The organism is Mycobacterium cookii, from assembly GCF_010727945.1.
Classification (GTDB): Bacteria; Actinomycetota; Actinomycetes; order Mycobacteriales; family Mycobacteriaceae; genus Mycobacterium; species Mycobacterium cookii.
Genome location: NZ_AP022569.1, coordinates 2,972,366 through 3,203,051, shown reverse-complemented (window position 1 = coordinate 3,203,051; position 230,686 = coordinate 2,972,366). Strand labels below are relative to the sequence as shown.

General features: G+C 66.0%; 189 protein-coding genes, 3 tRNA genes, 1 other RNA gene and 5 pseudogenes (2 of these 198 cut by a window edge). 109 read left to right on the top strand and 89 right to left on the bottom strand.

Features of this window, described 5'->3' with window-relative positions; genetic code table 11:
• From G6N27_RS15070 to G6N27_RS15035, 8 genes are all read right to left on the bottom strand, one after another.
• A protein-coding gene (locus G6N27_RS15070) for an alpha/beta hydrolase family protein (protein ID WP_163777110.1) crosses the window boundary here: on the bottom strand, positions 1 to 655 show its 5' portion. It extends 1,010 nt beyond the left edge of the window; the window shows 655 of its 1,665 coding nt (coding positions 1-655); the start codon lies at positions 653 to 655; its stop codon lies off the left edge, out of view.
• 142 nt (positions 656 to 797) lie between these two features.
• Positions 798 to 2,084 (bottom strand): O-acetylhomoserine aminocarboxypropyltransferase/cysteine synthase family protein, encoded by a 1,287-nt coding sequence (locus G6N27_RS15065; RefSeq protein WP_163777108.1) that lies wholly within the window; start codon positions 2,082 to 2,084, stop codon positions 798 to 800.
• A 4-nt stretch (positions 2,085 to 2,088) separates the two neighbouring features.
• The gene (locus tag G6N27_RS15060; protein ID WP_163777106.1) at positions 2,089 to 3,021 is read right to left on the bottom strand and encodes a homoserine O-acetyltransferase/O-succinyltransferase family protein; all 933 of its coding nucleotides are present in this window, start codon (positions 3,019 to 3,021) and stop codon (positions 2,089 to 2,091) included.
• A gap of 1 nt (position 3,022) precedes the next feature.
• Complete coding sequence (locus G6N27_RS15055) at positions 3,023 to 4,306, bottom strand: ATP-grasp domain-containing protein (protein ID WP_163777104.1); 1,284 nt, start codon at positions 4,304 to 4,306, stop codon at positions 3,023 to 3,025.
• Positions 4,307 to 4,310: 4 nt separating this feature from the next.
• On the bottom strand, positions 4,311 to 6,128 hold the full coding sequence (locus G6N27_RS15050; RefSeq protein ID WP_163777102.1) for an FAD/NAD(P)-binding protein: 1,818 nt from the start codon (positions 6,126 to 6,128) through the stop codon (positions 4,311 to 4,313).
• A gap of 311 nt (positions 6,129 to 6,439) precedes the next feature.
• Positions 6,440 to 6,802, bottom strand: a complete 363-nt coding sequence (locus G6N27_RS15045) for a hypothetical protein (protein WP_197746506.1) — start codon at positions 6,800 to 6,802, stop codon at positions 6,440 to 6,442.
• A 23-nt stretch (positions 6,803 to 6,825) separates the two neighbouring features.
• Positions 6,826 to 7,857, bottom strand: coding sequence for a hypothetical protein (locus G6N27_RS15040; protein ID WP_163777100.1), 1,032 nt, complete (start codon positions 7,855 to 7,857; stop codon positions 6,826 to 6,828).
• Between the two features lie 260 nt (positions 7,858 to 8,117).
• A complete protein-coding gene (locus G6N27_RS15035; protein WP_163777098.1) occupies positions 8,118 to 17,831 on the bottom strand; it encodes a type I polyketide synthase in 9,714 nt (3,237 codons plus the stop codon).
• A 330-nt stretch (positions 17,832 to 18,161) separates the two neighbouring features.
• On the opposite strand from G6N27_RS15035, the gene G6N27_RS15030 reads away from it, so the two are divergent.
• A complete protein-coding gene (locus G6N27_RS15030; protein WP_163777097.1) occupies positions 18,162 to 18,836 on the top strand; it encodes a methyltransferase family protein in 675 nt (224 codons plus the stop codon).
• Between the two features lie 171 nt (positions 18,837 to 19,007).
• Here G6N27_RS15030 and G6N27_RS25085 read toward each other — a convergent pair.
• The 8 genes and pseudogenes from G6N27_RS25085 to G6N27_RS14985 all read right to left on the bottom strand — a co-directional run.
• A pseudogene (locus G6N27_RS25085) lies at positions 19,008 to 22,108 on the bottom strand (non-ribosomal peptide synthetase); the annotation flags it as partial.
• Between the two features lie 41 nt (positions 22,109 to 22,149).
• The gene (locus G6N27_RS25140; RefSeq protein ID WP_232065101.1) at positions 22,150 to 32,862 is read right to left on the bottom strand and encodes a non-ribosomal peptide synthetase; all 10,713 of its coding nucleotides are present in this window, start codon (positions 32,860 to 32,862) and stop codon (positions 22,150 to 22,152) included.
• Positions 32,863 to 33,012: 150 nt separating this feature from the next.
• Entirely contained in the window at positions 33,013 to 34,647 is a 1,635-nt protein-coding gene (locus G6N27_RS15010; RefSeq protein ID WP_163777093.1) for a condensation domain-containing protein, read from the bottom strand.
• Entirely contained in the window at positions 34,634 to 39,184 is a 4,551-nt protein-coding gene (locus tag G6N27_RS15005; RefSeq protein WP_163777092.1) for a non-ribosomal peptide synthetase, read from the bottom strand. The genes G6N27_RS15010 and G6N27_RS15005 overlap by 14 nt, the downstream gene beginning before the upstream one ends.
• Positions 39,174 to 39,422 carry an MbtH family protein gene (locus G6N27_RS15000; protein WP_163777090.1) on the bottom strand — a complete coding sequence of 83 codons (249 nt, stop codon included), beginning with the start codon at positions 39,420 to 39,422 and terminating at the stop codon, positions 39,174 to 39,176. The genes G6N27_RS15005 and G6N27_RS15000 overlap by 11 nt, the downstream gene beginning before the upstream one ends.
• 134 nt (positions 39,423 to 39,556) lie before the next feature.
• Positions 39,557 to 40,408 (bottom strand): class I SAM-dependent methyltransferase, encoded by an 852-nt coding sequence (locus tag G6N27_RS14995; protein WP_163777088.1) that lies wholly within the window; start codon positions 40,406 to 40,408, stop codon positions 39,557 to 39,559.
• Between the two features lie 65 nt (positions 40,409 to 40,473).
• Positions 40,474 to 51,423 carry a type I polyketide synthase gene (locus G6N27_RS14990; protein ID WP_163781845.1) on the bottom strand — a complete coding sequence of 3,650 codons (10,950 nt, stop codon included), beginning with the start codon at positions 51,421 to 51,423 and terminating at the stop codon, positions 40,474 to 40,476.
• A gap of 412 nt (positions 51,424 to 51,835) precedes the next feature.
• Complete coding sequence (locus G6N27_RS14985) at positions 51,836 to 53,122, bottom strand: glycosyltransferase (RefSeq protein WP_163777085.1); 1,287 nt, start codon at positions 53,120 to 53,122, stop codon at positions 51,836 to 51,838.
• A gap of 201 nt (positions 53,123 to 53,323) precedes the next feature.
• Between G6N27_RS14985 and G6N27_RS14980 the strand changes: the two genes are divergently transcribed.
• The 4 genes from G6N27_RS14980 to G6N27_RS14965 all read left to right on the top strand — a co-directional run bounded on the left by G6N27_RS14980 (position 53,324) and on the right by G6N27_RS14965 (position 60,124).
• The gene (locus tag G6N27_RS14980; protein ID WP_372513021.1) at positions 53,324 to 55,516 is read left to right on the top strand and encodes an acyltransferase family protein; all 2,193 of its coding nucleotides are present in this window, start codon (positions 53,324 to 53,326) and stop codon (positions 55,514 to 55,516) included.
• Positions 55,517 to 55,590: 74 nt separating this feature from the next.
• A complete protein-coding gene (locus tag G6N27_RS14975; protein WP_372513020.1) occupies positions 55,591 to 57,786 on the top strand; it encodes an acyltransferase family protein in 2,196 nt (731 codons plus the stop codon).
• Between the two features lie 38 nt (positions 57,787 to 57,824).
• Positions 57,825 to 58,916 carry an NAD-dependent epimerase/dehydratase family protein gene (locus G6N27_RS14970; RefSeq protein ID WP_163777083.1) on the top strand — a complete coding sequence of 364 codons (1,092 nt, stop codon included), beginning with the start codon at positions 57,825 to 57,827 and terminating at the stop codon, positions 58,914 to 58,916.
• 20 nt (positions 58,917 to 58,936) lie between these two features.
• Complete coding sequence (locus tag G6N27_RS14965; RefSeq protein WP_163777081.1) at positions 58,937 to 60,124, top strand: acyltransferase family protein; 1,188 nt, start codon at positions 58,937 to 58,939, stop codon at positions 60,122 to 60,124.
• 34 nt (positions 60,125 to 60,158) lie between these two features.
• Here the strand turns inward: G6N27_RS14965 and G6N27_RS14960 are convergent, their stop codons facing one another.
• From G6N27_RS14960 to G6N27_RS14945, 4 genes are all read right to left on the bottom strand, one after another.
• The gene (locus G6N27_RS14960) at positions 60,159 to 61,424 is read right to left on the bottom strand and encodes a glycosyltransferase (protein WP_163777078.1); all 1,266 of its coding nucleotides are present in this window, start codon (positions 61,422 to 61,424) and stop codon (positions 60,159 to 60,161) included.
• A gap of 7 nt (positions 61,425 to 61,431) precedes the next feature.
• Positions 61,432 to 62,523 (bottom strand): NAD-dependent epimerase/dehydratase family protein, encoded by a 1,092-nt coding sequence (locus G6N27_RS14955; RefSeq protein ID WP_232064593.1) that lies wholly within the window; start codon positions 62,521 to 62,523, stop codon positions 61,432 to 61,434.
• Positions 62,468 to 63,850, bottom strand: a complete 1,383-nt coding sequence (locus tag G6N27_RS14950; RefSeq protein WP_163777076.1) for a nucleotide sugar dehydrogenase — start codon at positions 63,848 to 63,850, stop codon at positions 62,468 to 62,470. The genes G6N27_RS14955 and G6N27_RS14950 overlap by 56 nt, the downstream gene beginning before the upstream one ends.
• Before the next feature lie 219 nt (positions 63,851 to 64,069).
• The gene (locus G6N27_RS14945) at positions 64,070 to 64,891 is read right to left on the bottom strand and encodes a TylF/MycF/NovP-related O-methyltransferase (RefSeq protein WP_232064592.1); all 822 of its coding nucleotides are present in this window, start codon (positions 64,889 to 64,891) and stop codon (positions 64,070 to 64,072) included.
• A gap of 123 nt (positions 64,892 to 65,014) precedes the next feature.
• Between G6N27_RS14945 and G6N27_RS14940 the strand changes: the two genes are divergently transcribed.
• Positions 65,015 to 66,655: a GMC oxidoreductase gene (locus G6N27_RS14940; protein ID WP_163777074.1), complete on the top strand. Its 1,641-nt coding sequence runs from the start codon at positions 65,015 to 65,017 to the stop codon at positions 66,653 to 66,655.
• A 224-nt stretch (positions 66,656 to 66,879) separates the two neighbouring features.
• On the top strand, positions 66,880 to 67,674 hold the full coding sequence (locus tag G6N27_RS14935; RefSeq protein WP_163777072.1) for an alpha/beta fold hydrolase: 795 nt from the start codon (positions 66,880 to 66,882) through the stop codon (positions 67,672 to 67,674).
• Between the two features lie 28 nt (positions 67,675 to 67,702).
• Here G6N27_RS14935 and G6N27_RS25315 read toward each other — a convergent pair whose 3' ends face one another.
• The 5 genes from G6N27_RS25315 to G6N27_RS14915 form a co-directional block, all read right to left on the bottom strand.
• Positions 67,703 to 68,494, bottom strand: coding sequence for an ABC transporter permease (locus tag G6N27_RS25315; RefSeq protein ID WP_232064591.1), 792 nt, complete (start codon positions 68,492 to 68,494; stop codon positions 67,703 to 67,705).
• Positions 68,491 to 69,255 carry an ABC transporter permease gene (locus tag G6N27_RS25310; RefSeq protein ID WP_232064589.1) on the bottom strand — a complete coding sequence of 255 codons (765 nt, stop codon included), beginning with the start codon at positions 69,253 to 69,255 and terminating at the stop codon, positions 68,491 to 68,493. The genes G6N27_RS25315 and G6N27_RS25310 overlap by 4 nt, the downstream gene beginning before the upstream one ends.
• Positions 69,252 to 70,187, bottom strand: coding sequence for an ATP-binding cassette domain-containing protein (locus tag G6N27_RS14925; RefSeq protein ID WP_163777070.1), 936 nt, complete (start codon positions 70,185 to 70,187; stop codon positions 69,252 to 69,254). The genes G6N27_RS25310 and G6N27_RS14925 overlap by 4 nt, the downstream gene beginning before the upstream one ends.
• Before the next feature lie 67 nt (positions 70,188 to 70,254).
• Complete coding sequence (locus tag G6N27_RS14920) at positions 70,255 to 71,523, bottom strand: glycosyltransferase (protein ID WP_163777068.1); 1,269 nt, start codon at positions 71,521 to 71,523, stop codon at positions 70,255 to 70,257.
• A 16-nt stretch (positions 71,524 to 71,539) separates the two neighbouring features.
• The gene (locus G6N27_RS14915) at positions 71,540 to 72,520 is read right to left on the bottom strand and encodes a sulfotransferase family protein (protein ID WP_163777066.1); all 981 of its coding nucleotides are present in this window, start codon (positions 72,518 to 72,520) and stop codon (positions 71,540 to 71,542) included.
• A gap of 94 nt (positions 72,521 to 72,614) precedes the next feature.
• Here G6N27_RS14915 and G6N27_RS14910 point away from each other — a divergent pair, with 94 nt between their 5' ends.
• On the top strand, positions 72,615 to 74,018 hold the full coding sequence (locus tag G6N27_RS14910; RefSeq protein WP_408632608.1) for a hypothetical protein: 1,404 nt from the start codon (positions 72,615 to 72,617) through the stop codon (positions 74,016 to 74,018).
• Here G6N27_RS14910 and G6N27_RS14905 read toward each other — a convergent pair.
• Positions 73,983 to 75,566 carry an MFS transporter gene (locus tag G6N27_RS14905; RefSeq protein ID WP_163777061.1) on the bottom strand — a complete coding sequence of 528 codons (1,584 nt, stop codon included), beginning with the start codon at positions 75,564 to 75,566 and terminating at the stop codon, positions 73,983 to 73,985. The genes G6N27_RS14910 and G6N27_RS14905 overlap by 36 nt on opposite strands.
• A gap of 460 nt (positions 75,567 to 76,026) precedes the next feature.
• Between G6N27_RS14905 and G6N27_RS14900 the strand changes: the two genes are divergently transcribed.
• From G6N27_RS14900 to G6N27_RS14880, 5 genes and pseudogenes are all read left to right on the top strand, one after another.
• Positions 76,027 to 76,446, top strand: coding sequence for an MmpS family protein (locus G6N27_RS14900; RefSeq protein WP_163781834.1), 420 nt, complete (start codon positions 76,027 to 76,029; stop codon positions 76,444 to 76,446).
• The gene (locus tag G6N27_RS14895) at positions 76,439 to 79,321 is read left to right on the top strand and encodes an MMPL/RND family transporter (RefSeq protein WP_163777059.1); all 2,883 of its coding nucleotides are present in this window, start codon (positions 76,439 to 76,441) and stop codon (positions 79,319 to 79,321) included. The genes G6N27_RS14900 and G6N27_RS14895 overlap by 8 nt, the downstream gene beginning before the upstream one ends.
• Positions 79,322 to 79,333: 12 nt before the next feature.
• Positions 79,334 to 82,186, top strand: a pseudogene (locus G6N27_RS14890) (MMPL/RND family transporter); the annotation flags it as partial.
• Positions 82,187 to 83,056: 870 nt separating this feature from the next.
• Positions 83,057 to 83,608 (top strand): annotated as a pseudogene (locus G6N27_RS25770) (PGRS repeat-containing protein); the annotation flags it as partial.
• Between the two features lie 29 nt (positions 83,609 to 83,637).
• Positions 83,638 to 83,976 (top strand): hemophore-related protein, encoded by a 339-nt coding sequence (locus G6N27_RS14880; RefSeq protein ID WP_163777053.1) that lies wholly within the window; start codon positions 83,638 to 83,640, stop codon positions 83,974 to 83,976.
• Positions 83,977 to 83,994: 18 nt separating this feature from the next.
• Here G6N27_RS14880 and G6N27_RS14875 read toward each other — a convergent pair whose 3' ends face one another.
• On the bottom strand, positions 83,995 to 84,168 hold the full coding sequence (locus G6N27_RS14875) for a hypothetical protein (RefSeq protein ID WP_163777051.1): 174 nt from the start codon (positions 84,166 to 84,168) through the stop codon (positions 83,995 to 83,997).
• A gap of 114 nt (positions 84,169 to 84,282) precedes the next feature.
• On the opposite strand from G6N27_RS14875, the gene G6N27_RS14870 reads away from it, so the two are divergent.
• Positions 84,283 to 85,725, top strand: a complete 1,443-nt coding sequence (locus G6N27_RS14870; protein WP_163777048.1) for a DUF4185 domain-containing protein — start codon at positions 84,283 to 84,285, stop codon at positions 85,723 to 85,725.
• Here G6N27_RS14870 and G6N27_RS14865 read toward each other — a convergent pair whose 3' ends face one another.
• On the bottom strand, positions 85,726 to 87,951 hold the full coding sequence (locus G6N27_RS14865) for a SpoIIE family protein phosphatase (protein WP_372513019.1): 2,226 nt from the start codon (positions 87,949 to 87,951) through the stop codon (positions 85,726 to 85,728). It abuts the gene before it with no gap.
• A gap of 275 nt (positions 87,952 to 88,226) precedes the next feature.
• Between G6N27_RS14865 and G6N27_RS14860 the strand changes: the two genes are divergently transcribed.
• Positions 88,227 to 88,535 carry an STAS domain-containing protein gene (locus G6N27_RS14860; RefSeq protein WP_332103077.1) on the top strand — a complete coding sequence of 103 codons (309 nt, stop codon included), beginning with the start codon at positions 88,227 to 88,229 and terminating at the stop codon, positions 88,533 to 88,535.
• Here the strand turns inward: G6N27_RS14860 and G6N27_RS14855 are convergent.
• Together G6N27_RS14855 and G6N27_RS14850 are read right to left on the bottom strand one after the other, a co-directional pair.
• Positions 88,532 to 89,707, bottom strand: coding sequence for an acyl-CoA dehydrogenase family protein (locus tag G6N27_RS14855; RefSeq protein WP_163777044.1), 1,176 nt, complete (start codon positions 89,705 to 89,707; stop codon positions 88,532 to 88,534). The genes G6N27_RS14860 and G6N27_RS14855 overlap by 4 nt on opposite strands.
• Positions 89,704 to 90,690, bottom strand: a complete 987-nt coding sequence (locus G6N27_RS14850) for a phosphotransferase family protein (protein ID WP_163781829.1) — start codon at positions 90,688 to 90,690, stop codon at positions 89,704 to 89,706. Before G6N27_RS14850 ends, G6N27_RS14855 begins: the two co-directional genes overlap by 4 nt.
• An 82-nt stretch (positions 90,691 to 90,772) precedes the next feature.
• Here G6N27_RS14850 and G6N27_RS14845 point away from each other — a divergent pair, with 82 nt between their 5' ends.
• From G6N27_RS14845 to G6N27_RS14820, 8 genes are all read left to right on the top strand, one after another.
• Positions 90,773 to 91,156: a nuclear transport factor 2 family protein gene (locus G6N27_RS14845; protein ID WP_163777041.1), complete on the top strand. Its 384-nt coding sequence runs from the start codon at positions 90,773 to 90,775 to the stop codon at positions 91,154 to 91,156.
• 4 nt (positions 91,157 to 91,160) lie between these two features.
• Entirely contained in the window at positions 91,161 to 91,583 is a 423-nt protein-coding gene (locus G6N27_RS14840; protein WP_163777039.1) for an MmcQ/YjbR family DNA-binding protein, read from the top strand.
• Between the two features lie 66 nt (positions 91,584 to 91,649).
• On the top strand, positions 91,650 to 92,582 hold the full coding sequence (locus G6N27_RS14835; RefSeq protein ID WP_163777037.1) for a class I SAM-dependent methyltransferase: 933 nt from the start codon (positions 91,650 to 91,652) through the stop codon (positions 92,580 to 92,582).
• A 219-nt stretch (positions 92,583 to 92,801) separates the two neighbouring features.
• Positions 92,802 to 93,068 carry a hypothetical protein gene (locus G6N27_RS25305; protein WP_163777035.1) on the top strand — a complete coding sequence of 89 codons (267 nt, stop codon included), beginning with the start codon at positions 92,802 to 92,804 and terminating at the stop codon, positions 93,066 to 93,068.
• Positions 93,065 to 93,220, top strand: a complete 156-nt coding sequence (locus tag G6N27_RS25080) for a DUF6131 family protein (protein WP_170308172.1) — start codon at positions 93,065 to 93,067, stop codon at positions 93,218 to 93,220. Before G6N27_RS25305 ends, G6N27_RS25080 begins: the two co-directional genes overlap by 4 nt.
• A gap of 48 nt (positions 93,221 to 93,268) precedes the next feature.
• Positions 93,269 to 93,424 carry a DUF6131 family protein gene (locus tag G6N27_RS25075; RefSeq protein ID WP_170308171.1) on the top strand — a complete coding sequence of 52 codons (156 nt, stop codon included), beginning with the start codon at positions 93,269 to 93,271 and terminating at the stop codon, positions 93,422 to 93,424.
• Between the two features lie 121 nt (positions 93,425 to 93,545).
• Positions 93,546 to 94,250: a response regulator transcription factor gene (locus tag G6N27_RS14825; protein ID WP_163781827.1), complete on the top strand. Its 705-nt coding sequence runs from the start codon at positions 93,546 to 93,548 to the stop codon at positions 94,248 to 94,250.
• Between the two features lies 1 nt (position 94,251).
• Entirely contained in the window at positions 94,252 to 95,724 is a 1,473-nt protein-coding gene (locus tag G6N27_RS14820) for a sensor histidine kinase (protein ID WP_163777033.1), read from the top strand.
• Positions 95,725 to 95,794: 70 nt separating this feature from the next.
• Here G6N27_RS14820 and G6N27_RS14815 read toward each other — a convergent pair whose 3' ends face one another.
• Positions 95,795 to 96,259 (bottom strand): lipoprotein LpqH, encoded by a 465-nt coding sequence (locus G6N27_RS14815; RefSeq protein ID WP_163777031.1) that lies wholly within the window; start codon positions 96,257 to 96,259, stop codon positions 95,795 to 95,797.
• A 203-nt stretch (positions 96,260 to 96,462) separates the two neighbouring features.
• On the opposite strand from G6N27_RS14815, the gene G6N27_RS14810 reads away from it, so the two are divergent.
• Positions 96,463 to 98,283, top strand: coding sequence for an alkyl/aryl-sulfatase (locus G6N27_RS14810; protein WP_163777029.1), 1,821 nt, complete (start codon positions 96,463 to 96,465; stop codon positions 98,281 to 98,283).
• Between the two features lie 47 nt (positions 98,284 to 98,330).
• Here the strand turns inward: G6N27_RS14810 and G6N27_RS14805 are convergent, their stop codons facing one another.
• From G6N27_RS14805 to G6N27_RS14785, 5 genes are read right to left on the bottom strand one after another with little or no spacing between them, the layout of a single operon-like run.
• Positions 98,331 to 99,308, bottom strand: a complete 978-nt coding sequence (locus G6N27_RS14805) for an NADPH:quinone oxidoreductase family protein (protein ID WP_163777027.1) — start codon at positions 99,306 to 99,308, stop codon at positions 98,331 to 98,333.
• Positions 99,308 to 99,931, bottom strand: coding sequence for a TetR/AcrR family transcriptional regulator (locus G6N27_RS14800; RefSeq protein ID WP_163777025.1), 624 nt, complete (start codon positions 99,929 to 99,931; stop codon positions 99,308 to 99,310). Before G6N27_RS14800 ends, G6N27_RS14805 begins: the two co-directional genes overlap by 1 nt.
• Positions 99,912 to 101,195, bottom strand: coding sequence for an acyl-CoA dehydrogenase family protein (locus G6N27_RS14795; RefSeq protein ID WP_163777023.1), 1,284 nt, complete (start codon positions 101,193 to 101,195; stop codon positions 99,912 to 99,914). Before G6N27_RS14795 ends, G6N27_RS14800 begins: the two co-directional genes overlap by 20 nt.
• A 20-nt stretch (positions 101,196 to 101,215) precedes the next feature.
• Positions 101,216 to 101,980 (bottom strand): SDR family NAD(P)-dependent oxidoreductase, encoded by a 765-nt coding sequence (locus tag G6N27_RS14790; RefSeq protein WP_163777022.1) that lies wholly within the window; start codon positions 101,978 to 101,980, stop codon positions 101,216 to 101,218.
• Positions 101,977 to 103,002 carry a phosphotransferase family protein gene (locus G6N27_RS14785; RefSeq protein WP_163777019.1) on the bottom strand — a complete coding sequence of 342 codons (1,026 nt, stop codon included), beginning with the start codon at positions 103,000 to 103,002 and terminating at the stop codon, positions 101,977 to 101,979. The genes G6N27_RS14790 and G6N27_RS14785 overlap by 4 nt, the downstream gene beginning before the upstream one ends.
• A gap of 82 nt (positions 103,003 to 103,084) precedes the next feature.
• Between G6N27_RS14785 and G6N27_RS14780 the strand changes: the two genes are divergently transcribed.
• Both G6N27_RS14780 and G6N27_RS14775 read left to right on the top strand, forming a co-directional pair.
• On the top strand, positions 103,085 to 103,714 hold the full coding sequence (locus G6N27_RS14780) for a histidine phosphatase family protein (protein WP_163777017.1): 630 nt from the start codon (positions 103,085 to 103,087) through the stop codon (positions 103,712 to 103,714).
• Positions 103,711 to 104,754, top strand: coding sequence for a phosphotransferase family protein (locus G6N27_RS14775; protein ID WP_163777015.1), 1,044 nt, complete (start codon positions 103,711 to 103,713; stop codon positions 104,752 to 104,754). Before G6N27_RS14780 ends, G6N27_RS14775 begins: the two co-directional genes overlap by 4 nt.
• Before the next feature lies 1 nt (position 104,755).
• Here G6N27_RS14775 and G6N27_RS14770 read toward each other — a convergent pair whose 3' ends face one another.
• On the bottom strand, positions 104,756 to 105,097 hold the full coding sequence (locus G6N27_RS14770) for a LapA family protein (RefSeq protein ID WP_163777013.1): 342 nt from the start codon (positions 105,095 to 105,097) through the stop codon (positions 104,756 to 104,758).
• A gap of 77 nt (positions 105,098 to 105,174) precedes the next feature.
• Here G6N27_RS14770 and G6N27_RS14765 point away from each other — a divergent pair, with 77 nt between their 5' ends.
• The 5 genes from G6N27_RS14765 to G6N27_RS14745 are packed head-to-tail and all read left to right on the top strand — an operon-like array spanning position 105,175 to position 109,213.
• Positions 105,175 to 106,107, top strand: coding sequence for an ABC transporter substrate-binding protein (locus G6N27_RS14765; RefSeq protein WP_163777011.1), 933 nt, complete (start codon positions 105,175 to 105,177; stop codon positions 106,105 to 106,107).
• Positions 106,108 to 106,111: 4 nt separating this feature from the next.
• Complete coding sequence (locus tag G6N27_RS14760) at positions 106,112 to 107,206, top strand: ABC transporter ATP-binding protein (protein ID WP_163777009.1); 1,095 nt, start codon at positions 106,112 to 106,114, stop codon at positions 107,204 to 107,206.
• Positions 107,207 to 107,208: 2 nt separating this feature from the next.
• On the top strand, positions 107,209 to 107,892 hold the full coding sequence (locus tag G6N27_RS14755; protein WP_163777007.1) for an ABC transporter permease: 684 nt from the start codon (positions 107,209 to 107,211) through the stop codon (positions 107,890 to 107,892).
• Positions 107,889 to 108,611, top strand: a complete 723-nt coding sequence (locus G6N27_RS14750) for an ABC transporter permease (protein WP_163777005.1) — start codon at positions 107,889 to 107,891, stop codon at positions 108,609 to 108,611. The genes G6N27_RS14755 and G6N27_RS14750 overlap by 4 nt, the downstream gene beginning before the upstream one ends.
• 41 nt (positions 108,612 to 108,652) lie before the next feature.
• Entirely contained in the window at positions 108,653 to 109,213 is a 561-nt protein-coding gene (locus G6N27_RS14745) for a putative glycolipid-binding domain-containing protein (RefSeq protein WP_163781825.1), read from the top strand.
• Here the strand turns inward: G6N27_RS14745 and G6N27_RS14740 are convergent.
• Complete coding sequence (locus G6N27_RS14740) at positions 109,176 to 110,120, bottom strand: prephenate dehydrogenase (RefSeq protein WP_179963399.1); 945 nt, start codon at positions 110,118 to 110,120, stop codon at positions 109,176 to 109,178. The genes G6N27_RS14745 and G6N27_RS14740 overlap by 38 nt on opposite strands.
• Positions 110,121 to 110,261: 141 nt before the next feature.
• Here G6N27_RS14740 and G6N27_RS14735 point away from each other — a divergent pair, with 141 nt between their 5' ends.
• From G6N27_RS14735 to G6N27_RS14720, 4 genes are all read left to right on the top strand, one after another.
• Positions 110,262 to 110,774, top strand: coding sequence for a tRNA adenosine deaminase-associated protein (locus G6N27_RS14735; RefSeq protein WP_163777000.1), 513 nt, complete (start codon positions 110,262 to 110,264; stop codon positions 110,772 to 110,774).
• Between the two features lie 13 nt (positions 110,775 to 110,787).
• On the top strand, positions 110,788 to 111,246 hold the full coding sequence (locus tag G6N27_RS14730) for a nucleoside deaminase (protein ID WP_163776998.1): 459 nt from the start codon (positions 110,788 to 110,790) through the stop codon (positions 111,244 to 111,246).
• A gap of 29 nt (positions 111,247 to 111,275) precedes the next feature.
• Positions 111,276 to 111,366, top strand: a tRNA-Ser gene (locus G6N27_RS14725).
• 73 nt (positions 111,367 to 111,439) lie between these two features.
• Positions 111,440 to 111,673: a hypothetical protein gene (locus G6N27_RS14720; protein ID WP_232064587.1), complete on the top strand. Its 234-nt coding sequence runs from the start codon at positions 111,440 to 111,442 to the stop codon at positions 111,671 to 111,673.
• Positions 111,674 to 111,679: 6 nt separating this feature from the next.
• Here the strand turns inward: G6N27_RS14720 and G6N27_RS14715 are convergent, their stop codons facing one another.
• Complete coding sequence (locus G6N27_RS14715; RefSeq protein ID WP_163776993.1) at positions 111,680 to 112,447, bottom strand: DUF732 domain-containing protein; 768 nt, start codon at positions 112,445 to 112,447, stop codon at positions 111,680 to 111,682.
• Positions 112,448 to 112,563: 116 nt separating this feature from the next.
• Complete coding sequence (locus G6N27_RS14710) at positions 112,564 to 112,707, bottom strand: hypothetical protein (RefSeq protein WP_163776991.1); 144 nt, start codon at positions 112,705 to 112,707, stop codon at positions 112,564 to 112,566.
• 248 nt (positions 112,708 to 112,955) lie between these two features.
• Here G6N27_RS14710 and G6N27_RS14705 point away from each other — a divergent pair, with 248 nt between their 5' ends.
• Genes G6N27_RS14705 through G6N27_RS14690 form a run of 4 tightly spaced genes read left to right on the top strand, consistent with a single transcriptional unit; the run spans position 112,956 to position 116,010 of the window.
• Positions 112,956 to 113,141, top strand: coding sequence for a hypothetical protein (locus tag G6N27_RS14705; RefSeq protein ID WP_163776989.1), 186 nt, complete (start codon positions 112,956 to 112,958; stop codon positions 113,139 to 113,141).
• Positions 113,142 to 113,194: 53 nt separating this feature from the next.
• Positions 113,195 to 114,553 carry a WS/DGAT/MGAT family O-acyltransferase gene (locus G6N27_RS14700; RefSeq protein WP_163776988.1) on the top strand — a complete coding sequence of 453 codons (1,359 nt, stop codon included), beginning with the start codon at positions 113,195 to 113,197 and terminating at the stop codon, positions 114,551 to 114,553.
• Between the two features lie 5 nt (positions 114,554 to 114,558).
• A complete protein-coding gene (locus tag G6N27_RS14695; protein WP_163776987.1) occupies positions 114,559 to 115,080 on the top strand; it encodes an NUDIX domain-containing protein in 522 nt (173 codons plus the stop codon).
• Positions 115,081 to 115,104: 24 nt separating this feature from the next.
• Positions 115,105 to 116,010: a haloalkane dehalogenase gene (locus tag G6N27_RS14690; protein ID WP_163776986.1), complete on the top strand. Its 906-nt coding sequence runs from the start codon at positions 115,105 to 115,107 to the stop codon at positions 116,008 to 116,010.
• A 5-nt stretch (positions 116,011 to 116,015) separates the two neighbouring features.
• Here the strand turns inward: G6N27_RS14690 and G6N27_RS14685 are convergent, their stop codons facing one another.
• Positions 116,016 to 116,447: a lipoprotein LpqH gene (locus G6N27_RS14685; protein ID WP_163776985.1), complete on the bottom strand. Its 432-nt coding sequence runs from the start codon at positions 116,445 to 116,447 to the stop codon at positions 116,016 to 116,018.
• Between the two features lie 95 nt (positions 116,448 to 116,542).
• Here G6N27_RS14685 and G6N27_RS14680 point away from each other — a divergent pair, with 95 nt between their 5' ends.
• Entirely contained in the window at positions 116,543 to 117,775 is a 1,233-nt protein-coding gene (locus G6N27_RS14680) for a cytochrome P450 (protein ID WP_163776984.1), read from the top strand.
• A gap of 3 nt (positions 117,776 to 117,778) precedes the next feature.
• On the opposite strand, the gene G6N27_RS14675 is transcribed toward G6N27_RS14680, so the two are convergent.
• Together G6N27_RS14675 and G6N27_RS14670 are read right to left on the bottom strand one after the other, a co-directional pair.
• Entirely contained in the window at positions 117,779 to 118,207 is a 429-nt protein-coding gene (locus tag G6N27_RS14675) for a nitroreductase family deazaflavin-dependent oxidoreductase (protein WP_163776983.1), read from the bottom strand.
• On the bottom strand, positions 118,200 to 119,291 hold the full coding sequence (locus tag G6N27_RS14670; protein ID WP_163776982.1) for an ATP-dependent DNA ligase: 1,092 nt from the start codon (positions 119,289 to 119,291) through the stop codon (positions 118,200 to 118,202). The genes G6N27_RS14675 and G6N27_RS14670 overlap by 8 nt, the downstream gene beginning before the upstream one ends.
• A gap of 25 nt (positions 119,292 to 119,316) precedes the next feature.
• Between G6N27_RS14670 and ligD the strand changes: the two genes are divergently transcribed.
• Positions 119,317 to 120,351, top strand: coding sequence for a non-homologous end-joining DNA ligase (gene ligD, locus G6N27_RS14665; RefSeq protein ID WP_163776981.1), 1,035 nt, complete (start codon positions 119,317 to 119,319; stop codon positions 120,349 to 120,351).
• On the opposite strand, the gene G6N27_RS14660 is transcribed toward ligD, so the two are convergent.
• Both G6N27_RS14660 and G6N27_RS14655 read right to left on the bottom strand, forming a co-directional pair.
• Positions 120,348 to 120,983 carry a cutinase family protein gene (locus G6N27_RS14660; RefSeq protein ID WP_163776980.1) on the bottom strand — a complete coding sequence of 212 codons (636 nt, stop codon included), beginning with the start codon at positions 120,981 to 120,983 and terminating at the stop codon, positions 120,348 to 120,350. The two genes, ligD and G6N27_RS14660, sit on opposite strands and share 4 nt — an antisense overlap.
• 2 nt (positions 120,984 to 120,985) lie before the next feature.
• Positions 120,986 to 121,846, bottom strand: coding sequence for a phytanoyl-CoA dioxygenase family protein (locus tag G6N27_RS14655; RefSeq protein WP_163776979.1), 861 nt, complete (start codon positions 121,844 to 121,846; stop codon positions 120,986 to 120,988).
• Between the two features lie 106 nt (positions 121,847 to 121,952).
• On the opposite strand from G6N27_RS14655, the gene G6N27_RS14650 reads away from it, so the two are divergent.
• Positions 121,953 to 122,339, top strand: a complete 387-nt coding sequence (locus tag G6N27_RS14650; RefSeq protein WP_163776978.1) for a PPOX class F420-dependent oxidoreductase — start codon at positions 121,953 to 121,955, stop codon at positions 122,337 to 122,339.
• A 53-nt stretch (positions 122,340 to 122,392) separates the two neighbouring features.
• A complete protein-coding gene (locus tag G6N27_RS14645; protein ID WP_163776977.1) occupies positions 122,393 to 122,896 on the top strand; it encodes a DUF5078 domain-containing protein in 504 nt (167 codons plus the stop codon).
• Here the strand turns inward: G6N27_RS14645 and G6N27_RS14640 are convergent.
• Complete coding sequence (locus G6N27_RS14640) at positions 122,893 to 123,582, bottom strand: TetR family transcriptional regulator (protein WP_163781822.1); 690 nt, start codon at positions 123,580 to 123,582, stop codon at positions 122,893 to 122,895. The two genes, G6N27_RS14645 and G6N27_RS14640, sit on opposite strands and share 4 nt — an antisense overlap.
• A gap of 306 nt (positions 123,583 to 123,888) precedes the next feature.
• Here G6N27_RS14640 and G6N27_RS14635 point away from each other — a divergent pair, with 306 nt between their 5' ends.
• Complete coding sequence (locus G6N27_RS14635) at positions 123,889 to 124,311, top strand: MmpS family protein (protein WP_163781820.1); 423 nt, start codon at positions 123,889 to 123,891, stop codon at positions 124,309 to 124,311.
• Entirely contained in the window at positions 124,308 to 127,250 is a 2,943-nt protein-coding gene (locus G6N27_RS14630; protein ID WP_163776976.1) for an MMPL/RND family transporter, read from the top strand. Before G6N27_RS14635 ends, G6N27_RS14630 begins: the two co-directional genes overlap by 4 nt.
• On the opposite strand, the gene G6N27_RS14625 is transcribed toward G6N27_RS14630, so the two are convergent.
• The 3 genes from G6N27_RS14625 to G6N27_RS14615 are packed head-to-tail and all read right to left on the bottom strand — an operon-like array spanning position 127,247 to position 131,564.
• Positions 127,247 to 128,050 carry a mycofactocin-coupled SDR family oxidoreductase gene (locus tag G6N27_RS14625; protein ID WP_163776975.1) on the bottom strand — a complete coding sequence of 268 codons (804 nt, stop codon included), beginning with the start codon at positions 128,048 to 128,050 and terminating at the stop codon, positions 127,247 to 127,249. The genes G6N27_RS14630 and G6N27_RS14625 overlap by 4 nt on opposite strands.
• A 35-nt stretch (positions 128,051 to 128,085) precedes the next feature.
• The gene (locus G6N27_RS14620; RefSeq protein ID WP_163776974.1) at positions 128,086 to 131,019 is read right to left on the bottom strand and encodes an MMPL/RND family transporter; all 2,934 of its coding nucleotides are present in this window, start codon (positions 131,017 to 131,019) and stop codon (positions 128,086 to 128,088) included.
• Complete coding sequence (locus G6N27_RS14615) at positions 131,016 to 131,564, bottom strand: MmpS family transport accessory protein (RefSeq protein WP_163776973.1); 549 nt, start codon at positions 131,562 to 131,564, stop codon at positions 131,016 to 131,018. The genes G6N27_RS14620 and G6N27_RS14615 overlap by 4 nt, the downstream gene beginning before the upstream one ends.
• Positions 131,565 to 131,736: 172 nt before the next feature.
• Between G6N27_RS14615 and G6N27_RS14610 the strand changes: the two genes are divergently transcribed.
• The gene (locus tag G6N27_RS14610) at positions 131,737 to 132,123 is read left to right on the top strand and encodes a DUF732 domain-containing protein (protein WP_372513018.1); all 387 of its coding nucleotides are present in this window, start codon (positions 131,737 to 131,739) and stop codon (positions 132,121 to 132,123) included.
• Between the two features lie 54 nt (positions 132,124 to 132,177).
• Here G6N27_RS14610 and G6N27_RS14605 read toward each other — a convergent pair whose 3' ends face one another.
• Both G6N27_RS14605 and G6N27_RS14600 read right to left on the bottom strand, forming a co-directional pair.
• On the bottom strand, positions 132,178 to 133,233 hold the full coding sequence (locus G6N27_RS14605) for an NAD(P)H-dependent amine dehydrogenase family protein (protein WP_163776972.1): 1,056 nt from the start codon (positions 133,231 to 133,233) through the stop codon (positions 132,178 to 132,180).
• Between the two features lie 64 nt (positions 133,234 to 133,297).
• The gene (locus tag G6N27_RS14600; protein WP_163776971.1) at positions 133,298 to 133,882 is read right to left on the bottom strand and encodes a TetR/AcrR family transcriptional regulator; all 585 of its coding nucleotides are present in this window, start codon (positions 133,880 to 133,882) and stop codon (positions 133,298 to 133,300) included.
• A gap of 85 nt (positions 133,883 to 133,967) precedes the next feature.
• On the opposite strand from G6N27_RS14600, the gene G6N27_RS14595 reads away from it, so the two are divergent.
• Positions 133,968 to 135,182 (top strand): alpha/beta fold hydrolase, encoded by a 1,215-nt coding sequence (locus G6N27_RS14595; protein ID WP_163776970.1) that lies wholly within the window; start codon positions 133,968 to 133,970, stop codon positions 135,180 to 135,182.
• Here the strand turns inward: G6N27_RS14595 and G6N27_RS14590 are convergent.
• Together G6N27_RS14590 and G6N27_RS14585 are read right to left on the bottom strand one after the other, a co-directional pair.
• Positions 135,129 to 135,953, bottom strand: coding sequence for a hypothetical protein (locus G6N27_RS14590; protein ID WP_163776969.1), 825 nt, complete (start codon positions 135,951 to 135,953; stop codon positions 135,129 to 135,131). The genes G6N27_RS14595 and G6N27_RS14590 overlap by 54 nt on opposite strands.
• Positions 135,954 to 136,028: 75 nt before the next feature.
• A tRNA-Ser gene (locus G6N27_RS14585) sits at positions 136,029 to 136,114 on the bottom strand.
• A gap of 71 nt (positions 136,115 to 136,185) precedes the next feature.
• Between G6N27_RS14585 and ffs the strand changes: the two genes are divergently transcribed.
• From ffs to G6N27_RS14560, 5 genes are all read left to right on the top strand, one after another.
• Positions 136,186 to 136,280: signal recognition particle sRNA small type (gene ffs, locus G6N27_RS14580), an RNA gene on the top strand.
• A 25-nt stretch (positions 136,281 to 136,305) separates the two neighbouring features.
• Entirely contained in the window at positions 136,306 to 137,595 is a 1,290-nt protein-coding gene (locus G6N27_RS14575; RefSeq protein WP_163776968.1) for an aminotransferase class I/II-fold pyridoxal phosphate-dependent enzyme, read from the top strand.
• A 90-nt stretch (positions 137,596 to 137,685) separates the two neighbouring features.
• A complete protein-coding gene (locus G6N27_RS14570) occupies positions 137,686 to 139,521 on the top strand; it encodes a DNA polymerase III subunits gamma/tau (RefSeq protein ID WP_163776967.1) in 1,836 nt (611 codons plus the stop codon).
• Positions 139,522 to 139,662: 141 nt separating this feature from the next.
• Complete coding sequence (locus tag G6N27_RS14565; RefSeq protein WP_232064585.1) at positions 139,663 to 141,156, top strand: cytochrome P450; 1,494 nt, start codon at positions 139,663 to 139,665, stop codon at positions 141,154 to 141,156.
• A 52-nt stretch (positions 141,157 to 141,208) separates the two neighbouring features.
• Entirely contained in the window at positions 141,209 to 141,649 is a 441-nt protein-coding gene (locus G6N27_RS14560; protein ID WP_163776966.1) for an SRPBCC family protein, read from the top strand.
• Here G6N27_RS14560 and G6N27_RS14555 read toward each other — a convergent pair.
• Complete coding sequence (locus G6N27_RS14555; protein WP_163781813.1) at positions 141,646 to 142,377, bottom strand: Rv3717 family N-acetylmuramoyl-L-alanine amidase; 732 nt, start codon at positions 142,375 to 142,377, stop codon at positions 141,646 to 141,648. The genes G6N27_RS14560 and G6N27_RS14555 overlap by 4 nt on opposite strands.
• 140 nt (positions 142,378 to 142,517) lie before the next feature.
• Here G6N27_RS14555 and G6N27_RS14550 point away from each other — a divergent pair, with 140 nt between their 5' ends.
• Together G6N27_RS14550 and recR are read left to right on the top strand one after the other, a co-directional pair.
• On the top strand, positions 142,518 to 142,841 hold the full coding sequence (locus G6N27_RS14550; protein WP_163776965.1) for a YbaB/EbfC family nucleoid-associated protein: 324 nt from the start codon (positions 142,518 to 142,520) through the stop codon (positions 142,839 to 142,841).
• Positions 142,842 to 142,851: 10 nt separating this feature from the next.
• On the top strand, positions 142,852 to 143,463 hold the full coding sequence (gene recR, locus G6N27_RS14545) for a recombination mediator RecR (RefSeq protein ID WP_163776964.1): 612 nt from the start codon (positions 142,852 to 142,854) through the stop codon (positions 143,461 to 143,463).
• Between the two features lie 161 nt (positions 143,464 to 143,624).
• On the opposite strand, the gene G6N27_RS14540 is transcribed toward recR, so the two are convergent.
• Positions 143,625 to 144,329 (bottom strand): type 1 glutamine amidotransferase, encoded by a 705-nt coding sequence (locus G6N27_RS14540; protein WP_163776963.1) that lies wholly within the window; start codon positions 144,327 to 144,329, stop codon positions 143,625 to 143,627.
• Positions 144,322 to 145,551, bottom strand: coding sequence for a Mur ligase family protein (locus G6N27_RS14535; RefSeq protein WP_163776962.1), 1,230 nt, complete (start codon positions 145,549 to 145,551; stop codon positions 144,322 to 144,324). Before G6N27_RS14535 ends, G6N27_RS14540 begins: the two co-directional genes overlap by 8 nt.
• 72 nt (positions 145,552 to 145,623) lie before the next feature.
• Here G6N27_RS14535 and G6N27_RS14530 point away from each other — a divergent pair, with 72 nt between their 5' ends.
• The 3 genes from G6N27_RS14530 to G6N27_RS14520 all read left to right on the top strand — a co-directional run bounded on the left by G6N27_RS14530 (position 145,624) and on the right by G6N27_RS14520 (position 148,244).
• Entirely contained in the window at positions 145,624 to 146,604 is a 981-nt protein-coding gene (locus tag G6N27_RS14530) for a DEDDh family exonuclease (protein ID WP_163776961.1), read from the top strand.
• A gap of 219 nt (positions 146,605 to 146,823) precedes the next feature.
• On the top strand, positions 146,824 to 147,696 hold the full coding sequence (locus tag G6N27_RS14525) for an alpha/beta fold hydrolase (protein ID WP_163776960.1): 873 nt from the start codon (positions 146,824 to 146,826) through the stop codon (positions 147,694 to 147,696).
• A 14-nt stretch (positions 147,697 to 147,710) separates the two neighbouring features.
• Entirely contained in the window at positions 147,711 to 148,244 is a 534-nt protein-coding gene (locus G6N27_RS14520) for a hypothetical protein (protein WP_163776959.1), read from the top strand.
• Positions 148,245 to 148,248: 4 nt separating this feature from the next.
• Here G6N27_RS14520 and leuA read toward each other — a convergent pair whose 3' ends face one another.
• From leuA to G6N27_RS14495, 5 genes are all read right to left on the bottom strand, one after another.
• A complete protein-coding gene (leuA, locus tag G6N27_RS14515) occupies positions 148,249 to 150,084 on the bottom strand; it encodes a 2-isopropylmalate synthase (RefSeq protein ID WP_163776958.1) in 1,836 nt (611 codons plus the stop codon).
• Between the two features lie 170 nt (positions 150,085 to 150,254).
• Positions 150,255 to 150,644 carry a ParB N-terminal domain-containing protein gene (locus tag G6N27_RS14510; RefSeq protein ID WP_163776957.1) on the bottom strand — a complete coding sequence of 130 codons (390 nt, stop codon included), beginning with the start codon at positions 150,642 to 150,644 and terminating at the stop codon, positions 150,255 to 150,257.
• Positions 150,645 to 150,690: 46 nt separating this feature from the next.
• Positions 150,691 to 151,881 (bottom strand): DUF4185 domain-containing protein, encoded by a 1,191-nt coding sequence (locus G6N27_RS14505; protein WP_163776956.1) that lies wholly within the window; start codon positions 151,879 to 151,881, stop codon positions 150,691 to 150,693.
• Positions 151,882 to 151,910: 29 nt separating this feature from the next.
• A complete protein-coding gene (locus G6N27_RS14500) occupies positions 151,911 to 152,984 on the bottom strand; it encodes a hypothetical protein (RefSeq protein WP_163776955.1) in 1,074 nt (357 codons plus the stop codon).
• 231 nt (positions 152,985 to 153,215) lie between these two features.
• Positions 153,216 to 154,139 carry a G1 family glutamic endopeptidase gene (locus G6N27_RS14495; protein ID WP_163776954.1) on the bottom strand — a complete coding sequence of 308 codons (924 nt, stop codon included), beginning with the start codon at positions 154,137 to 154,139 and terminating at the stop codon, positions 153,216 to 153,218.
• A gap of 334 nt (positions 154,140 to 154,473) precedes the next feature.
• Here G6N27_RS14495 and G6N27_RS14490 point away from each other — a divergent pair, with 334 nt between their 5' ends.
• The 5 genes from G6N27_RS14490 to G6N27_RS14470 all read left to right on the top strand — a co-directional run bounded on the left by G6N27_RS14490 (position 154,474) and on the right by G6N27_RS14470 (position 161,535).
• On the top strand, positions 154,474 to 155,313 hold the full coding sequence (locus G6N27_RS14490; protein ID WP_163776953.1) for a C1 family peptidase: 840 nt from the start codon (positions 154,474 to 154,476) through the stop codon (positions 155,311 to 155,313).
• 82 nt (positions 155,314 to 155,395) lie between these two features.
• The gene (locus G6N27_RS14485) at positions 155,396 to 158,002 is read left to right on the top strand and encodes a helix-turn-helix transcriptional regulator (RefSeq protein WP_372513017.1); all 2,607 of its coding nucleotides are present in this window, start codon (positions 155,396 to 155,398) and stop codon (positions 158,000 to 158,002) included.
• Positions 158,003 to 158,088: 86 nt separating this feature from the next.
• Complete coding sequence (locus G6N27_RS14480) at positions 158,089 to 159,354, top strand: aspartate kinase (RefSeq protein ID WP_163776952.1); 1,266 nt, start codon at positions 158,089 to 158,091, stop codon at positions 159,352 to 159,354.
• A gap of 2 nt (positions 159,355 to 159,356) precedes the next feature.
• Positions 159,357 to 160,391, top strand: coding sequence for an aspartate-semialdehyde dehydrogenase (locus G6N27_RS14475; RefSeq protein ID WP_163776951.1), 1,035 nt, complete (start codon positions 159,357 to 159,359; stop codon positions 160,389 to 160,391).
• Between the two features lie 91 nt (positions 160,392 to 160,482).
• A complete protein-coding gene (locus G6N27_RS14470) occupies positions 160,483 to 161,535 on the top strand; it encodes a DUF4185 domain-containing protein (RefSeq protein WP_179963398.1) in 1,053 nt (350 codons plus the stop codon).
• A gap of 3 nt (positions 161,536 to 161,538) precedes the next feature.
• On the opposite strand, the gene G6N27_RS14465 is transcribed toward G6N27_RS14470, so the two are convergent.
• Positions 161,539 to 161,781 (bottom strand): hypothetical protein, encoded by a 243-nt coding sequence (locus G6N27_RS14465; RefSeq protein WP_163776950.1) that lies wholly within the window; start codon positions 161,779 to 161,781, stop codon positions 161,539 to 161,541.
• Positions 161,782 to 162,071: 290 nt separating this feature from the next.
• Here G6N27_RS14465 and G6N27_RS14460 point away from each other — a divergent pair, with 290 nt between their 5' ends.
• Positions 162,072 to 163,478 (top strand): serine hydrolase domain-containing protein, encoded by a 1,407-nt coding sequence (locus G6N27_RS14460; RefSeq protein ID WP_232065090.1) that lies wholly within the window; start codon positions 162,072 to 162,074, stop codon positions 163,476 to 163,478.
• 54 nt (positions 163,479 to 163,532) lie between these two features.
• On the opposite strand, the gene G6N27_RS14455 is transcribed toward G6N27_RS14460, so the two are convergent.
• Positions 163,533 to 164,387 (bottom strand): mycofactocin-coupled SDR family oxidoreductase, encoded by an 855-nt coding sequence (locus tag G6N27_RS14455; protein WP_163776949.1) that lies wholly within the window; start codon positions 164,385 to 164,387, stop codon positions 163,533 to 163,535.
• Positions 164,388 to 164,465: 78 nt separating this feature from the next.
• Positions 164,466 to 164,588: a hypothetical protein gene (locus tag G6N27_RS25520; RefSeq protein ID WP_264072855.1), complete on the bottom strand. Its 123-nt coding sequence runs from the start codon at positions 164,586 to 164,588 to the stop codon at positions 164,466 to 164,468.
• Positions 164,589 to 164,829: 241 nt separating this feature from the next.
• Here G6N27_RS25520 and G6N27_RS14450 point away from each other — a divergent pair, with 241 nt between their 5' ends.
• The 9 genes from G6N27_RS14450 to egtE all read left to right on the top strand — a co-directional run bounded on the left by G6N27_RS14450 (position 164,830) and on the right by egtE (position 172,141).
• Positions 164,830 to 165,201 carry a hypothetical protein gene (locus G6N27_RS14450; protein ID WP_163776948.1) on the top strand — a complete coding sequence of 124 codons (372 nt, stop codon included), beginning with the start codon at positions 164,830 to 164,832 and terminating at the stop codon, positions 165,199 to 165,201.
• Between the two features lie 168 nt (positions 165,202 to 165,369).
• A complete protein-coding gene (locus G6N27_RS14445) occupies positions 165,370 to 165,546 on the top strand; it encodes a hypothetical protein (protein WP_163776947.1) in 177 nt (58 codons plus the stop codon).
• Positions 165,547 to 165,609: 63 nt separating this feature from the next.
• Positions 165,610 to 166,002, top strand: coding sequence for a hypothetical protein (locus tag G6N27_RS14440; protein WP_163776946.1), 393 nt, complete (start codon positions 165,610 to 165,612; stop codon positions 166,000 to 166,002).
• Between the two features lie 4 nt (positions 166,003 to 166,006).
• Complete coding sequence (locus G6N27_RS14435) at positions 166,007 to 166,651, top strand: sensor domain-containing protein (protein WP_163776945.1); 645 nt, start codon at positions 166,007 to 166,009, stop codon at positions 166,649 to 166,651.
• A 124-nt stretch (positions 166,652 to 166,775) separates the two neighbouring features.
• Positions 166,776 to 168,053, top strand: coding sequence for an ergothioneine biosynthesis glutamate--cysteine ligase EgtA (gene egtA / locus G6N27_RS14430; RefSeq protein WP_163776944.1), 1,278 nt, complete (start codon positions 166,776 to 166,778; stop codon positions 168,051 to 168,053).
• Positions 168,050 to 169,345, top strand: coding sequence for an ergothioneine biosynthesis protein EgtB (egtB, locus tag G6N27_RS14425; RefSeq protein ID WP_163776943.1), 1,296 nt, complete (start codon positions 168,050 to 168,052; stop codon positions 169,343 to 169,345). The genes egtA and egtB overlap by 4 nt, the downstream gene beginning before the upstream one ends.
• Positions 169,345 to 170,043: an ergothioneine biosynthesis protein EgtC gene (gene egtC, locus G6N27_RS14420; RefSeq protein ID WP_163776942.1), complete on the top strand. Its 699-nt coding sequence runs from the start codon at positions 169,345 to 169,347 to the stop codon at positions 170,041 to 170,043. Before egtB ends, egtC begins: the two co-directional genes overlap by 1 nt.
• The gene (gene egtD / locus G6N27_RS14415; protein WP_163776941.1) at positions 170,043 to 171,008 is read left to right on the top strand and encodes an L-histidine N(alpha)-methyltransferase; all 966 of its coding nucleotides are present in this window, start codon (positions 170,043 to 170,045) and stop codon (positions 171,006 to 171,008) included. Before egtC ends, egtD begins: the two co-directional genes overlap by 1 nt.
• Entirely contained in the window at positions 171,005 to 172,141 is a 1,137-nt protein-coding gene (egtE, locus tag G6N27_RS14410; RefSeq protein ID WP_163776940.1) for an ergothioneine biosynthesis PLP-dependent enzyme EgtE, read from the top strand. The genes egtD and egtE overlap by 4 nt, the downstream gene beginning before the upstream one ends.
• Here egtE and G6N27_RS14405 read toward each other — a convergent pair.
• Positions 172,138 to 172,818, bottom strand: a complete 681-nt coding sequence (locus tag G6N27_RS14405; RefSeq protein WP_163776939.1) for an SAM-dependent methyltransferase — start codon at positions 172,816 to 172,818, stop codon at positions 172,138 to 172,140. The genes egtE and G6N27_RS14405 overlap by 4 nt on opposite strands.
• 10 nt (positions 172,819 to 172,828) lie before the next feature.
• Complete coding sequence (locus tag G6N27_RS14400; protein ID WP_163776938.1) at positions 172,829 to 174,307, bottom strand: glutamate--cysteine ligase family protein; 1,479 nt, start codon at positions 174,305 to 174,307, stop codon at positions 172,829 to 172,831.
• Between the two features lie 168 nt (positions 174,308 to 174,475).
• Between G6N27_RS14400 and G6N27_RS14395 the strand changes: the two genes are divergently transcribed.
• A complete protein-coding gene (locus tag G6N27_RS14395) occupies positions 174,476 to 175,168 on the top strand; it encodes a hypothetical protein (protein WP_163776937.1) in 693 nt (230 codons plus the stop codon).
• Between the two features lie 104 nt (positions 175,169 to 175,272).
• Positions 175,273 to 176,739, top strand: coding sequence for a glycerol kinase GlpK (gene glpK / locus G6N27_RS14390; RefSeq protein WP_232065088.1), 1,467 nt, complete (start codon positions 175,273 to 175,275; stop codon positions 176,737 to 176,739).
• A gap of 48 nt (positions 176,740 to 176,787) precedes the next feature.
• On the opposite strand, the gene G6N27_RS14385 is transcribed toward glpK, so the two are convergent.
• A complete protein-coding gene (locus G6N27_RS14385; RefSeq protein ID WP_163776935.1) occupies positions 176,788 to 177,531 on the bottom strand; it encodes a PadR family transcriptional regulator in 744 nt (247 codons plus the stop codon).
• A 137-nt stretch (positions 177,532 to 177,668) separates the two neighbouring features.
• Between G6N27_RS14385 and G6N27_RS14380 the strand changes: the two genes are divergently transcribed.
• Positions 177,669 to 178,064, top strand: coding sequence for a hypothetical protein (locus G6N27_RS14380; RefSeq protein ID WP_232064583.1), 396 nt, complete (start codon positions 177,669 to 177,671; stop codon positions 178,062 to 178,064).
• A gap of 27 nt (positions 178,065 to 178,091) precedes the next feature.
• On the opposite strand, the pseudogene G6N27_RS14375 reads toward G6N27_RS14380, so the two are convergent.
• Positions 178,092 to 178,829, bottom strand: a pseudogene (locus tag G6N27_RS14375) (RDD family protein); the annotation flags it as partial.
• 32 nt (positions 178,830 to 178,861) lie between these two features.
• On the opposite strand from G6N27_RS14375, the gene G6N27_RS14370 reads away from it, so the two are divergent.
• The gene (locus tag G6N27_RS14370; protein ID WP_163776933.1) at positions 178,862 to 179,854 is read left to right on the top strand and encodes a stage II sporulation protein M; all 993 of its coding nucleotides are present in this window, start codon (positions 178,862 to 178,864) and stop codon (positions 179,852 to 179,854) included.
• 1 nt (position 179,855) lies between these two features.
• Here G6N27_RS14370 and G6N27_RS14365 read toward each other — a convergent pair whose 3' ends face one another.
• From G6N27_RS14365 to G6N27_RS14345, 5 genes are read right to left on the bottom strand one after another with little or no spacing between them, the layout of a single operon-like run.
• The gene (locus G6N27_RS14365; RefSeq protein ID WP_163776932.1) at positions 179,856 to 181,178 is read right to left on the bottom strand and encodes a DUF58 domain-containing protein; all 1,323 of its coding nucleotides are present in this window, start codon (positions 181,176 to 181,178) and stop codon (positions 179,856 to 179,858) included.
• Positions 181,178 to 182,137 (bottom strand): AAA family ATPase, encoded by a 960-nt coding sequence (locus G6N27_RS14360; RefSeq protein WP_163776931.1) that lies wholly within the window; start codon positions 182,135 to 182,137, stop codon positions 181,178 to 181,180. The genes G6N27_RS14365 and G6N27_RS14360 overlap by 1 nt, the downstream gene beginning before the upstream one ends.
• A complete protein-coding gene (locus G6N27_RS14355; RefSeq protein WP_163776930.1) occupies positions 182,134 to 183,264 on the bottom strand; it encodes a DUF4350 domain-containing protein in 1,131 nt (376 codons plus the stop codon). Before G6N27_RS14355 ends, G6N27_RS14360 begins: the two co-directional genes overlap by 4 nt.
• The gene (locus tag G6N27_RS14350) at positions 183,261 to 183,914 is read right to left on the bottom strand and encodes a DUF4129 domain-containing protein (protein WP_163776929.1); all 654 of its coding nucleotides are present in this window, start codon (positions 183,912 to 183,914) and stop codon (positions 183,261 to 183,263) included. The genes G6N27_RS14355 and G6N27_RS14350 overlap by 4 nt, the downstream gene beginning before the upstream one ends.
• A 12-nt stretch (positions 183,915 to 183,926) precedes the next feature.
• On the bottom strand, positions 183,927 to 185,078 hold the full coding sequence (locus tag G6N27_RS14345) for a hypothetical protein (protein WP_232064582.1): 1,152 nt from the start codon (positions 185,076 to 185,078) through the stop codon (positions 183,927 to 183,929).
• 129 nt (positions 185,079 to 185,207) lie between these two features.
• On the opposite strand from G6N27_RS14345, the gene G6N27_RS14340 reads away from it, so the two are divergent.
• The 5 genes from G6N27_RS14340 (at position 185,208) to G6N27_RS14320 (ending at position 188,321) form a co-directional block, all read left to right on the top strand.
• Positions 185,208 to 185,672, top strand: coding sequence for a GatB/YqeY domain-containing protein (locus tag G6N27_RS14340; RefSeq protein WP_163776928.1), 465 nt, complete (start codon positions 185,208 to 185,210; stop codon positions 185,670 to 185,672).
• Between the two features lie 40 nt (positions 185,673 to 185,712).
• The gene (locus G6N27_RS14335; protein WP_163776927.1) at positions 185,713 to 186,714 is read left to right on the top strand and encodes an LLM class F420-dependent oxidoreductase; all 1,002 of its coding nucleotides are present in this window, start codon (positions 185,713 to 185,715) and stop codon (positions 186,712 to 186,714) included.
• A gap of 12 nt (positions 186,715 to 186,726) precedes the next feature.
• Positions 186,727 to 187,284: a type 1 glutamine amidotransferase domain-containing protein gene (locus G6N27_RS14330; RefSeq protein ID WP_163776926.1), complete on the top strand. Its 558-nt coding sequence runs from the start codon at positions 186,727 to 186,729 to the stop codon at positions 187,282 to 187,284.
• A 99-nt stretch (positions 187,285 to 187,383) separates the two neighbouring features.
• A complete protein-coding gene (locus G6N27_RS14325; protein WP_372513015.1) occupies positions 187,384 to 188,079 on the top strand; it encodes a HemK2/MTQ2 family protein methyltransferase in 696 nt (231 codons plus the stop codon).
• Positions 188,076 to 188,321: a CDGSH iron-sulfur domain-containing protein gene (locus G6N27_RS14320; protein ID WP_372513014.1), complete on the top strand. Its 246-nt coding sequence runs from the start codon at positions 188,076 to 188,078 to the stop codon at positions 188,319 to 188,321. Before G6N27_RS14325 ends, G6N27_RS14320 begins: the two co-directional genes overlap by 4 nt.
• On the opposite strand, the gene G6N27_RS14315 is transcribed toward G6N27_RS14320, so the two are convergent.
• The gene (locus G6N27_RS14315) at positions 188,301 to 189,260 is read right to left on the bottom strand and encodes an iron-containing redox enzyme family protein (protein WP_163781798.1); all 960 of its coding nucleotides are present in this window, start codon (positions 189,258 to 189,260) and stop codon (positions 188,301 to 188,303) included. The genes G6N27_RS14320 and G6N27_RS14315 overlap by 21 nt on opposite strands.
• Positions 189,261 to 189,349: 89 nt before the next feature.
• Complete coding sequence (locus tag G6N27_RS14310) at positions 189,350 to 190,159, bottom strand: SDR family NAD(P)-dependent oxidoreductase (RefSeq protein ID WP_163776925.1); 810 nt, start codon at positions 190,157 to 190,159, stop codon at positions 189,350 to 189,352.
• Between the two features lie 345 nt (positions 190,160 to 190,504).
• Here G6N27_RS14310 and G6N27_RS14305 point away from each other — a divergent pair, with 345 nt between their 5' ends.
• Together G6N27_RS14305 and G6N27_RS14300 are read left to right on the top strand one after the other, a co-directional pair.
• Entirely contained in the window at positions 190,505 to 191,284 is a 780-nt protein-coding gene (locus tag G6N27_RS14305; RefSeq protein WP_163776924.1) for a hypothetical protein, read from the top strand.
• A gap of 83 nt (positions 191,285 to 191,367) precedes the next feature.
• Positions 191,368 to 192,060, top strand: coding sequence for an SDR family oxidoreductase (locus G6N27_RS14300; RefSeq protein ID WP_163776923.1), 693 nt, complete (start codon positions 191,368 to 191,370; stop codon positions 192,058 to 192,060).
• A 49-nt stretch (positions 192,061 to 192,109) separates the two neighbouring features.
• Here G6N27_RS14300 and G6N27_RS14295 read toward each other — a convergent pair.
• Positions 192,110 to 192,183 (bottom strand) — tRNA-Pro (locus tag G6N27_RS14295).
• Positions 192,184 to 192,360: 177 nt separating this feature from the next.
• On the opposite strand from G6N27_RS14295, the gene G6N27_RS14290 reads away from it, so the two are divergent.
• Positions 192,361 to 192,531, top strand: a complete 171-nt coding sequence (locus tag G6N27_RS14290; RefSeq protein ID WP_163776922.1) for a hypothetical protein — start codon at positions 192,361 to 192,363, stop codon at positions 192,529 to 192,531.
• Between the two features lie 7 nt (positions 192,532 to 192,538).
• On the opposite strand, the gene G6N27_RS14285 is transcribed toward G6N27_RS14290, so the two are convergent.
• Both G6N27_RS14285 and ponA2 read right to left on the bottom strand, forming a co-directional pair.
• A complete protein-coding gene (locus G6N27_RS14285) occupies positions 192,539 to 193,612 on the bottom strand; it encodes a metallophosphoesterase (RefSeq protein WP_163776921.1) in 1,074 nt (357 codons plus the stop codon).
• A gap of 57 nt (positions 193,613 to 193,669) precedes the next feature.
• The gene (gene ponA2 / locus G6N27_RS14280) at positions 193,670 to 196,084 is read right to left on the bottom strand and encodes a transglycosylase/D,D-transpeptidase PonA2 (protein WP_163776920.1); all 2,415 of its coding nucleotides are present in this window, start codon (positions 196,082 to 196,084) and stop codon (positions 193,670 to 193,672) included.
• Positions 196,085 to 196,412: 328 nt separating this feature from the next.
• Between ponA2 and G6N27_RS14275 the strand changes: the two genes are divergently transcribed.
• Positions 196,413 to 196,751, top strand: coding sequence for a WhiB family transcriptional regulator (locus tag G6N27_RS14275; protein ID WP_372513022.1), 339 nt, complete (start codon positions 196,413 to 196,415; stop codon positions 196,749 to 196,751).
• 134 nt (positions 196,752 to 196,885) lie between these two features.
• On the opposite strand, the pseudogene G6N27_RS14270 reads toward G6N27_RS14275, so the two are convergent.
• Positions 196,886 to 198,047: pseudogene (locus tag G6N27_RS14270) on the bottom strand (ArsA family ATPase).
• Entirely contained in the window at positions 198,044 to 199,066 is a 1,023-nt protein-coding gene (locus G6N27_RS14265; RefSeq protein ID WP_163776917.1) for an ArsA family ATPase, read from the bottom strand. Before G6N27_RS14265 ends, G6N27_RS14270 begins: the two are co-directional and overlap by 4 nt.
• 50 nt (positions 199,067 to 199,116) lie before the next feature.
• On the opposite strand from G6N27_RS14265, the gene G6N27_RS14260 reads away from it, so the two are divergent.
• Genes G6N27_RS14260 through G6N27_RS14250 form a run of 3 tightly spaced genes read left to right on the top strand, consistent with a single transcriptional unit; the run spans position 199,117 to position 200,521 of the window.
• Entirely contained in the window at positions 199,117 to 199,278 is a 162-nt protein-coding gene (locus G6N27_RS14260; RefSeq protein WP_156751501.1) for a DUF4177 domain-containing protein, read from the top strand.
• Positions 199,275 to 199,730 (top strand): RidA family protein, encoded by a 456-nt coding sequence (locus G6N27_RS14255; RefSeq protein WP_163776916.1) that lies wholly within the window; start codon positions 199,275 to 199,277, stop codon positions 199,728 to 199,730. The genes G6N27_RS14260 and G6N27_RS14255 overlap by 4 nt, the downstream gene beginning before the upstream one ends.
• Positions 199,731 to 199,735: 5 nt before the next feature.
• Positions 199,736 to 200,521 carry an MBL fold metallo-hydrolase gene (locus G6N27_RS14250; RefSeq protein WP_163776915.1) on the top strand — a complete coding sequence of 262 codons (786 nt, stop codon included), beginning with the start codon at positions 199,736 to 199,738 and terminating at the stop codon, positions 200,519 to 200,521.
• A 75-nt stretch (positions 200,522 to 200,596) separates the two neighbouring features.
• Here G6N27_RS14250 and crp read toward each other — a convergent pair whose 3' ends face one another.
• Positions 200,597 to 201,271 (bottom strand): cAMP-activated global transcriptional regulator CRP, encoded by a 675-nt coding sequence (gene crp / locus G6N27_RS14245; protein ID WP_023368605.1) that lies wholly within the window; start codon positions 201,269 to 201,271, stop codon positions 200,597 to 200,599.
• Positions 201,272 to 201,435: 164 nt separating this feature from the next.
• Positions 201,436 to 201,768: a hypothetical protein gene (locus G6N27_RS14240; protein WP_232064581.1), complete on the bottom strand. Its 333-nt coding sequence runs from the start codon at positions 201,766 to 201,768 to the stop codon at positions 201,436 to 201,438.
• 215 nt (positions 201,769 to 201,983) lie between these two features.
• On the opposite strand from G6N27_RS14240, the gene nth reads away from it, so the two are divergent.
• The 4 genes from nth (at position 201,984) to marP (ending at position 205,344) form a co-directional block, all read left to right on the top strand.
• Entirely contained in the window at positions 201,984 to 202,664 is a 681-nt protein-coding gene (nth, locus tag G6N27_RS14235) for an endonuclease III (RefSeq protein WP_163781796.1), read from the top strand.
• A gap of 1 nt (position 202,665) precedes the next feature.
• Complete coding sequence (locus G6N27_RS14230) at positions 202,666 to 203,316, top strand: TlpA family protein disulfide reductase (protein ID WP_163776913.1); 651 nt, start codon at positions 202,666 to 202,668, stop codon at positions 203,314 to 203,316.
• Between the two features lie 64 nt (positions 203,317 to 203,380).
• Complete coding sequence (locus G6N27_RS14225) at positions 203,381 to 204,154, top strand: NUDIX hydrolase (RefSeq protein ID WP_372513013.1); 774 nt, start codon at positions 203,381 to 203,383, stop codon at positions 204,152 to 204,154.
• Positions 204,154 to 205,344 (top strand): acid resistance serine protease MarP, encoded by a 1,191-nt coding sequence (gene marP, locus G6N27_RS14220; protein ID WP_163776912.1) that lies wholly within the window; start codon positions 204,154 to 204,156, stop codon positions 205,342 to 205,344. The genes G6N27_RS14225 and marP overlap by 1 nt, the downstream gene beginning before the upstream one ends.
• Here marP and G6N27_RS14215 read toward each other — a convergent pair.
• Complete coding sequence (locus G6N27_RS14215; protein WP_163776911.1) at positions 205,337 to 206,293, bottom strand: alpha/beta fold hydrolase; 957 nt, start codon at positions 206,291 to 206,293, stop codon at positions 205,337 to 205,339. The two genes, marP and G6N27_RS14215, sit on opposite strands and share 8 nt — an antisense overlap.
• Positions 206,294 to 206,824 (bottom strand): phage holin family protein, encoded by a 531-nt coding sequence (locus G6N27_RS14210; RefSeq protein ID WP_232064580.1) that lies wholly within the window; start codon positions 206,822 to 206,824, stop codon positions 206,294 to 206,296.
• Positions 206,825 to 207,043: 219 nt separating this feature from the next.
• Here G6N27_RS14210 and G6N27_RS14205 point away from each other — a divergent pair, with 219 nt between their 5' ends.
• Entirely contained in the window at positions 207,044 to 207,703 is a 660-nt protein-coding gene (locus tag G6N27_RS14205) for a S1 family peptidase (RefSeq protein WP_163781793.1), read from the top strand.
• A gap of 174 nt (positions 207,704 to 207,877) precedes the next feature.
• On the opposite strand, the gene acs is transcribed toward G6N27_RS14205, so the two are convergent.
• The gene (acs, locus tag G6N27_RS14200; RefSeq protein ID WP_163776909.1) at positions 207,878 to 209,836 is read right to left on the bottom strand and encodes an acetate--CoA ligase; all 1,959 of its coding nucleotides are present in this window, start codon (positions 209,834 to 209,836) and stop codon (positions 207,878 to 207,880) included.
• 95 nt (positions 209,837 to 209,931) lie between these two features.
• Between acs and G6N27_RS14195 the strand changes: the two genes are divergently transcribed.
• Genes G6N27_RS14195 through G6N27_RS14175 form a run of 5 tightly spaced genes read left to right on the top strand, consistent with a single transcriptional unit; the run spans position 209,932 to position 215,715 of the window.
• The gene (locus G6N27_RS14195; RefSeq protein WP_179963289.1) at positions 209,932 to 211,542 is read left to right on the top strand and encodes a peptide ABC transporter substrate-binding protein; all 1,611 of its coding nucleotides are present in this window, start codon (positions 209,932 to 209,934) and stop codon (positions 211,540 to 211,542) included.
• Position 211,543: 1 nt separating this feature from the next.
• Positions 211,544 to 212,470 (top strand): ABC transporter permease, encoded by a 927-nt coding sequence (locus G6N27_RS14190; RefSeq protein WP_163776908.1) that lies wholly within the window; start codon positions 211,544 to 211,546, stop codon positions 212,468 to 212,470.
• The gene (locus G6N27_RS14185) at positions 212,463 to 213,317 is read left to right on the top strand and encodes an ABC transporter permease (protein ID WP_163776907.1); all 855 of its coding nucleotides are present in this window, start codon (positions 212,463 to 212,465) and stop codon (positions 213,315 to 213,317) included. The genes G6N27_RS14190 and G6N27_RS14185 overlap by 8 nt, the downstream gene beginning before the upstream one ends.
• Positions 213,314 to 214,966 carry a dipeptide ABC transporter ATP-binding protein gene (locus G6N27_RS14180; protein WP_163776906.1) on the top strand — a complete coding sequence of 551 codons (1,653 nt, stop codon included), beginning with the start codon at positions 213,314 to 213,316 and terminating at the stop codon, positions 214,964 to 214,966. The genes G6N27_RS14185 and G6N27_RS14180 overlap by 4 nt, the downstream gene beginning before the upstream one ends.
• The gene (locus G6N27_RS14175) at positions 214,963 to 215,715 is read left to right on the top strand and encodes an oxidoreductase (protein ID WP_163776905.1); all 753 of its coding nucleotides are present in this window, start codon (positions 214,963 to 214,965) and stop codon (positions 215,713 to 215,715) included. The genes G6N27_RS14180 and G6N27_RS14175 overlap by 4 nt, the downstream gene beginning before the upstream one ends.
• A gap of 447 nt (positions 215,716 to 216,162) precedes the next feature.
• Here the strand turns inward: G6N27_RS14175 and G6N27_RS14170 are convergent, their stop codons facing one another.
• Positions 216,163 to 217,011, bottom strand: a complete 849-nt coding sequence (locus G6N27_RS14170; RefSeq protein WP_163776904.1) for an HAD-IB family hydrolase — start codon at positions 217,009 to 217,011, stop codon at positions 216,163 to 216,165.
• 381 nt (positions 217,012 to 217,392) lie between these two features.
• Here G6N27_RS14170 and ssd point away from each other — a divergent pair, with 381 nt between their 5' ends.
• The 7 genes from ssd to G6N27_RS25295 all read left to right on the top strand — a co-directional run bounded on the left by ssd (position 217,393) and on the right by G6N27_RS25295 (position 222,016).
• On the top strand, positions 217,393 to 218,481 hold the full coding sequence (gene ssd, locus G6N27_RS14165) for a septum site-determining protein Ssd (RefSeq protein ID WP_163776903.1): 1,089 nt from the start codon (positions 217,393 to 217,395) through the stop codon (positions 218,479 to 218,481).
• On the top strand, positions 218,478 to 219,641 hold the full coding sequence (locus G6N27_RS14160) for a TadA family conjugal transfer-associated ATPase (protein WP_163776902.1): 1,164 nt from the start codon (positions 218,478 to 218,480) through the stop codon (positions 219,639 to 219,641). Before ssd ends, G6N27_RS14160 begins: the two co-directional genes overlap by 4 nt.
• Complete coding sequence (locus tag G6N27_RS14155; RefSeq protein ID WP_163776901.1) at positions 219,638 to 220,432, top strand: type II secretion system F family protein; 795 nt, start codon at positions 219,638 to 219,640, stop codon at positions 220,430 to 220,432. Before G6N27_RS14160 ends, G6N27_RS14155 begins: the two co-directional genes overlap by 4 nt.
• A gap of 180 nt (positions 220,433 to 220,612) precedes the next feature.
• Positions 220,613 to 221,146 (top strand): type II secretion system F family protein, encoded by a 534-nt coding sequence (locus G6N27_RS14150; RefSeq protein WP_163781789.1) that lies wholly within the window; start codon positions 220,613 to 220,615, stop codon positions 221,144 to 221,146.
• Positions 221,147 to 221,158: 12 nt separating this feature from the next.
• Positions 221,159 to 221,365 (top strand): DUF4244 domain-containing protein, encoded by a 207-nt coding sequence (locus tag G6N27_RS14145; RefSeq protein WP_163776900.1) that lies wholly within the window; start codon positions 221,159 to 221,161, stop codon positions 221,363 to 221,365.
• Between the two features lie 23 nt (positions 221,366 to 221,388).
• Positions 221,389 to 221,691 (top strand): TadE family type IV pilus minor pilin, encoded by a 303-nt coding sequence (locus G6N27_RS25300; protein ID WP_232064578.1) that lies wholly within the window; start codon positions 221,389 to 221,391, stop codon positions 221,689 to 221,691.
• A gap of 16 nt (positions 221,692 to 221,707) precedes the next feature.
• A complete protein-coding gene (locus tag G6N27_RS25295; RefSeq protein WP_232064577.1) occupies positions 221,708 to 222,016 on the top strand; it encodes an Rv3654c family TadE-like protein in 309 nt (102 codons plus the stop codon).
• Here the strand turns inward: G6N27_RS25295 and G6N27_RS14135 are convergent.
• Positions 222,013 to 223,032 carry a PAS domain-containing protein gene (locus G6N27_RS14135; RefSeq protein WP_163776898.1) on the bottom strand — a complete coding sequence of 340 codons (1,020 nt, stop codon included), beginning with the start codon at positions 223,030 to 223,032 and terminating at the stop codon, positions 222,013 to 222,015. The genes G6N27_RS25295 and G6N27_RS14135 overlap by 4 nt on opposite strands.
• Before the next feature lie 122 nt (positions 223,033 to 223,154).
• Positions 223,155 to 225,491, bottom strand: coding sequence for a DEAD/DEAH box helicase (locus G6N27_RS14130; RefSeq protein ID WP_163776897.1), 2,337 nt, complete (start codon positions 225,489 to 225,491; stop codon positions 223,155 to 223,157).
• 336 nt (positions 225,492 to 225,827) lie between these two features.
• On the opposite strand from G6N27_RS14130, the gene G6N27_RS14125 reads away from it, so the two are divergent.
• From G6N27_RS14125 to G6N27_RS14110, 4 genes are all read left to right on the top strand, one after another.
• A complete protein-coding gene (locus tag G6N27_RS14125; RefSeq protein WP_003925183.1) occupies positions 225,828 to 226,031 on the top strand; it encodes a cold-shock protein in 204 nt (67 codons plus the stop codon).
• 205 nt (positions 226,032 to 226,236) lie between these two features.
• A complete protein-coding gene (locus G6N27_RS14120; RefSeq protein WP_163776896.1) occupies positions 226,237 to 226,815 on the top strand; it encodes a hypothetical protein in 579 nt (192 codons plus the stop codon).
• Positions 226,816 to 226,970: 155 nt separating this feature from the next.
• Positions 226,971 to 229,778, top strand: coding sequence for a type I DNA topoisomerase (gene topA / locus G6N27_RS14115; protein WP_163776895.1), 2,808 nt, complete (start codon positions 226,971 to 226,973; stop codon positions 229,776 to 229,778).
• A gap of 153 nt (positions 229,779 to 229,931) precedes the next feature.
• Complete coding sequence (locus tag G6N27_RS14110; RefSeq protein ID WP_163776894.1) at positions 229,932 to 230,345, top strand: hypothetical protein; 414 nt, start codon at positions 229,932 to 229,934, stop codon at positions 230,343 to 230,345.
• Between the two features lie 18 nt (positions 230,346 to 230,363).
• Here the strand turns inward: G6N27_RS14110 and G6N27_RS14105 are convergent, their stop codons facing one another.
• A protein-coding gene (locus G6N27_RS14105; protein WP_163781788.1) for an adenylate/guanylate cyclase domain-containing protein crosses the window boundary here: on the bottom strand, positions 230,364 to 230,686 show its end. The gene runs 1,324 nt beyond the window's last position; the window shows 323 of its 1,647 coding nt (coding positions 1,325-1,647); its start codon lies beyond the right edge, outside the window — the gene reads right to left on this strand; the stop codon is at positions 230,364 to 230,366.

Sequence of the window (230,686 nt, the reverse complement as noted above, 5' to 3'; positions counted from 1 at the left end):
TGCCGTTGGAAACGTGTCGGTCGATCCACTCGACGATCGAATCGACTGCGGCGTAAGGGATCGGCAGCAACATATCCCGCGGCCGGGCGCAGTCCGGCAGACCTTCGCTGACGATCGAATCGACTCCCTCGGACGATGCCAAGGCGGTGACGCGCCTGTCGGTCTCGGCGGGTCGTCCCACCAGAAGCACGTTGTCGACACCATGGGTACTGACCGGATTGGCACTCAGTTGCAGCGCAGCGAATTCTCCGGCCGCGTGGTCGGTCAACCGGCCGCCCATGATCGACACTTCGCCGGCCGTCACGGCGTCCTCGCCCACCGACAGCCGGAACAGCGCGGTGTGTTCACGCAGGTAACGCCTGCCTGTTCCGGGAGGGTCGAGTAAGACCACACGGTTGACCGTGTGCGAGCGATTTAGGTACTCGTCGACGATCAGGCAACCGGCACGGATGCCGATCGCGGTCGTTGATTGCGCGCCGACCAGCGTGAGGTAATCGAGCGCGTGGCCCACGCTTGCCACCCAATTGGCGACCGCGTCATCACGGTCCTGAGCGTATGCGGAATCGCCCAAACCCAAATAGTCGAAATGCAGCACGGCGAAACCCCGGCGCGCGAGCCCGTCGGCGAGGATCCGGTGCAGCCGGGCACTATCCATCCCCTCTTTCCCGAGCGAACCACAGATCAGCACCCCGCCCCTGATCTGGTTGTCAACCGGAAGGTGAAGCACGCCGAACAGTGGCGAGTCAGACGGACCGAAAAATGTCGGCACCTCTGTTGTCGTCAACGGCATATCGCGCTCAGTCGATGTGGCCGACCGTGGCTTTGGCCAGGGCCTGGTCGATGTCGTCGATGATGTCGTCGATGTGCTCGATCCCGATGGACAACCGGATGGTCTCCGGCTTGATACCGGCCTTCACCAACTCGTCGTCGGACAGCTGACGATGCGTGGTGGAGGCGGGATGGATGGCCAGGGTCTTGGCGTCGCCCAGATTCAGCAGCCGCTTGACCAGCAAGAGTGCATCGAAGAAGGCCAATCCGGCGTCGTAGCCGCCGGTGACTCCGAAGGTGATGATGGACGGCACGCGTCCGTGCAGGTAGCGCTCGACCAGGTGGTGGTACGGGTGGTCGGGGAAGCCGGCGAAGCTGACCCAGGCCACCCGGGGGTCGGCGGCCAGGTATTCGGCGACGGCCCGGGCGTTGGCCTCGTGGCGCTCGAGCCGCAGCGCCATCGTCTCGAGGCCCTGCAGCAGCATGAAGGCGTTGAACGGCGACAGGGTGGCGCCGCTGTTGCGCAGCTGGGTGGAGCGGGCCCGCACGGTGAACGGCCGCTCGGGGAAGTCGCGGGCGAAGACGACGCCGTGGAAGGCGGGCTCGGGCTGGTTGAACATCGGGAAGCGGTCGGGGTGGTCGGCCCACGGGAATCGGCCGCCGTCCACGATGGCGCCACCCAGCGTGGTGCCGTGGCCGCCGACGAACTTGGTCAGCGAGTGGACCACCACGTCGGCGCCATGCTCGAAGGGCTTCAGCATCAGCGGGGTGGCCACCGTGTTGTCGACGATCAGTGGCACGCCGGACGCGTGGGCCACGGCGGCCACCGCCTCCAGGTCGACGACGTTGCCGGCCGGGTTGCCGATGGTCTCGCAGAACACGGCGCGGGTGTTGTCGTCGATGAGCGGGGCGATGGACTCGGCCCGGTCGTCGACGGCGAAGCGCGCCTCGATGCCCAAGGTCGGCAGCACATGGGCGAAGTAGGTGAAGGTGGCGCCGTAAAGCTGAGGGGCCACAACGATATTCGAGCCGGCGCTGGCCACCGTCAGGATGGCGTAGCTGACCGCGGCCATGCCCGATGCCACCACCAGGGCCGCCGTCCCGCCTTCGAGGGCGCAGATGCGCTGCTCGAGGACATCCAGGGTCGGGTTGTTCAGCCGGTTGTAGTGGAAGCCGGGCGTCTCCAGGTCGAGCACCGCACCGGCGTGGGCGGCGTCGATGAAATCGTGGGCCACCGTCTGGTAGATGGGCACGGCCACGGCCCGCGTCCCGTCGGGCGTGTAGCCACCGTGGATGGCGATGGTCTCGTCGTGCATGGCCTCAGACGCTCCTCATCGGGATGGTCGCCAACAGGTTGGCGTACAGACGCAGGGCGGTACCACGCCACTGCCAGGGGGCGTGGGCAGCTACCTGGTCGAAGGGGAAGGCGTCCAGCAGATCCGGGTTCCGGTCGCCGACCACTTTCTTGTGCAGCAGGCGAAGCCGGTGCCAGTCCGCACCGACCAGGCAGTCCCGGGGCAGGCAGGGCGGTTCGTCGCGTTCGTGGCTGACGTAGCGCCGCGCGTCGCGGAGGTACTCGCGCACCAGGCTGGTCGGGTCGTACTCGGGGTGGGCCTGCACCAGCACGACGTCGGATTGGCCGACGGTTCTGGTGACCACGCTCCACCCGGCCGCCTCCGACTGCAGGGCCACCGCGTAGCCGGCGGCGACCACCGTGTCGACGGGCACGGCGTTGTGCCGCGAATGGGGCAGCAGGACGGGACCGCCGAACCCGGCGGCCAGCGGGTGGGACTGGTCGGCCTGCTGGGCGAAGACGCCCGTGCACTTCTCCGGCAGCACGGTCCGCTCGACGCCGTCGAAGACGGCCAGGGCGGCGTGGGCCGACAGGCAGGACAGCACCATGGTCCGCACGTGTTCGCTCGCCCACTTCAACAATCCGTGCAGATCGGACCAGTAGGCCTCGTCCTCGATGCGGGACTCGAGAGGGTTGGCGCCGGTGACCACCAGCAGGTCGGGCGGGTCGGAGAAGATGTCCTCGAACGGCCGGTACTCGGCGGCGATATGGGTCCGGATCCGCTCGCCGCGGGGCACCCCGGCCATGGCGTACCGCGTCACCCCGACGGTCCGACACCCGGATCCGCCGTCGAGAAGGCTGATGAATTGTCGCTCGGTGGCGCAGAACGCGGCGTCGGGCATGTTGTTGACCAGGGCGCATGTCCACTGCGCCGGTCCGTCGGCCAGTTGAATGCCCACCTCAGTACCTCACGTCCGCGTAGGTGACCGTGACCTCTTGGTGCAGCAACCGGTACGCCGCCTGTAACTGCTCCTCGTCGTCGGTCGAGCCGACGACGGCCACGATGTGGTTGCCGGAACCGTCCCGCCAGTCGAGGGCGGCGCCCGGGCCTTGATGGACGCTGACCGTGTCCACCTCGGCGCGGTCGGTGAAGTCGTTGATGCCCTCGATGGCCGTCACCGTGGCCGAGACGGTCGGCGGCTGCAGAAAGAAGCGGTAGCCGATGCGTTCGGTGGCCACCGGTCCGTCGACCGAGACCGGCTCACCCAGGGCCACCCGCAGGGTGAGGTCGAGCAGCTTGACCCCGGCGGCCCGCTCGAGCATCTCGGGCACACCGCCGCCCACCCGTCCGTTGACCTCGATGATGCGGGGTCCGTCGGGGGTGAACTTGACCTCGGTGTGCAGGCATCCGGTGCGCACTCTGAGTGCCTCGATGGCCCGAGTGGCCAGCTTCAGGACGGCCCAGCGGCTGTCTGCGTCGAGGGCGGCGGGGATGAAAAACCCTGTCTCACGAAAGTTTTCGGCGGGCGGGAAGCGGCCGGTGAGGGCCAGGTGGCTGATGACGCCGTCGGCGACCACGCTCTCCACCGACACGTAGCCGGCGTAGGGTTCGCCGGCCCGGGCCGGATCGTCGAGCAGGTAACCCTCGAGGACCATGTCGCGACGATTCGGGCCGAGGGCGACGAGCAGGTTCGCCAGCTCGGCGCGATCGCGCGCCAGGAAGGTGCAGCGGCTGCCTTGCGCCGAGCGGGGCTTGAGGACGGCGGGCCACCCGACCTCGGCCTCGATGGCCGACAGCTCGCGCTCGGACTGGTAGGGGCGGACCAGGTGGCACGCGGGCATGTCGAGGCCGGCGTCGGCCAGGGCCTGGCGCTGGCGCGCCTTGTCGGTGAGGGCGGCAGCGGTTGCCGGGCTGTGGAAGGGCAGGCCCAAATCCTCAGCCACATAGGCAAGTTCGACCATGCCGGCGTCGAGGTAGGTAGTCATACCGTCGGGCGCCCAGTCGGCCAGGGTCTTGAACGTCTGCTCGACGGTCATGCCCTTGAGGTCGACGACGGGGCCGAACCGGTTGAGCAGATCGGTCATCTCGCTCATCCCCGGCACGGCCGTGTCGATCATCCACAGCAGGTCGCAGATGCCGGCGGCCGCTTCGGCCAGCTGCATCACTGGAACGCAGCGCGGCCCGTAGCCCACTGCCACTAATGGTTGGGCGCGTCCGGTCATCAACGACTCCGTGTCCGTCATGTGCTCAGCCGATCACGGCTTCGACGCACGCCTGGGCGTCGTAGACGGCCCGCAGGCGGCTGCGCGGCGAGGGCAGGTAGTGGGTGAAGTAGCGGACCCCCTCGGTCAGCACGCCCAGCACGGAGAGTTTGGGCTGGAGGCGGCCCTCGGTGTCGTAGGGGTGGAACTCCTCGTTGATGGCCACGCTGCCCACGGGCGTGTCGCCGTAGCTGAGCTGGGTCAGCCTTCCCTTGGCGTAGAGGCGGTTCAGCAGGGGTGAGCCCGACCGGGCCAGCGAGGGCATGTCGAGGTAGCCGCGCACCACCCCGTCGGCCGTCATGGCGGTGGGCTCGTCGAGAGCCGTGGAACTCAAGCGGACGCCGTCGGGGCAGGCGGCCGCCTTCGGGCCCGGTCCGAGCGGGATGCGTACCACCCCGGCGTCGAGCAGCCCCAGCAGCTGTTGGGAGCGCATGGGTGGGACGCCCGCCTCCAGCCGGTTGATGCGTCCCCGGACGTTGGCCTGGAACTCGACGTAGGAGTCGAGGGACAGCCCACCGAACTCGATGACGGACCGCAGCTGGTCACGCAGGATGCGCAGCACCTCCTGCGCCGCCTTGACCGGGCTCCCCCCCGGCCGCAAGGCCTCGGTGAGGTCGTCGTCGATCATGTCGTAGACCTGGGCCTGGTAGTCGGCGGCCGACGTGTAGTGCCGGTCGGACCCGGCGAACAGGTGGGCGGCCGGGTCGAAGCGCCCGTAGCGCGGCTCGAGGACGTCGACGGCCTTCTCGTAGTACCCGTCGACCCAGCCTTGCCGCAGAACGGTGCGCACCTCGCTCGCTGCCCCGTCACCCCCGGCCAGGATGGCGCACTGGATGTAGTAGCGCGCCTGCATCTCGGCGAAGACAAGCGGGAGAAGCTCGGCCCGGAAGTCCACGTGCCGCCGTAACGGCGACCCGCCCGGATGGGTGAGGGCGGTGAACTCCTCGGGGGTGCACACCACGGGTTGGTACTGGCCGTAGGGGTCGACGCCGGTGGCCGACTTGGCGCAGTACGGCGCGCCGGAGCGCGAATAGAGGGTGATGGTCGGCTCGTGGCCGGAGGGCACGTACCGCAACCTGTCGGACCGGTCGGACCGGCCCTCGAAGGTCCCGCCGCGCCCGATGGTCAGCGCGGCGAGTACGTCGAAGCCCACCAGGCCCATGCCGGCCACGGCCAACGAGGATCCGGCCGGAGCGCATTGATCCAGATAGTCGATGGGGTAGGGCCGCAGGTAGCGCACGCCGCCGTCGGCACCGGCCTCGTCGTTCCAGGTGTGGCCCGAGGTCAGCACGACGTGGTCGACGGTCAGGGTGGCGCCGTTGTCGAGCAGCACCGCCTCGTGCCCGTGCAAGGCCGGCGAGATGTCGACGGCCGCCGCGTAGTGCCGGACGATCTCGAGGTTGGGCGGTGCGTAGGACACCAGCGTGTCGTAGAACCAGGCCAGGTATTCGCCCATCAACCGTCGCGGCAGGTAGTCGGTGGGCAGGATGGGGTCACCGCCGGCGCCGATGCGGCACTCGTAACCCACCCACCGGTAGCCGCGGACCACCGCCCATGGGTGCAGGCCCACGGCGTAAGGGGGAAGAGCGTCCCCGTCGGGGGCGGCATAAAGGGAGAGTTGACCGCAGGCGTTGTTGAGCACCAGGAAGTCGGGCTGCTCGGCGGAGTAGACACCGCCGCCAAGCTGAGCGGGCTCGATCAGGTGCAGCCGCACGGGCTTTCCCACCTGCCGGGCCCGGCTGACGGTCCGCTCCATGACGCACAAACCCCACGAGCCGAGGCCCACGATGGCCATCTCGATCATCGGCGGTGTCCCGTACCCGGGCGCCGTGTGGGCGGTATTACCTGTGTGGTCACCAACGACATGCGCTCCTCCTGCTGGAAGCAGCCCCGGGGTTGTTTCGTCACGCCTCAGTGCGCACTTGGGATACCGAAGATGCACTGAAAGTGAAGATTACATACCGATAGAAGGTAATACAAGCTGACAGCCGATGTCCAGTATTCTGGATACAACGTCGGAATGTGAGCGCGGCCGCACCTGACTCAGTCGGTCCTACGCGAAACACCCCGCCTGAACTCCGTAGGCGCTACGCGCCCACGGAATTTCGGGTGCCGCTAGTGCGCAACCAGGTGCGCGGCATGCTCGCGTTCGTCGGCCCGAATCTCGCCCGGGGACGCCGACCGCAGCTGCCAGGTCGCGACTTCGCCGTCCGGACCGGTCAACCGCCCGGTCTCCAGCGCCCCGCCGATCAGTGCCCGCACACGCGCTTCGTTCTCCGCCTCGGTGGCGAAAAGCACACGTAGCGTGACGGTTTCACCCGTACGAACGTTGCTGACGTAATGGGGGGCTAGCGGGCACGGCGGTGGATGGTCCCAGCCGCCGCACAGCGCGACCGTGATGGCGGCGCCAGGGGCGTTGGGACTGCCGCCGGTCTGCATCGCGATGACGGCGTCGTGGGCAAAAGCCGTCCGAGCCACAGCACCGATTGAACCAGGCGGCCTTACAGCGACGGCAGGATGTCGAGCAGGAAATTGGCGCCGGTCGCGCTCGCATGCAGCATGTCGCCGAAGACGGCGGCGAGGTCCCAGTTGCCAACCCCGGCCGTGGCGCTGCTGCCAGTGCCGAAGACCTCGGCGAGAAGGTTGTCGCCCAACGTCGCGGTGGCCTGGTCGAGAGCGCTGCCGTTGTTGAAGATCAAGGCGATGTCGCCGACGCCGCTGGCTTGAGCGTCGCCATTGCCGCCGATGGCGATGGCGGAGTCGGAGATACCGGTGGCCGAAACGGTGGTGTTGGCGCCGTTGGCGACTGCGGTTGACAGAAAGCCGCCCGCGGTCGCGGTGCCGCCGCCGGTGGCGGAGGCGAGGTCACCGTTGCCCAGAACGGTGATGGCGTTGCTATGCGCGCCGAAGGCCTCGGCGAGGTTGCCGTTGCCCGCGCCGGCAACGGCACTGTTACCGGTGCCGTCGGAGAGTGCGGTGCTCATCCTGCTGCCGACTCCGACAAGTGCGGAATTACCCGTGCCGATGGCTAGCGCCCTGTCAAGGTTGGCGCCCAACCCGATATTGGCGGAGCTGCCTGGGCCGTCGGCGAAAGCAAAATCAAAGCGCGCGCCCAACCCGATGTTGGCGGAGCTAGCGGTGCCGGTGGCAACTGCGACATCAAAGTTCGCTCCCAACGGGGTCTCAGCGAAGGTATTGGTGCCGTCGGCGAGCGCGAAGTTGAGAATGCCGCCGTTGGCGTTGGCAACGGCGCCGTTGCCGATCGCGACCGCGATGTCTCCGGGCCCCGAGGTGGCGGTGGCGGTGTTGTCCACTGTTGAGAACAAATCCATCCCGCTGATCGAGATCTGGATATCCAGCGGCGACGTCGTGGCTGCGGGGACCGACAGACCACTCAGTAGTTGATCGATCCACGAAGACTGATCGGTGTAGGGGTCGGCCGAGGCGACCTGCGGGGTGGAAGCCAGCGCTGCCCCCATGCTCATCCCGACTGCCAGCAAGCCCAGTTGACTGATTCGAGCGGCTTGTCCCATCATCGGTATCCCTTTCCCGCGGGCGCACCCGAGGGTGCGCACTCGTTTCGGATCTGACGCGGCCCCACCGATGACGCGGACGCTACTACTCGTCCGACCCCCGCACAGCTGTTTGACACAAGTTGAACTGACTTGGTGCGCTGCTTACGCATGGTGCCGAAGTGAAGATGGAGGACCGTGCCACGAAGAGCGTGGCCGGAGATGATGCTCTCCTGGCCGACATCCAACGAGTTGATTTCAAAACACGCGAAAAGCCAAGGCTAGCAGTCGATCTCAGCATCCAGATCGAACTCGGCGAAGGTGCGTGACACGCTCTCCCGCAGATCATCCTTGGTGTTTGGCCGCCCAAGAATATATGCGGAGATCCTGATACCCATCTTCCCGCGCGCCCGCCCCGAACCCACAAACAGTTGTCCACCCATGTGCTCGAGGGTGCTTTTCTTGATATCGGGCGAGAGGTTTCTCATGTACGCAAAGTCGGCATCGGTGCCGTCTGGCCGGTTCGCCGCCGGAGACAGGTCACCGAGATTGGAGCAAGTGACCGGCAGGCCGGCGCCACCTGCCGCCATCGCTGCTAGTCCCCTGTTCACCCACCTCGGTACCAGCGTCGCCAGTGGAAGTGTCGCCAAAACCGCGTCGTCGGAGTTCTCGATCGCGGCGAGCATTGCGTGCGTGATCTTGGCGTGCATATCCCCGAGATCCGTTGCCGCGTGGCTTGGGTCGACTGGAACGTCGACGATCGTGAGCGCATTGCCGCGGGTGTCGTCTTCGGTCCGAAGCGTCAGCGGAAATCTCAGGATGACTGTTCCGTCGTCATGAACACGGCCCACCCTCACAGCGAGTCTGGACGCGACTCCTGCCACAAGCGATGTACTGCTCGCGCCAAGACTTTTCGCGCGAGCATCCCATTCCGCCAGGTCGATGTATGCGGTCAAGGCAGGCACCTCTACTGCCTGATCGTCGCTAGCGGTCCTCGGGGCAGGTGGTGCCACTTTGATCGATGCTGTGAACCCTTTGCGGTCGCTCCGGGCCCTTCGAACCACGGCAGCCAACGCCTGCGCTAAGTCTGGTAGTTCTTTGACGGTTTGCTGAAGATCCTCACGCAACGCCCGCCTACGGGTGCGCGATTTAGGCCGGGGGTAGCCCAGATCGCGCGTCCTGCCCGCGGCAGCATCTTCTATCGCCTGGCCAAGCCCGACCGCGTCGACGATTGTGTGTGACGCCACCAGGCTTACCGCGGTCCCGCCGCCCTCGAGTGGAAGTACCCCGAGATGCCAGCCAGGTCCCCACTCCGGATCGATAGGCCGGCGTGCCTGCTCGTCGGCCCATGCGTCCACATCGGCGCGCCGCCGCGGCGTTGCGGCCATATCGATGTCCTCCGACGCCGCAGCCTTGACCCAGCGGTCACGCGCGAACGGTAACGGAGAGCGTTCGATCGTGCGTCCCAGCAATCCGCATCCAAGATTGCGTTGAAAACGCCGTAACCCATCGACATTGACGGCACCGTCATATATCCAAATGACCTGAATCAGCGCGGCGTGAGTCGCTCGCATCGCGAGAAATGACGCTTGATCCACAGGCGCGAGCGCGTTGTCCGCCGGCTTGTCGCTACGTGTGCTGACCTGAGCCGCCGGGACGGCAGGCTCAACGGCGTCGGTCAACAGCTCGGCGAGGTGGCTGGCGAGCGTGGTGGGTGTGGGGTAGTCGAGGGCCAGGGTTGCCGGCAAGACGAGGCCGGTGCGTTGGTTGAGGGTGTTGCGTAGTTCCAGGGCGGTCAACGAGTCGATGCCGAGGTCTTTGAAGTGACGGTCGGGATCGAGGGCGTCCGGGTCGGGGTGCGCCAACACCGCAGCAGTCGTGGCGGTGACCATCGCGGTCAGCGTCTCAAGCCGTTGCTGGGGTCTTTGGGTAGCCAACCGGGCGGCCAGCGTGCGGGGGCTGGCGGTGGCGGCTTGGGGGCGGACACGGGTCAGCGCGGACAGGACTGGATCCAAGGTGTGATGGCGTGCGTGCCGGGTCAACGTGCCGATGTTGATCGGGCTGGCCACCACATTTGGCCGCTGACGGGTGAGCGCGGCGTCGAAGAGGGCCGCGCCGTGCTCGCTGGTGATGGGAATCAGGCCGCTGCTGCTCAGCCGGCTCAAGTCGGTTGCGTTGAGGTGGCCGGTCATCCCGCTGGGGGTTTGCCAGTAGCCCCAGGCCACGCTGGTGGCCTGGCGCTGGGTGTGGTTGCGCTGGCGGGCCAGCGCATCCAGGACCGCATTGGCGGCCGCATAGTTGGCCTGCCCGGGGCTGCCCAGTATCCCCGCGGCTGAGGAGAACAAGACGAACGCGGCCAGGTCTCGGTCGGCGGTGAGTCGATGCAGATGCCAGGCGGCGTCGGCTTTGGCGGCCAAGACCGCATCGAGTTGGCCGGGGGTCAGTTCGGTCACCATGGCGTCATCCAGGACGCCCGCGGTGTGGATGACCGCGGTCAACGGGTGGCCGGCGTCGATGGAGTCGAGCAGCGCTGCCAACTCAGCTGGGTCGCTGGCGTCGCAGGCGGTGATGGCGACGTGGGCGCCCAGCCGGGCCAGACGCTCTTTCAGTTCGCCGGCCCCGGGAGCGTCGGGCCCGCTCCGAGACACCAGCAGCAGATGCCTGATGCCGTAGCGGGTGACCAGATGTTCGGCGAACAGCGCGCCCAGCATCCCAGTACCACCGGTGATCAGCACCGTGCCCTCGGGGTTCAACACCGCGGGGGGGATCAGGACGATCTTTCCGGTATGGCGGGCTTGGCTCATGTCGCGGAAGGCTTGGGGGGCGTTCAGCAGGCCGTAGCTGGTGGTGGGCAGCGGCTTGAGGACACCGGCGGCAAACATCTCGGTCAGCGCCGTCCATGCGGGTTGCAGGGATTCCGCCGATGCGCTGGACAGGTCGTAGACGTGATAGTCGACTCCGGGATGGGCGGCGGCGACATCGCCCGCCACGCGGATGTCGGTCTTGCCGATTTCGATGAATCTGCCCCCGCGGGGCAGCAGCCGCAGCGACGCATCGACGAAATCTCCGCTGAGGCTGTTGAGCACAACGTCCATGCCCTGCCCACCGGTGGTGCCATTGAACGCGTCGACGAAATCCAGCGTGCGCGACGAGGCGATGTGCCCGGGGTCGACCCCCAGATCGCTGAGCACGTGATGTTTGTTCGGGTGGGCGGTGGCGAAAACCTCAGCACCAAGGTGGCGGGCAATCTGGATGGCGGCCTGACCGACACCTCCCGCGCCGCCGTGGATGAGCACCCGCTGCCCGGCCGATAGCCCGGCGATCTCGACCAAAGCGATGTAGGCGGTCAAAAACACGATCGGCGCGGATGCGGCCTGGGTGAGCGACCATCCGGCCGGGATGGGTACCACCATGTGCTCATCGGTGACCGCGGTGGGCGCGAATGCGTTGTGCGGGAAAAGGCCCATCACCGCATCACCGCGACGCAACGATGTCCCGGGGGCAGCGTCGAGGACGACCCCGGCGGCTTCGCTACCCATGCCGTCATCGTCGATGGCGCCCAACGCGACGACCACATCACGGAAGTTCAGCCCGGCGGCCCCGACCTGAACGCGGATCTGCCCTGGGGCCAACGTTGTGGTGGGGTCGGTGGGGAGCAAGGTCAGCTTCGTCAAGTCACCTTTACTGGTGGTGCCCAACTGCCAGTCGGGGGCATCCGGTGGGGTCAGGTTCCTGGTGCGAGTCAGTCGGGGGATGTGGATGACACCGTCGCGCAGGGCCAGTTGCGGCTCGCCGGCCGGTCGCGCCGCGGCAACGGTCAGCAGGTTGTCCTCGGTGGCGACGGTGTCGTCGGTGTCGAGCAAGATGATGCGGTCGGGGTGCTCGTTTTGGGCGGTGTGTATCAGCGCCCAGACTGCTGCGTGCGCCAGATCGGGGACACCGTCGTAAGCGCTGACGCCGACTGCGTGACGCGTGACAATCACCAGGCGGGTGTCGGCGGTTTCCGGCCGGGCCAGCCAGCTCTGAAGTTGCGCCACAACATTGCGAGTCAGCGAATGCACCCGTCCCAGCGGTTCAGCTTCCCCGCCCACCTTCTCCTTGGGTAGTTGCCAGATCACCAGGTCCGGGCCTGGGGTCACGGTGGTCAGGTCGGTGTGGATGGTGCCGCCGGACAGGTTGGCCGGCAGCTGCTCGGGCGAATCGGTGCATACCGCCCACGCCGGCGGCCGGGCCGCTGACGGATCGGGCAGCTCGGGCACCGGCGGCCAGGACAACTCAAACAGGCTGTCGGATAGCCCGGCCATTGAGGTGGGCCGGCCGATCTGGTCGGACACAGCACGAAAAGTCAACGCACGGATGGTGATTACCGGTGTGCCGGTGGGGTCGGTCGCGCGCAGCTCAAACGTGTCGTCGGCGGTGCGGGTCAGGTGGACATGCAGCTGGGTGGCCGCGGTGGCATACAGGGTGATCCCGCTAAACGCATACGGAAGCCGCAGCGACGCCGAGTCGGCCTCGCCGGCGCGGTCCAACAACGAGGCCAACGGGTGCAGGGCGGCGTCCAAGAGGGCGGGGTGGATGCCGTACCCGGTGACATCGGTGCCGGCGGGCAATGCCACCTCGGCATAGGCGACCTCGGGTTGAGCCGGGTCGGTGCCGATACCCCTTAGCGACCGGAACAGACCGCCGTAACGGTAACCCCGGTGGGCCAGTCGTTCGTAGAAGTCGTCCTGGTCAAGGGCTTCCACACCCGGCGCCGGCGGGAGCGAGACCTCGGCCGTGGGCTGATCAGCGCCTAACGTCCCGCTGGCGTGCAACGTCCACACGCCGGACTGGCCACCGGTGCGCGAGTGCACGCTGAACCGTCGCTGCCCTTGCTCGTCGAGCGGCCGCACCACGATCTGCAGATCGGTCGGCATCCGCTCGGACAAAATCAGGGCACTATGCAAGACCAGCTCATCGATCACCGGGCTGCCGGCCAATTCACCGGCCCGCAGGATCACCTCGATGAACCCTGTCGCCGGGAACACCACGGTGTCGTTGACTTGATGGCCAACCAGCCAGTTCTGGGTGTTGGGTGACAGCCGCCCACTGATCATGACCTGGTCTTCGTCGGCCAGCGTGGCGACCGCGCCCAACAAGGGATGTTCTGCACGGTCCAGGCCTAGCCCAGACGCGTCGTCGGTCGACGTGGGTGACAGCCAGTAGCGACGGTGCTCGAAGGGGTAGGTGGGCAGCCCGACGGTGCGAGCCTGCGGATAAAGGGCCGACCACGACGGGCTGTGGCCGTGATTGTGCAACTGGGCCAGCGCGGTGGCCAGGTTGTCTTGGTCGGGCCGGTCCCGGTGCAATGTGATGACCATCGCTGATTGGGTCCGGCCCGCCGCGGACTGGGCCAGGGTGTCGGTGATCGCTGGGGCCAGTACCGGATGCGGGGACAACTCCACGAACGTGTGCTCACCTGCGGCCAAGCGCTCAACCACACTGTCGTAGAACCGGACCGGCTCGCGCAAGTTGCGGTACCAGTAGTCGCCGTCCATCTTCGTGGTGTCGAGCGGATCGGCTGAAAGGGCGCTGGCCACTGTGGAATACAGCGGGATGCGGGAGTGCGCTGGGGTCAGGTCGGCAAGCTCGGCCAGAAGTCGCTCACGCACTGGTTCGACCTGAGCAGAGTGGGCGGCGTAATCGACGGCGATCGGTCGGACGTGGATGCCGTCACGTTCACACGCTGCGGTGAATTCCTCCAACCCGGCCGGATCGCCGCTGATGATGGTGTGTGAGGGACCGTTGATCGCGGAGATGCTCAACGCCTCCCCCCAGGGTTGCAGGCGTGGGGCTAGCTGGTCGGCGCCCAGTAGGACCGACGCCATACCGCCGGCACCGCACAGGGCGCTCAGTGCTTGACTGCGCCGCGCCACCACCTCGGCGGCCTCGGGCAAGGAAAGCACCCCGGCGATATACGCCGCGGCGATCTCGCCTTGGGAGTGGCCGATCACCGCGTCGGGAACAATGCCGTAGTGGCTTAACACCTCGGCCAGTGAAACCATCATCGTGAACAGCGCCGGCTGAACCACATCCACCCGGTCCAGCGACGGGGCCGCCTCGTCCCCACACAGCACCTCGCGCACCGACCAACCCGTGAACGGGCGCAACGCCTTATCGCAGTCATCGACCATGTCAGCGAAGACGCGGTGGTGTTCGTAGAGCTCTCGACCCATCCCGGGGTACTGGCCGCCTTGGCCGGGTAGGACGAACACGGTTTTACCGCGAAGGTGGGCCACGTAATGGTGTTGGGTCAGCTGTGGGTGGGGTTGGTCGGTGCGCAGGGCATGTAGGGCGTCCAGCAGGTCTTCGCGCGGATCGGCAGCTGCCACCGGTGCGGTGATCATTGCCCGATAAGAGTGATGTGTGCGGGTTGAGCCCAGGCTGTAGGCCACGTCGGCGAGATCCAGGTCGGGATGGCAGACCAGGTGTTGGTGCAGCCGGTCGGCCTGCGCGCGCAACGCCGCGGGGGTGCGCGCCGAAACGGGCCACATCGCCAGCTCGAATTCAGCACCGTGATGGGCTTGCTCAGTGGCAGGTTCCGCGTCAGCCGACCCGGCCGGTGAGGTAGGGGCTTGTTGCAGGATCATGTGCGCGTTGGTGCCGCTGATCCCGAACGAGGACACTGCCGCGGTGCGGGGATGATCGGCGACCGGCCAGGGCGTCGGCTCGGTGAGTAACCGGACAGTGCCGGCTGACCAGTCGATGTGCGGGCTGGGGCCATCGACATTGAGGGTTGGGGGCAAACTCTGGTGGTTGAGGGCCTCGATCATCTTGATGAGCCCTGCGGCACCGGCGGCGGCTTGGGTGTGGCCGATGTTCGATTTGATCGATCCCAGCCACAGCGGGTGCTCGGGGTCACGGCTGAGGCCGTAGGTGGCGATCAGGGCGCCGGCCTCGATCGGGTCCCCCAGAGTGGTGCCGGTGCCGTGGGCCTCGACAGCATCGACCTGATCAAGCCCGATGCCGGCGTTGGCAACGGCCTGGGCGATGACGCGTTGCTGAGCGGGCCCGTTGGGTGCGGTCAGACCATTCGAGGCGCCATCTTGGTTGATCGCCGACCCCGCGACAACCGCCAGCACCGGGTGATTGTTGCGCCGGGCGTCGCTGAGCCGTTCCAGCACCAACACCGCGGCCCCTTCGCCCCAGCCGGTGCCATCTGCGTTGGCGGAGAAGGCTTTACAGCGCCCATCGGCAGCCAGCCCGCGTTGCCGGGCGAACTCGGTGAACACCGCCGGTGTGGTCATCACCGTGACGCCACCGGCAAGGGCGAGAGTCGACTCGCCGTTTCGCAAGGACTGGCACGCCAAATGCGTGGCTACCAACGATGACGAGCAGGCCGTGTCGACGGTGATTGCCGGGCCCTGCAAACCCAGCGCGTAAGCAACACGGCCGGAGGCCACACTGGTGGACAGACCGGTCAGGCCGTAGCCCTCCACACCATCAGAACCGCCCGCGCCGTAGGACTGTGACCATGCTCCGACGAACACCCCGGTCTCAGAACCCGCTAGAGCCGCCGGATCAATTCGGGCGGTTTCCAGCGCTTCCCAGCACACCTCCAACAGCAGCCGCTGCTGAGGGTCCATGGTTTGGGCCTCGCGCGCCGAGATCCCGAAAAAGTCGGCGTCGAATCCGGCGGCATCCGCCACAAACCCGCCGGCGCGTGTGTAGGTCTTGCCCACCGCATCGGGGTCGGGATCGAACAAGTCCGCCAGGTTCCAGCCGCGGTCGGCGGGAAACTCCCCGACCGCGTCGGTGCCGTTGGCCACCAGATCCCACAGCGCTGCCGGCGAATCCACCCCACCAGGAAACCGGCACGCCATTCCCACCACCGCTACCGGCTCGTCTGTCTGCACCCGCGAAGCCACCGTCGGAGCCGCCGAAACCGACCCGCTCAGGAGTTGACCCAGGTGGGTGGCCAACTCATCCGGGGTCGGGCAGTCGAAGGCCAAGGTAGGTGGCAACGCCAACTCGGTGACGGTGTTGAGCCGGTCAAGCAACTCGGTAGCTTTCACCGAGTCAAACCCCAAGTCTCCAAACGCGCACTCAGGGTCGATGTCGTTGGGGCTGGGATGACCCAACACCAGTGCCGCCTGCGAGCACACCAACCCCACCAGCAGGTCATGTTGCTGCTTGCGGAGCGTGTGCAGGCGCTGAGTCCACCCCGAGTCGACGCCGGGGCCCGCGCCAGCGTCGTCGACCATGTGCTGCCCCGGCCGGCGGATCAGGCCGTCTAAGCGGTTGAACTCATCGTGCAGATACAGCTGTACACAGTCGCGTCGCCTGACCTTGCCACTTGTCGTGATGGGAATCGAACCCTGCGGCACCAGAACGAGATCCGCCACGCTCAGACCGTGCACCTTCGATATCGCTGTGGCGACTTCACGCCTGACGACGCCCATGCGCTGCATCGCAGCCTCTTCGGATTCGTCCCGGTGCTTGAGTTCGACGATGGCGACGAGCTTCTCAACGCCGCCATCATCCGGAACCGCTATCGCCACGGAGCGGCCTTTGGTGATCTCCTGGATCGTCCCCTCGACGTCATCGGGAGAGTGGTTGCGCCCATAGACGATCAGGAGATCCTTGATACGGCCGATGACGAACAGCTCACCCTCGGAGAAGAAGCCCAAATCTCCGGTTCTCAGCCAGCGGCCTTCGGATGCGCCGGCCGTGCCGACAAGGGTCGCACCGAACATGCCTTCTGTGCCTGGTGGTTTCCCCCAATAACCTTTCGCGACATTGTCGCCTTGCGTCCAAATCTCACCGACCGTTCCCGCCGGACACTCGGTACTGGTCTCGGGATCGACGATGCACACCATCGGCGACTTTGGTACGCCATAACTGACCAGCGGTGTCCCGTCGTCGCTTGAGCACCGCTGCGCCTGGCCGGCGGTCAGCTTCTCGGATTCGAAATGAACGATTTCTGGTGGCTGGCCCACTTCGCGGGTCGCGATGTAAACCGTTGCCTCCGCCATTCCATATGCAGGCCGCAACATCCTGGGATGAAAGTTGAAGCCGGCGAACCGCTCGGCGAAGCGTTGCAGCGTCGCGGGTTGTACTCGCTCGCTGCCATTGAGAATGCTCGACACGCCGCCGAGATCGAGCCCGGCCATGTCGTCATCTGATGTCTTTCGTGCCGCCAATTCGAAAGCGAAGTTTGGTGCGCCCGAAAATGCGTGACTACTGCTCGCCAACGCTTGCATCCATCGAGCCGGTCGTTGCAGGAACGCCACCGGGCTGGTGATCAGGGCGGGATGTCCCGTCAGCACCGGAAAGAGGATTCCTAGATACAGACCCATGTCGTGGTAGAACGGCAGCCAGGACACGACTGTCGTGTCCGTCGGGGCAGCCCCACCGAAGAAGCCCACGTTGATCTGCTCAAAGTTCGCCAGGATGTTTTCGTGCGAGACGACGGCTCCGGCCGGCGTGCGAGTTGACCCGGAGGTGTACTGCAAATACGCGATGTCCGGCCGACTATCGGCCTCGACAGCCGGTCCAACCTGGCGGTCCAGGTCCAGCAAATCAACTTCGATCACTGACGGCGCGGATTCACCGGGCTTCGACTGGATGTACTCGGCGCTGTTGCGTGCGACCGACGATGTCGTGAGAATCGCAGCAGGCGACGCGTCGCGCAGAACCGAACTGACGCGCTCGTCGCTGGCGCCCCCCAGCGGAACCGACAGCGGAACCGCGATCAGACCGGCCTCTAATGCGCCCAAAAACGAAGTGACGTAGCCAAGCCCCTGCGGCGCCAATATCACCGCGCGGTCACCAGTTGACCCGCAGGCTCTGAGCTCCTGCGCGACGTTCTGCGTTCGCCGATACAGCTGCGACCACGTCAGGCTTTCCGCAACGCCCGCCCAGTCCTGCTCGTAGTCAACATAGGTGAAGGCTGTCTCACCGGGCTGCAGGTTGGCACGCTCCCGCAGCTCAGCGAGAATGGAAGACTCGACCACAGCTTCGCATCTCCTAGAGCGATCAATATTGTGCGTACGTTCAATAATCAAGCCGTTGCAGTCTAGCCATGTCCGAGACCAGTTCGGGACCAAACCCCGACCAGTCGGCGGGACCCTTAGAGCGACGAGAGCGACGGCGGTATGTCGACGAGGAAGTTCTGGGCGGTTAGCGATCGCGTTGAGCGGGGGCCGACTCCGATTCCCAGCCCGCGAGCAGGCCTAGTCGACCGACACCGCTCCCATGCCGTGCGACCCTCGCAGAGTGTTTGACACAAGTTGAACTATCTTGGTGCACTGTTCGCGCGGTACCGAAGCGATGAAGGAGGATCGGTGAAAACCATCCCTAAGTTGTTGGTTTTCGGTCTTGCCGAGTTCGCTGTGTTCGGCGTGATGCTGTTCGTGCCGGCAGGCACGTTCGACTACTGGCAAGCGTGGGTTTTCCTTGTGGTGGTTGCCCTTTCGGTGTGGATTCCCCCGATTTATCTGCTGCGCGCCAATCCCGCTGCCCTCCAGCGCCGGATGCGTGGGGGGCCGACAGCGGAGGGCCGCGTGGCGCAGAAGGTTGTTATTGCCGGCCTGTACTCGTCACTGGCGGCAATGGTCGTGGTCAGCGTCCTTGACCATCGCTTCCGCTGGTCGCCGGTACCGACGGCACTGTGCTTGGTCGGTGATGTCTTGGTTGCCCTTGGATTGGGTGTGGTAGCGCTGGTCATCGTTCAGAACAGCTATGCGGCCTCAACGGTCCGGGTGGAGGCGGGGCAGACGGTCATCTCCACCGGCCTATACGGGATGGTGCGGCATCCCATGTACACCGGCAATGTGATCATGCTGATCGGCATTCCCCTTGCGCTCGGTTCCTACTGGGGACTTGTCTTCGTAATACCCGGCCTGATCGTGCTCGCCTTGCGGCTCCGCGACGAGGAGAAGCTGCTCGAGGAGGAGTTGAAGGGATACCACGAGTACACGCAGACCGTTCGCTACCGCCTGGTGCCGCTTGTGTGGTGACAGCCGCGGAGCCGAGTCGGCGGGTGACGTATCGGTAGAACTAATTCTGCAGCTTCCGGCTGACTCTCCAGAACGTCACGTGGCATGTCTGGTTATTTGCTGACGAAAGCCGTTCAACGACGGCGCCGCCGGTTTCACGGCATCCGGCCGCACTATCCATCGGGCCAGCCCGGCCACGGTGGGTTCATCGAAAACTGCTTGGATCGGGATCTCTACACCCAGTTCAGCGCCGACCCGCGCCACCAGCCGCATGGCCAACAGCGAATGCCCACCCAAGTCGAAGAACGAGTCATCCATTCCGACCCGCTGCACACCCAGAAGCTGAACGTAGATGTCGGCCAAGATCTGCTCCACCGCGTCGCCCGGGGCGCGGTAGCGATCGACGGCCCGATACTCCGGTGCCGGCAGGGCACGTCTGTCGAGTTTGCCGTTAACCGTCAACGGTAGCGCGTCCAAGGTAACTACCGCGGCCGGAACCATGTACGCCGGGAGCCGCTCGGCGAGCGCGGCGCGCGTCGCCGCTGGGTCGGCGGTGCCGGTGATGTAGCCGATTAGGCGCTTGTCACCCGGGTGGTCTTCGCGGGCGATCACCACCGCCTGCGTTACCCCGTCGAGGGCGCTGAGTGCGGCCTGGACCTCGCCGAGTTCGATGCGATAGCCGCGGATCTTGACCTGTTCATCGGCGCGCCCCACATACCGCAGCTGTCCGTCGGCACCCCACTTGACCAGATCCCCGGTGCGGTACATGCGCATCCCCGGGGCTCCGAATGGGCAGGCGACAAAACGCGAGCCGGTCAACCCGGCCCGGCCCAGATATCCCAGGCCGACACCGCGACCGGCGATATACAACTCGCCGACCACACCCGCCGGCACCGGTCGCAACCACCCATCCAGCACAAAAAAGGCCAGATGGGCCAACGGCACCCCGATCGGGCTGACAAAGTTGTCGACGTCGTCGTCGACGATTTCCCGGAACGAGGCATGCACCGTCGTCTCGGTGGTGCCATACAGGTTGAGCAGGCGCGGTGATCCCGGGTGATTGTGCCGCCATGTTCCAAGACGCTTGGGCTCCAACGCTTCACCGGCGAACACCACCGCCTCGAGCTTGAGCTGATGTCCCAGCTCGGGCTGAAGCGCATCGGCGATTTGTAACTCATAAAACGCGGACGGGGTGTGGCTGAGGACGGTGACGTGTTCTGTGACGAGGAGGGTGTGGAGGTCTTGGGGTGAGCGGGTGATGGGTTCGGGGATTACGACGAGGCATCCGCCGGCTAGCAACCCTCCCCAGATTTCGTACACCGACACGTCGAACGCCAGGGAGTGCCATTGTGACCAGACTGCTGCAGGGGGTAGGGGGGCGTGCAGTGAGTCCATGAGTTGGGTGACGTTGTGGTGGGTGATGGCGACGCCTTTGGGGGTGCCGGTGGTGCCTGAGGTGTAGATCAGGTAGGCGATGTTGTGGGGGTCGGGTGGGGGTGGCGCGGTGTCGGGGTGGTGGGTGAGGGTGGGGTCGTGGATGTCGATGACGGTGCCGGTGCGTCCGTGCAGGCGCCGGTGCAGGTCGGTGGTGGTGATGACGGTGATGGGGGTGGCGTCATCGAGCAGGAAACCGATCCGGGGGTCGGGTAGTGCGGGGTCGATGGGCAGGTAGGCGGCCCCGGTTTTGAGGATCGCCAGGATGGCCACGATCGCGTGGGTGGTGCGCGGTAGGAGCAGCGCGACGCGTTGTCCGGGGCCGGCGTGGTGGGCGATGAGCAGATGTGCGAGCCGGTTGGCGGCTTGGTCGAGTTCGCGGTAGGTCATCGACAGTTGGCCGTCGCTGACCGCGACCGCGTGCGGGACACGGGCTACCTGGGTGGCGAACAGTTCCGGGATGGAGGCCGCAGGGGGTGCCGGCGCGGTGAGCACCGCCTGGTTGCCCCAGTGGTGCAGGCGGGCGTGTTCGGCGGGTCGAGCACATCGATGCAGGACAGCGCGGTGTGGGGGTTGGTGGTCATGGCGCCCAGCAGCGCGGTGAAGCGTGCGAGCAGGGTGTCGATGGTGGCGGGGTCGAACACCTCGGTGTCGTATTCGGCGCGCAGTGTCAGTGCGGGGCCGGGCAGGGCTTGGATGGCCAGCGGGTAGTGGTTGTATTCGCGGGTGCTGTACCCGGTGACGGCCAGGCCGTCGATGCCCAGCGCGGCGGTGGTGTCCAGCGGATAGTTCTCGTAGACGAACAAGGTGTCAAACAGCTGCTCGTGGCCGGTGAGGCGGTGGATGTCGCTCAGCGCCAGGTGCTGGTGGTCCAGGGTGTGGTGGTGGGCGTGGTGCAGCTGGTCGAGCAGGCCGGCGGTGGTGGTCGTCGCGGTGGCGGTCGCGCGCACCGCGATGGTGTTGATCAACAGGCCCACCATCGACTCCGCGCCGGCCAGCTCGACCGGGCGGCCCGAGACCGTGGTGCCGAAGACGACATCATGCTGGCCGGTCCAGCCCATCAGCAGCTGCGCATAGGCCGCGTGCAACACGATGTTGACGGTGGTGTGGCACGAGCGGGCCAGCTCGGTGACCGCCTCGGTGAGCTGGCCGGGCAGCTGACACGACGCCACCGCGCGCCGGCCCAGCCCGGAGCGGCCCGGCGGGCCCACCACGGTGGGGGTGTCCACACCGGCCAGCACCTGAGCCCAGGCCGCCCGGGCGGTGGCCGCATCACGGCCGGCCAGCCAGGTGACAAACCGGCGATACGGTCCGGCCGGTGCCAGCGGCTGGCCGGCGTAACTGGCGAACAATTCGCCCACCAGGATCGGCAACGACCAGCCATCCATCACGATGTGGTGATTGGTCAACACAAAACGGTGCTCATCGTCGCCGGTCCGGATCAGCACCGCCCGAAACACCGGCCGATCACCCAACTCGCACACCGCGGCGCGCTCAGCAGCACACACCCGCTCGATCTGGTCCTCGACAGCACCGCCCTCGGCGCCGACATCGACATAACGCCACGGCACCCACGGATCAGCCGGAACGATCTGCACCGGCTCGTCGAAACGCTCCGAGAACCGCGCCGCCAAATGCGGATGCCGCATCACCACCGCATACAACGCATCCCGCAACCGATGCGCATCCAGCCCACCACGCAACCCGATAACCAGCTGCACCGCATACACATCATCGCCAGAACCACGCGCCGTACTGGCATGAAACAACAACCCCTGCTGCAACGGAGTCAACGGCAAAACATCAGCGATCCGCATACAACCGCTCAAGCTCGGTAACGGTGTTGGGGTCGACCGCACTCTTGTTGAGCTCTGCGGCCTGGATCAGCGGCATCGATGGTCTACAGGTCGCCGGCCGGGTTGGCGGTGGGAACTTGTCGCGCAACGTCGGCGTGGCCCAGTTGCCGGCTCAAGCGTCTGATGGTCGGCGCCTCGAAGAGTGTGGTCACCGCGAGATCGATATCGAGGGTTGTGTTGATCGCGGCGATTACTCGCATCGCGGAGAGCGAATCTCCGCCCAGGTCGAAAAATGACTCGTCGAGACCGACGTGGTCTACGGCCAGGACTTGACCGTAAACGCCGGCCAGGATCTGTTCGACCAGCGAAGCCGCGGGTCGATCACCCACCCCATCGTCGTGGTTTTCGGGTGCCGACTCCGGCGTGGTCGTCGCCGGCTGCAGCGCCCAACGCTTACCGTCACCGAGCAGGTCGACCGATGACAGCGGCTGCGCCGGGTCGGCGGTCATGGCCACCAGCAGCTGCTGCAACCGCTCCATCATTGCCTGGATGTCGGCCGTATCGAATACGTCGGTGCGGAATTGGACCCGAAGGTCTAGTTCGCGTCCTGGCACCGCTTGGATCGTCAGCGGGTAGTGGTAGTAGTCGCGGTTGGTGAGCTCGGTGACAACCAATCCATCTGCGCCGGACATCGTGGCAGCGTCAGTCGGGTAGTTCTCGTAGACGAAAACGGTGTCGAACAGTCTCGCCTGTCCGGTGAGGTGGTGGATGTCGCTGAGCGCCAGGTGCTGATGTTCCAGGGTGTGGTTGTGGGCGCGGTGCAGTTGGTCGAGCAGATCGGTGGTGCTGGTCGCGTCGGTGATGGTCGCCCGTACCGGCACGGTGTTGATCAACAGGCCGATCATCGCGTCCGCGCCGGCCACCTCGGCGGGCCGGCCGGAGACCACGGCGCCGAATGCGACATCGTGGTGGCCGGTCAACCACACCAGGAGCTGCGCCCAGGCGCATTGCAGCACGGTGTTGACCGTCGTGTGGGATGACCGCGCCAACTCGCCGATCGCTCGGGTGGTCTGCTCGGGCACGAGCGAGGACGTGACGGCTCGACGCCCCAGCCCCAACCGATCTGGCGGGCCGACCAAGGTGGGAGTCTCGAAACCTTCGAGCACCTCACGCCACGCTGTGCGGGCAGCCTCGCGGTCTCGGCCGGCCAGCCAGGCGATGAAACGGCGGTAGGGGACCGCTGCGGGTAGCCGCTGGCCGTAGTAGCTGGCGAATAGCTCGCTCTGCAAGATCGGCAGCGACCAGCCGTCCAACACGATGTGGTGATTGGTGAGCACAAACCGGTGCTGAGCCTCGCCGGTGCGGATCAACGCCGCCCGAAAGGCGGGCTGGTCGGTGAGGTTGAAGACCGCGTCACGTTCCGCGGCGCACACCTGCTGGATCTGTTCTTCGACATCGACGCCGTCGGGGTCCAGCTCGACATACCGCCAGGGCGCGACGGGATTGGCCGGGACGACCTGCACCGGCTCGTCAAACTGCGGGCAGAAGCGGGCCACCAGGTGCGGGTGCCGGGTCACTACGGTGTTCAGGGCCTCGCGCAGGCGGTGCGGGTCGAGCCGGCCATTCAACGTGATGTCCAGTTGGACCGCGTACACATCATCGCCGGAACCCGGGGCGATGCTGGCGTGAAACAGCAACCCGTGCTGTAGCGGAGTCAGCGCCAAGATATCAGCGACCTGGTGATGGCGGCACAGCTCGTCGATCTGCTGCTGGCTGAGGTGTGCCGGCGCGATGTCCGACGGCGTCAGCCCGCCCCCACCGCGCCGCACGTGCGCGCAGATGCCGGTCAGCGCGTCGAACCACAGCCGACTGAGCCGGTCGATCTGCGCATGGGAAAGGGCCGAGGGCGCCCACGTCCAGCCGGCGCGCAGCCGCGGGCCGGTGTCGGTGTCGACAGTGCCCGCGTTGAGCTCCACGGTGTGCATCAACGGCATGGGAATCGCCAGGGCAACGCCGGTGACCAGATAGCCGTCCTCGCGGATCTCCCAGATATCACCGGATGCCTCGACCCCCGTCGCACCAAGCCGCCCCAAATAGTTGAACCCGATTGCTGGATCTGACCCCTCCAGATCGACATCGGGGTTCAGGTAGCGCAGCAGCCCGTAAGTCAGCGGATCCGGCAGGGCGCGCAGCTGCTCTTTGGCGTCCTTGATCAGCGCTCCCAACCCTGCCTCGCCGGCGACCACCTGCGCCCAGGACAGCCCGCCCGCCGTCAATGACACCGGGTATTTGGTGGTGAACCAGCCCACGGTGCGCGACAACTCGACGTCGGCGGCCAGCTCATCGTGGCGCCCGTGACCCTCGGCGTCGATAACGATCGGCGCACTACCGGTGCCCAAAAACTCCGCGCACGCCAAGGCGAACGCGATCAACAGAATGTCGTTGATCCCAGCGTGAAATGCCGCCGGCACCTCACCCAACAGCATCCGGGTTGTGTCGGTGTCCAACTCCACCGACAAGTTGCCCGCACAGGCATAGGTATCAACCGCCGGCTGCACCGCAGGCAGGGCCGCCGCCGGTACCGCCGCGATCTGCCGCCAGGCATCCGCCCGAGCAACGACCTCTGGGCGGCGCGCGTGATCGGCCAGCAGCGACGCCCACCGGGCAAACGACATTCCTCCAGTGGGCAACACCACCGGCTGCCCGGTGCGGTGCTGGGCCCACGCGAGATTGAGGTCTTCCAGCAGGATGCGCCACGACACCCCGTCGACCGCCAAGTGGTGAATGATCACCACCAACTGCGCCGTGGGCACCACCCACAGCGCGCTGAGCATCACCCCGGCGGTCGGGTCCAACCGTGACCGCGCCGCGACAACCGCCTCGTCGGACAACGCGTCGACGGTCTGTAAGCAGGCTCGCGCATCCACCGACCCGGCCTCGGGCACGGTCAGCGACCAGCCCCCGGCGCCGTCATCGTCGACGCGCAGCCGCAGCATGGCATGGCGATCCAGTAACGCCTGCAACACGGTGGTCACATCGGCTTCGGTGACGCCGACGGGAGCCTGCACCAGCACCGCCTGGTTGAACTGGTCCGTCGGGCCGTCAACACCGGCAAGCCAGCAGATTATCGGGGTAGCGGGCAGCGGGCCCACACCCTCATCGATCACCTCGCCGGCGTCGCTGGCCACCCCGGCCACCCGCGCCAGCCGGGCCACGGTCTGCTCCACAAAGACATCACGCGGCCGACACACCACACCGGCGGCACGCGCCCGGGCCACCACTTGCATGGACAAGATGCTGTCGCCGCCCAGCTCGAAGAACGATTCGTCGACCCCGACCCGTTCCAGCCCCAAGACCTGCGCGTAGATGCCGGCGAGGATCTCCTCAACCGCGTCGGCCGGGGCGCGATATTGCTCGCCCTCTTGGTATTCCGGTGCCGGCAGGGCACGAGTGTCGAGTTTGCCGTTGACCGTCAGTGGCAGTGCATCCAGTACCACCACCGCGGCCGGAACCATATAGGCGGGCAGCCGCTCGGCCAGTACAGCACGTGCGGTCGCCGGGTCGGCGGTTCCGGTGACGTAGCCCACCAACCGTTTGTCGCCGGGGCGGTCCTCGCGGGCGATCACCACCGCCTGATCAACACCTTGGAGCTCACTCAAAGCGGCTTGGACCTCACCGAGTTCGATGCGGTAGCCGCGGATCTTGACCTGCTCATCGGCGCGCCCCACGTAGCGCAGCTGCCCATCGGCTCCCCACCAGACCAGATCCCCGGTGCGATACATGCGCGAGCCGGCATTGCCGAACGGGCACGCCACGAAGCGCGTCGCGGTCAATCCCGCCCGGCCGACATATCCATACGCGGTGCCGGCTCCGGCCACATACAACTCCCCGACCACACCCGCCGGCACCGGCTGCAACGACGTATCGAGCACAACGAAGCCGAGATGGGCCAGCGGCACGCCGATCGGGCTCACCGTGCTGTCGACATCGCCGCCGAGGATCTCGCGGAACGAGGCATGCACCGTCGTCTCGGTGATGCCGTACATGTTGATCAGCCGCGGTGAACCCGGATGACTGTCCAGCCACGCGCCAAGACGTTGGGGCTCCAGCGCCTCACCGCCGAACACCACCGCGTCGAGCTTGAGCTGACGGCCCAGCTCGGGCGACAACCGGTCGGCGGTTTGCAAGGCATAGAACGCTGACGGGGTCTGGCTCAGGACATTGACCTGTTCGGCAACCAGCAGGGCGTGGAAGTCTTCCGGTGAGCGCACCACCGAGTCAGGCACCATCAGCAGCCGCCCACCGTGCAACAGCGCGCCGAAGATCTCCCACACCGAGAAGTCGAAGGCCAGGGAATGACACTGCGTCCACACCTGCCCCGCCGACATCCCCAACTCGGCGTCCAAGACCTCCAGTAACCGAGTCACGTTGCGGTGCGGAATGGCCACCCCCTTCGGGGTTCCCGTGGTGCCCGAGGTGTAGATCAGGTAAGCGATGTCGTCAGGAGCCGGCGCCGGCAATGCGGTCGACGGTTGGCCGGCGACGGCGGGATCATCCACGTCGACGACCAGTAGACCGTGCCCATCCAGCCGATCGGCCAACCCTGCCGTGGTGATCGCCGCGATCGGCTCGGCGTCATCGAGGACGAACGCAATCCGGGCCTCCGGAACCGCCGGATCGATCGGCACGTAAGCCGCGCCGGTCTTGAGCACCGCGAAAATCGCGACGATCGCGTCAGCTGACCGCGGCAACACCAGCGCCACCCGGCGCCCCGGGCCCACACCTCGGCCGATTAACCAGTGCGCCAACCGATTCGATGCCTGATCCAGCTCAAGGTAGCTCATCGAGCCGCCGTCCCAGCGGACCGCCACCTGCTGCGGAGCCCGCCTCACCTGCGCGGCAAATACCGTCGGGATCGAGGTCGGCGCGCTAACCGGCGCGGTCAACGCCGCCCGGTTGCCCCACTCTTCAAGCCGGGCATGCTCAGCTCGATCGAGGACATCGACGGCCGACAAACGCTGGGTCGGGTCGGCGGTCATTGCCGCGAGCACCCGCCGCAACCGCTCGACCAGCGTCTGGATGCTGGCCGCGTCGAACACGTCGGTGCGGAACTCCACCGCCCCGCCGATCCCGGCGGGTTCACCGGCCATGTCCCAGCGTTCGGCCAACGAAAACGACAGATCCACCCGGGCGGCGCGGGTGTCCACCGGAATCGGGGTGACCTGCAAGTCACCGAGTGGCACTGCGGCGGTCGGGTGGCCGGAATCGCCAGGTAGGTTCTGCCAGGCCAACATCACCTGCACGAGCGGATGATGGGTCAGACTTCGGGTGGGGTTGAGGCGATCGACCAGCACCTCGAAGGGCACATCTTGGTGTTCGTAGGCGGCCAGGCTGCGTTGACGCGCCTGCGCAAGCAAATCGGCAACGGTCGGATCACCGGCCAGATCAAGTCGCAGCACCAGGGTATTGACGAAGAAACCCACCAGCCCATCCAGCGCGGGGTCGCGCCGCCCGGCGATCGGGAAGCCCACTGCCACATCGGAACTCGCGCTGAGCTTGGCCAGCAGCACCGCCAGCGCGGTCTGCAGCACCATGAAACTGGTCGCGTTGTGTTCGCGCGCCATCCGAACAACCTGCTGCTGCAACTCGACAGGCCAGTCCACCGCGACGGTGGCGCCGCATTGATCGGCGACCGGCGGATAGGGTCGATCGGTCGGGAGCGCAAGCCGCTCGGGCATGCCGGCCAGGGCCTGCTGCCAGTAACCAAGCTGCCCGCCGATGCGGCTGTGGCTGTCGTCGAGATCACCGAACTGCGCGCGCTGCCAGAGCGTGTAATCGATGTACTGCACCGGCAATTCGGCCCAGTCCGGGGCTCGGCCCGCACACCGGCAGGCATAAGCCGTCCCCAGATCATTCACCAGCGGAGCGACCGACCAGCCGTCCGCGGCGATGTGGTGCGCAACAGCCACTAGCACATGCTCGTCGTCGGCGACTTGAAAAAGCTGTGCGCGCAAAGGGATTTCGGTAGCGAGATCAAAGGTGTGCCGCGCCGCCTCGCCGAGGGCCTCTTCCAACCGGCTGGCCGGCCAGCCGGTGGCATCGACAACCTGCCAACCGAAGTCGGCCTGCTCGCGCTCTATCACGCTTTGCTGGGGAACTCCGTCGGGTGCGGCAAACAGCGTGCGCAGGCTTTCATGGCGGCCCACCACGTCGGAAAGCGCGGTAGCCAATACATCGGGATCGAGCCGTCCACGCAGTCGCAATGCCACCGCCAGGTTGTAAACCGGCGACGGCCCCTGCAATTGGTCGATAAACCACAACCGGCTCTGCGCGAACGACAACGGAACCACCGCAGGGCGCTCGACGGCGACCAACGGCTCGAGCAGATCCTCATCCGCCCCAATACGGAGCGCCAACTGGGCCACCGCGGGCGCCTCGAAGACGGCGCGCACCTTGAGCCCGCTACCCATGTCGTTGTTGATCGCAGCGACCAGGCGCATCGCCGAGAGCGAATCCCCGCCCAAATCGAAAAATGAGTCATCCACCCCGACCCGCTCGAGCCCGAGCACATGGGCGTAAATGCCGGCCAGGATTTCCTCGGCCGGGGTGCTCGGAGCGCGGTAACGATCGGCGTCGTCGTACTCAGGTACCGGCAAGGCCCGTTTGTCGAGTTTGCCGTTGACCGTCAACGGCAGCGCCGTCAACGCCACCAACGTCGCCGGAACCATGTAGCCCGGGAGCCGTTCGGCCAATGCGGCGCGAACCGTTGCCGCCTCGGCGGTCCCGGTCACGTACCCCACCAAGCGCGTTACGCCGGGGTGGTCTTCGCGGGCGATCACCACCGCCTGCTCGACGCCGTCGAGGGCGGCCATGGCGGCCTCGATTTCACCCGGCTCGATGCGGTAACCGCGGATCTTCAGCTGCTCGTCGGCGCGCCCGAGGTATTGCAGTTGGCCGTCAGCGCGCCATCGCACCAGATCCCCGGTGCGGTACATCCGAGTGCCCGGCGCGCCGAACGGGCACGCCACAAACCGCGAACCCGTCAACCCCGCCCGACCCAGATACCCAAGCCCTACGCCACGACCGGCCACATACAACTCCCCGACCACTCCGGGCGGTACCGGCCGCAATGACTCGTCGAGTACGAACAGCGCCGAAGTCGAAACCGGCGCACCGATCGGCACCACATCGGTTCCGGCCGACAGCGGTGCGCTCAGCGAGGCATATACCGTGGCTTCGGTTGGGCCGTAGGCGTTGATCACCACCCGGCCGGGCGCCCACCGCTCCACCACCTCGGCCGAACATGCCTCGCCACCGAGCAGCAACGCCACCGACTCCAGCCCCGCCGGCCTGAGCGCGGCCACTGCCGACGGGGTTTGGGTAAGCACATTGACCCGTTCCCCGACCAGCAGCGCGTGGAAGTCGTCCGGTGAGCGAACCACTGAATCGGGGACCACCACCAGCCGCCCGCCACCTAACAGCGCGGCCCAGATCTCCCACACCGAGAAGTCGAAAGCATACGAGTGACATTGCGTCCACACCTGTGCCGCCGGCAGGCCGTGCGGCGACGACGCCGCCAAATGGTTCACGTTGTGGTGGGTGACGGCCACCCCCTTGGGCACACCGGTGGTGCCCGAGGTGTAGATCAGGTAGGCGATGTCGTCGGGGCCCGGCACCACCGGCAACGCCGTGCCGGGTTGGGTGTGGATCGCGGGGTCATCAATATCGATCACCACAAGGTCGCGCTCGTGCAGCCGGCCGCGCAACTCTGGGGTGGTGATCGCGGCGATCGGCGCGGCGTCGTCGAGCATGAATTCGATCCGCGCGTCGGGCAGTGCGGGGTCGATCGCCAGGTATGCCGCTCCGGTCTTCAGCACCGCCAGCATGGCGACAACGGCCTGAGCCGAACGCTCCAAGAGCAATGCGACGCATGCACCCTGGTGGACACCTCGGTCGGACAGCAAGTGCGCCAACCGGTTAGCGGCCTCATCGAGTTTCCGATAGGTAAGCGACAGGTTCCCAGAGGTTAGCGCCTCCGCCGCCGGTATACGGGCCACCTGTGCGGCGAACAGCACCGGAACTGACACCCGCGCGGGTGTCAGTTGCGTCAACGCCGCCCGGTTGCCCCACCGATCCAACTGGGCGTGCTCAGCCTCATCGAGCACGTCTACCGACGACAGCCGCCGAGCCGGATCGGCGGTCATCGTCGCCACCACCCGCTGCAACCGCTCGATCAGCGTATGGATGCTGGCGGCGTCGAATACATCGGTGCGGAACTCCACCGCGCCGCCGATGCCCGCGGGTTCGCCGGCCTTGTTCCAGCGTTCGGCCAACGAAAACGAGAGGTCCACCCGGGCGGTGCGGGTGTCTACGGGCATCGGGGTGACCGACAGGTCACCGAGCGTCAATCCGCCGGCGGTGTCGGCGGTATCGCCGGACAGGTGTTGCCAGTCCAACATCACCTGCACCAGCGGATGGTGAGTCAAGGATCGAGTCGGGTTGAGCCGTTCGACGATGACTTCGAATGGGACATCTTGGTGCTCATAGGCGGCCAGGCTGCGCGTCCGGACCTGGTCCAGCAGTTCGGCGATGGTGGGATCGCCGGTCAGGTCGACTCGCAGCACCAAGGTATTGACGAAGAAACCCACCAACTCATCGAGGGCCGGGTCGCGTCGTCCGGCGATCGGGAACCCCACTGCCACATCGGAACTCGCGCTGAGCTTGGCCAGTAGCACCGCCAGCGCAGTCTGCAGCACCATGAAGTTCGTCACGTTGTGCTCGCGAGCCACCCGAATAACGTTCTGCTGCAACTCAACCGGCCAGTCGACCGCAACGGTGGCGCCGCGTTGATCGGCAACCAGGGGATAAGGCCGATCCGTCGGGAGCGCAAGCCGCTCGGGCATGCCGGCCAGGGCCTGCTGCCAGTAACCCAGCTGCGCGGCGATGGGACTGCCGTCGTCGTCGATGTCGCCAAGTTGGGCGCGCTGCCACAGCGTGTAATCCACGTATTGCACCGCCAACGGCGCCCAGTCCGGCGCCTGCCCGGCAGACCGGCGGGCATAGGCCGTTGCGAGATCCCGCACCAGTGGGGTGACCGACAAGCCATCGGCGGCGATGTGGTGTACCACGCCCACCAACACGTGCTCTTCCTCGCCAACGCGGAAAAGCCTTGCCTGCAACGGGATTTCAGCGGCCAGGTCAAAACTGTGCCGCGCCGCTTCTTCGATGGCCTGACCCAGGCGGCTTTCCGGCCAGCTGGTGGCGTCGATGATCTGCCAGCCGAAGTCGGCCTTTTCGCGCTCCATCACGCACTGCCGGGGTATGCCGTCGGTGGCAATGAACAGTGTGCGCAGGCTTTCATGGCGGCTCACCACGTCGGAAAGCGCAGCGGCTAACGCGTTGGCATCCAGCCGGCCGACCAGCCGCAACGCCACTGCCATGTTGTAAACAGATGACGGTCCCTGCAACTGATCGATAAACCACAACCGGTTCTGCGCAAACGACAGCGGAACCACATCCGGCCGTTGCTGCGCGGTGAGCGGTGTGGCGGTGGGTTGTGCGGTGTGGGGTCGTATCTGTTGGGCGAGTGCGGCGACGGTGGGGTGGTCGAAGATGGTTTGGACGCGCAGGTCGGTGTCGAGTTCGGCTCTGATACGTGCGGCCAGGCGCATCGCAAGTAGTGAGTGGCCGCCGAGGTCGAAGAATGAGTCGTCGATGCCGACTTTGTCGACGCCGAGGGTGTGGGTGTAGAGGTCGGCGAGGGTTTGTTCGAGGTCGTCGGTGGGGGCTCGGAAGTGTTCGTGGTGCTGGTATTCGGGTGCCGGCAGGGCCCGTTTGTCGAGTTTGCCGTTGACGGTCAGTGGCATGTCGTCGAGGACCACCAGGGCGGCGGGCACCATGTACGCCGGGAGCTGATCGGCGAGCGCGGCGCGCGTCGCCGCTGGGTCGGCGGTGCCGGTGATGTAGCCGATTAGGCGCTTGTCACCCGGGTGGTCTTCGCGGGCGATCACCACCGCCTGCGTTACCCCGTCGAGGGCGCTGAGTGCGGCCTGGACCTCGCCGAGTTCGATGCGATAGCCGCGGATCTTGACCTGTTCATCGGCGCGCCCCACATACCGCAGCTGTCCGTCGGCACCCCACTTGACCAGATCCCCGGTGCGGTACATGCGCATCCCCGGGGCTCCGAATGGGCAGGCGACAAACCGCGAGCCGGTCAACCCGGCCCGGCCCACATATCCCAGGCCGACACCGCGACCGGCGATATACAACTCGCCGACCACACCCGCCGGCACCGGCCGCAACCACCCATCCAGCACAAAAAAGGCGGCCCCCGACACCGGCGGACCGATCGGGACCTCGCCCGAATTCGCCTTCAACGGCGCACTGATCGCCACGTCCACCGTGGTCTCGGTAGGGCCGTAGACATTGACCATCACGCGCCCGGGCGCCCACCGATCCACCACCTCGGCTGGACAGGGCTCAGCGCCTACCACCAACGCCACCGAATCCAGCCCCTCTGACGCCAGTGCCCCTGCAGCAGAAGCGGTTTGGCTGAGGACGGTGACGTGTTCTGTGACGAGGAGGGTGTGGAGGTCTTGGGGTGAGCGGGTGATGGGTTCGGGGATTACGACGAGGCGTCCGCCATCCAACAACGCGCCGAAGATCTCCTGAACCGAAGCGTCGAAGCCTAGGGAGTGCCATTGTGACCAGACTGCTGCAGGGGGTAGGGGGGCGTGCAGTGAGTCCATGAGTTGGGTGACGTTGTGGTGGGTGATGGCGACGCCTTTGGGGGTGCCGGTGGTGCCTGAGGTGTAGATCAGGTAGGCGATGTTGTGGGGGTCGGGTGGGGGTGGCGCGGTGTCGGGGTGGTGGGTGAGGGTGGGGTCGTGGATGTCGATGACGGTGCCGGTGCGTCCGTGCAGGCGCCGGTGCAGGTCGGTGGTGGTGATGACGGTGATGGGGTGGCGTCATCGAGCAGGAAACCGATCCGGGGTCGGGTAGTGCGGGTCGATGGGCAGGTAGGCGGCCCCGGTTTTGAGGATCGCCAGGATGGCCACGATCGCGTGGGTGGTGCGCGGTAGGAGCAGCGCGACGCGTTGTCCGGGGCCGGCGTGGTGGGCGATGAGCAGATGTGCGAGCCGGTTGGCGGCTTGGTCGAGTTCGCGGTAGGTCATCGACAGTTGGCCGTCGCTGACCGCGACCGCGTGCGGGACACGGGCTACCTGGGTGGCGAACAGTTCCGGGATGGAGGCCGCAGGGGGTGCCGGCGCGGTGAGCACCGCCTGGTTGCCCCAGTGGTGCAGGCGGGCGTGTTCGGCGGGGTCGAGCACATCGATGCAGGACAGCGCGGTGTGGGGGTTGGTGGTCATGGCGCCCAGCAGCGCGGTGAAGCGTGCGAGCAGGGTGTCGATGGTGGCGGGGTCGAACACCTCGGTGTCGTATTCGGCGCGCAGTGTCAGTGCGGGGCCGGGCAGGGCTTGGATGGCCAGCGGGTAGTGGTTGTATTCGCGGGTGCTGTACCCGGTGACGGCCAGGCCGTCGATGCCCAGCGCGGCGGTGGTGTCCAGCGGATAGTTCTCGTAGACGAACAAGGTGTCAAACAGCTGCTCGTGGCCGGTGAGGCGGTGGATGTCGCTCAGCGCCAGGTGCTGGTGGTCCAGGGTGTGGTGGTGGGCGTGGTGCAGCTGGTCGAGCAGGCCGGCGGTGGTGGTCGTCGCGGTGGCGGTCGCGCGCACCGCGATGGTGTTGATCAACAGGCCCACCATCGACTCCGCGCCGGCCAGCTCGACCGGGCGGCCCGAGACCGTGGTGCCGAAGACGACATCATGCTGGCCGGTCCAGCCCATCAGCAGCTGCGCATAGGCCGCGTGCAACACGATGTTGACGGTGGTGTGGCACGAGCGGGCCAGCTCGGTGACCGCCTCGGTGAGCTGGCCGGGCAGCTGACACGACGCCACCGCGCGCCGGCCCAGCCCGCAGCGGCCCGGCGGGCCCACCACGGTGGGGGTGTCCACACCGGCCAGCACCTGAGCCCAGGCCGCCCGGGCGGTGGCCGCATCACGGCCGGCCAGCCAGGTGACAAACCGGCGATACGGTCCGGCCGGTGCCAGCGGCTGGCCGGCGTAACTGGCGAACAATTCGCCCACCAGGATCGGCAACGACCAGCCATCCATCACGATGTGGTGATTGGTCAACACAAAACGGTGCTCATCGTCGCCGGTGCGGATCAGCACCGCCCGAAACACCGGCCGATCACCCAACTCGCACACCGCGGCGCGCTCAGCAGCACACACCTGCTCGATCTGGTCCTCGACAGCACCGCCCTCGGCGCCGACATCGACATAACGCCACGGCACCCACGGATCAGCCGGAACGATCTGCACCGGCTCGTCGAAACGCTCCGAGAACCGCGCCGCCAAATGCGGATGCCGCATCACCACCGCATACAACGCATCCCGCAACCGATGCGCATCCAGCCCACCACGCAACCCGATAACCAGCTGCACCGCATACACATCATCGCCAGAACCACGCGCCGTACTGGCATGAAACAACAACCCCTGCTGCAACGGAGTCAACGGCAAAACATCAGCGATCCGCATACAACCGCTCAAGCTCGTCGATCTGCTGCTGACTCAATCCACCAACCGCAAGATCCGACGGCGTCAACCCGCCCCCACCGCGGCGCACATTTGCGCAGATCCCGGTCAGGGCGTCAAACCACAACTGGCCCAGCCGGCTGACCTGTGCGTGGTCCAGCGCCGAAGGCGCCCACCACCAGGCGGCGCGCAGGAACGGACCGAAATCGGTATCGATGATGCCGGCGTTGAGCTCGACGGTGTGCGCCAACGGCATTGGCAACCTCAAGCCGGCGTCGATGTTGGACAAGCCGTCCCAACTGATCTGCCATCCATCACCGGACTCGCCCGCCCCGGCGCCCAACCGCCCCAAATAGTTGAACCCGATCGGCGGATCGGACTCGTTGAGGTCCACCTCGGGATTCAGATACCGCAGCAGCCCGTAAGTCAGCGGATCCGGCAGGGCGCGCAGCTGCTCTTTCGCGTCCTTGATCAGCGCTCCCAACCCCGCATCACCGTCCACCACCTGCGTCCAGGACAGCCCGCCCACCGCCAACGCCACCGGGTATTTGGTGGTAAACCAACCGACGGTGCGCGACAGGTCAATATCGGGCGCCAGCTCATTGTGGCGCCCGTGGCCCTCCACATCGATGCCGACCGGTGCGGCACCGGTGCCCAAGAACTCCGCACACGCCAAGGCGAACGCGATCAACAAAATCTCGTGTATGCCGGTGTGAAACGCCGTGGGCACCTCGCCCAAAAGGACGCGGGTCACTTCCGCGTCCAACGCCATCGAGAGCTGCCCGACGTTGGCGTAGGTATCCACCTCGGGGCGTACCGCCGGCAACGCCGCCGGCGTCGCCGCCACCTGCCGCCACGCCGGTGCCTGCTGCACGACTTCTGGGCGGCTCGCGTGCTCGGCCAGCAGCTCCGACCACCGGGCAAACGAGGTCCCCGGCGCCGGCAACTCCACCTGCTGCCCGTGGTGGTGCTGGGCCCAGGCGATGTTGAGGTCTTCCAACAGGATCCGCCACGACACGCCGTCGACGGCGAGGTGGTGCACTATCGACACCAAACGGGCGGTAGAGGTCACCCATATCGCGCTGAGCATTATCCCGGCGGCCGGGTTCAACCGCGACCCCGCCGTCAGCATCGCCGCATCGGACAGCGCCTCTACTGTCAGGAGGCAGTCGCGGGCATCCACCGACCCGGCTTCGGGCACGTGGAACGACCAACCGCCGGCGCCGTCGTCCTCGGCCCGCAGCCGCAACATGGCATGCCGATCGAGCAACGCCTGCAACAGCACCACCACGTCGGCCTCGGTCGCGCCCGCGGGGGCCTGCACCACCGTGGTCTGGTTGAAGTGCTGGACGGGACCATCGACGCTTGCCAGCCAACGCATGATCGGGGTCGCAACCACCGGCCCGATGCCTTCATCGACCGATGTCACCGCACCTTCGACCACTCTGGCCAGCCGGGCCACGGTCTGCTCGACGAATACGTCGCGCGGCCGGCACACCAGACCGGCGGCGCGTGCTCGGGACACCACTTGCATCGACAGGATGCTGTCGCCGCCGAGTTCGAAGAACGATTCGTCGACTCCGACCCGTTCCAGCCCCAGTACTTGGGCGTAGATGCCGGCGAGGATCTCCTCAACCGCGTGAGCCGGGGCTCGATAATGATCGGCATCCTGATATTCGGGCGCGGGCAGGGCTCGGGTGTCCAGCTTGCCGTTGACCGTCAGCGGCAGTGCGTCGAGCGCGACCACGACGGCGGGCACCATGTAGGCGGGTAGGCGCTCGGCCAGCTCGGTACGCGCGACGGCCGGGTCGGTGGTGCCGGTGACATACCCGACCAGGCGCTTGTCGCCGGGTCGGTCCTCACGGGCGATCACCACCGCCTGCTCTACCCCGTCCAGCGCACTCAGCGCGGCCTGGACCTCGCCGAGTTCGATGCGATGACCGCGGATCTTGACCTGTTGGTCGGCGCGGCCCACGTAACGCAGGTGCCCGTCAGCGCCCCACCAGACCAGGTCTCCGGTGCGATACATCCGTGCACCGGGCCCGCCGAACGGGCAGGCCACGAACCGTGTCCCGGTGAGACCGGTTCGGCCCACGTATCCGTACGCCGCGCCGGCGCCGGCCACGTACAGTTCCCCGACCACACCCGCCGGCACCGGCTGCAACCACGCGTCGAGAACGAAGAAGCCGAGATGGGCCAGCGGTACCCCGATCGGGCTCACCACGTTGTCCACATCGCTGCCGAGGATCTCCCGGAACGAGGCGTGCACCGTCGTCTCGGTGATGCCGTACATGTTGATCAGCCGCGGGAAACCCGGGTGGGCCTGTAGCCAGCTGGTGAGGCGTTGGGGTTCCAGCGCCTCACCACCGAATACCACTGCCTGAAGCTTCAGCTGGCGTCCCAGCTCGGGCTGGAGTGCATCGGCGGTCTGCAGGGCATAGAACGCAGACGGAGTCTGACTCAGAACACTGACCTGCTCGGCGACTAGCAACGCGTGCAGTTCCTCGGGTGAGCGCACCACCGCGTCGGGCACCACTACCACGCGGCCGCCGTAGAGCAACGCCCCCCAGATCTCCCACACCGAGAAGTCGAACGCCAACGAATGACACTGCGACCACACCTGGCCCGCCAGCTCCAGATCGGAGTCCAGTGTCTGGAGCAACCGCGTCACGTTGCGGTGCGGGATCGCCACTCCCTTGGGGGTTCCGGTGGTTCCGGATGTGTATATGAGGTAGGCGATGTCATCGGGGGCCGGTCCAGGCAGCGCGGTGTCGGGTTGAGCGCTGACGGCGGAGTCGTTGACGTCGACGACCCGCAGATCGTGCCCGTCCAGTCGCGGGCGCAACTCGGCGGTGGTGATCGCGGCGATCGGCGCGGCATCCGTGAGCACGAATTCCATCCGCGCCACCGGCACCGACGGGTCGATGGGGACATACGCGGCCCCGGTTTTCGAGACCGCCAACATCGCCACAACCGCCTCGGCGGAGCGCTCCAACAGCAGCGCGACTCGTTGCCCGGGGCCCACCCCCTCGCAGACCAACAGATGTGCCAACCGGTTGGCCGCCTGCTCGACTTCACGGTAGGTCCACGAACGCTCGCCGTCGGTGATCGCCACCGCTTCCGGGACGCGGGCCACCTGGGCGGCGAACGCCGTCTGGATCGACACCGGCGCCGGTGTCGGCTGGTCTAACGCAGCCCGGTTGCCCCACCCGTCCAGCCCGGCGTGCTCGCTGTCGTCGAGCAGATCCATCGACGAGAGCCGCCGGCTCGGGTCGGCGGTCATCGCCACCAGCAACCGGCTCAGCCGTCGTGCCAGATCGGCGACGTCGAAATTCGAGAACGGCCCTTCGGCGCCCGCCGTGCTCAGGAACAGCTGGTCACCGGCGCCGGAGAAAATCAACCCGAAGTCGCCCACCTGGCCGGGATTGGTGAACGATGCCGATGCCTCCACGCCGGCGAAGTCCATCGTCATCTTGGACGGCATGAAATTGATGCTGACCCTGTTGACGCGATGGTCCGAGCGGCCGGGGTGGGCCTTGCGTTCCAGGGCGTGCACCGGATACCGCTGGTGCTGCAGTGCTTCCCGTACTCGGGTGTCGACATGTGCACAGAATTCGGCCACCGTGGCTCCGGGCGAAACACTCAACACCAGCGGCACCGCCCCGGAAATCATCCCGGGAAGCGTCTTCGACTCCCGACGCACTCGCCTGCTGACCGGGAAGTCGAGCACGACCTCCGAACTCTCGGCGCACCAACCACGCACCAGCAGTGCACACGCCGCGGTGATGACCGACGAGCGAGGCATGTTCCACGTCTCGGATAACTCTTGAACGTGGCGAAGGACTGCCGGGTCCAGGCGAACCGGCGCAGACGGCGAATGCGGATCCACCTTGCCCGCGGCGTTCGGCAACCGATAGTTGGGGTCGCTTTCCGGTGCAAGATTCTGCGCCCAGTAGGCCTCGTCATCCAGGTATTCGGCGGACCCCTCGTATTCGGATTCGTAACGAACCAGGTCCTGCAGCGAACCGAAGAAGGCAGGAGGAATGGGTGCGCCAGAAACTATCGCGGCGTAGACCGTTGCGATGCGATGGGCGAGAAGTGTGATCCCGGATCCGTCGACGACAATGTGGTGGAAGCACCCGAACAAATAGAACTCGTCGACCCACGTCCGGAACAAGGCGAATGAGAACAGCGGGCCGGACGGCGGCATGGGCGTCTGCTGGATCGATGCGGCGATGGCGCGGGCTTCCTGGACCGGATGGCGCGTGTCGCTCAGATCGTGAAAGGCCACCTCGACGTCGGCGTCGTCGACTGCCCGCTGGAAGACCTGCCCGTCGTCCTCGAAGATCGTGGCCCTGACTGGTTCGGCCTCTGCGACCACGTGCCGAATCGCCTGCGTGAGCAGGTCGGGCTGGATCTCGCCGTCGAATCGCACCAGCACGCCCAGCTGCCAATCGATGCTGGAGTGGCCGGTTTCCTGCGCAAGCCAGATGTCGAGCTGTCCACGCGTCAGCGGGAGTGCACTCTTGTTAAGAGCCATTCGGTGTACCTATCGAAACCCCCTGTCTCGATGCCAACCCCTCGCGCAGGCTTTTCGGCCGGATATCGGTCCAGTTCTGTTCGATGTAGTCCAGACACGCTGCGCGATCCCCCTCGCCGTACACCACCCGCCAGCCAGCCGGAACCTCCGCGAACGCCGGCCACAGGCTGTGCTGTTCCTCGTCGTTGACCAAGACGAAAAAGCTGCCGTCGCCGTCGTCGAACGGATTGATGCTCACCGTGTCTCCAGACCGTCTAATCGACATGGGTACAACAAGTTCTTGACCATACTGGAGCCTCTTACGGTTGTCTAAATGTTTGGAGTAGAAGTCTGTGCCGCTGGATATTTGGGGCGCCGGGTATGAGATCCCGGCTAACCGGTCGAAGCGGATGTCGTCGGGGCGCGAAGCTGAGACCGTAGGATGCGGTACTCCAGCAAGCCCGCCCGCATTTGCTCGTAGATTGCCGACCCCGGTAGGGCGAGGAAGTTCGCCACTCGGGGATTTCCGTCGCCGTAGACCTGCTCCCAGTTATTGCTCGCTTGATCACGCGAGGCCAACACGTTGGCGGTGATGTCGCGGTCGTCTTCGACGGCGAAGCCCAGCGCCTTCAGGCGCATCCGTACGTAGTCCCAGTCCTCGGGGCTCAGGAAGTCGGTGTGCAGGAACCATGCCTCGGTGCGGCATATCCGGCGAACTTCACCCAGGAATTTCGGCAGGTTTCCATATGAATGTGAGGACTCGATGTTCAAGACGGCGTCGCATACCGCATCGCCGAGCGGAATGTTCAGCGCGTCGCCTACCTTGAAGTCGATCGAACTGCCGACATGCGTTTTTTCGCAGAATGCGATCGCTTCCGAGGACATGTCGATGCCGATGACGTGAGCGCTGAATTTCTCCGCGACGGTCCTGGAGTTACCCCCACGGCCACAGCCTATTTCGACGACCGTGCGATTGTTCAGGTCAAGCGAACCGATGACCTCGAACACCAGCCGCACCGAGTTGGCGTTGAAGGTGCCGTCGCGAATGACGAACGCGGACTCGTTGTCGGAATCCGTCGGAACGTAGCCGTAGTTCAAGAAAAACGACGAGTCGGCCACCCCGACCGCTTCCAGGCGGCGGCTCAGCAAGTTATAGAAGTTGCGCCATCCTCCGGCGGTCGTGGACAACAGGTCGTCGGCCAGGTGTGCCGACATTGCAACCGCGGGTTCGCTGCCGTTAGCCATTTTCTTGTCGCCTCAATCTAATCTGTGAGCATGGAAAGCGTTGCAGTACAGTCCTTTTCCGTCGATCACTGAGTGGATTCGGAGGCGTCGACGGTTTCCGCGCCGGCCGACTCCGGCACCTGACCGGCCAGGTACTCGGCGAGCGACCCGATCGTCGGGTAGTCGAACACCGCCGTGGCGCTGATCGTGAACGCGCCACCGAACTGGGGGAGTAACCGGTTGCTGAATTCGACCGCCATCAGCGAATCGGTACCCAACTCCAGGAATCTGCTGGTTGCGGCCGGCGGCTGCGCGAGCCGCAGGAAGTTCTGTACTTCGTGCCGCAGGTACTCGGTGAGGAAGCTGCCGCGCTCCATCTCGGGCACCTCGTGCAGTTGGCGGAGCAACTCGCTGTCGCCGTGCGTCGCCGCGCCGGCACTGGGAAGCACGTGGTCCAGAATCGACGGGCGAGAGCCACCCAGTCCCTTCGCGGCGCGCTGCCAGTTGGCTTTGATGACGGTCGCCTGCGTGATCCCGTGCGCGAGCACCTCGTCGAGCGCGTTGAGTGCGGCCGAGGGTTCCAGCGGAATCAGGCCTTGCGCACTGAGATTGGCGCGGGCGGCGTGCGAAGTGGCCATACCGCCCTTGGCCCAGGGACCCCAGTTGATGCCGGCCGCTGGCAGGCCCTGCGCCTCGCGGTCGGCGACCAGACCGTCGAGCAGCGCGTTGGCCGTTGCGTAGTTGGCTTGGCCGGGTGACCCGAGGACGCTGGAGGCCGACGAGTACACGACGAAGAATTCGAGGTCGTCGTTCTTCGTCAAGCGATGTAGGTGCCAGGCGCCCAACGCTTTTGGACCCAAGGTCGTCTGGAATCGATCCAGGCTCTGCTGCGACAACAGCGCGTCGTCGAGGACGCCCGCCAGGTGCGCCACCCCTGCCAGCGGCGGCAACTCCGCCCGGATTCGCTCCAGCAACCCGGCGACTTGCTGCTCGTCGCCGACATCGGCCACAAAGGTGTGGATCCGGCACCGGTAGCGCTCGGTGATGTCGTCGATCTCGCGTTGCGCGTCGGCGTCGGGCAGGTGCCGACCCGTCAACACGATGTCACCGGCCCCGAGCTGAGCCAGATGGGCGGCCGTGAACAGGCCCAGTGCACCGAGGCCACCGGTGATCAGGTAACTCCGATCACCCTTCGGCTGCAACGGCTTCGGCATCTGCAGGACGATCTTGCCGATATGCCGCGCCTGTTGCATGCGGCGGAACGCGGTCTTCGCCTCGGTCAGTGGATAGACCTCGGCCGCCAGCGGCAGCAGCTCGCCGCGGCCCATGCTGTCGGCCAGTTCGGCCAGCAACTTCCCGACCCGTTCGGGCTCCTCCTCGATGGTCGCGTCCAGCGCGACGATCTCGTAGGCGATGTCGGGACGGACCGCCGCCATCTGATCCGGCGTCCAGATGTCCCGCTTGGCGATTTCGGCGAACCGGCCGCCCTGCGCGGTCGCCCGCACCGTCGCGGCGATGAAGCCCTCGTTGGTCAGGCTGTTGAGCACCACGTCGACGCCGGCGCCCCCGGTGTCGGCCAGGATCTGGTCGGCGAAATCCGTACTGCGCGAGTCGTAGACGTGTTCCACACCCATCTTGCGCAACGTTGCGCGCTTGTAGGTGCTGGCGGTGGCGAAGACGGTCGCACCGCGCTGCTGGGCTATCTGGATCGCGGCCAGACCAACGCCACCGCTGGCGGCGTGGATGAGCACCCGATCACCAGGTCCCACCTGAGCCCAGTCGAACGCGAGCCGGGTGGTGAGCGCCCCGGCAGGTATCGTCGCCGCTCCGACCGCGCTGACACCGTTCGGCAACGGCGACAGGAACTGGGCGGGCACGTTGACCCGGGTGGTGAAGCAGCCCTGCATGAAGCCGAAGACGCGCTGGCCGACCTCGAAGCCGGTCACACCCTCGCCCACCTCGGTGACGATGCCGGAAAGGTCACCGCCGATCAGACCGGGATCGCCCGGATACAAGCCGAGCACGTTGAGCACATCCCGAAAGTTCAGCCCGGCGGCCTCCACCCGGATCTGCACCTGGCCCGCGCTCGGCGGGGCAACCGCCGTCTCGACCAGATGAAGGTTGTCGATCGCGCCGCGTTCGGTCGGCTCCAGAATGTAATCCGTTGCCCGCGGTATCGGGAGGTGACCGCTGCGCGCCCATGGCAGTAGCCGCGGCACCAAGTACTTGCCTTGTCGCAGTGCGAGTTCGGGCTCCTCCGCGGGCGTGCCGAGCAGGCCGGCCAGCAGTTGCCCGGCATCCTCGAAGCTGTCGCAGTCGACCAGCCTGCAACGCAGCGCCGGCTGCTCGGTGATGACGGTGCGCCCGAATCCCCACAGCGCCGACTGCACGGGATCGACCGGCTCGCCGGGTTCGGTCGCGACGGCTCGTTCGGTGACGATCCACAGTCCGCCGGTGAGTTTGACGTCGTGCTGCGACTGCAACGTGTGTACGACGGTGAGCAGCTGGTCGATCTCGCTCTCCAGCCGCGCGGTGAAGTCAGTGCTCGACTCTTCCACGCCGGGTCGCGCAGCGCTGCGCCACACGACGCCGGAGACCGGGGCACCGCCCTCCTCGGCCTGGGTGAACAGCCGCTTCCATAGCTCCGGATCGGTGGCATGGTCCACCGCGACGAAACCTGAATGCTTGGCGACCAGCTCGTCGAATCCGGCAATCAGCCAGGTGCCGTCGGCGATACCGGCAGTGCTGCCCGACGCCGGCGGCGCCACCTCCTGCCAGCCGAAGGTGTACAGGTTGCGGGTGGCGTCGCCGCCGAGTCCGCGCAACAACGCCTCCCGCGGCGCGCGTTTGACGGTGAACTCCCGAATCTCGCCGAGCTGGCGACCGTCCCGATCCACGAAATCGAGGTCGAAGACCTGCGTTTCGCTCTCGGTGCCGCCGCTCTGCCACCGTGCGCGGCAGTAGAACCGCTTCGGCAACTTCTCCCGCAGCACCACCCGCCCATATCGCAGCGGCAAGAACAGATCGGGCACCCCGGTTTCGGCTGCCGTGAGCACCGCGGGGAAGGCCGGGAACGCGATTCCGGTGCACAGGTCCAGCAGTACCGGGTGGATCGGCTCGGTGCCGAGCTGTTCGGCGAGTTCGTCGCCGATGGCGATATCGCCGACAGCCTCACCGTCACCGGCCCACAGCGATTTCAGCGACGTGGACCAGGTGGGACCCCACATCAGCTCCATGTCGGCGAAGGTGTCGAACAACTGCTGTGGACGGGTGCGCCCCAGCCGTTCGCATGCGGCGTCGATGGACTCGGTCGGCTCCGGCGCCGGCTCGTCGTCGAGGCCGGAGACGACCCGGCCGTCGGCGTTCAACGACCACTCGGCGTCGCGCTCGCCGTAGGGCCGGCTGTGCACCTGGAAGGTCCAGCCGCCCTCTTCGGCGACTGGGTGCACGGTCAGCTGCACCTCACGGGAAGTCTTGTCGCCCAAGATGATCGGCTCGTAGAAGAAGACGTTGCGCACCTGCGCCGGCGTTCCGACCGCGGCAAGCGCCATCGTGGCGTACGTCGCACCGGGAACGACGACGGTGCCGTAGATGACGTGATGCGACAGCCACGGTTGCGATTTGATCGACCACCGGCTGGTGTACACGGCGTCGCCGGAGGCGAGATCCTTGACGCTGCCGAGAATTCCGGACACCGCAGGACCGTCGACGCGGAAATCCGACGTCTTCGGCCAGAACCGACGGCGCTGGAAAGGATAGGTGGGCAGCTCAAGTGCATGCTGCCGATGATGCTGCAGCGCAGCGAAGTTCGGGCGATGCCCGGCGACGTAGACCGCGGCCAGGGCCTCGGCCATCTGACGCTGAGCGTCAGTGCCCTTGCGCAAGGAGACGACGGCACGCGGCGCGGCCGATGAATCCGGCCAGGCTTGCAGCGCCGCGCCGGTCAGCACCGGTTGCGGACCGATCTCCATCAACACTGAGCAGCCCAGTTTCGCCACGGCGTGCACGCTTTCGGCGAACTGCACCGGCTGCCGGGAATGCCGCCGCCAGTATTGGGCGTCCAGCGGGGTCTCGGCCGTGAGAACTGCGCCGGTGCGGTTGCACACCAAGGGCAGCGTCGGCACCGCGAATTCGAAACCCTTTGCGTAGGATTCGAATTCGTCGAGCGCGGGCTCCAGCAACTCGGAATGGAAGGCGTGGCTGGTGTCCAGCCAGGTGCACCGGATCTCGTCGGCGCTCAAGGTGGCGACGATCTTTTCCAGATCCGTGGCCGGGCCGGACAGCACCGTGTTGGGGCCGTTGTATGCGGCGACCGAAATCTGCGGGAAGTCCTCGGCGGCACGCTCCACCTGCCGCGGGTCGGCGAACACCGCCACCATCCGGCCACCCTCGGGCAGGTCGCCGAATAGGCGGCCGCGTTCGGCCATCAGGCGTGCCCCGTCCTCGAGGCTGAACACGCCGGCCACGCATGCCGCCGCGTACTGACCCACGCTGTGCCCGAGCACCACGTCGGGCTCGATGCCCCACGACTGCCACAGCCGCGCCAGGCCCATCTCGACGGCGAACAGCGCGGGCTGGGCAAACGAGGTGTGCCCCAGTCCCTTTCCGGGCTCGCCGGTATCGCCGTCGAGGTCGAAAAGGACGTCCAGCAACGGACGCGGCAACATCCCGTCCACAGCATCGGCGCATTGCTTCACCGTGTCGGCGAATACCGGCTCGGAGTCGAACAATTCGCGCGCCATGTCCGGGTATTGACTGCCCTGCCCGGTGAACAACCACGCTGTCTTCGGCGGGTCACCGCATACGCCACGTACCGCACCCGGGCCCAGCCGGTTCTCGGCCAACCCGGACAGAAGTTCGCGGGCGCCCTGAACAGAATCCACCACCAGCGCGGCCCGGTGTTCGAAATGCGAACGCCCGACCCCGGCGGTGAAGCACATATCGGTGATGTCGACGTCGGGGTGCGCCTCCAGCCAGGTCGCGTAGCGCTGCGCCAGCGACACCAGCGCCTCCGGCGAGCGGGCCGACAGCGGCAGCACGCCCACCGGTTCAGCTGTGGTGTCCGGCTCCCGCGCGGCGGCGGCGTCGTCGGAGTGCGGCGCCTCCTCGATCAGCACGTGTGCGTTGGTGCCGGAGAACCCGAAGGAGCTGGTGCCGGCGCGGCGCGGCCTGCCGTTGGCGTGCCATGGAATCTGCTTGTCCACCACCCGCACCGGCAGGGAGTCCCACGGAATGTTCGGCGACGGGTTCTCGAAGTGCAGGTTCTGCGGCAGCATCTCGTGCTGCAACGACAGCACGACCTTGATCAGGCCGGCGATCCCGGCTGCCGACTCGAGGTGCCCGATGTTGGTCTTCGCCGATCCGATCAGCAGCGGCCGGTCCGAGTCACGACCGGCGCCGTAGACCGCCGCGGCGGCCTGAACTTCGATCGGGTCGCCCAGCGAGGTGCCGGTACCGTGCGCTTCGAGATAATCGACATCCCGACCTTCGACACCGGCGCGGGCCAGGGTTGCGGCGATAAGCCGTTGCTGCGCACCGCCGTTCGGCACCGTCAATCCGCTGGACGCACCGTCCTGGTTGACCGCGCTGCCCCGGATGATCGCGCAGATCTGATCGCCCTCCCGCTCGGCGTCGCTGAGCCTCTTGAGCACCAGGATCCCGCAGCCTTCACTGCGCGCGTAGCCGTTGGCGGCGGCGTCGAAGGTCTTGCACCGGCCGTCGGCGGCCAGCATGCGGGCGCGTGATGTCGCCACGATGGACGCCGGGCTCACCAAGACGTTGACCCCACCGGCCAGCGCCATGTCGCAGTCGCCGGAATGCAACGCCTGGCAGGCCTGATGGACGGCCACCAGCGACGCACTGCAGGCGGTGTCCACCGCCATCGCGGGGCCCTCCAAACCGAGCGCGAACGCGACCCGGCCGGCAATGACGTTCAGTGCATTGCCGGTGATGAAATGTGCCTCGATGGTCTCGACCGAGTTGGCGTTCAGCAGTTGCGAGTACTCGTTGGCGGCCACACCCACGAAAACGCCGGTTCGACTGCCCCGCAGGGACGCAGGTGAATACCCCGCTCTTTCCAAGCCCTCCCAGGCGATTTCGAGCATCAGCCGCTGCTGCGGGTCCATCCACACGGCCTCACGCGGGGAGATGCCGAAGAACTCCGGATCGAATCCGTCGATGCTGTCGAGGTATCCGCCATAGCGCGTGTAGATCTTGCCCGGCGCCTCGGGATCGGGGTCGTAGTACTCGTCGACGTCGAAGCGGTCGTCCGGGATCTCCCGGATGGCATCGACACCGCCGGCCAGCAGGTCCCAGTACGCCTCTGGGTCAGGTGCTCCCGGGAAGCGGCAGGCCAACGCGACGATCGCGATCGGCTCGTCGCTGCGTGTCGTCATCACCGGATTGGGCTGGGCCGGCGCAGTGGCAGCGGCCGGTGCGCTGATGCTGAGGACGTCGTCGAGCAGGTAGTCGGCCACGTCGACCAGGCGTGGATAGTCCATCGCCAGCGTCGCCGGCAACTCCTTGCCGACGGCTCGCTCGACCCGCGTCCGCAGTTCGACGGCCATCAGCGAATCCATGCCGACGGCAAAGAAGCCGGCCTCGTCGCGGATCTCCGCCGCATCGATCCGGGTCACCTCCGCGACGACGTCGCGAAGATAGTCCACGACCAGCTTCTTGCGCTGCTGCACCGGAGCATTGGTGAGCCGCTCGACCAGCCGGGTGGCCCCCGCCGACGTCGGCGCCGACGCCGACTGGGGCACCTCACGCTGCAACTGCTCCAGGAACGACCGCTTGCCCGTCAATTGGTAGAGCGGCAGGAAGCTGGGCCAGTCGATCTTTGCGACGATCCCGTTTGTGGCGCCCCGTCCCGACGACGCCTGCATGAGCTCGGCCATCCCCGCCAGCGCGTCGGCGGGTGACAGCGTCCGGACCCCGCGCTTGTCCAGATGCGCACGGGCGTCCTCGTCGGCCATCCCCGCGGCCGCCCACGGCCCGAAGTTGACGCTGATTCCGGGAACACCGTGCTCACGCTGCCGCCACGCCAGCCCGTCGAGGAAGGCGTTGGCCGCGCCGTAGGCGGTCTGGCCGAAGCTGCCCCACACCGAGGCGATCGACGAGGTGCTCAGGAAGAAATCGAGTGGCAGGTCTGCGGTGGCTTCACTCAAACGCCAAGCGCCCCAGACCTTTCCGGAGAACACCCGGTCGATCTCGGCGTCGTCCAAGTCCTGCAACGGGGTGGTGCCGATCTCGCCGGCGGCGTGCACGATGCCGGCGAGTGGCGGTAGCTCGGCCTGCACGGTGGCCAGCAGGCGCGCGACGTCGCGCGGGCTGGCGACGTCGGCGGTGACGACCCGGACTGCGCAGCCGGACTGCTCCTGCAGCGCGTCGATGCGCTGCTGCGCAGCCTCGCTGGGTGCGCGCCGGCTGGTCAACACCAGGTGCCGGGCGCCGTGAGTGGCCAGGTATCCGGCAATCTCCATTCCGACCGCACCCAGCCCACCGGTCACCAGATATGTTGCGTCGTAGCGCAATTGCAGCGGTGTGGCGATGGGCTGCCCGGTGCGCCGAGTCAGCCGCGCAACGTAGACGGCTTGGTCCCGCAGCGCGATTTGATCTTCCCCACGCGGTGCCGACACCAGCTGGTCTATCAAGCGGGACCATTCATCGATACCACCGCCGGACAGATCGGCCAGTCCGCCCCACAGTCGCGGGTGTTCCAGCGAGGCGGCGCGACCGAATCCCCACAGGCAACTCTGCACCGGCGACACGGAGTCTGCACCTGTAACCCGTTGTGCTCCATGGGTTATCAGCCAGATCGGTGCGCGTAGTTCGGCGGCGGCCGCGGCGCGGAAGAGTCGGCGGGTGCCGCTCAGCACGTGGAATTGCATACGCTCCAGCGATTCCGTCGACGGTGCCGCGCCGGAGTCGAGGGCCGCGAGATTCAGGATGCGTAGATCGTCGGATGCCGACTCGCGCAACTCGGCTTCGAGGCGTTGCTCGTCGGCGTCGGATGCCGGCAGCCGGAGAATCCGATGGCGCTGGCCGCGTGCGGTCAGCGCGTCGACCAGCGGCTGGACTGCCTCGGCGTCGTCGCTGATGAGCAGCCAGGCGGGCTCGTCGCCCTGCGCGGCGGGGGCCTTGGCGGGCGTGGCAGCGGATTTCTCCCAGCGAATCTCGTAGCGGGAGTCGGTGATGGACTGCGCGTTACGCTGCTGGTTATGTTGAGCGGCAAGCTGTTTCAACAGGTCGAGGGCCTGCTCATTGGCGCTTGCGCCGTCGAGGAGCGCAGCGAGTTCGTCGATCCGGCCGTCCTCGAGAAGCCGGACGGTATCGGTGCGCATCGCGTGGGTCTCGTCGGGGGCCTGAACGTGCTTGACCCGCTGCTCGCGGAACCAGTACTGGCGATGCTGGAACGGGTAGGTGGGCAGGTCGAGCTTGCGCGCCGGTGCCTGCTGCAGGGCGCCGAAGTCCGGCACGTGGCCGACGATGTAGGCGTTGGCGAGGGCTTCGGTGATCTGACGTAGGTCGGCGGTGTTTTTGCGCAACGACGGGATCGCGCGTGGCGCCGTGGCCGGGTCGGGCCAGGCCCGCAGGGCCGCGGCGGTGAGCACCGGTTGCGGACCGATCTCCAGCAGCATTGTGCAGTGCAGATCGGCCAACGTGCGCACACTCTTGGCGAACTCGACCGGCTGCCGGGCGTGGCGGCGCCAGTAAGCGCCGTCCAGCTTCGCGTTTCTGCCGAGCGCGGCGCCGGTTCGGTTGCACACCAAAGTCCTTTGCGGCGGGCCGAATTCGAACCGGTTCGCGTACGACTCGAACTCGTCGAGGATGGGATCGAGCAGCGCCGAATGGAAGGCGTGGCTGGTGTCCAGCCAGTCGCACCGGACACCGTCGGCTTCCAGCCTGGCCACCGCCTGTTCCAGATCCTGCGAAGGTCCGGACAGTACCGTGTTGGCACCGTTGTAGGCGGCCACCGACAGACTCGGGAATTCGTCGGTCAGGCTCTCCACGCGCTCGGCGGCGGCGAAGATCGCGACCATCCGTCCGCCTGCGGGCAAGCTGCCGAACAGGCGGCCACGCTCGGCCATCAACAGCGCACCGTCTTCGAGGCTGAACACGCCCGCGACGCAGGCCGCCGAATACTGGCCGACGCTGTGGCCCAGCACCACGTCGGGCTCGAAGCCCCAGGACTGCCAAAGGCGGGCCAGGCCCATCTCCACCGCGAACAACGCGGGCTGGGCGTAGGAGGTCTGCCGCAACGTGTCTTGGTTGTCGGGGCCGTCGGTCTCGAAAATGACGTCCAGCAGCGGCCTTTCGAGAACGTCGGCCACCACCGCCGCACACCGGGCCATGGTTTCGGCGAACACCGGTTCGGTCTCGAACAACTCCCGCGCCATGCCCGGGTACTGGCTGCCCTGACCGGTGAACAACCACGCGGTCCTCGGTTTGTCGGCGCACTCTCCCCGCACCAGTCCCGGCGCCGGGCGATCGTCGGCCAGCGCGGCGAGTGCCTCGCGCGCGGATTCCGTCGAATTCACCACCAACGCGGCCCGATGCTCGAGGTGCGATCGCCCGACCCCGGCGGTAAAGCACACGTCGGCCAGCGAGGCTTCGGGGCGGTCGGACAGCCAATCGCGATAGCTCTGCGCGAGCTCCGCCAAAGCTTCCGGGCTGCGCGCGGAGAGCGGCAACACGCTGAACCGCCGGTCATCGGAGGGCGCCGCAGCAAGCTGGCCTGCCGCCTCGGGTGCTTCCTGGACGATGATGTGCGAGTTGGTCCCGGAGAACCCGAACGAACTCACCCCGGCAATGCGAGGTCGTCCGTTGCGGGTCCAGGGGAGGGTCTGGTCCACAACGCGCACCGGAAGCCGATCCCACGGGATGTGCGGCGACGGCTTCTGGAAGTGCAGGTGCTTGGGCAACTCCTCGTGCTCGAGCGACAGGATGACCTTGATCAGGCCCGCGATCCCGGCGGCTGCCTCCAGGTGCCCGATATTGGTCTTGACCGACCCGATCAGCAGCGGCTGGTCGGCGTCGCGGCCGTTGCCGAGTGCGGCGCCGGCGGCTTGGACTTCGATCGGATCGCCCAGCGATGTTCCGGTGCCGTGCGCCTCCAGATAGTTGACATCGCCGGCCGCGACACCGGCGCACTGCAGCGCCTCGTTGATGACACGTTGCTGGGCGACGCCGTTCGGGACCGTCAAGCCACCCGATGCGCCGTCCTGGTTGACCGCGCTGCCCCGGATCACCGCCCGAATCCGGTCGCCGTCGCGGATCGCGTCCTCGAGGCGTTTCACGACGATGACACCGCAGCCCTCGCCGCGCACGTAGCCGTCGGCGGCGGCGTCGAAGGTCTTGCACTTGCCGTCCGGGGCCAGCATGTGCGCGTGCGAGAACGTCATCGCGGTCTTCGCGCTGAGCAACACGTTGACGCCGCCGGCCAGCGCGAGGTCACATTCGCCGAACCGCAGCGCCTGGCATGCCTGGTGCACTGCCACCAACGACGAGCTGCACGCCGTGTCGACGGTGACCGCCGGACCCTGCAACCCCAGCCCGTAACTGATCCGGCCCGCTCCCGCGGCGGCCGACGTCCCGATCGCCACGTACGCCTCGATCTCGGCGTAGCTCAGCTGTTCGGAGATCAATCCCAGGTAGTCATGGGTGCCCAGACCCATGAACACACCGGTCTGGGTGTTCGCCAGAGCCGACGGCGCGGTGCCCGAATGCTCCACTGCCCGCCAGGCCGTCTCCAGCAACAGCCGGTGCTGCGGGTCGATCAGCATCGTCTCCCGCTTCGACAACCCGAAGAACGGCGCGTCGAACCCCGCTACGTCATCGATGAAGCCGGCCCGGCGGCTGACGATCTTCCCGGGTGCGTCGGGGTCCGGGTCGAAGAATTCCTCGACGTCCCACCGGTCGGCGGGCACCTCGGACACCGCATCGCGACCTTGCTGCAGCACCTCCCAGAACTCGTCTGCATCGGCGGCGCCCGGAACGCGCAGCGCATAGCCGACTACGGCAAAACCCCCACCCATCCCCTGTGATTCATGTGCCCGCGCGGGTGTCTCGATTGTCAAGTGGGCGTCCTCTCTGAGCTGGGGTTATTCAATCGGCCTGGTAGGCGTGGTGGCCGGGGCTGCTGCATGCTGCGCAGCACTGGGTGACCGGACCCGTCGAATTTGCGGTGCGGCTTACGCGCCGGCTGCTTTACGGAAAAGCACCCGCCAGTCGGTTGCTACGTCGGCGAAGGCCGGTCACGAGCGGTGTTGCTCCTCGTCGTTGAGAAGAAGGCAGATCATTGCCGCTGTCGGCATCGGACGGGCTGTCCCCACCGCGCCATCACACCGACTATCTGACATGAGTAGAACAAGTTCCAAACCATACTTGAGGCCCTGAAACCGATCCAGAGTTTCGGCAAAAGAATCCGAAAGCTGGATGTGACCCGGCTCACACGCTCCGTTCCGTACGACCGGTACGGGCGAGACGGGCGAAATCCTCCAGCCGGTCAGCGGCGGCGGCAGCGCTTTTGGCGGGCTCGGTGATCCGGGTGGCGAGCTCGCGAGCCCGGGACACGTAGTCCGGCCCGAGGATCAGGCGCAAGTCGTGGACCAACGCCTCCTCGGTCGCGGTCGAAAAGCGCCGGGCGCTACCCACCTTCAACCGTTTGACAGCAGCTCCGTAAACCGCGTGAACCATGTCCCAGAACAGGATCAGCTGGGGGACGCCGGCGCGCATCGCGATGGGCGTCGTGCTCGAGCCGCCGTGGTGGACGACCGCACGACAGGCGGGGAAGACGGTGGCGTAATTCATCGTGCCGACCACTTTTACGTGCTCGAAGTGGGGGACGTTACCGAAGTCGGTGCCGGCTGCACCGATCAGCGCCCGCTCACCCAACCGCGCACAGGCCGCGGCGATCATCGCAATGGTGTCGCTCGGAGATTCGACCGGAATGCTGCCGAACCCGAAGTAGATCGGCGGCGTGCCCGCGGCGATCCACGACGCGACTTCGTCGTCGGCAGCCGTCGCCAACTCGAGCGTCAGCGTGCCCACGAACGGTCGTTGACAGTCCCACTTCGCCCACTCGGCCGCCAGCCCGGGAAAGCACGCCTCGTCGTAGGCCTGGATTTCCAGCGACCCGCGTTCGGTGATCCGCCGCGGCGCGGAGCCGGTTGCTTTCGGCAGGCCGAGTTCACGGCGCTGGGCGTCCTCCGCCTTCTTCATTCCGCGCCAGGTCACCCACCAGAACGCTGCCACTGCCGCGCGGGCCAACGGCGCCGGCAGAAATCGCAGGGTCTGGCCGTTGGGCCGCAACGGGAAATAGTGCAACGTCGCCAGCGGAATGTCGTAGTGCTCGGCAACATTGGCGGCGGCGTCCTCGAAATTGATGCCGGTGAAAAGCAGGTCGGCCCCGTCTGCCAGCGACATCAGCGTGGTGCTCATCTCCTGCCATCCCCGAAGCAGCGGTGCCGCGATGTCGAGTCGCGACCTGACCAGCTTCCGAACCCTCCAGGGGTGGCTGAAGAAACACGTCCAGAACTCCCGATGCGAGTCCAGAATCGACCGCGCTTCCGGTCCGAAGCCGACTGCCGGGACCCCCGCTGCCTCCGTGAAATCGACCAGGTCGGGCGGGACGGCCATGCACACGTCGTGACCGCGCCGAACCAACTCGCGGCCGACGGCGAGGTTGGGCTCGACGTCGCCGCGGCTGCCCCAACTGGCCAGCACGAATTTCATCGCCTCGCCCGCCCCTGCGTTGGCAGCACAGCCACGGGCGACGTCCAAGTTCCCGGCCTCGAAAAGGACAACCTTCGGACCGCCTTTCGTCCGCTCGTTGACAGACCAAGGGCTACAAGCTCCCGAGCCGAGAACATACCAACCTGTTGTACAGCTGTGTGATAATCCCTCGATCCGAAACCGCGTCCTCTTCCTGAGTAGGTGACCGTGCGCCAGGCCGACAGCATCAGCCCTGCTCAAGATTTGCGGGGCCGGCGCTCGGAACAGAAGCGGTTTCGCCCGGACATCGAGGGTCTGCGCGCGGTCGCGGTGTTGGCCGTTGTCCTGTTCCACGCCGAGGTTCCGGGTGTGGGTGGGGGATACGTCGGCGTGGACGTGTTCTTCGTCATCTCGGGCTTTTTGATCACCGGGTTGCTGTGGCGCGAAGCGAACACCACCGGCACCGTCCGGTTGCGTAGTTTCTACGGGGCCCGGGCCCGTCGACTGCTGCCGGCATCGGCCACCGTCGGCGTCGTCACCATGGGCGCCTCGGTCGTCTTGTTGCCGGCGCTGCAGGTCAAAAGTGTCATTTGGGATGGCATCACCAGTGCGCTGTACGTCGGCAATTACTGGTTCATCATGCGAGGCGTCGACTACTTCGCCAGCCACAAGGCGCTGTCGCCTTTTCAGCATTATTGGTCGCTGGGCGTTGAGGAGCAGTTCTACCTGGTATGGCCCGCGTTGATCATCGGGACGGCGTGGTTGATCCGGCGGGTGCGTCGGCGCACCCGTGCCGAGGCGACTTCGTCACAGCGCCCGTATCTGGTGGTGCTTGCCCTGACTGCGGTTGTCTCGTTCGCGCTGTCCTTGGCGGCCACGCCACTGGCACCCCCGGTGGCGTTTTTTTCGCTGCCCACCCGAGCCTGGCAGCTGGCTATTGGCGGGCTGGTGGCCCTCACGGTGGGCCGATGGCAGCGACTCTCGCCCCGAGCGGGCGCGATCACCGGATGGGCGGGGCTGGCGCTGATCCTGCTGGCTTGCGGCGGGTTGAGCAGCGCCACGTTGTACCCGGGTATCGCTGCGCTCTTGCCCACTGTCGGCGCGGCGCTGGTGATCGCCGCGGGCTGTGCCTCGCCGGAGGGGGGCTGTGGGCGCGTGCTCGGGTTGTCGCCGATGCGCGCGATCGGCCGGATTTCTTACTCGTGGTATCTCTGGCACTGGCCTGTTCTGCTGCTCGTACCGGCGCTGCTGGGCCACCCGCTGGGGCTGGCCGCCAGGGTCGCGGCCGCCTTGCTCGCCGGTGGGCTGGCGCTGCTCACCCTGCGTTTCATCGAGAACCCCTTGCGGTTCGCCGCACCGATTCGTCGTTCTCCCGGCCGTAGTCTTGCGTTGGGCGGTGCCGCCACCGCGGTCGCGGTGTGTGTGGGCTTGGCGCTGCTGCACGTGGTGCCTACGCCGATCGGGCGCGGGACGCCGGCGGCGGCGCTGAAGGTCACCACAGCCCCGGTGCCTGCCGGCGCTGGACTGGCCGCTTACGACGCCGCGGCACAGCGCGCGGTTGCTCAGGTGCAGGCGGCGGTTGCGGCGTCGGTCGACATCAAAGCCGTGCCGTCGAATCTGGACCCGTCGTTTGCCGACGTGGAAGCCGAACAGAAGGCCTACATGGGCAGCGGCTGCCTTCGCACGCCCACGCAAGGCGGCCAGCCGGAGTGCGCGACGGGTGATACCGAGTCGACGACGACGGTGGCCGTGGTCGGCGATTCACATGCCGCGATCTGGAATCCGGCGTTCAAGCAAGCCGCGGCAGACCGGCATTGGCGGCTGGAGACTCTGGCCAAGGCGGCCTGCCCGCTGATGGACCTGCGCGTCACCAACTCCTTCCGCCCCTTGGTTGAGCTCCTCGAGCACTGTGAGCAGTGGCGCGCTGAGATCATGACCCGGCTGCGCGCCGAGCACCCGAGGCTGGTCGTCGTGAGCGCGTTTCGGGGCTACGGCGCCGACGAATCGATGACGGGTTTCAACGCATACGACCCGACGTGGATCGATGGCCTGACCCGAATCGTGCAGCAGCTGCGCAGCATCGGCGCCAAGGTGCTGGTGCTCGGTCCGGTGCCGGATCCGCACTTTGATGTGCCGACGTGCCTGTCCGCGCACCTCGATGACGTGACGGCCTGCTTGCCGCGCAGGTCGAAGGCGGTGAACGAGTCCGGCATTGCGGCGGAGTCCGCCGCGGCCAAAGCCGGCGGTGGGCAGTATGCGGACGTCACCGACCTGTTCTGCACCGCCGACCGCTGCCCGGTGATCGTCGGCAACACCTTGATCTATGTCGACTCGAGTCACCTGACGTTCGAATACTCCCGACTGCTGGCACCGGTCATGGGGGCACTGGCGGACCGCGCGCTCGCCCACGGATGACGAGTTGCGAGACACCTATTGAACAGGCGTGTGATAATGCGTCGACTCGCGCCACGCATCCCATCAGTTAGTGAGTGACCTTGCACCAGACCGGAAGCTTCAGCCCGACCGAGCGGGCGCAAAGTCGGCGCTTAGCGCAATCCGGGTTTCGGCCGGACATTGAGGGCTTGCGCGCTGTCGCGGTGTTGGCCGTTGTCCTCTTCCACGCCGCGGTGCCGGGCCTGGGTGGGGGATACGTCGGCGTGGACGTGTTCTTCGTCATCTCGGGATTCCTGATCACCGGACTGCTGTGGCGCGAAGCGAACACCACGGGAACCGTCGGCCTGCGCCGCTTCTATGGCGCGCGGGCCCGCCGACTGCTGCCGGCATCGGCCGCGGTCGGAGTCATCACCTTGATCGCCTCGGCTCTCCTGTTACCACCGCTGCGGGCCCGCACCGCCTTCGGAGACGGCATCACCAGCGCGTTGTATGTCAGCAACTACCGGTTCCTGCTACAGGGCGTCGACTATTCAGCCCCCTCTATGCCGCTGTCCCCGTTCCAGCACTACTGGTCGTTGGGCGTCGAGGAGCAGTTCTACTTCGTGTGGCCGGCGTTGATCCTCGGGACGGCGTGGTTGATCCGGCGGGTGCGTCGACGCACGCGGGCCGAGGCGACCTCCTCACAGCGCCCATATGTGGTGGTCCTTGCGCTGGTCGCGGCTATGTCCTTGACGCTGTCGCTGGTGGCGTCTTACTGGGGGCCATTTATTGCGTTCTTTTCGCTGCCCACCCGGGCTTGGCAGTTGGCCATCGGCGGCCTGGTGGTCCTGACGGCCGACCAGTGGCGACGACTCCCGCCACGGACGGGCGCGATCGCGGGATGGACCGGGCTGGCTTTGATCCTGCTGGCCTGCAACCGCTTCAGCACGGACACACTGTATCCGGGTTTCGCTGCGCTGTTGCCGACCGTTGGCGCGGCGCTGGTGATCGGCGCCGGCTGCGCCGCACCTGTCCACGGATGCGGCCGCCTCCTGGGGGTGTCGCCGATGCGCGCGATCGGCCGGATCTCCTACTCGTGGTACCTGTGGCACTGGCCGGTGCTGGTGCTCGCCCCACTATTGATCGGCCACCCGTTGGGGCTGGCCGCCAGGCTGGCCGCGGCCATGATCTCTGGCGGGCTGGCAGTACTCACCCTGCGTTACATCGAGAACCCGTTGCGTTTCGCCGATCCGATTCGCCGCTCTCCCGGGCGCAGTCTGGCGTTGGGCGGTGTCGCCACCGCGGCCGCGGTCGGCGTCGGGCTGGCGCTGCTGGTCGTGGTGCCTAACCCCGTCGGCCGCGGCGCGCCCACGGCAGCCCCGACCGTGGCCGAGGCGCCGACCCCTGCCGGGTCCACGATGGGCGCCTACGACGCGGCGCTGCAGCACGTGACCGCTCAGGTGCAGGCCGCGGTCGCGGCGTCCGCCGACCTGAAAGTCGTTCCGTCGAACCTGAATCCGCCGCTTGCCGACGCGGCGGCCGAACTTAACACCATGTTCGTCGGCGGCTGTATGCGTAATGCGTGGCAAGTCACAGCGTCTGATTGCGCGACGGGCGATATTGCTTCGACGACGACGACGACGGTGGCGGTGGTCGGCGACTCCCATGCCGCGATGTGGAATCCGGCGTTCCACAAGCTCGCCGAGAAGCGACACTGGCGGCTCGAGATGCTGACCAAAGCGGGCTGTCCGTTGATGGACTTGCCGATTGACAGCGACACACTTCACCGGGAGTACACCGAGTGCGAGCAGTGGCGTGGTCACGTCATGGCCCGGTTGCGCGCCGAGCACCCGCGGCTGGTCGCGATCACCATGGCGCGGGCGTACGGTACCGAGAATGGCTTTCCGGAGCCTTTCACCTCCTACGACTCGGCGTGGATCGAGAGTCTGACCCGCCTCGTGCACCAGGTTCGCAGTGCCGGCGCCGAGGTTCTGGTGCTCGGGCCGACCCCGGATCCACACTCAGTGGTGCCGATCTGTCTGTCCGGGCACCTCGATGACGTGACGGCCTGCTCGCCGCCAAGGTCGACCGCGGTAAACGAGCGCGGCATCGCGGCCGAGTCCGCGGCTACCAAAGCCGGCGGCGGACAATACGCCGACCTCACCGGGCTGTTCTGCACCACCAACCGCTGCCCGGTCATCGTCGGAAACACTCTCGTCTACCAAGACAACGGGCACCTGACGACCGAGTACGCCCGGCTGCTGGCACCGGTCATCGGGGCGCTGGCCGACCGCGCGCTGGCCCGCGGTTGACCCAGAGGAACCGGAGGCATTCAGGCATGTCAACATCCGTGCTCATCACTGGCGGGGCAGGGTTCATCGGGTCGGCCCTTGCGCGCCGTCTCGTCAATGTAGGTTACGACGTCGCCGTGATGGATTTGCTGCACCCGCAAGTGCACGGCGATCATCCGGCGATCGAGCTGCCGCCATCGGTGCGGTTGTTCACCGGTGACGTCACGCATGGGCCTGATTTGGACGCTGTGCTTCGGTTGTTTCAACCTTTACAGATCGTCCATTTGGCAGCCGAAACCGGAACGGCGCAGTCGCTTTCGGAGGCGACGCGGCATGGTTCGGTGAACGTGGTGGGAACGACTCAACTCCTTGATGCGCTGAGCCGCGCAGGACACGTGCCCGACCAACTCGTCTTGGCATCGTCGAGAGCTGTGTACGGCGAAGGTGCTTGGCAGTGCGGCTCTCAGATCTTCTATCCGCAGCCCCGCAGCCATGCGCAGCTTGTGGCTGGGATCTGGGATCCGCAAGGGCTCACGGAGGATTCGGCAGTTCCGCTCGCGAGCTGTGCCGGTCGAACGGAGCCTCGGCCGACCAATATCTACGCAGCGACCAAACTCGCCCAAGAGCACATCTTGGCCGCCTGGACGGCCGCGCACGACACCAACCTCAGTGTGTTGCGGCTGCAGAATGTCTACGGGCCTGGCCAGTCGCTGACGAATTCGTACACCGGAATAGTCGCTCTTTTCGCGCGGTTGGCAGGCGAGCAGCACGCGTTGGAAGTCTATGAAGACGGACGGATCGTGCGCGATTTCGTCTATATCGACGACGTCGTCGAGGCGCTGTTCGCTGCGATAGAAAGGCCTGCAGCGCAGCCACGCTGCGTCGACATCGGGTCCGGTATCCCGACGACCATCCACGAGCTGGCTCAACAGATCGCCGCCATTTGTGGTGCGCCGGAACCCATCGTCGTGGGGAAATTCCGCGACGGTGACGTGCGTGCCGCACGATGCGACATCGGTCCGGCAACAAAGGAACTCGGCTGGCACCCGAAGTGGACGCTCGAAGATGGCCTGCGTGCTCTCTTAGATTGGATCGGCGGACGGTCCGAAATTGTGTCGAGCATTAGCGAGAAAATGCAGTTCTCCCGGTGAAGGTCTAGAGGTCCCCTGCAATGACCACGGACCCAAAAATCGCTCGCGTCGAAAATGCTAACGATCACCGGCCGAAGCCTGCGGCGAGAGGTACGAGCCTCGGCGAGGAATTCGATCCCCGAAGCAACGCGCTCAACGCCTGGCGGTTAACGCTGGCGATGGGTGTCATCCTCTGGCACTCTTGGCCGGTCGCGGGCCGCCAGGTGTCGTTCGCGCCGGCTCACCAGCTACTTAGAGACGCATGGGTAGATGGCTTCTTCGCAGTCTCAGGATTTCTCATCACGTGGAGTTGGTTCAGACACCCCCGGGTCCGCGACTACTTCCTCGCCCGAGGTCTACGAATTCTCCCTGGGTTGTGGATCTGCCTGATCATCACCGCGGTCGTCATGGCTCCGATCAGCGTTGCGATACAGGGCGGCTCAGCCGTGAAGCTGCTGTTTTCCCGTGCCACAGTCGAGTATGTCTTCGAAAACAGCGCAATCTTGCTGTTAAAACAAGACATCGGCGGAACACCGAGCGGGGTCCCGGTGCCGGGGATTTGGGATGGCCCTGTCTGGACCCTCTCATGGGAGGTGTTGTGCTACATCGCTATTGCGGGCCTTGGTCTAGCCGGGCTGCTGCGTCGCCGGTGGTTCATCCCTACGGCATTGGCAATGGCGGTGTTGTGGTCGCTGCTGCTGCCGCCGTGGGGGGTCTTCGCTGACGTGATCGAGGCGCAACGCCGCATCGAAGACCCTGCGACCGCGGCGTTGCTCGTGCAGGCGATCGCCGCGCGTTTCCTTGTCATGTTTCTGGCTGGAGCATTGCTTTATAAGTTTCGGAACGCGATTCCCGCTCGATGGTCACTCGTCGCGCTGAGCGTGGTTATCGTTCTGGCGGCCAGCTTTCTACCGAATTACCGCATGGTCGCGGCCGTTCCGTTGGCCTACGCCATCATCGTTTCAGGTGCCCTCATTCACAACAAGCGCTTGAGGCTACGGACGGATCTGTCCTACGGCGTGTACATCTATGCGTGGCCGGTGCAGCAGTTCCTGGTCATCTGTGGGCTTCGCATTTTGAATCCTTTTGTATTCGCGCTCGTTTCAGCTGCCGGCACCTTGCCGCTAGCAGCGCTGAGCTGGTTTCTGGTTGAGAAGCCGGCGATCGCTCTCAAATCTCGTCTTATGCGCCGAAGCATCGGTTCAGCGGGGAACCGTCAGCCTGGATAACCGGTTCCCGATCCTGACGGCGCGAAGCTGCTGATTAGCCAACACACCGCAGGCGGGCGTGGCTTTCCACGAGATCGGCGGTGGCCGAGATACTTTCGGCTGGTTTGGTCATCTGGGTGGCTGCCTCGCGGGCTCGTGCGACGTATTCCGGGGCCAGGATCTGTCGCAGGTCCGCGACCAGGGATTCTTGAGTGGTGCTCGAAAAGCGCCTCATGGTACCCACTTTCATTCGTTTGATGAAAGCTCCCCGCATTTGGCGATCAGGCGTAGCCCAGAGGACCAACGAGGGGACACCGGCACGCAGCCCCGCAGCAGTGGTGCCCGCGCCACCATGGTGCACGACCGCGCGGCAGGCAGGAAAGATCGCCGCGTAATTTATCAGGCCAACCACCTTGACGTGATCGCCGTAGGGGATATTGCTGAAGTCGCTCAAGCCGGCGCAGATCAACGCCCGCTCACCCAGCTGCGCGCAAGCCGCACTGATCATGGCGATCGTGTCGGACGCAGCGTCGATCTCCATGCTGCCAAATCCGAAGCAAATCGGCGGCGTCCCCCCGGCAATCCACGATGCGACCTCCTCGTCAGCCTCCGTCGGTAACTCCATCGTCAGCGTGCCGACAAAAGGCCGCTGGGCGCCCCACTTCGCCCATTCCGCTGCCAGTCCCGGAAAGCACACCTCGTCGTACGCCTGGATCTCGAGCGCTCCGCGTTCGGTGACTCTCAACGCCGCAGGGCCCGCGGCCTTTGGCAGGCCCAACTCACGTCGCTGCGCCTTCTCGAATCTGCCTAGCAAGCCCAGGGCGAGCCACCAGTAGGCGATCATCAGCGAGCGGCCCACCGGCGCCGGCAGATACGGCAGGAGCTGGCCGTTGGGCCGCATCGGGAAGTAGTGCAGCGTGGCCATTGGAATGCCGTAATACTCCGCGATGTTGGCTGCGCCGTCCTCGAAAACCAGGCCGGTGAATAGCAGATCCGCCCCATCCGCCTCCGACATCAGCGTCTTGCTCATCTGTGACCAGCACTGGGTCGAAAGCTCCCAGTTTTCGCGCCACAACCTGGGCAGATCCTTGACGTGTCGCGGGAAATCCTTGAAAAGGTTCGTTCCGAGCTCCTTGTCCAGGATCGCCTGCGAATCCGGTCCGTAGGCGACGGCCGCAAGCCCAGCCGCCTCGGCGAAGCCGATGTGATCGGGTGGGACGGCAATGCGCACGTCATGCCCTCGGCGCACCAGCTCCTGGCCGACAACGACGGAAGGCTCGACATCGCCACGAGTTCCGTAGGCGGCCAGCACGAATTTCATCGTGTCGTCACTCCTTCGGCCCTTTGAGGTACCACGGGTTGGCGCGCGCCCACTCGATGGTGCGGCGAATCCCTTCCTCGACATCCACCCGAAGCTGCCACCCCAGCTCGCGTTGCGCCTTGGTCGAGTCGGGGATACGGCGCGGGATGTCCTCGTAACGCCCCCCGTAAAGTGCTGCGGTGTCAACGGTTTCGGCCTCATGCACCGAATCGACACCAGCGATCTTGATTGCCAGCTCGACGGCATCACGCATAGTCGTCTCGGTCATGCTGCCGATGTTGAAGGCTTCACCGATCGCTATGCTGCTTTCGGACGCGAGCAAGGTGCCGGCGACGGCGTCGTCGACGTAGGTGAAGCACCGCGACTGGTCGCCCGAGTCGTAGAGCAACGGCCGGTGGCCGTTGAGAATCCGGTGAATACTTTGCGAGATCACGAATATCGGATTCTGCCGCGGCCCATACACATTGAAATAACGAACGACCGTCACCGGCAATCCATACGCGTCGTGCATCGCAAAGACGAGGTGTTCGGCCATTGCCTTGCTGGTGCTGTAGCTCCAGCGCGCTGTCCTGGTTGAACCGACTACGCGATCGTCGTCCTCGGCGAAAGGCGGGTTGGGATTCTTGCCGAAAACTTCAGAGGTGCTGGCAAATACCACCCGCGTCCCGTGCCTACGGCTCAGCTCGAGCACGTTGCGAGTCCCTGTCACGTTGACGTCGAGCACCCGGAGCGGATCGTTGAGATAGTTCTTGACGCCGACGACCGCGGCTAGATGGAAAACCGTGTCGACGCCGGGAATCAATGCTTCTTCGAGTGCGGTCACATCAGTGACGTCGCCTTGCACGAACCGGAAGTTCGGGTGACGGTCAAAGTCAATGCTGGTGTCGCGGGCGTTCTTTGCGAAATCGAACACCGTAACGGAATCTCCGCGGTTCAGCAATGCGGAGACCAAGTGTGATCCGATGAAGCCGTAACCGCCCGTCACGACGACATTTGTCATGAAAGCTCTTCCATTTCTTGGGTTTACGTCGCCAGTCGACCGGTTACCGGCCGATTCCCTTGTATACAAAACCGGCGGCGCGCACTGCCGCTGGGTCAAAGCTGTTGCGTCCGTCGAGGAATACGCACCCGGCTGACACCAGCTCCGCGAGCCGCGAGAGCGGGGTTTGGTGGAATTGCCGATGGCCCGCAAGGACCACCAAGGCGTCGGCACCCTCGGCGGCTGTTTCGATGTCGGCGGTCAGGGGGACATTCGTCACCGTGACGGCGTCTTCGACGCCCACCCACGGATCGTGGATCGAGAGTTCGCAGCCAGACTCCTCGAGCAGCGCGACGACATATTTTGTCGGCGTGAGTCGGCAGTCACCGGTGTTGTTTTTGAATGCGATGCCCAGCACCGCAATTCGGCTGGTCTCGATTGCCTTGCCCTGATCGGCGAGAAGCTGCTTGAGCAGGCCGTAGGTGTAGGCCGGCATCGTGTCGTTGACATTCCGCGAGGTTCGCGGAATTGCCAGATCCAACCCGAGGGATTCTCCGAGGTGATTGACGAACCAGGGATCCTTCGTCAAGCAGTAGCCGCCGACGCCCATACTCGGTCGCAAGATGTTCACCGGGTGGCCGCCCTTCGGCATCGTGTTCGCGGCCTCGATGACCTGAAGGGCATCCATCCCGAGCCGGTCGCACACTTTGGCCAGCTCGTTGGCCAGCGCGACGTTGAGGTCCACCCAGAGGTTGTCCGCCAGCTTGACCATCTCGGCGGTCCGCGGATTCTCGACGATCACCGATTCCACCCCGAGGGCGTGCCGCCACAGCGTCGCGCAGGCGCGAGCGCTGCGCTCATCGACGGCACCCACCACGACGGGGATGGACAACAGCTCCTGAATGGCTTGGCCTTCGGCGAGTCGCTCGGGGCAAAAAGCCAACCCGAAGTCCACCCCGGCCCGTAGCCCTGAAGTCTCTTCCAGAATCGGCAGAACAAGGTTTTCGGTGGTGTCCGGCGGCACCGTGCTCTTGAGGATGACTATGTGGCCGGGCTGCAGGTGTTCACCCAGTGCCCGCGCGGCAGCCTTGATGTCGTCGACGATCGGCTCGTAGTCCGGGCCGAGTGGCGTACCGACGTTGACGATGACGAAGTCGTTGTCCGCGATGGCACTGAAATCTGTCGTGGCGCGAAGCCGGCCGACGCGCACGTTATTGGCCACCAGCTCGCTGAGCCCGGGCTCAGCCACGGTGCTCTTGCCGAGGTTGATTTCGTCGACGACGCTCTGGCGTACATCGATCCCCGTCACAGGCCAGCCACGGTCTGCCAGCACCGCACCGATCACCGTGCCGATGTAGCCGAAGCCGACCACTGCGATCCCCGATCGCATGCCGCGCACCAAGAGGTCGATCTCAGCGTCGCTGCGCCCGAACGCGCCTATACGCATCGCGGAACCTAACCCTCCAGTCCCCCGAGCGTGTTTGGACGTGCAACCGGGCCCCGCCACCCGGCTAACTTGGCGGAAGTTTAATCCAACATCCGTCTAATATGATCTGGAATCGGGAAGTTTGGCTGCGAGACCGGACATCGTCGTCAACGGAGGTTGGGCCGGCAACGGCGAGCAGCAGTGATGCGGGCGAGGCTTCAACAAGATCCGATGGTTGCATTACTTGCGCCAGAGGGCACCAAGCCCGTCTATGTCAACGATCTCCGCGGATACATCGTGTTTTGCGCGGTAGTCCGTGACAGCTTGCCGACACCCCGGAAGCGCGTAGTCATCAATGATGCAGAAGCCCCTGGGGGACAGTCGCGGGTAGAGCGCGTCGAGCGATTCCATCGTGGAGTCGTAGAGGTCGCCATCAAGCCTCAACACGGCAATGCGATCAATCGGGGCATTGGGCAGCGTGTCTTTGAACCAGCCGGGAAGAAAGCGGACCTGGTCGTCTAGCAGCCCATAACGCTCGAAGTTTGCCCTGACTTCCGTTTCCGGGACCGCCAGTATGCCCGCATAGATCTCCGGCACCAGCAGTTTATTGATTTTGGCGAGCAGGCCAGGGCTTTCGTTTGCGGGGTCCGGGAGTGGCACGCCCTCGAACGAATCAGCTAGCCACACGCATCGCGTCTTATCCTCGTAGGCTGACAGGACCGCGCGCATCAGGATTGCAGCCCCTCCGCGCCACACTCCACATTCGACCAGGTCACCCGGGATGTCGTCGGCCAGTACCGTTTCCACGCAATGCTGCAGACTGGTGAGTCGCTGCATGCCAATCATCGTCTCGGCTTCCGCAGGCCAGTCCAGGCCCAGGTCGCGTTTGCGCTCACCGAACGGGTTGATACGCATGACGATAGGCGCAACGGTGCCATAGGTTTTCACGAGGAGGCGTCGCCGCAGTGACCACTCAGCGGGCATGCGCTCACGCATCCCATACCTGGTGAGTTCGCGTCGGATCCGGTCGAGGTACAGCGATGGGGCGTCGCGATCGGTCACGGCCAAAACTGCTCCTATCTCTAATGCAACACCCGTACAATAGACCCGCGCTGCCGATGGTACGTTCGTGATTCGCCCGAACCGGGCAAAGCTTTGGGCCATCATCCGCCGAGGAGCTCGATTTTGGCTGGCAGCGAACTGACCGCGCGCGAGGCGGAACACGTTGTGTGGGACGTGATCGTGGTGGGCACCGGCATGGGCGGCGGGATGCTGGGCTATTCGCTGGCTCGGTCGGGCCGCAGGGTGCTGTTCGTCGAGAAGGGACGCTCGACGCTGCCCGGTGCCCCAGGGACGATTCGCGCTGCGATGCCCGAACTGGCCGAGCCCCTGTCGGCCCGTTCCGCGGAGGCCTACTACGACGCGTTGGCCCGGGCCGGGCGTTCAACCGACGAGATCGAAGACATCAGCGGGCGCTTCCCGAAACGATTTGTGCCGTTCATCGGCAGCGGCACCGGCGGGTCGTCGGCCCTCTACGGCATGGTCTGCGAGCGATTCTTCGCAGCCGATTTCACTCCTCGGCAGAACTTTCGCGACCCCGGCGAGTCCACCGTGCCGGAGGCCTGGCCGATCAGCTATGACGAGATGCGGCCTTGGTACGCGGAGGCCGAGAAGCTGTTGAGAGTCCGAGGTCAGCCCGATCCGCTGCGGCCGGAAGCCGCCGACGTGAATCTGCCCGCGGCACCGCCATTTTCGAAGGACAACCAGCCGCTGGTCGACTATCTGACGGGTCGTGGATTGCACCCATATCACCTGCCGATGGCCTGTGATTACGCCGACGGGTGTACCACCTGTCAGACCTATCTCTGCCCCCAATCGTGCAAGAACGACGCCGCCCGCAACGGCGTGCTGCCGGCCATTGCCGAGCACGGCGCCGACCTGTTGGCGGATTGTCAGGTCGTGCGCCTGGACGCAGGCCGCACCCAAGTCCGCGAGGTCATCTGCGAGCAGCACTCCGTCATCGTGACCCTGAAGGCCAAGGTGGTGGTGCTGGCCGCCGGCGCGCTGGCCACCCCGGTGCTTCTGCTCAATTCCCGCTCGGGCGATTGGCCGCGCGGACTGGCCAATCGCTCGGACTGGGTTGGGCGCAACTTCATGCGGCACCTGCTCGACACGATCGAGATCTGGCCGCAACCGGACTCCAGAATCACGGCCGCGAATAAGGAGATCGGGCTGAACGACTTCTATTTCAGGGACGGTCAGAAATACGGCACCGTGCAGTCGTTCGGTGCGATACCGCCTATGGAGTGGCTGACCAACCGCCCCGGCGGGCGGGGGAAGGCGCTGCGCCTCATGAGTCCAGCGGTGCGCCGGATATATGAGCGGTTCTTCACCGGCGGGCTGGTACTGGCCGCGATGACCGAAGACCTCCCCTATCTGGACAACCGCGTCCTGCCGAGCGCCAGTCCGAGCTTGGACGGCCGCCAGCGGCTGCGAATTCAATATCGCTTGCATGCCAGTGAGATCGAGCGGCGTGCGGCGTTTTTACGGCAGCTGAAAGAAGTGTTGGATCCGTTTCGCAAAATCACCCTTGGCAGCGGTAAAGGCAATGCGAACCTTGGCCACGTCTGCGGCACCTGCCGCTTCGGTACGGATCCCAAAACCAGTGTGCTGGATCCCCAAAATCGGGCCCACGAAGTGGACAACCTCTACGTGGTGGACACCTCGTTCTTTCCGTCCAGCGCCGGCTTGAACCCGAGTTTGACGGTGGCGGCTAACGCCTTGCGGGTGGCCGCGCATGTCAACCAGGCGCATTTCGCCACCTGATCCGACCGATCATCTGCTGCTGCGTGTCGGATTGGCGCGAATGTAGTTGGTGTTCTTGGCAATTCCGACATCTCGAAGCCAAATCCATTACCGCCCAGTGAGACTGACCGGCGGCTTGTTCACACCAACCGCACCTGGTCAGTTCGCGTCCCCGCCGCCTTCGCTGACGCGGCGCGCCTGGTTCTTTTCGGGAGTGTTCGTCGTGAGCAGATAGGATCGCTCGCATGGATCTGTTCGTGCGCGAATACGGTCCGGTCGGGGCGCCCGCTATCGTCTTCATTCACGGCGGGAAGATGAGCGGCTGGTCCTGGGAGCCCGTGGTCGAACGAATGCAGCGATACCACTGTCTGGTTCCCGATCTTCCCCAGTACGGCAAGAGCTTTCAGCACGGTCCATTCGAGATGAGCCGGTCTGCCGATGCGGTGGCCGAGCTCATCCGCTCGCGGGCGGCCCGCGGTCGGGCGCACGTGGTGGGCTTCTCCCTCGGGGCCCAGGTGGGGGTGCAGTTGCTGGCGACCGAGCCAAAACTCGTTGATCGGGCGGTTCTGTGCGGGACCGTAATCAATACGACGCGGTGTGTACGGTTGACGCAGCTCGTGCTGGGGACGATTTCTCGCACCACAATTTATCGTTGGGTGATCCGCCGCTATCGGAAAGCTCGCCATGTGCCGATAGCGGCGGCCAAGGTCGACGAATATCGCGAGGATCTGCGTCTCATCAAGGACGCGCAGTTCGCCAGCATCGTCGTGGCATCCTCGGGCTTCACTGTTCCCGAGAGTCTCGACAAATCGGATTCGCCCACATTGTTTCTCACCGGCGCCAAGGAGGCGCGTTTGGTCCGCCGCTGGGCCGCAGCGCTAGCGCAGAAAATGCCCAACGGAGTCGATCGGATCGCACTCGGTATGCGCCACGACTGGCCCCTGCGTTATCCAGACCTGTTCTCGCGCATCGTCGAAAACTGGCTTAACGGCGATGCTCTGCCTTCCGGGATCGCATTGCCGGAGTCGGGTTGTCGTTGATCGCCGGCCAACTTTCGTTGGCCCGGTTTCAGCCCCCGGATTCGGCTGCGGCGCGATAACCGCGCACGGCCAGTGGCCCGACCACAGCGCCCAAGCCTAGAGCCCACACAAGACTCATCAGCAGCGGCCACGCCGCTGGAGCACCTTGAGCCAGTGCCCGCATGGACTCAATTGCCGGCGCCATCGGCTGCAGCGGTATCAGTGGCCGGATCCACGATGGCAACATTTGAACGGGAGTGACACCAGAGCTGGCGAACACCAAGGTGATTGACGGCATCGTTAGCCAGGCGAGTAGGGCGCTGCTCTTCGAACGCACCGCGATCGCTATTACTGCCGTGGAGAAGATGAGAACTACCAGAACCGGAACCAGTACGAACGGGATCATGGCGAGCCAGCCGCCTTCGAATCGAAGTCCGAGCGCAACGCCTACCACTGTGATCAGCACGGTTCCCGCCAACGTACGCGCAGCCTCGGCGACCAGCCTGCCGATCAAGGCGCTGGCCCGGTTGACGGGCAACATCCACAGCTGACTGAGCAGACCGCTATCGCGTTCGGCGATGATCGTCAGGCCGGCTCCAAGCGCCCCGAACATCGCACCGGCCACCGCGCACATCGGAACCAAGCCGTAGAGACTGTCCGTGCCGGTGATTCTCACTATCGATTTGCCGACCACCAGTTTGTAGGTAATCAGGAAAAAGGTCGGGAACAGCAGAGCCTGGATCGGCACCGTCGGCGCGCGCCGCCAACCGGTGAATAGCCGGCCGGCGAATAGCAGACTTTCGCCGGCCAGTGAGTTCCGCACCGGTGTGTTCGCGATCATTGCGTCCGCCGCTGCATCCGCACTGCGAATGCGCCGAACACCACCAGCAGCCCAAGGCACCATGCCAAGCTGGTCGCCAGATTGCTGACATGGCCGCTGGCGAGCCCACGCATGGTTTCCGTTACCTGTGAGACAGGCTGGTAGCGCACGAATGGGAGCAGCCAGTCGGGGAACGCGTCGGCCGGCGCCATCCCGGTGGACAGCATGACCAACAGCAGTTGGGGAACTACCAGCAATTGACTGGCTGCCCCGCTGCTCCCGATCTCGGCCCCCGCGATCCCAGCCCCGGCGATCCGAGCCCCGGCTGCATCGGCACCGAGCGAAAGGGCCAACGTCAACGTCAGGACGAGAACGGCGAAAGCCACCGCGTAGATGAATCCGCCGATGATTCGGAAGCCGAATAGGTAGCCGATTGCGATCGCAGCGAGCAGGGCGACGGCACCACGGAACAGGCAGTACAACATCCGAGCCGTCAGCGGTACCACCGCGGATATGGGGAGTGTGCGGAGCCGAACCCCGAAGTCGGACACCTGATCTCGGGCGGCCCGGTCCATTGTCGTCAGCGCGCCGAGCAGTACCGTCTGAACGATGATGACTGGTAGAACGTACTGGGAATAGCTCATCTGGCCGGTGTCGATCACATTGCGCAGCGCGAAGTTGAAGACGACGAAGTAACCGGCGGGCGCCAGTATCGCGAGCGGTAGATCGTCGTGTAGCGCGCCGAGCACCATGCGCTCAGTCAGGGCAGTAACCGCCGTCACGCGGTGACACTCCCCGTCAGGTGCAGAAATGCCTCGTCCAGAGACGGCTTGCGCAGCGAGATGTCGGCTAGCTCAACGCCGAGCTGGTCGACTCGGCGAAACACCTCACCGAGCGTCGCAACGCCGTTTCCGGCGGACGCCAGCACCGAGACTGTGTTCGCATCGCGATCGACTTGGGCACCCTCGAGATCGGCGACCACATCGAAGATCCTGCCCAGATCGGCGGGGTTGGCAGGACTCACCGCGCAGTAGCTGAATCTCACGCGTCCCTTGAGGTCTTCGGCGGTCCCGCTGGCGATAACGCGACCTTCGTTGATGACGACGATCGAATCGCTGAGCACGTCGGCTTCCTCGAGATACTGCGTCGTGAGCAGGACCGTGACGCCCTGGGCTGACAACGACGACACCAGATCCCACAAGTCGCGGCGGCTACGCGGGTCCAACCCGGTTGTGGGCTCGTCGAGAAAGAGGACTTTCGGTGGAACCACCAGGCTCGCAGCGATATCGATGCGGCGCCGCATGCCGACTGAATAGGTGCCCACCCGCCGATCAGCGGCGTGCGACATGTCGAACTGATCGATCAGCGCGTCGGCGCGGAGTCGCGCATCTTTGCGCCTCAACCCCCGCAATCGGCCAAAGAGCACCAGGTTCTCCCGCCCGGTGAGCTGCCAATCGAGCGCAGCGAGCTGTCCGGTGGTGCCGATGCTCGCGCGCACCTCGGCGGGGTGTCGGACGACGTCGTACCCAGCCACAATTGCCTGGCCGGAGGTGGGGCACAGCAACGTGGACAAGATCTTGATCGTGGTCGTCTTACCGGCGCCGTTATGCCCGAGCAGAGCGCAGATCGAACCCGTGGGAACGGAAAACGTCACGTCCTGCAGTGCGTGTACATTCCCGTCGAACGTCTTGGCCACGCCATCCAGCTCGATCACGAGTCAGATACTACGGTCAGTTAGACGGGTGTTGAACAGGAACCCGACAGTCATCCGCCGTCCTCACTCAGCCAACTCGGCGCAATCGGGCGAAATCTTCCACACGATCAGCGGCGGCCGTAACGCTTTCGGTGGGTTTGGCCATCCGGGCGGCGACCTCGCGGGCTCGAGTGGCGTATTGCGAGCCCAGGATGGTGCGAAGGTCCGAGACGAGCGATTTCTCGGTGGCGGACGAAAAGCGCCGGCTGGTGCCTACTTTCAGCCGTTTGACCGCAGCTCCCCATACGACCTGAACGTCCGCCATCCAGAGGATCAACGTGGGTACGCCAGCGCGCAGGCCCGCTGCCGTGGTGCCCGCGCCACCGTGGTGCACGACCGCACGGCAGGCCGGAAAGACCGTCGCGTAATTCATCGTCGCTACGACCTTGACGTGGTCGAAATGGGGGACGTCGCTCAAGTCGGTTGCGCCGGCGCACACCAACGCGCGCTCGCCCAACGTCTCGCAGGCCCCGGCGATCATGGCGATCATGGCGGCCGGAGATGCGACCGGAATGCTGCCGAACCCAAAACAGATCGGCGGTGTTCCCGCGGCAATCCACGACGCAACGTCGTCATCGGCGTCCGTCGGCGACTCCATCGTCAGCGTGCCGACGAATGGCCGCTGGCCATCCCACTCGGCCCATTCGGCTGCCAGCCCGGGAAAGCACACCTCGTCGTACGCCTGAACTTCCAACGATCTGCGTTCGGCGATTCGCCGCGGCGCGGGCCCGGTGGCCTTGGGTAGGCCCAGTTCACGACGCTGTGCGTCCTCGACTTTTTTAACGCCACGCCAAACCAGCCACTCGTAGACCTTCATCGCCGAGCGGAGCAACGGAGCTGGCAGCGTCGGGATGACGTGGCCGTTGACCCGTATCGGGAACCAGAGCAGCGTGGCCAATGGAACGTGGCGATACTCGGCGACGTTGGCGGCGAGTTCTTGGTAGCTCATGCCGGTGAGCAGCAGGTCGGCCTCGTCCGCCAGCGCTGTCAGCATCGTGCTCATCTCCGCCCAGCGCTGGGTGCCGGGTTCCCTGGCTTCCCGCAGAAACTGCCTGACATCCCGGAGCCGCCAGAAGTTGCGGAAGAAATACGCCCAGAAGTTGCGCGTTGCTTCCAGCCATTCCTGGATGTCCGGTCCGTAGGCGGCTGCGGCCAGCCCGGCTGCTTCGGCGAAGCCGACCAGGTCGGGCGGGACGGCGATGCGCACGTCGTGCCCTCGCCGCAGCAGCTCACGGCCGACAGCGACACCGGGCTCGACGTCGCCGCGGGTTCCGTAGAACGCCAACACAAATTTCATCGCGTGGCCCCGGCCCTTAGGCCCAAGTCCCGCGGCGCCGGTGAACCATGGCGAGGCCCTCGAGGGCCAGCTTCACGAGGGGCGCCAGCAAGAACCGGTCAAGATTGAGGTAGCGCTGGGAATCCTTCAACGCGGTCCGGAAGCCACGTTCACTCGCCCGATACGCCTCGAAAACGCGATCCAGCGCCGACTCGTTCCACGGCTCGTCTCGCGCAGCGGCGCGCAGCGCTTCGTAGACCACCGACATCCAGTCCGTGCCGAAGGGCTCCGGCACCGGACCGCCGTGCCGGTGGTGCCGAAGCGCCGGCGTGAGAAACCCATCGATTGCGCTCTCATCCCGGATGCTGAGATCGATGTCGAGCGCCTCAGAAACCCGCTTCACTTCCCGGCGCCAGTCCTCAAGCAGGTTGGCGTAGTCAACAAAGACGCGCGGCACGCCGCGCGAGTTTCTCTCGGCCAGCAGCGTGTACTTCAACCACCCGGCACAGGCGAGCTCCGGCGAGGCTTGAAGGTAAGGCTGACGGCGAGTGCGTTTTGCCAGTGACCCGATGACCTCTTGCGGGTGGCGCACAGCAATAACGGACGCGATGTCGAATCCGGCCCGACGCGCCGCCTCGAACCAAAGGCCAGATACCGGCGTCAACTTCACTTCTTTGATGACAACGAGCGGCGCCGGCGGCAACGTGGTCAGATACGCCTGAATCTTGGCAATGTCGGCGGCGTTCTCTTTGGCGTCGGACGCATCTACCTCGTGCATCCGCAGTGTCACGTCGTATCCGGAGCTGCCGTGGCGGTGGAGGATCGCTTGGTTGATGTGGATGGCCGCGCGCGGCTCCCAATAGCCGCGCGGATTCGCCCCAGTGGCGCCCAACAGCCCGGCTGGGAGTGCAGCACCGCTCAGCGAGAGAACCCGCGTAAGCGCCGACGTTCCCGACCGGCCAAAGCCCAGCACGAACAGAGCGACGGGCTTCTGGGCAGAAGGGCGGATGGCGGTCATGGCGTCGGCTACTCTACATGTGATCAATTGGTCCGGCCTTACCAACGGCCACCTCGTCACGGGCTAATCGATCCACGTCGTCGGAGGCTGATCAGTGCCAATCCGGATACCACGTACAACTGCATCCGCTAACAGCCGCGCATCCAACGGCCATGCGCGGCAGGACGATCGGCTCGCGTTGGTGGACCAAGCCTTCTTTGCGGGGCATCGCGCCGCCGGCCAGAAGGATGTCATGCAGGTCGTGTGGGTGTACGAGCACGCGCTCGACTTCGATGGGCTGAGGCGTTTTCACTACAACCTCGGTCGGGGATTGTTGGGGCGGCGCATCGAGCGTTCGCCGCTGCCGTTCGCCCGGCACCGTTGGGTGTTGGATCGTGGGCCGTCGGAGATCGATATCGCTGAGTGCGCGCGTCCACGCACTGAACTCAGCGACTGGGCTGATGAACGGTCGCAACTGTCCGCTGATCCGGAACAAGGCCCCGGCTGGCATCTCGGCGTCCTTCCCCTGACCGACGGCTCGACCGCGGTCAGCCTGGTGGCTTCCCACTACCTGCTCGACGGCATGGGGCTTGCAATCGCTCTGGTTGATGCGCTTTCGGGGAACACGCGCGATCTTGGCTATTTGCCGCCGCGCTCCCGCACTCGACTGCGCGCAGTGGTCGAGGATGCCCGCCAAACAGCCCGGGACGTACCCGGGGTTGGCCGGGCACTCGCCGCGGCGCCGAAACAGTTGAGTTTTCGCCGGCCCGATATTCCCCGATCACGAGTGTCGCCGCCTGTGGCAGTCCGAGCAGGCGACGGCGATGAGCCCGTCGTCGTGCCGGGTATCACGATCGCCATCGACGTCGACGTGTTTGATGCACGTGCGGAATCTCTTGGCGGAACGAGTAACACGCTGGTCGCCGGGTTGGCGGCCAAACTCGGCGAGCGCATGGGCCACCGACATGACGATGACGGCGCCGTCACAGTGCAACTCGTTATGAGCGACCGCACCGAAGGCGACACGCGTGCGGTCGCGGCCTCCCTTGCTCGTATACATGTAGATCCAACGCGGGTAACGGCGGACCTGCGTGATGCCCGTGCTGCCATCAAGCAGGCGCTGAACAACTGGCGGGAAACCCCGCATGTGTCATCGCATCTCGAATCGCTGACCCCGTTCATGCCGAAACGGATCTGGAAATGGGCGGTCGATCGGTCGTTCGCCGACCCGGATCGCCCGGTGGTTTGTTCGAACCTCGGCGACGTGGGCGCCATGGTGAACCGTCTCGATGGCACCGACGCCGAATTCGCCTACGCGCGGGGGATGAGGCAACACGTGACTCGACAGCGGCTTGAGCGAATCGGCGGGCAAATGCACCTACTGTCTTTTCGCATCCCTGGCAGGATGGTCATCCACGTCCTTGCTTACCGACCGGGCGCCGAGAACACGAAATCCGCTTTGCGGGAGCTGGCTGCGCGAGTGCTAGCTGAGTTCGATCTGACTGGGCAGATCGACTGACGAATCCTCCGCAGCGTCGATGGCGCCCTTGACTTTCTGTGCGTGCGCCACCTGCTGTGCGGTGTAGCCGATCAGCAGCCCCACCCCGCAGAGCAGGATGACCACCCCGGCCAGCCACTGCAGGCCGTAGGTGTAGCCATGCTCCAGCGCATGCAACTGGGCAGCGTTCATTGCCTTCACGGGCCCGCCGGTGCCGCCCAATTGCAGCGTGCGCGACGTGATGACCACCTCGATGACGACCAGCACGAACGGCCCGCCGAGGCTCTGCAGCATCACCGCGATCGCCGAGGCGGGCCCGATGCGGTCGATACCGACGCTGGCGTACAACGATAGCCCGAGCGGCACGTTGATCACGCCGAGACCGATAGCGCCGACGACCAGAGGCAACACCAGGTTCGGGAAGTACGGGACGCCGGCGTTGAGCGTCGAGACGTACAGTGTCGAGCCGAGCAGCAGGATGCTCCCGGCAATCACCATCGCCCGCGGCGAGAACCGCATCACCAGCCGCGACGACACAGCTGTCGCGATGGCCATCGCGACAGCGAACGGGATGAAACCAACAGCTGCGCGCAGCGGACTGTAGCCCATGATGTTCTGCACATACATGGCGAGCAGCACGGTCACGGTGAAGCCGATCCCCCTGGAGAAGAACATGGCGGCGAACATAGCCAGCCGGTTGCGGTCGGAGAACAGGCTGAACGGCACGATGGGGTCCTGAGCCGTGCGTTCCAACACGAGAAACACCACGAAAGCGGTGATGGCGACCAGGCCCGGACCGATCGTCGCGGCCGACAGCCAGCCCCTCTCCGGCCCCATCGACAAGCCGAAGACCGTAGCGGTACAGATCAACGTCGCCAGCAGCGCGCCACGGGCGTCGAGCCTGGTTGGCTTTCGCAGGGTTTCCGGCAGCATGGTGCGGACCAGGTAGATCACCAGCAGCCCGAGCGGCACGTTCACCAGAAACGCCAGTCGCCAGGACACCCCGGTGAGCGCCCCGCCCACCACCAGGCCCACCACCGCGCCGATCGCGCCCATCGCGCCGAACACCCCGGTCGCCGTGTTGCGTGCCGGTCCCTTCGGGAACGTGGTGGCTACCAGTGCCACACAGGTCGGAACGACGATCGCCGCCGCCGCGCCGTGCAGCAGCCGGGCCACAACGAGAGCGCCGCCATCCCAGGCGACGCCGCAGATCGTCGACGCGGAGGTGAACAGCGCGACCCCGGCGATCAAGGTGCGCTTGCGACCGATGGCGTCACCGAGACGGCCGCCCAGCAGGATCAGGCCGCCAAAGGTCAGCGCATAAGCGGTGATCACCCAGCTGCGCGCGGCGTCCGACAGGCCGAGCTCGTTTTGGATCTTCGGAAGCGCGAAGACCACGACGGGGCCATCCATCGACGCCATCAGCTGAATGCCGCCGAGGGCGATAAGGACGCTGATGAATTGACGAGACGACAGCCGAGTCGGCTCGGCGGAGGTCGGCGTCGCGCATCCCGCGCTGTGCGTCGTCCAGGGAGGTAGCGCCCGCTCCGTGTCGTCAAGAGCCGCCATAGCGCGACACCCTACCGCACATGTGTACAGTAAGCCCGCGCCTCACGGGCCGTGGAAACCTGCCGAGCTGCGCCAGACGTTCGGACGATCTGACCGGTCCGGCAGCTGATTTTACTGAAAGACTGGATCAATATTGTTGGCCGTGGGTATGGTTTGGAGCTGTTCGACTCGTGTCGAACTGTGCGGTCTGCAGAACCGATGAGCATCAATCCGTTGGCGGCGATTTTGGTTTGGGTCGACGGGTGAAAGGTTGGGCGCGGTGATCGAACCCGGTGTGCGCGACGTCGACGTCGCGGAAGCCTGGTCCGATGTCGCTGCAGAGGACCTCCGAGACGTCGGCCGACGCCTTGGCCGCGAAGTCGCCCCTCTGCCGGCTACTTGGCAACCTTCGCCAGCACCTCGACCCCAGGCTAAATCTCGAAAGAGTCGTCGGCTTCCGGGATATGCGATTGTTAAGGCCATGCGGCGGCTGTGGATCCCGCTGGTCATCCTGGTGGTTGTCGGCGCCGGAGGATTGACGGTGGCGCGGCTGCACGGCATCTTCGGCTCCGAGAAACTTCTCTCGTATGGCGACACCAAAGTCGAGGCCAAGCCCTTCAACCCCAAACACCTGAGATACGAGATCTTCGGACCCCCGGGGACCGTCGGCGACATCAGCTATTTCGACGCCAATGGTGACCCCGCGCATGCTGACGGAGTCCGTCTGCCGTGGTCATTGGAGTTCGCGATGACCCCGCAAACGTCCGCCGGAGATATCGCTGCGCAGGGCGATAGCGACAGCATCGGCTGCCGCATCATGGTGGACGGTGTGGTCAAAACCGAGAAAATTACGCATGGCCCGAGCGCCTTCGCCTCCTGTCTGCTGAAGGCCGATGAGTAACCATCAGCTGCGCGACAGCGCGCCATTCTTAGCCCGGACGATTCGTCGATTTTCGGTCCCCATCATTTTGGGCTGGTTGGCGGTGATGGTGGGGTTGGGGGTCGGCGTCCCCCCGCTGGAACAGGTCGAGAAAGAGCATTCAATACCGCTGAATTCCACCGATTCACCGACGTTCAAGGCCGTAACGCGTATGAACGAGGACTTCAAGGAAGCCAGTTCCGGCGGCGGTATCGCGATGATCGTCTTGGAAGGTCAGCAACCCCTCGGCGCCGATGCCCACAAATACTACGACCATTTGATTCGTCAGTTTAACGAAGACACGCAGCATGTGCGGCACATCCAGAACTTCTGGGGCGATCCACTCACGGCCGGCGCCGCGCAAAGCGCCGATGGTAAGGCCGCATATGTGCAATTGAATCTCGCCGGCATGCAGGGCTCAAGCTTGGCTGCCGAATCGATCGCAGCCATTCAGCACATCGTCGAACAGACGCCGGCGCCACCGGGCGTCAAAGCGTATGTCACCGGTCCGTCGGCCATCGCTGCGGATATAGGCAACAGCGGCGACCGGACGATCCTCACAATTACGGCGGTAAGCCTCGCGGTAATCTTCATTACGTTGTTTTTTGTCTACCGCTCGATTGTGACCGTAATTCTCTTATTGCTGGTAGTCGGGATGGAATTGCAGGTGGCCCGAGGAATAGTCGCATTCCTTGGCTATCACGACGTTATTGGACTTACCACCTTCGCCGTTAATCTGCTGGTGTCGGTGTGCCTGGCGGCTGGAACCGACTACGGGATATTTTTCATCGGGCGGTACCAAGAGGCGCGTCAGGCCGGCGATAGTCGGGAGGCGGCGTATTTCGCGGCTTACCACGGAGTCGCCAGGGTTGTCTTGGCCTCTGGTTTGACGATCGCCGGGGCCTGTTTCTGCCTGACCTTTACTCGGCTGCCCTTTTTTCAGGCTCTAGGCGTCCCTTGCGCGGTGGGCATAACAGTCGCGGTCGCGGTGGCGCTTACGTTGATTCCGGCAGTTCTTACTGTCGGAAGCCGTTTCCATCTATTCGAGCCAAAGCGGAGAATCAAGGTTCGCGGATGGCGCCGGATAGGCACGGCGACCGTTCGGTGGCCCGCGCCGATTCTTGTTGCCACATTAGCGGTCGCGTTGGTTGGGCTGTTGACGTTACCGGGATACAAACCGAGCTACAACGACCAAAAATTCCTCCCCAAGAACATCCCAGCCAATGAAGGGTTCGAGGCCGCAGCGCGACATTTTCCTCAGTCGGCAATGATGACTCCCGAGATTTTGTTGGTCGAGGCCAATCACGATCTGCGCAATCCGGCAGACTTTCTGGTATTGGACAAATTGGCCAAGGCCGTCCTCGCTGTTCCGGGCATTTCCAAGGTGCAGGCCGTAACTCGTCCCGAGGGAACCCCGATCGCGCACACGACAATTCCGTGGATGCTAAGCATGCAAAACGCCGGTATGCAGCAATCCATGCACTTTCAGAAACAACGCATGAACGACATGCTCAAGCAGGCCGAGATTATGACGGAAACGATCAACATCATGCAGCGTATGTCTGGCCTGATGCAACAGTTGGTCGCGACGACTCATCACATGGTCGGCGAAACGCATGAAATGCAAGAAGTCACCAATGAGCTGCGGGATCACATTTCGGATTTCGAGGATTTCTGGAGGCCGATCCGCAGTTACTTCTACTGGGAAAAGCATTGTCACGACATCCCTATCTGCTACTCGATAAGAAGCGTCTTCGATACGCTCGACGGTGTCGACGAGGTTACCGATAGGCTTCAGGACCTGGTCGCAAATCTCGATCAATTAGATATAGTTATGCCGCAGCTGATCGCGCAGTTCCCGGAGATGATCTCGATCATGCAGGGCATGCGGACCATGATGCTGACCATGCACAGCACCATGTCCGGGGTCTTCGACCAAATGGACGACAATGGCGGCAACACGACCGCCATGGGAAAGGCATTCGACGCAGCGAAAAACGACGATTCCTTCTACCTGCCGCCGGACGTGTTCAAGACCAAAGACTTCAAACGGGTCATGAACATATTCCTCTCGCCGGATGGGAAGGCAGTCCGAATGCTCATTTCCCAAAAGGGCGATCCCGCCTCGCCCGAGGGCATCTCGCGGGTCGAACCGATACAAAGCGCGGCCGAGGAGGCGCTCAAGGGAACTCCGCTGGAAGACTCCAAGATCTACCTCGCCGGCACCGCGGCGGCGGTGAAGGACGTGGTGCAGGGTTCTACATATGACCTTGTGATCGCGGGAATCGCCGCGCTCTGCCTGATTTTCACCGTCATGCTGATCATCACGCGAAGTTTTGTTGCCGCGCTAGTTATCGTGGGCACCGTATTGGTCTCGCTGGGCGCGTCTTTCGGGCTGTCCGTGTTCGTCTGGCAGTATCTGGCCGGCATCCAAATTCACTGGGCGGTGCTCGTCATGTCCGTGATCATGCTTTTGGCGGTGGGGTCGGACTATAACTTGCTATTGGTCGCCCGGATGAAAGAAGAAATAGGCGCCGGCATCAACACCGGCATCATTCGTGCAATGGGTGGTACGGGCAAGGTCGTGACGAACGCGGGGCTGGTGTTCGCGTTCACGATGGGATCCATGGTGGTCAGCGATCTGCGCACTATCGGTCAGATAGGGACGACGATCGGTCTGGGTCTGCTATTCGACACGCTGGTGGTGCGCGCGTTCATGACGCCATCCATCGCTGCGCTGCTGGGGCGCTGGTTCTGGTGGCCGCTGCAGGTGCGGCCCCGCCCCGCCAGTTCATTACTTCGGCCGACAGGACCCCGGCCGGTGGTACGTGCCTTACTGCTGACACAGCAGCGGTAATCGGCGGATTCAGTGAGCAGCGAACACCCTCGAGTTCCATTCATCGCGCGGACGATCCGCAAGCTTTCGCTGCTGATCATCTTGGCCTGGGTGGCGGTGACTTTGGTTGTGACTCTGGCAGTCCCATGGCTGGAGCAGGTCGGCCGAGAGCATTCGGTACCGCTGAGTCCCCGAGACGCGCCATCGGTACAGGCCATGACCCGGATGGGGAAGGTCTTCAAAGAATCCGATTCGGACAGTTTCGCAATGATCGTCCTGGAGGGACAGCAAAAGCTCGGAGACGATGCCCACACTTATTACGACGATTTGGTCCGCAAGCTGAGAGCCGACCCCCGGCATATCGAGCACGTGCAGGATCTTTGGGGAGATCGACTCACCGCGACCGGCGCGCAAAGCCCCGATGGCAAGGCTGTTTACGCGCAGTTGTACCTAGCCGGTAACCAGGGCACAACTTTAGGGCAGGAATCCGTCGCGGCGGTCAGGAACATAGTAGAGCCGATGACGCCGCCGCCCGGCGTCAAGGTGTACGTCACCGGGCCGTCGTCGCTCGTTACGGATATGCAGGGTGCTAGCGACAGATCCATTCTGAAAATGACCGTCATAGGCGCGGTGATTATTTTCGCGGTACTGCTCCTCGTCTATCGTTCGATTACCACCGTGATAATTTTGTTGATCACGGTCGCGATCGAGTTATTTTCGGCTCGGGGTATCGTCGCTTTTCTCGGCGATAAGGATATCGTCGTACTGTCAATGTTTGCCATTAATCTGCTGGTGGCGCTCGCGATGGCGGCCGGGACTGATTATGGGATATTCTTTTTCGGCCGGTATCAAGAGGCCCGTCAGGCTGGCCAGGATCCAGAAACGGCCTATTACACGACTTTCCGCGGGGTCACTCCCGTTGTCTTGGGTTCCGGTTTGACGATCGCCGGCGCAATGTTGTGTCTGAGCTTTACCCGCATGCCCATGTTCCAGACCATAGGTGTGCCGTGCGCGGTAGGCATGCTCGTCGCTGTCGCGGTCGCGGTCACGCTGGTTCCCGCTGTTCTGACCGTCGGCGGTCGTTTCGGGTTATTCGATCCCAAACGCAGCATCGCGGCCTATCGATGGCGACGGGTCGGCACGGCGATTGTCCGCTGGCCCGCGCCTATCCTCGTCGCGACATTGACAATCGCGTTGATCGGTCTGGTCACGCTACCGGGCTACAAAACGAGCTACAACGACCGGCTCTATGTACCCCAAGACATTCCCGCCAATTTGGGATATGCGGCCGCTGATCGGCATTTCTCTCAGGCGCGAATGATGCCAGAGATTTTGATGATCGAATCCGATCACGATATGCGCAATCCGGCAGATTTTCTCGTGCTGCACAAACTAGCCAAAGCCATTTTCAAAGTCAAAGGGATTTCTCGAGTGCAGGGTATAACCCGCCCCGAGGGGACGCCGATTGAGCACACTTCGATACCTTTCCTGATCAGCATGCAAAACGCAGGCCAAATGCAAGACATGAAGTATATGAAAGCCAGCATAAACGACCTGCTCAAGCAGGCGGATATGCTGGCTAGACAAATCGTGTTGATGAAGCGCATGTATGAAATTCAGAAGAAGATGACCGAGATTACTCACCAGACATTCGCCGAGACAAAAGAGTTGACCGTCGTTGTCGATGATTTAAGAGATTACGTGTCCGATTTCGAGGACTTCTGGAGACCAATTCGGAGTTATTTCTACTGGGAAAAACACTGTTACGATATACCGATATGCTGGTCGATCAGGTCGATATTTGACGTCGTCAGCGGGATCGATGAGCTTGGCGATAAGTTGCTGGACCTCATGAAGGATCTGGACAAGATGGACGCGCTGCTGCCGCAGCTACTTCAGCAGTTGCCAATGATGATCGCCAACATGGAATCCATCAGGAGCATGCTGCTGACGATGCATAGCAGCATGGCTGGGTCCTTCGGCGAGATGGACAAATCGAACGAGGATGCCAACGCCATGGGGCAGGCTTTCGATGCCGCCAAGAACGATGATTCCTTCTACCTACCCCCGGAGATTTTCCAGAATCCGGACTTCCAGCACGCGATGAATTCCTTCCTGTCTCCGGACGGGAAAGCGGCTCGATTCATCATTTCGCATCGGGGCGATCCCGCGACTCCCGAGGGCATAGCGCGGATCAATCAGATAAAAACGGCGGCGGCGGAGGCGCTCAAGACGACGCCCCTGGCGGACTCCGGGATTTATATCTCCGGCACCGCGTCGACTTTCAAAGACTTCCGTGACGGCTCCCGATACGATCTACGGATCGCACTCGTCGGTGCGCTCTGCCTTATTTTCATCATAATGCTCGTCATCACGCGAAGTTTTGTGGCCGCTCTGGTTATCGTGGGCACGGTCGCGCTTTCATTGGGCGCTTCGTTTGGGCTTTCGGTGCTGATCTGGCAATACATTCTTGGCATGAAATTGCACTGGATGGTGCTTCCGATGTCCGTGATCGTCCTTTTGGCAGTCGGGTCGGACTACAATTTGCTTTTGGTATCTCGCATGAAAGAGGAGATAGCCGCGGGTATAAATACCGGTATCATCCGCGCAATGGGCGGCACCGGGAAGGTAGTGACAAATGCGGGGCTGGTGTTCGCTTTCACCATGGCCTCAATGGCGGCGAGCGATCTTCGAATTATCGGTCAGGTCGGCACCACGATCGGCCTCGGCCTGTTGTTCGACACATTGGTTGTGCGCTCGTTCATGACGCCGACCATCGCCGCGCTGCTCGGACGTTGGTTCTGGTGGCCGCTGATAGTTCGTCCACGACCGGCGAGTTACATGCTTCGATCCGAGGGGCCGCGTCCGGTGGTCCGCGCCTTGCTGTCGAGTCAGCGGGAAGTAGGAGGCGGATCCTCGGTCCAGGACACGACCGCACCCCGCGACGACGACACACAGCCGCTCCAGCTCCCCGGAAACGGCCATCGCCGGCAGGTCAGGGTGCCTAGTCGGTTTGCTGGTGCTCACCGGCAGTTCGGCGACGGCCACTGAAAAACCTGAGAAGTTACCGAAAATCTCGCCAACCGATTTTGTTATTAGACATGCGTCGATTAGCTTGCGTAGTCGGGGGCGGGGCGCCGATGTCGGCGTCGACTTCGAGCAGAAGGCTGGACGGTGGCAGGTCGGCACGCAAAACGGCGAACACGCTCACGTAACGTCAGGCGATGCCGTCATACGGCGATCGGTCTGTCCGCAGTCGGTCTGTCCACGACCGCCGGGGCCTTTCTGGCGGCCGCGATCGCCCCGGTAGTTGCCGCGCCGCCGGCCCACGCCGACATCGTTGACCTGGTCATCGATCCGCTCATCAATCCGCTGCAGGAGACTCTGACGGGCATAGTCGACGCGTCGGCGAGTCTTGATCCCACCGCTGTCATGGATGTGACCGCCGTGTCGGACAGCGTTGCCGGTCTTGATCCCGCCGCCGCTGCAGGTATCGGGAGTGTGGGTGTCGACACCGGCAGCGCGGCCGCGGCTGCCGCCAACCCCGCCGGCAGTTTCGACTTGAGCGGTCTGCTGGCCGAGCTGGGCTTGATTGGCAATGGGACAACCGACAACACCGCTCTCGCGGAGACCTTCCAGCAGGCCTTCTATCAGCCGGTGCACACGTTCATCGAAAACTGGATCAGCAGTCCAGCTGGCCAAGTTGTCGACAACGAGATCAATAGTTTTTTCCAGACACCGAGCAACATCTGTGGCGTGATTTGTGACGGCGCCCCCGGGACGTTGGCAGACCCCACCGGCCAGGATGGCGGGCTCTTGGCTGGTGACGGTGGGGCCGGCTATGACGCCACCGCGACCCCCGGCATGGTCGGTGGTAACGGCGGGGATGCCCTGGGAATCGGCAACGGCGGTGTTGGAGGTGACGGCGGGCTCGGCGCCGACGGTGGAAGCGGCGGCGCCGGCGGCGAGGTCATGGGCAACGGCGGCATCGGTGGCGCCGGCGGGGCCGGCGGGGCCGGTATAGCCGCCGGAAATGGCGGCGCCGGCGGCAGCATCGGCCAAAACCCCACCAACGTCAGCGCACTTGGCAACGGCGGCGATGGCGGGACCGGCGGTGCGGGCTATGCCGGAGGTGCTGGCGGCTATGCCGGTGGCAACGGCGGTGCGGGGGGTGATGGTTCGTTGTTGATCGGTTATGGCGGTACCGGTGGCGCCGGCGGTGCCGGTGGCAACGGCGGGGCCGGCGGCTTGGGCGGTGCCGGCGGCTACAGCGGTATAGGGCAGGCCCCGAGCGGCGCTGCGGGTTAGCCATGCCGATCAGTGGAAGGAATCGACACATGCTCACTTCGTTGTCGGCCAAGAGCGCACTCGCGGTTGGCGGTCTCGCACTCTCATGCACGCTCGGCGCCGGAACGGCGTCCGCGGATCCCGATCTGGGTCCGATCATCAACACCACCTGCAGTTACCCGCAGGTTATGGCGGCGCTCAACGCCCAAGATCCGGCCGCAGCCGGGCAATTCAACGCGTCGCCGATTGCGCAGTCCGCGTTGCGGCAGTTCCTCGGCTCGCCGCCGAATCGACGCATGACGATGGCCCAGCAGATGCAGAGCTCGCCCGGCGCGCAGCAGTACTTCGGGCTGATCCAGCAGGTCGCCGCGACCTGCAATAACTACTGAGCCGGCGCGGTTTTCGCCTCAGTGCGCAACCAGATGGGCCGCATGGTCCTGTTCGTCGGCCCGAATCTTGCCCTCGGATTCAGCCTGCAGCTGCCACATCGCGACTCGGCCATCCGGCTCCTGTAGCCGGCCGTGGGCCAGCGCCTCGCCGATCAACCACGTCGGCGGGCCTGTCGATTGCGACACGGTCACGGATGAGTACCTATCAATAACTCACTAGTCCCACCAACCCCATTCGCCACTATCGTCACATGGGCCAACCGCGGACGTCAATGGACGGCTCGCCCGGGCGAAAGGTGGCTTTCGTTGGCGATTCGTCGAATCGTGTCGACAGCGGTCGCTTCGGCGACCGTTCTCGGAATCATCGTGCCGATCGGCTCCGCGCCGCCTGCAGCCGCAGTGGCGTGCTCATCCCCGGAAGCCAACGTCGAGCCCCCTGCCGGAATGCCGGCGATCCCATCGCCTGGGCCGGTCGCGCCGCCGACAGGGCGCCGACCACGGGGTACCAATGACAATGCCCCGCTGCCGAAACTGGGGCCGCTGATCTCGTCGCTGTTGAAGGCGATACCCCAACAGAGACCGGCACAGCTGCAGGCGGCAGTGACCCCGGCGCCCGGTCCGCCAGGCGCCGCAAACCAGGTGCCCCCGAACGCCAATCAGATCGCGCCGGAGGGCGCCGCGACGCCGCCACCTCCACCGGCCGGGATCGCCGGCGCACCGACCTCCCTCGTCGACTTCGTCACCGGACCGACCAGCCCGAACAGAACCCTGGAACGGTTTGGCATCTCCGGCACCGACCTCGGAATCCCCTGGGACAACGGTGATCCCGGGAACCCGCAGGTTCTGATGGCTTTCGGAGACACTTTCGGGTACTGCAAAGTCCATGGCCAGCAATGGCGGTACAACACGCTTTTCCGCAGCCAGGACCGGGATCTGGCGCACGGGATCCACGTCGCGGACGGGGTGCCGAACAACCCCTACTCCGGCTCGGCGGTGTGGGCGCCGGGACTTTCCAAGCAGGTGCTCAACAGCATTCACAAGGCCGGTCACGAGACCGGAATCATTCCGACCGCGGCCATTTCCGTCGGGCGAACCCAGTACATGAACTTCATGTCGATCAAGAACTGGGGCCGCGACGGCGAATGGTCGACGAACTACTCGGGCATCGCGCGCTCCAACGACAACGGCCAGACGTGGGGCGTTTTCCCGGGCACCATCCGCCTGGCCGCCGCGGACACCGTGCCCGGCGGGCGGTTCTTCCCGGGCAACCAGAACTTCCAGATGGGTGCGTTCATGCGGGGCAAGGACGGGTACCTCTACTCGTTCGGAACTCCGTCCGGCCGCGGCGGACCGGCGTTCCTGTCGCGTGTCCCACCGAACGCCATACCCGACCTCACCAAGTATCAGTACTGGAACGGGGACGGGAAAGGTTGGGTCCCAGTGGATCCGGGCGCGGCGACGCCGATCTTCCCGGGTCCGGTCGGCGAAATGTCAGCGCAGTACAACGACTACCTCAAGCAGTACCTGGTGCTCTACACCAACGGTGGCAACAACGACGTCATCGCGCGCACCGCGCCGTCACCGGAGGGGCCGTGGAGTCCTGAGCAACCGCTGGTGTCGTCGTTCCAGATGCCCGGTGGCATCTACGCCCCGATGATCCATCCCTGGTCGTCCGGCAAGGACCTGTACTTCAACCTGTCGCTGTGGTCGGCATACGACGTGATGTTGATGCACACCGTGCTGCCGTGATCAGGCCGACAGATTGAAGTTCATGTCCACGGTGGTGCCCGACGGCGTGCATTCCATCTCGAGCCAGTCGCTCACTGCGCGAATCAGCAGCAGTCCCCGTCCGCGCACACCCGGGTCGGCCGGCGCGGCCTTCCATGAGCCGTTGTCGATGACTCTGAGATGCACTCGTGCGCCGTCATTTTCGCCTTCGACCCGAACCCGGCCGGATTCGCTTCCGCGGTAACCGTGCTCGATGCTGTTGGCGCATGCCTCGTTGACAGCGAGCACGATGTCGGCGATTCGTTCGTCGGGTATCGCCGCGGCATGCATCCACGCCGCGAGCTCGTGCCGGATATCGCTGAGTTGTTCTGCCGTCGCGACGCCGTCGATCAACAGCCGAGGATACGGTCGCCGGTAGACGACGATCGCGATGTCGTCGTCGTATCCACCAGGGGGCGCCATGTCACTCAGCGCCGCATCGGCGACCTCGTCCACGGTCAAGTTCATGCCGTCGGCGACCGTCGCGCTCAACCGGGCGATGCCGCTGTCGAGCGCCACGTCGCGGCGTTCCACCAGCCCGTCGGTGTAGAGCATCAGCGTCGAACCGGGTGGCAGCATCACCGACGACTGCGGGCGAGAAGCTTTGCGGTGCACCGCTAACGGCGTCGACCGAGCATCGGACAGCAGCACCGGCGCGGATTGCGGCGTCGCCAGAACAGCGGGCAGGTGGCCGGCGCAGCTGTAGGAGAACTCGCCGGATTCGGTGTCGAGGACGGCCAGAAACACCGTGGTGCAGAACGCATCCGGGATCAGCTCGGCTACCGCGTCGAGCTCTTCGAGCAGCATCGCGGGCTCGGCCCCGGTGAGCAGCAGTGCCCGCGCGGAACTGCGCAGTTGACCCATCACCGCGGCGGCGGCGAGGCCGCGCCCGACACAGTCTCCGACGATGATGCCGATCCGGCGATCGCCGACGCGCAGGACGTCGTACCAGTCGCCGCCGATTTCCAGCGGCGGAACAGCAGGCTCGTAGCGCACCGCGAAGCCGGTCGGCAATTCGGTGGGAGCCAGCATCGCGTGCTGCAGGGTCAGCGAAGTCTCCCGGGCGGCCTCGAATTGCCGCACGTGCTGGATCGCCAGGCCGAGGTGGCCGACCAGTACGGTCACCAGCAGCCGGTCCTCGGCGCTGACCCGGCGGGGGACCCGAAGCTCAAGCCAGAGCGCGACATCTCCGCTACCGGTGAGCACGGCGACGATACCGCTGGATTGGCCTGGGGCGTCCGGATATTCGACCGGCTGAACGGTCAACGGCAGTTGACGTCGCGCCTGCTGAAAGATCTCCCGGAGGACCGGATCGAGTTGACGCCATTTCGACTCGGCCCGTTGTCCCGCAACCTGAATGGCCGGCTCGGCGCCGCTGGTCGGCCACACCGCGGCCACCACCCGGTGGACGTCGAGGGCGAGCCGACACTCGTCGAGAGTGATCTCGAGTACTTCGGACAGGCTCTTGGCCACACTGACCGCCGTCGCCAGCCGTAGCACCGCACTTTCCCGCGCGGCGAAGGCCCGTTCCGCGGTGATGTCGCGAATCGTGCCTACGTACACATCGCCGGCAGCGGGATCGGCGTTGACCCGGTTGATGTTCGCGGCAACCCACACCAGGCGGCCGTCACGATGCCGGATCGGGGTCTCGTACTGGACCTGGTGCTCCTGGTCGAGCCTGGACTGTTGTTGCGACGCCGCCTTTTCGTCGACCAGCCACGGATACGGCCAGCGGTAGGGCAGACCGTGTGCGGGATAGCCGGTGAGTTTGGTGAACGCCTCGTTGAGTTCGGTGATCACGCCGCCCTTGTCGGAGACGAAAAAGCCCTCCTGCAGCGAATTCACCACGGCGTTGCGGAATGCATCGCGATCGGCGAGGTCGTCGGCGCGGGCGAGCTGTTCCTCGTAACGCTTTGTGCGATCAAGGAACCCACGCGACGCGACATCAAGAGGAGCCAGGGTATGCAGCAGAAATGCCATCGCCGCCGCGCCGTCGAAGCCCGGCTGCCCGTCCCGCTCCTCGATCAGCTGGAAATGCTTCTCGATAATCACCAGCATGCTGATCTCGCTGTGCAAGGCGCGGCGCCCGAGCTCGGGGCCCACGGCCAGGTCCTCCTCGCGGCGCGACTCGAGGTAGCGCCGCAGCGCCGCGGCGTAGTCCGCATAGAAGTCGTGGCTCATTCCGGTGTCCGTCGTGGGGGCGGTCATCAGAGTGGGCCCGGGCATGCGTCCGCGACAGAGAAGTCTGTCGTCTGATCCGACACTGAACCTCCCGGCTTTCCGCGGCGGGCATAAGTCCCGCGCAACAGACTATCCGAGCCTCCAGACGCCCAGCGTTGAAGTAGTATTTGTGCCAGTTTCCGACGGCGGAAAGGGTCGGCACCGGGCCCGCCAGGGACAGTAGCACTCAAGACGAAGGGCGGCCGTTGTCAGCTGCGGATCCAATCACCACATCCGTCGCTCATCAAGGACGGACCGCTGTGGTGAGCATCGGCGGCGAAGTCGATCTCAGCACCGCCCCCGCGTTCGAAGCGGCGATCACGACAGCGCTCGAAGAACAGCCGCCAGTTCTCGTCATCGACCTGTCCGACGTGACGTTCATGGCATCGGTGGGCCTGCGAATCCTGGTGGCCACCCAAGACGAGAACCGCGACGCTGTTCGGGTCGCAATTGTCGCGAACAGTTCGGCGACGGCCCGACCGATCCAGATGACCGGCTTGGACGAAATCATCTCGTTGTACCCGACGCTGGACGAGGCGCTGTCTGCGACGGAGTCAACCGCTCGCGACTAGCGCAGCACCTGCCGCGCTATCGCGTACTTGTGCACCTCGGTCGGGCCGTCGTAGAGCCGGAACGCCCGCATGTCGGAGAAGATCATCCCGACCGGTGTCTCGTCGGAAATGCCTATGCCGCCGAGGATTTGAACGCAGCGGTCGGCGACCTTGAACAGCTCCTCGGACACGTAGGCCTTGACCATCGAGCTCTCGTGCCGACCGGTACCCCGATCGCCCATGTCCAATGTCCAGCACGCCCACCAGATCGCCAGTCGGCATTGCTGCAAGGCGATTTCGTTGTCGGCGATCATGAAGCTCACGCCCTGATGCTCGCCGATCGGCTTGCCGAATGCGGTGCGCTCGCGGGCATGCTTGATCGCGATCGACTGCGCCCGTGAGGCGGCGCCCAGCCAGCGCATGCAGTGCGTCAGCCGCGCCGGCGCCAACCGCAATTGCGCGTAGCGCAACGCCTGACCCACCTCGCCGAGCACCGCCGACGCCGGTAGCCGCAGGTCGGTCAAGCGCACGACGCCGTGCCCTTCGACGTAGTTGCGGTCCATGGTGTTCATCACGCGCTCGAGTTCGATTCCCGCAGTGTCGCCCTCGCAGAGGAACAGCGTCGGCCCGTCACCGCCGTGCGGGTTGGGTGCGATGCGGGCCATGATGATCCACGTCCTGGCGCCGTGTGCCCCGGTGATCAACCACTTGTGCCCGTTGATCACGTAATCGGTGCCGTCGAACTCCGCGGTCGTGTTCAGCTGGTTGGGATCCGAACCGGCGCCGCCGGGTTCGGTCATCGCGAACACCGAGCGCTGATGTCCGTCGATCACCGGCAGCAGGAACTGCTCGACCTGCTCGGTGTTGGCGACCTTGCCGAGCAGAAACATGTTGCCCTCGTCGGGCGCGGCGCAGTTGAGCGCGACCGGTCCCAGCGTCGACCAGCCGGCCGCCTCGAACAACACCGCCTGTTCACGGTGCGAAGGCTCGCGGCCGCCAAATCGCTTGGGCGCCTGGAAGGTCAGTAAACCCGCTTCGCGGGCCAGCTCGACCAGCTCGGCGCGAAGCCCGTCGTCGGGGCCGTGCCGGGTGAGCCGGGGATCGCTTTCGTACGGAACGACCTTGTCGTTGACGAACGCCCGGATTTCGTCGCGCAGCGCCGCGAGGTCCGCGGGGATATCGAAGTCGATCATGCGGTGGCCATCAAGGTCTGCGCCTGCTCGAACAGGCCGACGGTCGCGGCGTGCAGTAGTTCGCCGACTTCCATCGGGGCCTTGCCGGCACTGGCGCGGGCCAGCGTGCCCTCCAGCACGATGCCGAGCTTGAAGCATGCGAGCACGGTGTACCAGGTGATGTTGGACAGGTCGCGGGTGGTGTTTTGCGCGTACTGCTGCACCAGGTCGTCGGTGCCGGCCATCCCGCCCAGCTCGAACAGGTTGCCGCCGAACGCCGGTGACTGTCCCCAGGTGGCCAGCATCCAGCCCAGATCGAGCAACGGGTCGCCGATGGTGCACATCTCCCAGTCGACGATCGCGACGACCTCAGGACCAGTGCGGGAGAACATCACGTTCGCCGCGTGGTAGTCGCCGTGCATGATGCCCGGCGTCCACGATGACGGCCGGCCTTCGTCCAGCCAGGCGGCGACGTCATCGACACCGGGAATGTCGGGACCGGAATAGTTTTCGAACTCCTTATAGGATTCCAGCTCCGAAAGCCACCGTGGCACTTGGCGTTCCAGAAACCCTTCAGGTTTCCCGAAGTCCTTCAGGCCGACGGCCTTGTAGTCGACCGCGGCGAGCTTCGCCAGGGCGTCGGCCATCGACAGCCCCATCCCGAACCGCACCGACGCGTCGCCGGCATGCAACGCGGGCAACTCCGCGCCGGCGTTGAACCCGTCGATTGGCTCCATGAGATAGAAGACCGCGTCGCCGAGTACGGCGGGATCGGCGCAGCTGGCGATCAGATGCGGGTGCGGGACGTCGGTGCCGGCCAACGCGGCGAGCATCTCGGTCTCTCGCATGATCACCGTGTTGGTGCGCGGTCGCAGATGCTTGGGCCCGCGTCGAAACACATACGGTCGGCCTGATCGGGTGAACCGCAACATGATGTTCTGCGTGCCGCCGGCGAGCTTCGACACGTTCTCCAGCGGGCCGTCGCCCAGCCCCTGCTGTGACATCCACTCGGCCAGGCCGTCCGGGGCGGTGAGCTCCTCCACGAAGGTGAAGCTACCGCAGGGCCGGATCTGCAAGGATCGTGGTATGACGCCACCCCTGATCGACCGCTGGATTTCGGTCATCGAGACCGGCCGCACCGACGGCCTTGACACTCTACTCGCTGACGACGCCGTCTTCTACTCCCCGGCCGTCTTCAGGCCGCAACAAGGCAAAGCGTTGACCGCGAAGTATCTCAAGGCGGCCGCAAAAGTGTTCGGCAACACAGACTTTCACTACGTCGAGCAATGGTATTCCGAGCGCTCGGCAATACTGGAGTTCGCAGCCACCGTCAACGGCGTCTACGTCAACGGGATCGACATGATCCACTGGAACGACGACGATCAGATCGTGTCCTTCAAGGTGATGCTGCGGCCGTTCAAAGGGTTGCAAGCGATCATGGCACCGATGGCGGAATTGTTGCAGCAGTAGATAAATGGCAGATCGACCAGCCCGACTGAGCGACGTCCACCAGATCGCCGCCGCGATGCCGCACACCAAGCGCATCGAGGGACCCAAGGGCAACGCCGTCTATCAGGTCGGCGGCAAATCGTTCGTTTTCTTCCGCACCCCGCAACCTGACGCCGCCGACCCCGAGACCGGCGAGCGGTTCGCCGACGTGATCATGATCTGGGTCGAATCCGAAAGCGAGAAGCTGGCGCTCGTGCAGGACCCTCGATCGCCGTTTTTCACCACCGCCCGGTTCGACGACCATCCGTCGGTGTTGATCCGGGCCTGCCATCTTGCCGAGGTGAGCCGAACCGAGCTGGCCGAACTCATCCAAGACGGATGGTTGTCGCGCGCTTCCAAACGTCGCGCAGACCAATGGCTGCAAGCGAATCGACCGATCTCGCAATGACCGGCCAGTGTCTTCACAGCGGGCGGGCGTACTGTCCGATGCTGGCTGCCGACCGGAGGAGAGACGATGCCGCGGACCGACAATGACTCCTGGGAAATCACCGAGAGCGTGGGCTCGACGGCGCTGGGGGTGGCCGCGGCCCGCGCGGCTGAGACCGAGAGCGCTGACCCGCTGATCCGCGATCCGTTCGCGCGGGTGTTCCTCGATGCCGTCGGCAACGGCGTGTGGAGCCTGACGTCGGATCCCGGGCTGGCGTCGAAGCTGGCCGACATCGCTCCGGACGCGCAGGCGTACCGGCGCGTGATGGTCGACTTCATGGCGGTGCGGACCGCCTGGTACGACCAGATCTTCCTCGACGCGGTCGCAGCCGGCGTCCGGCAGGTGGTGATACTGGCGGCCGGGCTGGATGCCCGGACCTGGCGGCTGCCGTGGCCCGACGGGACCACGGTGTATGAGGTCGATCAGGCGAAAGTGCTGAATTTCAAGTCGGTGACGCTGCAGGGCAGCGGAGCACAGCCACGGGCGAAGCTGGTCAACGTCGCCGCGGACCTGCGCCACGATTGGCCAACGGCATTGCGGGAAGCGGGTTTTGACGCATCCAAGCCGACGATGTGGTCGGCTGAAGGACTTCTGCGGTATCTGCCCGCGGCCGCGCAAGATCTGCTGTTCGAGCGGATTGATTCGTTGAGCCCTTCCGGCACCTGGCTGGCCACCAATCTGCCCGACAAGAATGCGGTCGACCCGGGACTGCTTTCCAGTCGGCGTGAGCTGTCGCAACGGTTCCATGCCGCTGCCGCGCAGGTACTCGACGCGGAGATCCCCGACATGGAAGAGCTGTGGTACCCCGAGGAGCGCACCGATCTGACCGCGTGGCTGGGCGAACACGGCTGGGACGCGTCGGCGATCGGGATGGCCGATCTGCTGACCCGGTACGGGCGCGCAGTCCCGAGTGACGTCGAACTGCCGCCGGTGGATTTCGTGTCGGCGCGGCGATCCTGATTTGCTGACACGGCGAGCCCAGTCGAGGGCTCCGTTCGACACCGGCCAAAATTTTTAGTACCTGAGTACCGATCTGGCACAACCAATTTGGCAAATCCGCTGAACAAAGTCGGCCGCTCCGCGGACTCCTCTGTCGGTATTTCAGATGTTGTGTCCAAATGTTTGGACCCCGACCGCCGTGGGTACCTTAGCTAGGCTCTACGGCTTTGCCCGACATTGATGGAGGTCAGGATGCGTGGCGGAGGTTTGATCAGCGCAATCGCGGTGGTCTGGTTGGTGATCGGAGTAATAGCCGCATTCCAACGGGATTATCTGAAGAATACCGATCAGAATTGTGCCTCTCTAAGCACTATCGCAGTAACTGTTCTGGCAGGTCCCCTGAATTACGCCGGAGTGAATCCGAAGGTGGCCGACTGCCATTTACCGCAACCCAGCTCGATGCCCGCGTTGGACGTCGACCAGCTGATTGGAGTGAAGGCGTCATGATCGGCTTAGGCATCATCTTGCTCATATTGGGATATGTCCTCAAAGTCGCTGTGCTGCAGACGATCGGCATCATCTTGCTGGTTATCGGTGCGGTGCTGTGGGTTCTCGGCGCCGTCGGCCGCCCGGTGGGCGGCAGGCGCTACTGGTACTAACGCGAACATCGCGAAATCCTCACAACGAAAATCTGGAATGGAGTCGTCATGATTGTTCTCGGAATTATCCTGCTCGTCCTTGGTTATGTGCTGCCGGTGCCGCTTCTGATCACCCTCGGGTGGATTCTGGTCGTCATCGGAGTCGTCTTGTTCGTCCTCGGCGCCGTGGGACGTCCGGTCGGCGGCCGAAAAGTCTGGTTCTAACCGCTGATCTGCGGCGGGGTCGGCTCACAGCGGGCGCATAGGTTTGCCATAGCAACGCCTCATCACGCTGCGCATACTTGAAGCTGTGAGCCAACCCCACGCACCCGTCGAACGTGTTGTCATGCGCCGTGCCGACGGGAATCCGATCAACGTTTTGGTGGTCGACGACGAAGCCGTCCTTGCCGAGATGGTCTCGATGGCGTTGCGCTACGAGGGCTGGAACATCGCCACCGCCGGCGACGGCGCATCGGCGCTGGAGTCGGCCAGGTCGCAACGGCCGGACGTCGTCGTTCTCGACGTGATGCTGCCGGACATGAGCGGACTCGAGGTACTGCGGAAACTGCGCGAAGAGACCCCGCAGTTGCCGGTACTGCTGCTGACGGCCAAGGACGCGGTCGAAGACCGCATTGCCGGTCTGACCGCCGGCGGTGATGACTACGTCACCAAGCCGTTCAGTCTCGAGGAGGTAGTGCTGCGGTTGCGCGCACTGCTGCGACGCACCGGGGTGACGACCGAGGACAGCGGCGCGCAACTCGTCGTCGGCGATCTGGTGCTCAACGAAGACAGCCACGACGTGACCCGTGCCGGGGAGCCGATCTCGTTGACGTCCACCGAATTCGAGCTCCTGCGCTTCATGATGCGCAACGCCAAGCGGGTGCTGAGCAAGGCCCAGATCCTGGACCGGGTATGGAGTTACGACTTCGGCGGCCGTTCCAACATCGTCGAGCTGTACATCTCGTATCTGCGAAAGAAGATCGACAGCGGGCGTGAGCCCATGATCCATACCCTGCGCGGCGCCGGTTACGTTCTCAAACCGGCTCGCTAGCATGGGCCGGACTTGGTCGCTGCGGCTTCGGCTGCTGGTCGGACAGGTCATCGTGCTGGCCATCGTGTGTGTCGGCATCGGCGCGGTCACCGAGCTTGCGTTGTACCGATATCTGGTGGGGCAGTTGGACGTCAACGTGCACGACGCCTCGCAGCGGTCGGTGCGGATATTCAGCGAACCGCCGACGGCGCACTGGCACCATTCGCGCACTTTCCCGCGGCCGGGTCCGGGGCCGGTCTTCCTGGACGCTCCCGCCCAGCCGGTGGGCATGGTCGGCGCCGTGCGCGGCCAGGACCGGGGCACCGAAGCGGGCTACCTGACCACCGCGGGCGGCCGCGCCGCGTTGAGCGACGCAGCCAAGGCCGAGCTGGCAGCGGTGCCCGTCGACCGCAGGCCGGTGACCCGGGATCTCGACGGCCTGGGCCGTTACCGCCTGGTCGCCGCACCGGCCCGGCGCGGCAGCGGCGACGTCGTGATCACCGGACTGCCGATGTCGACCGTGGACGCGACGATGATCCGGGTCCTGATGATCTTCGCGGTCGTCACCGCCATTGCCCTCGCGGCGGCCACCACAGCCGGCATCGTGATCATCCGTCGAGCGCTGGCGCCGCTGCGGCGGGTGGCCCAAACGGCGAGCGAGGTCGTCGATCTGCCGCTGGACCGCGGCGAAGTCGCGCTGCCGGTGCGGGTGCTCGAGTCAGATGCCAACCCGCGCACCGAAGTCGGGCAACTCGGGTCGGCGCTCAACCGGATGCTGGACCACATCGCGGCCGCCCTGTCGACTCGCCAGGCCAGCGAGACCCGGGTGCGTCAATTCGTTGCCGACGCCAGCCACGAGTTGCGCACCCCGTTGGCGGCCATCCGCGGCTACACCGAGTTGGCGCAGCGGATGGGCGACGACACCGAGGCCGTCGAGCATGCGATGTACCGGGTGCGCTCGGAGACCGAGCGGATGACGCACCTCGTCGAAGATCTGCTGCTGCTTGCCCGGTTGGACTCCGGACGGCCGCTGGAGCGCGAAGCGGTGGACCTGTCGAGGGTCGCCGTCGACGCGGTCAGCGACGCACACGTCGCCGGTCCGGATCACCAGTGGGAGCTCGACTTACCGGAAGAACCGGTGATGGTGTACGGCGACGCGGCCCGACTGCATCAGGTGGTGACGAATTTGTTGGCCAACGCCCGCGTGCACACCGGCGCGGGGACCGTGGTGACCACGCGGCTGGAATCCGACGGGACGCATGCCGCGTTGAGTGTGGTCGACAACGGGCCGGGAATTCCCGCGCAGTTGCAGTCGGAGGTTTTCGAGCGGTTCGCCCGTGGCGACACCTCCCGGTCCCGCAAAGGCGGTAGCACCGGGCTAGGGCTGGCGATCGTCTCGGCCGTGGTCAAAGCCCACGACGGCACGATCACGCTGGACAGCACGCCGGGGCACACGGACTTCACCGTCCGGTTGCCGCTCGCTGTCGACGGTTGAGGGTCCACCGCGCGAGAGCGACGCCGGGTCGTCGCTGTCGTGCGGTGTGACTACCTCGTCATGCCCACCGTCAGGGGCAGGTCACATCGATTTCGAAGGATTTGTTGACGGGCTGCATCGGGTTGGCCATGTCCACCCCGGTTGCGGTCCCGCTGATCTTGTACTTGTTGCCATCTTTGGTCGCGGTGGCGTTGCCCTGGCCGGTGCCGGGCGTGTAGCCGAGGGTCACGCCGTTGACGCTGCCCAGACCGACCGACTTCACCGAAGGCGGACTGGCGTCGGTCAGCACGACGCCGATGCCGGTCGTAGCACCACCGACGGCGATGTTGACGTTGCCGGCGGCGGAGGTGCATGCGACGGCGCCTTGCACATTCTGGTCCTTGCCGTCGATGGTCACCTTCGCGGTTGAATTGGCGCTCGCGGCCGCGGAGGTCCCGTTCGACGAACTGCTCGTCGACGACTTACTCGAACATCCGGACAGACCCACGACGACGATCGCCGTCGCTGCTGCAGCGACCGTTACTGAACGTTTCACCCGGTTCTCCTTGCGTTGTTGTGGCGATCCGTCGCCGTTGACGGACCGTTTCGGCAGTATGCAGCTTTGCTGAGAGCGTCGATAGTGAATTCGGCAAAAATTAAGCTCCCTGTTGAGACGGCCTGACCGTGCTTCAGCGAAGGTTTGCCGGTCGGCTTTGTGAATGCCCAGTCCCGCCCGGGCGCTGCTGAAATGATGAGGCGGTGGAATCGCTGCCGTTCGACGACACCGCCGACTTCGCCGATGCCGACCGGGGCTTCATCGCCGCGCTGACGCCGTGCATCGTCAGGGCCGCCGACGGGCGGGTGGTCTGGGACAACGACGCCTATGCGTTCCTGGCCGGCGATGCGCCGCCATCGGTACATCCCAGCCTGTGGCGCCAGTGCCAGCTGACCGCCAAGCAGGGTCTGTATGAAGTCACGCCCGGCATCTACCAGGTGCGCGGGCTGGATCTGTCCAACATCAGCTTCGTCGAGGGCGACACCGGCGTGATCGTCATCGACCCGCTGGTCTCCACCGAGGTGGCGGCTGCGGCGCTGCAGCTGTATCGCGCACACCGGGACGAGCGTCCCGTCGTCGCGGTCATCTACACCCACAGCCACGTGGACCATTTCGGCGGCGTCCTCGGTGTCACGTCGCAGGCCGACGTCGATGCCGGCAGGGTCGCCGTGCTGGCGCCCGAAGGGTTCACCGAGCACGCCGTGCAGGAGAACGTCTATGCCGGACCGGCGATGACCCGCCGCGCCACCTACATGTACGGCACCCTGCTCGCACGCGGGCCAGAGGGTCATGTCGGCTGCGGTCTCGGCCAAGTACCGTCGACCGGCGAGGTCGCACTGATCGTTCCCACGGTGGACATTCGCAGCACCGGCGAAACGCACACCATCGACGGAGTCGAGATCGAGTTCCAGATGGCGCCGGGCACCGAGGCGCCCGCCGAGATGCATTTCTTTTTCCCGCAATTCCGCGCCTTGTGCATGGCCGAGAACGCCACCCACAATCTGCACAACCTGCTGACGCTACGCGGCGCGCTGGTCCGCGACCCGCACGCCTGGTCGGGATATCTGACCGAGGCGATCGACACGTTCGCCGACCGCGCCGACGTGGTGTTCGCTTCGCACCACTGGCCGACGTGGGGCCGCCAGCGCGTCGTCGAATTCCTTTCGCTACAACGGGATTTGTATGCATACCTGCACGACCAGACGCTGCGGCTGCTCAACCAGGGGCACACCGGCGCCGAGATCGCCGAGATGATGCAGATGCCGCCGGCACTGGAGCGGGCGTGGCACACCCACGGCTACTACGGGTCGGTCAGCCACAATGTGAAGGCCATCTACCAGCGCTACATGGGCTGGTTCGACGGCAACCCGGCCCGGTTGTGGCCGCACCCGCCGGAAGCGCTCGCCGGCCGGTACGTCGAGGCGATCGGTGGTATCGACCGCGTTGTCGAACTCGCCCAGCACGCTCTCGATGCCGGTGATCTCCGTTGGGCCGCAACGCTACTCGATCACGCGGTGTTTGCCGACCAAACCCATTCCGGGGCCCGCGCGCTGCTGGCGGCCACCCTGGAACAGCTGGCGTTCGGCGCGGAGAACGCGACGTGGCGCAACTTCTTCCTGTCCGGCGCCACCGAATTGCGCGACGGGAACTTCGGTACCGCGGCGCAGACGTCGTCGCCGACGCTCTTGTCTCAGCTGACGCCCGAGCAGATTTTCGACGGCCTGGCCATCAGCGTCAACGGACCGCGGGCATGGGACCTGGACATCGCGCTCGACGTCACGATCGCCGGGAGCAACTACCGCCTCGCCCTGCGCAACGGGGTCCTGGTGCACCGCAAGATCCCCGCCGATGCTTCGACGGCGGCGGTGACCATCAAGCTGGACAACGCATTTCGACTGCTGGTGGCGGCGATGGGTGACGTCGGCTCACCAGGTCTGGAGGTCGCCGGCGACCAGGCGGTTCTGCAGCAGTTTCTGGGCGTGCTCGACAAACCCGATCCTGCGTTCGACATCGTCACGCCCTAGTTGTCGCTCAGAGGCGGGCAAAACATGTGCCGCGCCCCGGGGAGCCGTCAACCGGTGACGTCGATGACCACCTTGCCGATCGCCTTGCGATCGGCAACAAACCGCAACGCCGCAGCGGCCTCGGCCAGCGGAAACCTGGCGCCGATGTAGGGCCGGACGACGCCGTCGGCGAACAGCTGTGTCAGCTCGCGCATGTCGCGCTCGGAATCCTCCGGCCGGTCCTCGGCGAAGGTGCGAATCTCCATGCCTCGGACCGTTATTCCCTTGAGTAGCACCAGGTTCAGCGGGATCGACGGGATGGCGCCCGCGGCGTAGCCGAGCGTGACGAAGGTACCGCCCCGCGCGAGACCTCGCAGCGCCGGTTCTGCGTAGCTCCCGCCGACAGGATCGAGCACCACCTTGGCGGCGTCGCCGGTGAGTTCACGGATACGGCTCTTCAAGTCTTCCCGGTCGTAGTCGATCGTGGCCTCGGCGCCGCGCTGTCGGCACAGCTCGAGCTTCTCCGGACTCGACGCCGCGGCCAACACGCGGGCCTTCATGGCGACGGCCAGATCCACGGCGGCCAAGCCCACGCCGCCCGCGGCGCCCAGGACGACCACCCAGTCGCCGGGCGCCACGCCGGCGACCGACCGCAGCGCGTGGTAGGCGGTGCGATAGGTGACGCCGAACGCCGCAGCCGACGCGTAGTCCGCACCCTCGGGAATCTCGGTCACCGCCGTGGCATGTATCAGCGCCTGCTCGGCGAATGCCCCGACAAATGTGGTGCCCGAAACACGCTGGCCGGGAACAAAAGACACGCCCTCGCCGACATCGAGCACCTCCCCGGCGAGTTCGCTGCCCGGTGTGAACGGCACCGGGATCTTGATCTGGTACTTGCCGGCGATCAGCAGCACATCCGGGAAATTCACCGCGGCCGCATGCACCCGAACCACCAGCTGACCCGGCCCCGGGGTCGGGTCGGCCACATCGTCGTCGACCACCAGATCCTCCGGCGGGCCGTACGACCGGCAGACCACGGCACGCATCAACTGATCCCCAATCCTCGTAGGCAGAATTGCACCAGATGCTCGACGTCGTCGGGGCTGGGCCGCTGCGCCGAATCCAGGTAGCGGCGCATGGCCGCCACCGTGCACTGGAATACGGCGTCGGCATCGCGGTGAATGTCTTTGCTGCCCAACGCGGCAACCGGTTCGAGCAGCAGATCGCGCATCGGCCGCATGATTTCGTCGTCGGCGGCCCGCCAGTCCGGTGCGGCCGAAACCTGGCCTGCGGCAGCCCGACTCATGCTGATCAGGTGGGGGTCGGCGACCTGCGCCAGGGCACCCTCGATCCAGCGTCGCACCTGACCTTGTGGGGTGTGTTCTTTCGTCATCTGGTGTTGCAGGTAGGAGACCACGATCGCCACGCCGCGTTCCATCACCGCCAGTATGACGTCGTCCTTGCCGGCGAAGTACCGGTAGAACGCCTTGTTCGACGAACCGGCCTCGGCCACGATGTCGCTGACCCGAGGCGGTTCCGGCGCCACCCGTTCCATCACCCGAACGGCCGCTGCGAGAATCCGTTCGACTTCTTCGGTGGCCTCGCGCTGGCGCTCGTCGAGGGCGCGCTCGACGGCCGCAGTGACGCGGCTATTGGCCAACGAGCTCACCGTATTTGGCGCGGGCGGCCTCGCGGCGGAGGTCGAGCATCTCGCTGGGCCAGTCGCCTTCTTCGGCCTGGTAGCCCTTGAGCAGCATTCGGGCCAGGTTGACCTTGTGTGCTTCGGTCGGTCCGTCGGCCAGGCCCAGCGCGATCCCGCCGAGCAAGACGTTGACCAGTGGCAGCTGATCGGTGAGCCCGATCGCACCGTGCACCTGAATAGCCCGCAGCGCAATCGATTTCAGCACCTGCGATGCCAGGATCTTGCAAGTGGCGATTTCGGCGCGGGCGGCGTGCTCATCCCCGCTGTCGATCAGCCACGCGGCATGCAGCACGGTGAGCCGGAACGGTGTCAACTCGGTGTACGAGTCGGCGATGAACTCCTGCACCAACTGCTTGTCGGCGAGCAGCGATCCTTGAGTGAAACGGCTTTTCGCGCGCTTGGACATCATCTCGACGGCGCGCTGCGCCATGCCGATCGACCGCATCGCGTGATGCAGTCGGCCGCCCGCCAACCGTGTCTGCAGGATCAGGAAGCCCTGCCCGGGCTCGCCGAGCAAGGCGTCCGACGAGACTCGCACGTCGTTGTAGTGCACCAGCGAATGTCCCGGCTCGTGCGGGTCCGCGCCGACCAGGTGGTGGTTTGCCTCGACCTTGAGACCCGGGGTGTCCGCCGGGATCAGGAACGTCGACGCGCCGTGATGCACGGCTACGTCCGGGTTGGTGATCGCGACGACGATGAAGAACGATGCGACGGATGCGTTGCTGGAGAAGTACTTTCGTCCGGTGATCACCCAGTCGTCACCGTCCTTCACAGCACGGGTGGTGAAGACCCGCGGATCGGCGCCGCCCTGCGGCTCGGTCATCGAGAAGCAGGAGAAGATCTCGCCCGACAGCAAGCCGGCCAGGTAGCGGTCCTTCTGGTCCTGGGTGCCGAAGCGGGCGATGATCTCGGCGTTTCCGGTGTCCGGTGCCTGGGTGCCGAAGACGATCGGCGCCCACGGGCTGCGACCCAGAATTTCGTTGATCAGCGTCAGCTTGACCGCGCCGAAACCCTGGCCGCCGAGTTCAGGGCCGAGGTGCGGCGCCCACAGGCCTTGGTTCCGGACCTGCTGTTTGAGCGGGTCGACGATCTTGCGCCGCTCGTCGTTGAGTGGCAGGAACTCGCAGCCCGGGAACAATACCTCCAGCGGCTCGACCTCTTCGCGGACGAACTCGCGGATCCATTGCAGCTTCTTCTCGAATTCGGGTTCGGTAGAGAAGTCCCACGCCATATCGAATACTCCTTGCTTGATTAAGGAATCCCACCGTCGGCCCGCACAATCGAGCCGGTGGTGAAGCTGGACGCGTCGGACGCCAAAAACAATGCGGCGCCGACGATTTCACGGGGGTCACCGGCCCGCTGCAGCGACAGGCTGCCGAACGGGTTGTGCGCGGCCTGGTCGATACCCCACGACTTGCTGACGTCGGTGAGGAACGGCCCGGCCATCAGCGTGTTGACCCGGACCGTCGGCCCGAGAGCTCGCGCAAAGCCTTCCGTCATCGCGTTGAGCCCGGCTTTCGACGACGCATACGGAATGATGTCGGGCGACGGCCGCAGCGATCCGGCGGTGCTGACGTTGATGATCGACCCGCGGCCGGCCGCGACCATCCGCTCGCCGACCAACGCGGACAACCGAAATGGGCCTTTGAGGTTGAGGTTGACCACGGCGTCGAACAGCTTCTCGGTGACGTCGGTCAGTTTGTCGTATAACGGCGACATGCCGGCGTTGTTGATCAGCGTGTCGATCTTGCCGAACCGCTCGTAGGTCGCGTCGACAAGCCCGTCGAGTTGATCCCATCGGCCGACGTGCACCTGATACGGCATTGCCGTGCGGCCCGTTTCGCGCTCGATGTCCTCGGCGATGGCGACGCAGTTCTCCATCTTGCGGCTGGCGATCACCACGTCGGCGCCGCACCGCGCCACACCGTACGCCATCTCCTTGCCCAGCCCGCGGCTGCCACCGGTGATCAGCACGACGTGACCGGTCAGGTCGAAAAGCTGCTCGGCATAACTCATTTCAGCGACCCAGCCAAACCCGCCGCCGTCGCGATCAGCTGTGGAACCATCGCTCCGAAGGCGCCCTGGATCTTGGGGTCGACCTTTCCGCTGCGCACCCCGGCGGCGTAGGTCTTCTCGAGCACGATGCCGAGTTTCCAGTTCGCCAACACCAGGTAGTAGTCGATGTTCTCGGTGGAGAGGCCGCTGACTTTCTCGTAGCGCTCGAGTAGTTCGCTGCGGGTCGGCATGCCTTTCATGTCGAGATAAAACCCGTCCTCGCGTGGGTTTTCGCCGTCGTAGCCCAGCAGACACCAAGCCAGATCGAGCAGCGGATCGCCGACGGTGGTCATCTCCCAGTCGACGATCGCGGCGAGCCGGGCCGGTGCACCGTGCGCGAACATCACGTTGGCGAACTGGTAGTCGCCGTGCATGATGCCGGGCCGATAGTGTGCGGGCCTGTTGCGGCGTAACCAGTCGGCGGCGTCGTCGATCCCGGGCAGGTCGCGCACCTTGTAGCTGTCCAGGAAGGCCAGCCACCGGTCAACTTGGCGTTCATGAAACCCGTCGGGTCGGCCGAAGCCGTCCAATCGCTGCGCGCGCCAGTCGACCCGGCCCAGCTTGGCCGCGCCCTCGACGAGCTCGAACGCCAGGCCGCGCCGCGCGGTCAGGTCGTCGTCGAACGGCGCCTCCCAGCCGCCGTCCATCGGACTCCAGCCGTCGATGGCCTGCATCACGTAGAACGGCATGCCGAGCAGATCGCCGGCGTCGTTGGCGGCGATCAGCTCGGCATGGGGCACGTCGGTACCGCGTAACGCGCGGACCAGTCGGATCTCGCGGAGCAGCCCGTCGATGCGGGCCGCGTCGGCGCGGGCGCCGGGCATGCGCAACACCATCCGGTGGCCGCCGCGGTGAATCAGGTAGAGAGTGTTTTGCGAGCCGCCGGACAACTGCTCGAGGACCGGTAGCTCGCCGTCGCCGGGAGCGTCGTGTTCATCGAGCCAACGTCCGAGTACTGCCGGATCCAACTGAGTCGCCGCCATTGGCACACCCCACTCTCTGTCGGGAGAATAGCATTCTCCGCCGAGATGGCAAGGCCGTCAGCGTGCATGCGAGGCTTGGGCCATGCAGTTGCTCCTGGTCCGGCATGCGTTGCCGCACCGCAGCGAACCCGGCGAAGGGGCCGACCCTGTTCTCTCCGACGAAGGGCGAGCCCAGGTCGCGCGGCTACCGGACGCGCTGGCCAGATATCCGATCTCCCGGGTGATCAGCAGCCCGCAGCGCCGCGCGGTCCAGACCGCGGAGCCGGTCGCGGCCGCGCGCGGGCTGACCGTCGAGATCGACGACCGCTTCGCCGAATACGACCGGGAGCTACCGGTCTACATCCCGATCGAGCAGATCCGGGCGGAGAATCCGCAGGAGTGGGCCCGGATGGCCGAGGGGCACCTGCCGAGCTCAGTCGACGAGGACGCGTTCCGGGCGCGGGTGCGCGCCGCCGTCGACCACGTCGCCGTCACCGCCGACCACGACGACACCGTCGCGGTGTTCAGCCACGGCGGGGTGATCAACGTGGTGCTGCACGAGATCCTCGGCACCAGGCGGATCTTGTCGTTTCCGATCGACTACGTGTCGGTGACCCGGCTGCTGTTCTCCCGGTCCGGTCAGGCCAGCGTGGTGGCGGTCAACGGCACCGAACACGTATGGGACCTGCTGCCGAGAAATCGCCGGTCGGCCGGTGATAGACAGATCCCGTGACGCTTGACGGGCTCGACCTCGGTCAGCTGGACGGCTATCTCCGCTCCCACGGCATCGGCCGCGACGGGGAGCTGACCGCGCAGCTGATCTCCGGCGGCCGCTCCAACCTGACCTTCCTGATCGCCGACGACTCGTCGAAGTGGGTGCTGCGCCGGCCGCCGCTGCACGGCCTGACGCCGTCGGCGCACGACATGGCGCGCGAGTACACCGTGGTCGCCGCGCTGGGCGACACCGCGGTTCCGGTGGCCCGTGCCGTCACGCTGTGCAATGACGACTCGGTGCTCGGCGCGCCGTTCCAGATGGTCGAATACGTTGCCGGGCAGGTGGTGCGAACCCGCGCCGAGCTCGAGGCGCTGGGCGATCAGCAGGTCATCGACGGCTGCGTCGACGGGCTGATCCAGGTGCTGGCCGACCTGCACGCGGTCGACCCGGCCGCGGTCGGTCTGGCCGACTTCGGCAAGCCCGACGGGTACCTGGAACGCCAGGTCCGGCGATGGGGGTCGCAGTGGGAGTTGGTACGACGCGACGATGACGACCGCGACGCCGACGTCGGGCGTCTCCGTGCGGCGCTGCAGGAGTCGATTCCGCAGCAGAGCCGAAGCTCGATCGTGCACGGCGACTACCGCATCGACAACACCATCCTGGACGCCGACGATCCGGCCCGGGTGCGAGCCGTCGTCGACTGGGAGCTCTCGACGCTAGGTGATCCGCTCAGCGACGCGGCGCTGATGTGCGTCTACCGCGACCCGTCGCTGGACCTGATCATCAACGCGCACGCCGCGTGGACGTCGCCGCAGTTGCCGGTGGCCGACGAACTCGCGCACAAGTATTCGGTCGTCTCCGAGAGTGCGTTGGCGCACTGGAACTTCTACATGGGGCTGGCCTACTTCAAGCTGGCCATCATCGCCGCGGGCATCGACTTCCGCAGGCGGATGTCACGTGGCGCGAACGACGCTGAAGCTGAAGTCGCATCCGATCGGGTCGGTGAGACCGTCGCGCCGCTGATCGCCCGCGGACTCACCGAGCTACAGCGCGCCTGACTCAGCGACCGGCGGCGAGGTTCTTCTTCGCCGCACGCCGCAACTGGTAGATCCGCGCGGTGCCGGCGAGAAAGGTGATCAGGCCGCCGCATACGGCCGCCAGCAGAATGGCGACCCCCAAAGGCAGGCTCCAGTGCCAGCCCAGGAAGGCGAAATCACCCGAAGCGGTGTTCTGCGTGATGAAGACCAGCAGAACGATCAGGATCAGGAATCCTGCCGCCAGAAATGACCACAGGCCGGCGGTCCGGGTGAATTTCACCGCCGATTCGGGTGGCGGCGCTGTATCGGGGACAGCCGGAGTGGTTGGCGGCTGGTCGGGTGAGACCGACGGATCGCTGCTCATGCTGCCATCTTTACCCTTTTACAGGCCGAAGTGAACCCAACCACCGGGAAAGGCGTACAACGCTAGTGTCGGTCGGTATGAGCGGGAGGTGGCGTCGGGCGGCGATCTGGCTGATCGTGCTGTGCCTGACCGCGACAGCCTGTGGCAGTTCAAACCCGCTCGGCGGAGTGTCGACCAACGTGAATTCGATCGTGGTGGGGTCGGCAGGGTTCCCGGAATCGAAGATTCTCGCCGAGATCTACGCACAAGCGTTGCAGGCCAACGGCTTCAATGTGGGGCGGCAGATGGGCATCGGCAGCCGGGAGACGTATATCCCTGCGCTGAAGGATCATTCGATCGACTTGGTGCCCGAGTACATCGGCAACCTGCTGTCCTATTTGGAACCCAACTCGACGGTCACCATGCTCGACGATATCGAGTTGGAACTGTTCCGGCGGCTGCCGGGGGACCTGTCGATCCTGACGCCATCGCCCGCCTGCAACACCGACACCGTCACGGTCACCGCTGACACCGCTGCCAGATGGAACCTCAAGGCAATCGGCGACCTCGCCCCGCATTCGCCGGAAGTGCGTTTCGCCGCACCGTCGGATTTCCAAGTCCGTCCGGAGGGTCTGATCGGACTTCGGCAGCGATACGGCCTCGACATCGCACCCGGAAACTTCGTCGCCATCAGCGACGACGGCGGCGCAGTCACCGTGCGCACTCTCACCGAGGGAAAGGTGAATGCGGCCAACATCTTCAGCACGTCACCTGCGATCCTGCAGCACCGTCTGGTCGCCCTCGAAGATCCTGCGCACAACTTTCCGGCAGGCAACATCGTCCCGCTGGTGAACTCGCAGAAGAAGTCCGATCGTCTCAAAGATGTGCTGGACGCGGTATCGGCCAAGTTGACCAGCCGCGCACTGGCCGACCTCAATGCCTCAGTGGCCGGGAACTCCGGTATCGATCCTGACCAGGCCGCCCGGAACTGGTTGCACGACAACAACTTCGACCGCCCGATCAAGGGCTGAGAAGTTGATCAGCTTTCACGACGTGCACAAGGTCTACGACGACGGCACCATCGCTGTCAACCGGCTGAACCTGGAAGTGCCGCAGGGCACGCTGACCGTGTTCGTCGGCCCGTCGGGCTGCGGCAAAACCACCTCGATGCGGATGATCAACCGGATGGCCGAACCGACGTCGGGCAACGTCGTCGTCAACGGCGCCGACGTCGCGACCGTCGACCCGGTGCGGCTGCGGCTGGGCATCGGCTACGTGATCCAGGGTGGGGGCCTGATGCCGCACCAACGCGTGATCGACAACGTCGCCACCGTGCCGGTGCTCAAAGGCATGTCGCGGCGCGCGGCTCGCAAGGCCGCCTACGCCGTCTTGGAACGGGTGGGATTGAGCGCGAAGCTCGCCACCCGCTATCCCGCACAGCTGTCCGGCGGCGAGCAGCAGCGCGTCGGCGTGGCGCGGGCGTTGGCCGCCGACCCGCCGATTCTGTTGATGGACGAGCCGTTTTCGGCCGTGGACCCGATCGTCCGCCACGAGCTGCAGCGCGAAATACTGCGACTGCAGGCGGAATTGCGCAAGACCATCGTCTTCGTCACCCACGACATCGACGAGGCGGTGCGGTTGGCGGACCGCGTCGCTGTGTTCGGTCCGGGCGGGTCGCTGCAGCAGTACGAGGAGCCTGCGCGGTTGCTGTCCCATCCGGCAAACGATTTCGTGGCCAGAATGATCGGCGCCGGCCGCGGCTACCGCTGGTTGCAGTTCCTGGACGCGACGCAGCTGCCGGTACACGACCTACCGCGGCTCACCGCGTCCGAGGTGGCCGGGGCGCAGCTGCACGACGACTGGGCGCTGGTGGTGAAATCCGATGGCACCCCGCTCGGCTGGATCGATGAGGCCGGGGTCGCACAGCACCGCGACGGCGCCCCGTTGCCCGACAGCATCACCTCGGTCGGCGCGCTGTTCCGCCCGAACGGGAACCTGAGCCAAGCGCTGGATGCCGCGTTGTCGTCGCCGGCAGCGATGGGCGTGGCCGTCGACAAGGAGGGCAAGGTCACCGGGGGAGTGCGTGCCGGAGATGTGTTGGCCGCCTTGGATTCTCACCGGCGGCACTAGCAGTGCACTATCTGCTCACCCACCTCCCGACGGCTTGGACGCTGACCGTGATCCACCTGCGGCTGTCGCTGCTGCCGGTGCTGGCCGGCTTGGCCATCGCGCTGCCGTGGGGGGTGGTGGCATGGCGCGTGGCGGCGCTGCGTCGGCTGACCACGGTGGCCGCCAGCGTGGTGTTCACCATTCCGTCGCTGGCGCTGTTCGTGGTGCTGCCGTTGATCATTCCGACCAGAATTCTCGACGAGGCCAATGTCGTCGTTGCGCTGACGCTGTACACCTCGGCGCTGCTGGTGCGGGTTGTCCTGGAAGCGCTCGACGCCGTCCCGGCCCAGGTGCGCGACGCCGCCAGCGCGGTCGGTTATCGGCCGATCACCCGGATACTGAAAGTCGAACTGCCGCTGTCGATTCCGGTGCTGGTCGCCGGGCTGCGGGTGGTGGTGGTGACCAACATCTCGATGGTCTCGGTCGGTGCGGTAATCGGCATCGGCGGTCTGGGCACCTGGTTCACCGAGGGCTACCAGGCGAACAAGAGCGATCAGATCGTCGGCGGGATCATCGCGATCTTCCTGGTGGCCGTTGTCGTCGACGTCGCGCTCATGCTGGTCGGGCGATGCGCCACGCCTTGGGCGCGGGTGTCACGACCCGGCCGCCGGTTGCTGACCGCGCCGGTGGTCGGAGGTTCGCGATGAATTTCCTGGGGCAGGCGCTGACCTACCTGACCACCGCGAGCAACTGGTCGGGCCCGGTCGGGCTGGGCGTCCGGACCCTGGAACATCTGGAATACACCGCGGCGGCGGTCCTGGTCTCGGCGTTGATCGCGGTCCCGGTCGGCTTGATTGTGGGTCACACCGGACGCGGCACACTGGTGGTGGTGAGTCTGGTCAACGCTCTGCGCGCACTGCCGACGCTGGGCGTGCTGCTGCTGGCCGTGCTGCTGTGGGGGCTCGGCCTGCTGCCGCCGATCGTCGCGCTGACGCTGCTCGGCATCCCACCGTTGCTGGCCGGAACGTACGCGGGGATCGCGGCCGTCGACCGGACAGTGGTCGACGCGGCGCGCTCGATGGGCATGACCGAGTTGCGGGTGCTGCTGCGGGTCGAGGTGCCCAACGCGCTTCCGCTGATCGTGGGCGGGCTGCGGACCGCGACGCTGCAGGTAGTCGCCACCGCGACGGTGGCGGCCTACGCCAGCCTCGGCGGGCTGGGGCGCTACCTGATCGACGGCATCAAGGTGCGCCAGTTTCACATCGCGCTGGTCGGTGCGCTGATGGTGGCCGCGCTGGCGTTGATCCTCGACGGTGCGCTGGCGTTTGCGGTGTGGGCGTCGGCACCGGGGACCGGGCGACTGCGCCGAAGGCCACACCCTCAGACGTCGATATCTGCGGAGCCGTCGCCTAACGTAGACGCGTGAGCCCTGCCCCTAAAGATGCGACGAGCGGTTCCTGGTCAGTGATGCTGACCTGGCGCTCACAGGACGCCAGGCGCATGGAGTCGGTGCGAGTCCAGTTGTCCGGCAAGCGGATCAAGGCCAACGGTCGTATCGTGGCCGCCGACACCGACAGCAATCCGGCCTTCGCGGCCTATTACGACCTGCTGACCGACGAGACCGGTGCGACCAAGCGGCTCGGCATGACCGTGACGTCGGCTGAGCGGGAACGCCAGCTCGTCGTCGCCCGCGACAACGAGAACATGTGGCTGGTCACCGACCACCAAGGCGATTCCCGGGCGGCCTACGACGGCGCGCTGGACGTCGACGTGGTGTTCAGCCCATTCTTCAACGCGCTGCCGATCCGCCGGCTCGGCCTGCACGAGCGGGCCGACACCGTCACGGTGCCGACGATCTACATCAGTTTGCCGGAGATATCGATCACCTCGGCACCGGTGAGTTACAGCAGCCGGGCGGCGGGGGCCGGCGAGGGAATTAAGGTGCACTCACCGGTTTCCGAGACCATTCTGACGATCGACGACTACGGGTTCATCGTGGAGTATCCAACCTTGGCAGAGCGGATCTGATCACACCGCCGGCGCGACCGGCGGCCGCCAGCTCACGTCGCCAATTCTCGGCGCCGACGAACACCGTGACGATCTCCGGCCGCGAGAAGCTGTCGTAGCGGGTGCGGGCGGCGTGCCCACTCTCGACAAGGTCAGCAACAGAGTCGTTGTTCGCCAACGACTCTCGTGCTTCGGCGAGCAACTCGATGGCCCGATCCACGCGCGGCAGCAGCTGGTCGGCGTTCGCTTGGCACATGGCACGTACCAGATCCGGCGCACTGCCGGCGACTCTGGTGCCGTCCCGGAATGACCCGGCAGCCAGGGCGAACGCCAGTGGCACCTCGGCGGCCGTCACCGCCAGGGCTTCGGCGAGCAGATGCGGCAGATGCGAGATGGCGGCCGCGGCGGCGTCGTGTTCGTCTGACCTGGCGGGCACCACAACCGAACCGCAGTCCAGGGCGAGTTGCAGCACCGTCGACCACACCGTGGGGTCGACGTGGTCGTCCACGCTGATCACCCAGGGTGCGCCGACGAACAGCCGGGCGTCTCCGGCTGCCCAGCCCGAGTGCGCGGTACCGGTCATCGGGTGCCCTCCGACGAAACGGGTCTGCAGGCCCGCCGCGGTGACTTCGTCGAGCACTGCGCCTTTGACGCTGGTGACGTCGGTCAGTGGACACTCGGGAGCGGTCTGGCCGATATGTGTGAGCAGGGCGGGCAACGCCGGCATCGGCACGGCGAGGACGATCAACGCCTCGAGGGCGGCGGCCCGGGTCAGTGCCTCGGTGAGATCGGTGGTGGCGTCAAAGCCGTCGAAACGCGCGGCCTGCGCTCCCTCGACTGACCGGTTGTAGCCGAAGGCATCGCGGCCGGAGGCGACCGCCGCGCGCAACAGGGACCCGCCGATCAACCCCAGGCCCAGTACGCACACCGGTGTCTTGAATTCAGGACGAGCCACCCCACAAGGTTGGCATATCCGCATGAAGAGCCGGTGTTCTATCGCATTAGACGCGACGCCGATTTGCTGGGCCAGTGCTGGTCAAGGGACTCCGGCGCGACTAGCGTGTCGGCCATGAGCGCACAACGGGCCTCCGCGCAGGCGGACACGACGGACGGATTCGGTGTGGCCGTCGTGCGCGAAGAGGGAAAGTGGCGTTGCTCGGCGATGCCGCCGAAAGCGCTGTCGAGTTTGACCGCCGCCGAAACCGAGCTCCGTGAATTACGCAGCGCCGGGGCCGTTTTCGGGCTGCTGGACATCGACGATGAGTTCTTCGTGATCGTGCGGCCCGCTCCGGCGGGAACCCGGCTGCTGCTGTCCGATGCGACCGCGGCGCTGGACTACGACATCGCCGCCGAAGTGCTGGACAACCTGGACGCCGACATCACCCCCGAGGATCTCGAGGACGCCGACCCGTTCGAAGAGGGCGACCTCGGGTTGCTGTCCGACGTGGGGCTGCCCGAGGCCGTGCTCAGCGTCATCCTCGACGAGACCGACCTCTACGCCGACGAGCAGCTCGGCCGGATAGCCCGCGAGATGGGCTTCGCCGACGAGCTGTCGGCGGTGCTCGACAAGCTCAATCGGTGATCGCAAGCGGAAATTGAGATCCGACGAAGACCTGATCCGCGCCGCGCTGGCGGTCGCTGGGACCGCTGGTCAGCGCGACGTGCCGATCGGCGCGGTGGTGGTGGCCGCCGACGGAACTGAATTGGCCAGCGCCGCCAACGCCCGTGAGGAACTCGGGGATCCGACCGCGCACGCCGAGATCCTGGCGATGCGGGCGGCCGCGCGCGTGCTCGGCGACGGCTGGCGGCTGACCGGAGCGACGCTGGCGGTGACCGTCGAGCCGTGCACAATGTGCGCGGGTGCGCTGGTGATGGCCCGGGTCGACCGGCTGGTGTTCGGGGCCTTCGAGCCCAAGACCGGCGCGGTGGGTTCGCTGTGGGACGTGGTCCGCGACCGCAGGCTCAACCACCGGCCTGAGGTGCGCGGCGGGGTGCTGGCCGATGAGTGCGCCGGGCTGCTGGAGGCGTTCTTCGCCCGGCAGCGATTGGGATAGCCAGGCCCCCGTTGGGTAAGCTCTGCGGCGGTGGCGTGTCCGAGCGGCCTAAGGAGCACGCCTCGAAAGCGTGTGACGGGTAACCCCCGTCCGAGGGTTCAAATCCCTCCGCCACCGCCACACCGTCAGCGCCCCGCGATGAGTTTCGTGGGGCGCTGAAGTCTGTTCCGGGGTGAGCAGAACGAATCTTTCGATGTCCATCTCCGCCGACGGGTACGTCGCGGGGCCGTCGCAGAGCGACGAGCATCCGCTGGGTGTCGGTGGCGAGAAGCTGCACGGGTGGCACCTAGGCGCCGCTAAAGATCATCCGGTCAATCGTCAGGTGGTCTCCGAGATGCTCGACGGTATGGGTGCAACGATCATGGAACTCGTCCGGGTGCTCGAAGCGCCAGGTGTAGCGCATCTGCGCTACCGGGTTGTTCGCTGAGCCCGTTCAGTTGTCGCCGTGCAGGCCGTCGCGGATTCCTTGTAGATCGTTGTTGATGCCGTGCAGGTCGCCCTCGATCTTTTGCAGCGTGGATTGTGACGTCTGTAGCGTCTGCTGCATCTTGTCCGAGCCTGCCGTCGCGAACTGCGGACAGTAGGTGACGACGGCGGCGGAGGCGAACTCGGCACTTTGGTCCGCATCCCAGATCGTCGAGCGCTGGACGAAGTGCGCGGCCTCCACGAGGTCGGGTTCGCGGGCCAGGAAGTCGCAGACCGCGTGTGCCTGGGTCGTGACGTAGTCGTGGCTGGGAGCAGGCACACCCTCGTGCTGCAGCACATCGATCAGGGCCTTGTCGGCAATGTCTTGTGGCGCTGGGTGATTGACCGGCGGAGCAGGCGGTTGTGCGGCAGCCATGTGGGGTTGCACGTCGGATTGCGGCGTCTCCGCCGGCTGCGCCACCCGGTGGCGGTAATGGAACGCGACCGTCACCACGAGCACGGTGGCAATCGCGGCAATAGACAGCGGGATCGCCGTGCGAAGAGCGAAGCGACGCAGCGCACCGGGACGACGGTAAGTCCTGCGCCGGTCGGCGACCAGCACCCTGGGCCGTGTCTGCACCGCCGTGACTGCGCGCGGCTCCGGGCGATGCCCCAGGCGCTCGTCGAGCAGGTCGTCGAGCTGTCGGCTGGACAGCTCGCCGCCGTGCTCGCGGATGAGACGGCGCTCCATGGCCAGGCGCCGTAGTTCGGAGTCGATCGTCTCGCGATCGCGCATGTTCAAGAGCTTAAGACCAGTCGCCGTGCGGGGCTCACGGCATCGGCAATGTTGCCCAATTCCACACGCGTCACGCAGGGTGTTCCGATTATTACTCGCCCACTTCTCAGCGCCCTTTACGTCGGCGCATCGATCACCCTGCTGTCGATGTCGTCGGCGCCGACCGCGCGGGCAGACGACCCGGCCGACCCGCTCAACGCGCTGATGATGGGCCGCACGGTGGTGCCGACGCCCAGCGAGTTCTGGCAGAACACGATCATCACCGACTACATCGACCCCGCGACCGGTGCCGATTACACGCCGGTGTTGGTCCCCACGCCCGAATCGTCTGCCCGCACGTCGCTGCAGGTCGGCCTGGCCGACTTGCAGGCTGCGATGGGCCAGCAGCCGGAGAACCAGCCCTACCTCGTCGAGGGTTTCTCGCAGAGCGCCCTCCCAGCTCCCCGATTTCACCGAAATCGAACGCATCTTCACGTCGGCCGAGGCGTGGTCCGAGCAGACGATCGGCGTGCCCTACGACCAGGTCGTCGCTCAACTCAACACCGACTTCAATCCTCTCACCGCGTTCATCGCCCTCGAGGGGCCGCTGGGCGCCGACATTCAAAACCTGTTGGAAGTCACTGGCATACAGCAGGATCTGCTCGACCCGGTGCTCGGACTCGTCGGAACCCTGGGCGGTCTGGTCACCAGCTGAGGTAATTCGCGCATTCGGCGAAAGTGGCCGCATGGCGCGACTTAAATGAGCTGATGGAATTGATGAGCCCCCTCGACTCGGTGTTTCTGATGACCGAATCGCGTGAGCACCCCATGCACGTCGGCGGGCTGCAGCTGTTCGAGCCGCCGGAGGGCGCGGGCCCGGATTTCGTGCGCGACATCCACGACGCCATGGTCGCCAATCACGACTTCCAACCCACCTTCCGCAAGCGGCCCGCGTTGACGTTCGGCGGACTCCCGACCGTCGCGTGGACCTACGACGACGCCGATGACGTCGAGATGGATTACCACGTGCGGCGCTCGGCGCTGCCCACGCCGGGGCGGGTCCGCGAGCTCCTCGAGCTGGCCTCACGCTGGCACAGTGGTCTGCTGGACCGGCACCGTCCGCTGTGGGAAGCGCACTTCGTCGAGGGACTCAACGACGGCCGGTTCGCCCTCTACAGCAAGTTCCACCACTCGCTGATCGACGGCGTGTCCGCATTGCGGCTCATGCAGCGGACACTGTCGACCGACCCCGATGACACTGAGCTGCAAGCGATTTGGAGCTTGCCGCGACGCAAGCGGGAAAGCGGGCCGTCAAAACGGCCCGGCCTGACCCAGCTGGCGGGATCCATTGCGGCATATGGCCCTTCGACGTGGTCGCTGGCCAGGGCGGCGCTGTTGGAACAACAGCTGACGTTGCCGTTCGCCGCGCCGCGCACCATGCTCAACGTGCCAATCGGCGGCGCGCGACGAGTGGCCGCCCAGTCGTGGGCGCTGGACCGGCTCAAAGGGGTCAAGGCCGCCGCCGGCGTGAGCTTCAACGACGTGGTACTCGCGATGTGCGCCGGCGCGCTGCGCTACTACCTGCTGGATGAGCACGCGCTGCCTGACACCCCGCTGATCGCGATGGTCCCGGTGAGTATGCGTTCGCCAGAGCAGGCCGACAGCGGTGGCAACCAGGTCGGCGCCCTGTTGTGCAACCTGGCGACCCACCTCGACGATCCCGTCGAGCGGCTCGAGACCATCAACGAATCGATGCGGGGCAACAAGCAGATCTTCTCCGAATTGCCTCGGCTGCAAGCGTATGCGTTGTCCGCGTTCCTCATCGCACCGCTGGGACTGGCCGCGTTCCCGGGCTTCGTCTCGACGGCTCCGCCGCCGTTCAACATCGTGATCTCCAACGTGCCCGGTCCGACCGAGCCGATGTACCTGCAAGGCGCCCGGCTCGACGGCAACTACCCGCTGTCGATCGCCCTGGACGGCCAGGCGTTGAACATGACCGTCGTCAACAACGCTGGCAACCTCGATTTCGGACTGGTCGGATGCCGGCGCAGCGTGCCGCACCTGCAGCGGCTGCTCGGCCACCTGGAGACCTCGCTGAAGGATCTGGAACGCGCGGTAGGGCACTGACTCCCGTGCCCAAGCTCAGCGCGGGCCTGCTGCTGTACCGGGTGCGCGACGGCCCAAGGCTCGTGCGGCGACCCGCTGCGCCCGGCTCCGCCGCGCTTGCGATCGCCACGGTCGACGTTCTGATCGCGCATCCCGGAGGCCCGTTCTGGGCCCGCAAGGACGACGGCGCCTGGTCGATACCCAAAGGGGAGTACTCGCAGAGTGATGACCCGTGGGCGGCCGCACAGCGTGAATTCACCGAGGAGGTCGGCCTAGCCCCGCCGCCCGGCCCACGGGTCGACCTCGGGTCGGTCAAGCAACCGGGCGGCAAGATCGTCACCGTGTTCGCCGTGCAGGGTGATCTCGACGTCGCGAATGCGCACAGCAATACCTTCGAACTCGAATGGCCAAGGGGCTCAGGGCAACTGCGGAGCTTTCCCGAAGTCGACCGGGTGGACTGGTTCCCGTTGGCGCGCGCCAGGGGAAAGCTTCTGAAGGGTCAGCAGGGCTTCCTCGATCAATTGGCGGTACATCTGGCCGAAAGGTGATCGAACAGGCGTATCTTCACACTCATGCAGACGCTGCGCACACCCGACGAGCGATTCACCGCGATATCCGAATTCCCTTACACCCCAAACTATTGCGACGTATCCGACGACGACGGCGGGACGCTGCGCATGGCCTGGGTCGAAGACGGCCCGGCAGACGCCGACCCGGTGCTGATGCTGCACGGTGAGCCGTCGTGGTCCTTTCTCTACCGCAAGATGATGCCGCCACTGACCGCGGCCGGCCATCGCGTGGTCTGCCCGGACCTGGTTGGTTTCGGTCGGTCCGACAAGCCGACGCGCATCGAAGACCACAGCTATGCGCGGCACGTCGAATGGGTGCGGGCCTTGGTCTTCGACCACTTGGACCTGCAGCGGGTGACCCTGGTCGGCCAGGACTGGGGCGGGCTGATCGGGTTGCGGCTCGCCGCCGAGCATCCCGATCGCTTCAGCAAGATCGTCGTCGCCAACACCGGCCTGCCGACCGGAGACATTCCGATGCCGGAGATCTGGTGGCAGTTCCGCAAGGCGATGCAGAGCGCGCCGACCGTCGACGTCGGCCGGTTCGTCCAGGGCGGCTGCCGCAGGCCGATGAGCGACGACACCCGCGCGGGCTACGACGCGCCGTTCCCCGACGACACGTTCTGCGCGGGCCCGCGGGCGATGCCCGGGTTGGTGCCGACGTCGCCGGACGATCCCGCGGCGTCGGCCAACCGGTCGGCGTGGGCCGCGCTGTGCGCGAGTCCGACGCCGATGCTGGTCGCCTTCAGCGACGGCGACCCGATCACCGGGGGCATGGCGCCGATCTTTCAGCGGGAGATGGCGGGCGCGAAGGGAATCCAACATCCGGTCGTGCACAACGCCGGGCATTTCCTGCAAGAAGACGCCGGTGAAGAACTCGCCGGCTACATCGTCGACTTCCTAGGCGGCTGACCCCGTCAGCACGACACCTTGACGCTGAAAGTCTCGGCCCGCAACCGGGTCGGCTCTGACTTGTTGAACCCGAGCGCCGCCCCGGTGATGCGGTAGGTCGGACCGGTCATCGTGACTGACGCCTCGCCCTGAAGCCGATGCTCGTAGGACCCGGTGAAGCCGTTGAGGTCGTGCAAGCGGACGAATTCGGCGGTCAGGTTGTCGGCGTTGGACAGCATCGCGTTGACGCCGGCCCCGTCGATCCCGGTGTGGATCCTGGTCATCCAGTCGATTGTCTCGCAACGCACCGAGTAGGTGGTGCCGACGTCTTTGCCGTCGACGCTGAGTACCGCGGTGCCGGGCGGCAACACCCCGGGCCGCAGCGTGGCGGCCTTGTCCGAACAGCCGGCGACGGTCATCAGCAGCGCCGCGGCGACGACGGGAAGTGTGGTGCGCACAGATCGAAACCTAACGCCTGGTCGGCGGGGCTGCTGTCGGATCTCCGGCCCGACGTAGCTACCTGCAATTTCTTCGATGCCTGCACAATGCAAATATGACCGCCACGCCGAGCGTCGCCGGGCCGCAGGAGCTGTTGTTGCAACTGCTGGACCCGGCCAACCGGGCCCATCCGTATCCCGTGTACGCGCAGTTCCGGGATCGCGGCCCGGTGCTCATGCCGGACGCCAACCTGATGGTGTTCTCGCGCTTCCGCGACTGCGACGAGGTGTTGCGGCACCCGTCGTCATCGGTCGACCGGTTCAAGTCGACTGCGGCTCAACGGATGTTCGCCGACGGTATGCCGACGCGTCCGATGGGATCGCAGGGATTCCTGTTTCTCGACCCGCCCGACCACACCCGGTTGCGCGGGCTGGTCAGCAAGGCCTTCGTGCCCAAGGTGGTCAACGAGTTGGCGCCGCACATCACCGACCTGGTTGGCGGATTGCTGGACCGAATCGCCGAACGCGGCCGGTTCGACGTCGTCAGCGATCTGGCGTATCCGCTGCCGGTGGCCGTGATCTGCCGGCTGCTGGGCGTTCCGCTGGCGGACGAGACGGAGTTCGGCCGCGCCTCGGCGTTGCTGGCACAGGCGCTGGACCCCTTCTTCGCGATCACCGGCGAACCGGCGGCGGGCATGGATGAGCGCATCGCGGCCGGCCAGTGGCTACGGGACTACCTGCACGGCCTGATCGCCGAGCGCCGCCTGAAACCCGGCGACGATCTGATGTCGCGCCTGATCGCCGTCGAGGAGTCCGGCGATCAGCTGACCGAAGGCGAGATCGTCTCGACGTGCAACCTGTTGCTGATCGCCGGTCACGAGACCACCGTCAACCTGATCGCCAACGCGATCCTGGCGATGCTGCGTCAGCCTGGCCAGTGGGGTGCGCTGGGTGCTGAGTCGAATCGGGCGTCGGCGGTCGTCGAGGAGACGCTGCGCTTCGACCCGCCGGTGCAGTTGGTGGTGCGCATCGCCGCCGACGACATGACAGTCGGTGACACCGAGGTCGTCAAGGGCGACACCATGATGTTGCTGCTGGCGGGGGCTCAACGCGATGCGAGCGAATTCGACCGACCGGACGTTTTCGATCCCGACCGAGAAACGTTCCGGCACTTGGCCTTCGGAAAGGGTCCGCACTATTGTCTGGGCGCGCCACTGGCCCGGTTGGAGGCCGCGATCGCGCTGTCGGCGGTGACCGCCCGTTTCCCGGACGCGCGGCTCGACAGTGAGCCGGTCTACAAGCCGAACGTCACGCTGCGCGGGCTGGCCACACTCGAGGTCGCGTTGTGATGCTCACTTGCGGTGTTGCGCCGGACCTGTCGGGGTGAGCGCGACAACCGGGATGGTCCGCGACGTTTTGCTTTCGTAGTCGGCGAAACCGGGGTAGCGCTCGGCCTGCAGCGCGTACTTCTGGTCGCGTTCTGCGCCTTCCAACTCGGTGGCGTGCACGTCCACGATCTCGTCGCCGACCTCGATGCGGGCGTCCGGGTTGGCTTTGAGATTCCAGTACCAGGCGGGGTTCTTGTCGGCACCGGCGTAGGAGGCGAAGATCAAGTACCGCTCGCCGTCGGCCTGATACATCATGATGTTGGTCCGCGGCTCACCGCTTTTCGCGCCGACGGTGTGCAGGACGACCAGCGGGGCACCCTCGAACTGGCCACCGACGCGTCCGTGATTCGCCCGGAACTCGGCGATATTGCGTTCGTTGAAATCGTCACTCATTTACGCCAGTCTTCCTAAAATCACCGAGCCCCGGGACGATATCGCCGAGGCTGAATGTCAGCGGGCTTTCCAGTTGCTCATACGTGCACGATGCTGGCTCCCGGTCGGGCCGCCAACGGTTGAACTGCGCGGTGTGCCGGAACCGCTCACCCTCCATGTGGTCGTAGCGCACCTCGACCACGCGCTGCGGCCGCAGCGGCACGAACGACAGGTCTTTGCCGGCGTTCCAGCGGGAGAACTCGTTCTTCCGCGGCGTCCGCTCACCGGCCTCATGCGCCGCCCAGTTCCACGGGTGGTCATCGAAATCGGTGACCAATGGCTGTAATTCGGTGAAGAGTCGCCGGCGTTCGGCCATCGGGAACGCGCCGATCACGCCGACCGAGGCCAGGGTGCCGTCATCCTTGTACAACCCGAGCAGCAGCGAGCCGATCGCGTCGGCGCCGGATTTGTGTACGCGGTATCCGGCGACCACGCAGTCCGCGGTGCGCTCGTGCTTGATCTTGAACATGATGCGTTTGTCCGGCTGGTAGGTGATTGTCAGCGGCTTGGCGATGACGCCGTCGAGCCCGGCGCCCTCGAACTCGTCGAACCAGCGCCGCGCGGTCTCCGGATCGGTCGTCGCCGGCGTGACGTGAAACGACGGGCCGCAGCCGCCGAGTGCGTCGACCAATGCCGCGCGACGCTCGGAGAACGGCCGGCCGGTGAAGTCGTCGTCGCCGAGCGCCAGCACGTCGAACGCGATGAACGACGCCGGCGTCTTCTCGGCGAGCATCCGCACCCGCGAATCGGCCGGATGGATGCGCTGCTGCAACGCCTCGAAGTCCAATCCATGGTCGGTGGCGATGACGATCTCGCCGTCGATCACGCAGCGCTTCGGCAGCTCGGCCTGCGCGGCCGCGACCAACTCGGGGAAGTAGCGGGTCATCGGCTTCTCGTTGCGGCTACCGACCTCCACCTGATCGCCGTCGCGAAAAAGAATCGACCGGAAGCCGTCCCATTTGGGTTCATACGACGCGTCCGGCGGGATCGCTTTCACCGACTTGGCCAACATCGGCGAAATCGGCGGCATGACAGGCAAGTCCATGGACTCATTGTGCTGGAATCGATACATGGCCACGCCAGCGGAGGAAATCGACGTCGACGGGATTGCCGTCCGGCTGACCAATCCCGACAAGGTGTACTTCCCCAAGCTGGGCACCAAGGGCGGAACCAAGCGTCACCTCGTCGACTACTACCGCACCGTCGCGAGTGGTCCGATGCTGGCCTCGCTGCGGGACCGTCCGTGCCATCTGCAGCGCTTTCCCGACGGCGTCGACGGCGAAGAGATCTACCAGAAACGCGTCCCGAAGCACCATCCCGACTACCTGGAGACCTGCCGGATCACGTTTCCGTCCGGACGGACCGCGGACGCGCTGCGGGTGACTCACCCGTCCGCGATCGTGTGGGCCGCACAGATGGGCACCATCACGCTGCACCCGTGGCAGGTCCGCTGCCCGGACACAGAACACCCCGACGAGTTGCGCGTCGACCTGGATCCGCAGCCGGGTACCGGCTTCGCCGAAGCGGCGTCGGTCGCCGTCGACGTATTGCGGCCGTTACTCGACGAACTCGGGTTGGTGGGCTATCCGAAGACCTCCGGCGGTCGCGGCATTCACGTGTTCCTGCGTATCAAGACCGACTGGGACTTCATCGCGGTGCGCCGGGCGGGTATCGCGCTGGCCCGCGAGGTCGAGCGCCGCGCACCGGATGCGGTGACGACGTCGTGGTGGAAAGAAGAGCGAGGAGAGCGGATCTTCATCGATTTCAACCAGAACGCCCGCGACCGGACGTTCGCCTCGGCCTACTCGGCGCGGCGCACCCCTATCGCGACTGTCTCGACACCGCTGACCTGGGACGAGCTGGCCACCGCCAATCCGGACGACTACACGATCGCGACGGTCCCCGATCTGGTTGCCAGCGGCGACGACCCGTGGGCCGACATCGACTCAGTCCACCAGTCGATCCAACCGCTGCTGGAGATGGCAGCCGCCGACGAAGACCGCGGGCTGGGCGATCTGCCGTATCCGCCCAACTATCCCAAGATGCCCGGCGAGCCGAAACGTGTTCAGCCGAGCAAAGATACCGATCGCAAGAAGGAGAGCTAGAGCTTCTGCGCGACGAAGGTTGCGGCCTGGTTGGTCGAATCGGGGACATAGCCCAGATGCGCGATGATGCTGCCGCCCTCGGCGCAGATGTTGTCATTCGGTAGGCAGATGTCGATGGTCTTCGAACTGTAACTCGGATTGATCGGCGGAATCTGGTTGTCCCCTAACTGCTTTGCGTAGCTGCTCTGCGGGTTTCCGAACAGGGCAACGGCGGCAACGTGATTGGCGACCTGCGGGGACAGCTCGTGGCTGGTCAGGTCGGCCACGCCGGCGCCCTGCGAATACCCGCCGATCACCACTTTGGTGTTCGGGCAGCTGGCAACGGTGCTCTGCACGTGAGCGACCTCGTCGGCGGCGCCGGCCTTGGCGCTGTTGGCGTAGTCGGTGGTCGACGGGTAGTTGACCGGGTAGAGGTTGATCGCCTTGCCGGGCAATTGCGCGGTCAGCGCGTCGAAGAATGCCTGGCCGGGTCCGCCGGGGCCGACCGGCTCACCGGTGCCGCGGGCGAACACCACCTCGGCGTCCGGGCATCCATCGGCGACGGCAGTGGCCATACCGACCGGAAAGCTGAGCAGAGTCACAACCAGGAGCGGCGCGCTGGCGATGCCGCGACCGACGAAGCTTTTAGTCATGGCTAGATGTTGCCATCCTCGAGCAACCGCAGCGGATGCAGGCCGTCGACCGCGCCGACGAACGGCGGGTGGATGCTGTAGCCCAGCATGCGCTGGATGTCGCCGGACACCGTCCGGGCGATCTCGCGTGACACCGACAGCGTGAACGCTTCCATCGGTCGCAGCCACGGTTGGCAGTACTGCGCCGTGACGGCGAGACGGTCCTGCGCGGTGGTGTTGGCACCCCCGCCGTGCCAGAGCGTGCCGACGAAGAACACGCACGACCCGGCCGGCATGACGACGGGCATCGCCTGGTCGCTCGGCTCCGGCCGGCGCTTGCCCCAGCGGTGGCTGCCCGGATACAGCACCGTGGCACCGTTGTCGGCGGTGAAGTCGTCGATCGCCCAGATCGTCGCGGCGGCCAGCGGGTCGCGGGGCCGCGGAATCGGGTAGAAGCCGTCGTCGTGATGGGCCAACTGCGCGGACTCGCCGGGCTGGATGTTGATCGCCTGCAACGCCGACAGCAGGTAGTTCGGCATCAGCAACCGGTCCAGGACGGCCAGCACCCGGGGATGGTCGACGATCCGGTCGCACACCCGTGTCCTGCTCAGCACGCTGTAGATGCGCTGGGTCCGCCGGCCCTCGAACGAGTTTCGGCCGGTGTGCCCGAGCCAGGGCTTCACCACGTCACGGATCTGACCGCAGTCATCCGGGGTGAGCAGGTTCTCCCAGATGAGGTAGCCGTCGCGGTCGAGCGCCGCCATATCGGCCTCGACGATCGCGGGGTCGACCGAGTTGCCGCCGCTGGGCGTCCACTTGTATCGCAGCGCGAGATCGCTGCGAAGGTCTTCCAACGTGGTGACGGACTCGTCGTCAGTTCGCATCTGGGCTCTGTCTGCACTGGGGTTTCGCTTTGACCACACAGTAAGCCGACCCGGTAGCGAAGTCATGCATTCAGCAGATCGTTCAGTATTTGGTTATAAATAAGGCGTGGCAACCACCTTTGCGGACGTGATCCGGTCCAAGTATTTGCTCCTGACCACCTTTACCAAGGACGGTCGGCCCAAGCCGACGGCGATCTGGGGTGTGCCCGAAGACGGCAAACTCCTGGTGATCACCGACGACGGTTCCTGGAAGACCAAGCGAATCAAGAACACCCCGCGGGTGACGATCGCCAAGAGCGGATCGCTGGGCAAGCAGAAGAGCGACCAGGTCGAAGGCGTCGCCAGGATCCTGCCCAAATCGGAGACCCGACGCGTCTACAACGCCGTGTTGAAGCGGTACTGGTACCACGCGCCGTGGTTCTATGTGCACTCGATCGTGCGCGGCGGAATCGACAAAGTACACGTCGGCCTCGAGATCGAGCCTGTTGGTTAGCCAGGCTTCCCAGCGCTTGTGCGCACGTGTTATGAGAGCGTTATAGTAGCCGCATGCGTCTTTCCCGCCTGAGCCCTGTGATCCGCGCCGGCGCTGCGGTGCTCGCCCTCGGTGCTGCCGCAACCTTTTTCCCGCAGGTCGCGAAGGCGGACCCGGGGCCGGGGTTCACGCCGTGCGATGGCTGCTCGTCCAACGACTCCACCGATGATTTCCCGATTCCGCGCCGGATGATCTCGACGACCTGCGACGCCGAGCAGATTCTCGCTGCCGCGCGGGACTTCGAACCGGTGTACTACCAGCGCTACATGATCGACTACAACAATCACCAGAACGTCGCGCAGGACGTCCAAAACAAGGTGCACTGGTTCTACGGGCTGTCGCCAGCGGACCGCCGGGCTTATTCCGCGAACTTCTATGCTCCCCAGATCAATCCCCTGAATCTGGCCTGGCCCAACCACATGAAGATCTTTTTCAACAACAAGGGCGTCGTCGCCAAGGAAACCGAGAACTGCCAGAACTACCCGCGCGGCGACATGTCCGTGTGGAACTGGTCCTAGCTCCCGGCGTTCTGACTCAGTAGACCAACACACGTGGCGGTGAGCAGCCGCGTCATCGCGGCGGTGAAGTCGATGTTCCAGTCCGGCGGGACGTCTGTTCGCTCCGCGTAGGCTTCGGCGAGCTTCTTCGGCGGGTTGGCCATCTGCCACAGCGGCGCGGCGAGTGAATAGGCGGCAAGAAGGACGTCGAAGGCGCCCGCGCGACCCAGCCCCGGCAGCGCGTTCTCGATGGCTTCGGTGAGCGCCAGCACGGCAGCTGTGCTGACCTGTTTGAACCCGAGCACTCGCTCGAGCTCGACTTCCTGCTCGAGGTGAACGTGCAGATTCGCGAGCAGATCGCAGAACAGCGGGTCGGCCGCCAGGCCCTGGGCCAGTGCCTCGGCGACTCGCGCCGGTGACTTTGGGCCGGGCTCGCGCAGGCTTGCGCACACATTGTCCGAGAAGCGCGTCCAGCCCTCGGCGGCCAGGTGCAGCAGCACCTCTTCGAGCGAGGTGAAGTAGCGGCGCACCGCCGAGTAGTGCACCCCGGCGTGCCGGGACACGTCGGTCAACGTCACCGAGGCGACACCGGACTCCGTTGCCAGCGACCGCGCGGCCTCGACCAGCGCCGCTGCGCGCTGGCGCTTCTTGTCTTCGGTGCGGGCGCGCTGGAATGTGAGCTGCGGCACCGCGCGAGGATAACGCAGACGAACTGATTGCGGGCCGCCGTCGAACCCGGTACCGTCCGTTTACGCACATCAAGTGCGTTAAATTAATTCCTGCGTTCAGCGGGGAGGGCGCCGCCGGAAGGGAGCCGACAACGCGGGGCGTGTGCATGGTTGACTCGTATGCGTTCGGCGGTTTCTCACCGCCGTCGCCCAGTCGAGGTGACTGTCACACAGCGTCCGGAGTGCCGACGGGTAGCGTGATTCGCCGATCGGTAGGTAAGTGTCTTCGAGTAGGTGCGATGTCGCCGACCACGGCAACGGGTGAAGGGGATTTCGATTTTCAGGGTGCTGGAGCGGGCGTGGATACCGCTCGTGATTGCGATAGTGGTCGCCCTCGGCGGGTTCACCGTGTGGCGGATCCACGGCATCTTCGGCTCTGAGAAGCGGCCGTCCTACTCCGACAGCGCGACCGACGACAGCAAGCCGTTCAATCCCAAGCGCCTGACCTACGAAGTATTCGGCCCGCCCGGCACGGTTGCCGACATCAGCTACTTCGACGTGAATGCCGATCCGCAGCGCGTCGACGGGGCGAAGCTCCCGTGGTCGATCAAGCTGACGACAAAAGCGGCAGCAGTCATGGGAAACCTTGTTGCTCAAGGAAATAGCAATAGCATCGGTTGCCGCATCATCGTCGACGACGTGGTGAAGGCCGAGAAGATCTCGAATGAGGTGAACGCCTTCACCTACTGCGTTCTCAAAGGCGCATGATCAGCGAGCTGCGGTCTCGGGGGCGCACCATCAGCGAGCAGTCGAGCACCGAACACGCGAAGCCGCCGTTCGTGCCACGCACGATCCGTCGGTTCGCGGTCGCCGTGATCCTGATCTGGATTGCGATCGTCTTCCTGGTCAGCGTCGCTGTTCCGCCGTTGGAGCAGGTCGCTGAGCAACGTCAGGTATCGCTGAGCCCCAGCGAGGCGCCGTCGGTGGTGGCGATGCAGCGGATGGGTCAGAACTTCAAGGAATCTGACTCCGACAGCTTCGCGATGCTCGTCCTGGAAAGTGACCAGAAGCTCGGCGACGACGCCCACATCTACTACAACAACGTGATCAAGCAGCTCCGGGCCGATCCGACGCACATCCAGCATATCCAGGATTTCTGGGGCGATCCGATCACGGCGCCGGGCGCACAGAGTCCCGACGGAAAAGCCGTCTACACCCAGATCAACCTCGCCGGAAACCAGGGCACCACGCTGGCGGACGCATCGATGAAAGCGGTCCGCGACATCGTGAACCGCACGCCCGCGCCCAAGGGTGTGACGACGTACGTCACCGGACCAGCCGCGCTGGTCACCGACATGCACCACAGCGGGAACACCAGCATCGTCAAAATCACTGTGGTGACGATGCTGGTCATCTTCACCATGCTGCTGCTGGTCTACCGGTCGGTGTTCACGGTCGTGGTGCTGCTGATCATGGTGTTCGTCGAATTGACTGCGGCCAGGGGGATCGTCTCGTTTCTCGGGTACTACCACGTGATCGGGTTATCCACGTTCGCCGTTAATCTATTGGTATCCCTGGGAATTGCGGCGGGGACCGATTACGGCATCTTCTTCTTCGGCCGCTATCAGGAGCAGCGTCAGCTCGGCGACGATCGGGAGACAGCGTTCTTCACGACGTATCGCGGGGTGGCGCACGTCGTGCTTGCGTCCGGGCTGACGATCGCGGGCGCCACTGCCTGCCTGAGCTTTTGCCGGATGCCGTACTTCCAAACCATCGGCGTGCCATGCGCCGTGGGCATGATCGTCGCGGTCGCTGTCGCGCTGACGCTGACGCCGGCGGTGATCGTCGTCGGCGGCCGCTTCGGATTCTTCGACCCCAAGCGCCGGATGCGGACTCAGGGCTGGCGCCGCGTCGGCACCGCCATCGTTCGCTGGCCGCTGCCCATCCTTGCCGCCGCATGCGGGGTTGCCTTGATCGGCCTGCTGACGCTGCCGGGATACCGGACCAGCTACAACGATCGGCTTTACATCCCGCACAACATCGCCGCCAACCAGGGATACGACGCCGCCGAGCGGCACTTCTCCCAGGCCCGGCTGATGCCCGAGGTCATGATGATCGAAGCCGACCACGATCTGCGCGATCCGGCGGACTTCTTGGTGTTGGACAAACTGGCCAAGGGCATTTTCCGGGTGCCGGGAATCTCGCGCGTGCAAGCCATCACGCGGCCCGAAGGCACGGCGATGGAGCACACCTCGATTCCGTTCCAGCTCAGCATGCAGAACGCCGGGCAGGTACAGACGATGAAATTCCAGAAAGCCCGGATGGACGACATGCTCAAGCAGGCCGACGAGCTCGAAGACACCATGAATCGGATGCGGCGCATGTACGGCCATATGGTCGAGCTCAACAACATCACCCACAAGATGATCGGCGAGACAAAGGAAATGCAGGCCGTCACCGAAGAATTGCGCGACGACATCGCGAATTTCGAGGACTTCTTTCGGCCCATTCGCAGCTACTTCTATTGGGAAAAGCATTGTTACGACATCCCGGTATGTTTCGCTTTGCGATCGGCATTCGACGCCATCGATGGTGTTGACGAGATCAGTGAGAAATTCCGGGTCCTGACAAGCGATTTCAGTCAGCTCGATGCGCTGATGCCGCAGCTGATCGCGGAGTTCCCGCCGATGATCGACAGCATGGAGTCCATGCGGACGATGATGCTGACCATGCACAGCACCATGTCCGGGATCTTCAATCAGATGGACGACATGAGCAGCAACGGCAACGCCATGGGCAAGGCTTTTGACCAGGCGAAGAACGACGACTCGTTCTATCTGCCGCCAGAAGTGTTCCAGAACAAGGACTTCAAGCGCGCGCTGAACAACTTCTTCTCGCCGGACGGCAAGTCTGTGCGGTTGATCATTTCGCACCGCGGCGATCCGGCGACACCCGAAGGCATCGCGCGGGTCGACTCGATCCAGCAGGCCGCGGAGGAATCGCTCAAGGGCACGCCGCTGGAAAACTCCAAGATCTACCTCGCCGGCACCGCCGCCACCTTCAAGGACTGGAAGGACGGCTCGAAGTACGACCTGTGGATCGCCGGAATCGGTTCGCTCTGTTTGATTTTCATCATCATGCTGATCATCACCCGCAGCCTCGTCGCTGCCGGGGTCATCGTGGGCACGGTGGCGATCTCGTTGGGTGCGTCTTTCGGCATGTCCGTGCTGGTATGGCAGTACCTTCTCGGCATCAAACTGCACTGGATGGTGCTGGCCATGTCGGTGATCGTGCTGCTGGCCGTCGGTTCGGACTACAACCTGCTGCTGGTGTCCCGGTTCAAAGAGGAGATCCACGCCGGGCTGCGGACCGGCATCATCCGCGCCATGGGCGGCACCGGCAAGGTGGTCACGTCCGCGGGTCTGGTGTTCGCGTTCACGATGGCCTCGATGGTGGTCAGCGATCTGCGGATCATCGGGCAGGTGGGCACGACCATCGGCCTGGGCCTGATGTTCGACACGTTGATCGTGCGGTCGTTCATGACACCGTCGATCGCCGCGTTGCTGGGCCGGTGGTTCTGGTGGCCGATCCAGGTGCGGCCCCGGCCGGCGAGCACCATGCTCCAGCCGTACGGGTCACGCCCCGCGGTGCGCGAGCTGCTGGGCGACGAGCGCGACGCTAACACCGCGCCGTTGCCCAAGGCCTAGTGAATGCGGGCGCTGCCGCCCAACCCGATCTCGAGCACGCTGCCGGAGATCACCCCGGGATCGGTGACCAGATAGACGATTCCGCGGCTGACGTCCTCGGGCTGAATCCACGGCTGCGGTATCGGGTTGGCCTTCATCATGCGGCGCACCAGTTCGTCGGGAATGTCGTCACCGCCTTCGGGCTGGACCATCGGCGTCTGGGTGGTCGTCGGACAGATGACGTTGATCGTGATGCCGTCCCTGGCGACCTCCAGCGCGGCGGATTTCGCCAGCCCGATCACACCCCACTTGGTGGCGTTGTAGGCCGAGAGCTCCGGGATGCCCATCCGCCCGCCCATCGACGACGTCACCACGATCCGCCCGAAACGCTGTCGCCGCATCACCGGAATGGCCGCGCGCAGGGTGTTGAACGCGCCGGTCAGGTTGGTGTCGACGAGTTGCTGCCAGACGACGTCGCTGACATCTTCCAACGGCCCGGTGCTGACGACGCCGGCGTTGGCCAACACGATGTCGAGGCTGCCGTAGTCCTTGACCGTCTGCTTGACTGCGGCGCCGACCTGAGCCGGGTCGCGCACGTCGACGGCGATCGGAGTGCAGCGGCGGCCGAGCTTTTCCACCAGCGCGGCCGTCTCGGCCAGATCGCTTTCGGTGCCTAGCGGATAGGTCAGATCCTTCATCGGACCGGGCGCATCCGCCGCGACGATGTCGGCTCCCTCGGCGGCCAGCGCGAGCGCGTGCGCACGACCCTGCCCGCGAGCCGCACCGGTGATCAACGCGACCCGTCCATCCAAAGATCCCATGGACGGCTACGGTAACAGCTTGCCGCGCAAGGTAACTAGACCGTCTCGACTACTCCGGCCTCGGTTTCATCTTGAACGTCGCGGTGGAGCAGCTCGCGCACCGCAGGACGCGAGCCGTACGGCCGGAGCATGACGCTGGCCGGGCGCGGGCGCACGTGTTGCGGCCACCAGAACCAGCGTCCGAGCAGCGTCGCCAGTGACGGTGTCATGAACGACCGGACGATCAGGGTGTCGAACAACAGACCCAGTGCGATCGTGGTTCCCACCTGGGCCATGACCTTGAGGGGACTGAAGGCGAACGTTGCCATCGTGGCGGCGAACACCAACCCGGCCGAGGTCACCACCGAACCCGAGCCGGCCACGGCGCGGATGGTGCCCGTCTTGAGGCCGGCGTGGATCTCTTCTTTGAACCGGGATATCAACAGCAGGTTGTAGTCCGACCCGACCGCCAACAGCAGGATGACCGCCATCGCCAGCACCATCCAGTGCAGTTTGACACCGAGGATGTACTGCCATAGCAGCACGGACATGCCGAACGATGCGCCGAGCGAGAGCAGCACCGTACCGACGATCACGAAGGCCGCGACCACGCTCCGGGTGATCACCAGCATGATCACGAAAATCAAAGTGGCGGCAGCGATTCCGGCGATCAACAGGTCGATGTTCGAGCCGTTGTGCATGTCCAGGTACGTCGCGGCGGTGCCGCCGAGGTAAACCTTGGCGCCTTCCCACGGGGTTCCCTTGATCGCCTCGTGCACGGCCTGCTTGATCGGCCCGATATGGGAGACGCCTTCGGGGGTCGCCGGGTCGCCTTCGTGCGAGATGATCAGCCGCACGGCGTGGCCGTCGGGCGAGATGAACTGCTTGAGACCTCGCGCGAAGTCCGGGCTCTTGAATGCCTCTGGCGGCAGGTAGAACGTGTCGTCGTTCTTGGCCTTGTCGAAGGCATCGCCCTGGGCTGTGGCGTTGTCGGACTGCGCCTTCGCCTGGTCGTTGAGACCCTTCGTGGTCGCGTAGTTCGACATGATGGTGTCGAGGTTGTGCTGCTGGCTCTCGATCTGAGGCGGTATCAGCGCCACCAGCCTCGGCTGAATCTGGTCCAGCTTGTCCAGATTCGCACTCAGATTCTCGATGTTCTCGGCCACCTGGTCGATGCCGTCGAGCGCGTTGAAGATCGATCGCAGCGTCCAGCACGCCGGGATGTCGAAGCAGTGCTTCTCCCAGTAGAAGTAGCTGCGGATGGGCCGGAAGAAGTCGTCGAAGTTGGCGATGTTGTCGCGCAATTCCTCGGTGATCTTGACGGTTTCTTTGGTGAGCTTGGTGGTTTCGTGGGTGGTGTTGCTGAGCTCTTGGGTGGTTTCCATCTGCTCATGCAGGGTGGCCATCGTCTTGTGGAGCTCGTCGGCTTGCTTCAGCAGGTTCTTCGCCTGCTCTTCTTGGTAGTGCTGGGTTTGAATCCGGCCCGCGGCCTGAGCGCCCATCTGGAAGCCGAGGGTGCTGTGGTCGAGTGGTGTGCCCAGCGGCCTGGTGATCGTCTGCACGCGGCCGATACCGGGAATGTGGAAGACCGCTTTGGCGACCTTGTCCAGCACGATGAAGTCGGCCGGATTGCGCAGGTCGTGATCGGTCTCGATCATCAGCAACTCGGGGTTCAGCCGGGCCTGGTCGAAGTGCCGATCGGCGGCGGCGTAGCCGACGTTGGCAGGGGTCTCCGGCGGCAGGAAGTGGCGGGTGTCGTAGTCCGTCTTGTAGCCGGGCAGAGCAAGCAGACCCACGAGGGCGACGCCGATCGTCACCGCCAGGATGGGGGCAGGCCAGCGGACGACGGCGGTGCCGATCCGGCGCCAGCCCCTGGTCTGCAATACCCGCTTCGGGTCGAGCAGCTTGAAGAATGTGGCGACCGTCAGCACCGCCGGTCCGAGGGTCAACGCCGCGAAGACCGCGACGAGCATGCCGACCGCGCAGGGCACACCCATGGTCTGGAAGTACGGCAACCGGCAGAAGCTCAGGCAGTACATCGCGCCGGCGATGGTCAGGCCCGAACCCAGCACGACATGCGCGGTGCCGTGGAACATGGTGTAAAAGGCTTGCTCCCTGTCTTCACCCAGGCTGCGGGCCTCGTGATATCGACCCATGATGAAGATCGCGTAGTCGGTGCCGGCGGCGATCGCCAACAGCACCAACATGTTGTTGGCGAAGGTGGACAGGCCCATGATCCCGTAGTTACCGAGGGTCGCGACGACACCTCGGGCGGCGAGCAACTCGACGAACACCATGAACAGCATGATCATCACGGTGCTGATCGAGCGGTAGACGAACAGCAGCATCACGATGATCACCAAAATGGTCACCAACGTGACTTTCGCGACGCCTTTCTCGCCGGCATGGGACTGATCGGCGATCAGCGGACCGGCCCCCGTGACATAAGCCTTGATTCCGGGCGGCGCGGGCACCGAATCCACGATTTTCCGGACGGCCGCGGAGGATTCGGTGGCAAGGCTGCCACCCATGTTGCCGGCAAGATAGACCTGGACGTAGGCCGCTTTCTGGTCGTGGCTCTGGGAGCCCGCGGCGGTGAGCGGATCACTCCAGAAGTCCTGGACGTGCTGGACGTGCTTCGTGTCGGCCTCGACCCGCTTGACGATTTCGTCGTAGTAACGGTGCGCCTCAGCGCCGAGCGGCTTGTCGCCTTCCAGCAAGATCATCGCCGAGGCGTCGGAGTTGAATTCCTTGAACGTCGATCCGACTTTCATCATCGACTGGAACGACGCGGCGTCTCTGGGGCTTTGCGACACCGCGTGGTTCTTGGAAACGACCTCGAGTTGAGGCGCCACGGTGTTGGTGACGAAAACAATTCCCAGCCACACCAGGACGATCGGCAGCGCAAGCTTGTGGATCATCCGCGGCAGGAAGGGCGGTATCAGCGGCTGCGATACAGGTGGTGGCGCCGCTTGGGTGGGCTCGCTCATGCGGACTTGTCCAGGCAGTAGACGAACGCGTTGACGTTTTCGTTAGCGGGCGAGCGATTCGGAGCCTTGATGACGTCACCGCTTCCGTCGTGTTTGTTCACCACGAACTGGCAGGCGATCCAACTGCCGTCTCCTTGCGCCACCAGATTTGCCGGGATACCGGGCTTCGTCGAGCTCAATACTGTGCTCCAGGGCAAGGGCACGTTGAGAGCCTGCTGCGGATGGGAGTTTTCGTCGAGGTAATTGATGGTTGCCGTGCTGCCGGGTGAGCCCCAGACCTGCAGGGTGATCGTCTTGGCGTTGAACTCGTCGAGCACCCCGGCCCCCATGCCGCCGCCGAACGAGCCGCTGTGCACACCGAAGACGCCATGCAGTCGGTACACGACAGATCCGGAGATCGCGACCACGGCTGCGATGACCAAAATCAGCCAGAACCGGCTCAGCAAACTCTTCCGTTTCGCCGGCTGAGGGGCCACCATTTTGCCCTCAGTGCCTGCGGAACCCTGGGTCTTCAACGGCTCGGTCCTCGGCTCGGTGGTCGTCATCGGTGCTTCAATTCCTTAACCAGGGGCGAAGGGGGCTCAACTAATTAGCCTATGGGTAACCTTAGCTACTCTAATCTGAATAGGCGACCAGAAGAAACCGGGCGCGGAGGTTGTTACGACCGTAGCGCGAGCTCGCACTGGTGGCTCAGCGAGGCGAGGAGGATCGGTGACGATGAGCGGACGCGAAACCTACAGCGGTACGATTCGCCGCATGAAGGCCATGAACGTACTGCGGTCCGCGGGCTTTGCGCTCGCCGCTGTCGCCGCCGTGATCGGCATGTCTGCGCCGGCGTTCGCTGACCCGGACACCGACTTCGACAACCAGATCGGACACTTCGGTATTTACGGGCCGCACGACTACAACCCGTACTTGGCCAAGATCGTCTGTCACCGACTGGGAGTGGGAGTCGACCCCGACGCCGCCGCGGCTGCGCATTTCCTCTCCAACAACCTGCCCCGGGGCACGACTCAGGTGCAGACGTACCAGTTCCTGGGTAGCGCCATCGCCCAGTACTGCCCGGACCTTCAGGGCAAGCTGCAGAACATCCCGGCGCGCTAGGTCGACGACGATGCCCGCCGCGGTGCGGCGGGAGGAGGAGTCGGGCAGTCGAACCTAGATCGACACCACGCCGCGCGGCAACGTCAGCGGCAGATCGGTGTAGGTCGCGATTCCCGGCGCTGCGGCGACGACTGCCGGAATCGCGTGCAGCGTCGGCAGCGACGTCATGATGTGGCCGAGATCCATGAACTCTTCGATGGTGGTGGCTTCGAAATACGGCGGCGGCAGGAAGCCGACCTTGGTGGTGACGGTGGGCTGTCCGTCGATCTGAATCACCCAGCCGTCGCCGTCGATCTTCCAGTCCGGGTCGAGCGTCTGCCCTTTGCGCCACCGCACGTTGAGGTCGATCACGGTCCGATCGCCGACGATGCCCTGCCAGCTGATGTAAACGCCGGCGACGCATCCAGCGGGGATGGTCCACGATGCCATCTCCAGATCCACTGTGGTCTGGGCGAATTCGGCCTCGCATCGCACGTCGTCGAGTTCGACGCCGAGCGCGTCTGCCACCAGCCGCACCGCCTCGCCGAAGATGGCGGTGCCCTTGGCGGCCATCGCCTGCAGGTCCGGGTGGTCGATCGGCTGGCCGAAGCCCACCGGCTTCTCGGTCTCCGGTGAGTCGTAGAAGGTGGTGTCGGCGGCTTCGTTGACGGTGACTTTGTCGACGCGGTTGCACACCATCGCCGAGACGATGGCCAGCAGTTCGGCGAAGCCCGGACTGACGCCCGAGCCGAACATCGTCGAGCCGCCCTTTTCGCAGGCCTCGACGATCCGGTCGCGGCCGTCGCCGAGGTTGCCTCCGGTGATGAACGACGCCGTGGTGACCACGTTGACACCCGCCGACAGGATGCGGACCAACTCGTCGACGTCGAGCCACATCGGGTTGTAGACCACGCAGTCGGGCTTCAACGCGAGCAGGGCGTCCACGTCGTTGGTCGCGGCGACTCCGATCGGCGCGATGCCGACCAGTTCGCCGGCGTCACGACCGACCTTCTCCGGCGACCAGGCGTAGCACCCGACCAACTCGAGTTGCGGGTTCGTCACGATCGACTTCAGGCTGCTCTTGCCGACGTTTCCGGTGTTCCATTGGACCACTCGATATGTGTTGGGCACCCGCTCAGCATAGGGAAGCCCGGCCGAACTGGAAACGGGATTCGCCAAACCGGAAACGGGATTCTCAGCGCTGGCCGGGCGGCGCGGCGGCGCCGTTGAGCGCCAACTCGACCAGCCGTTCGGCGAGGTCGTCGTCGACGGGTTCGCCGGTGAGCAGCAGCCGGCCGTGGATGGGCGCGATCAGCATCTCCAGCAGCACCCGGGCGTCGGTGTCGGCTCGCAGGTCGCCTCGCTCGACGCCGCGCTGGACCACCGGCGACAAAGCGTCGAGTCGTTGCGTCCAAAACTCCTTGCGCGCATCGGCATACGTGTCGTCGGCCGGCAATAGAGCCGCGCGCAACAGTGCCGTACCGGTGGGCGAGCCGACGTAGCCGAGGACTTCACGGACGATCGCGAGCAGATCGCCCCGGGTCGAGCCGGTGTCGGGAGCGGGGATCGCGTCGGCGCTGCCCTCGAGAAGGGCCGCCACGAACAGGTTCTCCCGGGTCAGCCATCGCCGGTAGATCGTCGTCTCGTGCACCCCGGACCGGCCGGCGACCCCGGCGATGGTGGCACCGTGAAATCCGTTGGCGGCCAACTCTTCTAGCGCTGAAGCTAAGACGGTCTGGCGGACATGTTCGCCGCGCCGGTGCGATACGCCGGAGGTCACGCCGTCAAGACTATCGCAACTTCACTTGCAATACGCGGTGGCCGGGTGCATGCTATTGCAAGACAACTTGCGATAGGAGCCCGCGATGGACGCGTCCGCACCCCGTATCGACTGCACCGGCGCCACGCCGCCGGTCGGTTATCATCGCTTCCACGCCGACGTCAGCATCAACTTCCAGTGCAACCGCTGGGTGCAGTGGATCGGCCCGTCGGCGATCGACGAGGTGGCCGAGTTGGCCGCCCGCGCCCACGCCTACCCGGAATTGATCGACGGCTTCCTGGCAATGGCGGATCGGGCGCGTGCAGCTGACCGTCTCATCGCGGCCGCCTACTACGACCGAGCGGCCGAATTCTTCATGTTGGCAACCGATTCGCGTCGCCCGGCAACCCGTGCCCGATTCCTTGATGCCATACGGACCGCCTACGATGTCACGCCCGAACTCATCCCCTTCGGATCGGGCTGCATGCCTGCCTATGACCTTCGGCCGGAGCATCAAACCGGTTCCACGGTGGTGATGTTCGGTGGATTCGACAGCTACGTCGAAGAGTTCTTTCCGATGATCGCCAGCCTGGTCGATGCGGGCCGGCGAATCGTCGTGTTCGAGGGCCCGGGACAGGGGACCCCACTCGAGGACTACGGCCTCACGATGATCCCGGAATGGGAGCGGCCGGTGGCCGCTGTTCTCGACCACTATCGGCTGGAAGATGTTGCTGCCGTGGGGATCTCATTGGGTGGCGGCCTGGTGATCCGCGCGGCCGCATTCGAGCCGCGGATCGGCCGTGCCGTGGCGTTCGACATTCTCGACGACGAATTCGAGGTGATTGCCCGGCAGATCGGTCGCGGTGTCCGAATTCCGTTGCGCGCGTTGCTCGCCGTGCGGGCACGCCGCATCGTCAACGCGATCGCCGGCCGCGCGGCTGCCCGTAGGCCGGTATCGGAGTGGGGATTGCAGCAGGGCATGCACGTGACCGGCACGGCGACGCCGTACGACTTTCTGCAGTCGACGGTTGCGATGAGCACTCGGAAGATCTCCGGGCGCGTGCGCGGCGACGTGCTGTTACTGGCCGGCGCCGACGACCACTATGTGCCGCTGAGGCAGCTGCGGCGCCAGGCGGACGCTTTGGTCAACGCGCGCTCGGTGACTACCCGGGTTTTCACCGCGGCAGAGCAGGCGAGCAACCACTGTCAGCTCGGCAACATCGGAGCGGTCAGCCGACTCATCGAGTCGTGGCTGGATGTGACCGAATCAGTCTTCGACCGCGACACCGCGGCGAGAACGCCGTCGCCGGTGGGTCCCTGACCCCTTGCCGGTCGGGCGCCGGTTGCGCAGACCGCTGGACGATTCGGTGTCGTCGTCGGTCTCATCGGCATCGGCATCGGCATCGGCATCGGTAGCGGTAGCGGCATCGGCTTCGGCAGCGTCGGCAGCTTCGGTAGCCGGGACCTCGTCAGCGGTCGGCTCGGGCTCCACTGCCGTCGACTCCACTTCGGGGCTGTCGTCGGCTGTCTCGGCGTCCCCGTCAGCGGCTTCGGTTTCTTCGTCGTCCGCTGCGGCGATCTCGTCGGCGGCTTCGGCTTCGCTGTCCTTCTTGCGGCGACGCCGTTCCTTCTTGTCCTTCTTCGGCTTGATCGGCTTTGGCGGCGGGGGCGGCAGCTCGGCGACCGAGGACAGGTAGAACCCGAAGATGCCCAGCACCGCGATCGCGGCCGCTGCGCCGTAGATGCCGAATAGCCACTGCCCGACGTTGTCCAGGCTCAACCAGATCTCGCTGATCGCGGTGCCGACAATCAGCACACCTGCCAATACGTGGGCCACGACCGACGCGGTAAGCAGCGTCAAAGCCAGCGCCGGTGTACCAAATTCCGGCTTACGCGATCGCAGCAGGGTGAACACCACCGGCAGGGCGGCCAGGGCGATCAGCACGCCCGCCGCAATCCGGGCCGCGGTACCGACCGCATGCGAGGTGTCGCCCATCAGCTCGGGCCAGCGTGGCAGCACGAAGAAGAAGTAGAGGACGCCGGCGGCAAGCGACAACGCCGCGTGCCAGAGTGTGGCGACTCTGCGTCCCATGCTCCTCCTCGAGCTTCGTGATCCGGAAGCGACCAGACCCTATCAATAGAGCCTGGTCATCCCCCGGACTTTGCGCGGAGGATGCGGGATTTGAACCCGCGAGGGCTATTAACCCAACCCGCGTTCCAGGCGAGCGCCATAGGCCACTAGGCGAATCCTCCGTCGGTAATGGTAGCCGAGCCCCAGTTGGCGACGGTCGAGCGATCAGCGTCACCTCGGGTACTAGACTCTCGGTGGACCCCGCGCGGCGTCCATCCTGTGAACTCCCCCAGGGCCGGAAGGCAGCAAGGGTCAATGGGCTCTGACGGGTGCGCGGGGTCCCCAATCACACGTCAGAAGTGAAAGGCGGACAGTGTCGTACGGCTCGTTCAGCTCCCTAGGCCGTACCGACCTCACGGCGTTGCATGAACGCCACCAGCAGGACTACTCCGACCTGCAGGCCAAAAAACTGTCCCTCGACCTGACCCGCGGCAAGCCGTGCAGCGAGCAGTTGGATTTGTCCAACGCGTTGCTGAGTCTGCCGGGGTCCGACTACCGCGACGGCGAGGGCACCGACACCCGTAACTACGGCGGGCAGCACGGGCTGCCCGAACTGCGGGCCATCTTCGGCGAGTTGCTCGGCATCCCGGTGGCCAATCTGATCGCCGGCAACAACGCCAGCCTCGAGTTGATGCACGACGTCGTCGCGTTCTCGATGCTCTACGGCGGCGTGGATTCGCCGCGGCCCTGGGTGCAGGAGCCCGACGGGGTCAAGTTCTTGTGCCCGGTGCCGGGCTACGACCGCCACTTCGCCATCACCGAGACCATGGGCATCGAGATGATCCCGGTCCCGATGCATGAGGACGGTCCGGACGTCGACATGATCGAGGAACTGGTCGCCGTCGATCCGGCCATCAGAGGCCTGTGGGCGGTCCCGGTGTTCGCCAACCCCACCGGCTTGAGCTACTCGTGGGAGACGGTCCGCCGGCTTGTTCAAATGCAAACAGCCGCAAACGATTTCCGGTTGTTCTGGGACAACGCTTACGCCGTGCACACCCTGACGCTGGACTTCCCCCGTCCGATCGATGTACTGGGCTTGGCGGCCGCCGCGGGTAACCCGAACCGCCCGTACGTCTTCGCGTCGACGTCGAAGATCACCTTCGCCGGCGCCGGCGTCAGCTTCTTCGGCGGATCGCTGGGCAACATCGCCTGGTACCTGCAGTACGCCGGCAAGAAGTCGATCGGCCCCGACAAGATCAACCAGCTGCGGCATCTGCGCTTCTTCGGCGACGCCGACGGTGTGCGATTACAGATGCTGCGGCACCAGCAGCTGCTGGCGCCCAAATTCGCGCTGGCACTGGAGATTTTGGACAAGCGGCTGAGTGAGTCGAAGGTCGCCTCCTGGAACGAGCCGGAGGGCGGCTACTTCATCAGCCTCGACGTGCTGCCGGGCACCGCGAAGCGCACCGTCGCGCTGGCCAAGGACGCCGGCATCGCCGTCACCGAGGCCGGCGCGTCGTTCCCGTACCGCAAAGACCCGGATGACAAGAACATCCGGATCGCTCCGACGTTCCCGCCGGAGTCCGATCTGCGGGATGCGATCGACGGCTTGGCGACGTGCACATTGCTCGCCGCGACCGAGTCGCTGCTGAACCGCGCCTAGGCCGGCGTCGGCGACTGGGCCGATTGCCCGCCTCCTCAACGAACCCTCGCGGGTTCGCATCGTCGGTCGGGCTGGGTAGCCTTGGCAGCCGTGGCTCTCTACCGCAAGTACCGCCCTGCGACCTTCGCCGAAGTGGTGGGACAGGAACACGTCACCGAGCCACTGTCCACCGCCCTGACGGCGGGCCGAATCAACCATGCGTACCTGTTCTCCGGTCCGCGGGGCTGCGGCAAGACATCGTCGGCGCGTATTCTGGCCCGCTCGTTGAACTGCGAGCAGGGGCCGACGGCCACGCCCTGCGGGGTGTGCGACTCCTGCGTCGGCTTGGCGCCCAACGGGCCCGGCAGCATCGACGTCGTCGAACTCGACGCGGCCAGCCATGGCGGTGTGGACGACACCCGTGAATTGCGCGACCGCGCGTTCTACGCGCCGGCTCAGTCGCGCTACCGGGTGTTCATCGTCGACGAGGCGCACATGGTCACCACGGCGGGATTCAATGCGCTGCTCAAAATCGTCGAGGAGCCACCCGAGCACCTCATCTTCGTGTTCGCCACGACTGAGCCGGAGAAGGTGCTGCCGACGATCCGCTCGCGCACGCACCATTACCCGTTTCGGCTGCTGCCGCCGCGGACCATGCGCGGATTGATCGAACGGATCTGCGCCCAGGAGGACGTGGTCGTCGACGACGCCGTCTACCCGCTGGTGATCCGGGCCGGTGGTGGTTCGCCACGTGACACGTTGTCGGTGCTCGATCAGCTGCTCGCGGGCGCCGACGGCAACAGGGTGCATTACCAACGCGCCCTCGGCTTGCTGGGTGCCACCGACGTGGCCCTGATCGACGAGGCTGTCGACGCGCTGGGCGCCGCGGATGCGGCGGCGTTGTTCGGGGCGGTGGAATCGGTGATCGACGCCGGTCACGATCCCCGGCGATTCGCCACCGATCTGCTCGAGCGGTTCCGCGATCTGCTTGTGCTGCAAGCAGTTCCGGATGCCACCTCCCGTGGTGTGGTCGACGCGCCCGAAGACGTCCTGGAGCGGATGCGTGAGCAAGCGGCCCGGATCGGCCGCGCCACGCTGACCCGCTACGCCGAAGTCGTGCACGCCGGACTGACCGAGATGCGCGGCGCAACAGCGCCGCGTCTGCTGCTCGAGGTGATCTGCGCGCGGTTACTGCTGCCGTCGGCCAGCGATGCCGAATCGGCTCTGCTGCAACGTGTCGAGCGGATAGAAACCCGGCTGGACATGTCCATTCCGAACGCCGAGATGCCAGAGCGGCCGGCGCCGGCACGGCGTTCGGAGCCCGCGGCGCCGCCCGCCGACGTGGCCGCGCCCGCACCTACACCGGTGCCGGTCCCCGAGCCGTCACCGGAGCTCCCCGCCGAGCCCAGACCGGCCGACGAGGCCCCGACCGCTGGCTCGGCCGAACCGAATGCGGCCGCGGTCCGCACCCTGTGGCCGACGGTGCGCGACAAGGTGCGCCAACGCAGCAGAACCACCGAGGTGATGCTGGCCGGTGCCACGGTCCGCGCGGTCGAAGGCAACACCTTGGTGCTGGTTCACGAGTCGGCGCCGCTGGCCAAGCGGTTGTCGGAACAGCGCAACGCGGACGTCATCGCCGAGGCGCTCAAGGATGCGCTCGGTGTCGACTGGCGGGTGCGGTGTGAGGCAGGCGACCCGAGCCCAGTGCCCGAGGCACCGATTGCGCCGTCGCGCCCGGTCGAGCGTCCGGCCCGCAGGGTGGTTCCGCCGCCACCTGCGCCGGAGGAGGCACCTGCCGACGCGGAGTCCGCGCAGCGGGCCGAGGAGGAGAGCATGCTCGCCGAGGCCGGCCACGACGACCCGTCGGCCCCCCGCCGCGACCCCGAAGAGGCCGCGTTGGAGCTACTGCAGAGCGAGTTGGGCGCGCGCCGCATCGACAACGGCTGACCAAGCTCGCGTCGAGATCGTCAGACCATACGTCTGGCAAGCCAGACGTAATGGCTGAAATTCCTTATTTTTGACTGTCAGATAGACCACAAGTAGCCATGGACCTACTAATACAGTCAAAAAGTATGTGAAGCTCGTGTTATGACCATTTCGGGTATGTGGGCACCCGAATCATCGGTGGGCCTACGGAACGCAATTGTGCTGGATAGCCGCAGATACTTCGAGAGCTCGGATCTCCCGCATCCACCCCGTCGACTACCTTTCCTGGGTGATGTCCTCGGTTTGAACCCCCGCACCCCGTTCCAGTCGTCGCTGACACAGACCCGGAAACTGGGCCCGATCTCGGTCCGGAAGATCTTCGGAACCGAGATGATCGCGGTGAGCGGGATCGATCTGGTCACCGAAGTGCACGACGAAACCCGCTTCGGCAAATACGTCGGTCATCATCTCGCGCCGCTGCGCCCGATCATCGGAGACGGCTTGATCACCGTCGAGACCGACCATCCCAACTGGCGCCTGGCGCACGACATCCTCATGCCGGGGTTCACCCGCGAGGCGATGCAGGGCTATCACTCCGTCATGCTCACCGTTATCCGCGAACTGCTGGACCGCTGGGACGGCGCGGCCGACAGCGGGCGGACGGTGAATGTCACCGACGACACCACTCGGCTCGCGTTGGAAACCATCGGGCGTGCCGGGTTCGGCTACCGGTTCGGTTCGTTCGACCGCCGCATGCCGCATCCCTTCGTCTCCGCGATGAACCGGACGTTGCAATACGCCAACTGGTCGACGGTCCCACCGCTGGCACGGCTGGTCCGTCCACTGCTGCTGCGGTCCGGAGCCGTGATGACGCGCATCGTCGATGACGTCATCCGCGCACGCCAGGACGGCGCCCGAACCGGGGCCAACGACCTTCTCGACCTGATGCTCAATGCCACGCATCCCAAGACCGGACACCGACTGGATCCCGACAACATTCGCCAGCAGGTCATCACTTTTATCGTCGCCGGCCACGAGACCACCTCGGGTGCAATGGCTTTCGCGCTGCATTACCTCACCCAGAACCCGGACGTACTGGCGCGGGCCAAAGCGGAAGTCGATGCGGTATGGGGTGACGCCGACAACCCCGAACCGGCCTACGCCGACATCGCAAAGCTGCGCTATGTGCGGGCGGTACTCGACGAGTCGTTACGACTGTGGCCGACGGCTCCCGGCTATCTGCGGGTCGCCCGCAAAGACACCGTGCTGGGCGGTCGGTACCGGATCAGGAAAGGCCAGTGGGTCTTGGTGGTACTGCCCCTGGTCCAGCGCGACCCGCAGGTCTGGGCTGACCCGGAGCGCTTCGATCCCGACCGGTTCGCGCCCGGTCGGGCCAAGAACCGCGCGCATGCCTACAAGCCGTTCGGGACCGGGCAGCGGGCCTGCATCGGTCGCCAGTTCGCCCTGCACGAGGCAGTGTTGGCGCTGGGGATGATCCTGCACCGCTACGACCTGACACCAGAGAAGGACTACCGGTTGCGGATCTCCGAATCAATCACACTGAAGCCCAGAGGATTTCGGCTGAGCCTGGGTAAGCGGGCGGCATCGTCCCGGTTGCAGGACGTCGATACCGAGCTGATCCGCCGCAGCGCATAGGCGGGCGATACGCTGGTTGCCGATAATCGCCCGCGTAGAGGAGCTTCGCCTAATGGGACACGTCAGTGCAGCCAGCACGATCCTGATCAACGCTGAGCCAGCAACCGTGCTGTCCGCCGTCGGTGACTACCGGAATGTGCGGCCCAAGATCCTGTCGTCGCACTACCGCGACTACCAGGTGCTCCAGGGCGGCCAGGGGCAGGGAACCGTCGCCCGCTGGAAGCTGCAAGCCACCAAGTCCCGCGTGCGCGATGTGCAGGCCGACGTCGACGTCGCCGGCCACGCCGTGATCGAGAAGGACGCCAACTCGAGCATGGTGAACAACTGGACGGTGGCGCCCGCCGGACCGGCGGGATCCAGCGTCACCCTGACCACTACGTGGACAGGTGCCGGCGGCGTGAAGGGATTCTTCGAGAAGACGTTCGCGCCGTTGGGACTGAAGAAGATTCAGGCCGAGGTGCTGGAGAACCTTAAAAAGGAAATCGAAGACTAGCCCGCGGCGGGCTGGCCGCCCAGGAACGCGGAGATGCCCTTGACCACCGCGTCGGCGTATTGCTGACGGCCCTGCGGGCTTTCCATCAGCGCCGCGTCGGTCGCGTTCTTCATGTTTCCGCACTCGACCAGCACGGACGGATACTGCGCCAGGTTCAAACCGGCGAGGTCCGAGCGCCCGTACAGGCCGTCCTGGCCGATGTAGCTGGCCGGCGGGATGCCCGAAGCCTGCATCTGGTCGCGCATGACACGGGCGAACTGCACCGAGGGGCCGGATTGCGCGGCATTGAGCGGCGGCGCTGAGTAGTTGACGTGGAAGCCCCGGCCGCCCGCCGGCCCGCCGTCGGCGTGGATGCTGACGACGGCGTTGGGGTGCAGGGCGTTGGCCATCGCGGCGCGCTCGTCGACGCATGGGCCGATCGCGTTGTCGTTGCCGCGGGACATGGCCGTCCGCGCGCCCAGCGCGTTGAGCGCGGCACGGATGCGCAGCGTGGTGTCCCAGGTGAAGGTGTGCTCCGGGTAGCCGTCGTTGGTGGTGGTGCCGCTGGCCTGGCAGTCCTTGGTGCCGCCGCGACCGGTGGGCACCTGACGGCTGATCGACGCGTCGTTGGCACCGTTGTGACCGGGATCGAGGAACACGATCATCCCGGCGATGTTGCCCGGGACGGCCTTCGCGATCGGAGTGGTCGGCGCGACGTTGCCGACAGTGAGGACGCCGACGGCCGCCAACGCGGCGGCGGTCCCGACACGCAGGCGATGAGGTGTGCGCACGCCGCCACGTTAGCCCGGTGGCGTCTACGCTGGGAACTTCGAACCGCCCGCACAGCGCAGGCGACACCAAGTCGAGACCAAGACGCAAGGGGACCGTCATGCAACCCGGAGGCCAGCCCGACATGTCGGCGCTGCTTGCCCAGGCGCAGCAGATGCAGGCACAACTGATGGCTGCCCAGCAGCGACTCATCAACACCGAGGTGCACGGCGCGGCCGGTGGCGGTCTGGTGAAGGTGACCGTGAAAGGCAGCGGTGAGGTGGTGTCGGTGAACATCGATCCCAAGGTCGTCGACCCCGAAGACGTTGAGACCCTGCAGGATCTGATCGTCGGCGCGCTGGCCGACGCCTCCAAGCAGGTCACCACCATGGCGCAGGAGCAGCTGGGTCCGCTGGCCGGCGGCATGGGCTCGCTGGGTATGTGATCGACCAGCGATGTTCGAAGGACCGGTCCAGGATCTGATCGACGAGCTCGGCAAATTGCCGGGTATCGGGCCGAAGAGCGCGCAGCGCATCGCCTTCCATCTGCTGTCTGTCGAACCGCCGGACATCGACCGGCTCACGGCGGTGCTGGCCAAGGTCCGCAACGGCGTGCGGTTCTGCGCGGTCTGCGGCAACGTCTCCGACGACGAGCGCTGTCGCATCTGCGCCGATCCCCGCCGTGACGGTTCGCTGGTGTGCGTCGTCGAGGAGCCCAAGGACGTCCAGGCCGTCGAGCGCACCCGTGAATTCCGCGGCCGCTACCACGTCCTGGGTGGGGCGTTGGACCCGCTGTCCGGCGTCGGTCCGGAGCAGTTGCGCATCCGCGAGTTGCTGACCCGGATCGGCGAGCAGGTGGACGGCGTCGACATCACCGAGGTGATCATCGCGACCGATCCCAACACCGAGGGTGAGGCGACGGCGACCTATCTGGTGCGGATGCTGCGTGACATTCCCGGCCTGACCGTGAGCCGGATTGCGTCCGGGCTGCCGATGGGCGGTGACCTGGAGTTCGCCGACGAGCTGACGCTGGGACGTGCGCTGACCGGCCGCCGCGCCATGGTGTGAGTCACACGGGCAACTCCAGCACCGAGCCTGACCCAATAGGCGATGTTTTAAGTGAGCACCACCGGCGATATCACCTCGCCGGGAGATTTCGCATGCGCGCTCGAAATGAAAAGCGCATCATCCCGAGGTCAAGTGACCCACGAGGCTGATGTGACTGACCCTTAGGCTCGAAGCCGTTCGCGGCGAAGCAGTTCCACTTCCGGTAACTCCAGCGGCGTCAACGCACCGACCACCTTGCCCAGCAGCAGATCGGCGAACTCGGGGTTGCGGGCCAAGCATGGACCGTGCATGTAGGTGGCGAACACACTGCCCTGCACCGCGCCGTCGATGCCATCGCCCAACCGGTTGCCCGCGCCCTTCTTCACCGCGCCCAGCGGCGCCGCGGCATCGCCGAGAACCGTTCCGCCGCGGTGGTTTTCGAAACCGGTCAACGGCGCGGTCAGCCCGCTCAGCAGCGGTGCGCTGACCAGTTCGCCGATGGTGCGCGCCGGCTGCGGTGCGGTGGTCAGATCCAGCAGGCCCACGCCTTCGACCCGTTCGCCCGCCGAGGTCTCGTACCAGTGGCCGAGCACCTGGATGGCCGCGCAGATCGCCAGCACCGGCGCGCCGCGCGCGGCAGCTCGCTGCAGTCCCGGGTACTGGATCAGGTGCTTGGTGGCCAGCCGCTGCGCGTAGTCCTCGGCTCCGCCCAGCGTGTACAGGTCGAGGCTGTCGGGCACCGGGTCGGCCAGCGTGATCTCGACGATCTCGGCGGTGATGCCGCGCAGACGCAGCCGTTGTCGCAGCACCGCCGCGTTGCCGCCGTCGCCGTAGGTGCCCATCACGTCGGGCAGCACCAGGCCGATCCGAACCGTCGAATCAGTCATGACGGGCCAATCTGCGCTGCAACTGCAGGAACGCCGTGTAGTTGGCCACCACCTCGACGGGCCCGGGGGGACACGTCGCGATGGCCGCCACGGTGTCGTGCACCAGGGTGTGCTTGACGTCGGCGTAGCCCAGCCGGACGGCCAGGTCGGTGCCGCGTTCGCCGGCTGCGACCACGGCCGTGTTCTCGAAGTGCTCGAAGCGCACATCCCACAGCCAGGACAGGTCTTCGCCGTCGGGCACCTGACCGTTAACCGCGATCACCACCCCGGCGGCGTCCTTGTCCACCATCGACAACGCTTCCTGCCAGCCGGCCGGGTTCTTCGCCAACAACATGCGCACGTTGTGCGAGCCGACCTGGATGGTGCGATAGCGGCCGGCCACCTCGTCGACACCGGAGACGGCGGCCACCGCGGCCACCGGATCGGCGCCGAGCGTGACGGCGGCCGCCACCGCCTGGGCGGCGTTGCCCCGGTTCACCGTGCCGGGCAGCGCCAGTCGCATCGGCAGCGCCAATCCGTCTGGGCCGTAAAGGTTTTCGTCGTCGAACCACCACTGCGGGCTGGGGCGTTTGAAGTCGGCGCCGGTCGAATACCAGTGGCCTTGGTCGCGGACGATCACCTCACCACTGCGCGGGCAACTGACCGAGTCGGCCGCCCAGCTGCCGCCCGCGGCCACCCAAACCACTCTTGTGTGGTCGTACGCGGCCGAGGTCATCAACACGTCGTCGCAGTTGGCGACGACGACGGCCTGCGGATGTGCGGCCAGGCCGGCCCGCAGCCGGCGCTCGATCACGTTGATCTCGCCGACCCGGTCCAGTTGGTCACGGGACAGGTTGAGCAACACGACGACTGCGGCCTCGACGGCATCTAAGACATGCGGCACGTGCATCTCGTCGACCTCGAGCGCCGCGAGCCCGGCGGTACGGTCGGCGGCCAGCGCGGCCACCAGGCCGGCGTCCATGTTGGCGCCTTCGGCGTTGGTGGCGACGGCGCCGATGGTCCGCAGGGCGGCGGCGGTCATCCGGGTGGTCGTCGATTTACCGTTGGTGCCGGTCACGATGACCGATCGTCGGCCGGTGCCGAGTTGGCGCAGGATCGAGGAGTCCAGGGTCATCGCGACCAGGCCGCCGATCATGGCGCCGGCCCCCCGACCGGTCACCCGGGACGCCCATCGCGCGCCGGCTCCGGCGGCAAGAGCGAGGCGTCCGCGGGCGGTGATCACTCGGAGAGGTTAACCGCGCGACACGAAGCCGAGCGACCCGATGATGTCGGCTCGGCGTGAAATCCTCCATTCATGTTCACGACGTCCTGGGGCAGGCCGGTGACCGAGCCCGGAGCCGGCTGGGCCGTCATCGACGTCGAGACCTCCGGCTTCAAGCCCGGCGACGCCCGCGTGATCAGCCTCGCCGTGCTCGCCCTCGACGCCGACGGGCGGGTCGAGCAATCCGTGGTCAGCCTGCTCAATCCGGGTGTGGATCCCGGGCCGACCCACATCCACGGCTTGACCGCAGAGATGCTCGAAGACCAGCCGCAGTTCAGCGACATCGTCGGCGATGTCGTGGAGCTGGTGCGCGGACGAACGCTGGTCGCGCACAACGTCGCCTTCGACTACGGCTTCCTGACCGCGGAGGCCGAGCTGGCCGACGTCGAGCTGCCGATCGACAGCGTCATGTGCACGGTCGAGCTGGCCCGTCGGCTGGAGCTGGGCACCGACAACCTGCGACTGGAGACGCTGGCCGCGCACTGGGGGGTGACCCAGCGACGGGCGCACGATGCGTTTGACGACGCCGTGGTGCTGACCGACGTGCTCGCGGCCTCGCTGCGGCGGGCCCGCGAACGCGATGTGTGGCTGCCGGTGCGGCCCGTCACCCGGCGGCGCTGGCCCAGCGGCCGGGTCACCCATGACGAGCTTCGGCCGTTGAAGGTGCTGGCGTCCCGGATGCCGTGCCCGTATCCGAACCCTGGCCCCTATGTCAGCGGTGGGCCGCTGATTCAGGGCATGCGGGTCGCGCTGGCCGCCGAGGTTCAGCGAACCCACGAGGAGCTGGTCGAGCGGATCCTGCACACCGGCCTGGCCTACGCCGAAGCCGTCGACTTGGACACCTCGCTGGTGATCTGCAATGAACGCCGGCCGGCCCGCGGCAAGGGCTATCTGGCCCACGAGCTCGGGGTACCGCTGGTGTCCGACGCGAAGTTCATGGACTGCGTCGGCGCGGTCGCGGGCCGCGCCGGTGTCGGCGAAGCACATGCGGGCGAGCAGTTCGCGCTGTTTTGATGCCCGACTCCTCCTCCCGCCGCTGCGCGGCGCGCATCGTCATCGGGCGGTTTTGATGCCCGACTCCTCCTCCGCGCAGCGGCGCGCATCGTCATCGGGCGGTTTTGATGCCCGACTCCTCCTCCCGCCGCTGCGCGGCGCGCATCGTCATCGGGCGGTTTTGATGCCCGACTCCTCCTCCCGCCGCTGCGCGGCGCGCATCGTCACCAGGCGGTTTTGATGGCAGGTATGCGGCCGGCATGGGTTGACGACACCCTGTTTCCGTTCACCAGCCGATTCCTCGAAATCGACGGCAACACCGTGCACTACGTCGACGAAGGTCGCGGCCCCATTCTGCTCATGCTGCACGGGAATCCGACCTGGTCGTTCGTCTACCGCGACGTCATCTCGCAGCTGTCGGCGACGTTTCGGTGCATCGCGCTGGACTATCCGGGGTTCGGGCTGTCGAGCCCGGCCCCCGGCTACCGATTCCATCCCGCCGACCACGCCCGGGTGGTGGGCGAATTCGTGGACCGTCTGGACCTGCGCGATGTCACCTTGGTCGTCCAGGACTGGGGCGGGCCCATCGGCCTGACCGCTGCCGTCGCGCGCCGTGAGCGTTTCTCGGCGCTGGTGGTGGGTAACACCTGGGCGTGGCCGGTCAACGGCGATCTTCACTTCGAGATGTTCTCCCGGTTCATGGGCGGTCCGATCGGGCGCCTGCTGATCAGGCGGTTCAATTTCTTCGTCAACGCCATGATTCCGGCCGGGCATCGGCGCCGCCGGCCGACTGCAGCGGAGATGGACCATTACCGGCAGGCCTTGCCGACGCCGCAGCGGCGGATGCCGAGCGCGATCTTTCCCAAAGACATCCTCGCGGCGCAGGCTTTTCTGGCCGACCTCGAGCACGGGCTGCCGACGCTCGCAGACCTGCCTACCCTGATCGTGTGGGGGGACGCGGACATCGCGTTCCGCGACAACGAACGACGGCGTTGGGAGGCGCTGCTGCCCCGGCACCACACCGTCGTACTGTCCGGGGCGGGCCACTACCTACAGTCAGACGCTCCAACCGAATTCGCCGACGCCATCGCCGCGTGGCACAACCAGCACTAGGAGTCGTCAGCTCTATGCCGATCACACGAAGCCGTCGGCGGACGTGGGCTGCGCTGGCAGCGGTGGTTGCCGCGTTGGCGGCCTGCGGTTCGCCCGGCAACGTCGGTACGGCATCGAAAACAGCGGGCGTGCACGTCCCGGAGAACTTCTGCGGTCTGCTCAGCGGATCCGAAATCAGTCGCGTGGTAGGCCGGGCGTTTCCCGCGCCGGAGGGCAGCCAATCGCCCAGCGAAGCGCAGTGCGCCGCGATACCGACCGCGGGCAACGACGTCACCTTCAAGCTGTACTGGAACAACCTGTACTGCGTCGAGGGCAAGCCCGCCGACGGGCAGTGCCTCAACGCGCAGTCCAAGGGATTCCTCGCCAACAAGCAGACCGCCGGCAAGGTTCAGGACGTCTCCGGCCTGGGCGATCGGGCCTTCTGCTTCGTCGCGCCGCCAGCAACCCTCGACGTGCTCAAGGGCTGGATCTATCTGATCGTCAGCGCCGACAACTGCGCTCAGGCCCAGACCCTGGCTGGCATGGTGCTGGCCAAGGTCGAGGCCTGACGCCTTATTTCCGGGCGGCCCGGTTCACCGCCGACACGACGGCGCGCAGTGAGGCGGTGGTGATCGACGGCGCGATGCCGGCACCCCATACGGTTCGACCGCCCACCGACGCCTCGACATAGGCGGCGGCCTGAGCGTCCTCGCCGCCGCTCATCGCGTGCTCGGAGTAATCCAGCACGGCCACATCGAACCCGATGTGCGCCAGCGCGTCGACGAACGCGGCCAGCGGGCCGTTGCCCGATCCGCTGATCTCGGTCTCGGCGCCGTCGACCTTGACCGTCGCGACGATCCGGGTGACGCCGTGGTCCTCTTCGGAGGCGTCGACCCGCTGCTTCATCCGTTCCAGCGGCCGGATCGGGGCCAGGTACTCCTCGTTGAACGCGTCCCACATCTCCTTCGGGGTGACCTCGCCGCCCTCGCCGCCTGAGCCCTCGGCGATCTTCTGGATCACCTGGGAGAACTCGATCTGCAGCCGCCGCGGCAGCGCCAGGCCGTGGTCGGACTTCATGATGTAGGCCACCCCGCCCTTGCCGGACTGCGAGTTGACCCGGATCACCGCCTCGTAGGTGCGGCCCACGTCGCGTGGGTCGATCGGCAGATACGGGACCTGCCAGAGCATGTCGTCGACGTCCGAATCCGCTTCGTCCGCAGCGACTTTCATCGCGTCCAAGCCCTTGTTGATCGCGTCCTGGTGGCTGCCGGAGAACGCGGTGTACACCAGATCGCCGCCGTAGGGGTGACGTTCGGGCACCGGCAACTGGTTGCAGTACTCGACGGTGCGACGGATCTCGTCGATGTTGGAGAAGTCGATCTGCGGGTCGATGCCGCGGGAGAATTGATTCAGGCCCAAGGTCACCAGGCATACGTTGCCGGTCCGTTCGCCGTTGCCGAACAGGCAGCCCTCGATCCGGTCAGCTCCGGCCTGATAACCCAATTCGGCTGCGGCGACCGCGGTTCCGCGATCGTTGTGCGGGTGCAAGCTCAGGATGACCGAATCGCGCCGTTTCAAGTTGCGGCTCATCCACTCGATCGAATCGGCGTAGACGTTGGGTGTGGCCATCTCGACGGTGGCCGGCAGGTTGAAGATGATCGGGTTGTCCGGGGTGGGCTTGATGACGTCGCCGACGGCGTCGCACACCTGCTTGGCGTACTCGAGCTCGGTCCCGGTGTAGGACTCCGGCGAGTATTCGAAGCGCCACTGGGTGCCCGGGTATTTCGCGGCCTCCTCGACACACTTGCGCGCGCCGTCGGTCGCGATCGCCTGCACCGCAGCCCGGTCGGCGCGAAAGACGACGCGCCGCTGCAGGATTGACGTCGAGTTGTAGAAGTGCACGATCGCACGGTGGACGCCCTCGCAGGCCAGGAAGGTCCGCTCGATCAGTTCGGGCCGGCACTGGGTCAGCACCTGGATGGTGACGTCCTCGGGGATCGCACCCTCGGTGATGATCTCGCGAACGAAGTCGAAGTCGGTCTGACTGGCCGACGGGAAGCCGACCTCGATCTCCTTGTAGCCCATACGCACCAGCAGGTCGAACATGCGCCGCTTGCGGGCCGGGCTCATCGGGTCGATGAGCGCCTGGTTGCCGTCGCGCAGATCCACCGCGCACCACAGCGGTGCTTTGTCGATGACGTGGTCGGGCCAGGTGCGGTCGGCCAAGCGGACGGGCTCGACCTCATCGGCGAACGATCGATACCGGCTGACCGGCATCGACGATCCGCGCTGGGTGTTCCACGCCTGCTGGCCGGCGTTTGGTGGGCCTGCGGGTTTGGTGATCGTCCTGTGTGAGGTGAATGCGTCGGGGGAGTCGTCCGACGTTTTGCTAAAAGTCGTCACGGTCATTGCTCCGGATTTTCAGAAGGGCGCCCATTAGAGGCTTAGACCGGCGCATCGCGAACACCCGCGACAGGAAGCCGGTCTGGATCAGGCCCTGTCGCGGCGTCCGAGAAGGAGCACCCGCTGCACGCTGTGTACTGTACCCCGCCCGCGGGTTTGCCCAAAACCCCTGCTCGCTACTTGGTGGCCGGGACGATCCGCACGGGTATGTCGGTGTTCTCGTCGGTCCAGTAGCTCGCGCAGACCCGGTGGTAGCCGTCGGCGATCTGCATCGCCACCCCGGTGTTGAGGTCGCCGCGGACGGCCAGGATGGGCGACAGGCGCTGACCCTTCTTGATCTTCTTCAGGTCTCGGCTCACGTGCGGGTTGTCTACCGGCAACAGCTGCAGGCACGACGCCCGCAGCAGGTCCTTGGCCTTCTTGCGCACGATTGGGGCTTGCTTGAGCGCCGCCACGATCTCGCTGATCTGCTCGGCGGTGGCGAGCAGGGCGAGATAGTCGGCCGCCGCCGGGTAATCGTGCTCGTCGGGCTCGTCGCCCCACAACACCTCATTGCTGCTGGCCATCGTGACCACCTCTCTGCAGAGCGCATCCGCGGGCCACTATTGGATATCAGACGCCCCGTCGCTGCGGGCGTTTGCGTGGACGGGCGCGGGCAGCGGGGCGCTGGACCGCTGCGACCTTGGTCGTGTCGGTCAGCGTCACCTTGAACTGCATCGCCCGGTACGGCCAGCCGGTTGCGGTATCCCACTGCGACACGATCAGCCCGACACCGCCGGGAGCATCCAGCGTCGACCCGGGCAGCACATAGCCGCCGTAGAGCTGCGCAACCTGGTTGTTCGCCAGGTCTTGGGCGTCCCAGGTCGACCCGACCAACGGGGTCTGCAGCTCAGCCTCGTAGAGGTTGGCCGTCGGGCTGTCGATCGTGCGGTAACTCAGCGCGTACTGCGACGACAGGAAGCCGCCCAATATCCATGTGCCGCAGTCCAATCGGCGCAGGGTCAGCTCGCCCCAGGTCTCGGCGGGCGGCGTGATCGGGGTCGGCGCGTTGTCCCAAGCCCACTGGTTGTCGGCCCAACCCCAGCCCGAGTACTTCGACATGTCACCGATGTCGTCGGGGCGCACCCGTCGAAGAATGATGCCCTTGTCGCGCTGAAACCCGGTGGAGACGACGTAGACCCAACCGTCGTCGGGGTTGTAGTCCCACGACCACAGCTGCGCGTAACCGTTGTGCAGCGACGCGGGGAAGGTGGCCCGGGCGCCCATCTCCTGCCACGTGGCGCCGTTGTCGGTCGAGGCCCAGATGCCGGTCCAGATGACATTGCCGAAGCCGCGGTTGACGATGGCGTGCAGGTACATCGTCTGCCCGATGACCAACAGGTCGGAGGGAATGACGGTGCTGATCCCACCGCGGTTCCAGGGTGGGCTGTCATGGACATAGGCCCACAACTGCTGCGCATAATCGGCGTCTTCGCCGGCCGCGGCCGCGTACTGGATCTTGGTATTCGCGTCCCCGGTCCCGATCAGCGCGACCGGGGCGCGCCAGTCACCCTGACCGACGCTGTCGCCGGAGAAGGTGTCTCCGAACACCGACACCAGCTTGCCGTTCGGTGCGACGGCGCTGACGCCGAGGTCGGTGCCGGTGACCCCCCACGAGTCGGTGATGCCCGGGCCGGTGATGTCACCGAGATAGCCCTGGACGGGCGCTGCCGGTATCGCCGCCGCGCGTTTCGTGGTCTTCTTGGCCGCGACGGATTTCTTTGCGGTGGAGGTCTTTTCGCGCCGCTGTCGTACCTGGCTCATGGGGTGCCTCGCAGACTCGTCGTTCCGGCTCAGCTTACGTTGGCGATGACCGCCCAGGTGCCGATCGCCGACCCGATCGAGGTCCAGTAGCCGTATCGCTTGTAAATCTGGTTGGCCCAGCGCCGTTGGGCATCGAGGTCGCCGAGGTCCGACGACACCTGCGGGTCGCTGGCGTTGCGGATCGAGCACCAGAGTGGCGGGCTGGGCAGCTGCGACAGGGCGAGCGGCAGGGTGGCGTCGTCCATCTCCTCGGTCCGGGCGTCGGGGTAGTTGCGCACGATGCCGAAGGAGTCGGCGGTGTCGGCGAAGCCGAAATAGTCGACGGTTTCCACGCCGCCGGCCGCTGCGCCGAAGCTCAGCACCGGGGGACGGGAGGCCACCGGCCGCAAGTGCCCGGCGTTCGGTGCCGTCAGCGCACCGAAGCTCGACGCATGGCCGTCGGCGTGGATTGCGGCTCCAGTGAAGAGCTGCTGAGCCCACGGCTTGGATTTGAAATCCCTGGCGCAGTTGAACTTGGCATTGGTGACGACGAAGACATCGCCGAGCTGGGTGGCGGCGCCGATGCCGCCGGCGGTTCCGGTGGTGATAACCAGGTGTGGCCGTGCCTCGGCGACGATCTGCTGCCAGAACGCCACGATCGGCGCCGAAATCCCGTCGGTGGCAAGGTGTAGCTCCGACTTGATCAACAACACATTGACGTTGCCGATCTTGGTCGTCGCGACGTAGCCCAGGCAGCCGGCCTGCCGAGCCGGCGAGCGACCGGTCAACTGCGGTTCATAAGCACTCCAGTGGTGAGCGTAGGGCTTCCAGGACATGCTCGGAATCCCAGGCGTCAGCACGTCGGCCAAGGCCTGACCCTCGGCCACCGTCCACGTCACGACGACGACATCCGCAAGGGGCAACGGCTGATCGGCTGGGCGGTCGTAGGCGACGCCGTGCGGAGCGAGTCCGTCTGGCCACGGAATCGGTGCCAGCGCCTCATGTGGCGCGCGGTAGATGATCCGCTCCAGTGCGTAGTCGTTGACCGGGAACGTTCTGCCCAAGGTGGCGCTTCCGGGTGGGCCGTCTGCAGCGGCCGTGTTGTGGTGTGTGGCGCTCGACATGTCGGTACTTCTTTCTAGGTCGGTGTCCCGAAGTCGGGGTTTACGTTGTGCTGTCCGAGGCTGAGCGTCCCCGTTCGATGTGCGCCGGGGCACGCGTAGAGCGCTACTCAAACTCGGCTCCGGCATTTGGGGTTCGGCAAGTAGCGGCGCTGGCGTGAGGGGTGCGTGCGGTGCCCGGGCCAGGAGTCACGCCGCCGGGTTTCGGCGGCGTGATCCTTGAGGGTCGGCGGGTCAGGGAGCCGAGCCCGCGTATTGGCATTCGACGACCGTGGGCGTTATCAGTGCACCCGTTGACAGCGTCTTGCCGTTCTGTACCAGGTTGATGTTGTTGCCAGTGCCACCGTTGACCAACGAGCCATTCGTCAGGCTTGCTTCGCAGACCGAGAAGAAGACCTCGCCGTAGTCCGGCATCGAAGTGACCGAGCCGTTCACCGTGGGCGTCTCGACAACCCACTCCGCGCTGTTCCCCGCGAGGGTCGTCCCCGACGGAGCCGTGATCTGGTAGGACGTCGAGGCGCCACTACTGTGGTTGCCGAAATAGACCGTCGCGGTGGTGGATCCGGCGCCCTGGGCGGTGCAGATCAGCACGGAGACCAGATCGCCCGGGTTGATCGGCAGATTCGTGATCTCAACCCAGCTCGACGGGTACCACTCGTGCCACGGATAAATGGTTCGCGTGATCGAACTGCCGCTCTGGTAGACGGCGCAGGCCATGCCGGCCTGACATACGTCGCCCGAACCATCGCCGTCGATGCCGATCCAGTTCACGCAGTATTGCCATTCGTTCTGCGCCGTGGGGTACACGTTGGGCACCACCCAGTCGCCCTCGATCCATTTGAACGACTGGCCACTCGGCGCATACACGATGCCGCCCGACCAATTGCCGGACGTTTCGGTGCCGGCGCCGTTCTTTGCCGCCCTGTTGGGGTGTGTCGACTTGGTCGGATCCACCCGGAATGTGGGCTCGATGTAGTGGAACTTGTCTTTCGTCTGTGTGAAGAAACGCGTGTAGCGCTCCAGTAGATGCGGGTCGGTGGGTCGGGGCGGTAGTCCGGCTTGCGCCAGGCTTTTCGCCGAGGCGGTAAGCGGGTCGAGTTCGGGCGCAGGGCTGAAGGTCTTGATCTTGACCTTCTTGTCCAGATTGATGGTTGCCATTTCGATACTCCTATCCTGTTTCGTGTTCTGCTACAGCATCTTTGGTCGACGACCGCCGGGTTGGCGGACCGCCGCGTCCGGTGGCCAGGTGCTTTCCTTCGTCGCCTTAACTCATCGGCCGTCTTGGTGCGGACAACGCTGCTCGGGCCGGCGAACGAAGGCACGCGTAGCGCCCTACTCGTTGTTGGGCCGGGAAAACGCCGGTACCTGTCGACCGCGTACTACTCGTGGCGATGTCCCCGACCGGCCCAGAAGTCGGGTAGTCGGGTACGCAAGCCGCTGGGTAGCCGATGTTTTTACGGTCAATGGATCATCACAACAATAGGAGGATGCAATGACCGTTCTACGAGAGGCTCGTCCCATCAAAACTGTTGAGCAGGAGCAGGATTGGAGCCATGTGCGCGGCTATGGCTGGCGGCCGCAGCTGCCGGACGCCCGGGACAGGATGTATGCGCCGAGGCTCACGAGCCTGCCCCCCGAGCACGACCTGCGGCCGTCGATGCCGCCGGTCTACGACCAGGGCCAGCTCGGCTCATGCACCGGTAACGCGATCGCCGGCGCGATGGAGTACGAGCGGGACCGTCAGGGGTTGCCCGATTTCGTGCCGTCTCGGTTGTTCGTCTACTACAACGAACGTGCGCTGGAAGGCACGGTGTCCAGCGACTCGGGCGCGGTCATCAGGGACGGCATCAAGGTCGTGAACACCGAAGGGGTGTGCCCGGAGACCCTGTGGCCCTACGACACCGGGATGTTCGCGGTGAAGCCGCCGCGGCGCTGCTACGTCGCCGCGACGAAAGATAAAGCGGTTCAATACGAGTCGATCCAATCGCTGGGCGACCTCAAAGACGCGATCGCGTCGAATCTGTCGGTCGTGTTCGGTTTCACCGTGTACGAGAGTTTCGAATCCCAGGCCGTCGCGCGCACCGGCGTGATGCCGCTGCCCAAGGCGGGTGAGTCCGTTGTCGGCGGCCACGCAGTCCTTGCCGTCGGCTATTCGGATCCCGAGCGCCACGTCATCGTTCGCAACTCGTGGGGCCAGTCGTGGGGTGACCACGGCTACTTCTACATGCCCTACCAGTACCTGACCGGGTCCAAGGCGAGCGCCGACAGCTCACCGATCAGCCACGCGCACTTGGCCAGTGACTTCTGGGCGATCCAGGCGGTGTCGTCGTGACCGGCGACCCTGCGGCGCACCGCTTGTGACGAGGACCGCTATTCCGGACTCGATGTCCGGAATAGCGGTATCATCGCTGGTCGTGGACACTCGGTCCTGGCCGATCGTGCGCCGGGAAGACGAATTCGGCACTATTCGCTCGGCTCTGGCCGGGACGCAGGACTTCGCCGGAATCGTGCTGTTCGGGGACGCCGGGGTGGGCAAGACCACCTTGGCGCGGGCGGTCACCCAGTCGCTGCCGACGCCGGTGCACTGGGTGGCGGGGACCGAGTCGGCCCGGTCGATTCCGTTGGGCGTCTTCGCGCATCTGGTCGGCCCGGCGGCGTCGCGGGATCCGATCGCCGGGTTGGCCGCTGCGCGCGAAACAATCCGCAGCGCCGAGCATTCGATCATCGGCGTCGACGACGCGCACCTGCTCGACCACCTCTCGGCGACGCTGGTGCACCAGCTGGCGCTGGAAGGATCCGTGCGAATCGTGGCGGCGGTCCGCGACGGGGAAACCGTTCCCGATGCGATCACATCGTTGTGGAAGGACGGGTACCTCAAACGGCTGAGGCTGACACCGTTCAGCAAGACGCAGTGCCTGGCCCTCGTCGAGGAGGCGCTCGGCGGTCGGCTGGAGGGCCTGTCCGGCGATTTGATGTGGACGGCATCGTGCGGCAACGCACTGTACATCCGGCATCTCGTCGAGGGTGCGCTGGAAGCGGGCACCCTTCGGCAGGTGCGCGGTGTCTGGCAGCTGCGCGGGCGCACCGCGGTGACGTCCGAGCTCGCCTCGCTGCTCGACGCGCGTATCGAGCAGCTGCCCGAGGACGAGGCGCACACCCTGCAGCTACTGGCCTTCGCGGAACCGCTGTCCCTGGACACCCTGTCGACCCTGGTCGGGCCCGACACCGTCGAGGGCGTCGAGCGGCGCGGCTTGATCCGCGTCGTGGAGGACTCGCACACACTGGACGTCCGATTCACCCATCCCCTCTACGGCGAAGTGATTCGGCGTGGACTCGGCCGCGCTGCCACCCGTCGCCTCAAGGGCGAACTCTTCTCCGCGATGCATCAGCAGCCGGTTCACGCACCGGCACAACGCATTCGGCTGGCGGAATTGGCCCTGGACAGCGACTCGACCGCCGACAGCGAGCTGTTCGCCGCCGCCGCGCACGACGCCATCGCACTGACGAACATCACCCTGGGTGAACGCCTCGCGCGCGCCTCGGTGGAGCGCGGCGGCGGGCTGGTGGCCAGCGAACTGCTGGCGCGGTCACTGCTGTGGCAGGGCCGGGCGGCCGAGGCGGAAGACGTCCTGAACGCGTTCGACCCGGACAGCATGAACGAGCTGGAGCTGGTGCGCTGGGGCATGGCGCGAATCGCGAACCTGCACTGGTCGATGGGCGACGCCGCACGGGCTGACGAAGTGCTGCACCTGCTGCAGCGACGAGTCAGCCACCCGGCGCTGCGGCTTGTCGTCGAGGGGGTCGCGTCGGCGACCCGGGCCTTTGAGAACCTGCTCGACGAGGCCGCGGTCGCGTCGCAGCGAGTGCTGGACGACGCGACGGCATCACCGTGGGCGCTCATCTGGGCGGTGTTCGGCGGGACGCTGGCGGCGGCGCTGGCCGGCCGGGTGGACGATGCGGCAGCGATCGTCGAACGCGGGCGCCAGATCGAGAACGAGCTCGACAGCCTGCTGCGCTACCCCACGATGTTCGGCGAGATTCGCGCGTTGACACTGGCCGGGGAGTTCGACGACGCCGAGGCACGCTCCGGGCACATCGGCCAGATCTCCTCGCCCGGTCAGTACCTCGCCTGGGGCATGTCCAACATCCTGTTGGGCGCCGTGGAAGTCGCCCGGGGCCGATTCGATCTGGCCGCGCCCCGGATGGAGGAAACCGTCGCGGCGTTGGCGGCGGAGTCCGCGGCGTCGTGGAGCTTCCCGGCCGCGATGCTGCTGGCGCAATCCCATTGCGTACTGGGCAATGTCGACGCCGCAGCGAAGACGGTCAACGAACTGCGCGGCAAGGTCGGCCGCCACGTGGCGGTGTTCGAACCGCAGTTCCGCCTCGTCGAGGCGTGGCTCGCCGCCGCAGAAGGCCACGTCAGCGGGGCGATATCGCGTGCCCTGGAAGCAGCCGACCTGGCCCGGGATTCGGGCCAACGGGCCGTGGAGATGGTCGCCCTGCATGACGCGGCCCGATTCGGCGACCTCACCTCGCTGCAGCGTCTGGTCGACATCGCGCACACCATCGGCGGGCGGCTGGCCGCGCCGCTGGCCACCTACGGGGCCGCCCTGCTTTCGTCTGATGCCGATGAATTGTGTTCGGCTGCAGAGCAATTCGAATCGATTGGGGCGCTGCTGTCGGCCGCGGACGCGGCCGCCCAAGCAGCGGCGTTGTTCCGGGCGGCCGACGATCGCCGCCATGCCCAAGACTGCGCCGCCACCGCGGACCGGCTCGCGGCGGCCTGCGGCGGTGTGCACACACCGGCCCTGGAGATGGCGTCGCAGCCGTTGCCGTTGAGCCCCCGCGAGCGTGAGATCGCCAGCTTCGTCTCGCAGGGGCTGAGCAACCGTGACATCGCGGACCGGCTGGTCGTCTCGACCCGCACCGTGGAAGGCCACATCTACCGGGCCTGCATCAAGCTCGACGTCACCGATCGCGAGGGACTGGCGCTGGTCATCCGCCGGGGCCGCGGCGACTAAGACGGCGGTGAACGCCCGACGCCGGCGCAAGTATTCTGTTTGTCGACTATTACTCACCAGTACCCTCCTGACCTGAAAGAGCAACAGTGGCGCTCGTCGTGCAGAAGTACGGCGGATCCTCGGTGGCCGACGCCGAGCGGATCCGCCGGGTCGCCGAACGCATCGTCGCCGCCAAGAAGCAGGGCAACGACGTGGTCGTCGTGGTCTCGGCGATGGGCGACACCACCGACAACCTGCTCGATCTGGCCCAGCAGGTCTGCCCGGCGCCGCCGGCCCGCGAACTGGACATGCTGTTGACCGCCGGCGAGCGGATCTCCAACGCGCTGGTCGCGATGGCCATCGAATCGCTGGGTGCGCAGGCGCGCTCCTTCACCGGATCTCAGGCCGGCGTCATCACGACAGGCGCGCATGGCAAGGCCAAGATCATCGACGTCACCCCGACCCGACTGCAGTCCGCGCTCGACGAGGGGCGGATCGTCCTGGTGGCTGGATTCCAGGGGGTCAGCCAGGACACCCGCGACGTCACCACGCTGGGCCGCGGCGGCTCGGACACCACCGCGGTGGCGCTGGCCGCCGCCCTGAAAGCCGACGTCTGCGAGATCTACACCGACGTGGATGGGATCTTCAGCGCCGACCCGCGGATCGTGCCCAACGCCCGCCGCCTGGACACGGTCACTTTCGAGGAGATGCTCGAGATGGCCGCCTGCGGCGCCAAGGTGCTGATGCTGCGCTGCGTGGAGTACGCCCGCCGCTACAACATTCCGGTTCACGTCCGTTCGTCGTACTCGGACAAGCCGGGCACCCTCGTCACCGGATCGATTGAGGACATACCCATGGAAGAGCCCATTCTGACCGGCGTCGCACACGACCGCAGCGAGGCCAAGGTGACGGTGGTCGGCATCCCCGACTATCCGGGCTACGCCGCCAAGGTGTTTCGCGCGGTCGCCGACGCCGACGTCAACATCGACATGGTGTTGCAGAACGTCTCCAAGGTCGAGAACGGCAAGACCGACATCACCTTCACCTGCCCCCGTGACAGCGGGCCGGCCGCGGTGGAGAAGCTGGATTCGCTCAAAGACGAAATCGGGTTCAGCCAAGTGCTTTACGACGACCACATCGGCAAGGTGTCGCTGATCGGCGCCGGGATGCGCAGCCACCCCGGGGTCACCGCCACCTTCTGCGAGGCGCTGGCCGAAGTCGGCGTCAACATCGACCTGATCTCCACGTCGGAGATCCGGATATCGGTGCTGTGCCGCGACACCGAACTAGACAAGGCCGTTGTCGCGTTACACGAAGCATTCGGCCTCGGCGGTGCCGAGGAGGCCACGGTGTACGCGGGGACGGGACGTTAGAGATGGTTGCCATTGGCGTAGTGGGCGCCACCGGCCAGGTGGGCCAGGTGATGCGAAGGCTGCTCGACGAGCGTGACTTCCCGGCAAGCAGCGTGCGGTTCTTCGCGTCGTCTCGCTCGCAGGGCCGCAAGCTGCCGTTCCGTGGCCAGGAGATCGAGGTCGAGGACGCCGAGACGGCCGACCCGACCGGCCTGGACATCGCGTTGTTCTCCGCCGGTGGGGCGATGTCGCGGGTGCAGGCGCCGCGGTTCGCCGCGGCGGGTGTGACGGTGATCGACAACTCGTCGGCCTGGCGCAAGGACCCCGACGTGCCGCTGGTGGTGTCCGAGGTGAACTTCGCGCGCGACGCACACCGGCGTCCCAAGGGCATCATCGCCAACCCGAACTGCACGACGATGGCCGCGATGCCGGTGCTCAAGGTGCTGCACGACGAGGCTCAGCTGGTGCGCCTGATTGTGTCGAGCTACCAGGCCGTGTCCGGCACCGGGCTGGCCGGCGTTGCCGAGCTCGCCGAGCAGGCCCGCGCCGTCATCGACGACGCCGAACAGCTGGTGCATGACGGCAGCGCGGTGACCTTCCCGGAGCCGAAGGCCTACGTCGCGCCGATCGCGTTCAACGTCGTACCGCTGGCCGGAAAGCTGGTCGACGACGACTCCGGTGAGACCGACGAGGACCAGAAGCTGCGCTCCGAAAGCCGCAAGATTCTGGGCATTCCGGACTTGCTGGTCAGCGGTACCTGTGTGCGGGTTCCGGTGTTCACCGGTCACTCGCTGTCGATCAACGCCGAGTTCGCCCAACCGCTGTCGCCGCAGCGAGCTCGCGAAATTCTTTCTCGTGCACCGGGAGTCACGGTGGTCGATGTCCCGACGCCACTGGCAGCCGCCGGCGTCGACGATTCCCTGGTGGGGCGGATTCGCCGCGACCCGGGCGTGCCGGACGGGCGGGGTCTGGCATTGTTCGTCTCGGGCGACAACCTGCGCAAAGGCGCGGCGTTGAACACTATTCAGATTGCCGAGCTCCTCGCCGCCGAGCTCTGACTCGCGGGTGAACCTGGCGCGATCGTCGCTGATCGCCGTCCTGCTTGTCTGCCAAGGGGTCTCGTTCGCGCACGCCGACCCGCCCGCGCCGATGCCTCAGCCGGTGCTGCCACCGCTGGCGCCCGGCGAGGTGATCCGGATCGGCCCGACCGCCGGAACCGGCACACCCACCGGCGAATACGGCATCGGGGCCACCGACCTGTGCGTGTTCATCGAATTTCCGACCCAGGTCGAACAGGTCTGCGGCGACAGCTTTGCTGGCCAGGGCGTCGGCTTCGGTGGCTACTATTCGCCGATCGCGTTACGGGTCGACACGTCGTCGGTCGACGACCCGGACGGCGTGAAATATACCGGGGTCACCGGCGTCACCGAGCCGCTGCTGGCCGACCCGACGCCGCCGGGCGATTCGCAGCTACCGGCCGGTGTCGTACAGATCAACCGGCAGAACTACTTGCTGGTGACCACCACCAAAGACCTGGTGCCACAGAGCTCACGTCTGGTCAAAGCCGAACCGACACATGGTCTTTGGCAGACCGTCCCGGGGTCGGTTCGCGACGGCGGTTACGCGGACGGGCAGCAGTCGCAGGTCAGCGGCTACTACGACCCGATACCGACACCCGAGTCGCAGACCGGCTGGGTTTACATCGTCGCCGACAACTTCGACCGCAGCCAGCCGGCGGTGCTCTACCGGGTCGCGCCGCACAATTTCGGCGACCGCTCCCGGTGGCAAGGCTGGGCGTCGGGACCCGGCGGGGGCTGGGGTAGGACGCCAACACCGTTGTGGGGCGACACGATTGGTGAGATCAGCTTCACCCAGATCGATGGCAAGTCGGTGTTGTCGTATTTCAATTCCAGCACCGGCAACATGGAAGTGCGGGTGGCTGACGACCCGACCTCGCTGGGCAGCGCACCGGTCACCACGGTCGTCCAGCACGACGAGTGGCCCGAACCCGCCGAAAGCCTGCCGTCGCCGCACGACAACCGACTGGCCCAGCCGTACGGCGGCTACATTTCGCCGGGTTCGACGCTGGACGAGCTGCGGGTGTTCGTCAGCCAGTGGCACAACAGTGACCCGCAGGCGCGGGCTCCGTACCGGGTGATCCAATTCGCGGTCAACCCGTTCAAACCTTGGTCGGAGCCGTAGCGGCTATGTCGATACGGCCTTGAGTTCTGCTCGGGCCTGGTCGATTTGGTCGTAGGCGTGCATCACAATCTCGGCGATGGTCATCGTCTCCCCCTTGCGGGCCAACGATTCGTAGGTCGGGTCGCCGAGGACGTCACGCAGGTGGCTGATGGTCGTGGTGATCTCGGGAAAGCCCGCCGTGCTGAGGGGATCGACGGCGAAACCCGCGATGACCGCCGCCGGGTCGTAGCGTCCGAGCCGGTCCAACAGCGCGGTGAGGACGGTCGGGGGGACATCGCAAGAATCCGTGCCGAACAGCGAGCTGTGCGGCCGCCGATTGGCGCACGCTGGCCGGCTAGTGGTGACACGATGTTGGCGTGAGCGATGCTCATGACGGCAGGCGGACTACGAGCACGGGGCCATCGCTGCGAAAGGCAGTTGCTGTTGCAATTGTCTCGCTTACTCTCGCGGCGGTCGCCTCGTGCGGCGGTGCAGCGCGCACAGCCCTGAAGGACAGCCCGCAGGCAATGCCGGTGCCAGTTGCGGTACCTGCGCCGATGCCGGCGCCCGCAGCGGTGCCCCCGCCTGCGCCACCGGCGCCCAATGCGGCTGCCGCACCGGATTTCGTAACGGTCTCCAAGCTGATGAACGATGCGATTGCGGCACGGACGGTGCCAGGTGGCGTGGTGGCGATCGGCCATGGCGGCAATGTCGATTTCCAACAGGCGTACGGCTTGCGCAAGCTTGCCGGCGAATCGGGGCTGGATGGATCGCCTGCGCCCGCGGAGCCGATGACCGAGGACACGATTTTCGACATCGCATCGTTGACGAAGCCGCTCGCAACCGCGACCGCGGTCATGCAGCTTTACGAACAAGGCAAGGTTGTATTCGACGACCCCGTGCAGACGTATTTGCCTGACTTCAACACGGGCAACGATCCACAACGTGCAATGGTGACGGTTCGCATGTTGCTGACGCACACTTCAGGCGAACCGGAAGACGTACGCCTCGACGATCCATGGGGACTGGGCGGAGCCGACAAGCGAGAAGGCATTTTCCGTGCCCTCACGATGCCGCTGCAGTCGGAGCCCGGCGAGGTTTTCAACTACGCCGACATCAACTTCATTCTGCTTGGCGCGCTGATCGAGAAAGTCACTGGCGAGCCGGAAGATGTTTACGTTCAACAGAATGTCTTTGCGCCGCTTGGTATGGAAGAAACCCGCTATCTTCCCCCGGCTAAAGCATGTGGCCCACATGTGCTGCGGGGAGCTGCGATTGGCTGGGCCCCCGCGCCACTAGGGGGCATGTCAGGGGATTGTCCTGCGGGCACGTGGAGCACGAGTCTGTTGTCGCGCATCGCACCGACGACACATGACGACGAAAGCAGGAACGATCCAGGCAAGAATCCCGATTTCGATTTCTTGCTTCGGGGCGTTGTGTTTGACCCGTCGACGCGCCGCATGGGTGGGGTGGCCGGGCATGCCGGTGTGTTCTCGACGGTGCACGACGTCAGCATCTATGCGCAGGCGCTGCTTGATCGGCTGGCGGGCCGCCCGAGCAAGTTTCCGCTGAAGCAGGCAACGCTGGAGTTGATGACGACTCCTGAGCAGCCCGGACATACCGCTGGGCAAATTGAGGCAGCCAACAACGCCGCCCAAGAAGCCATCGCGAAAACACCGAACACATACGATCCGCTACTCGCCCCGCACTATCCGGCGATCAGGGGACAAAACCTACGTGGCTTCGGCTGGGATATCGACACCGCCTATTCCGGTACGCGAGGCATGATCTTTCCTATCGGCAGCTTCGGCCACACCGGCTTTACCGGAACCTCGCTGTGGATGGACCCACGCTCGGATACCTACGTCGTTTTGCTCACGAGCGCGATCGATCCGCGAGAGGATCCGCCAATCGCGTACTTGCGAGGTGATGTGGCTACGGCGGCAGCCCTCGCCCTCCGATGAGCTCCCAAGGCCCAGTTAACAACCGACGCAGATTACGGCGCATTGGAGGCGCAATTACTTGAGGCAGCTGCCCGCATCGATCGGCAGTGTGACACCGGTGATGTAGCGGGATTCGTCCGACGCGAGGAAGAGCACCGCGTTGCTGATGTCGTGCGCCTCCACCCATGGGATCGGCAGCGTGTGGAACGTCTGGCAGAACGGGGCCAAATCGTCGGGGCCGGGATTCATCAGGTCGGGACGGACCAGCTTGTACAGTCCCTCGTTTAACACCATCGGAGTGTTCACGAACGTGGGGTGCACCGAGTTGACGCGGATCATGTGCTGGCCGAGTTCGACCGCGAACGCCCGCATGAGGCCAACGACACCATGTTTGGAGGCCACGTAATGACCAAGATGGAGATTGCTGTAGGCCTTGAACCCGTTGACCGAGCTCGTCAGCACGATCGAACCCCCGCGGCCGCCCGCCAAGATGTGCGGCACAGCGGCTTTCACGGTCTTCCACACGCCCGACAGGTTCACATCGATGATGTCCTGCCAGTCTTTTTCGCTGACTTTGTCGAGTGTGTCGCCGTCATCGCTGCCGGCGTTGCTGATACCGGCATTGGCCACGATGACATCCAGTCGGCCCAGCTGCTGCACCCCGCTGTCCACTGCGGCTTTGACGGCGTCGTAGTCACGTACGTCGATTTCGGCTGTGACAATGCGTCGGTTGTGGCCTCGCACCATATCCGCGGTCTCGGCCAAGTTCTCCGGCGTAGCCGGCGGGTTCAAGAATCCCTCGATCGGCTGGCAGATGTCGATGGCAATAATGTCGGCACCCTCTTGGGCCAAACGCACCGCATGCGCTCGGCCTTGACCGCGGGCCGCCCCAGTGATGAACGCGACCTTGCCTTCGACCCGCCCAGCCATAGTCAACTCGATTCTCTTCTGCTACAGCCAGGTTGATGGCACGGTGGCATTGCCGGCTGGATTCGCGTTGTCATCCGTCTACTTCGCGTCAGCATTCAGTTCCGCTCGGGCCCGCTCGATCTGGTCGACTCCGCTCAATAGAGCGGCCGTCGACTCGGCCAGCAGGATCTGCCGCCGCGGAACCGCGTGATCAGCGGACACTCACGCAGAATTCCACAACTAACACGGTCTTCTCTGGTACATCAGCGGAATCCATCCTTGATAGCAGCGTCCCGAAGCACCGATCTCGCACAACTGTTTGCCACATCACCAGCCGCTGACCCAGGCATCGGCGATCGTTATTTCAGACGGTCCGGCTACAGGCCGATCGCAGCCCCGTTCATAGCCGTTTCATAAGTTGTACCCAGCGGAATCTAGCTGCGGGGGTCGGATCATCTCAGGTATGAGCGAAACACCAGAAACCCCAACCACACCGACCACGGTTGCCACAGAGCCGGCGACCGTGGCGGTCAAACCGTACTGGCTCTACCGATTCGCGGCCTGGGTCGTGATCGTGGCGGGCATCGTGTTCATCGTCACGACTGTCTTCTTCGCCGGCTTCAAGATCGCGCACATCGGCCAGCACCACCATTGCCATCACCACGGTATGCACGGGCAGCACTTCATGGGACCGGGTGGCCCAGGCGGCCCGGGCGGGCCGGGAGGCCCGCATCACCACGGTGAAGGTGCCGCCTTACACGGTGGTTTCGGCGGTCCCGGACCGTCACACCTGCCGGAGTCCGTCACTCCGTCGCCGGCACCGGCGAGCCCGTAAGCTGTTCTGAGGCAGCGCATTTCACCAAAGCGTAAGCCGCGGAACGGTATTACCACCATCAGCCCGGCGTCTCGAGGGGGGCGCCGGGCTTCCGCTCGTGGGTATCGGGTCAGTGCGCCCGCGACGGACCCCTCGCGGTCGGTGCCGACCTGAGGCATTATGCGAGGTATGAGCGAGACTCACGAGCCGTCGACCCCGACGTCGCCGGGCACGCCGCCACCCGTCGTCGCACCGGCACCTAATTCCGAGCGGCTCTACCAGGCAGCCGCCTGGGTGGCGATCATCGCCGGCATCACGCTCATTCTGGTGGTCCTGCTGAAGTTCGCCTGGGTGTTCTGGTCCTAGTCGGCCGGCGACTCGCGAGCGCATTTGGTTGATGGCCGGCGTGCGCCTCGGCATGATCAAGTCATGACCCAAGCACCCGAACCCCCGTTGCCTCCCGGCCCGCCACCTCCGCCGCCACGGCCAACGGCACATCACACCAGGCTCTACCAGGTTGCGGCGTGGGTCGTGATCGTCGCCGGAATCGTGTTCGTGATCGCGGTCGTCTTCTTCTCCGGCGCCATGCTCGCCGGCGAAGGTCGTCATTTTGGCAATCACCACCATCACGGCATGTTCGGTCCGGATGGTCCGGGCGGACCCGACGGTCCGCCCGGCTGGCCGGGGCCGTGGGGTCCGCCGGGTGGTCCGGGATGGCCGGGGCCGTGGGGTCCCGGGATGGGCCCCGGTGGTCCGGGTGGTCACGGGGGTCACGGTGATCACGGCGGGCCGGAAGAGCCGCCACCACCGCCGAGCCCGTAGTCCGGTGCATAGTCGGATCGGCGCGGGGGTCATCGGCGCCGTGGTGGCCGTTTTCGTCGCTCCGCCGGCGGCGGCCCAGCCATCGGACCCCGGCGTGGTGAGCTACGCGGTGCAGGCCAAGGGATCGGTGGGCAACATCGTCGGCGGGCCGATGCGCGAGGAGTCGACGTTCGCCCAGCCCGCGCAGAACTACTTCGTCGACAATCCGGTCTGCAACAACTGGGCCGACATCGGGTTGCCGGAGGTCTACAACGATCCCGACCTGGCGTCGTTCAACGGCGCGAGTTCGCAGACGTCGCCGACCGACCAGACGCACTTCGTCAAGCAAGCGGTCGGCGTCTTCGCCACTCCGCAGGCCGCCGGCGCCGCGTTTCACCGCGTCGTCGACCGCACCGTGGGCTGCTCCGGGCAGACGACCGCCATGCACCTGGACACCGGGGCGACGCAGGTGTGGACATTCGACGGCGGCCCCGCGGGCGCCGCCGACGCCGCGTGGACCAAGCAGGAGGCCGGGACCGACCGCCGATGTTTCACCCAGACCCGTCTGCGGGAAAACGTGCTGCTGCAAGCCAAAGTCTGTCAGTCCGGCAACGGTGGTCCGGCGGTGAATGTGCTGGCCGGTGCCATGCAGAACGCACTGGGGCAATAGACACTCGGGACCTTCGGGAATATGTCGGTGCCGTCTGGAAGATGGAACGTTGTGACTATCGTTGGGTAGCCGTGCGCAATCACCAGGCGGCTAACCGACGGTCCGACCTCGAAGGGATCGGAATATGGCGTTTGCCGTCGCGTCGCAGTCGGATTCCGCGTGTCTGGCGGACGGCGAACTCACCAGCGCATCGGCCGCAGCACAGAGCATCAGCGAGCACTGCCTGTCCGACGGCCCGGTCGGCCGGGTCGGGCTGGAGATCGAAGCGCATTGCTACGACCCCCGTGATCCGCTCCGCCGACCGGCGTGGAACGAGATCTCCGACGTCCTGGCATCGCTTCCGCCGATGCCGGGCGGCAGCGTCGTCACCGTCGAACCCGGCGGCGCGGTCGAGCTCTCCGGGCCGCCGGCGTCCGGCGTCACGTCGGCGATCACCGCGATCACCGACGACCAGGTCGTCCTCCGCAGCGCCTTCGCGGAAGCCGGCCTCGGTCTGGTGTTGCTGGGTGCTGATCCGCTGCGACCGGCCAAGCGGATCAACCCGGGCGACCGGTATCAGGCCATGGAACAGTTCTTCAGAGCCAGCAACACCGGCGTCGCCGGTGCGGCGATGATGACGTCGACCGCGTCGGTTCAGGTCAACCTCGACGCCGGGCCGCGCGCAGGATGGATCGACCGAGTCCGGCTGGCGCACGCCCTGGGGCCGACCATGGTGGCGATCGCAGCCAATTCGCCGTTGCTGAGCGGAAACTTCTCCGGCTGGCGTTCGACGCGCCAACGGGTCTGGAGCCAACTCGACTCGGCCCGGTGCGGGCCGGTGCTGACCGCGAGCGGCGAGGATCCCGGAATCGACTGGGCCCGCTACGCGCTCAAGGCGCCGGTGATGCTGGTCAACAACCCTGAGGCGGTCCCGGTCACGCGCCGCGTCCCGTTTGCCGACTGGGCCGACGGCCGCGAGTTGCTCGGCGGTCGGCCGCCCACCCGCCGCGACCTCGACTACCACCTGACCACGCTGTTCCCGCCGGTCCGGCCACGGCAGTGGCTGGAGATCCGCTACCTGGACAGCGTCCCCAACGCGATCTGGCCCGCGGTGGTCTTCACCTTGGTGACGCTGCTCGACGACCCGGTCGCCGCCGCGCTCGCAGCCGAAGCCGTCGAACCGGTCGCCACCGCATGGGATGCCGCAGCCCGGATCGGGCTCGACGATCCGCGGATCCGCTCGGCGGCCAACCGCTGCGTGGCCATCGCCGCCGAGCGGGCGCCGAAAGCCCTCGCCGAGGCGATGCAGCGACTTGTCGACGCGGTGGCGCAGGGTCGCTGTCCCGCCGACGACGTTGCCGACCTGGTGGTCGAGAACGGCATCGCGGCCACGGTGAGCCAGTTGGCGCTAGGGGAGCCGTGACGTCACGCGAGACGCTGGTCAGAGATCTGCACCGGGCGCGAGAGCGAACCCTGCGACTGGTGGATTTCGACGACGCCGAATTGCACCGCCAGTACGACCCGCTGATGAGTCCGCTGGTCTGGGACCTGGCGCACATCGGTCAGCAGGAAGAACTGTGGCTGTTGCGCGGCGGCGACCCGGACCGCCCGGGGATTCTGGACGGCGCCGTCGAGAGCCTCTATGACGCGTTTGTGCACTCCCGCGCCAGCCGCGCCGACCTGCCGCTGCTGTCGCCGGAGCAGGCGCGAACCTACTGCCGGACCGTGCGGTCGGCCGCGCTGGACGCGCTGGACACGCTGCCGGACAAACCGGACCGCAACTTCGTCTACGGGTTGGTGGTCAGCCACGAGAACCAGCACGACGAGACGATGCTGCAGGCGCTGAATCTGCGCAACGGCCCAGCGTTGCTGCCGGACATCCGCATGCTGCCGACGGGTCGGGCGGCCCTGGCCGGCACGTCGGTTCTGGTGCCCGGCGGCCCGTTCGTCCTGGGCGTCGACCCGACCGACGAGCCGTTCTCGTTGGACAACGAGCGCCCGGCGCATGTCGTCGATGTCCCCGCGTTCCGCATCGGGCGGGTCCCGGTCACCAACGGCGAATGGCGGCAGTTCATCGACGACGGCGGCTACGCCCGGCCGCGGTGGTGGTCGGCCCGGGGCTGGGAGCACCGCCGACGCGAGGACCTGACCGCGCCGCAGTTCTGGCACGCCGACGGGCAGACCCGCACCCGTTTCGGCCACACCGAGGACATCCCCGCCGACGAGCCGGTCCAGCACGTCAGCTACTTCGAGGCCGAGGCCTATGCGGCGTGGGCCGGCGCGCGGCTACCCACCGAACGCGAATGGGAGAAGGCGTGCGCGTGGGACCCGCAGCTACATGCCCGGCGCCGCTATCCATGGGGAGCCGACCAGCCGTCGTCGGGGCGGGCCAATCTCGGCGGGGACGCGCTGCGGCCCGCGCCGGTCGGTGCCTACCCGCAGGGTGCGTCAGCCTACGGCGTTGAGCAGATGCTCGGCGACGTCTGGGAATGGACCAGCTCGGAGCTGGAGCCGTGGCCGGGCTTCGCGCCGATGATCTACCAGCGCTACTCCCAGCCGTTCTTCGGCGGCGACTACCGGGTGCTGCGCGGCGGCTCGTGGGCAGTGGAATCGGCCATCCTTCGGCCCAGTTTCCGCAACTGGGACCACCCGTATCGGCGGCAGATCTTCTCCGGTGTCCGGTTGGCGTGGTCCGTCGACGAGGGCCGCCGCTGATGTGCCGACACCTCGGCTGGTTGGGTCGCGAAACCTCGGCTTCCGCATTGGTGCTCGACCCGCCGCACGGTCTTCGGGTGCAGTCGTACGCCCCGCGCCGGCAGAAGCACGGGTTGATGAACGCCGACGGTTGGGGCGTCGGATTCTTCGACGGCGCCACCCCCCGGCGATGGCGCAGCGCCTCGCCGCTATGGGGGGACGTCTCCTTCGAGTCCGTGGCACCGGCGCTGCGCAGCCACTGCGTGGTGGCCGCGGTGCGCTCGGCGACGGTCGGAATGCCGATCGAGGCCAGCGCGACTGCGCCGTTCACCGACGGGCAATGGCTGCTGTCGCACAACGGTGTCGTCGACCGCGACGCGCTGCCGTCCGTTTCAGCAGCCGAATCGATTTGCGACAGTGCGCTTCTCGCTGCGCTGATCTTCGACCGCGGACTCGACGCTCTGGGCGAGACGATCGTCGAAGTCGGAGCCGAGGATCCCGACGCCCGGCTGAACATCATGGCCGCCAACGGATCCCGGCTACTTGCGACCACTTGGGGTGACACCCTGTCGATACTGCGCCGCGATGACGGCGTGGTGCTGGCCAGCGAGCCCTACGACGACCAGCCCGGTTGGCAGGACGTCCCCGACCGTCATCTCGTCGAAGTGACCGCCGAACACGTCACGTTGACCGAACTGAATTCAACGAAGGGACATTGATGACACTGACGTTGTCGAACCACCTGGCCGCCGACTCGGCGTACGAGGCGCTGTGCCGCGATGTGCGCGACGGTCTGACGAGCTCGCCGAAGTCATTGCCGCCCAAGTGGTTCTACGATTCGGTCGGCAGCGAGCTGTTCGACCAGATCACCCGGCTGCCCGAGTACTATCCGACCCGCGCCGAAGCGGAGATCCTGCGCGAGCGGTCCGCGGAGATCGCCGCCGTCACCGGCGCCGACACTCTGGTCGAACTGGGCAGCGGCACCTCGGAAAAGACCAGGCTGTTGCTGGATGCGTTGCGGCAGGCCGGTTCGCTGCGCAGGTTCGTGCCGTTCGACGTCGACGAGAGCATCTTGTCGCAGGCCGCAGTCGCTATTCAGGATGAGTATCCCGGCATCGAAATAGCCGCTGTCTGCGGTGATTTCGAGAAGCACCTGGCCGAGATCCCGGGCGGCGGACGGCGGCTGTTCGTGTTCCTGGGCTCGACGATCGGCAACCTGGAGCCCGGCGTGCGGGCGGAGTTTCTCGCGGCGTTGGCATCGGCGCTCCGGCCGGGCGACAGCCTGCTGCTCGGCACCGACCTGGTCAAGGACGTCGGCAGGCTGGTGCGGGCGTATGACGACGCCGCCGGAGTCACGGCGCAGTTCAACCGCAACGTCCTGGCGGTCGTCAACCGTGAACTTGACGCCGACTTCGACGTCGACGCCTTCCGGCACGTCGCCATCTGGAACAGCGACGAAGAACGCATGGAGATGTCGCTGCAGGTCGACGAGGCTCAGAAGGTTTACATCAGGGCGTTGGACCTGGCCGTCGAATTCGCCGCCGGTGAACAGATGCTGACCGAGGTGTCCTGCAAGTTCCGGGCCGAGAAGGTGGCCGCCGAACTGGCGCAGGCCGGGCTGCGCGACAGCCGGTGGTGGACCGACGCCGCGGGCGACTTCGGGTTGTCGTTGTCGGTCAAATGACCGCAAGCCTGGCTGCGGCCTGGCGGGCCGCCAGGCCGCAGGTCGCCGGGCTACACCTGGACAGCGCGGCGTGTTCGCGGCAGAGCATCGCTGCGCAGGAGGCCGCGGCGCGGCACGCCCGGCACGAGGCCGAGGTCGGCGGATATGTCGCTGCGGAAGCGGCCACACCTGCCCTCGACGCCGGACGCGCCGCCGTCGCCGCGCTCGCCGGGATGCCCGACGCCGAGGTGGTGTTCACCACTGGATCGCAGCACGCCCTGGAACTGCTGCTGTCCAGTTGGCCGTCCGGCGAGCGAACGCTGGCCTGCCTGCCCGGTGAATACGGGCCGAACCTGGCGCGGATGGCCGCGCATGGCTTCACCCACCGGACGCTGCCGACTGATAGTCGTGGCCGAGTCGCGGTCGACGAGGCGGCGGCCGCTTTGAAGGCCGACCCGCCGGACCTGGTGCACCTGACGCCGGTGGCCAGCCATCGCGGGCTGGTGCAGCCGTTGGCCGAAATCGCAACCCTCTGTGCCGAATTGGGACTGCCGCTCGTCGTCGACGCGGCTCAGGCGCTCGGGCAGGTGGACTGCGCGGCCGGCGGCTTCGACGCGATCTATGCGTCGTCGCGAAAATGGTTGGCCGGCCCGCGGGGCGTTGGTGTTCTCGCGGTGCGCCCGAGCCTTGTGCAGCGGCTGCAACCGCGACTGCCGCCGCCGGAGTGGGCGGGATCGCTGTCGGTGGCCGAGCGACTCGAACTCGGCGAAGCGAATATCGCTGCACGCGTGGGGTTTTCGGTTGCTGTCGGCGAATACATCGCGGCGGGCCCGGCTGCGATACGCGCTCAGCTGGCGGAGCTCGGTCGCCGCAGCCGGACTGTCCTCGCCGATGTGCCGGGCTGGCGGGTGGTCGAGCCGGTCGACGAACCGAGCGCCATCACCACGCTCGCGCCAACCGACGGCGCCGACCCGCGGAAAGTCCGCGATTGGCTGATCGCAGAACGCCGCATCGTGACGACATCGGCCGGCATCGAGCGGGCTCCGCTGGAGTTGACCGGGCCGGTGCTGCGCATTTCGCCGCACGTCGACACCACGGCCGAAGATCTGACGGTCTTCGCCGCGGCGCTGGCCGACGCGACCGACGCGGTCTAGCCGGCCTTGTGCGCGCTGAGCAGATAGGCCGGCAGCTTCATCCGACCCTTCTCGTCACGGTCGTGTTCCGGCATCGGAACGTCTGAATCTGCTGGCGCCGGCGGGATGAAGGCATGAATGAAGGCCGGGCGGATCTCGTCGACCTGCCAGTGCTTGCTCACCGCGGTGCGTAACTCGTCCTCGTCGACCTCGTTGGGCTTCTGCTCCCATTCGGCGGGAAACGCGCCCTTGGCGAACACCAGCACGAAATAGCCGGCACCGTCGGCGGCCGCGCGGTGCACCGTGCGCAGGTAGTCGTCCCGGCCTTCGATCGGCAGCGAGTGGAACAGCGTGCTGTCGACGATTGTGTTGAAGCGGCCGTCGTGACCGCCGAACGTGGTGATGTCGGCCTGCTCGTAGGTGGCGTTGCTCAGCCCGCGGTCCGCGGCCGCCTTGGTGGCGGCCGCGATCGCGGTGGGCGTGAGGTCGACGCCGTGCACGGTGTAGCCGTCGGCGGCCAGGGCAAGCGATAGTTCGGCGTAACCACAGCCGGCGTCCAGCACGTCGCTGCGGAACTTCCCTGCTGCGGCCAGCGCGGCCAGCTCGGGCTGCGGCTCACCGATGTTCCACGGCGGCGGGCCATCAAAGCCGGCTTCCTGGCGGTATGCGCCGTCCCAGTCCATCACTTCATTTGCCATGTGCTCCAACCTACTCCGGCACTTCCCAACCGTGGACGGGCTCGTTGCTGTGCATGTGGCCGCAGTACCGCCGGAGCATCTCGGCCAGCGCCGCGGGCCGGGTCAGACCGCGTTTTTCCAACGCCCGCACGGTAGAGACCTGCCACTCCGCGCCGTTGCGGCCGGCGCGGGCACGGCCTTCGATCACGCCGAGCAATCGGTCGCGGACCTCGGCGGCGACGCCCCAGCGGTCCAGCCCCGCATACGCCATCGGCAGCAGTTCGTCGATCACCAAGGCCTCGGTGCTCACGGTGCCCAGGCCGGGCCAATAGAGGTGTGCTCGCATGCCATGGCGCGCGGACTCGATGAAATTGCGTTGCGCGGCAGCGAACTCCATTTTCGTCCAGACCGGGCGGTCGTCTTCAGACAGCGTGCGCAGCATGCCGTAGTAGAACGCCGAGTTGGCCAGCATGTCGATCACCGTCGGACCGGCCGGCAGTACGCGGTTCTCCACCCGCAGATGCGGCTTGCCGGCGACGACGTCGTACACCGGCCGGTTCCACCGGTACACCGTGCCATTGTGCAGGCGCAGCTCGGCGAGGTGCGGTGTACGGTCTGCCGCAAGCTCGGCGGCGGGGTCCTCGTCGGACACCTCCGGAAGCAACGACGGAAAGTACCGCACGTTCTCTTCGAAGAGGTCGAAAATCGATGTGATCCAACGCTCGCCGAACCACACCCGCGGCCGCACGCCCTGGGTGATCAACTCGTCTGGCCGGGTGTCCGTGGACTGCGCGAACAACTCGATGCGGGTTTCGGCCCACAGCTGATGGCCGAAGAAGAACGGCGAGTTGGCGCCGAGCGCCAGCTGCGGACCGGCCAGCACCTGCGCGGCGTTCCAGTTGGCGGCGAAATCGTCGGGTGACACCTGCAGGTGCAACTGCATACTCGTACAAGCGGATTCGGGGGCGATGTCCGCCGAAGTCATCGCCAGCGGCTCGGGCCCGTCGATGTCGATGTGAATGTCTTCGCCGCGCGCGTTGAAGATGGATTCGTTGAGTGCGGCGTATCGGGCCGACTGGCTCATCCAGTCGCTGGCCAGATGTTCGGGCATCAGCGTCGGCAGGATCCCGATCATCACGATGTGGGCGCCGTCGGCATTGGCCTGGCTCTCGGCGGCGTTCAGGCTGGCCCGCACCTCGTCTTCCAACTGCACGCTGGTGTGGCCGCCCAACGCCCGCGGCGGGACGTTGAATTCGATGTTGTACGCGCCTAATTCGGTCTGATAGGCGGGGTCGGCGATAGCGGCCAGCACGTCCTGATTGGCCATCGCCGGCTGGTAATCGTCGTCAACCAGGTTGCATTCGATCTCCATCCCGGTCAGCGGGCGATCGAAATCGAAGCTGGACTGCGCGAGCATCGTCTCGAAGACGTCCAGGCACAGTTGCACCTTGCGCCGGTACTCCTGCCGGTCGACGCGTTCGTAGGTAGTCCGCTTGACGTCTTCGCCCACTACGCCGATGCAACCTCTTCGAGTCCGCCCGCGCAAGAGATTCCCGGCACCAACACCCGGGTGGACTTTGCGTGCCGGCACGGAACGTGGGATTGACGCATCCGCAGCCGTACTGAAACAATCTCAGCCTAGTCTTACGGAATTCACAGCAGAGTCAGGGGATTGCGAATGACAAGCAGCCGCCGCCTCACCGCCGGCCTCGCCCTGGGTTCGCTCCTGGTGTCTCCGCTCATCGCGCTTCTCGCGAGCCCCGTCGCAAACGCCGACGACTTGTCGACTATCGGGCCGTACACGCTCGACGGGTACACCGACACCTTCACCTACGACACGACCACGTCGGGATTCGACAATTTCCTCACCGGGTCCTTCGACTCATATCCGTTCAATGTCGACATCTATTCGGGCGCCCCGGGTTCGGGCGACTCGGAAGTCCTGCTGACGATCCCGTTGCTCGCCCAAATCGGCTATCAGGACGTTGGCGGCACGATCACGCCAATCGACACGTTCAATGCCGCCGACTTCGTCAGCCCGGACATCGGGTTGGGCCACCTCGGCGGCACCCCCGCCCCGGGCGACATCGTGTCCCTGGGACCGTTCACGATCGGCGGCTACGCGGACACGTTCAGCATCAACTCCGGCACGTTCGCGATCGACAACTTCGTCACCGGAACATCCAACTCGTTGCCGTTCGCCCTCGACTTGTTCGCAGGCGCACCGGGTTCAGGTTCGTCGGAGTTGTTGCTCACGGTTCCGTTGCTGTTCCAGGTCGGCCTGGACGATGTCGGTGGCACGCTGACTCCGATCTTCTCCCTCAACCCGGCTGACTTCATCACCCCCGATATCGGTCTCGCCGGTCTCTAACCGGCGACCTCCCGCGTGGTCCATGATTGGACGCAATCGCGGGAGGTAAGCAGTTGGCGGAATTCGTCGCGTCGATCGACCAGGGCACCACCAGCACCCGATGCATGATTTTTGACGGCCACGGGTCTGAGGTGGGCCGCCACCAGTTGGAGCACGAGCAGATCATGCCGCAGGCCGGCTGGGTCGAGCACAACCCGATCGAAATCTGGGAGCGCACCACCGCGGTGCTGATGTCGGCGCTCAACGCAACTGATCTTTCAGCGAAAGACGTTGTCGCACTAGGTATCACCAACCAACGCGAGACGACCCTGGTGTGGGACCGGCACACCGGCCGGCCGTACTACAACGCAATCGTCTGGCAGGACACCCGCACCGACCGCATCGCGTCGGCGCTGGACCGCGACGGCCGCGGCGAGGTGATCCGCGACAAGGCGGGCCTGCCGCCGGCGACGTATTTCTCCGGCGGAAAGCTGCAGTGGATCCTGGACAACGTCGACGGTGTGCGGGCCGCCGCCGAACGTGGCAACGCGGTGTTCGGCACCGCGGACACCTGGCTGCTGTGGAACCTGACCGGCGGACCCCGTGGCGGAGTCCACGTCACCGACGTCACCAACGCCAGCCGGACCATGCTGATGGATCTGGAAACCCTGGACTGGGACGACGAGCTGTTGTCGTTCTTCGGTATCCCGCGGCAGATGCTGCCGTCCATCGCGGCGTCGTCGCCGACTCAGCCCTACGGCATCACGACGCAGGCCGGACCACTCGGTGGCGAGGTGCCGATCACCGGGATCCTCGGCGACCAGCATGCGGCCATGGTCGGCCAGGTCTGCCTGCGACCCGGCGAGGCCAAAAACACTTACGGCACAGGCAATTTCCTGCTGCTGAACACCGGTGAACAGATCGTCAAGTCACGCAACGGCCTGCTGACCACGGTGTGCTACCAGTTCGGCGACGCCAAACCGGTGTACGCCCTTGAAGGTTCGATCGCCGTCACGGGTTCCGCGGTGCAGTGGCTGCGCGACCAGCTCGGCATCATCAGCGGGGCGGCGCAGAGCGAAGCACTGGCCCGCCAGGTCGACGACAACGGCGGGGTGTACTTCGTTCCGGCGTTCTCGGGTTTGTTTGCGCCGTACTGGCGTTCGGATGCCCGCGGCGCGATCGTCGGGCTGTCGCGGTACAACACCAACGCCCATCTGGCGCGCGCGACGTTGGAGTCCATCTGCTATCAGAGCCGTGATGTGGTCGATGCGATGCAGGCCGATTCGGGCGTGCGCCTCGAGGTGCTGAAGGTCGACGGCGGCATCACCGCCAACGACCTGTGCATGCAGATCCAGGCGGACGTGCTGGGCGTCGACGTGGTGCGACCGGTGGTGGCCGAGACGACGGCACTGGGTGCGGCCTACGCCGCGGGCTTGGCGGTCGGCTTCTGGTCGGGCCCCGACGAATTGCGGGCCAACTGGCAGGAAGGACGGCGGTGGACGCCGTCGTGGAGCGACGACGAACGCGCGAGCGGGTACGCGGGTTGGCGAAAAGCGGTGCAGCGCACGCTGGATTGGGTCGACGTGTCCTGACGCAGACGATGGGCCGACGGGTGCCGGCCCCATCGCTGAAGGGTTCGATCAGTCGTCCTCGGCCAGGATCGTGTAGATCTCGCGGCGAGCATTGTTGACGATGTCGAGGATGCGCTGCTGCTGCTCAGCGCTGGCGGCGTGGGCGGACTGCGCCACTGCGCCGAACAGCTGGCCGATCGCGGCGCGCAGGTTCATATGCGCGGGGTCGGCGCCGTCGGTGATCTCGTCCCACGGCGGGGTCTCGACCTTGTCCGCGGCGTCTCTGCCGGCGTCGGTCAACTCGAAGAGCTTCTTGCTGCCTTCGGTTTCGGTGCCGACGATCAATCCCTCGTCGACCAGCAGCTGCAGGGTTGGGTAGACCGAGCCGGGGCTGGGCTTCCACAGGTCCTGGCTGCGCTCGGCAACCTCCTGGATGATCTCGTAGCCATGCATCGGGCGCTCGGCCAGCAGGACCAGGATGGCCGCGCGGACATCGCCGCGGCGACCGCGCCGGCTCTGACCGCCGCGGCGTCCACCGCGCGGGCCCGGTCCGAAGCCTGGGCCGAAACCGCCGGGACCGAAGCCCCTACCGAAGCCGCGCCCGAAACCGGGTCCGAAACCGGGTCCGAACGGACCGTCATGGCCGGCCTCGTGGGCACGGACGTGGTCCCGGAATTCGCGACGGGCTTGCCGGCGCTGTTCGCGTAGTGCGTGGCGCTCGTGCGGACCGAAGCCGAAGTTCACGGGTCCGTGCCCGGCGGCGAAGGGGCCGCCCACATGGGGCCTGCCCGCGTCAAAAAATGGGGTGTTCATGGGTTGTTCTCGTTTCTGGAAAGGCAACGCCGTGTGCGCAGCCGATAGTCTGACGATATATCGGAACCTATCGTTATGCAAGGCTGATCTCTGTCGGCGCGGTTTGCCGCCGTTGTCGCCGGGGTAGCACACGGGTGATGAGCTTTGAAAACAGTGACGTGAAAGTCGATGCGGTTCCAGACCGCCACCTGGAATCCGCCGGGCCCACCGACCCCGATCGAGGCGTTCGATTCCGGTTGTGGGTGAACTGGGCGATGGCCCTGCTCACGGTCGTCGGTGCGGGAGTCGTCATGGTCCTGGCGTTGGGCGCCGTCATGAGCACGGCAGCGTGCAGTGACAAGGCGTGCCCGAACCTCGGGCCGGCGGGACTCAGCTTCGGCGTGCTGTTCTACGGCGCGCCGGTGCTGGCCGCCCTTACGGTCGTGGTCTCGTTCTTCACCGCGAAGCGCCGATGGGGTTTTGCCATTCCGGTGTGGTCGCTGGCGCTGATGATCGCCGATATCGCGATCATTGGCGTCACCGTCGAGCAATAGTCAGCGCGGCGGAAACGCGTTGGGCCACGGTCGCAATCGGGCGAGTTCTCGGCGGTGTCGTTCAGCCAGCACCGCGGCGAGCGCGAGTTGCGGCGGAGTGCCGGGTGGTGGTGGCGGAGCCACCCTGCTCAGCACGTCGCCGGCGATCCGATACGCCATCTGCTCGCGCACCCTGGGGTCGAGTTGCCTTGCCCGCGAGAGGAACTGGCGCGCAACCTCAGCCTGGTCGGCACTGAGCCCGGACAGCTGAAGCGAGGCCGCCCACCAGGCCAGGTGTGGCGGCATGATCGGCGGCGGACCCAGCTTCGGGCCACGTTCGCTGATCACCACTGTGCCGGCGAAGATGTCGCCGAGCCGTTTCGCTCTCGGCGAGAGCATGCTGCAGATGACCGCCGGGCTGCCCAATAGCGACCAGATCTCCACGACGGACGCCAGCGCGCGAAACAGCGCCTGGCGGAAGCGCTCCGGACCGCCGTCGTCCGACACCACGCGCAAGCCCATCGCCATCTTTCCCAGTGTCCGGCCGCGGGTGGCCGTCTCGAAAATCAACGGGTATCCGACCAGCACCAGCACGGTGAAGATGACCATGATCGCCGCGCTTGCGGCCGAATCGAACTGGCTCAGTGTGGCGGCCCACAACACCAGCGAGATCACGTAGCCGACGAGGATCACGGCGATGTCGATCAGGGCACTGACGGCGCGGACCGGCAACTGGGCGATGCGCACGTCGAGCAGCACGGCGTCCCCGGTCACCACCTCCGACATGATCCGAACGCTACCCGGCTAGCCTTGCGGGGGTGGATGTCGACGCGTTCGTGCTCACCCACCGCGACACCTGGGATCGCCTCGATCAATTGGTGAAAAATCGCCGTCGGCTGACCGGCGCCGAGGTCGACGAACTCGTCGAGCTCTACCAACGGGTATCGACGCACCTGTCGACGCTGCGCTCCGGGTCCTCCGACTCCGCGCTGGTCGGCCGCCTCTCGAGCCTGGTCGCTCGCGCCCGAGCCGCGGTCACCGGTGCCCACGCGCCGCTGTCGAAGGAGTTCACCCGGTTCTGGACGGTGTCCTTCCCGGTTGTGGCCTACCGGGCCTGGCGGTGGTGGCTGGCGACGGCGGTGGTGTTCTTCGCCGTCACGGCCGTGGTCGCGATGTGGGTCGCGGGCAGCCCGGAAGTGCAGTCCAGCATCGGAACACCAAGCGAGCTAAGCGAATTGGTCAACCACGACTTCGCCTCGTATTACAGCGAGCATTCGGCGGCCGCGTTCGGGTTGCACGTGTGGGTGAACAATTCCTGGGTTGCTGCCAAGTGCATCGCCTTCTCGGTGCTGCTGGGTGTCCCGATTCCGTTCGTGTTGTTCGCGAATGCCGCCAACCTCGGCGTGGTGTCCGGTCTGATGATCTCGGTCGGCAAAAGTGATGTGCTGCTGGGTCTGCTTATTCCGCACGGCCTCCTGGAGATGACTGCGGTGTTCCTGGCGGGCGCTGTCGGGATGCGGCTGGGCTGGGCGGTGGTCGCACCGGGTGACCGCCCGCGCGGGCAGGTGCTGGCCGAGCAGGGTCGCGCGGTCGTCTCGGTCGCCGTGGGTTTGATCGTGGTGCTGCTGGTGTCCGGTGTCATCGAGGCGTTCGTCACGCCGTCACCGCTACCGACGTTTCTGCGGATCGGTATCGGAATCTTGGCTGAGGCCGGCTTCTTGGCCTACGTCGGATACTTCGGCCGCCGTGCCGTCCGGGCGGGCGACACTGGGGACATCGCCGACGCACCCGACGTCGTGCCGACCCGGTGAGCTACAACCGCCCGCTGGCTTTCATGGCGAGGTAGCGGTCCGCCAACGCCGGCGCGAGCTCGGTGGGCGCCGCGTCGATCACCTCAACCCCGCTGTGGCGCAGCCGGGACGCGATGGCCCACCGGTCGTTTCGGGATCGCTCGGCCGCCGCCGCGTCATATACCGCGGCCGCATCGGAACGACCTGCGGCCATTTGGTCGACGCGCGGATCGGTGACCGCGGCGACGACCACCCGGTGCTTGGCCGACAGCTGGGGGAGCACCGGCAGTAGGCCCTCGTCGAGTGCGCTGGGGTTCAGTTCGGTCATCAGGACGACCAGCGCTCGGCGTCGGGTCCGCCGAAGAATCGCGGAAACCATTGCCGTGAAATCAGATTCGATGATCGACGGCGTCAGCGGCGCCATCGCCGCCACCAGCCGGCTCAGCAATTCGGTGCGGGAAGCGCCGAATACCCCGGCCCGGGTGACGCGGTCGTGGGCGAGGAAGTCGACGTGGTCGCCTGCCCGCGACGCCAGTGCGGCCAGCAGCAGGGCGGCGTCCATCGACCAGTCCAGCCGCGGCCAACCGCCCGGGTCGCTGACCGTCGGATCCACCCCGACACGCCCGGCGGCGGTGCGCCCGGTGTCGAGCACGATGACGACCCGACGGTCGCGTTCCGGCCGCCACGTCCGGACCACCACATCGGATCGGCGCGCCGTCGCACGCCAGTCGATCGAGCGGACGTCGTCGCCGACCACGTAATCGCGCAGCGAGTCGAATTCGGTGCCCTGGCCTCGCGTCAAAGTCGGTGAAACGCCGTCGATTTCGCGGAGCCTGGCCAGCCGGGACGGCAGGTGCTTACGGGACAGGAACGGCGGCAGCACCCGCACCAGGCCGGGCACTGGGCGCGAACGTTGCCGACCCGCCAGCCCGAGCGGACCGATCGAGCGGGCGGTGACGGCCGCCGACCGCTGATCGCCGCGGCGGACCGGTCGCAACCCGGTGTCGGCCCGGTGCATTCGACCGGCAGCGATGTCGACGGCATGTGCCGCCGGCTCGGCCTGCGCGCTGGGTGCCCAGGCATCGCGGATGAGTCCGCGAAATCGGCGCCAGCCGGCGTTGTGGATCAGCAGACCGAGACTGACCGGCTCACCGAGGCGAACGGAGTCGTTCGGTAACCGGTCGTATCGCAGCTGGGCCGGGTTGGCCGCCAACCCGATGTCGACGAGCACCGCCACCGCCAACACGGCCAGCAATGTCACGAAAGACTCTGCCGGCGTTGGTGATAACGCAATGGGCAGCACGCACAACAGGGCGAGCACACCGGTGCGCCCGGTCAGCACCACTACCGTGGCACCGGAACCGACGCGAGGATGCCATCGAGCACGGCATCGGTGGTGGCGCCTTCCAGCTCGGCTTCCGGGCGAAGCATAACGCGGTGCCGCAGCGTCGGACGGGCCATGGCTTTGACGTCGTCGGGCGTGACGTAGTTGCGGCCCGACAGCCATGACCACGCCCGCGCCGTGGCCAGCAAAGCGGTTGCGCCGCGCGGAGACACGCCGAGCTGCAGCGCAGGCGAGTGCCGGGTGGCGCCGACGATGTCGACGATGTAGCCGAGCACCTCGTCGGCCACCAGCACCCGACGGACCGCGTCACGGCCCGCGGCCAACTCGGCGGTTCCGGCGACCTGGCGGATCGCCGACAGGTCGCGCGGGTCGAAACCGTGCGCGTGCCGGCTCAGGATCGCGATCTCGGCGTCCCGGGGCGGCAGCGGCACCGTCAGCTTCAGCAGAAAACGGTCGAGCTGTGCTTCGGGCAGCTGGTACGTGCCCTCGTATTCGATCGGGTTCTGGGTGGCCGCGACGATGAACGGGTCTGGCAGCAATCTGGCTTCGCCGTCGACGCTGACTTGACGTTCCTCCATCGCCTCCAGCAGGGCGGCCTGGGTCTTCGGGGGCGTGCGGTTGATCTCGTCGGCCAGCAGCAGATTGGTGAACACCGGGCCGTTGCGGAAGACGAACGCGGCGGTGCGGGTGTCATAGACCAGCGATCCGGTGACGTCGCCGGGCATCAGGTCCGGGGTGAACTGAACTCGTTTGAACTCCAGCCGCAGTGCCGCGGCCAGCGACCGAACCAGCAGCGTCTTCGCCACGCCCGGAACGCCTTCGAGCAGGACGTGACCACGGCACAGCAGCGCGACCACCAGTCCGGTGATCGCCGCCTCTTGGCCGACGACGGCCTTGCCGATCTCGCCCCGCAGCGCCAGGAGCGCATTGCGGGCCGACTGCTCTGTCGGTTGGGTCATGGATGTGCGACCTGCCTTTCAATGTCATCGAGCGCGCGGGCGAGCTGTGTCAAGTCGGTGTCGGTGTTCGGCGGCGGACCAAAAAGTATGTGCTGCGGCATCTCTGGGCCCATGCCGCAGCGCTGAGCGACGGCAGTCGCTATGGTATGGGCCGGCGCGTCCGTGCCGAGTCCGAGCCTGGGCAACATCCGTTGCAGTGCTGCGGCCCGCAACGCCTGCGCGGCCCGGTCGCGGGCTCGGCGCGACCGGTACAGCCGCCCATGCCCTTCGACCGTTTCCGATGCCCGAACGACGACGGGCAATTGCTCGGCGACAAGCGGACCGATCCGGCGACCCTTCCACAGCGCGAGCAACAGCACCGTCAGCGCCAGTTGCAGCACGATCCAGGTGACATTGTCCGGAATCAGGTCGTAAAGCGTTGCCGAGCTGGATGATTGACCCTCAAGACGCTGCGGCGCGTACCACACCAGCCGGGGATGCTGGCCGGCCAGATTCATCGCCAGTGCGGCATTGCCGGCCCGCAACAAGCCCCCGTTGGTCATGAACTCGGCGCTGCCGACCACGGTTACCAGCCGCTCACCGTCCCGGTAGCGGACCAGGGCTCCGCCATAGCAACTGCTGATCGCCCTGTCGTCGACGGCGCGAAAAGTGTTGGCGGGACCGAAATCCACTGACCCCGCCTGGTTCGCCTCATGCAGCGTGCAATCCGGATCGGCATTCTGCGTGCGCGTGCCGGAATTGCGAATGCCCGGGGCGAGGGCGGCGCGGGCATGTGACGTCGGTTCCACCAGAAGGAGATCACCTGGGCTGTCGGCCAGTCGTTCGAGCAGCGACTGATCGGTGACGCGTTGGGTCTGGGCGAACAGTAGCAGCGCGCCCGGGCGGGCGGCGCTCTGCACGTCGTCGAGGTTGTGCGCGACGACGACGGTGACCCCGCGGTCGCGCAGCAGCGCGACCAACGCATGCGCGCCCTGCGGACCGGTCGACTCCGGATCCATCTGCCCGCCCTGGCGCGGCGCGGTGAAATACGTGCCCACGGCGGCGACAGCGCAGATCGCGATCAGCGCCAGCACTATCGACGCCCACGGTCGTCGTCGCACCGTTGTCGGCGCGTTTGCCACCGTCATCGGACCGCGGCCCACGGGTCGGCTGACGGTTGCCGGGCGGCGCCGAATTGACTCGGCGCCCAACGGAACCGCAGATGGTCATCGAGGTCGGCGATCGTCTGGTAAGCGGCGGGCGTGCCGGGGCTTTCGCCGTACGTCACGTCGTTGAACGAGTTGGCCGCTGCGGCCAACTCAGCGCCCAGTTGGGGTAGGTGTTCGGCGGCGTCACGGGCCAACTCATTGGCGGTCCGGCCGGGTGCGGGGTCCAAGATCTGGCTCTCCTCAAGCGCGCGGGCGACCGCACGCAACCGGTGCCGGATCGCCGCGGTCCAATTGCCCTCGTCGGCAAAGCGTTTCGCGACGGCACGATGCTCGGCGGCGCTGAGTTGACCGGTATCGAAGAGCTGATAGTCGCTGCCCTGGCGGGTGCGGATGGTGCGTCGCACGATGCGGACCGTGACGACGACCGCGACGATCAGCAGGGTCAGCAGCACACCGGCCGTGAACCACCCACCCGGAAGCGCGGCGCCCTGTTCCACGATCCGATAGAGCAACTCGTGAATCCATTCGTGGATGCGTTGCGGGATCGACCCTTTGGGATAGATCGGTTTGTCGAGTTCACGCTGCGCGGCGTCGTGCGCGGTGTCGCGGTCGACATCGATGGTGGGCATCGCGGCGTGTGCCTAAACCGGCCGCGTCAGCCAGAGGTAATCGATCGACCCGGCCGCGGCCGGGCCTGCGGCGGCACCGGACTGAAGGACCAGATCGAAAGCTTCAGAACGGATCCGGCGGTCGGTGTAGAGCAGGACGACCACTCCCGCGCTGAACGGGGCGGTGACGATCCGGCCGATCGCCGCTCCGACGGCCGCGACCGTCGCGGCGACGATCTCCGAACCGCCGGCAACGTGGCCGAGGAAGTTGAACGGGGTGGCGATTGCGCCGGCAACCAATGCAACCACCAGCCAGGTCAGCATCCGGATGCCGAGCACTCGCCAAAAACTGTTGCGTACCAGGGTGACTGACCTGGTCATCGAGTCGATCACCGGCAGCCGCTCGAGCACAATGATTACCGGAGCGAACGACAGCGCCGTGTACAGGTACACCACCCCCGCGGCCGACACCAGCACCAGCGGAAGGCCGATGATCACCGCGGCGGCAGCGTTGCCTGCGGCGGCGATCGCCCCGACAATCAGCCCCACCACCCCGGCCAGCAGTACCAGCCCGGCGCATTCCAGAGCCACCAACCCGATCAGCGCGGGCAGCCGCCCGCGGAGCCTCGCCCACGTCTCGCCGGCGGTGATCGTCGAGCCGAATATCGCGCGGCCGGCAACCACCGTGAGCATGCCCGTCAGCATGACCCCGGCCAGCCAGCCGACCACGCCGGTGAGCGCGGCCGAGAGCATCCAGGCGCCGACATCGCCGCCGGTGAGCTCGTCGGATGGGGCGGTGGTCATGCGGTTGGCCGCCGCCAACGGTCCGATTGCGGCGACCAGCGTGATGATCTGGGTGATGACGACGATGACGGCGGTCAGCCCCAGCGTGGCTTTCGGGTTGGCCCGGATGTAGACGGCAGCGCCGTTGAAGATGTCGCTGAGGCTCAGCGGCCGCAGCGGGATGATGCCCGGCGCGAAAGTTGGGCGAACCGGTGGCGGCGGTGCGCCGTAGCGCTGCTGAGGCGGGTACTGCGGATAACTCGGATACGGATAGGCATATGCGGGGCCGGGGTAGCTGGGCGGTGGATACGCGGCCGGTGGTGGATATGCGGGAGGGCCGTAACGGGGTGGCGGGTAGCCCCACTCCGGATAGTTCGGGTAGTCGTGCGGCGGCGTGCTCACCAGGTGGGGCCATTGTCGCCGGTGTGGACCATGGCTTCCATACTGTCGAGCACCCGGGCATTTCTCAACGTGCCGCGGTGTTTGCGGGCTTCGGCGTCTGACCGGGGTGTGGCGCGTAGCGTCTTCCCCATGGCGGAACTGAAATCCCGGTTGCGGGCAGATTTGACCGATGCGATGAAGGCGAAGGACAAGCTTCGTACCGCGACGCTGCGGCTGCTGCTGGCCGCGATCCAGACCGAGGAGGTCTCCGGTAAGGAGGCGCGCGAGCTAACCGACGACGACGTGCTCAAGGTGCTGGCCAGGGAGGCCCGAAAGCGCAGTGAGGCCGCGGAGATCTACACCCAGAACGGCCGTGGAGAGTTGGCGGCCGAGGAGCACGCCGAAGCACGGGTGATCGACGAGTACCTGCCGACTCCGCTCACCGAGGCGGAGGTCGCCGACGTCGTCGACACCGCGATCGCGCAGGTGGCCGAGGAGTTGGGGGAGAGTCCGGGCATGAAGCAGATGGGCCAGGTGATGAAGGCGGCCACCGCGATAGCGGCAGGCAAGGCGGACGGCGCGCGGCTGTCGGCGGCGGTCAAAGCGCGGCTCTAAAGCATTGTTTGCCTGAGCCAAGCACGGGTATCCGAAGTGGATGACACGCTTTGGATATACCCTGATGACCGAGCAGAGCAATCCCAAAGACCTTGTCCAGTATGCGATTTCGGCTGAGCGTCGGGGATTCGACTTCGAGGTCAGCAGCGACCACTTCTCGCCCTGGCTGACATCGCAAGGGCATGCGCCCAACGCCTGGACCATGCTGGGTGCGGTCGCGCAGGTCACCGACCATGTCGACCTCTATACCTACGTGACCTGTCCGACCATGCGCTATCACCCCGCGATCGTGGCTCAGCAGGCGGCGACCTTGCAGATCCTGGCCGACGGGCGTTTCACCTTGGGCCTGGGCAGCGGCGAGAACCTCAACGAGCACGTGGTCGGCAGAGGCTGGCCGGCCATCGCGCAGCGGCAGGACATGCTGCGCGAAGCCATCGACATCATTCGCGCCCTGTTCACCGGCGACCTGGTCGACTGGCGCGGCGACTACTACCAGGTGGATTCCGCGAGGCTGTGGGACGTCCCGGATGTTCCCGTTGGCATCGGAATCGCAGTTGGCGGGAAGAAGGCGATCGACAAGCTCGGCGTTCTGGCCGACCACCTGATCGCGGTGGAGCCGGACGGCGAGCTGGTGCGCGACTGGCACACCGTGCGGCAGGGCAACGGCATCGCCGGCGGTGGCCGGGTTGTCGGGCAGCTCCCGATCTGCTGGGACCCCGACCGCGATGCGGCGATCGCGCGCGCCCACGATCAGTTCCGCTGGTTCGGCGGCGGCTGGAGTGTCAACGCCGACCTGCCCACGCCGGCGGGTTTTGCGGGCGCGACCCAGTTCATCCGTCCCGAGGATGTCGCCGAAAGCATTCCGTGCGGACCGGACCTCGACGCGATCGTCGACGCGGTGCGCCCGTACTGGGAAGCGGGCTTCACCGACATCGCGCTGGTGCAGGTCGGCGGCGACAGCCAGGAACAATTTCTCAAGGAAGCCGCCGAACCGTTGTTGGACGCACTGCGGTCAGCGGCGCCGGGCGACATCACCACGTGATTGGACGAGAGCATGTCGAATTCATTGCAGGGCAGACGAGTTGCGATCCTCGCTGCCGACGGGGTGGAGAAGGTCGAACTCGAACAACCCCGCGCGGCCGTCACCGACAAGGGTGCGCGCGTATCGGTGCTCTCGCTGAAAGCCGGTGAGATCCAGGCACGTAACCACGATCTGGATCCGGCCGGAACTATCGACGTCGATCGGGTCGTTTCGGAGGCGTCGGTCGACGATTACGACGCGCTCGTGCTTCCCGGCGGCACCGTCAATCCGGACAAGCTGCGCCTGGACGACGCCGCGGTCTCCTTCGTGCGTGACTTCGTGAACTCCGGTAAGCCGGTTGCCGCGATCTGTCACGGCCCGTGGACCTTGGTGGAGGCGGACGTGGTGGTGGGACGGACCGTCACGTCGTATCCGAGTATCCGCACCGATCTGCGAAACGCCGGCGCCAACGTCGTCGACGAAGAAGTCGCCATCGATCACAACGTGATCACCAGCCGATCGCCGTCCGACCTTCCAGCGTTCTGCGCCGCGCTTGTCGCGCAACTCGAGCAAGCGTCCCTCGACGCCTGAACACTTCGCTGGCAAATCCGGTTTCGCTGCCTTGCATTCTGGGCATGAATGAGCTGAAGGCCGTGACCGCCACGGCGATCACGAGCTCGGAAGGTCGACGTGACGATCGCATACACCCCACCGTCGGCTTCGCTGAATGTCGAAGGTGTCTACCCCCCGCAACACGATTCGATGATGTTGATCGAGACGCTGGAGTGGACTGGATTAGCCGCGGGCCGACGGGTATTGGACTTGTGTACCGGCAGCGGCGTCGTCGCGATCGCCGCAGCCGCGATGGGGGCGGCCAGCGTGACGGCATTCGATATCTGCCCGCACGCGGTGCGGTGTTCGCGCGGAAACGCATTCGACGCCGGCGTCCACGTCGATGTGCGGGAAGGCTCGTGGACGGGTGCTTCGGACCACGGCCCTTTCGATCTGATCGTGTCCAATCCACCTTACGTACCGACGCCATCGGGCGGGGGTGACGTGATGTCGATCCCTCGATCGGCGGGCCCGGCATGGGCCTGGAATGCCGGTCTCGACGGCCGGACCGTGTTGGATCCGCTATGTGCCTCGGCGGCAAGCTTGTTGGCCGACGGCGGCTCGTTGCTGATGGTGCACTCGGCGCTGGCCGGCGTCGGGCGGTCGGTTCATCTCTTGCGGTCCAGCGGCTTTGACGCAGATGTCGTTGCCTCGCAGCGGATTCCCTTCGGGCCAGTGTTGTCGGCGCGGGCCGACTGGCTGGAGCGTACCGGGCAGATCGAACGCGGCTGCCGCACAGAGGAACTGGTGGTCATCCGGGCGGATAAGCCGTGACCACCCGGACGCGGGTGCAGGTCATACCCAATGGTCCGATACTGATAGCGGGCCCGGTGCGCATCGATACACCCAATGGTGACGTCGTCGAATCCGACCGGTTCATGGTTGCCGTCTGCACCTGCCGACGCAGCAAGAACTACCCGCTGTGCGACACCAGCCACCGACGCTGTCGCCCGGTCCGCGCTCGCTTGACCGATGATACTGCAAGTAAACAGAATTCAACTGAGCGGCCGCCTTAAGGACGACTCGCCGGCCTTCCAGGACGCCATCAGCGCATCGGCAAGACGATCTTCCACCGATGCATGAGCGCGGATGCCGAACACCACATCGCGGTCCAGGTGAGGCTCTCGTCTGACAAGATCGCCGACCACGTCGATGCGTACCACCTGCTCATGCACCGCGTCGGCCTCGACGTGCTCGCGGTAGAACGCAACACATTCCGGCGGTGCGCCCAGCCGTTGTAGTGCCTCGACCAGTCTGCGCGATCCTGGCGACGAGGTGATCTCTGTCGACGCGAAATGCCCTATGGCAGAACCGCGGAACTGGCGGTGCAAGCCGAACAGTGACATCAAATTGACCACCGCCAACGACTCGGCGGGAACCACTTCGAGGTACGCCAGGTAGGTCGCGTCCAGGCCGGCGGCGGTCAACAGGTCGGCGAACAACTGCTGATGAACCTTCGGTCCGTGTCCGGCGCCGTACTCGTCGAATTCGACCGCGACGAAAGATGCTTTGGCCTGTCCGACCAACCGTGGGATCGCCCAGGCGTGCGGGTCGCCCTCCTTGAGGTGATATAGCGATCGGTGCACGAAGTATTCGCGCATCTGCTCCCACGTCCCGTTGTCACGCAACCAATAAGACGGTCCTGCACCGTCGCCGGATTCGATTGACAGGCTGGCCATTTCGGCTTCCGCAGTGTCGCTCGGCTCGATCGGGCCGACGTCGCGGCGAACTCCGGCGAGAAATGTACGCTCCAATTGCCCACGCAGATACAGCAATCCGGGATTCCACTCCCAGGTCGGGTCAACGCCGGCGAAGCCGCGATAATGCAACTCGTAGCACATGTAGAGGGCAAGATGCAGGTCGAGTCCGTACGGATCGGAGTCGCGAACCGAGGCGCCGATGCGGTTGAGCTGATCGCGCGGCGCCGGCTCGGTGAGGCTGCGTCGAACGGCCATCGATAGCGGCCCGTGCGCTGCGGGCAGCCGCGGTTCGATCGTCGTTCCCAGTTCAAGCACGCGGATGTGTACCCACGAATCAGTACCCGTCAAACGGGCCAGTCGCACCCGGTCAGCTCGACGGAGACGTCCCACAGCCGGCGAGCCATTGCGGCATCGCGGGCTTTCTTGCGCGGCGTGGTCACCTTCGGCTTGCCCCACTGGCTGAACCGTGGTGCCAGGTATGTGCCGTTCGGCAGTTCGGTGGTGACCGCTTGAATGCTGGCTCGCGCACCGGCCTGTGCGCCGTGCGCCGGCCAACCGCGGAAGGTGTGGTCGCGGATCCACGGCACCACGCCGGTGGCGTCTCGGGTGATGTCGGTGTTCGTGGCGCCGGGATCAGTCATGTAGGCCCGCACGCTGCGGCGGACCAATGAGTGGTTGAACAGCATGACGGCCAATTTGGACTCGCCGTACGCCGCCCACTTCGAGTAAGTGCGATGGTGCCAATTCAAGTCGTCGATGTGCAGGTGGCTCATCGCATAGGCCGCGCTGACGACGGAGATCACCCGGTTCCTGATGCGGTCGCCGAGCAGACACGTCAACGCGAAGTGCCCGAGGTAGTTGATGCCCATGTGGGACTCGAAGCCATCAGCCGTACGGGTCAGCGGCAAGCCCAGCACGCCGGCGTTGTTGATCAGCACGTCGACGCTTTTTACCGAGTCGGCGAACTTGCGGACGCTGGAGAGATCGGCCAGGTCGAGGTGTGCGACCGCCACGTCGCCGGACATCGCTGCGGCGGCCCGTTCGGCTTTCGGAATCGTGCGGCAAGCGATCACGACGCTATGGCCGTCGGCCGCCAATGCGGCGGCGGTCGCTTCCCCGACGCCGCTGTTGCCGCCCGTGACGATGATTTCCACTCGGTGATCATCCGATGTTTCGCTTCGTCGCGCAGAGGGTTTTTACCTAGCGACCGGTCAGCTGTGAGCGAGTCGATGTGAGCGAATTTCACTCATTTTCACGCGCGACAGCGAACGTGCGCGCCATAATGATGCGTTCGGTGGGGGCTTTTCAGTTAGTCACGTTTGTGCAAATCAGGGGGTTGAAGCGCGCGTGAACAGCATATGTCGACCGACTCACGGGGCGCTGTATCCGAACGATGAGCAAATCTTTGGCATTTTGGAAACTTCAAGATCACGGCCGGTGTACGCTTCCGTGATTCAGCAGCTGTTGGACGTGCGTAGCACAACAGTTAGGGGGCTCACATGGTGACACAGCGTCGTCTTCTTTCAACGGTTGCAGCGGCCGTCGGCGGACTGGCCGCCGCCGCATACCTCCCCGTCGCCTTCGCCCACGCGGATGACTGCAGCCACTACGAATGCACGCTGGTGTCCGGCGGACACCCGACCGACGTGCTGTACCAGGGCTTTCGGCCGTTCTTCGCGGACTGGAAGGACACCCAACCGGTCAACGTCGACGTGACCCAGAATGGTGTGACGACCATTGCGGGAAGTTACAACGTCAGCGAGCAGGACTACGAGAACCAATTCCTCGACCAGGCGATCTACAAATTCGGCAACTTCACCCCGGCCGCGGACAACCTCACCGGCATCAATTCCGACAACTTGGCCGGGACGCAGGTGTACGACTTCTGGACCGGGCCGTTCGGCACAGACGCCGCGGGCGACCCGACCTACGGCTTCAATAACCTGAACATCTTCTACGGCAACGGTGCACACACCGAGATCACCACCGTGTCAGGCTCATACACGAACTACCTGATCGGCGATGGGCATGCCACGGGCGACTGGATCGTCTACGCGGGCTCGTCGACTCCGCACATGGTGTGGGATTCGCTGCCCAGCTCCGAGTTCCCGACGACGTACATCACCGACCTGTTTCAGAACGTCCTGCCCCCGGACGACTGGTTCCCGTTGGGTAACGCCGACTTGGGCGCTTCCGCGGCGGCCAGTGTCGTCACCGAACTGGGCAGCCTGTTCGATCCCGGAGCCGCCGCGGGCGCGGCGAGCAGTTTGATTCCCTGACCGGAATTCGGCGGCTGTCGCGGGGCCGCCGTCGGAACTAGGATCTCAGGCGCTGGTGTCGGTTAGTCCCCAGAGGAACAGCCATGAAGATCGTGGTGATCGGCGGCTCGGGTCTGCTCGGGTCGAAAGTCGTGCAGAGGCTCAAAGACGGCGGGCATGAGGCAGTGCCGGCCTCACCGAGATCCGGCGTCAACTCCGTTACTGGCGAAGGCCTTCTGGAAGCCCTGTCCGGTGCCGACGTCCTCGTCGATGCATCCAACGCGCCCTCGTTCGACGACGACCCGGCGATGGCGTTCTTCACGAACTCGACGATGAACTTGATCGTCGCCGCCAAGGCGTCCGACATCGGCCACTACGTCGCGATGTCGATCGTGGGCTGCGATCAGTTGCCGGAAAGCGGCTACCTGCGGGCGAAGGTCGCTCAGGAGAAACTCGTCGAGCAAGGGACGATTCCGTACACGATCGTGCGCGCGACGCAGTTCGCGGAATTCACCGATGCGATCACCGCGTCGCTGACCGTCGGCAACGAGGTGCGCGTGCCGGACGCGCTGATCCAGCCCATCGCAACCCAGGACCTTGCCGACGAGGTCGCCCTGGTGGCCGAGGCGCAGCCGATCAACGGCATCGTCAACATCGGCGGGCCCGAGAAGATCTCGTTCGAGCAGATGGCCGGCGAGTCCCTGGCCAGGCAGGGTGAATCCAAAGTCGTCGTGGTGGATCCGCAGGCCACCTACTTCGGTACGCCGCTGTCGTCGGGCAGCCTGGTGGTTCCGTAAACCTGCGTCGCCAGCCTTACGGCTGGATTTCGTACTGCTGCAACATGAGTCGGGGTGGCGGGATTCGAACCCACGACCTCTTCGTCCCGAACGAAGCGCGCTACCAAGCTGCGCCACACCCCGCGTGAAGCCACGACAGCGTATCGCACCGACCCGGTAAGCGGCGAAACGGCACTGCCGTGCTGCGCAGATCACACCTGCTGCGACGTTTGTGCCGTCAACCGGCGTGGAATAACCGGGATCTTCGCGCCATTAAATATGCTGATCAACAAGCAACTCTGCAAGGGAAGCGAGCAAATCATGACGGTGTTAGGCGCCGTGGTGTTCGGCGGATTCCTGGCTCTCGGGGTGCTGTGGTTGCTGGTGACCGCCTCTGGTGGCGAGGTCGATCAGGCGTGGGCGGAACCGTCATTCGGTGCGCCCGACGGCGTGACCGATTCCCGGGTTTTGACCCAGTCGTCGTACAGCTAGCCCGCGCTCAGCGCGCCGAATAAGTGGGCTGCGACCGTCCCTGAATGCGCTGCGGGTCGCGACCACCGGTCGGTGCCGCAATCAACGTCAGCAATGTGGCTTCGGGCCGGCAGCAGAAACGCACCGGAGCGAACGGCGACGTGCCGATTCCGGCGGAGACGTGCAATTGCATGTGCGTCCCCCAGCGTGACGGGCCCTTGGCCCGGGACCGGTCCAGACCGGAGTTGGTCACCAGCGCGCCGTAGAACGGAAGGCACAACTGCCCGCCGTGGGTGTGACCCGCCATCACCAGCTGGTACCCGTCGGCGGCGAAGCGGTCCAGCACCCTCGGCTCCGGCGAATGGGTCAGGCCCAGCCGCAGGTTGGCCGCCGGGCTGGCCGGCCCGGCGATCGCGTCGTAGCGATCCCGCGCGATGTGCGGATCGTCGACACCGGCGGCGGCGATGTGCAGGCCCGCCACCTCGAACTCGCGGCGGTTGTGGGTCAGGTCCAGCCAACCGCGCTCGGTGAACGCCGCCCGCAGGTCCTGCCAGGGCAGGGGCTTCCCGTGCACTCGGTGATCCGGGTCGGTCAGGTAATTCAGCGGGTTCTTCGGTCGTGGCCCGAAGTAGTCGTTGCTGCCGAACACGAAAATGCCCGGCACCGAGAGCAGGTCGCCGAGGCTCTGCACGACAGACGGCACCGCTTTGGGGTGGGCCAGGTTGTCGCCGGTGTTGACCACCAGGTCCGGCTCGAGCCCTGCGAGTTCACGCAGCCACTCCTGCTTGCGGCGCTGCCCGGGGCGCATGTGCAGGTCGCTGAGGTGCAGCACCCGCAGCGGCGACGAGCCGGGCGTCAGCACCGGCATGGTCAGCTCGCGTAAGGCGAAGGCATTGCGCTCGATGATCGAGGCGTAACCGATGCCGGCGACCGCCGATCCGAGTGCGACGGCGCCGGTACTTTTCAGAGCGCGAACGGCAGCGGTCCGACGACGATGCGGGTCGGGACGGTCCGAGGAGAAGTCGGACAATCGGGCGGTCCGACGACGATGCGGGCCGGAACGGTCCGAGGAGAAGTCGGACAATCGGGCGACGAAAGGCATGAAGGCCAGGATACTGCGGCCGGCCGAATGGGTGCGCGTCACACACCAGCCGACGCGCTACGGAGGTGGTGGGGCCAGGATCGGAATGGTGATCGGCGGGAGGCCCGGGATCTCGATCACCTGCGAACCTACCGGCGGCGGGGCCCCGATGCCTTCGGGCGGCGGAGGCGGAGCAGGCGGGATGCCGTTACTGGTCTGGATCGTGATGACCGCGCCCGGGATCGTCTGGCCGTTGGGTGTGGTGCCGACCACCTCGCCGTACTTCGCACTGCTGTTGACCGACATGGGCTGGTCGGCGACCTGGAACCCGACATCCTTCAAGCGCTGCCGCGCGGCATCGACGTCGAGACCGGCGACGCTGGGCACCCTGGAACCGGGGCCGCCTTCGACATATTCCGGCGAGGTCGGCGGTAGGTGGATATCGCCGAAGAGCGTGGCGATCGGCTTCATCGCGGTGAACCAGGTGCGCGCGGGTTCGTTGCCGCCGTAGAGGTTGCCGTCGCCGCAGCGCCGCAACGGCGACGAGCACAGATCCGACGGCGACGTGGAGTCGTCGTAGATGTAGTTGGCCGCGGCGTACTGGTTGGTAAAGCCGACAAAGCCCGACGAGCGGTGCGCCTCGGTGGTGCCGGTCTTTCCCGAGACCGGCAGGTTCCATCCGGCCGCACCGGCGGAGCCCGCCGCGGTACCGCTGCCCAGCGCGTCCTTGCTCATCGCGTTGGCCAGAGTGTTGGCGAGGCCTTCCGGCACCACCTGGTCGCATGCCTCGGTGGTGACGGACACCGCGTTGCCGTTGCGGTCGATGAGCTTGTCGACGGGGTTGGGCGGGCACCACGTGCCGCCGGAGGCCAACGTCGCCGCGACGTTCGACAGTTCCAGCGCGTTCAGCGCGAACGGCCCCAGCGTGAACGACCCGAGGTTCTGCCGCTTGATGAAGTCGGCCAGGCTTTCGTTGCTCTCCGGGTCGTAGTCGCGCGCGCTGCCCGGTTCGGCGTATGACCGCAGGCCGAGCTTGACGGCCATGTCGACCGCGCGCGGAACACCGATCAGCTGGATCAGCCGGGCGAACGCGGTGTTGGGGGAGGTGGCCAGCGCGTCGGTCACGCTCATCGACCCGCGGTAGTTACCGGCGTTGATGACACACCACTGCTCTTTGGGGCAGCCCTTGGCGCCACCATTTCCCATGCCCTTGGCCTGGAATCTGCCCGGCACCTCAAGGTTCGTGTTGATCCCCATGCCCATTTGCATCGCGGCCGCGGTGGTGAAGATCTTGAAGATCGATCCAGCCCCGTCGCCGACCAGAGAGAACGGTTGCGCCCGCATCGTCTCGCCGGCCTCGCTGTTGAGCCCGTAGGTGCGGTTGCTGGCCATCGCGACGACCTTGTGCGAGTTCTTGCCCGGCCTGATCACGCTCATCACACTGGCGATTCCCTCCAGCGTGGGGCTCGCGAAGGTGTCGATCGCATGCTTGACCGGCTCCTGCACCTCGGGGTCGAGGTTGGTCTTGATCAAATACCCGCCGCGGGCAAGCTGCTCTTTGCTGATCCCGGCGCGGGACAGGTAGGCCTGCACGTAGTCGCAAAAGAAGGCGCGGTCACCCGCTGCGATGCAGCCCCGCGGAAGTTCCTTGGGCTGCGGCAGGATCCCCAGCGGCTCGGCCTTGGCGGCGCGCAGCGCGTCGGCCTCGTTGGGCAGGTTCTCGATCATGGTGTCCAGCACCAGGTTTCGGCGGGCCAGCGCGCCGTCCGGGTTGACGTAGGGGTTCAGCGCACTGGTCGACTGGACCAACCCGGCCAGCAGCGCGGCCTGTTGCCAGTTCAGGTCGGACGCGTTGACGCCGAAGTACGTCTGCGCGGCGTCCTGCACACCGAACGCGTTGTTGCCGAAGGACACCAGGTTCAGGTAGCGGGTCAGGATCTCCGGCTTGGCGAAGGTCTTGTCCAGGGTGAGCGCCATCCGGATCTCGCGCAGCTTGCGGGCCGGCGTGGTCTCGATGGCCGCGCGCTTCTCGGCGTCGGTCTGCGCGATCACCAGCAGTTGGTAGTTCTTCACATACTGTTGCTCGATCGTCGAACCGCCGCGGGTATCGACGTCGCCGGACGCGTAGCCGGCCAGTCCGGTCAGGGTGCCTTTCCAGTCGACGCCGTTGTGCTCGGCGAACCGCTTGTCCTCGATCGAGACGATGGCCAGCTTCATCGTGTTGGCGATCTTGTCGGTCGGCACCTCGAAGCGGCGCTGATCGTAGAGCCACGCGATCGTGTCGCCCTTGGCGTCGACCATGGTCGTCACCGCCGGCACCTCACCCTCGAGGAGCTGAGCGGAGGCGTTGCCGACGACCTCGGAAGCACGGTTGGACATCAACCCGACGCCGCCGGCTACCGGGAACAGGAGCGCGGCGACGACCACGCTGGCGAGCAGACAGCACCCGGCGAGCTTGGCGATAGTGACCGCGGTCGCGGGTCGCTCTGACATGGCTAATACACTAGCGGCGCTTGATTTGGAATCTTCGCGAGTGGCGGGTCGGAACAGTTTCCGCCCCGAACCTGCCTCAGGTTTCTCTCAGTCGCAGCTCAGGCCGCTATTAGCCGCTTCGAACGTCGACTTCTGGTGCAATTTCATGATCGGACTGCACGGTCGTCCCAAAAATGTGGGTCTGGAACTGTTGCGCAATTGGTACCTGACCACGTAGCTTAGCCACACAATGAGATACAGGTAACACCGACACGGACAGTGTGGCGTAGGTCGCATCGGTGGAGCCGGTGGCAAGAGCGAAGGGGAATCGCTGGTGTCAGGAATAGGGATCGCGGCACAGAAAACCGCCGCAACACCGCTGAACGCAACCCTGTGCGGGGCCGACGCGGAGTCGAGAATCGCCTGGGTTTCCAAGGCGCTGTGCAGGGCCGCTGACCCTGACGAACTCTTTGTGCGGGGGGCCGCTCAACGTAAGGCCGCAGTGATCTGCCGGCACTGCCCGGTGATGCTGGAATGCGGAGCCGATGCACTGGACAACCGCGTCGAGTTCGGTGTCTGGGGCGGGATGACCGAGCGTCAGCGCCGGGCGCTGCTCAAGCAGCACCCCGAGGTGGTGTCCTGGGCGGAGTTCTTCAGCGCCCAGCGCAAGCACCGCAGCGTGGGCTAACGACGTAAGAGCGAAACAGCGGCCGGCTTCTGAGCCGGCCGCTCTTCATTGGCCAGACGGCCCGATGGGCAGGCTCCTCAGCGGGCCGTTGCCCGGCCCGCATCGTCAACCGACCGGCCTGATGGGCAGGCTCCTCAGCGGGGCCGTTGCCGGCCCGCATCGTCAACCGACCGAAGTCATCTGGTCAGCAATCGCACGCAGCGCCTCCAGATCGGAGACGTCGAACGGCAGCGACGGCACCCCGACGATGGCGACGTGCGGATTGGCCCCGGTGAAGCGGGACAGCAGCCGAATCTCCCGCTTGGACGTCGACGCGCGATCGGCGTGGATCTCCAGGATGGCTCTCGTCAGGTCCTTGCCGTGATTGGCTTCCGACCCGTTCTCGAGACTCTTGGCGCCGTCGATGGACCGCTCGAACGGCAACGAGCACAGCATCGGGTGGGTGCGATTGAGGATCAGCCCGGCCAGCGGCATTTGCTCCTCGGACAGCCGATCGACGAAGAACGACGCCTCGCGAAGCGCATCCGGCTCGGCCGCCGACACGACGACGAACTGCGTGCCGCGCCGCTTGAGCAACGCATAGGTGCGGTCGGCCTTCTCCCGGAAACCGCCGAAGGTGGCGTCCAGTGACTGCACGAAACTCGCTGCGTCGGAGAGCATTTGCGAACCAAGCACCGTCGACAGCGCCTTCATCGCCAAGCCGACCGCGCCGGTGACCAGCCGTCCGATGCCGCGGCCGGGTCCCAGCAGCAGTTTCCACAACCGGCTGTCCATGAAGCTGCCCAGCCGTTTCGGCGCGTCGAGGAAGTCCAGCGCGTTACGTGACGGCGGGGTGTCGACCACCACCAGATCCCAGCGGTCTTCGGCGAGCAGCTGGCCGAGCTTTTCCATCGCCATGTATTCCTGCGTGCCGGCCAGCGAGGTGGCAACCGTTTGATAGAACTGGTTGTCCAGAATCGCCTGTGCGCGATCGCCTCCCGAATACTGGATCACCATCTCGTCGAAGGTGCGACGCATGTCGAGCATCATCGCGTAGAGCTCGCCGGGGACCTCGGGGGCCAGCGGCACCCGTTGCGGCGAGTTGCCCAGATCGTCGATGCCCAACGCCTGCGCGAGTCGCTTGGCGGGGTCGATCGTCAGCACAACAACGGTCCGGCCGTATTCCGCCGCGCGCAGCGCCATCGCCGCAGCGGTGGTGGTCTTACCGACTCCACCGGCGCCGCAGCACACCACCACGCGGTTGGAGGGGTCGCCGAGGATCCCGGCGATATCCAGGGTTTGCGGGGTCGCGCTCATCGAACCCCCTGCTGTGCAAGCGATTCCGACAACTCGTAGAGGCTGCCGAGGTCCACGCCGTCGGAAATGGTCGGCAGCTGCAGCCGCGGAACTTTGAGCTCGTCGAGTTGTTCGGCGGTCGCCGCCCGGGCACTGATCCGGGTGGCGTGCTGGATGGTCTCGGTGAGCAAGCCCGCGAAGTCCTCGTCGCTCAACGTGATTCCGGCGGCGGTCAACCCCGCCCGCACCGCGTCGGCGTCGACGTCGCCCTCGGCGGCCTTCGCGAGATCATCGGGCTGCAGGTAGGCCTCGATGTTGCGGTTGACGATCACGCTGCCGATCGGCAAGCCGAGCTCCTTCAACTCGTCGATGGCTTCCATCGTCTCCTGCATCGGCAACGCCTCCAGCAGCGTGACCAGGTGAATGGCCGTCTGGTCGGAGTGCAGGATCTTGACCACGCCTTCGGCCTGCGAGTACACCGGGCCGCCTTTGGCCAGGTCGGACACCGCGCGGGTGACGTCCAGGAAGCGGGCGATCCGGCCGGTCGGCGGCGCGTCGACGACGATCGCGTCGTACACCGGGTCCTTCGCGCCCTTGTCGACGCGGATCACGGATTCCTTGATCTTGCCGGTGAGCAGCACATCGCGCAGGCCCGGTGCGATCGTCGTCGCGAACTCGATCGCCCCGACCCTGCGCATCGCCTTACCCGCGATGCCGAGGTTGTAGAACATGTCGAGGTATTCCAGGAACGCCGCCTCGATGTCGATCGCCAGCGCGTTGACCTGACCGCCGCCCTCGGCACTGGCGATCTTGAGCTCCTTGTAGGGCAGCGGCGGCACGTCGAAGAGTTGCGCAATCCCTTGACGCCCTTCGACTTCCACCAGCAGGACTTTGCGCCCACCGGATGCCAGCGTCAGGGCGAGTGCGGCGGCAACCGTCGACTTGCCGGTACCGCCCTTGCCGGTGACGAAATGCAGACGAGCCTTTGACAATCGCGATGGCCAGCTGACGTTGCTGCCCACGCTCGATGTGGTCCCCACCCCTGCATGCTAGCTAGTTAGCCCGATCGGCCTGCCGATAAGCTCGGGATATGAGCCAACCCACAACCTGGGAGTACGCAACAGTCCCGCTGTTGACCCACGCCACCAAGCAGATCCTCGACCAATGGGGCGCCGACGGTTGGGAGCTGGTTTCCGTCCTTCCCGGCCCCACCGGCGAGCAGCACGTCGCCTATCTGAAACGCCCGAAGTGACCGCTTCGGCCAGGCTGAAAGAGCTCGGCATTGAGCTGCCGGTCGTGGTGCAGCCGTTGGGCTCCTACGTCCCGGTGGTCCGCAGCGGCAACCTGATCTACACCTCCGGCCAGCTACCGATGCGGGACGGCAAGTTGGTGCAGTCGGGCAAGGTCGGTGTCGAGGTCGCGCCCGAGCGCGGCAAGGAACTCGCCCGGATCTGCGCGCTCAACGCCTTGGCGGCCGTCGACTCGCTGGTGGGTATCGACTCGGTGACCAAGGTGGTCAAGGTGGTCGGATTCGTCGCGTCCGCAGCCGGATTCAACGGCCAGCCGGGCGTGGTCAACGGGGCATCGGATCTGCTCGCCGAGGTGTTCGGCGACGCCGGCGTGCATGCCCGCTCGGCGGTCGGCGTCGCGGAACTGCCGCTGGATGCGCCGGTCGAGGTCGAGCTGGTGGTCGAGGTCGGTTAGCGGCCGTGACGGGCACCGACGTGACACATCCCGCTTACGGCGTGCTGCGCCCGGTCACCGACACCGCCTCAGTGCTGCTGGCCAACAACCCGGGCAAGATGACGCTGGACGGCACCAACACCTGGGTGTTGCGGGCCCCCGGCAGCGACGAAGTCGTCGTCGTCGATCCGGGACCCGATGACGACGAGCACATCGCCGCCGTCGCCGGTGTCGGCCGTATCGCGTTGGTGTTGATCAGCCACCGGCATGGCGACCACACCGACGCCATCGACAAGCTGGTCGAGGCGACCGGTGCGCCGGTGCGCTCGGCGGGCAGCGGGTTTCTTCGCGGCTTGTCCGGCGAACTCGTCGACGGCGAGGTGATCGACGCCGCTGGCCTGCGGATCACGGTGTGGGCCACCCCCGGTCACACCGCTGATTCGTTGTCCTTCGTTCTCGACGACGCGGTGCTGACCGCGGACACCGTGCTGGGCCGCGGAACGACCGTCATCGACAACGAAGACGGCAGCCTGGCCCACTATCTGGATTCACTGCAACGACTGCGCGGGCTGGGCCGGCGAACGGTGCTGCCCGGCCACGGCCCGGAGCTGGCCGACATCGAAGCGGTCGCGCAGGGATACCTGGAACACCGCGAACAGCGGCTCGACCAGGTCCGCTCGGCATTACGCACACTCGGCGAGGACGCCAGCACGCGTGAGGTCGTCGAGCGCGTCTACGTCGACGTGGACGAAGAGCTGTGGGATGTCGCCGAATGGTCGGTGCGGGCCCAGCTGGACTACCTGCGGCGCTGACTCCGCAGCGAGATCGACGCCAGCGCGAGAAAGATCGAGAGACCGTCTCGCTAGCGTCGATCTCGACGCAAACGACTAACGCGCCCGCCTGGCCAGGCGTTCGGAGTCCGAGATCAGCACGCTCTTGCCCTCCAAGCGAATCCAGCCGCGGTGGGCGAAGTCGGCCAGCGCCTTGTTCACGGTTTCGCGGGAGGCGCCGACGAGCTGGGCGATCTCTTCTTGGGTCAGGTCGTGGGTCACCCGCATCGCGCCGCCCTCCTGGGTGCCGAACCGCTGCGCGAGTTGCAGCAGCTGCTTGGCGACCCGGCCGGGCACGTCGGTGAAGATCAGGTCGGCGAGGTTGTTGTTGGTGCGGCGCAGTCGGCGGGCCAGGACCCGCAGCAATTGCTCAGCGATCTCGGGACGATCGGCGATCCAGGCCCGCAGCGCGTCGCGGTCCATCGATACCGCCCGCACCTCGGTAATGGTGGTGGCGCTGGATGTCCGCGGTCCGGGGTCGAAGATCGACAACTCACCGAACATGTCGGACGGGCCCATGATGGTCAGCAGGTTTTCCCTGCCGTCCGGCGAACGGCGGCCGATCTTCACCTTGCCGGAGATGATGATGTAAAGCCGATCGCCCGGCTCACCCTCCGCGAAAACCGTGTGCCCGCGCGGGAAGTCGACGGGCTGCAGTTGCTTGGTCAGCGCAGCGACGGCGCTCGGCTCGACCCCCTGGAAGATTCCGGCCCTCGCCAGGATCTCGTCCACGTTGCCCCTTTAGTTATCCCAATGACTCCGGCTCGGCCGGTTGTCCGGCCGTCCCCGCTAGCGGGGGACCTCCTACTTACTCACCACCCGCGGGCGGGTGACCAGTCTCGAAGAGCCTGGCGAGATGAGTCTAGGAGGTCAGCCATCAACTCGACGAGCCAACGCTACACACGATTGGCATGCTGACGCGGCGCAAATTGCCGATTCGCCCGCGAATGCCTATGCGGCTGTCGGGGGCTGTCTGGGTGTTTTGGCGGCGCAATAACAGCGGTGGCCCGAAATTCATCCGTGGCCCACTCCGCGTCGCTGGGCAAATACCGCGACTCGTCGGCGATGCGACGGTGCAGGCGGTCGAGCGCGTCGGGCATTCCGTTGCGGGCCAGCGTGCGCATATCGGTCGGCTCGGCCTGCTCGAGAAATTCCTCGACATCACTTGCGGTCAGAGTGTCGTTTTCCAAGCCCGATTCCAGCCGCTGAAGCCCGAAAGTTGCGAGCATCAGCAACCCCGGGATGAATGCAACAAGCAACCAAGACACAAGGAGCAAGTAAACACGGCTAAGGTCTCAGCGGGATCACGAATCAGTACTCTGTCGGGGTGACAATGGGCAAACCTTCCCGCGCTGCCGCCAAGGCCGTCGGCGGGGACGGCGGCGCTGCGGCCCGGCGTTGGGCCTCGGAGACTCCGCTGGGTCTGGTGCGCCGCGCTCGCCGCATGAATCGCAAACTGGCAGAAGCGTTTCCGCATGTCTACTGCGAGTTGGATTTCACCTCACCGCTGGAGTTGGCGGTGGCCACGATCTTGTCGGCGCAAAGCACCGACAAACGGGTAAATCTCACCACCCCGGCCCTTTTCGCCCGTTACCACTCAGCCGTGGACTATGCGCGGGCCGACCGCGAAGAACTCGAAACGCTTATTCGCCCGACCGGTTTCTATCGCAATAAAGCGTCCTCATTGATCGGCCTCGGTCAGGCATTGGTCGAGCGTTTCGACGGCGAAGTGCCGCGCACCATGGACGAACTCGTCACGCTGCCCGGCGTGGGCCGCAAGACCGCCAACGTCATTCTGGGCAATGCGTTCGACATCCCGGGAATCACCGTCGACACCCACTTCGGCCGGCTGGTTCGGCGCTGGCGTTGGACGGCCGAGGAGGACCCCGTCAAGGTCGAGCACGCCGTCGGCGAACTCATCGAGCGCAGCGAATGGACCTTGCTCAGCCACCGGGTGATCTTCCACGGCCGCAGGGTGTGCCACGCCCGCAAACCGGCGTGCGGGGTGTGCGTGTTGGCCAAGGACTGCCCGTCGTTCGGGACCGGCCCTACTGAGCCATTGATCGCCGCGGCGTTGGTGCAGGGCCCGGAAACCGAACACCTTCTGGCGATGGCCGGCTTGTAGTTTGACCGCCTCAACCGCCCGAACCACCCGCTGGACCGTCGCGGTCCTGGCGGTCGTTGCGGCTCTGATCGCCGCACTGCTGGTTCAGCTGAGGCACGCGTCGGATTCGTCGACCGCCCCGCAGACCGGTGCGGCTCGTGAGCACCGCGACGCCGACACCCCCGCGGCACTGTCCGGGCCTCGGCGACGTGCCGACTTGGCCGCGTGCCCGCGACCCGGCGGGCTGCCCGGCTCGGCGGCGTTGCGCGGCGTGACTGCCGAATGTGCTGCGGACGGCTCGCATGTCGACGTCGGGCCGGCCTTGGCCGGGCACCGCGTCGTCCTCAACCTCTGGGCGTATTGGTGCGGGCCCTGCGCGACCGAACTTCCTGCGATGGCGGAGTATCAACGACGGGTCGGCCCCGAGGTGATGGTGGTGACGGTGCACCAGGACGAGAACGAGACGGCCGCGTTGTTGCGGTTGGCCGAACTCGGGGTCCGGCTGCCGACCCTGCAGGACGGCGGGCGCCGGATCGCGGCGGCGCTGGGAGTGCCGAACGTGATGCCCGCGACCGTCGTGCTCGACTCGGACGGTAGCGTTGCCAGGACGCTGCCACGCGCCTTCGCCAGCGCCGACGAGATCTCGGCCGCGGTCGGAGTTCAGCCACGATGACACTCGGTGGGGGTGTGCGACGCGCAGTGGCCCGGGGGCGGTGGGATGGACAAAGGAGGCGCCGGTGAATGGCGGCGGCACTCCCCAACAGCTCGGCGAGACGATGTTGACGCCTGAGCACGCCCCGCCCTGGTTGTCGCCTCTGGTCGACAACGTCGCCGAGATGCCCGAGGCGTTCCGCAAGCGCCTGCCCCCCGACGTCCTGGCGATGGTGACCGCTGCCGAGGCGACGGCGACCGCCCGCAACAACGGGCGCGACGCGGCGGTGCTGATCCTGTTTTCCGGTCCGTCGTCCGACACCCTTCCCGAGGACGCCGATCTATTGGTGATCGTGCGGGCGGCGACGTTGCGTCATCACGCCGGCCAAGCCGCTTTCCCGGGTGGCGCATCCGATCCCGGCGACGACGGTCCGGTGGCCACGGCGCTGCGCGAGGCGCGCGAAGAGACCGGCATCGACACCGCCAGACTGCATCCGCTGGTCACGATGGATCGAACGTTCATCGCGCCGTCGGGTTTTCACGTCGTCCCGGTGCTGGCGTACTCGCCGGATCCCGGGCCGGTGGCCGTCATGGATCAGGCTGAGACAGCAGTGGTGGCGCGGGTGCCGGTCCGGGCCTTCATCAATCCCGCGAACCGGCTGATGGTGTACCGCCGCACCCTCAGCCGCCGCTTCGCCGGACCCGCGTTCCTGTTGAACGAGATGCTGGTGTGGGGTTTCACCGGGCAGGTGATTTCGGCGATGCTGGATGTCGCCGGGTGGGCAGAGCCCTGGGACACCAGTGATCTACGCGAACTGGACGAAGCGATGGCCATGGTCGACGACAAGGATGACGCTTGATGACCAGCTCACAATGGTTAGACATCGCCGTGTTGGCGGTCGCGTTCATCGCGGCGATATCGGGATGGCGGTCGGGCGCGCTCGGCTCGCTGCTGTCGTTCGTCGGCGTCCTGCTGGGCGCGATCGCCGGCGTGCTGCTGGCCCCTCACCTCGTCGCGCACGTCACCGCGCCCCGGGCCAAGCTGTTCGCCGCGCTGTTCCTGATCCTGGCGCTGGTCGTGGTCGGCGAGGTCGCCGGCGTGGTGCTCGGTCGCGCGGTGCGCGGTGCGATCCACAGCAACTCGGTCCGTTTCTTCGACTCGCTGATCGGGGTGGCGGTGCAACTGGTGGTCGTCCTGGTGGCGGCGTGGCTGCTGGCGACCCCGCTGACGTCGTCGGCAGGTCAGCCGAGTTTGGCTGCCGCAGTGCGTGGTTCGCGGGTGCTCGCCCAAGTCAACGACTATGCGCCGGAGTGGCTGAAGACGGTGCCCAAGCGGTTGTCGGCGCTGCTGGACACCTCGGGCCTGCCGCAGGTGTTGGAGCCGTTCAGTCGCACACCGGTGGTCGCGGTCGCGGCGCCCGACTCGGCACTGGCCAACAACCCGGTGGTCGCCAACACCGAACCGAGCGTGGTGAAGATCCGTGCCATCGCGCCCAGCTGCCAGAAAGTGTTGGAGGGCAGCGGATTTGTCTTGTCACCGGACCGGGTGATGACCAACGCGCACGTGGTGGCCGGGGCGAACAGCGTCACTGTGGAAGCCAGCGGTAACCCCTACGATGCGACGGTGGTGTCCTATGACCCGACCACCGATGTCGCGATCCTCTCGGTGCCGCATCTGCCCGCGGGGCCACTGGCTTTCGCCAACGCGCCGGTGACGTCGGGCACCGAAGCGATCGTGATGGGCTACCCGGGTGGCGGTGGCTTCATGGCTACCCCGGCCAGAATCCGCGAGCTCATCGAACTCAACGGGCCTGACATCTACCGGAATGCGACCATCAACCGCGAGGTCTACACGGTCAGAGCCAATGTGGAACAAGGCAATTCAGGTGGACCGCTGATCGACCTCAGCGGCCAGGTGATCGGTGTGGTCTTCGGTGCGGCCGTCGACGACAACGACACCGGCTTCGTGCTGACCGCCAAAGAGGTGGCCGCGCAGCTGGCGCACATCGGCGACACAGCAGCGGTGTCCACCGGGGCATGTGTCAGCTGAGCGGAGTCCGGTACACCCGGTCGAGGAATCGCGACAAGTGACCGTTGACCTCGTCGGGCTTCTCTTCGTGGCTGAAATGCCCTGCCCCCGATACTGATACGTAGCGGCCGTGCGGTGCGTAACGCTGCGTTCGTTCGACCGGGTCGGCCAGCACGTAGGGATCGGCGTCGCCGTGGACGTGCAACATCGGAATGCCGAATGGCCGGCTCATGGTGCGCATGAAGCGTCTGCCCTCTTCGCGTAGCTGACTGCGCATCGCCCATCGCTGATACTCCAGCGCGCAGTGCGCCGCCGACCGAATTTGGATCGCCTGTCGCAAGTGGCCAGCCGTCTCGGAAAAGTCTTCGGAAGCAACCCATTTGGCGCTGGATCGGCTGCGCACAAGACGTTCGATCTCGTCGCCGTTGTGCCGGGTCAAGATGCGTTCCGGCCAGATCGGCACCTGGTAGCGCAGCAGCGACGGAAGCAGCGCGCGGCGTTGGTCGCGGCGGGTCAGCACCGACCTGCGCAACGCGGCCGGATGCGGCGAGCTGACCACTGCGATGGCCCGCACCAGGCGCGAGTGCAGCACCGAGGTGGCCCAGCAGACCAGCCCGCCGTCGGCGTGGCCGACCAGTGTCGCCGACGTGTGCCCCAGCGCCCGGATCAGCCCGGCGGTGTCACCGGCCAGCGTCCAGCCGTCATACCCGCGAGGCGGTTTGTCGCTGCCGCCGTAGCCGCGCAGATCCACCGCGACCACCCGCGCGCCGGTCAAACCGCGGAGTTGGTGACGCCACGACCACCAGAACGAGCCGAAGCCGTGCAGCATGATCACCAGCGGCTGCGCGGTCGACGGGGTGGACGCGCCCTGCGTCGCTTCGACGACGTGGAACCGAATGCCGTTGGCGTGCACATCCAGATGCCGCCACGGCCCGTCGATACGGGTCACCGACGGATCTGGTGGCCCCATTCACCAACCCGAGGGATCGTTAGGCGTCGCGCCCGGCGAGGCGTGCAGCGCCGGAGCCGAGGGTTTGTCGTGGCCGGGCGTGAACGCCGACCGGGTCTCCTTGACCGATTCGATGGTCTGCTGCGGCCCGCGGATACGGCGGACCTTCAGGTAGCCGAACAGGGCCAGCGCCGCGGTGACCACCACCATGATCCCGAACACGATCAGGAATGCCGCCCAGCGCCACAGCCAGTTGTCGAGCAGTTCGGCCAGGAAAAAGAAGAAGAAAAACGTCGAGTAGAACAGGACCACCATGGCCGCGATGAAGAAGACGCTGCCGGTCAGGCCCTTCTTGACGTCACGGGTGATCTCCGCGCGAGCCAGCTCGACCTCCGCGCGCACCAGCGTCGACATCTGCGACGTGGCCTCCTTGACCAGAGCGCCGATCGAGGGCTCGCCGGACAGTGCGTGTGGGTCGGTCAACGGGATCGTGGTCAGCGTGCGAGGAACCCCGTCCTGACGGTCGGCGCTCTTGCGCTCGTGCTTGCTCACAGACGTCCTCCCGGGCGGATCTTGATTGTCCGGTTCATGTTGCCATGCAGTCCGATGCCAGACGAGGCCAACTCGACACCGACGACCTCGTTTGAGGATCGGCCCCATTGGGCGCTGGTCAGGCTAGACTGGCGCCGCCATTTTGGTGTGTGACCATCTGCCGACGGGGGTATCGCGTTGCCGACCTTGAACCGCTGGCTCCGGTGCGTCTCGGCGGCCATGGTCACGGTGGTTTCGGCGGGCCTGTCCGCTGCGCCCGCGAGCGCCGACGACCGGGTCCCGCTCGGCGGCGGCTCCGGCATCGTCGTCAACGGCGACTCCCTGTGCACGCTGACCACCATCGGCACCGACCCCAAAGGCGAGTTGATCGGCTTCACCTCGGCGCACTGCGGCGGCCCGGGGGCCCAGGTGGCGGCCGAGGCGGCCAAAGAGCGCGGGGTCCTGGGCACCATGGTGTCGGGCAACGACGGCCTCGACTACGCCGTCATCCAATTCGATCGGGCCAAGGTGGCGCCCGTCGCCAATGTCGCCGGCTTCGTGATCACCGGCATCGGGCCCGATCCGGCGTTCGGTCAGGTCGCCTGCAAACAGGGCCGCACCACCGGCAACTCGTGCGGCGTCACGTGGGGTCCGGGTCAGGACCCGGGCACCATCCTGATGCAGGTGTGCGGGCAGCCGGGGGACTCGGGCGGCCCGGTCACCGTCGACAATCGGCTGGTGGGGATGATCCACGGCGCGTTCAGCGAGAACCTGCCGATCTGCGTCACCAAGTACATCCCGCTGCACACGCCGGCGGTGGTGCAGTCGTTCAACGCGATCCTGGCCGACTTGCAGAGCAAAGGCCGCATGGGCGCCGGGTTCGTGCCCGTACCCGCCTGACTACTTGGCTTCTACTGATTGCCAAGTTCCTCCTCATCGCGCTCCGCGCTCTGCATCGTCACTTGGCGGGTACTGATTGCCAAGTTCCTCCTCATCGCGCTCCGCGCTCTGCATCGTCACTTGGCGGGTACTGATTGCCAAGTTCCTCCTCATCGCGCTCCGCGCTCTGCATCGTCACTTGGCGGCCCGGATCGCGTCGAAAACGCCCGGGTCGAGCAGCGTCGAGGTGTCGCCGAGCTCGCGCTTCTCGACGATGTCGCGCAGCAGACGGCGCATGATCTTGCCGCTGCGGGTTTTGGGCAGCTCGGGCACCACGTGCAGTTCCCGCGGCCTGGCGATCGGTGAGATCTCCTTGGCCACCTCGGCGCGCAACTCGTCGATGATCTCTGCGCCCGCGGTGTCGGCGTGGTCGGCCGTCAGCACGACGAACGCGCAGATCGCCTGCCCGGTGGTGTCGTCGGTGGCGCCCACCACCGCAGCCTCGGCCACCCCGGCATGCCCGACAAGCGCCGACTCCACCTCCGCCGTGGAGATGCGGTGCCCCGACACGTTCATCACGTCGTCGATGCGACCCATCACCCAGATGGCGCCGTCGGAGTCGTAGCGCGCGCTGTCGCCGGCGAAGTAGTAGCCGTGCTCGGCGTACCTCGACCAGTAGGTCTCACGGAAGCGGTCCGGATCGCCCCAGATGCCGCGCAGCATCGACGGCCAGGGCTGATCCAGCACGAGGTATCCGGCGGCGTGCTCGCCCTCGTCGGTGGACGGGGGAGCGAGTTCGTCGCCGTGGTCGTCGACGACCTTCGCCGAGATACCTGGCAGCGCCGCCATCGCCGAACCGGGTTTGGTCGCAGCGACACCGGGCAGCGGGGAGATCATCGCGGCGCCGGTTTCGGTCTGCCACCAGGTGTCCACGATCGGGGCGCTGTCGCCGCCGATGACCGTGCGGTACCACCGCCAGGCTTCGGGGTTGATCGGCTCGCCGACCGTGCCCAGCAATCGCAGGCTCGACAGGTCGTGCGCGTCCGGGAACTCACGGCCCCACTTCATGAACGTCCGGACCATCGTCGGCGCCGTGTAATAGATTGTCGCGCCGTACTTTTCGATGATCTGGAAATGACGGTGCTGGCTGGGTGTGTCCGGGGTGCCCTCGAAGAAGATCTCCGTCACGCCGTTGGACAGCGGACCGTAGACGCCGTACGTGTGCCCGGTGACCCAGCCGATGTCGGCGGTGCACCAGAACACGTCGGTCTCTGGCTTGATGTCGAAGATGTTGTGGTGGGTGTACGAGGCCTGGGTGAGGTAACCGCCGCTGGTGTGCACGATGCCCTTGGGCTTACCGGTGGTGCCCGAGGTGTACAGCAGGAACAGCGGATGCTCGGCGTCGAACGCCTCGGGGTCGTGCTCGGGCGACGCCGAATCGACGACGTCGTGCCACCAGACGTCTCGGCCCTGTTTCCAGTCGACCTCGATGCCGGTGCGGCGGACCACCAGGACGTGCTCGACGGTATCGGCGCTGGCGACCGCGTCGTCGACCGCGTTCTTCAGCGGTGCCGGCTTGCCGCGCCGGAACTGCCCGTCGGCGGTGATCACCAGCTTGGCTTCGGCGTCGTCGATCCGCGCGCGCAACGCATTGGCGGTGTAGCCGGCGAACACCACGCTGTGCATCAGCCCCAGCCGTGCGCAGGCCAGCATCGCGACGATGGCTTCCGGGATCATCGGCAGATAGATCGCGACGCGATCACCGGCGACCAACCCCAGACCGGTCAGCGCGTTGGCGGCTTTACCTACCTCGTCCTGCAGGTCGCGGTAGGTGAGGCTGCGGGAATCGCCGATCTGCTCGCCCTCCCAGTAGATCGCCACGCGATCGCCGTTGCCGGCTTCGACGTGACGGTCCACGCAGTTGTAGGCGACGTTGAGTTTGCCGTCGGCGAACCATTTGGCGAATGGTGCCTCAGACCAGTCCAGTACCTGGGAGAACGGGGTCGCCCAGGACAGTCGGTTGGCCTGCTCGGCCCAGAACGCCAACCGGTCTTGCTCGGCGTCTCGGTATAACCCTTCGGCGGCATTGGCTTGCGCAGTGAATTCTGCGGACGGCGGATAAGACAACGGCGCGTGCGTCTCGGTCACGCGCAAGAGCGTAACCAGGCTGGGTTAATTTTTCGGGTTGCTGTAGGCAATACAGTCGCGACGGGATTAGGTGATCGTGTTGGTGACCGGAGGAGGACGGCTTGCAGCGGTTGCGCATCGCGGCGGTGGCTGTGGCTCTGCTCGCCGTGGCACCGCTGGTCGGCTGCGGAGCTGGCGACGTTCGCACCGACGTGGTGATCGTCAACGCCGGTGAGCCGCAGAACCCGCTGATCCCGACGAACACCAACGATTCCAACGGCGGCCGGATCGTCGACCGACTGTTCGCCGGTCTGATGTCCTACGACGCCAACGGCTCGCCGTCGCCCGAGGTCGCCGAGTCGATCGAGACTGCCGACGACGTCAACTACCGGATCACGCTGAAATCCGGCTGGACGTTCAGTGACGGCTCACCGGTGACCGCACACTCGTTCGTCGATGCGTGGAATTTCGGCGCGCTGTCCACCAATGCGCAACTCCAGCAGAGCTTTTTCAGCCCGATCGCCGGCTTCGACGAGGTGGCGGCCGCCAAGCCGACAACGACGACGATGTCCGGGCTGCAGGTGGTCAACGAGCGGGAATTCACCGTGCGGCTCAAGGGTCCGACCATCGATTTCAAGCTGCGGCTTGGCTTTTCGCCGTTCTACCCGCTGCCGGAGTCCGCGTACATGGACATGGCAAGGTTCGGCCAGCACCCGGTCGGCAACGGCCCGTACCAGCTCGCCGATGAGCGCCGCATACCTGCCTGGCAGCACAACGTGAAACTCGACCTGGTGACCAATCCCGGCTACCACGGCAACCGGACGTCGCAGAACAAGGGTCTGCGATTCGTTTTCTACGCCAACCTGGACACCGCCTACGCCGACCTGCTGTCGAGCAATCTCGATGTGCTGGACACGATTCCGCCCAGTGTGCTCACCGTCTACCGCAGAGACCTCGGCGATCGTGCCGTCTCCGCGCCCGCCGCCGTGAACCTGACACTGGATACGCCGATGCGCTTGCCGCACTTCGGCGGCGAGGAGGGCCGACTGCGCCGGTTGGCGTTGTCCGCTGCGATCAACCGGTCCCAGATCTGCCAGAAGATCTTCTCCGGCGCACGCGCACCGGCCCGCGATTTCACCGCCAGCTCGTTGCCCGGGTACGACCCCGACATCGACGGCAACAGCGCGCTGAACTTCGACCCGGACCGCGCGCGGCGACTGTGGGCGCAGGCCGACGCCATCTCGAAATGGACTGGCCGCTACGCGATTGCCTACAACACCGACGGGTCGCATCAGGAATGGGTCGACGCGGTGGCGAACAGCATCAAGAACACTCTCGGCGTCGACGCCTTGGGTGCGCCTCAGCCGACCTTCGCCGGCTTCCGGACCCAGATCACCACCCACACGATCAGCACCGCGTTCCGCGCCGGGTGGCAGGGCGACTTCCCGTCGATGCTCGAATTCTTGGAGCCGCTGTTCGCCACCGGGGCGAGCGCCAACGACGTCGGCTACTCCAATCCTCGGTTCGACGCCGCGATCGGGGAGGCCGAAGCTGCGGCTGACCTGCCGCAATCGTATGCGCTGGCAAACGGGGCCCAGCGAATCTTGTTGGCGGACATGCCTGTTGTCCCGCTGTGGTACACCGTAGCGGTGGCCGGTCACTCGCCGGCGGTCGGCCAGGTCAGGCTGACCTGGAACGGACTGCCCGACTACGAACACATCGTGAAGGCCTGACATGGGGTGGTACATCGCCCGTCGCGTCGCGGCCATGCTTCCGGTGTTCCTAGGGGCGACGCTGCTGATCTACGGCATGGTCTTCCTGTTGCCCGGCGACCCGATCGCGGCGTTGGGCGGCGATCGTCCACTGAGCCCGGCGGTGGCCGCGCAGCTGCGCGCGCAGTATCACCTGAATGACCCGTTCTGGCTGCAGTACCTGCACTACCTCGGCGGCATCGTGCACGGCGACCTCGGTCATGCCTACTCCGGGCTTCCCGTCAGTACCGTTCTGGCTCAGGCATTTCCGGTCACATTCCGGTTGGCGTTGATCGCGCTGGCGGTAGAGGCGTTGTTCGGCGTCGGATTCGGGGTGATCGCCGGATTGCGCCAGGGCGGCGTTTTCGACGGCGCCGTGCTGATCGTCAGCCTGATCATCATCGCGGTCCCGATCTTCGTGTTGGGCTTCCTTGCGCAGTTCGTGTTCGGGGTGCGTCTTGGCCTGGCGGCGGTCACCGTGGGTGATCAGCCGACATTCTCCCGGCTGTTGTTGCCCGGAATCGTTTTGGGCGCAGTGTCGTTCGCCTACGTGGTGCGGCTGACCCGCTCCGCGGTGGCCGACAATGCGCACGCCGACTATGTGCGGACCGCCATCGCCAAGGGTCTGTCGCGGCCCCGGGTGGTGACGGTGCATATCCTGCGCAACTCGCTGATCCCGGTCGTGACATTCTTGGGCGCGGATCTCGGCGCACTGATGGGCGGAGCGATCGTCACCGAAGGGATCTTCAATATCCACGGCGTCGGTGGCGTGCTCTATCAAGCCGTCACGCGACAGGAAGCACCGACCGTGGTGTCGATCGTGACGGTGCTCGTCGTCGTCTACCTGGTCACGAATCTGGCCGTGGATCTGCTGTACGCCGCCCTGGATCCGAGGATTCGTTATGGCTGAAGTGCTTGCCGGAGGCGGATTCTGGCGAGGGTTGCGCCGCCGTCCGCAGTTCGTCATCGCCGCGGTGCTGATCGGTTTCGTCGTGGTCGTCGCCGCGTTTCCGGCGTTGTTCACCACCGCCGACCCCGGCTACGCCGATCCGAACCAGAGCCTGCTGGCGCCGTCGGCTGCCCATTGGTTCGGGACCGATCTGCAAGGCCATGACATCTATGCCCGCACCGTCTACGGCGCCCGCGCCTCGGTCACCGTCGGCCTGGGCGCCACGCTGGTGGTGTTCGTCGTCGGCGGCGCACTCGGTGCGCTGGCCGGCTTCTACGGCGGCTGGCTCGATGCGGTGGTGTCCCGCATCGCCGACGTGTTCTTCGCAATACCCCTGCTGCTGGCCGCGATCGTGCTGATGCAGGTGATGCACCACCGCACGGTGTGGACGGTCATCGCGATCCTGTCGCTGTTCGGCTGGCCCCAGGTGGCCCGGATCGCGAGGGGCGCCGTCCTGACGGTACGCGACAGCGACTATGTGCTGGCTGCGAAAGCTCTGGGGATGAGCAGGTTTGGGACGCTGGTCCGACATGTGGTGCCCAACGCCGTCGGACCGGTGATCGCGGTGTCCACCATCGCGCTCGGATTGTTCATCGTCACCGAGGCCACCCTGTCCTACCTCGGGGTCGGGCTGCCGCCGTCGGTGGTGTCGTGGGGCGGAGACATCAACGTCGACCAGATCCGGTTGCGCGCAGGCTCACCGATCCTGTTCTATCCCGCGGGCGCGCTGGCGATCACGGTGCTGGCGTTCATGATCATGGGTGACGTCTTGCGCGATGCGCTGGACCCGACATCGCGGCGCCGATGAACTCGACCGACTTGCCGCTGCTCAGCGTCACCGGCCTCGACGTTCGCTTCGGTGACGACGCCCCGGCGGTCCGGCAGGTCGACGTCGCTGTGCGCGCCGGCCAAACGGTGGCGATCGTCGGCGAATCGGGCTCGGGGAAGTCGACCACGGCCGCGGCGATCCTGGGGCTGCTGCCACCCGGAGGGCGAATCACCGCGGGTCGCATCATGTTCGACGGCATCGACCTGACCACCGCCGACCGTCGTCGGCTGCGCTCGGTCCGCGGGTCGGGTATCGGCTACGTCCCGCAGGACCCGATGACCAACCTCAACCCCGTGTGGCGGGTGGGCTTCCAGGTGCGAGAGGCGTTGCGCGCCAACAATGTCGACCGTCGGGCGGTGCAGCTGCTGGCCGACGCGGAGATGCCCGATCCGGAGTTGCGGGCCATGCAGTACCCCCACCAGTTGTCGGGCGGGATGTGCCAGCGCGCACTGATCGCGATCGGGCTGGCCGGCCGGCCCCAGCTGCTGATCGCCGATGAGCCGACGTCGGCGCTGGACGTTACCGTGCAGCGCCAGGTGCTCGATCACCTTCAGCGGCTCACCGGCGATCTGGGAACCGCGGTGCTGTTGATCACCCACGATCTTGCGCTTGCTGCCGAACGGGCCGAGCAGCTGATCGTCATGCATCAAGGCTCAGTCGTGGAAACCGGTGCCGCACAACTCGTTTTGCGTGATCCACAGCATCCTTACACGCAACGGCTAGTGGCAGCGGCGCCGTCGATGCGAGACATCACCACCGCTACCCGTGCGCGGAGACGGATCAGGCGTGCGGCGGGTGTGCGCGCCGGACGTGACTTGGCGCAGGACGTGATCGTGGTGTCCGACTTGACCAAGGTCTACCGTCCCTCGCGGGGTGCGCCGTGGCGCAAAGTGGACGTGCGTGCCGTCGACAAGGTGTCGTTTCGGCTGCGCCGGGCAACCACGCTGGCCATTGCGGGTGAATCCGGTTCAGGGAAGTCCACATTGGCTCGAATGATTCTCGGTCTGCTCCAACCCACTTCGGGCACGGTCGTTTTCGATGGGAAAGAGGTCTCCGATAGCGCGGGCCGCGACGAGGCGTTGGCATTTCGCCGACGGATCCAGCCGGTGTTCCAGAATCCCTACGGCAGCTTGGATCCCACGTACTCGGTGTTTCGCACAATCGAGGAGCCGCTGCGGATTCACCGGGTCGGCGATCGTCGTAAGCGTCGGAAGTCGGTGCACGAACTCGCAGACCAGGTCGCGCTGCCGTCGTCGTTGCTCGCCCGCCGCCCGCGAGAACTCTCCGGGGGTCAACGCCAGCGAGTCGCGATCGCCCGGGCGCTGGCGCTGCGACCCGAGGTCGTGGTCTGTGACGAGGCCGTGTCGGCGCTCGACGTCGTCGTGCAGGCGCAGATCCTGGATCTACTCGCCGAGCTGCAGGCCGAACTCGGTCTGACGTATCTGTTCATCAGCCACGACCTCGCGGTGATCCGGCAGATCGCCGATGAGGTGCTGGTGATGCATGCGGGGCGGGTCGTCGAGCGTGGTGCGACCAAAGACGTGTTCACTCGCCCGAGTCACGACTACACCCGGCAGCTACTGGCCGCGATCCCGGGCACCGGCGCTGGCTACTCTGGCAGCCGATGACTGACCCGCTGGCTCCGCTGATGGAGCTCCCCGGCGTCGCCGCCGCCAGCGACCAGGCCCGCGAGGCGCTGGGGCGTGCGCATCGGCACCGCTCCAACCTGCGGCGTTGGCCGGTGACCGCCGCTGAGGCGGCTCTGCGGTCGGCGCGCGCCTCGGCGGTGCTCGACGGCGGCGGGCGGAAGCTCGACGATCAGATCGACGTCTCGGCGATCGGCGACCCGGTCTTCGCCGGAGCGCTGCGCGTGGCGCAGGCGCTGGAGGGCGGCGAGACCAACCTGGTGGGGGTGTGGCAGCGCGCGCCGCTGCAGGCATTGGCGCGACTGCACATGCTGGCCGCCGCCGACCGGGTCGACGAAAGCAGACTGGGCAGGCCGCGCACGGACGCCGACGTCGGGCCGCGATTGGAGCTGCTCGCCGGAATCGTGACCGGCGGGACCGCAGCGCCTGCCCCGATCATCGCCGCGGTCGCGCACGGGGAGTTGTTGACCCTCGCCCCGTTCGGCACCGCGGACGGTGTCGTCGCGCGCGCGGTATCGCGGTTGGTGACCATCGCGACCGGGCTCGACCCGCACGGACTGGGTGTGCCGGAGGTGGCCTGGATGCGTCGCGCCGCCGACTACCGCGAGGCCGCGCGCGGTTTCGCCGACGGGACACCCGCCGGCATCGCCAAATGGTTGGTGTTGTCCTGCCGGGCGCTGCGGACCGGCGCGCAGGAAGCGTTGACGATCGCCGACTCCCTCACGCAATAGGTTTTGCCGGGAGCCCGCGCGCTGGCGGCTCGGATCTTGGTCCAGACGCATAAAAGCGGGCGGCTACCGAAAGCTTTCGGATCGCCGCCCGCTAGCACGGATCTCGGTTACCAAGCGTGCATCTGTGGGTCGCGTGGGATGGCCTCGGCGATCTTGCGACGCTTCCGGTTGCAGCCCCACCCAAAGGGCCGTCGATTCCGTCCGCTCTTCGCAATTACGCAGGCCCGCAACACTTCTGCCATTATCGCGGCTATGACTCCGCGTGGGTGCCGGGAACCGTGCTCGGTCGTCCAGCTTGGGAGGTCGACCCTTCTCTTCCGGATCGATCTTGGCCGTACCGGACTTCCGTGAGTCCTTTGTACTACGTGACCCGCGTCACATCAAGGGTCAATTGTCGTCAAATCGCCGAAGTGTTGCCGACCCGTGATGTCGAAAGTTTGCTGAGGACTACAGCGCGAGCCGGCGCAGCAACGAATACGTCAACGCCCCGGCGGCCAGCGCGCTGATGCCGACCGCGGCGGTCGTGGCGAGTGCGGCACCCGAGGGCGCCGGGATGCGGTCCCGCAATGAAACCGGTCGGGAGAACGCCAGCACCGGCCATCCTCGGGAAGCCGCTTCCCTGCGCAGGGCGCGGTCCGGGTTGACCACGCTCGGGTGGCCGACGACTTCGAGCATCGGCATGTCGGTGATCGAGTCGGAGTAGGCGTAGCAATGTTCAAGGGGGTAGCCCTCGCGGGCGGCGAGCTCGCGGATCGCCTGGACCTTGCCTTCGCCGTAGCAGTAGAAGCCGATCTCGCCGGTGTACTTCCCGTCCTCGACGACCATGCGGGTCGCCATCGCGTGGGTGGCTCCCAACGCTCGTGCGATGGGAGCCACCAATTCCTCGCCAGATGCCGACACCACCACGACATCACGGCCGCACAGCTTGTGGCTGGCGATCAAGTCGGCGGCCTCGGCAAACACCAGCGGCGTGACGATGTCGTGCAGTGTCTCGTTGACGATCGACTTGATCTGCTCGACGTCCCAGCCGGTGCACATGTTCGTCAGGTGGACTCGCATCCGGTCCATCTGGTCGTGGTCGGCGCCCGACAACAGGAAAAGGAACTGCGCGTAGCTGGACTTCAAGACGGCTCGGCGGTTGATCAGTCCCTGCGCGAAAAACGGTTTGCTGAACGCCAGCGTGCTGGATTTGGCGATGATTGTCTTGTCGAGATCGAAAAAAGCTGCCGTGCGTGGACTGGGACCGGAGGGCGTCGATGGGGTTTGCTGGTCAGCGGCCGAGTCGTTGACGGTCACCGCTCCAGCATAGGGCGGGCCTTCGGCAAATCGCGATGCTGTCAATAAAAGCGCCGGTCAAAGGTGGTCCGGTTGTTCGTGGTGCCAACGAGACCGATGGTTCAGCTACTTAAAAGTGAAGCTAACTTATCCCCGGCAACTCTTGCGTCGCGTCACACTCTCATGTGTATAGTAAGAATCACTCGGCTTAGCCGAGGGTGTATCAGCCCGACCCCCCGGGGCTGAAACACGACGACCCTCGCCTCCTCCCCCCCTGGCGGGGGTCGTCCCTTTTGTCGGGTTTCATTCTTAGCCGGGCCATCTGTCCACAGCGCGGATCCTGTCCACAAATTTCGTGAGTGTGAGTGGCGGCGCCTGCTGCCGTGGCGGCACGGTGGGCAGATGACGACCACCAGCGCCCGCGGGATTCTGGCCGTGCTCGGCGATCCCGCGCTGCGCGACGATCTGGATCGCGTCGCGGCAGCCGTCGGCGTGCGAGTTGTCCACGCCAGCAACGTATTACCAGCCAGTAGAAAAGCATGGTCGGCGGCTGCCGCAATCGTGCTCGACGAGGCCGCCGCCGTCGAGTGCGGGCAGTCCGGGATGCCCCGCCGCGCGCACGTGATCGTGGTGTGCGGCGACGAACCCGAACCGGTGACCTGGGCGGCGGCCATCGAGGTGGGCGCCACGCAGGTGCTGAGAATGCCTGCCCAAGAACGGGACCTGGTCCGCGAGCTGGCAGACGCAAGTGAGTCGGTGCGCGACGGCGGCAGTCGCAGTGCGGTCGTTGCCGTTATCGGCGGGCGCGGCGGCGCGGGTGCGTCCTTGTTCGCGGTCGCAATGGCAAGCGTCGCCGCCAATGCGATGCTGCTCGATCTCGATCCCTGGGGCGGTGGGATCGATTTGTTGCTCGGCGCCGAGACGACTCCCGGTGTGCGCTGGCCAGATCTGACGCTGCAGGGCGGTCGGTTGAATTGGTCGGCGGTGCGCGAAGCGTTGCCGCGACATCGCGGTGTCACCGTCTTATCGGGCACCCGGCAAGATTGCGAATACGACGGCCATGCGGTGCACAGCGTCGTCGACGCAGGTCGGCGGGGTGGGGTGACCGTGGTGTGCGATTTGCCTCGGCGGCTGACGGGGTCGACCGAAATCGCCTTGGAAGCAGCCGATCTCGTCGTCGTGGTGTGCCCGTGCGATGTGCGGTCCTGCGCTGCGACCGCGACGATCGCCCCGGTGCTTGCCGCCGTCAACCCCAACCTGGGACTGGTTGTGCGAGGGCCGTCGCCGGGTGGCTTGCGGGCCGACGAGGTGGCTGCGATCGCCGGTGTGCCGCTGCTGGCGTCGATGAGGCCCCACCCGCGACTGGCCGAGCAGATCGAGGTCGGCGGCCTGCGGTTGCCGCGGCGGTCGGCGCTGGCGAAGGCGGCTCGTCGAGTGCTGGCTGTGCTGCCGGCGCATCCGGCGGTCCGACCCGAAGGCATTGCGGCATGACCGATTCGCTTATCGACCGGGTGCGGGAGCGGTTGGCGTCGGAATCCGCCCCGCTGCGGCCCAAAGTGGTGGCCGATGCGATCAGAGCCGAATCCGGCGGGGTGCTCGGCGACACCGAACTGCTGAGCAATCTGCGGATACTGCAGACCGAGCTCACCGGAGCGGGAATCCTCGAGCCGCTGTTGTGCGCGGACGGGACGACGGACGTCCTGGTCACTGCGCCCGACGCGGTGTGGGTTGACGATGGAACCGGACTGCGGCGCAGCCGCATCGAGTTCGCCGACGAAGCCGCCGTCCGGCGCTTGGCACAACGACTGGCCCTCAGCGCCGGTCGTCGTCTCGATGACGCGCAACCATGGGTCGACGGCCAGCTGACCGGCTTGGGTGTCGGCGGCTTCGCGGTCCGACTGCACGCCGTCCTGCCGCCGGTCGCCATGGGCGGCACCTGCCTGTCGCTGCGGGTATTGCGGCCGGCGACCCAGGATCTGTCCGCGCTGATCGCCGCCGGCGCCATTGCGCCGACGGCTGCGGGACTGATCGACGAGATCATCACCGCCAGGCTGGCTTTCCTGGTGTCGGGGGGCACCGGCGCCGGCAAGACCACGCTGCTGTCGGCGATGCTGAACGCGGTGTCGCCCGACGAGCGGATCATCTGCGTCGAGGATGCCGCCGAGTTGGCGCCCCCACATCCGCACTTGGTCAAGTTGGTCGCGCGCTGCGCGAACGTCGAAGGGGTCGGCGAAGTGACTGTGCGACAACTGGTTCGGCAAGCTTTGCGGATGCGGCCGGATCGCATCGTCGTCGGCGAGGTTCGTGGCGCCGAGGTGGTCGACCTGCTTGCGGCGCTCAACACCGGCCATGACGGCGGTGCGGGGACCGTGCACGCCAACAATCCCGGCGAGGTTCCGGCGCGTCTTGAGGCGCTGGGTGCTTTGGGTGGTCTCGATCGTGATGCGCTGCATAGCCAATTGGCCGCAGCGGTCCAAGTGCTGCTGCATGTCGCCCGCGACCGGAGCGGACGACGGCGTCTTAGTGAGATCGCCATGCTTCGCCAGAGCGCAGGGCGGGTGCGGGCGGCGACCGTGTGGCACGCCGACCGCGGGCCGACCGACGAGCTCGCCGAACTGCGCAGGCTGCTGCAGGACCGGACCCGGCCATGACTGGAGCGGTGGCCGCCGCGATGACGCTGTCGGCAGCGGTGCTGATGGCTCCGGCGACACCGCACCGCCGCCTTGCTCGTGGCGACCGGCGTTCACGCCGAATGTCACCACAGGCTGCGATTGGATTAGCGCTGTGCGCCGTGCCGCTCGGCGCTGTGTTGCTGCCACTGCCAACGATTCTCGCGGTCGTGTTGCTCGGCGTGACGGTTTCAGTTCGCTATCACAAGCGCCGGCGCGGAACTCGGGCGGTCGACGAGAGCCGCGAGCTGGAGACCGCGATCGAGGTGTTGGTGGGCGAATTGCGCGTCGGTGCGCATCCGGCGCAGGCCTTCGCGGTTGCCGCGGACGAGGCACACGGAGCAGTCGCGGAATCATGCAGAGCGGTGGCTGCGCGGGCACGATTGGGGGCCGACGTCGGCGCGGGCTTGCGCGGCGCGGCTGAGGGCTCGGCGCTGCCGGCGCAATGGGATCGGCTCGCGGTGTGCTGGCAACTGGCTGCCGACCACGGCCTGGCGATGTCGACGTTGATGCGCGCGGCGCAGCGCGATATCGCTGAGCGACAACGTTTCTGCGGCCAGGTGCGGTCTGCGATGGCCGGTGCCCGTGCGACCGCCGCGATTCTGGCCAGTCTGCCGGTGCTGTCGGTGTTGTTGGGCGAGCTGATCGGCGCCCACCCGGCGGCGTTTCTGCTGGGCGGCCGCGCAGGTGGCTGGCTGTTGGTCATCGGGACGGCGCTGGTCTGCAGCGGGCTGCTGTGGTCGGACCGGATCACCGATCGGGCGGCCCAGTGATCTGCGCCGGTGACGACGCAGGGCGTGGCGATGAGGTGGGGGTACCTCCCGCTCGCGGGGGAGAGCGGCGCGAATGATCTGCGCCGGTGACGATGCAGAGCTTAGCGATGAGGAGGAGCGGCGCCGTTGATTCCGACTTTGCTGCTCGCGGGTGCGCTGTTGTGCGGACCGGCACCGTCGATGGTGCGGGCGCGCGCTACCAAAGCGATGCCCGCCAAACGCGCAGGGCGGCCATCGGTGCGCGGACCGGATCCACTGGCTGTCGCGTCGAGCCTGGACGTGCTGGCGGTCTGCCTTGCGGCGGGCATGGCGGTTTCGACCGCAGCGGCGGCGACGGCGCCCTCGGCCCCGCCGGTGCTGGCGCGAGTGCTGCGTCGCGCCGCCGACCTGCTGGTGTTGGGTGCCGCCCCGGACGTCGCCTGGTCGACGCCGCCGGACCTGCCGCCGAGTTCGCTTGACCCGCAGACGGATGCGTTGTTGCGGCTGGCGCGTCGGTCGTCGACATCGGGTGTGGCGCTCGCCGAGGCAGTCGCCGCGCTGGCCGCACAGTGTCGGCAGGACGCCGTGCACGCCGCCGCCGCGACCGCCGAGCGCGCCGCGGTCCTGATCGCCGGTCCGCTCGGTCTCTGTTTTTTGCCGGCATTCGTCTGTCTTGGCGTCGCCCCGGTGGTCGCTGGACTGGCCGGTGACCTGATGCAGTCCGGTCTGTTATGAAAGGGAAGAACTATGAAGTTAGTCACCATGTTTCGTGTACTCGAAGCGCGTGCGGCGTTGCTGGCCGCCGACGAGTCGGGGATGTCGACGGTCGAATATGCCATCGGGACCATCGCGGCGGCGGCGTTCGCCGCGATCCTGTACACCGTGGTGACCGGCGATTCCGTCGTCACGGCGCTGACCAATATCATTGCCCGCGCGCTGAACACCAAGGCCTAGCCGACGATGCCGGCGCAGCGACGGTGGAGGCGGCGCTGGGGGTGGCCACCCTGGTCGCGGTGTTGGTGCTGTGCCTGGCCGGCGTTACTGCGGCATCGATGCAGGTTCGCTGCATCGATGCCGCCCGCGAGGCTGCCCGGTTGGCTGCGCGCGGTGACGAGCGCTCGGCGCTCGCCGCCGCCCGCGGCGTGGCACCCGACGGCGCCGCCGTCGAGTTGCGTCGCGACGGCGATTTCGTCGTCGCGACCGTCACCGCCCGGTCGAGGCTGCTTCCGCTGCTGCACATCGCCGCGACTGGCGCGTCGATGGTCGAGCCGACGCGGTGAGCAAGGGTCGGCCACGGTGGTCGCCGCCGCGATGGTCGCGGCACTGCTGGCCGTGACCGGCGGCGCCGGCTACCTCGGAGCCGCGGTGGTGGCCCGGCACCAGGCTCAGGCCGCGGCCGACTTGGCCGCGGTGGCCGCCGCGACGGGGCTGGTGTCCGGAGCCGAGGCAGCCTGCGAGCAGGCGAAGGCGGTGGCCCGCGAAATGCGGGTGAGCACCACCGACTGCGACGTGGACGACTTGGACGTGATCGTCAGCGTCGAGGTCCGCTTGGCGGTCAGCAGGTGGGGCAGCGCGCGGGCGGCCGCGCGTGCCGGGCCGGCCTAGTCGGTCAGAGCGGCGTCGGCGACCTCGGCCGCGGTCGGCTGCCGCAGCGAGGCCAGCCCGGCGAACGTGTCGTCACCGATTTCGACCCGGTTGACGGTCACGTGCACCGGGACCCAGCCGCCGTCGCAGCCGGGCATCCGCAGCACCCCCCAGGTGGTGCCGTGGGCGAATTCGGCCTGCATCGTGGCCATCTTGGCCTCGTCGCTGGGGTGCAGCTTTGGGCTGTCTGCCGCGATGCGACGCCAGTCGTAGAACGGGCACGGCTCGTCGAGCCACTTCAGCAGCGTCCACGTGTGCGGATCAAACAACGCCCGATGTACTCCGGGCTGGGCCAACCCCCGCAGGATCTGCTGAGCGAGCCGATCGGACGGCTGCGGCCGCTCGGCCTCCTCGGCCCGCCAATTCATTCCACGCGCAACCAGATGATCGCGCCCGTCCGCGCCCGCCTCCAGACCGTTGCGCGCGACGAAGCTCACTCGGATGTAGCGGCCCTGCCAGTCGACGCCGTCCCAGGTGTCGCACACGGTGTGCCCCGGTTCGGACCTGACCGCCGCCCCGAGCGCTCTGCCCTCATTCGGCTTGAGCTCACCGGACGGCCAGCATTCCGCTAGCGCCCGTTCTTCGGAGTCCTCAGCCTCGACGTTTCGGCCGGCATTGGCCAGCGACTCCGGGGTATCGGTGGCCACGCCGAGGGTCATATCCCATTTCAGCGGGCCCGGAATCGGCCGTTCCGGCGGCTCGTCTCCTGCGGGTCCACTCCAGACGTGCACACCGTGCACCCGGCCGTCCGACATCACCACCGGCTCGGTGTGGATCACCCGGTCTTTCTTGGGTGTCAGGCTGACCAGGCTCTGGCTGGTGTGCAACGACTCGGCGATTGCCGACTGGATCGCGGCGCGGCCGCCCTTACGCCGCAAAAACGCCGTTATCGGAACGAGGTTCTGCAACTGGCGACCGAGTGCGACGACGGCGGGTTCCCTGCCGAGTGTTTCGACCAGCAACCAGTCGGTGGTCATAGCTCACTACCTTAGCGGCCAGGCGGTGGATAACCCGTTGCCGCATGGGCGAATTAGCGCGCATTTCGACGCGTCGGGTCTTCGGTGAATAGTTTGCTGCCGGTCGGTGAACGTCGTCATCGCTACGACTGAAGATTCTGCGCGAGCGCCGACAGCACCGCATCTAAGACCTGGACCGCTCCTGCCTTGTCCAGTGGGTCGTTGCCGTTGCCGCATTTCGGTGATTGCACACAGGACGGGCATCCCGAGGGGCACTCGCAAGCCTCGATCGCAGCGGCGGTGGCGCCCAGCCAGGTGCTCGCCCGGCGGAACCCTTGTTCGGCGAAGCCCGCGCCGCCCGGATAGCCGTCGTAGACGAACACGCTTGGCAATCCGTCGGATTCAGGACCGACCGCGGTGGACAACCCGCCGATGTCCCCGCGATCGCAACTGGCCACCAGCGGAAGCAGTCCGATGGCGGCGTGCTCTGCGGCGTGCAGCGAGCCGGGGATGCGGATCGGATCGATTCCGTTGCCATACAATGCTTCTGGCGTGATGGTGTACATGACCGCGGTGGTTTCCAGCATGTGCGGTGGCATATCCAGCTCGACGAAGTCGATCACTTCACCGGTCAGCCTGCGCCGCAGATAGCCGACGATGCGATTGGTCACGCGGACCGGGACCAGGCCCAGCGTCACGGACCCGAAGGTACTGCGTTCGCCGGTCCCGGTCACCTCGATGTCGGTGAGCTCGCGCGCGAATGTGGCGTATCCGGGGTCTTCACCGTGAACGAAAGCCATTCCCTCGTCGAAGTCCAGCGAGTCGACGAGATAACTCTCACCCTGATGCAAATACACCGCGCCGGGATGCACCGACGCCGCGGCCCGACCGGTATCGGCAGTTCCCAGTAGCCGCCCGGTGTCAGTCTCCACGATCACGATCTGATTGCCGGTCGACCCCCGGATGTCCACTGCCGGATGTGGATCCACGCCCGGCGCCGGATAGTACTTGCCGGATCGCCGCCGCAGCAGCCCGTCGTCGACCAACTGTTGGGCGACAACTTCGGCGCCCAAGGTCCGCACCTCGACGTCGTCCAATGGGAATTCCGTTGCTGCGCAGAGTAATTGCGGACCAAGGATATAGGGGTTGGTCGGGTCGATGACGACCCGCTCGATCGGCTTGTCCAGCAGCGCAGCCGGGTTGTGCACCAGGTAGGTGTCCAGTGGGTCGTCCCGGGCGACCAGCAGCACCAGCGCGCCCTGGCCGCGCCGTCCGGATCGTCCGGCCTGCTGCCAAAACGATGTGACCGTGCCCGGAAAACCGGCCATCACCACCGCATCCAACCCGGCGATGTCGATGCCGAGTTCGAGTGCGTTGGTGGTGGCCAGACCTCGCAACCGGCCATCGAGCAGCGCGCGTTCGAGCTCGTTGCGATCCTCGGGCAGATAGCCCGCCCGATACGACGCCACCTTCTCGACCAACTCCGGCGCGATGTCTTCCAGCCGCGCACGGGCCGCCAGCGCGGTCAGCTCGGCACCGCGCCGCGATCGGACAAACGTCAGCGTGCGGGCCCCTTCGGCGATCAGATCGGCCATCACTCGCGCCGATTCGCTTCCCGCGGATCGTCTTACCGGGGCGCCGTTTTCGCCGACCAGGTCGGTGCGCAGGGCGGGCTCCCACAGCGCGACCGTCCGGGCGCCCTGCGGTGAACCGTCTTCGGTGACCTCTTCGACCGGCTGGCCGATCAACTCGGTCGCGGTCGCCCCGGGCTCCGACGTTGTCGCGCTGGCGAAAATGACAGTGGGAGTACGGCTCGGGTCGGCGGAGTAACGTGCACACAGCCGCAGCAGGCGGCGCAGCACCATTGCCACGTTCGACCCGAAAACCCCTCGGTAGTAATGGCATTCGTCGACCACCACGAAACGCAGACCGCGCAGGAACACCGCCCACCGGGCGTGATTGCGCAGCAGCGCCAGGTGGACCATGTCCGGGTTGGAGAACAGCCAGCGGGAACGCTCGCGGGCGAATCGTCGTACTTCGGTTGGACTGTCGCCGTCATAAGCCGTTGGCGCAACGTCATTGAGTCGCGGGATCGCCGCGGTCAGAGCATGGGCGGCGCGCAACTGGTCGTGGCCGAGCGCTTTGGTCGGCGAGATGTACAGCGCCCGGGCCCGTGGCTCGGTGGCCAGTGCATTGAGGATAGGCAGTTGGTAGACCAGCGATTTCCCGGATGCCGTGCCGGTGCTGATGACGACATGGCGACCGGCGTGGGCCAGGTCCGCGGCGGCAACCTGATGTAGCCACGGCGAATTGACACCGCGGTCGGTGAACGCGCGGAGCACGTCGGGCTCGACCCAAGTCGGCCAAGGGCGTTGGCGGCCATGCCGCGCCGGCAACTCGGCGACATGGCGTAGCGGCTGCTCTCCCGCGTCGGTGCCGGCGACCGCGGCGGCGAGCAACTCGCTGCCGAACGTCACCATGGTTCAAGGCCCTCCTGAACGGAATCAATCGCCGAAAATCGCGACCGGCAGCGGGGTTGCGGCCAGGCATTTCGGCGTCGCATAGCAATTGTTTACCTCGTGGTAGCTCAATCGAGCACCTGAGGCTGTCGCTGAGGCGATGAACATGGTTGACTGTTTGCGGTCGCAGCTTCTGTGTTCGTGTTTCACATTCGCAGGATCGACGTTGCGGCCGCGGTTCCTGCGAGGATGTAGGTCGGGTGAAGTTCCGGCGACTCAGCAAGGTCTAGCGGTCGGAACGGGCCCAGAGCATCGAGGTGATGCTCCGCACCCGAGTAGTAAAGGAAACATCAAGAAATGCCACAGGGAACTGTGAAGTGGTTCAACGCGGAGAAGGGGTTCGGCTTCATCGCCCCGGAAGACGGTTCGGCCGACGTGTTCGTCCACTACACGGAGATCCAGGGAAGCGGCTTCCGCACCCTTGAGGAGAACCAGCGGGTTGAGTTCGAGGTCGGCCAGAGCCCCAAGGGTCCTCAGGCCACCGGCGTCCGCTCCATCTGACCAGTCTTCGACGACAACCCCCCCACGATCCGGAGTAATCGGGTTCGTTCGGGGGGTTTTCGCTCTTCTGATGGCCTGACTCTCCCCCGCAAGCGGGAGGTGCCCCACCTCATCGCTGCGCTCTGCATCGTCGTTCAGGCGAAAAGCGCCCTGCGTTCCGCACGCCGTAGCGTGCGTCGCCCGTCGGGCGCTTACTGTCGATGACGTGAGCCAGCTGTCCTTCTTCTCGGCCGAGTCGGTGCCGCCTGCGGTCAGCGACCTCACCGGGGTGCTGGCGGCCGCAGGCCAGATCGTGACGGTGGGCAGCGGCGCGCGGCTCTCCGTGGTCGTGGATCAGACCTGGCGTGCTGTCGCGTTGGGCCAGATGATCGAAGAAGCCGGTCTGACGGCCGAGATCACCGAAACCGACGAGAAGACTCCGCTGGTGCGGACTGCGGTCGACAACAGGTTGCGCCCGATCGCCGTCGAATGGACCCGCGGCGCGGTGAAGACCGTGCCACCGCTGTGGTTGCCCGGATCGCGGGAATTGCGCGCCTGGGTGCTTGCCGCGGGCAGCCCGGAAGCCGACCGCTATTTATTAGGACTCGATCCGCACGCGCCCGATACCCATTCGCCGCTGGCATCGGCGTTGATGCGAATCGGGATCGCGCCGACCCTGATCGGCACCCGTGGCGCCCGGCCCGCGCTGCGAATCAGCGGCCGGCGAAGGCTGTCGCGCCTGGTAGAGAATGTCGGGGAACCGCCCGACACGGTCGAAGCGTTGCCATACTGGCCGCACGTTTAGCGGCAATTGGGCAGCCCGTTAACGGGGGGTCGGTTTGCGTGGACCCATCCCGGGTGCCACATTGTCAGTTGTCTAATGGGCCGATAGCACCAGAGCTTTCTCTCTGCGGGACCGGCCCGGGCGATGAAATTAGGTGAAAGTGAGCGTAAATACAGGTGGCTGAAGGCGACCGTGGTGGCCCTAGCAGGGGCAATGGAGCCTCGCGGCGACTCGTCATCGTCGAGTCGCCCACTAAAGCGCGCAAACTAGCCGGCTACCTCGGCTCGAACTACATCGTCGAATCCTCCCGGGGACACATCCGCGACTTGCCGCGCGCCGCGGCCGACGTCCCGGCGAAGTACAAGTCGCAGCCGTGGGCCCGGCTCGGGGTCAACGTCGACGAGGACTTCGAGCCGCTCTACATCATCAGCCCAGACAAAAAGAGCACCGTCAGCGAACTCAAGGGCCTGCTCAAAGATGTCGACGAGCTGTATCTGGCCACAGACGGTGACCGCGAGGGCGAGGCGATCGCGTGGCATCTGCTGGAGACCCTCAAACCGCGCATTCCGGTCAAACGGATGGTGTTCCACGAGATCACCGAGCCGGCGATCCTGGAAGCCGCCGAAAACCCGCGTGACCTGGACAACGACCTGGTGGACGCCCAGGAAACCCGCCGCATCCTGGACCGGCTGTACGGCTACGAGGTCAGCCCCGTGTTGTGGAAGAAGGTGGCGCCCAAGCTGTCCGCGGGGCGCGTGCAGTCGGTGGCCACCCGCATCATCGTCCAGCGCGAACGCGACCGGATGGCGTTCCGCAGCGCCGCCTACTGGGACGTCGTGGCCGAGCTCGACGCCAGCGTCTCCGACCCAAAGGCCCAGCCGCCGACCTTCACCGCCCGGCTGACCTCGGTCGACGGCCTGCGGGTGGCGACCGGGCGCGACTTCGATTCGCTCGGTGCGGTGCGCAAGCCCGACGAGGTGACGGTGCTCGACGAGGCCAGCGCCGTGTCGCTGGCCACCGGTCTGCGGGGATCGCAGCTGTCCGTCGGGTCGGTGGAGGAGAAGCCCTACACCCGTCGCCCGTATCCGCCGTTCATGACCTCCACGCTGCAGCAAGAGGCGGGCCGCAAGCTGCGGTTCTCCGCCGAGCGCACGATGAGCATCGCCCAGCGGCTCTACGAGAACGGCTACATCACCTACATGCGTACCGACTCGACGACGCTCTCGCAGTCGGCGATCGACGCGGCCCGGACCCAGGCCCGCCAGCTCTACGGCGAGGAGTACGTCTACCCGTCGGCGCGTCAGTACACCCGCAAGGTGAAGAACGCGCAGGAGGCTCACGAGGCGATCCGGCCCGCCGGCGAGACCTTCGCGACCCCCGACGCGGTGCACCGCGAACTCGACGGCGACGAATTCCGGCTCTACGAGCTGATCTGGCAGCGCACAGTGGCCTCGCAGATGGCCGACGCGCGCGGCACCACGCTGAGTCTGCGGATCAACGGCGAATCCGACGGTCGGCAAATCCAGTTCTCGGCCAGCGGCCGCACCATCACGTTCGCTGGGTTCCTGAAGGCCTATGTCGAGACCGTCGACGAATTGGCCGGCGGCGAGGCCGACGACGCCGAGAGCCGGCTGCCGCAGCTGACCCAAGGCCAGCGGGTGGATGCCACCAAGCTGACCCCCGACGGGCACTCCACCAACCCACCGGCCCGCTACACCGAGGCATCGCTGATCAAAGCTCTGGAAGAGCTCGGTATCGGACGACCGTCGACGTATTCGTCGATAATCAAGACCATCCAGGACCGCGGCTACGTGCACAAGAAGGGCAGCGCGCTGGTCCCGTCCTGGGTTGCGTTCGCCGTAACCGGTTTGCTGGAACAGCATTTCGGCAGGCTCGTCGACTACGGGTTCACCGCTGCGATGGAAGACGAGCTCGACGCGATCGCTTCTGGCCAGGAGCACCGGACCAACTGGCTCAACAACTTCTACTTCGGCGGCGACCACGGCGTGGCCGATTCGATCGCCCGGTCCGGCGGGCTGAAGAAGCTCGTCGGCGTCAACCTCGAGGGCATCGATGCCCGAGAAGTCAACTCCATCAAGCTTTTTGACGACGCACAGGGCCGCGCTGTCAATGTTCGGGTCGGTAAGAACGGTCCGTACCTGGAGCGGATGGTGGTCGGCGACGACGGGGAGCCGACACCGCAACGGGCCAATCTGCACGACTCGCTGACCCCCGACGAGCTGACCCTCGACGTCGCCGAGGAACTGTTCTCGACGCCGCAAGAGGGACGCACGCTCGGCGTCGACCCCGACACCGGCCATGAAATCGTCGCCAAGGACGGACGTTACGGGCCCTACGTCACCGAGGTGCTGCCCAAATCCGAGGACGACGACGACGGCACCGCGGGCCAGCCGGCCAAGAAGGGCAAGAAGCCGACCGGACCCAAGCCCCGCACGGGTTCACTGCTACGCACCATGGATCTGCAGACCGTGACGCTCGAGGACGCGCTGAGACTGCTGTCGCTGCCGCGAGTCGTCGGCGTGGACCCGCAGTCGGGCGAGGAGATCACCGCGCAGAACGGCCGCTACGGCCCATATCTCAAGCGCGGCACCGATTCTCGCTCGCTGGCCACCGAGGAGCAGATGTTCGACATCACCCTCGACGAGGCGCTGAAGATCTACGCCGAGCCGAAACGTCGTGGCCGCCAGGCCGCCGCGGCACCGCCACTGCGCGAACTCGGCAACGACCCGGCGTCGGGCAAGCCGATGGTGATCAAAGACGGCCGATTCGGTCCCTACGTCACCGACGGCGAGACCAATGCCAGCCTTCGCAAGGGCGATGACGTTCTGTCGATCACCGATGACCGTGCCGCTGAACTCCTGGCCGACCGGCGCGCGCGCGGCCCGGTCAAGAAAACGGCCAAGAAGACGGCGCGTAAGTCGCCCGCCAAGAAGGCGGCGAAGAAGGCCGTTAAGCGCAGCTAGCGAGCCGTTTTGACGGCCGTCGGCACGACTGCCCCGATCCTGTGCATCACTTCCCGGAGATTTTTGCTAAAAAGGGGGTGATTCTCAGCGACTTCTCAGGTACAGTGATCGCTACACGTTTGTGGACCCTCCACATCGGTATACGGGAGAACCATGCGATCCGCCGCCCGCCACTGCATCACCGCTGGTGCTGCGCTTGTTGGCCTCAGCGTGATCATTGCGGCTCCTGCGGCGCCACCGCTGAGCGATGTCCAAGTGCCCGCGGTGCAGCTCTCGGGTAATTCACACGAAAATCCCGATGCGAACAGCCCGTCGGTGGCTGACTTGCTGCAGGTGATGAACGGTTCTGAAAGCCCGGTGGTGGTGCAGAACATCACCGAATCCGAGACGGGGGTTTTCGAGGGAGATACGCCGGCAATCGTGCCGGGTCTGAGTGAGCTGCTGAATCTGGGCACTGACCCAGCCGGCGTCACCGACCCGCAAGGCAAGGCGTTCATCGATCTCGGGCCGCTGGTGCCGGGCGTTGTTACCCCGGCGCCGGCTGGTCCGCCACCTGCCGGCGGCTAACTCAGCTCTTCGGTCCGGCTAGCTGCTCATCTCGCGGGGCGCTTCTTCGGGCGCAGCCAGATTCAGCGGACGGGCCAACTGCGTCGGTGCGGTACGCCCACGCAGGGCGACCACTTCGGCGACATCCCAGCACAGCGCTTCGGCATCCAGGGCGCCACTGACCGCGACTGCCGAGGCCAGCACGTGGCCGTCCTCCAGTTTGGCCAGCTCGGTCAGCCGTGCGGCCTCGTTGACCGGGTCGCCGATCACGGTGTACTCGAAGCGGGCCAGCGCGCCGATGTGGCCGGCGATGGCGCGGCCGGACGACACCCCGATGCCGAACTCCGCCGAGCCGATCACCG

Bases quoted from the DNA above. Each gene is read 5' to 3' on its own strand.
- G6N27_RS15050 (WP_163777102.1), bottom strand. From the start codon at position 6,128: ATGATCGAGATGGCCATCGTGGGCCTCGGCTCGTGGGGTTTGTGCGTC.
- G6N27_RS14690 (WP_163776986.1), top strand. From the start codon at position 115,105: ATGCAGACGCTGCGCACACCCGACGAGCGATTCACCGCGATATCCGAA.
- G6N27_RS14490 (WP_163776953.1), top strand. From the start codon at position 154,474: ATGACCGTTCTACGAGAGGCTCGTCCCATCAAAACTGTTGAGCAGGAG.
- G6N27_RS14530 (WP_163776961.1), top strand. From the start codon at position 145,624: ATGTTCACGACGTCCTGGGGCAGGCCGGTGACCGAGCCCGGAGCCGGC.
- G6N27_RS14205 (WP_163781793.1), top strand. From the start codon at position 207,044: ATGGTCACGGTGGTTTCGGCGGGCCTGTCCGCTGCGCCCGCGAGCGCC.
- G6N27_RS25080 (WP_170308172.1), top strand. From the start codon at position 93,065: ATGATCGGCTTAGGCATCATCTTGCTCATATTGGGATATGTCCTCAAA.
- G6N27_RS14935 (WP_163777072.1), top strand. From the start codon at position 66,880: ATGGATCTGTTCGTGCGCGAATACGGTCCGGTCGGGGCGCCCGCTATC.
- G6N27_RS14160 (WP_163776902.1), top strand. From the start codon at position 218,478: ATGACCGATTCGCTTATCGACCGGGTGCGGGAGCGGTTGGCGTCGGAA.
- G6N27_RS14500 (WP_163776955.1), bottom strand. From the start codon at position 152,984: ATGTCGAGCGCCACACACCACAACACGGCCGCTGCAGACGGCCCACCC.
- ligD (WP_163776981.1), top strand. From the start codon at position 119,317: ATGGCCACGCCAGCGGAGGAAATCGACGTCGACGGGATTGCCGTCCGG.
- G6N27_RS14675 (WP_163776983.1), bottom strand. From the start codon at position 118,207: ATGAGTGACGATTTCAACGAACGCAATATCGCCGAGTTCCGGGCGAAT.
- G6N27_RS14960 (WP_163777078.1), bottom strand. From the start codon at position 61,424: ATGAAATTCGTGCTGGCCGCCTACGGAACTCGTGGCGATGTCGAGCCT.
- G6N27_RS14630 (WP_163776976.1), top strand. From the start codon at position 124,308: ATGATCAGCGAGCTGCGGTCTCGGGGGCGCACCATCAGCGAGCAGTCG.
- G6N27_RS14330 (WP_163776926.1), top strand. From the start codon at position 186,727: ATGTCGAATTCATTGCAGGGCAGACGAGTTGCGATCCTCGCTGCCGAC.
- G6N27_RS14135 (WP_163776898.1), bottom strand. From the start codon at position 223,032: ATGACCACCGACTGGTTGCTGGTCGAAACACTCGGCAGGGAACCCGCC.
- G6N27_RS14995 (WP_163777088.1), bottom strand. From the start codon at position 40,408: ATGGCTAACGGCAGCGAACCCGCGGTTGCAATGTCGGCACACCTGGCC.
- G6N27_RS14150 (WP_163781789.1), top strand. From the start codon at position 220,613: ATGGTGCGGGCGCGCGCTACCAAAGCGATGCCCGCCAAACGCGCAGGG.
- G6N27_RS14290 (WP_163776922.1), top strand. From the start codon at position 192,361: ATGACGGTGTTAGGCGCCGTGGTGTTCGGCGGATTCCTGGCTCTCGGG.
- G6N27_RS14240 (WP_232064581.1), bottom strand. From the start codon at position 201,768: ATGCTCGCAACTTTCGGGCTTCAGCGGCTGGAATCGGGCTTGGAAAAC.
- ponA2 (WP_163776920.1), bottom strand. From the start codon at position 196,084: ATGTCAGAGCGACCCGCGACCGCGGTCACTATCGCCAAGCTCGCCGGG.
- G6N27_RS14505 (WP_163776956.1), bottom strand. From the start codon at position 151,881: ATGAGCCAGGTACGACAGCGGCGCGAAAAGACCTCCACCGCAAAGAAA.
- G6N27_RS14450 (WP_163776948.1), top strand. From the start codon at position 164,830: ATGAGCGAAACACCAGAAACCCCAACCACACCGACCACGGTTGCCACA.
- G6N27_RS14790 (WP_163777022.1), bottom strand. From the start codon at position 101,980: ATGAGTTATGCCGAGCAGCTTTTCGACCTGACCGGTCACGTCGTGCTG.
- G6N27_RS14470 (WP_179963398.1), top strand. From the start codon at position 160,483: ATGCCTCAGCCGGTGCTGCCACCGCTGGCGCCCGGCGAGGTGATCCGG.
- G6N27_RS14715 (WP_163776993.1), bottom strand. From the start codon at position 112,447: ATGCGCGATCGCGAGACGATCGACTCCGAACTACGGCGCCTGGCCATG.
- G6N27_RS14895 (WP_163777059.1), top strand. From the start codon at position 76,439: ATGAGTAACCATCAGCTGCGCGACAGCGCGCCATTCTTAGCCCGGACG.
- G6N27_RS14710 (WP_163776991.1), bottom strand. From the start codon at position 112,707: ATGATCGTGTTCTGCCAGAACTCGCTGGGCGTCGGCACCACCGTGCGG.
- G6N27_RS14355 (WP_163776930.1), bottom strand. From the start codon at position 183,264: ATGACGGTGGCAAACGCGCCGACAACGGTGCGACGACGACCGTGGGCG.
- nth (WP_163781796.1), top strand. From the start codon at position 201,984: ATGAATCGCAAACTGGCAGAAGCGTTTCCGCATGTCTACTGCGAGTTG.
- glpK (WP_232065088.1), top strand. From the start codon at position 175,273: ATGATTTTTGACGGCCACGGGTCTGAGGTGGGCCGCCACCAGTTGGAG.
- G6N27_RS14805 (WP_163777027.1), bottom strand. From the start codon at position 99,308: ATGCGTGCCGTGGTCTGCCGGTCGTACGGCCCGCCGGAGGATCTGGTG.
- G6N27_RS14525 (WP_163776960.1), top strand. From the start codon at position 146,824: ATGGCAGGTATGCGGCCGGCATGGGTTGACGACACCCTGTTTCCGTTC.
- G6N27_RS15040 (WP_163777100.1), bottom strand. From the start codon at position 7,857: ATGGGACAAGCCGCTCGAATCAGTCAACTGGGCTTGCTGGCAGTCGGG.
- G6N27_RS14880 (WP_163777053.1), top strand. From the start codon at position 83,638: ATGCTCACTTCGTTGTCGGCCAAGAGCGCACTCGCGGTTGGCGGTCTC.
- egtA (WP_163776944.1), top strand. From the start codon at position 166,776: ATGGCGTTTGCCGTCGCGTCGCAGTCGGATTCCGCGTGTCTGGCGGAC.
- G6N27_RS14680 (WP_163776984.1), top strand. From the start codon at position 116,543: ATGACCGCCACGCCGAGCGTCGCCGGGCCGCAGGAGCTGTTGTTGCAA.
- G6N27_RS14670 (WP_163776982.1), bottom strand. From the start codon at position 119,291: ATGGACTTGCCTGTCATGCCGCCGATTTCGCCGATGTTGGCCAAGTCG.
- G6N27_RS14110 (WP_163776894.1), top strand. From the start codon at position 229,932: ATGCGATCCGCCGCCCGCCACTGCATCACCGCTGGTGCTGCGCTTGTT.
- G6N27_RS15010 (WP_163777093.1), bottom strand. From the start codon at position 34,647: ATGCGGATCGCTGATGTTTTGCCGTTGACTCCGTTGCAGCAGGGGTTG.
- G6N27_RS14285 (WP_163776921.1), bottom strand. From the start codon at position 193,612: ATGCCTTTCGTCGCCCGATTGTCCGACTTCTCCTCGGACCGTTCCGGC.
- G6N27_RS14905 (WP_163777061.1), bottom strand. From the start codon at position 75,566: ATGGCGGCTCTTGACGACACGGAGCGGGCGCTACCTCCCTGGACGACG.
- G6N27_RS14765 (WP_163777011.1), top strand. From the start codon at position 105,175: ATGAGCGGGAGGTGGCGTCGGGCGGCGATCTGGCTGATCGTGCTGTGC.
- G6N27_RS14560 (WP_163776966.1), top strand. From the start codon at position 141,209: ATGGGACACGTCAGTGCAGCCAGCACGATCCTGATCAACGCTGAGCCA.
- G6N27_RS14615 (WP_163776973.1), bottom strand. From the start codon at position 131,564: ATGACGACCACCGAGCCGAGGACCGAGCCGTTGAAGACCCAGGGTTCC.
- G6N27_RS14395 (WP_163776937.1), top strand. From the start codon at position 174,476: ATGACAAGCAGCCGCCGCCTCACCGCCGGCCTCGCCCTGGGTTCGCTC.
- G6N27_RS14155 (WP_163776901.1), top strand. From the start codon at position 219,638: ATGACTGGAGCGGTGGCCGCCGCGATGACGCTGTCGGCAGCGGTGCTG.
- G6N27_RS14780 (WP_163777017.1), top strand. From the start codon at position 103,085: ATGCAGTTGCTCCTGGTCCGGCATGCGTTGCCGCACCGCAGCGAACCC.
- G6N27_RS14520 (WP_163776959.1), top strand. From the start codon at position 147,711: ATGCCGATCACACGAAGCCGTCGGCGGACGTGGGCTGCGCTGGCAGCG.
- G6N27_RS14590 (WP_163776969.1), bottom strand. From the start codon at position 135,953: ATGGGACGCAGAGTCGCCACACTCTGGCACGCGGCGTTGTCGCTTGCC.
- G6N27_RS14835 (WP_163777037.1), top strand. From the start codon at position 91,650: ATGCCGCGGACCGACAATGACTCCTGGGAAATCACCGAGAGCGTGGGC.
- G6N27_RS14915 (WP_163777066.1), bottom strand. From the start codon at position 72,520: ATGACCGCCATCCGCCCTTCTGCCCAGAAGCCCGTCGCTCTGTTCGTG.
- G6N27_RS14175 (WP_163776905.1), top strand. From the start codon at position 214,963: ATGACTGACCCGCTGGCTCCGCTGATGGAGCTCCCCGGCGTCGCCGCC.
- G6N27_RS14495 (WP_163776954.1), bottom strand. From the start codon at position 154,139: ATGGCAACCATCAATCTGGACAAGAAGGTCAAGATCAAGACCTTCAGC.
- G6N27_RS14770 (WP_163777013.1), bottom strand. From the start codon at position 105,097: ATGAGCAGCGATCCGTCGGTCTCACCCGACCAGCCGCCAACCACTCCG.
- G6N27_RS14305 (WP_163776924.1), top strand. From the start codon at position 190,505: ATGGTGACACAGCGTCGTCTTCTTTCAACGGTTGCAGCGGCCGTCGGC.
- G6N27_RS14840 (WP_163777039.1), top strand. From the start codon at position 91,161: ATGGCAGATCGACCAGCCCGACTGAGCGACGTCCACCAGATCGCCGCC.
- G6N27_RS14720 (WP_232064587.1), top strand. From the start codon at position 111,440: ATGTCCATCTCCGCCGACGGGTACGTCGCGGGGCCGTCGCAGAGCGAC.
- G6N27_RS14850 (WP_163781829.1), bottom strand. From the start codon at position 90,690: ATGTCACAGCAGGGGCTGGGCGACGGCCCGCTGGAGAACGTGTCGAAG.
- G6N27_RS14540 (WP_163776963.1), bottom strand. From the start codon at position 144,329: ATGACTGATTCGACGGTTCGGATCGGCCTGGTGCTGCCCGACGTGATG.
- G6N27_RS15055 (WP_163777104.1), bottom strand. From the start codon at position 4,306: ATGACGGACACGGAGTCGTTGATGACCGGACGCGCCCAACCATTAGTG.
- leuA (WP_163776958.1), bottom strand. From the start codon at position 150,084: ATGACCGTGACGACTTTTAGCAAAACGTCGGACGACTCCCCCGACGCA.
- G6N27_RS15005 (WP_163777092.1), bottom strand. From the start codon at position 39,184: ATGGCTCTTAACAAGAGTGCACTCCCGCTGACGCGTGGACAGCTCGAC.
- G6N27_RS14380 (WP_232064583.1), top strand. From the start codon at position 177,669: ATGAGCTTTGAAAACAGTGACGTGAAAGTCGATGCGGTTCCAGACCGC.
- G6N27_RS14785 (WP_163777019.1), bottom strand. From the start codon at position 103,002: ATGGCGGCGACTCAGTTGGATCCGGCAGTACTCGGACGTTGGCTCGAT.
- G6N27_RS14745 (WP_163781825.1), top strand. From the start codon at position 108,653: ATGCTGACCTGGCGCTCACAGGACGCCAGGCGCATGGAGTCGGTGCGA.
- G6N27_RS14660 (WP_163776980.1), bottom strand. From the start codon at position 120,983: ATGACTAAAAGCTTCGTCGGTCGCGGCATCGCCAGCGCGCCGCTCCTG.
- G6N27_RS14610 (WP_372513018.1), top strand. From the start codon at position 131,737: ATGAGCGGACGCGAAACCTACAGCGGTACGATTCGCCGCATGAAGGCC.
- marP (WP_163776912.1), top strand. From the start codon at position 204,154: ATGACCAGCTCACAATGGTTAGACATCGCCGTGTTGGCGGTCGCGTTC.
- recR (WP_163776964.1), top strand. From the start codon at position 142,852: ATGTTCGAAGGACCGGTCCAGGATCTGATCGACGAGCTCGGCAAATTG.
- G6N27_RS25075 (WP_170308171.1), top strand. From the start codon at position 93,269: ATGATTGTTCTCGGAATTATCCTGCTCGTCCTTGGTTATGTGCTGCCG.
- G6N27_RS14130 (WP_163776897.1), bottom strand. From the start codon at position 225,491: ATGGTGACGTTCGGCAGCGAGTTGCTCGCCGCCGCGGTCGCCGGCACC.
- G6N27_RS14645 (WP_163776977.1), top strand. From the start codon at position 122,393: ATGCGTCTTTCCCGCCTGAGCCCTGTGATCCGCGCCGGCGCTGCGGTG.
- egtE (WP_163776940.1), top strand. From the start codon at position 171,005: ATGACCGCAAGCCTGGCTGCGGCCTGGCGGGCCGCCAGGCCGCAGGTC.
- G6N27_RS14620 (WP_163776974.1), bottom strand. From the start codon at position 131,019: ATGAGCGAGCCCACCCAAGCGGCGCCACCACCTGTATCGCAGCCGCTG.
- G6N27_RS14985 (WP_163777085.1), bottom strand. From the start codon at position 53,122: ATGAAATTCGTGCTGGCCAGTTGGGGCAGCCGCGGCGACGTCGAGCCC.
- G6N27_RS14990 (WP_163781845.1), bottom strand. From the start codon at position 51,423: ATGGGTGGGGGTTTTGCCGTAGTCGGCTATGCGCTGCGCGTTCCGGGC.
- egtC (WP_163776942.1), top strand. From the start codon at position 169,345: ATGTGCCGACACCTCGGCTGGTTGGGTCGCGAAACCTCGGCTTCCGCA.
- G6N27_RS14855 (WP_163777044.1), bottom strand. From the start codon at position 89,707: ATGATCGACTTCGATATCCCCGCGGACCTCGCGGCGCTGCGCGACGAA.
- G6N27_RS14795 (WP_163777023.1), bottom strand. From the start codon at position 101,195: ATGGCGTGGGACTTCTCTACCGAACCCGAATTCGAGAAGAAGCTGCAA.
- G6N27_RS14735 (WP_163777000.1), top strand. From the start codon at position 110,262: ATGAGCGCACAACGGGCCTCCGCGCAGGCGGACACGACGGACGGATTC.
- G6N27_RS14300 (WP_163776923.1), top strand. From the start codon at position 191,368: ATGAAGATCGTGGTGATCGGCGGCTCGGGTCTGCTCGGGTCGAAAGTC.
- G6N27_RS14475 (WP_163776951.1), top strand. From the start codon at position 159,357: ATGGTTGCCATTGGCGTAGTGGGCGCCACCGGCCAGGTGGGCCAGGTG.
- G6N27_RS14820 (WP_163777033.1), top strand. From the start codon at position 94,252: ATGGGCCGGACTTGGTCGCTGCGGCTTCGGCTGCTGGTCGGACAGGTC.
- G6N27_RS14190 (WP_163776908.1), top strand. From the start codon at position 211,544: ATGGGGTGGTACATCGCCCGTCGCGTCGCGGCCATGCTTCCGGTGTTC.
- G6N27_RS14260 (WP_156751501.1), top strand. From the start codon at position 199,117: ATGAGCCAACCCACAACCTGGGAGTACGCAACAGTCCCGCTGTTGACC.
- G6N27_RS15065 (WP_163777108.1), bottom strand. From the start codon at position 2,084: ATGCACGACGAGACCATCGCCATCCACGGTGGCTACACGCCCGACGGG.
- G6N27_RS14215 (WP_163776911.1), bottom strand. From the start codon at position 206,293: ATGGGGCCACCAGATCCGTCGGTGACCCGTATCGACGGGCCGTGGCGG.
- G6N27_RS14655 (WP_163776979.1), bottom strand. From the start codon at position 121,846: ATGCGAACTGACGACGAGTCCGTCACCACGTTGGAAGACCTTCGCAGC.
- G6N27_RS14550 (WP_163776965.1), top strand. From the start codon at position 142,518: ATGCAACCCGGAGGCCAGCCCGACATGTCGGCGCTGCTTGCCCAGGCG.
- G6N27_RS14825 (WP_163781827.1), top strand. From the start codon at position 93,546: ATGCGCCGTGCCGACGGGAATCCGATCAACGTTTTGGTGGTCGACGAC.
- G6N27_RS14385 (WP_163776935.1), bottom strand. From the start codon at position 177,531: ATGAACACCCCATTTTTTGACGCGGGCAGGCCCCATGTGGGCGGCCCC.
- G6N27_RS14145 (WP_163776900.1), top strand. From the start codon at position 221,159: ATGAAGTTAGTCACCATGTTTCGTGTACTCGAAGCGCGTGCGGCGTTG.
- egtD (WP_163776941.1), top strand. From the start codon at position 170,043: ATGACACTGACGTTGTCGAACCACCTGGCCGCCGACTCGGCGTACGAG.
- G6N27_RS14965 (WP_163777081.1), top strand. From the start codon at position 58,937: ATGACCACGGACCCAAAAATCGCTCGCGTCGAAAATGCTAACGATCAC.
- G6N27_RS14440 (WP_163776946.1), top strand. From the start codon at position 165,610: ATGACCCAAGCACCCGAACCCCCGTTGCCTCCCGGCCCGCCACCTCCG.
- G6N27_RS14340 (WP_163776928.1), top strand. From the start codon at position 185,208: ATGGCGGAACTGAAATCCCGGTTGCGGGCAGATTTGACCGATGCGATG.
- G6N27_RS14335 (WP_163776927.1), top strand. From the start codon at position 185,713: ATGACACGCTTTGGATATACCCTGATGACCGAGCAGAGCAATCCCAAA.
- G6N27_RS14920 (WP_163777068.1), bottom strand. From the start codon at position 71,523: ATGAAATTTGTGTTGGCGTTCTACGGAACCCGCGGCGACGTCGAGCCC.
- G6N27_RS14950 (WP_163777076.1), bottom strand. From the start codon at position 63,850: ATGCGTATAGGCGCGTTCGGGCGCAGCGACGCTGAGATCGACCTCTTG.
- G6N27_RS14595 (WP_163776970.1), top strand. From the start codon at position 133,968: ATGGACGCGTCCGCACCCCGTATCGACTGCACCGGCGCCACGCCGCCG.
- G6N27_RS25305 (WP_163777035.1), top strand. From the start codon at position 92,802: ATGGAGGTCAGGATGCGTGGCGGAGGTTTGATCAGCGCAATCGCGGTG.
- G6N27_RS14845 (WP_163777041.1), top strand. From the start codon at position 90,773: ATGACGCCACCCCTGATCGACCGCTGGATTTCGGTCATCGAGACCGGC.
- G6N27_RS14315 (WP_163781798.1), bottom strand. From the start codon at position 189,260: ATGGCCGTTCGACGCAGCCTCACCGAGCCGGCGCCGCGCGATCAGCTC.
- G6N27_RS14350 (WP_163776929.1), bottom strand. From the start codon at position 183,914: ATGCCCACCATCGATGTCGACCGCGACACCGCGCACGACGCCGCGCAG.
- G6N27_RS14510 (WP_163776957.1), bottom strand. From the start codon at position 150,644: ATGGCCAGCAGCAATGAGGTGTTGTGGGGCGACGAGCCCGACGAGCAC.
- G6N27_RS14455 (WP_163776949.1), bottom strand. From the start codon at position 164,387: ATGGCTGGGCGGGTCGAAGGCAAGGTCGCGTTCATCACTGGGGCGGCC.
- G6N27_RS14445 (WP_163776947.1), top strand. From the start codon at position 165,370: ATGAGCGAGACTCACGAGCCGTCGACCCCGACGTCGCCGGGCACGCCG.
- G6N27_RS14750 (WP_163777005.1), top strand. From the start codon at position 107,889: ATGAATTTCCTGGGGCAGGCGCTGACCTACCTGACCACCGCGAGCAAC.
- G6N27_RS14565 (WP_232064585.1), top strand. From the start codon at position 139,663: ATGACCATTTCGGGTATGTGGGCACCCGAATCATCGGTGGGCCTACGG.
- G6N27_RS14185 (WP_163776907.1), top strand. From the start codon at position 212,463: ATGGCTGAAGTGCTTGCCGGAGGCGGATTCTGGCGAGGGTTGCGCCGC.
- G6N27_RS25315 (WP_232064591.1), bottom strand. From the start codon at position 68,494: ATGATCGCGAACACACCGGTGCGGAACTCACTGGCCGGCGAAAGTCTG.
- G6N27_RS14360 (WP_163776931.1), bottom strand. From the start codon at position 182,137: ATGACCCAACCGACAGAGCAGTCGGCCCGCAATGCGCTCCTGGCGCTG.
- G6N27_RS14700 (WP_163776988.1), top strand. From the start codon at position 113,195: ATGGAATTGATGAGCCCCCTCGACTCGGTGTTTCTGATGACCGAATCG.
- G6N27_RS14460 (WP_232065090.1), top strand. From the start codon at position 162,072: ATGCCGGCGCCCGCAGCGGTGCCCCCGCCTGCGCCACCGGCGCCCAAT.
- G6N27_RS14865 (WP_372513019.1), bottom strand. From the start codon at position 87,951: ATGACCGCCCCCACGACGGACACCGGAATGAGCCACGACTTCTATGCG.
- G6N27_RS14180 (WP_163776906.1), top strand. From the start codon at position 213,314: ATGAACTCGACCGACTTGCCGCTGCTCAGCGTCACCGGCCTCGACGTT.
- G6N27_RS14625 (WP_163776975.1), bottom strand. From the start codon at position 128,050: ATGGGATCTTTGGATGGACGGGTCGCGTTGATCACCGGTGCGGCTCGC.
- G6N27_RS14405 (WP_163776939.1), bottom strand. From the start codon at position 172,818: ATGGCAAATGAAGTGATGGACTGGGACGGCGCATACCGCCAGGAAGCC.
- G6N27_RS14900 (WP_163781834.1), top strand. From the start codon at position 76,027: ATGCGGCGGCTGTGGATCCCGCTGGTCATCCTGGTGGTTGTCGGCGCC.
- G6N27_RS14125 (WP_003925183.1), top strand. From the start codon at position 225,828: ATGCCACAGGGAACTGTGAAGTGGTTCAACGCGGAGAAGGGGTTCGGC.
- ssd (WP_163776903.1), top strand. From the start codon at position 217,393: ATGACGACCACCAGCGCCCGCGGGATTCTGGCCGTGCTCGGCGATCCC.